General features: G+C 58.3%; 204 protein-coding genes, 3 tRNA genes, 1 other RNA gene and 3 pseudogenes (2 of these 211 cut by a window edge). 121 read left to right on the top strand and 90 right to left on the bottom strand.

Annotated elements, in window-relative coordinates; translation table 11 throughout:
- Positions 1-559 (bottom strand): annotated as a pseudogene (locus HU718_RS29965) (methyl-accepting chemotaxis protein); its annotated part reaches 503 nt to the left of the window's first position; the annotation flags it as partial.
- A gap of 253 nt (positions 560-812) precedes the next feature.
- Between HU718_RS29965 and pmrG the strand changes: the two are divergent.
- Positions 813-1,484: a lipopolysaccharide core heptose(II)-phosphate phosphatase PmrG gene (gene pmrG / locus HU718_RS04720; RefSeq protein WP_186615895.1), complete on the top strand. Its 672-nt coding sequence runs from the start codon at positions 813-815 to the stop codon at positions 1,482-1,484.
- Positions 1,481-2,302: a phosphatase PAP2 family protein gene (locus HU718_RS04725; protein ID WP_186615896.1), complete on the top strand. Its 822-nt coding sequence runs from the start codon at positions 1,481-1,483 to the stop codon at positions 2,300-2,302. The genes pmrG and HU718_RS04725 overlap by 4 nt, the downstream gene beginning before the upstream one ends.
- 66 nt (positions 2,303-2,368) lie before the next feature.
- Here the strand turns inward: HU718_RS04725 and HU718_RS04730 are convergent, their stop codons facing one another.
- The 4 genes from HU718_RS04730 to HU718_RS04745 form a co-directional block, all read right to left on the bottom strand.
- On the bottom strand, positions 2,369-3,847 hold the full coding sequence (locus HU718_RS04730) for an ArnT family glycosyltransferase (RefSeq protein WP_437180870.1): 1,479 nt from the start codon (positions 3,845-3,847) through the stop codon (positions 2,369-2,371).
- Positions 3,848-3,876: 29 nt separating this feature from the next.
- Complete coding sequence (rimJ, locus tag HU718_RS04735; RefSeq protein WP_150731428.1) at positions 3,877-4,464, bottom strand: ribosomal protein S5-alanine N-acetyltransferase; 588 nt, start codon at positions 4,462-4,464, stop codon at positions 3,877-3,879.
- Between the two features lie 250 nt (positions 4,465-4,714).
- Positions 4,715-5,089 (bottom strand): DUF6124 family protein, encoded by a 375-nt coding sequence (locus HU718_RS04740; protein ID WP_186615897.1) that lies wholly within the window; start codon positions 5,087-5,089, stop codon positions 4,715-4,717.
- A gap of 220 nt (positions 5,090-5,309) precedes the next feature.
- Complete coding sequence (locus tag HU718_RS04745) at positions 5,310-6,380, bottom strand: hypothetical protein (RefSeq protein WP_225936841.1); 1,071 nt, start codon at positions 6,378-6,380, stop codon at positions 5,310-5,312.
- Between the two features lie 68 nt (positions 6,381-6,448).
- Here HU718_RS04745 and HU718_RS04750 point away from each other — a divergent pair, with 68 nt between their 5' ends.
- From HU718_RS04750 to HU718_RS04770, 6 genes are all read left to right on the top strand, one after another.
- Positions 6,449-7,489 (top strand): DMT family transporter, encoded by a 1,041-nt coding sequence (locus tag HU718_RS04750; RefSeq protein ID WP_186615898.1) that lies wholly within the window; start codon positions 6,449-6,451, stop codon positions 7,487-7,489.
- 472 nt (positions 7,490-7,961) lie between these two features.
- Complete coding sequence (locus HU718_RS04755; RefSeq protein WP_186615899.1) at positions 7,962-8,918, top strand: HEPN domain-containing protein; 957 nt, start codon at positions 7,962-7,964, stop codon at positions 8,916-8,918.
- 27 nt (positions 8,919-8,945) lie between these two features.
- On the top strand, positions 8,946-10,019 hold the full coding sequence (locus HU718_RS04760; RefSeq protein WP_225936842.1) for a hypothetical protein: 1,074 nt from the start codon (positions 8,946-8,948) through the stop codon (positions 10,017-10,019).
- 251 nt (positions 10,020-10,270) lie between these two features.
- Positions 10,271-11,269, top strand: a complete 999-nt coding sequence (locus HU718_RS04765; protein WP_186615900.1) for a DUF4238 domain-containing protein — start codon at positions 10,271-10,273, stop codon at positions 11,267-11,269.
- An 88-nt stretch (positions 11,270-11,357) separates the two neighbouring features.
- Positions 11,358-11,624, top strand: coding sequence for a hypothetical protein (locus HU718_RS29600; protein WP_437180871.1), 267 nt, complete (start codon positions 11,358-11,360; stop codon positions 11,622-11,624).
- Positions 11,625-11,919: 295 nt separating this feature from the next.
- Complete coding sequence (locus tag HU718_RS04770; protein WP_186615901.1) at positions 11,920-12,144, top strand: DUF2188 domain-containing protein; 225 nt, start codon at positions 11,920-11,922, stop codon at positions 12,142-12,144.
- Between the two features lie 91 nt (positions 12,145-12,235).
- On the opposite strand, the gene HU718_RS04775 is transcribed toward HU718_RS04770, so the two are convergent.
- From HU718_RS04775 to HU718_RS04785, 3 genes are all read right to left on the bottom strand, one after another.
- Complete coding sequence (locus HU718_RS04775) at positions 12,236-13,165, bottom strand: TIR domain-containing protein (RefSeq protein ID WP_225936843.1); 930 nt, start codon at positions 13,163-13,165, stop codon at positions 12,236-12,238.
- A gap of 354 nt (positions 13,166-13,519) precedes the next feature.
- A complete protein-coding gene (locus tag HU718_RS04780; RefSeq protein WP_186615902.1) occupies positions 13,520-14,131 on the bottom strand; it encodes a hypothetical protein in 612 nt (203 codons plus the stop codon).
- A gap of 315 nt (positions 14,132-14,446) precedes the next feature.
- Complete coding sequence (locus tag HU718_RS04785) at positions 14,447-14,779, bottom strand: hypothetical protein (RefSeq protein WP_186615932.1); 333 nt, start codon at positions 14,777-14,779, stop codon at positions 14,447-14,449.
- A 534-nt stretch (positions 14,780-15,313) separates the two neighbouring features.
- Between HU718_RS04785 and HU718_RS04790 the strand changes: the two genes are divergently transcribed.
- From HU718_RS04790 to HU718_RS04820, 7 genes and pseudogenes are all read left to right on the top strand, one after another.
- The gene (locus HU718_RS04790) at positions 15,314-15,850 is read left to right on the top strand and encodes a LasR-specific antiactivator QslA (protein WP_186615903.1); all 537 of its coding nucleotides are present in this window, start codon (positions 15,314-15,316) and stop codon (positions 15,848-15,850) included.
- Between the two features lie 1,055 nt (positions 15,851-16,905).
- On the top strand, positions 16,906-18,312 hold the full coding sequence (locus tag HU718_RS04795; RefSeq protein WP_186615904.1) for a YfjI family protein: 1,407 nt from the start codon (positions 16,906-16,908) through the stop codon (positions 18,310-18,312).
- Positions 18,299-18,652: a hypothetical protein gene (locus HU718_RS04800; RefSeq protein WP_186615905.1), complete on the top strand. Its 354-nt coding sequence runs from the start codon at positions 18,299-18,301 to the stop codon at positions 18,650-18,652. The genes HU718_RS04795 and HU718_RS04800 overlap by 14 nt, the downstream gene beginning before the upstream one ends.
- Complete coding sequence (locus HU718_RS04805) at positions 18,636-19,616, top strand: integrase domain-containing protein (RefSeq protein WP_186615906.1); 981 nt, start codon at positions 18,636-18,638, stop codon at positions 19,614-19,616. Before HU718_RS04800 ends, HU718_RS04805 begins: the two co-directional genes overlap by 17 nt.
- Positions 19,613-19,867: a hypothetical protein gene (locus HU718_RS04810; RefSeq protein WP_186615907.1), complete on the top strand. Its 255-nt coding sequence runs from the start codon at positions 19,613-19,615 to the stop codon at positions 19,865-19,867. Before HU718_RS04805 ends, HU718_RS04810 begins: the two co-directional genes overlap by 4 nt.
- A 334-nt stretch (positions 19,868-20,201) precedes the next feature.
- Positions 20,202-21,620 carry a PDDEXK family nuclease gene (locus HU718_RS04815; protein ID WP_186615908.1) on the top strand — a complete coding sequence of 473 codons (1,419 nt, stop codon included), beginning with the start codon at positions 20,202-20,204 and terminating at the stop codon, positions 21,618-21,620.
- 636 nt (positions 21,621-22,256) lie between these two features.
- A pseudogene (locus HU718_RS04820) lies at positions 22,257-22,540 on the top strand (IS66 family transposase); the annotation flags it as partial.
- Positions 22,541-22,817: 277 nt separating this feature from the next.
- On the opposite strand, the gene HU718_RS04825 reads toward HU718_RS04820, so the two are convergent.
- From HU718_RS04825 to HU718_RS04865, 9 genes are all read right to left on the bottom strand, one after another.
- Positions 22,818-24,074: an integrase domain-containing protein gene (locus tag HU718_RS04825; RefSeq protein ID WP_186615909.1), complete on the bottom strand. Its 1,257-nt coding sequence runs from the start codon at positions 24,072-24,074 to the stop codon at positions 22,818-22,820.
- Positions 24,075-24,261: 187 nt separating this feature from the next.
- Positions 24,262-24,650, bottom strand: a transfer-messenger RNA (tmRNA) gene (ssrA, locus tag HU718_RS04830).
- Positions 24,651-24,746: 96 nt separating this feature from the next.
- Positions 24,747-25,022, bottom strand: coding sequence for a PA2433 domain-containing protein (locus HU718_RS04835; RefSeq protein ID WP_186615910.1), 276 nt, complete (start codon positions 25,020-25,022; stop codon positions 24,747-24,749).
- A 161-nt stretch (positions 25,023-25,183) separates the two neighbouring features.
- Entirely contained in the window at positions 25,184-25,462 is a 279-nt protein-coding gene (locus HU718_RS04840; RefSeq protein WP_186615911.1) for a PA2433 domain-containing protein, read from the bottom strand.
- Between the two features lie 130 nt (positions 25,463-25,592).
- Complete coding sequence (locus tag HU718_RS04845) at positions 25,593-28,403, bottom strand: FAD-binding and (Fe-S)-binding domain-containing protein (protein WP_186615912.1); 2,811 nt, start codon at positions 28,401-28,403, stop codon at positions 25,593-25,595.
- On the bottom strand, positions 28,400-29,071 hold the full coding sequence (locus tag HU718_RS04850) for a LutC/YkgG family protein (protein ID WP_186615913.1): 672 nt from the start codon (positions 29,069-29,071) through the stop codon (positions 28,400-28,402). Before HU718_RS04850 ends, HU718_RS04845 begins: the two co-directional genes overlap by 4 nt.
- Positions 29,071-30,525 carry a LutB/LldF family L-lactate oxidation iron-sulfur protein gene (locus HU718_RS04855; protein ID WP_007915200.1) on the bottom strand — a complete coding sequence of 485 codons (1,455 nt, stop codon included), beginning with the start codon at positions 30,523-30,525 and terminating at the stop codon, positions 29,071-29,073. The genes HU718_RS04850 and HU718_RS04855 overlap by 1 nt, the downstream gene beginning before the upstream one ends.
- On the bottom strand, positions 30,522-31,346 hold the full coding sequence (locus tag HU718_RS04860; protein WP_150730171.1) for a (Fe-S)-binding protein: 825 nt from the start codon (positions 31,344-31,346) through the stop codon (positions 30,522-30,524). Before HU718_RS04860 ends, HU718_RS04855 begins: the two co-directional genes overlap by 4 nt.
- Positions 31,347-31,496: 150 nt before the next feature.
- Positions 31,497-33,191: a lactate permease LctP family transporter gene (locus tag HU718_RS04865; protein ID WP_186615914.1), complete on the bottom strand. Its 1,695-nt coding sequence runs from the start codon at positions 33,189-33,191 to the stop codon at positions 31,497-31,499.
- A gap of 262 nt (positions 33,192-33,453) precedes the next feature.
- On the opposite strand from HU718_RS04865, the gene HU718_RS04870 reads away from it, so the two are divergent.
- Positions 33,454-34,221: an FCD domain-containing protein gene (locus tag HU718_RS04870; protein ID WP_007915207.1), complete on the top strand. Its 768-nt coding sequence runs from the start codon at positions 33,454-33,456 to the stop codon at positions 34,219-34,221.
- A 119-nt stretch (positions 34,222-34,340) separates the two neighbouring features.
- On the opposite strand, the gene smpB is transcribed toward HU718_RS04870, so the two are convergent.
- Positions 34,341-34,823 carry an SsrA-binding protein SmpB gene (gene smpB, locus HU718_RS04875; protein WP_008088297.1) on the bottom strand — a complete coding sequence of 161 codons (483 nt, stop codon included), beginning with the start codon at positions 34,821-34,823 and terminating at the stop codon, positions 34,341-34,343.
- A 119-nt stretch (positions 34,824-34,942) separates the two neighbouring features.
- Between smpB and HU718_RS04880 the strand changes: the two genes are divergently transcribed.
- The 3 genes from HU718_RS04880 to HU718_RS04890 are packed head-to-tail and all read left to right on the top strand — an operon-like array spanning position 34,943 to position 37,095.
- Positions 34,943-36,346: a sodium-dependent transporter gene (locus tag HU718_RS04880; RefSeq protein ID WP_095119536.1), complete on the top strand. Its 1,404-nt coding sequence runs from the start codon at positions 34,943-34,945 to the stop codon at positions 36,344-36,346.
- A gap of 7 nt (positions 36,347-36,353) precedes the next feature.
- Positions 36,354-36,788: a type II toxin-antitoxin system RatA family toxin gene (locus HU718_RS04885; protein ID WP_016986510.1), complete on the top strand. Its 435-nt coding sequence runs from the start codon at positions 36,354-36,356 to the stop codon at positions 36,786-36,788.
- On the top strand, positions 36,781-37,095 hold the full coding sequence (locus tag HU718_RS04890; RefSeq protein ID WP_102900731.1) for an RnfH family protein: 315 nt from the start codon (positions 36,781-36,783) through the stop codon (positions 37,093-37,095). Before HU718_RS04885 ends, HU718_RS04890 begins: the two co-directional genes overlap by 8 nt.
- 60 nt (positions 37,096-37,155) lie before the next feature.
- Here HU718_RS04890 and HU718_RS04895 read toward each other — a convergent pair whose 3' ends face one another.
- The gene (locus HU718_RS04895) at positions 37,156-37,683 is read right to left on the bottom strand and encodes an outer membrane protein assembly factor BamE (RefSeq protein ID WP_007915215.1); all 528 of its coding nucleotides are present in this window, start codon (positions 37,681-37,683) and stop codon (positions 37,156-37,158) included.
- 97 nt (positions 37,684-37,780) lie between these two features.
- Here HU718_RS04895 and fur point away from each other — a divergent pair, with 97 nt between their 5' ends.
- Entirely contained in the window at positions 37,781-38,185 is a 405-nt protein-coding gene (fur, locus tag HU718_RS04900) for a ferric iron uptake transcriptional regulator (RefSeq protein ID WP_016771770.1), read from the top strand.
- Positions 38,186-38,259: 74 nt separating this feature from the next.
- Here the strand turns inward: fur and recN are convergent, their stop codons facing one another.
- Positions 38,260-39,933 (bottom strand): DNA repair protein RecN, encoded by a 1,674-nt coding sequence (gene recN / locus HU718_RS04905; protein WP_150705885.1) that lies wholly within the window; start codon positions 39,931-39,933, stop codon positions 38,260-38,262.
- A gap of 240 nt (positions 39,934-40,173) precedes the next feature.
- On the opposite strand from recN, the gene grpE reads away from it, so the two are divergent.
- The 8 genes from grpE (at position 40,174) to HU718_RS04945 (ending at position 50,644) form a co-directional block, all read left to right on the top strand.
- Positions 40,174-40,740: a nucleotide exchange factor GrpE gene (grpE, locus tag HU718_RS04910; RefSeq protein WP_007915219.1), complete on the top strand. Its 567-nt coding sequence runs from the start codon at positions 40,174-40,176 to the stop codon at positions 40,738-40,740.
- Positions 40,741-40,842: 102 nt separating this feature from the next.
- Positions 40,843-42,759 (top strand): molecular chaperone DnaK, encoded by a 1,917-nt coding sequence (gene dnaK, locus HU718_RS04915; protein ID WP_007915221.1) that lies wholly within the window; start codon positions 40,843-40,845, stop codon positions 42,757-42,759.
- A 297-nt stretch (positions 42,760-43,056) separates the two neighbouring features.
- On the top strand, positions 43,057-44,181 hold the full coding sequence (gene dnaJ / locus HU718_RS04920) for a molecular chaperone DnaJ (protein WP_016986506.1): 1,125 nt from the start codon (positions 43,057-43,059) through the stop codon (positions 44,179-44,181).
- A gap of 9 nt (positions 44,182-44,190) precedes the next feature.
- Positions 44,191-44,997, top strand: coding sequence for a 4-hydroxy-tetrahydrodipicolinate reductase (gene dapB / locus HU718_RS04925; protein ID WP_008088318.1), 807 nt, complete (start codon positions 44,191-44,193; stop codon positions 44,995-44,997).
- A gap of 257 nt (positions 44,998-45,254) precedes the next feature.
- Complete coding sequence (gene carA / locus HU718_RS04930) at positions 45,255-46,391, top strand: glutamine-hydrolyzing carbamoyl-phosphate synthase small subunit (protein WP_007915228.1); 1,137 nt, start codon at positions 45,255-45,257, stop codon at positions 46,389-46,391.
- Positions 46,392-46,516: 125 nt separating this feature from the next.
- A complete protein-coding gene (gene carB, locus HU718_RS04935) occupies positions 46,517-49,738 on the top strand; it encodes a carbamoyl-phosphate synthase large subunit (protein WP_077571025.1) in 3,222 nt (1,073 codons plus the stop codon).
- A complete protein-coding gene (gene greA / locus HU718_RS04940; protein ID WP_064119469.1) occupies positions 49,735-50,211 on the top strand; it encodes a transcription elongation factor GreA in 477 nt (158 codons plus the stop codon). The genes carB and greA overlap by 4 nt, the downstream gene beginning before the upstream one ends.
- Positions 50,212-50,239: 28 nt before the next feature.
- Positions 50,240-50,644 (top strand): MFS transporter, encoded by a 405-nt coding sequence (locus tag HU718_RS04945; protein WP_077571027.1) that lies wholly within the window; start codon positions 50,240-50,242, stop codon positions 50,642-50,644.
- Between the two features lie 9 nt (positions 50,645-50,653).
- Here HU718_RS04945 and HU718_RS04950 read toward each other — a convergent pair whose 3' ends face one another.
- The gene (locus tag HU718_RS04950; RefSeq protein ID WP_016771761.1) at positions 50,654-50,962 is read right to left on the bottom strand and encodes a YhbY family RNA-binding protein; all 309 of its coding nucleotides are present in this window, start codon (positions 50,960-50,962) and stop codon (positions 50,654-50,656) included.
- Positions 50,963-51,063: 101 nt separating this feature from the next.
- Here HU718_RS04950 and rlmE point away from each other — a divergent pair, with 101 nt between their 5' ends.
- From rlmE to HU718_RS05030, 16 genes are all read left to right on the top strand, one after another.
- Positions 51,064-51,693, top strand: a complete 630-nt coding sequence (gene rlmE, locus HU718_RS04955; RefSeq protein WP_008088328.1) for a 23S rRNA (uridine(2552)-2'-O)-methyltransferase RlmE — start codon at positions 51,064-51,066, stop codon at positions 51,691-51,693.
- A gap of 202 nt (positions 51,694-51,895) precedes the next feature.
- Positions 51,896-53,803, top strand: a complete 1,908-nt coding sequence (ftsH, locus tag HU718_RS04960; RefSeq protein WP_016986501.1) for an ATP-dependent zinc metalloprotease FtsH — start codon at positions 51,896-51,898, stop codon at positions 53,801-53,803.
- Between the two features lie 8 nt (positions 53,804-53,811).
- Entirely contained in the window at positions 53,812-54,663 is an 852-nt protein-coding gene (folP, locus tag HU718_RS04965) for a dihydropteroate synthase (protein WP_077571029.1), read from the top strand.
- A gap of 16 nt (positions 54,664-54,679) precedes the next feature.
- Complete coding sequence (gene glmM / locus HU718_RS04970) at positions 54,680-56,017, top strand: phosphoglucosamine mutase (protein ID WP_077571031.1); 1,338 nt, start codon at positions 54,680-54,682, stop codon at positions 56,015-56,017.
- Positions 56,018-56,082: 65 nt separating this feature from the next.
- Positions 56,083-56,838 carry a triose-phosphate isomerase gene (tpiA, locus tag HU718_RS04975; protein WP_077571033.1) on the top strand — a complete coding sequence of 252 codons (756 nt, stop codon included), beginning with the start codon at positions 56,083-56,085 and terminating at the stop codon, positions 56,836-56,838.
- 4 nt (positions 56,839-56,842) lie between these two features.
- A complete protein-coding gene (secG, locus tag HU718_RS04980; protein ID WP_016986497.1) occupies positions 56,843-57,229 on the top strand; it encodes a preprotein translocase subunit SecG in 387 nt (128 codons plus the stop codon).
- A gap of 22 nt (positions 57,230-57,251) precedes the next feature.
- Positions 57,252-57,337: transfer RNA gene (locus HU718_RS04985), tRNA-Leu, on the top strand.
- Between the two features lie 97 nt (positions 57,338-57,434).
- Positions 57,435-57,511, top strand: a tRNA-Met gene (locus tag HU718_RS04990).
- Between the two features lie 139 nt (positions 57,512-57,650).
- Positions 57,651-58,109, top strand: a complete 459-nt coding sequence (gene rimP, locus HU718_RS04995; RefSeq protein WP_077571035.1) for a ribosome maturation factor RimP — start codon at positions 57,651-57,653, stop codon at positions 58,107-58,109.
- Positions 58,110-58,156: 47 nt separating this feature from the next.
- Positions 58,157-59,638, top strand: a complete 1,482-nt coding sequence (gene nusA, locus HU718_RS05000; protein ID WP_077571038.1) for a transcription termination factor NusA — start codon at positions 58,157-58,159, stop codon at positions 59,636-59,638.
- A 27-nt stretch (positions 59,639-59,665) separates the two neighbouring features.
- Positions 59,666-62,197 (top strand): translation initiation factor IF-2, encoded by a 2,532-nt coding sequence (gene infB, locus HU718_RS05005; protein WP_077571040.1) that lies wholly within the window; start codon positions 59,666-59,668, stop codon positions 62,195-62,197.
- Between the two features lie 160 nt (positions 62,198-62,357).
- Complete coding sequence (gene rbfA / locus HU718_RS05010) at positions 62,358-62,759, top strand: 30S ribosome-binding factor RbfA (RefSeq protein ID WP_007915259.1); 402 nt, start codon at positions 62,358-62,360, stop codon at positions 62,757-62,759.
- 4 nt (positions 62,760-62,763) lie between these two features.
- Positions 62,764-63,681: a tRNA pseudouridine(55) synthase TruB gene (gene truB / locus HU718_RS05015; protein WP_034154423.1), complete on the top strand. Its 918-nt coding sequence runs from the start codon at positions 62,764-62,766 to the stop codon at positions 63,679-63,681.
- 142 nt (positions 63,682-63,823) lie between these two features.
- Positions 63,824-64,093, top strand: a complete 270-nt coding sequence (rpsO, locus tag HU718_RS05020) for a 30S ribosomal protein S15 (RefSeq protein WP_003197723.1) — start codon at positions 63,824-63,826, stop codon at positions 64,091-64,093.
- 193 nt (positions 64,094-64,286) lie between these two features.
- Entirely contained in the window at positions 64,287-66,392 is a 2,106-nt protein-coding gene (gene pnp, locus HU718_RS05025) for a polyribonucleotide nucleotidyltransferase (RefSeq protein ID WP_186615915.1), read from the top strand.
- Between the two features lie 129 nt (positions 66,393-66,521).
- Positions 66,522-66,597: transfer RNA gene (locus HU718_RS05030), tRNA-Thr, on the top strand.
- 7 nt (positions 66,598-66,604) lie between these two features.
- Here the strand turns inward: HU718_RS05030 and HU718_RS05035 are convergent.
- Positions 66,605-67,099 (bottom strand): hypothetical protein, encoded by a 495-nt coding sequence (locus HU718_RS05035; protein WP_110719003.1) that lies wholly within the window; start codon positions 67,097-67,099, stop codon positions 66,605-66,607.
- Positions 67,100-67,374: 275 nt separating this feature from the next.
- On the opposite strand from HU718_RS05035, the gene HU718_RS05040 reads away from it, so the two are divergent.
- Positions 67,375-67,674: a DUF6388 family protein gene (locus HU718_RS05040; protein ID WP_034154593.1), complete on the top strand. Its 300-nt coding sequence runs from the start codon at positions 67,375-67,377 to the stop codon at positions 67,672-67,674.
- Between the two features lie 89 nt (positions 67,675-67,763).
- Here HU718_RS05040 and nadC read toward each other — a convergent pair whose 3' ends face one another.
- Positions 67,764-68,612: a carboxylating nicotinate-nucleotide diphosphorylase gene (nadC, locus tag HU718_RS05045; RefSeq protein ID WP_038357484.1), complete on the bottom strand. Its 849-nt coding sequence runs from the start codon at positions 68,610-68,612 to the stop codon at positions 67,764-67,766.
- 369 nt (positions 68,613-68,981) lie between these two features.
- Between nadC and HU718_RS05050 the strand changes: the two genes are divergently transcribed.
- From HU718_RS05050 to HU718_RS05065, 4 genes are all read left to right on the top strand, one after another.
- Complete coding sequence (locus tag HU718_RS05050; RefSeq protein WP_186615916.1) at positions 68,982-71,162, top strand: DUF1631 domain-containing protein; 2,181 nt, start codon at positions 68,982-68,984, stop codon at positions 71,160-71,162.
- Positions 71,163-71,226: 64 nt separating this feature from the next.
- Positions 71,227-71,787 carry a 1,6-anhydro-N-acetylmuramyl-L-alanine amidase AmpD gene (ampD, locus tag HU718_RS05055; protein WP_102900723.1) on the top strand — a complete coding sequence of 187 codons (561 nt, stop codon included), beginning with the start codon at positions 71,227-71,229 and terminating at the stop codon, positions 71,785-71,787.
- Positions 71,784-72,623, top strand: coding sequence for a regulatory signaling modulator protein AmpE (gene ampE / locus HU718_RS05060; RefSeq protein WP_186615917.1), 840 nt, complete (start codon positions 71,784-71,786; stop codon positions 72,621-72,623). The genes ampD and ampE overlap by 4 nt, the downstream gene beginning before the upstream one ends.
- Positions 72,624-72,821: 198 nt before the next feature.
- Positions 72,822-74,852, top strand: coding sequence for a methyl-accepting chemotaxis protein (locus HU718_RS05065; protein WP_186615918.1), 2,031 nt, complete (start codon positions 72,822-72,824; stop codon positions 74,850-74,852).
- Between the two features lie 116 nt (positions 74,853-74,968).
- Here HU718_RS05065 and HU718_RS05070 read toward each other — a convergent pair whose 3' ends face one another.
- Together HU718_RS05070 and cra are read right to left on the bottom strand one after the other, a co-directional pair.
- On the bottom strand, positions 74,969-75,745 hold the full coding sequence (locus HU718_RS05070) for a TatD family hydrolase (protein WP_186615919.1): 777 nt from the start codon (positions 75,743-75,745) through the stop codon (positions 74,969-74,971).
- Positions 75,746-75,748: 3 nt separating this feature from the next.
- The gene (gene cra, locus HU718_RS05075; RefSeq protein WP_186615920.1) at positions 75,749-76,744 is read right to left on the bottom strand and encodes a catabolite repressor/activator; all 996 of its coding nucleotides are present in this window, start codon (positions 76,742-76,744) and stop codon (positions 75,749-75,751) included.
- Positions 76,745-77,052: 308 nt separating this feature from the next.
- Between cra and ptsP the strand changes: the two genes are divergently transcribed.
- From ptsP to HU718_RS05095, 4 genes are all read left to right on the top strand, one after another.
- Positions 77,053-79,914: a phosphoenolpyruvate--protein phosphotransferase gene (gene ptsP / locus HU718_RS05080; RefSeq protein WP_186615921.1), complete on the top strand. Its 2,862-nt coding sequence runs from the start codon at positions 77,053-77,055 to the stop codon at positions 79,912-79,914.
- Positions 79,914-80,855, top strand: a complete 942-nt coding sequence (gene pfkB / locus HU718_RS05085; protein WP_186615922.1) for a 1-phosphofructokinase — start codon at positions 79,914-79,916, stop codon at positions 80,853-80,855. The genes ptsP and pfkB overlap by 1 nt, the downstream gene beginning before the upstream one ends.
- Before the next feature lie 11 nt (positions 80,856-80,866).
- On the top strand, positions 80,867-82,600 hold the full coding sequence (locus HU718_RS05090) for a PTS fructose-like transporter subunit IIB (protein ID WP_186615923.1): 1,734 nt from the start codon (positions 80,867-80,869) through the stop codon (positions 82,598-82,600).
- A 175-nt stretch (positions 82,601-82,775) separates the two neighbouring features.
- Positions 82,776-84,317: an alkaline phosphatase D family protein gene (locus tag HU718_RS05095; protein WP_186615924.1), complete on the top strand. Its 1,542-nt coding sequence runs from the start codon at positions 82,776-82,778 to the stop codon at positions 84,315-84,317.
- A gap of 224 nt (positions 84,318-84,541) precedes the next feature.
- On the opposite strand, the gene HU718_RS05100 is transcribed toward HU718_RS05095, so the two are convergent.
- Both HU718_RS05100 and HU718_RS05105 read right to left on the bottom strand, forming a co-directional pair.
- Entirely contained in the window at positions 84,542-87,070 is a 2,529-nt protein-coding gene (locus HU718_RS05100; protein WP_186615933.1) for a PepSY domain-containing protein, read from the bottom strand.
- 235 nt (positions 87,071-87,305) lie between these two features.
- Positions 87,306-89,627: a TonB-dependent receptor gene (locus HU718_RS05105; RefSeq protein WP_186615925.1), complete on the bottom strand. Its 2,322-nt coding sequence runs from the start codon at positions 89,625-89,627 to the stop codon at positions 87,306-87,308.
- A 207-nt stretch (positions 89,628-89,834) separates the two neighbouring features.
- Here HU718_RS05105 and HU718_RS05110 point away from each other — a divergent pair, with 207 nt between their 5' ends.
- Both HU718_RS05110 and HU718_RS05115 read left to right on the top strand, forming a co-directional pair.
- On the top strand, positions 89,835-90,515 hold the full coding sequence (locus HU718_RS05110; RefSeq protein ID WP_150705923.1) for a Fe2+-dependent dioxygenase: 681 nt from the start codon (positions 89,835-89,837) through the stop codon (positions 90,513-90,515).
- A complete protein-coding gene (locus HU718_RS05115) occupies positions 90,512-91,252 on the top strand; it encodes a tetratricopeptide repeat protein (RefSeq protein WP_186615926.1) in 741 nt (246 codons plus the stop codon). Before HU718_RS05110 ends, HU718_RS05115 begins: the two co-directional genes overlap by 4 nt.
- A 251-nt stretch (positions 91,253-91,503) precedes the next feature.
- Here the strand turns inward: HU718_RS05115 and HU718_RS05120 are convergent, their stop codons facing one another.
- From HU718_RS05120 to HU718_RS05140, 5 genes are all read right to left on the bottom strand, one after another.
- Complete coding sequence (locus HU718_RS05120; protein ID WP_016986476.1) at positions 91,504-92,667, bottom strand: type III PLP-dependent enzyme; 1,164 nt, start codon at positions 92,665-92,667, stop codon at positions 91,504-91,506.
- A gap of 639 nt (positions 92,668-93,306) precedes the next feature.
- Positions 93,307-94,464 carry an osmoprotectant ABC transporter ATP-binding protein OsmV gene (locus HU718_RS05125; RefSeq protein ID WP_150691842.1) on the bottom strand — a complete coding sequence of 386 codons (1,158 nt, stop codon included), beginning with the start codon at positions 94,462-94,464 and terminating at the stop codon, positions 93,307-93,309.
- Positions 94,461-95,114, bottom strand: coding sequence for an ABC transporter permease (locus HU718_RS05130; RefSeq protein ID WP_007915307.1), 654 nt, complete (start codon positions 95,112-95,114; stop codon positions 94,461-94,463). Before HU718_RS05130 ends, HU718_RS05125 begins: the two co-directional genes overlap by 4 nt.
- Positions 95,115-95,126: 12 nt before the next feature.
- Entirely contained in the window at positions 95,127-96,020 is an 894-nt protein-coding gene (locus tag HU718_RS05135) for a glycine betaine ABC transporter substrate-binding protein (protein ID WP_186615927.1), read from the bottom strand.
- Positions 96,021-96,041: 21 nt separating this feature from the next.
- Positions 96,042-96,731: an ABC transporter permease gene (locus HU718_RS05140; RefSeq protein ID WP_169844036.1), complete on the bottom strand. Its 690-nt coding sequence runs from the start codon at positions 96,729-96,731 to the stop codon at positions 96,042-96,044.
- A gap of 358 nt (positions 96,732-97,089) precedes the next feature.
- On the opposite strand from HU718_RS05140, the gene HU718_RS05145 reads away from it, so the two are divergent.
- The 3 genes from HU718_RS05145 (at position 97,090) to HU718_RS05155 (ending at position 101,231) form a co-directional block, all read left to right on the top strand.
- Positions 97,090-98,673 carry a peptide chain release factor 3 gene (locus tag HU718_RS05145; protein ID WP_007915312.1) on the top strand — a complete coding sequence of 528 codons (1,584 nt, stop codon included), beginning with the start codon at positions 97,090-97,092 and terminating at the stop codon, positions 98,671-98,673.
- 956 nt (positions 98,674-99,629) lie between these two features.
- On the top strand, positions 99,630-100,820 hold the full coding sequence (locus tag HU718_RS05150) for an MFS transporter (RefSeq protein ID WP_186616575.1): 1,191 nt from the start codon (positions 99,630-99,632) through the stop codon (positions 100,818-100,820).
- Between the two features lie 156 nt (positions 100,821-100,976).
- Entirely contained in the window at positions 100,977-101,231 is a 255-nt protein-coding gene (locus HU718_RS05155) for a hypothetical protein (RefSeq protein ID WP_150705927.1), read from the top strand.
- A 196-nt stretch (positions 101,232-101,427) separates the two neighbouring features.
- On the opposite strand, the gene HU718_RS05160 is transcribed toward HU718_RS05155, so the two are convergent.
- The 9 genes from HU718_RS05160 to HU718_RS05200 all read right to left on the bottom strand — a co-directional run bounded on the left by HU718_RS05160 (position 101,428) and on the right by HU718_RS05200 (position 114,019).
- On the bottom strand, positions 101,428-102,408 hold the full coding sequence (locus HU718_RS05160; protein WP_007917625.1) for a peptide ABC transporter ATP-binding protein: 981 nt from the start codon (positions 102,406-102,408) through the stop codon (positions 101,428-101,430).
- Positions 102,408-103,376: an ABC transporter ATP-binding protein gene (locus HU718_RS05165; protein ID WP_016985406.1), complete on the bottom strand. Its 969-nt coding sequence runs from the start codon at positions 103,374-103,376 to the stop codon at positions 102,408-102,410. The genes HU718_RS05160 and HU718_RS05165 overlap by 1 nt, the downstream gene beginning before the upstream one ends.
- 10 nt (positions 103,377-103,386) lie before the next feature.
- Complete coding sequence (locus HU718_RS05170; protein WP_034154447.1) at positions 103,387-104,310, bottom strand: ABC transporter permease subunit; 924 nt, start codon at positions 104,308-104,310, stop codon at positions 103,387-103,389.
- A 10-nt stretch (positions 104,311-104,320) separates the two neighbouring features.
- Positions 104,321-105,331 (bottom strand): ABC transporter permease subunit, encoded by a 1,011-nt coding sequence (locus tag HU718_RS05175; protein ID WP_007953665.1) that lies wholly within the window; start codon positions 105,329-105,331, stop codon positions 104,321-104,323.
- 73 nt (positions 105,332-105,404) lie between these two features.
- Positions 105,405-107,000: an ABC transporter substrate-binding protein gene (locus HU718_RS05180; protein WP_150731565.1), complete on the bottom strand. Its 1,596-nt coding sequence runs from the start codon at positions 106,998-107,000 to the stop codon at positions 105,405-105,407.
- A gap of 78 nt (positions 107,001-107,078) precedes the next feature.
- A complete protein-coding gene (locus tag HU718_RS05185) occupies positions 107,079-108,455 on the bottom strand; it encodes an OprD family porin (RefSeq protein ID WP_102900704.1) in 1,377 nt (458 codons plus the stop codon).
- 175 nt (positions 108,456-108,630) lie between these two features.
- Positions 108,631-110,229, bottom strand: coding sequence for an ABC transporter substrate-binding protein (locus HU718_RS05190; protein WP_150731566.1), 1,599 nt, complete (start codon positions 110,227-110,229; stop codon positions 108,631-108,633).
- A gap of 302 nt (positions 110,230-110,531) precedes the next feature.
- Positions 110,532-112,157 carry an ABC transporter substrate-binding protein gene (locus HU718_RS05195; protein WP_095119501.1) on the bottom strand — a complete coding sequence of 542 codons (1,626 nt, stop codon included), beginning with the start codon at positions 112,155-112,157 and terminating at the stop codon, positions 110,532-110,534.
- Between the two features lie 260 nt (positions 112,158-112,417).
- Positions 112,418-114,019, bottom strand: coding sequence for an ABC transporter substrate-binding protein (locus HU718_RS05200; RefSeq protein ID WP_186616576.1), 1,602 nt, complete (start codon positions 114,017-114,019; stop codon positions 112,418-112,420).
- Positions 114,020-114,982: 963 nt separating this feature from the next.
- Here HU718_RS05200 and HU718_RS05205 point away from each other — a divergent pair.
- Positions 114,983-115,339: a DUF6124 family protein gene (locus tag HU718_RS05205; protein ID WP_099757991.1), complete on the top strand. Its 357-nt coding sequence runs from the start codon at positions 114,983-114,985 to the stop codon at positions 115,337-115,339.
- Between the two features lie 180 nt (positions 115,340-115,519).
- Here HU718_RS05205 and HU718_RS05210 read toward each other — a convergent pair whose 3' ends face one another.
- Positions 115,520-116,236 carry an SIMPL domain-containing protein gene (locus tag HU718_RS05210; protein WP_064119337.1) on the bottom strand — a complete coding sequence of 239 codons (717 nt, stop codon included), beginning with the start codon at positions 116,234-116,236 and terminating at the stop codon, positions 115,520-115,522.
- Positions 116,237-116,472: 236 nt separating this feature from the next.
- On the opposite strand from HU718_RS05210, the gene HU718_RS05215 reads away from it, so the two are divergent.
- The 4 genes from HU718_RS05215 to HU718_RS05230 all read left to right on the top strand — a co-directional run bounded on the left by HU718_RS05215 (position 116,473) and on the right by HU718_RS05230 (position 121,049).
- Positions 116,473-117,735 carry an ATP-binding protein gene (locus tag HU718_RS05215; protein ID WP_038357512.1) on the top strand — a complete coding sequence of 421 codons (1,263 nt, stop codon included), beginning with the start codon at positions 116,473-116,475 and terminating at the stop codon, positions 117,733-117,735.
- Complete coding sequence (locus HU718_RS05220; RefSeq protein WP_003221630.1) at positions 117,728-118,288, top strand: response regulator transcription factor; 561 nt, start codon at positions 117,728-117,730, stop codon at positions 118,286-118,288. The genes HU718_RS05215 and HU718_RS05220 overlap by 8 nt, the downstream gene beginning before the upstream one ends.
- A 96-nt stretch (positions 118,289-118,384) precedes the next feature.
- Positions 118,385-120,112 (top strand): ABC transporter ATP-binding protein/permease, encoded by a 1,728-nt coding sequence (locus tag HU718_RS05225; protein WP_150705932.1) that lies wholly within the window; start codon positions 118,385-118,387, stop codon positions 120,110-120,112.
- A gap of 190 nt (positions 120,113-120,302) precedes the next feature.
- A complete protein-coding gene (locus tag HU718_RS05230) occupies positions 120,303-121,049 on the top strand; it encodes a FadR/GntR family transcriptional regulator (protein ID WP_016984324.1) in 747 nt (248 codons plus the stop codon).
- A 7-nt stretch (positions 121,050-121,056) separates the two neighbouring features.
- Here HU718_RS05230 and HU718_RS05235 read toward each other — a convergent pair whose 3' ends face one another.
- Positions 121,057-121,401, bottom strand: coding sequence for a hypothetical protein (locus HU718_RS05235; protein ID WP_186616577.1), 345 nt, complete (start codon positions 121,399-121,401; stop codon positions 121,057-121,059).
- 180 nt (positions 121,402-121,581) lie between these two features.
- Entirely contained in the window at positions 121,582-121,962 is a 381-nt protein-coding gene (locus HU718_RS05240; RefSeq protein WP_186616578.1) for a hypothetical protein, read from the bottom strand.
- A gap of 296 nt (positions 121,963-122,258) precedes the next feature.
- Between HU718_RS05240 and kdgD the strand changes: the two genes are divergently transcribed.
- From kdgD to HU718_RS05265, 5 genes are all read left to right on the top strand, one after another.
- The gene (gene kdgD, locus HU718_RS05245; protein ID WP_016984321.1) at positions 122,259-123,170 is read left to right on the top strand and encodes a 5-dehydro-4-deoxyglucarate dehydratase; all 912 of its coding nucleotides are present in this window, start codon (positions 122,259-122,261) and stop codon (positions 123,168-123,170) included.
- 75 nt (positions 123,171-123,245) lie between these two features.
- The gene (locus tag HU718_RS05250; protein ID WP_186616579.1) at positions 123,246-124,691 is read left to right on the top strand and encodes an aldehyde dehydrogenase family protein; all 1,446 of its coding nucleotides are present in this window, start codon (positions 123,246-123,248) and stop codon (positions 124,689-124,691) included.
- 143 nt (positions 124,692-124,834) lie between these two features.
- Positions 124,835-126,196, top strand: coding sequence for an MFS transporter (locus HU718_RS05255; RefSeq protein WP_007915342.1), 1,362 nt, complete (start codon positions 124,835-124,837; stop codon positions 126,194-126,196).
- 11 nt (positions 126,197-126,207) lie between these two features.
- On the top strand, positions 126,208-127,761 hold the full coding sequence (gene garD / locus HU718_RS05260) for a galactarate dehydratase (RefSeq protein WP_186616580.1): 1,554 nt from the start codon (positions 126,208-126,210) through the stop codon (positions 127,759-127,761).
- A gap of 677 nt (positions 127,762-128,438) precedes the next feature.
- Entirely contained in the window at positions 128,439-129,380 is a 942-nt protein-coding gene (locus HU718_RS05265; RefSeq protein WP_186616581.1) for an AEC family transporter, read from the top strand.
- Positions 129,381-129,488: 108 nt separating this feature from the next.
- Here HU718_RS05265 and HU718_RS05270 read toward each other — a convergent pair whose 3' ends face one another.
- The 6 genes from HU718_RS05270 to gatC form a co-directional block, all read right to left on the bottom strand.
- A complete protein-coding gene (locus tag HU718_RS05270; RefSeq protein ID WP_016984177.1) occupies positions 129,489-129,869 on the bottom strand; it encodes a carboxymuconolactone decarboxylase family protein in 381 nt (126 codons plus the stop codon).
- The gene (locus tag HU718_RS05275) at positions 129,866-130,927 is read right to left on the bottom strand and encodes a calcium/sodium antiporter (protein ID WP_150730079.1); all 1,062 of its coding nucleotides are present in this window, start codon (positions 130,925-130,927) and stop codon (positions 129,866-129,868) included. The genes HU718_RS05270 and HU718_RS05275 overlap by 4 nt, the downstream gene beginning before the upstream one ends.
- A 46-nt stretch (positions 130,928-130,973) precedes the next feature.
- Entirely contained in the window at positions 130,974-131,345 is a 372-nt protein-coding gene (locus tag HU718_RS05280; protein ID WP_115986714.1) for a septal ring lytic transglycosylase RlpA family protein, read from the bottom strand.
- Positions 131,346-131,494: 149 nt separating this feature from the next.
- Positions 131,495-132,940 carry an Asp-tRNA(Asn)/Glu-tRNA(Gln) amidotransferase subunit GatB gene (gene gatB / locus HU718_RS05285; protein WP_186616582.1) on the bottom strand — a complete coding sequence of 482 codons (1,446 nt, stop codon included), beginning with the start codon at positions 132,938-132,940 and terminating at the stop codon, positions 131,495-131,497.
- A 10-nt stretch (positions 132,941-132,950) separates the two neighbouring features.
- Complete coding sequence (gatA, locus tag HU718_RS05290) at positions 132,951-134,402, bottom strand: Asp-tRNA(Asn)/Glu-tRNA(Gln) amidotransferase subunit GatA (protein WP_102900695.1); 1,452 nt, start codon at positions 134,400-134,402, stop codon at positions 132,951-132,953.
- A gap of 16 nt (positions 134,403-134,418) precedes the next feature.
- On the bottom strand, positions 134,419-134,706 hold the full coding sequence (gene gatC, locus HU718_RS05295) for an Asp-tRNA(Asn)/Glu-tRNA(Gln) amidotransferase subunit GatC (RefSeq protein WP_007901429.1): 288 nt from the start codon (positions 134,704-134,706) through the stop codon (positions 134,419-134,421).
- Positions 134,707-134,917: 211 nt separating this feature from the next.
- On the opposite strand from gatC, the gene mreB reads away from it, so the two are divergent.
- The 8 genes from mreB to tldD all read left to right on the top strand — a co-directional run bounded on the left by mreB (position 134,918) and on the right by tldD (position 146,190).
- Complete coding sequence (gene mreB / locus HU718_RS05300) at positions 134,918-135,955, top strand: rod shape-determining protein MreB (protein WP_002555108.1); 1,038 nt, start codon at positions 134,918-134,920, stop codon at positions 135,953-135,955.
- Positions 135,956-136,096: 141 nt separating this feature from the next.
- The gene (mreC, locus tag HU718_RS05305) at positions 136,097-137,224 is read left to right on the top strand and encodes a rod shape-determining protein MreC (protein ID WP_186616589.1); all 1,128 of its coding nucleotides are present in this window, start codon (positions 136,097-136,099) and stop codon (positions 137,222-137,224) included.
- Positions 137,224-137,715: a rod shape-determining protein MreD gene (gene mreD / locus HU718_RS05310; RefSeq protein ID WP_016984171.1), complete on the top strand. Its 492-nt coding sequence runs from the start codon at positions 137,224-137,226 to the stop codon at positions 137,713-137,715. The genes mreC and mreD overlap by 1 nt, the downstream gene beginning before the upstream one ends.
- A 37-nt stretch (positions 137,716-137,752) precedes the next feature.
- The gene (locus HU718_RS05315; RefSeq protein WP_150730080.1) at positions 137,753-138,349 is read left to right on the top strand and encodes a Maf family protein; all 597 of its coding nucleotides are present in this window, start codon (positions 137,753-137,755) and stop codon (positions 138,347-138,349) included.
- A 58-nt stretch (positions 138,350-138,407) separates the two neighbouring features.
- Positions 138,408-139,865 (top strand): ribonuclease G, encoded by a 1,458-nt coding sequence (gene rng, locus HU718_RS05320; protein WP_034154470.1) that lies wholly within the window; start codon positions 138,408-138,410, stop codon positions 139,863-139,865.
- Between the two features lie 75 nt (positions 139,866-139,940).
- The gene (locus HU718_RS05325) at positions 139,941-143,747 is read left to right on the top strand and encodes a YhdP family protein (RefSeq protein WP_186616583.1); all 3,807 of its coding nucleotides are present in this window, start codon (positions 139,941-139,943) and stop codon (positions 143,745-143,747) included.
- 135 nt (positions 143,748-143,882) lie between these two features.
- Positions 143,883-144,743 carry a carbon-nitrogen hydrolase family protein gene (locus HU718_RS05330; protein WP_095119484.1) on the top strand — a complete coding sequence of 287 codons (861 nt, stop codon included), beginning with the start codon at positions 143,883-143,885 and terminating at the stop codon, positions 144,741-144,743.
- A 4-nt stretch (positions 144,744-144,747) separates the two neighbouring features.
- The gene (gene tldD, locus HU718_RS05335) at positions 144,748-146,190 is read left to right on the top strand and encodes a metalloprotease TldD (RefSeq protein WP_034154473.1); all 1,443 of its coding nucleotides are present in this window, start codon (positions 144,748-144,750) and stop codon (positions 146,188-146,190) included.
- A 90-nt stretch (positions 146,191-146,280) separates the two neighbouring features.
- Here tldD and yjgA read toward each other — a convergent pair whose 3' ends face one another.
- The gene (yjgA, locus tag HU718_RS05340; RefSeq protein ID WP_007915377.1) at positions 146,281-146,805 is read right to left on the bottom strand and encodes a ribosome biogenesis factor YjgA; all 525 of its coding nucleotides are present in this window, start codon (positions 146,803-146,805) and stop codon (positions 146,281-146,283) included.
- 108 nt (positions 146,806-146,913) lie between these two features.
- Between yjgA and pmbA the strand changes: the two genes are divergently transcribed.
- From pmbA to HU718_RS05370, 6 genes are all read left to right on the top strand, one after another.
- Positions 146,914-148,260, top strand: coding sequence for a metalloprotease PmbA (gene pmbA, locus HU718_RS05345; protein ID WP_102900689.1), 1,347 nt, complete (start codon positions 146,914-146,916; stop codon positions 148,258-148,260).
- Between the two features lie 250 nt (positions 148,261-148,510).
- A complete protein-coding gene (locus HU718_RS05350; protein ID WP_095119482.1) occupies positions 148,511-148,918 on the top strand; it encodes a FagA protein in 408 nt (135 codons plus the stop codon).
- Entirely contained in the window at positions 148,899-150,275 is a 1,377-nt protein-coding gene (locus HU718_RS05355) for a class II fumarate hydratase (protein ID WP_186616584.1), read from the top strand. Before HU718_RS05350 ends, HU718_RS05355 begins: the two co-directional genes overlap by 20 nt.
- A 27-nt stretch (positions 150,276-150,302) precedes the next feature.
- A complete protein-coding gene (locus HU718_RS05360) occupies positions 150,303-150,743 on the top strand; it encodes a DUF2753 family protein (RefSeq protein ID WP_110719038.1) in 441 nt (146 codons plus the stop codon).
- Between the two features lies 1 nt (position 150,744).
- A complete protein-coding gene (locus HU718_RS05365; protein ID WP_110719039.1) occupies positions 150,745-151,356 on the top strand; it encodes a superoxide dismutase in 612 nt (203 codons plus the stop codon).
- 30 nt (positions 151,357-151,386) lie between these two features.
- Entirely contained in the window at positions 151,387-152,280 is an 894-nt protein-coding gene (locus HU718_RS05370) for a ZIP family metal transporter (protein ID WP_186616585.1), read from the top strand.
- 94 nt (positions 152,281-152,374) lie between these two features.
- Here the strand turns inward: HU718_RS05370 and HU718_RS05375 are convergent, their stop codons facing one another.
- From HU718_RS05375 to HU718_RS05420, 10 genes are all read right to left on the bottom strand, one after another.
- A complete protein-coding gene (locus HU718_RS05375) occupies positions 152,375-152,650 on the bottom strand; it encodes an HPr family phosphocarrier protein (protein ID WP_008085079.1) in 276 nt (91 codons plus the stop codon).
- 15 nt (positions 152,651-152,665) lie between these two features.
- Entirely contained in the window at positions 152,666-153,523 is an 858-nt protein-coding gene (gene rapZ / locus HU718_RS05380; RefSeq protein WP_038357533.1) for an RNase adapter RapZ, read from the bottom strand.
- 2 nt (positions 153,524-153,525) lie between these two features.
- Positions 153,526-153,990 carry a PTS IIA-like nitrogen regulatory protein PtsN gene (gene ptsN / locus HU718_RS05385; protein WP_077571129.1) on the bottom strand — a complete coding sequence of 155 codons (465 nt, stop codon included), beginning with the start codon at positions 153,988-153,990 and terminating at the stop codon, positions 153,526-153,528.
- 11 nt (positions 153,991-154,001) lie between these two features.
- Positions 154,002-154,310, bottom strand: coding sequence for a ribosome hibernation-promoting factor, HPF/YfiA family (gene hpf, locus HU718_RS05390; protein ID WP_093435973.1), 309 nt, complete (start codon positions 154,308-154,310; stop codon positions 154,002-154,004).
- A gap of 73 nt (positions 154,311-154,383) precedes the next feature.
- Entirely contained in the window at positions 154,384-155,874 is a 1,491-nt protein-coding gene (locus tag HU718_RS05395; RefSeq protein WP_102900685.1) for an RNA polymerase factor sigma-54, read from the bottom strand.
- Positions 155,875-156,061: 187 nt separating this feature from the next.
- A complete protein-coding gene (gene lptB / locus HU718_RS05400; protein ID WP_008085069.1) occupies positions 156,062-156,787 on the bottom strand; it encodes an LPS export ABC transporter ATP-binding protein in 726 nt (241 codons plus the stop codon).
- Positions 156,787-157,332: a lipopolysaccharide transport periplasmic protein LptA gene (gene lptA / locus HU718_RS05405; RefSeq protein WP_095119478.1), complete on the bottom strand. Its 546-nt coding sequence runs from the start codon at positions 157,330-157,332 to the stop codon at positions 156,787-156,789. The genes lptB and lptA overlap by 1 nt, the downstream gene beginning before the upstream one ends.
- The gene (gene lptC / locus HU718_RS05410; RefSeq protein WP_038357537.1) at positions 157,319-157,891 is read right to left on the bottom strand and encodes an LPS export ABC transporter periplasmic protein LptC; all 573 of its coding nucleotides are present in this window, start codon (positions 157,889-157,891) and stop codon (positions 157,319-157,321) included. The genes lptA and lptC overlap by 14 nt, the downstream gene beginning before the upstream one ends.
- An 8-nt stretch (positions 157,892-157,899) precedes the next feature.
- The gene (locus tag HU718_RS05415) at positions 157,900-158,424 is read right to left on the bottom strand and encodes a KdsC family phosphatase (RefSeq protein WP_095119477.1); all 525 of its coding nucleotides are present in this window, start codon (positions 158,422-158,424) and stop codon (positions 157,900-157,902) included.
- Positions 158,424-159,398 carry a KpsF/GutQ family sugar-phosphate isomerase gene (locus HU718_RS05420; RefSeq protein WP_110719041.1) on the bottom strand — a complete coding sequence of 325 codons (975 nt, stop codon included), beginning with the start codon at positions 159,396-159,398 and terminating at the stop codon, positions 158,424-158,426. Before HU718_RS05420 ends, HU718_RS05415 begins: the two co-directional genes overlap by 1 nt.
- A 275-nt stretch (positions 159,399-159,673) precedes the next feature.
- Between HU718_RS05420 and HU718_RS05425 the strand changes: the two genes are divergently transcribed.
- The 11 genes from HU718_RS05425 (at position 159,674) to HU718_RS05475 (ending at position 169,170) form a co-directional block, all read left to right on the top strand.
- Complete coding sequence (locus tag HU718_RS05425) at positions 159,674-160,483, top strand: ATP-binding cassette domain-containing protein (protein WP_007912403.1); 810 nt, start codon at positions 159,674-159,676, stop codon at positions 160,481-160,483.
- Positions 160,483-161,280 carry a lipid asymmetry maintenance ABC transporter permease subunit MlaE gene (gene mlaE / locus HU718_RS05430; RefSeq protein ID WP_003221704.1) on the top strand — a complete coding sequence of 266 codons (798 nt, stop codon included), beginning with the start codon at positions 160,483-160,485 and terminating at the stop codon, positions 161,278-161,280. The genes HU718_RS05425 and mlaE overlap by 1 nt, the downstream gene beginning before the upstream one ends.
- Positions 161,280-161,747, top strand: coding sequence for an outer membrane lipid asymmetry maintenance protein MlaD (gene mlaD, locus HU718_RS05435; RefSeq protein ID WP_007912400.1), 468 nt, complete (start codon positions 161,280-161,282; stop codon positions 161,745-161,747). Before mlaE ends, mlaD begins: the two co-directional genes overlap by 1 nt.
- Before the next feature lie 11 nt (positions 161,748-161,758).
- Positions 161,759-162,406, top strand: coding sequence for an MlaC/ttg2D family ABC transporter substrate-binding protein (locus HU718_RS05440; protein WP_095119475.1), 648 nt, complete (start codon positions 161,759-161,761; stop codon positions 162,404-162,406).
- A complete protein-coding gene (locus HU718_RS05445) occupies positions 162,403-162,708 on the top strand; it encodes an STAS domain-containing protein (protein WP_150792348.1) in 306 nt (101 codons plus the stop codon). Before HU718_RS05440 ends, HU718_RS05445 begins: the two co-directional genes overlap by 4 nt.
- Before the next feature lie 115 nt (positions 162,709-162,823).
- Positions 162,824-163,063: a BolA family protein gene (locus HU718_RS05450; protein ID WP_007912386.1), complete on the top strand. Its 240-nt coding sequence runs from the start codon at positions 162,824-162,826 to the stop codon at positions 163,061-163,063.
- Positions 163,064-163,085: 22 nt separating this feature from the next.
- Positions 163,086-164,351 (top strand): UDP-N-acetylglucosamine 1-carboxyvinyltransferase, encoded by a 1,266-nt coding sequence (gene murA / locus HU718_RS05455; protein ID WP_007912385.1) that lies wholly within the window; start codon positions 163,086-163,088, stop codon positions 164,349-164,351.
- 124 nt (positions 164,352-164,475) lie between these two features.
- A complete protein-coding gene (hisG, locus tag HU718_RS05460) occupies positions 164,476-165,111 on the top strand; it encodes an ATP phosphoribosyltransferase (protein ID WP_007912384.1) in 636 nt (211 codons plus the stop codon).
- A 125-nt stretch (positions 165,112-165,236) separates the two neighbouring features.
- A complete protein-coding gene (gene hisD / locus HU718_RS05465) occupies positions 165,237-166,574 on the top strand; it encodes a histidinol dehydrogenase (protein ID WP_186616586.1) in 1,338 nt (445 codons plus the stop codon).
- 3 nt (positions 166,575-166,577) lie between these two features.
- Positions 166,578-167,630, top strand: a complete 1,053-nt coding sequence (gene hisC, locus HU718_RS05470) for a histidinol-phosphate transaminase (RefSeq protein WP_186616587.1) — start codon at positions 166,578-166,580, stop codon at positions 167,628-167,630.
- A 394-nt stretch (positions 167,631-168,024) separates the two neighbouring features.
- Positions 168,025-169,170 (top strand): integrase core domain-containing protein, encoded by a 1,146-nt coding sequence (locus HU718_RS05475; protein WP_186616588.1) that lies wholly within the window; start codon positions 168,025-168,027, stop codon positions 169,168-169,170.
- 67 nt (positions 169,171-169,237) lie between these two features.
- Here HU718_RS05475 and HU718_RS05480 read toward each other — a convergent pair whose 3' ends face one another.
- The 3 genes from HU718_RS05480 to algW all read right to left on the bottom strand — a co-directional run bounded on the left by HU718_RS05480 (position 169,238) and on the right by algW (position 173,321).
- Positions 169,238-169,957, bottom strand: coding sequence for a DUF4198 domain-containing protein (locus tag HU718_RS05480; RefSeq protein WP_150705947.1), 720 nt, complete (start codon positions 169,955-169,957; stop codon positions 169,238-169,240).
- Between the two features lie 12 nt (positions 169,958-169,969).
- Complete coding sequence (locus HU718_RS05485; protein WP_186616551.1) at positions 169,970-172,075, bottom strand: TonB-dependent siderophore receptor; 2,106 nt, start codon at positions 172,073-172,075, stop codon at positions 169,970-169,972.
- 88 nt (positions 172,076-172,163) lie between these two features.
- The gene (gene algW / locus HU718_RS05490) at positions 172,164-173,321 is read right to left on the bottom strand and encodes a Do family serine endopeptidase AlgW (RefSeq protein WP_038357545.1); all 1,158 of its coding nucleotides are present in this window, start codon (positions 173,319-173,321) and stop codon (positions 172,164-172,166) included.
- 103 nt (positions 173,322-173,424) lie between these two features.
- Here algW and HU718_RS05495 point away from each other — a divergent pair, with 103 nt between their 5' ends.
- The 4 genes from HU718_RS05495 (at position 173,425) to cysN (ending at position 177,748) form a co-directional block, all read left to right on the top strand.
- On the top strand, positions 173,425-174,183 hold the full coding sequence (locus HU718_RS05495) for a Nif3-like dinuclear metal center hexameric protein (protein ID WP_186616550.1): 759 nt from the start codon (positions 173,425-173,427) through the stop codon (positions 174,181-174,183).
- Between the two features lie 249 nt (positions 174,184-174,432).
- Complete coding sequence (gene cysD / locus HU718_RS05500; RefSeq protein WP_007912374.1) at positions 174,433-175,350, top strand: sulfate adenylyltransferase subunit CysD; 918 nt, start codon at positions 174,433-174,435, stop codon at positions 175,348-175,350.
- Positions 175,351-175,454: 104 nt separating this feature from the next.
- Complete coding sequence (locus HU718_RS05505; protein WP_150705949.1) at positions 175,455-175,796, top strand: four helix bundle protein; 342 nt, start codon at positions 175,455-175,457, stop codon at positions 175,794-175,796.
- 53 nt (positions 175,797-175,849) lie between these two features.
- Positions 175,850-177,748, top strand: a complete 1,899-nt coding sequence (cysN, locus tag HU718_RS05510; RefSeq protein ID WP_150705950.1) for a sulfate adenylyltransferase subunit CysN — start codon at positions 175,850-175,852, stop codon at positions 177,746-177,748.
- Positions 177,749-177,920: 172 nt separating this feature from the next.
- On the opposite strand, the gene yihG is transcribed toward cysN, so the two are convergent.
- Genes yihG through HU718_RS05525 form a run of 3 tightly spaced genes read right to left on the bottom strand, consistent with a single transcriptional unit; the run spans position 177,921 to position 181,313 of the window.
- Positions 177,921-178,826: a 1-acylglycerol-3-phosphate O-acyltransferase, YihG family gene (yihG, locus tag HU718_RS05515; RefSeq protein ID WP_186616549.1), complete on the bottom strand. Its 906-nt coding sequence runs from the start codon at positions 178,824-178,826 to the stop codon at positions 177,921-177,923.
- Complete coding sequence (gene pta / locus HU718_RS05520; protein WP_150730088.1) at positions 178,827-180,926, bottom strand: phosphate acetyltransferase; 2,100 nt, start codon at positions 180,924-180,926, stop codon at positions 178,827-178,829. It lies immediately after the preceding gene.
- A gap of 60 nt (positions 180,927-180,986) precedes the next feature.
- The gene (locus tag HU718_RS05525) at positions 180,987-181,313 is read right to left on the bottom strand and encodes a DUF3565 domain-containing protein (RefSeq protein WP_150730089.1); all 327 of its coding nucleotides are present in this window, start codon (positions 181,311-181,313) and stop codon (positions 180,987-180,989) included.
- Here HU718_RS05525 and HU718_RS05530 point away from each other — a divergent pair.
- From HU718_RS05530 to HU718_RS05540, 3 genes are all read left to right on the top strand, one after another.
- Positions 181,282-181,767 carry an FKBP-type peptidyl-prolyl cis-trans isomerase gene (locus HU718_RS05530; protein WP_095119463.1) on the top strand — a complete coding sequence of 162 codons (486 nt, stop codon included), beginning with the start codon at positions 181,282-181,284 and terminating at the stop codon, positions 181,765-181,767. The genes HU718_RS05525 and HU718_RS05530 overlap by 32 nt on opposite strands.
- 123 nt (positions 181,768-181,890) lie before the next feature.
- Positions 181,891-182,373 (top strand): glutathione peroxidase, encoded by a 483-nt coding sequence (locus HU718_RS05535; RefSeq protein ID WP_095119462.1) that lies wholly within the window; start codon positions 181,891-181,893, stop codon positions 182,371-182,373.
- A 195-nt stretch (positions 182,374-182,568) separates the two neighbouring features.
- Positions 182,569-183,672 carry an NADH:flavin oxidoreductase gene (locus tag HU718_RS05540; protein WP_150730090.1) on the top strand — a complete coding sequence of 368 codons (1,104 nt, stop codon included), beginning with the start codon at positions 182,569-182,571 and terminating at the stop codon, positions 183,670-183,672.
- Positions 183,673-183,808: 136 nt separating this feature from the next.
- Here the strand turns inward: HU718_RS05540 and HU718_RS05545 are convergent, their stop codons facing one another.
- A complete protein-coding gene (locus tag HU718_RS05545) occupies positions 183,809-185,008 on the bottom strand; it encodes a glycosyltransferase family 4 protein (RefSeq protein ID WP_150705954.1) in 1,200 nt (399 codons plus the stop codon).
- Between the two features lie 42 nt (positions 185,009-185,050).
- Positions 185,051-185,803: a sulfate transporter CysZ gene (gene cysZ / locus HU718_RS05550; protein ID WP_007912358.1), complete on the bottom strand. Its 753-nt coding sequence runs from the start codon at positions 185,801-185,803 to the stop codon at positions 185,051-185,053.
- 311 nt (positions 185,804-186,114) lie between these two features.
- Here cysZ and trxB point away from each other — a divergent pair, with 311 nt between their 5' ends.
- Complete coding sequence (gene trxB / locus HU718_RS05555; RefSeq protein ID WP_150705955.1) at positions 186,115-187,077, top strand: thioredoxin-disulfide reductase; 963 nt, start codon at positions 186,115-186,117, stop codon at positions 187,075-187,077.
- Positions 187,078-187,264: 187 nt separating this feature from the next.
- Here trxB and HU718_RS05560 read toward each other — a convergent pair whose 3' ends face one another.
- From HU718_RS05560 to HU718_RS05585, 6 genes are all read right to left on the bottom strand, one after another.
- Positions 187,265-187,603 (bottom strand): HopJ type III effector protein, encoded by a 339-nt coding sequence (locus tag HU718_RS05560; protein ID WP_003221728.1) that lies wholly within the window; start codon positions 187,601-187,603, stop codon positions 187,265-187,267.
- Positions 187,596-187,892 (bottom strand): DUF1244 domain-containing protein, encoded by a 297-nt coding sequence (locus HU718_RS05565; protein WP_016987026.1) that lies wholly within the window; start codon positions 187,890-187,892, stop codon positions 187,596-187,598. The genes HU718_RS05560 and HU718_RS05565 overlap by 8 nt, the downstream gene beginning before the upstream one ends.
- 99 nt (positions 187,893-187,991) lie before the next feature.
- Entirely contained in the window at positions 187,992-188,363 is a 372-nt protein-coding gene (gene folX, locus HU718_RS05570; protein ID WP_007914273.1) for a dihydroneopterin triphosphate 2'-epimerase, read from the bottom strand.
- On the bottom strand, positions 188,364-188,924 hold the full coding sequence (gene folE, locus HU718_RS05575) for a GTP cyclohydrolase I FolE (RefSeq protein ID WP_150705957.1): 561 nt from the start codon (positions 188,922-188,924) through the stop codon (positions 188,364-188,366).
- A gap of 20 nt (positions 188,925-188,944) precedes the next feature.
- Positions 188,945-189,655 carry a dihydromonapterin reductase gene (gene folM, locus HU718_RS05580; RefSeq protein WP_095119442.1) on the bottom strand — a complete coding sequence of 237 codons (711 nt, stop codon included), beginning with the start codon at positions 189,653-189,655 and terminating at the stop codon, positions 188,945-188,947.
- Between the two features lie 133 nt (positions 189,656-189,788).
- Positions 189,789-190,355, bottom strand: coding sequence for an antibiotic biosynthesis monooxygenase (locus HU718_RS05585; RefSeq protein WP_186616548.1), 567 nt, complete (start codon positions 190,353-190,355; stop codon positions 189,789-189,791).
- Positions 190,356-190,567: 212 nt separating this feature from the next.
- Between HU718_RS05585 and HU718_RS05590 the strand changes: the two genes are divergently transcribed.
- Positions 190,568-191,527 (top strand): MerR family transcriptional regulator, encoded by a 960-nt coding sequence (locus HU718_RS05590; protein ID WP_186616547.1) that lies wholly within the window; start codon positions 190,568-190,570, stop codon positions 191,525-191,527.
- Positions 191,528-191,530: 3 nt separating this feature from the next.
- On the opposite strand, the gene HU718_RS05595 is transcribed toward HU718_RS05590, so the two are convergent.
- Entirely contained in the window at positions 191,531-192,136 is a 606-nt protein-coding gene (locus HU718_RS05595) for a hypothetical protein (protein ID WP_016987019.1), read from the bottom strand.
- Between the two features lie 54 nt (positions 192,137-192,190).
- Positions 192,191-192,667, bottom strand: coding sequence for a PAS domain-containing protein (locus HU718_RS05600; RefSeq protein WP_095112662.1), 477 nt, complete (start codon positions 192,665-192,667; stop codon positions 192,191-192,193).
- A gap of 153 nt (positions 192,668-192,820) precedes the next feature.
- Between HU718_RS05600 and HU718_RS05605 the strand changes: the two genes are divergently transcribed.
- Positions 192,821-193,276 carry a flavodoxin gene (locus tag HU718_RS05605; protein WP_186616546.1) on the top strand — a complete coding sequence of 152 codons (456 nt, stop codon included), beginning with the start codon at positions 192,821-192,823 and terminating at the stop codon, positions 193,274-193,276.
- Here HU718_RS05605 and HU718_RS05610 read toward each other — a convergent pair.
- Entirely contained in the window at positions 193,266-194,153 is an 888-nt protein-coding gene (locus HU718_RS05610) for a LysR family transcriptional regulator (protein WP_186616545.1), read from the bottom strand. The two genes, HU718_RS05605 and HU718_RS05610, sit on opposite strands and share 11 nt — an antisense overlap.
- Positions 194,154-194,248: 95 nt before the next feature.
- Here HU718_RS05610 and HU718_RS05615 point away from each other — a divergent pair, with 95 nt between their 5' ends.
- The 5 genes from HU718_RS05615 (at position 194,249) to HU718_RS05635 (ending at position 198,229) form a co-directional block, all read left to right on the top strand.
- Entirely contained in the window at positions 194,249-194,635 is a 387-nt protein-coding gene (locus HU718_RS05615; RefSeq protein WP_095119438.1) for a CidA/LrgA family protein, read from the top strand.
- On the top strand, positions 194,625-195,311 hold the full coding sequence (locus HU718_RS05620) for an LrgB family protein (RefSeq protein WP_150705963.1): 687 nt from the start codon (positions 194,625-194,627) through the stop codon (positions 195,309-195,311). The genes HU718_RS05615 and HU718_RS05620 overlap by 11 nt, the downstream gene beginning before the upstream one ends.
- Positions 195,312-195,442: 131 nt before the next feature.
- Positions 195,443-196,225 carry a class II aldolase/adducin family protein gene (locus HU718_RS05625; protein WP_186616544.1) on the top strand — a complete coding sequence of 261 codons (783 nt, stop codon included), beginning with the start codon at positions 195,443-195,445 and terminating at the stop codon, positions 196,223-196,225.
- Positions 196,225-197,127, top strand: coding sequence for an alpha/beta fold hydrolase (locus tag HU718_RS05630; protein ID WP_186616543.1), 903 nt, complete (start codon positions 196,225-196,227; stop codon positions 197,125-197,127). The genes HU718_RS05625 and HU718_RS05630 overlap by 1 nt, the downstream gene beginning before the upstream one ends.
- A gap of 190 nt (positions 197,128-197,317) precedes the next feature.
- Positions 197,318-198,229 carry an SDR family oxidoreductase gene (locus HU718_RS05635; RefSeq protein WP_077571170.1) on the top strand — a complete coding sequence of 304 codons (912 nt, stop codon included), beginning with the start codon at positions 197,318-197,320 and terminating at the stop codon, positions 198,227-198,229.
- 44 nt (positions 198,230-198,273) lie between these two features.
- On the opposite strand, the gene HU718_RS05640 is transcribed toward HU718_RS05635, so the two are convergent.
- Together HU718_RS05640 and HU718_RS05645 are read right to left on the bottom strand one after the other, a co-directional pair.
- Entirely contained in the window at positions 198,274-198,531 is a 258-nt protein-coding gene (locus HU718_RS05640) for a hypothetical protein (RefSeq protein ID WP_016987012.1), read from the bottom strand.
- Positions 198,528-200,939, bottom strand: coding sequence for an S-type pyocin domain-containing protein (locus HU718_RS05645; protein ID WP_186616542.1), 2,412 nt, complete (start codon positions 200,937-200,939; stop codon positions 198,528-198,530). Before HU718_RS05645 ends, HU718_RS05640 begins: the two co-directional genes overlap by 4 nt.
- Before the next feature lie 721 nt (positions 200,940-201,660).
- Here HU718_RS05645 and HU718_RS05650 point away from each other — a divergent pair.
- The 4 genes from HU718_RS05650 (at position 201,661) to HU718_RS05665 (ending at position 211,319) form a co-directional block, all read left to right on the top strand.
- Positions 201,661-203,454, top strand: a complete 1,794-nt coding sequence (locus HU718_RS05650) for a DUF1302 domain-containing protein (RefSeq protein WP_186616541.1) — start codon at positions 201,661-201,663, stop codon at positions 203,452-203,454.
- Between the two features lie 23 nt (positions 203,455-203,477).
- Complete coding sequence (locus HU718_RS05655) at positions 203,478-204,845, top strand: DUF1329 domain-containing protein (RefSeq protein WP_150705969.1); 1,368 nt, start codon at positions 203,478-203,480, stop codon at positions 204,843-204,845.
- A 138-nt stretch (positions 204,846-204,983) separates the two neighbouring features.
- A complete protein-coding gene (locus HU718_RS05660) occupies positions 204,984-207,539 on the top strand; it encodes a LuxR C-terminal-related transcriptional regulator (RefSeq protein ID WP_186616540.1) in 2,556 nt (851 codons plus the stop codon).
- Between the two features lie 285 nt (positions 207,540-207,824).
- Positions 207,825-211,319 carry a dermonecrotic toxin domain-containing protein gene (locus HU718_RS05665; RefSeq protein ID WP_186616539.1) on the top strand — a complete coding sequence of 1,165 codons (3,495 nt, stop codon included), beginning with the start codon at positions 207,825-207,827 and terminating at the stop codon, positions 211,317-211,319.
- Positions 211,320-211,348: 29 nt separating this feature from the next.
- Here HU718_RS05665 and HU718_RS05670 read toward each other — a convergent pair whose 3' ends face one another.
- On the bottom strand, positions 211,349-212,137 hold the full coding sequence (locus tag HU718_RS05670; protein ID WP_150705972.1) for an IclR family transcriptional regulator: 789 nt from the start codon (positions 212,135-212,137) through the stop codon (positions 211,349-211,351).
- A 164-nt stretch (positions 212,138-212,301) separates the two neighbouring features.
- Between HU718_RS05670 and hmgA the strand changes: the two genes are divergently transcribed.
- From hmgA to HU718_RS05690, 4 genes are all read left to right on the top strand, one after another.
- Positions 212,302-213,606 carry a homogentisate 1,2-dioxygenase gene (hmgA, locus tag HU718_RS05675; RefSeq protein WP_186616538.1) on the top strand — a complete coding sequence of 435 codons (1,305 nt, stop codon included), beginning with the start codon at positions 212,302-212,304 and terminating at the stop codon, positions 213,604-213,606.
- Positions 213,607-213,609: 3 nt separating this feature from the next.
- Positions 213,610-214,914, top strand: a complete 1,305-nt coding sequence (fahA, locus tag HU718_RS05680) for a fumarylacetoacetase (protein ID WP_150705974.1) — start codon at positions 213,610-213,612, stop codon at positions 214,912-214,914.
- Between the two features lie 12 nt (positions 214,915-214,926).
- Positions 214,927-215,562 (top strand): maleylacetoacetate isomerase, encoded by a 636-nt coding sequence (maiA, locus tag HU718_RS05685; RefSeq protein WP_150705975.1) that lies wholly within the window; start codon positions 214,927-214,929, stop codon positions 215,560-215,562.
- A 142-nt stretch (positions 215,563-215,704) separates the two neighbouring features.
- Positions 215,705-217,060, top strand: coding sequence for an MFS transporter (locus HU718_RS05690; protein ID WP_186616537.1), 1,356 nt, complete (start codon positions 215,705-215,707; stop codon positions 217,058-217,060).
- Between the two features lie 87 nt (positions 217,061-217,147).
- Here HU718_RS05690 and HU718_RS05695 read toward each other — a convergent pair whose 3' ends face one another.
- On the bottom strand, positions 217,148-217,951 hold the full coding sequence (locus HU718_RS05695) for a SirB1 family protein (protein WP_095119424.1): 804 nt from the start codon (positions 217,949-217,951) through the stop codon (positions 217,148-217,150).
- A 185-nt stretch (positions 217,952-218,136) separates the two neighbouring features.
- On the opposite strand from HU718_RS05695, the gene HU718_RS05700 reads away from it, so the two are divergent.
- Entirely contained in the window at positions 218,137-219,156 is a 1,020-nt protein-coding gene (locus HU718_RS05700; protein ID WP_102900652.1) for a Leu/Phe/Val dehydrogenase, read from the top strand.
- 144 nt (positions 219,157-219,300) lie between these two features.
- Here HU718_RS05700 and HU718_RS05705 read toward each other — a convergent pair.
- Positions 219,301-219,555, bottom strand: a pseudogene (locus HU718_RS05705) (YebG family protein); the annotation flags it as partial.
- A 327-nt stretch (positions 219,556-219,882) separates the two neighbouring features.
- Between HU718_RS05705 and HU718_RS05710 the strand changes: the two are divergent.
- A complete protein-coding gene (locus tag HU718_RS05710; protein WP_053117232.1) occupies positions 219,883-220,383 on the top strand; it encodes a phosphate-starvation-inducible protein PsiE in 501 nt (166 codons plus the stop codon).
- Here the strand turns inward: HU718_RS05710 and HU718_RS05715 are convergent.
- From HU718_RS05715 to HU718_RS05725, 3 genes are all read right to left on the bottom strand, one after another.
- Entirely contained in the window at positions 220,380-220,697 is a 318-nt protein-coding gene (locus HU718_RS05715; RefSeq protein ID WP_186616536.1) for a DUF3509 domain-containing protein, read from the bottom strand. The two genes, HU718_RS05710 and HU718_RS05715, sit on opposite strands and share 4 nt — an antisense overlap.
- A gap of 296 nt (positions 220,698-220,993) precedes the next feature.
- Positions 220,994-222,295: an HAAAP family serine/threonine permease gene (locus HU718_RS05720; protein WP_186616535.1), complete on the bottom strand. Its 1,302-nt coding sequence runs from the start codon at positions 222,293-222,295 to the stop codon at positions 220,994-220,996.
- Positions 222,296-222,381: 86 nt separating this feature from the next.
- Positions 222,382-223,758 (bottom strand): L-serine ammonia-lyase, encoded by a 1,377-nt coding sequence (locus HU718_RS05725; RefSeq protein WP_186616534.1) that lies wholly within the window; start codon positions 223,756-223,758, stop codon positions 222,382-222,384.
- A gap of 135 nt (positions 223,759-223,893) precedes the next feature.
- Here HU718_RS05725 and HU718_RS05730 point away from each other — a divergent pair, with 135 nt between their 5' ends.
- Positions 223,894-224,841, top strand: coding sequence for a LysR substrate-binding domain-containing protein (locus HU718_RS05730; RefSeq protein ID WP_095119418.1), 948 nt, complete (start codon positions 223,894-223,896; stop codon positions 224,839-224,841).
- Between the two features lie 200 nt (positions 224,842-225,041).
- Positions 225,042-225,446 carry an HPF/RaiA family ribosome-associated protein gene (locus HU718_RS05735; protein WP_016986992.1) on the top strand — a complete coding sequence of 135 codons (405 nt, stop codon included), beginning with the start codon at positions 225,042-225,044 and terminating at the stop codon, positions 225,444-225,446.
- Positions 225,447-225,822: 376 nt separating this feature from the next.
- Here HU718_RS05735 and HU718_RS05740 read toward each other — a convergent pair whose 3' ends face one another.
- The 4 genes from HU718_RS05740 to HU718_RS05755 all read right to left on the bottom strand — a co-directional run bounded on the left by HU718_RS05740 (position 225,823) and on the right by HU718_RS05755 (position 230,451).
- Positions 225,823-226,191, bottom strand: coding sequence for an endonuclease domain-containing protein (locus tag HU718_RS05740; RefSeq protein ID WP_186616533.1), 369 nt, complete (start codon positions 226,189-226,191; stop codon positions 225,823-225,825).
- 317 nt (positions 226,192-226,508) lie between these two features.
- Positions 226,509-228,839: a TonB-dependent Fe(3+) dicitrate receptor FecA gene (fecA, locus tag HU718_RS05745; RefSeq protein ID WP_186616532.1), complete on the bottom strand. Its 2,331-nt coding sequence runs from the start codon at positions 228,837-228,839 to the stop codon at positions 226,509-226,511.
- Positions 228,840-229,033: 194 nt separating this feature from the next.
- Positions 229,034-229,966 (bottom strand): DUF4880 domain-containing protein, encoded by a 933-nt coding sequence (locus HU718_RS05750; RefSeq protein WP_186616531.1) that lies wholly within the window; start codon positions 229,964-229,966, stop codon positions 229,034-229,036.
- On the bottom strand, positions 229,963-230,451 hold the full coding sequence (locus HU718_RS05755) for a sigma-70 family RNA polymerase sigma factor (RefSeq protein WP_150792387.1): 489 nt from the start codon (positions 230,449-230,451) through the stop codon (positions 229,963-229,965). Before HU718_RS05755 ends, HU718_RS05750 begins: the two co-directional genes overlap by 4 nt.
- 190 nt (positions 230,452-230,641) lie before the next feature.
- Here HU718_RS05755 and HU718_RS05760 point away from each other — a divergent pair, with 190 nt between their 5' ends.
- Positions 230,642-230,686: the beginning of a DUF3649 domain-containing protein gene (locus HU718_RS05760; RefSeq protein WP_016986986.1), read on the top strand. It continues 261 nt past the right edge of the window; the window shows 45 of its 306 coding nt (coding positions 1-45); it begins with the start codon at positions 230,642-230,644; the stop codon falls past the right edge of the window.

The following is a 230,686-nucleotide window of genomic DNA, read 5'->3' on the forward strand; positions in this document are numbered from 1 at the left end:
CGCGCACTTCATAGCGCGCGAGGATGAACGCTTCCTTGGCGGCGGTGATCGCTTGGAACTGCTCGAAACGCTGCTCGCTCATGTCCATCTGCTGCACGCGTTTGCTGATCGATTCGATCTGGTTGTACGCGGTCTCGGCACTCACGCTCATGCTGTCGCGGGCGCTATTACCGGTGCGATAGGCGTTGCGCATTTTGTTCAGCGACGTCTGGTATTCAGCGATGGTCGCGGCCTGCTCCTTGAGCAGTTTGACGTTTTCCGGGCTCTTGAAGCTGTTGATCAGCTTCTGTTGCTGCGCGGCGAAGCTTTCGAGGGTGGTCTGCACATTCTGCGCGGCGGTTTCATCGCCATTGGTCAGCATGTACTGCAGGCGCACTACGCGCAGTTTGGTCAGGCCGGCATTGAGCTGGGTGATGTCGCTCATCCAGTTGCTGCGGTCGATCAGGCCACCGAGGCTGGTCCAGCCCGTCAGGGCTAGCACGCAGGTCAGGGCCAGTACCAGGCCGAAGCCCAGGCCCAATTTCATGTTCACGCTGATGTTGCCGAACCAGCTATTCATCAAAAATCCTCCAGAAACGTTGGGTTTCTTGTCGTCAGTTAGGCTGGAAGATTGTTGTTTTTTTGAGCCAGCAAGGGTGTTAGCAGGTTTGTATCGGCCGCATTTCCCAGAGCTGAAAGGATTTTGTCCTACGGAATTTGTAACATCGGATCCCAAGACTTTTTTCACATGGGTTTCACTGGCTGCCCACGCGCGCCTCTGTACCTTCGCCGCATCGAATGAACCCGTGATGCAAAGTGGCGAGGCGGTTTTTGTGGAATTGAGACTGAGTCTGTTCGGCGTCAAACGCTCGATTGATCTGAGCTTTTTGGCGCGTTTTCGCAACACTTGGGTGGTGTTGGCGGCATCGGTGTTGGTGATCCCGCTTACCCTGTGGTTGCTCGCGCCGGCGGCGGTGCCGGATCTCGCCCATGGCAATGTCTCCGGTGCGCAGGCGCTGGCAGCCGGTTGGGCCAAGGGCGAAGTGATCGTGCTGGTGCGTCACGTCGAGCGCTGCGATCACTCCAAAGCTGCCTGCCTGAGTGGCAATGACGGCATCACCGATCGCTCACGCAGTGTCGCGGTGGCGGTCGGTGCCCGTTTCGAGCAACTGGGCCTGAACAACGCCGACATCTACAACAGCCCGTCGATGCGCACGGTGCAGACCGCCGGTTACATGTTCAACCATGCCGCCAGCGGCGACGACTGGTTGATCAACTGCCGGGGCCGCATGTTGCAGGATGCGCTGGCCCACAAGGTGCCCGGTCGCAATCTGGTGCTGGTGACCCACAGCGAGTGCATGGCGCAAATCGAGAAAGATCTCAAAGTACCGACTTCGGACGTGGGTTACGGCTCGTCATTATTTGTTTCCGCTGCCAGCCCGGCGGCTCCCAAGATGCTCGGCTTTATTGAAGCCTCCGACTGGCGCACGGTGAATACCCGATGAAATCACGCTTCTACGCTTATAATTTCGGCATTCCGCTGGCCTGTGCGGCGCTGGTGTTCCTGATGTTCGACATGACCCGAATCGACATCGCCTTCAGCAACCTGCTGTTCGATCCGATGACCCAGACCTTCCCGCTCGACAAAATCCACTTCTTTGAAAAGCTCACGCACAAATGGGCGCGGATCATTCCCAACTGGACGGCGGAAATCGCGTTGGTCGGCGCACTGCTGTCGCTGGTCTGGCCGTTGGTCAATCCGCACATGCGTCCGCGACTCGGTGCAATGCTGGATCGCAGCAAAGTCGCGCCAGTGCTGCGATTTGCCGCTGATCACCGTAGGGATTTTCTGTTTGTGGTGGTCGCATTCGCGCTCTGCACCGGGGTGATTCACTTCCTCAAATCCCACACCAGCGTTTACTGCCCCATCGAAACCACGCTGTACGGCGGAAAAATGGCCCACATTGAGTGGTACAGCAACTTTCAACTGTTCCATGAAGCGGGTAGTGGCCGGTGCTGGCCGGGTGGTCATGCGTCGGGTGGCTTCACCATGCTGGCGCTGTATTTCGTGGCGCGGCGCTATCAATGGCGTTTTTCCAGTGCAATCTTGTGGGGCTCACTGTTGCTGGGGTTCGTTTATGGCACTACTCGTGTCCTGCAAGGTTGGCACTACATGTCCCACACGTTCTGGGCCGGAATCTTCGTCTGGCTGGCGTGTTTGCTGACAGCGCTGGCCTTCTACGGACGGGCGCGGCTGGATGTGCCGGTGCTGAGCAAGCGCACGCAGAAAGCTTTCATTGCGCAGTCTGAGGTCTCTCTCTGAACCCGTCCGGATGAAATGAAAAAAACCGCCAATCATCGGCGGTTTTTTTATGCGGCTGCGCAGGCCTCAATAGCCGACGAAGTAATACGCCTGTCGTCCGACCATCATGGTCTTGAGTACTTTCAGTGGGGCGGCGGGTTCGCTGTCGCCGGCCATCACCACGACATGGGATGGCGAGGCCGCGAGGAAATCTCGCAGCTGCACTTCGGTATCCAGGCCTTTGAGTACCTGCTGGGTGTAGAAGACCGTGGCGCCACCGACCCGCTCGTTGGCCTCAAACAGTGCGACTTGATGCCCGGCAGTTTGCAGCGTCTGAATCTCTGCGCTCAACGGCAGGAACGAAAGCTTTTTGTCGGCGTGGGGCAGGGCCCACTGCGCGGCTGCGAGGTAACTGCCGATCACGAGCGTGAGCACACCCACTGCCAGTGTCTGACGCTGTCGGGCGATTCGGCCTACGAATCCATTGCCTGATTCGTACTGCTTCAAGCGCTCGAACAGCACGCTCGCATACTCCGCGGCGATCACTGCGGCGGCGGGTGTCATCGACATCAGGTACACCGTGCGCTTGCTCGACGCCAACGTCAGCATCACGAACTGCGCAACGATCCACAGGCTGAAAAACAGCAAGTAGCGGTTAGCCTTCAATTGTTTACGGAAATGCCAGAGCCCCAGGTACACCAGAATGTTCCACGGCAGGAAGGCTTCCGGCAGTTTGGCGAGGTAGTAATAGAACGGTTCGTAGTGCCCTGCCTCGACGAACGAACCGCTGAAGCGCCCGACACTGTTGGTCAGCAGCACCTCTTTGACGGCCTGCGCGCCGCCGTGCTGGAAGAGGATGACGAGCCAGATCAGCAGCGGAATCAAGCCGACCATGGTCAGTAAGCCGGGTCGTAGCCAGTCGGCGATTTTCAGGCGCTTGTCCATCAGGTTGTCCGCCAGCAGATAGGCAAAAATCACCACCCCCGGCATGGCCAGGCCCAGCACACCTTTGCTCAATGTGGCGATGGCGATCCCGACTACAAACAGCAGCGAGTTGCCGAGCGTCGGTGCCCGCTGCGCCTGGAAAAAGGCGAGCAACGCCGTGGCTACGCCGAGTGCGAGCAGCGCGTCTTCGCCGACGCCGCGCACATTGCTCCAGTAACTGGCCATGGTCGCGAGCAGAATGCCTGCGGTCCAGGCGACCATTTTCGGCCGCTCGAAACGCCGCAACATGCCGTACAGCAGCATCACGCTGAGCAACCCGGCAACCGCTGACGCCAGTCGTACGGCCCACGGTGAAACGCCGAATACGCGCATCGCGCCAGCATCCAGCCACAGGCTCAGTGGTGGTTTTTCCAGAAACGGTTCGCCGAACAGGCGCGGCGTCACCCAGTCGTTATCAAGGTGCATCTCCATGGCGATCCCGGCGACACGGGCCTCGGTGGAGCCTTGCAATTGGTGGCCACCCAGCGCGAAGAAAAACAGCAGGGCGGCAAGCAGAAACAGCGAAGTGGCGGCACGCGACATGGGGTTCAGGCAACCGGAAGGGGCGGGAGGCCTGAGCATACGTCGGCAATCCTGAACAAATTGTGAAGCTAGGCCAGTTGTCGTGACCAACGCTTGTCCGGCGTTTCGAACAGCGGATTGACCAGCGCCGTCAGCACATGATCCTGCCAGCGCCCGGCAATGTTCAGATACGCCTTGGCGTAACCCTCGCGCTCGAAGCCCAACCGCTCAAGCAAGCGCGCACTGCGCTCGTTGCCGGGGATGTAGTTGGCCATGATCCGGTGCAGATTCTGGGTATCGAACATGTAACCGATGCCAGCCTCCAGCGCCTCGTGCATCAAGCCTTGCCCCTGCAGGGACTCGTCTATGTGATAACCCAGATAACACGCCTGAAACGCTCCGCGAATAATGCCGCTGAAATTGCACGCGCCGATCATCTGCTGGCCGTCCGGCGTCAGTAGCGCGAAATGCATGGCCAGCCCGGCCTCGAACGCGCTGGCCTGTATTTCAAGACGTCGGCGAATCTGCTCGGTGGAAAAATATTCGGTGGTGCGGATTGGCGACCATGGCGCGAGGTGGCGCTGGTTGCGTCGGTAGAACTCGCTTTCAAGTTCGGCCTGATCCGGAGCGAGTATTGCGAGCGTCAGGCGTTGGCAGGGCAGGGTCAACAGCGGCATCGGGCGCTCCGAAGTGTGGGTTCTTCCAGCAGAGTCGCGCAATAAGCGGGGTCACGGCAAGTCGTGGCGAAGAAGGGGCTTTGTTTCAGGCAAAAAAAAGCCCGCAGGAGCGCGGGCGAACCGTAGTTTCTTGAATGAGCGAACGGACTGTACAAGGGTTGGCCGCGCCGCTGCAGTGAAGAAAAATTCATCTCGATGGGCGGCTCCAACCGTGTCCGATGCTTCAATAAACGTGCACAGACTTTGCCCGTCAATGGCAGGTTTCAGGCCTGGATGAGGGCGGCGCGCTCTGCGGATCAAGATTGTCCCGTGCCCGGCAGACCAGGATCTCGGCCAGCGCGCTTAATTGCTTCATTGCCACCGCCACATGGCGTTTCGAACCGTCGAACTCATCGGCAAAGTTGGCGCTGATGGCCGTCAGAGAGTCGAGAATCTCGCTGGCGTGGGTGAGCAGGGTCAGCGTGTCGACATCTTCCCGTACCCTGATGAGCTGATTGAGCGGCACACTACGCCGCCGCTTCGACGCCTCGCTGCGTGCGCTGGTGTTCGACTGGATTTGAGTGCTGGACGCTGGCGCATCGGAAGGTGCCGAGCCAACCAGCGAAAGTCGGGTGATTTTCTTCATGACGTAGCTCCGTGGAGTGAACATTCACTGCAATTGCGTCTGCCAATCGTCCGTTGGATGGCAGTGGTCGTGGAGGGTAACGCCTTGAAAAACGCTGCACCAGTTCATGGAAGTCGACGCGTGTTGCGGGAATTTTCCTAGGATGCTCGATGTGGGAAGGAACGCGTGGCGATAAAGCACTTTCTGGATTTATCCGCCGGCTTGAGTCCGGTGACGGAGCTCAATATTCCGCCACCTTTTCTTCGCGCAAAACCCACCCGGCTTCGCCCGCCATCAACGTGTATTGAACCTGGCGCATCTTCCCCGTGCGGCCTGCGCCTGCATCTGCGTTGTCATACACCGGGAAGCGCTGCACCAAGGCGTTTTCCACCACTGCAAACGAATCCTCGCCCTGATAGCCCGCGGCGATTTTCGGATTGTCGCTGACCGGCGGCAGGTAGATTTCGCTCAGGGATTTCTTGTTGTTGGCCGAATAGGCGATCAGCTCTCCCGGCATGCCGCGTCCGGGAACGCGGGTGAAGATGTAGATTTCGGGCGAACCGTCGTTGTTCAGGTCTGCAATTTCGGCGCGGACGATATCGCCCTTGAGCGGGCGGGTGATCGCGCTGTTATCGATTTCCAGGCCCTTGGGTTCAATGCGCAAAACGGATTGGCCATCGACCTGTTCACGGCTGACGTGAAAGCGGATGCCCTGCAATTCCAGTGTCTGTTCGAATGGCTTTGTCTGAGCCGCATCGGCGCCGGCGAGCCTCAGAGACAACGCATAGTTGGCGACTTCATTGCGCCGTGCCGCATTGCGCATGAGGTACACCTGAACGGTGTACTCCCCATCGGAAGGCAGTGAGCCAGAAAAGTGATTGCCCATGATCGAGCCGTTGAACAGCGCGTAATCCGCGCCCTTGGCGGTGATGTTGAAGTAGGCGGAGGTGTTGGACGGTTTGAAATCGATGGTGAGCATCTGGCCGGCCCTTCCTTTGAATCTGTACTCCGCCGTTTGGTCCCCCTTGATCGACTGTTTGCGCTCGACACTGTCCGCACTGGTTGTGAAAGCGATAGGCTCGACGCGCACAGCGCCATTATCTGCTGCGTGAACAGGCAGGGAAATCAGTGCAGCCAGTGTGGCGGCGATCCAGATCTTCATCTTCAACTCCATGCATCTCGATGTTCGCAGCATAGAGGCTGCGTCGAGGCAGCGCCCTGGATTGCGCGGATTAAATGTTGCTGGATTTGAGTGTGTGCTTGAAGGGGGAGCCAACGTTGGATGTTCGATCCTCAAGGGAAAACTGTTCACACAATTCTCACCTGAGTTTTGCCATGATTGTTGCCGGTATTTCATCGGCCCGAGCGAGTGATCCCGTCATGAATGTGAGCGTTCTCTACGCTTTGGTTGCGGCAGCATTGTTTGGCGCCAGTACGCCACTCGCCAAGCTGTTGGGGGTACAGATTTCACCGATTCTATTGGCCGGGTTGCTCTATCTGGGCAGCGGTCTGGGTCTGACCGTCCTGCGTTTTGCCCGCGATCGAGGCTGGCAGCGTTCCAGACTCGGCCCCGGCGAATGGCCGTGGCTGATCGGTGCCATCGGCTTCGGCGGTGTGCTGGCACCGGTGGCGTTGATGTTCGGTTTGACCAGAACGTCCGGCGCGAGCGCGTCACTGATGCTCAATCTGGAATCAGTGCTCACGGCGCTGCTGGCGTGGGTAGTGTTCAAGGAAAATGCCGATCGGCGAATCGTGATCGGTATGCTCGCCATCGTGGCCGGCGGTGTCGTGTTGTCATGGCCGCAAGAGGCCGTCTCGGCGCAAGACTGGACAGGCCCGCTGGCCGTCGCCTTCGCCTGCTTTTGCTGGGCCATCGACAACAACCTGACGCGTAAGGTGTCTGCCTCGGATGCACTGTTTATCGCGGGCAGCAAAGGTCTTGTGGCGGGGTTGGTTAACTGCAGCCTCGCCTTGTTCATCGGCAAGCAACTTCCCGCAGCCACCTCGCTGGTGCCCATCCTGCTGGTCGGGTTTCTCGGTTACGGCGTCAGCCTGGTGATGTTCGTCCTCGCCCTGCGCGGGCTGGGCAGTGCGCGAACTGGCGCGTACTTTTCCACAGCACCGTTTCTGGGCGCAGGTATCTCGATTCTGCTGCTGGGCGAGTCGGTATCGCTGATGTTCCTGGTCGCTGCAGCGTTAATGGCCGTGGGGGTATGGATTCACTTGATGGAGAACCATGCTCATGAGCATCAGCACGAACGGCTCGAGCATGATCATCGGCACACACATGACGAGCATCACCAGCATACGCACGGGTTTGAATGGGATGGAACGGAGCCGCACAGTCATCCGCATGTGCATACGCCGATGCGGCATCGGCATGCGCATTTTCCGGATGTGCATCATCGGCATGAGCATTGAGGTGTGTGGGCGGGGTTGGTTTTCGAAAGGGGCTGGACGAGGCGGCCAGATGCGACAAAGCCCGCACTTGGCGGGCTTTGTCGTTGAGAGTTGGTGGGCCGGGGTAATCTGAATCGGACTTTTATGCTATTGATTATTATCATTTATATTAGTTTTGTATTTTGATTGGAATACCAATTGGAATACCTCACAAAATTGCATTCCAGTGCCCCCCTTGTAATCGATTTGACAACCTTGCTTCGCATCCATGATAAGCGGTGATCTTCTTACAGCTGTCTGACAACAGGCCTCGATCCGAAGCTGAAGGTGACGACAGGCAGAGACCGGCTAAAAGCTGTCTCTCACTATTTAGGAGACATCGGGCGTTCATGTAAAAATAATCGAGCCCAGATGGAGGAACACTGTCAGCGGACCTACTATATAGGCGCTAGAACCTCTATTCACTGGCCTTATCTGCTAAGGAGCAACTCCGGTGGCAAAATTTTCATGGCCTGCCTACCCGAAGTCAAAAGCTGAGTTCGAACAGCTTATGGTTGCAATTGATAATCTTCTGGCGGCAGAGGAATTGAAGCCCTTTCAAAGACCTCTTCATGTAGGACGAAAGTTCTGGGAAGCGTTCGGTTGGGGCGGGTTAGCTTTCCCGGCGGGCGAATTGGCGGACCAGCCCGGATTTCAAGGTGATGTTCTGATGGCCAAGGCCCTTCGCTGGTATAAGGAGACGCTCGGAAATCGATTAAATTCCTATTTCGAATTAGGATATGTACCCGCACTACTTGGTCGTACAATTTGGCGCGTTCGGCTGGCAGGGTGGTATGGAACGGTAGATTTTTTTGCGGACAGAAATTTAAGTAATAAAGGTGTCAGTAAAGGAACTAAGATAGCTTTGCCCAGTATGAATATATTGACTCTTATTGAAGATCTACCTCAAGGGATGGTTGACCGTCTATCCAATTCTGAGATCGAAGCTCATTTTAAATTTCATATGTTTGCAGTAGAAAGCATTCAATGGCGAAATAATCTGCCCTGTACAAATATTTTGGCTGTCGCAAGAGACGACTATAATTGTTCCACGCAAGAGATCCTCGAAGATCGCTACGCCCAGGCAAGGTGGGCCGCACAGCAATGCGTTGAAAAGACGCTAAAAGGTATGCTAGAGATAGCTGGGTCGATCTATCCAAAGGGAGGGAGAGGTCATGATCTTAGCAATTTAGCGAAAATGCTCCATGAAGAGCATGGAGTAGTCATTAGTGATCATTTAATTAAAATGGCACATTGCTCGACGGGTGCCAGATACAAGGATGAGCCATCAACTCAGATTCAGGCGCTGCATGCAAATTTAGCAGCGCTGGGGATATACGATACTTTAAGTAAAAGCCCGCAAGTCGAGAAGCTACTGGCTAGCTACTATAAGGAACACCCTATCACCTAGTTTAATGGCTTTAAAAGCAATAGCACAATGTTTGTGATTTTCTTAGTCCTTTCGTCAATAAAAGAGTTTTTAGCTATGCAGAAGAGAGATGATGCTTTTTCTATGACAATTAATGATCCGGATTTGGTTGATGATTCTGGAATAATAGTAATGGAAAGCATTAATGATGTATTGCTTTTGATTTTTAAAGAAAACAGTATTTACAAGCTATTAACGGCTGATTCAACTGATCCACAAAAAACCCAGCCAGATACCGGGCATACTTATGAAAAAATAGCAGTATTTGGCTCTGCCTCTCCGTATGTGGCCCGGATATTTCTTCAATTTAAACGTATTATTGATCAAGTTTTTCCGGAAGACTCCATAAAACCAAAGCTTCTAGAGCGGGTTTGGAGTCTAAACGAACAACTACTGCTCTGTGCGCAGTTTGAGTCTAATATTCGGGAGCAGCTTGATGATGTAATGCACAAGTGCGATATTATCATTGAGCAGAACAAATCCAGTCGCGCTATCCCGCCGCTCGCTAAAGTAAAAAACTTAGAGAATGACGCGAAATCTTTTCTTTTGGTCGGGAAACAGTTTTTAATAGATTGCTTTAAACTCATAAGCCTGTTTACTGGCTTGCCTTTGGGGGCAAGAGACGAGGCGCATTTCGATAAGCATATAAAGTGGCTGGAGCAGAATCGACCTGCTTTAAACAAGCTATCCTTGACCATCGGTAATGACCTCCCTTGGATTCGTAGATTGTCGGAGTGTCGGAATGCTATTGAGCACCCTGGGCCTGGCCAGTCACTTACGATAGAAAATACAAAGCTTCATCCTGGTAATAAATTTTCACTACCGACTTGGAGCTACGATCTAACGAATAAAATAGACGTACAAGAATCGTCTATCTCTATTCACCAAGAGCTTGATGCTTATTTAAATAACATGCTTTATCTGTTGGAGGATATTCTTCTTTTCTGTATTTCCGAAAGCTTGCCAAGTGATGGGGTGTTTTCAATATATCAACACGCTGAAGCAGACATAAAGCCGAGCTGCCCTATTAAGTATTATGCAAGCCTAAGTGCCGAATTTTATTCAAAACTAAAACCAATTTAACTTTGCAGTGATCCAGATTGGTATCCGAGCGTGATCAATCTGTACGAAGTCTGCAAGATATATTCTTGTTGAAGTCAGCATCTATTTTCGGCCGATCCCCGTTCGCTGTGATCGGCAGAAAGCGACCAGAACCGGACGTTAAGCTGGACAGTTCACCGGCGAGCAGCCCCCCAAACAGACACAACGAATAGCTTGACGGTAGGGTCCTAGGCTGAGAGCTTGCGGGCTAACTCCCAACGGAATGGATGCCCATGTCGCGCAAAGACCTAGAAGCCAAGAAGCGTCACCATTACGTCTGGGCGAACTACCTGACCCGCTGGGGCAGCGGCACGAAGAATGTTTTCTACACCACGAAGACTGGGAAGATTGCCCACGACAGCGTGCGAGCCATAGTTGCTGACGACTATTTCTACAAGACCACCACGCTTACCGAGATGGATGTTCAGGTGATTAAAGGATTCTCCCGAAAAAGCCCCGACCATCTCCAACAGCAGCACATGTCGTACCTTAATGACTTTCTCAAGATGCAGCAGCTTGAGGCCATCTACCGTAAGTCAGGCATTAAGAATCAGAAAACCGAGCTGCATCTCCATGCAATAAAGTGCAACCTACTGGAAAATCTCCACGCGTCCCACGAAGAAAAGGCGCTGCCAGTGTTGGCGGCGCTTGCTGATGAACAACTCGATGTCCTGCAGGATAAACAGCACATGATCGAGTTTATGATGTTCTTCGGTCACCAGATTTCCCGCACGAAGCCTTTCCGAGATGGTCTGGTCCAGGTTCAACCCCGGAGTACTGCCTTGGAGATTGAAGTGGCCGATGCGATGGCGCATGCATGGTGGTTCATAAGCTACATGTTCGGGATGAGTATCGGCTTCAGCCTGTACACAAGTCGCCACGAAGATAGACATGCATTACTGGTGAATGACACGAGAGTGCCTTTCATCACGTCCGACCACCCTGTAGTCAATGTGCACTCTTGTGTCTCAGAGACGGAATTCGTCGCGCCTGAGCATGCCGACTTCTACTACCCGATCTCGCCAAGGATCGGCTACATCATCTGCAATTCCGAACGGTTCACGCCTGGCAGAAATGAGGTTGATGAGGCTACCGTCGCGGAGCTCAATACCAAGGTGGCGGCCCAATCTATGATGCACATCATAGGTGATAGCGAGACCGCCATTCGACCCTTCAAAAAGTACATCGGGCAACGCTACAAGAGAACTCCTGATGGCCATGTCATCGTCTGACTGACCAACCCGAACGCTCTCTACGACCCATCGTTACGACTCGACGACTCCTGCCAATCATGGCGCCAGTTACTCAAGGACGATACCCATGCCAGATAACTCTGAAGCCAACATTGCCACAGCGGACGCTCTCACACTGCTCCTGCACAACCAGCACGCCATTAGTGCGGCCATTGAAGAGGTTACAAAGTGGCTCTCTGAGAATGGAGTGGGGAGTGTCGCCGCTAACGCAATTGCGGCCATGGAAACGCTGGACACGAATGCTCAAGGCATCACGCCATCATGCGACTTCGGCAGTTATAGGCATCATCTAACGTCCCGCGGCCCCTCTTTCATGAGTGAGTCCCGGCTGTAAGCAGACCTTCGACATCGGCACCTCCTGCCATTAGCGAGCGCTCAAACAAGGCAGGTTTAGGCAAGCAGTGGATGTTTGGTACCCGACCGCTCATTTATGGATGAGAGAAAGGGCGATTGCCGCAGTTAGTATCTACAGTTCGTTTTCAGCTATGGACAAACAAATCCGTGGAATAGCAGATAGATTGATTAAAAATCAAAAAATGGACAAGTGATCTTTCGTGCACTAACTTTATTCATGCGCCATACATGATAAATATTGGCTAAACCTGAATCATTAAAATCTCGGAGGCGTCATGGATAACTATCATATAACAAAAAAAGGTGACAAATGGAATCTTACTAAGGAAGGCAATGAGCGTCCTTCTAAGAGTGCCGAAACAAAACAGGAGCTTATTGAGAAAACCAAAGAGTTCATGGCTGATAAAACAGGGTCTGTGAAAATCCATAAGGAAGATGGAAAGCTCCAAGAAGAGCGAACCTATCAGCGAAAAGATGACCCAAAAAACTCAAAAGGCTGACTGGCCTGGCCCGACTTGAATTTATTTTCGCAGTATTCAAGTCGGGTGACTTCGAGCAACAGCACCGTTACATCTGATGCATCGATTAGGATCAAACTCGCATTACTTTGTTCCAATCGATGTCATGTCCTGCAGCCTGCAGCTCTCTTCCGAGTGACTGCTTCCATCCATCCCCATCCATGGATTCGTAGACGACCCCGGCAAAGTCACTAGGAAGCTCGATCGAACCACGCTTAAGAGCGCAAACTCTGTCACGTCCTAGCAACGCTAAGAAGTACCCTAGTTCCAGCACTACGTTTTGCCGAGCGCGAGGTTGAAGTGTTCCTCCTTTCACTCCACCCTCATCATCCGGAGTCATGATCACGACAGCAAAACCAACGTCGCCATGCTTTTCGATTTTCTCAATAATGGTTCTCCCCTGATTAGCCTGTTCGTGAAGGATAATCGGCTCAAATTGAAGCCTTTCAAGGAAGCGTGCAACGGTTTCTCGAGCACCTTCATCATGGCCATGCACAACGAAAACCCGACGAGAAAGCGCTAATGAATTTGAAGTGGAGCGGACGATCTCGCCAGCAGAGTGCTGTAGATCACTAAGATCCTCCCCAAGGCTACGTTGGGCCTGGGCAAGTATCGAAATAGCACGTTGAATCCTATTGCGTATAGGCTCGGCATAATCAGGATCAGGTGCCCCAGAAACCCAAATTGCCGGATACCAACTCAGTTCGGAAGCGTTCTCGAATTGCCGGTAGGCCGTGGTGTCTTCTCCAAAAGCTCTCGTAAGAGTATCGGTAATTGCCAGCTCCAACCCTTTTAGCTCAGGTGTGGCTCCACGTCTGACGGTCTGTACATCGAATGTCTCAAGCTCGTTTATTCGATCCGAAATACGTATGAGTGAGCGCTCGATCTGATCTGCCGTCAGGATCAGTTTTGGTGCAGCTTTGCTAGGTACCTCAGCCTTTTTCCTTGCCATTTTTCTTGATTCCGAGTTTTGATATGCAGTTTTATACAATAAATCACTCATGTTTTTATAGCGAAAAGTTCGCTTGGCACTGGAAGCCTTCCGGCAGAGTTCGACCCGAACTGACGAGCTTCTCGATGTATTAAAGTTTGAGCTCATTTGAAAGCGATGTGTTTCTACATATACAACGCAAAATAGGGGGTAGAGAAAATGCCCCGCTCACCACTCATGGGGATAGTCTGGGTATGAATTGTTATGGCCAGAAGCCCTGGCCCGCACGCGATAAAAAATGCCATGTGAGCTCCTCCTTTTTTGAGTAGATATAGCGTTAACACTTAATCTATTCGTAAAAGGAGTGAGATTTATAATATAGCTCCATAGTTAGGTATTAGAAAATGCCGCGAGCATTTAGCTGGCTTAGGCGGGAGCCTTGGCATATTGCGTTACAACTCTGCTAACATGAATGTCCGCAAGGCGATAAATTTCATGGAGTTCGACGTCGAAAGCTTCTGACACATCCTTGAGTGTCGGCACCAGTCCGTGAATAGAAGATGCGCGCCATAACCGGTTTTTTACTTTCTCATAGATTTTTGTTAGTACTTGTTGAGCGTCGACATACTTCTTTAAGCTTGATAATTTATAGGGGTCAGAAAAGCTTTCAGCTGACACTGTAATCATTTCCTCATATTTTGACATGTCCACTGAAAATGCTGGCTCAGTGTAGAAGTGCTGAATACACACCTCGCGAACCTTTCTATCTAGTTCGTACGCCTGCTCTTCAATTTCTTCTCTTTCATGGTCAGCTTTTTCCTCGTCCTGGAGCATTCGAAGCACCTGCATCTCTACTTTTGACGAGATTGCGAGCAGCTCTAAATCATCTTGCTCATAAGCAATCTGCTTTAAGAAAGTTGCAACTCCCAGCAATTTATAGTCGAGAAAGAACTCATATTCTTCGTCAATCTCACTCGAATCCTGAGTTTCTAGACGGTTAATCCAAGCTTGCAAGTTAACCTTGATTAAGTCACGCATCTACAGAGCCTCTTGACAGTTCGATGCATGGTGGCTTAAACGCATTTCATCTGCAATACGCCCCTTAGGCGGGCCCAGGTAATCGCCCCGAATCCAGCAGGCTTTCATTTGCCTGCCCTGGCCGTCAGTAATCATACATGTATGTCCACTATTGGCTGGTTTCTGCCTGTCGGTACCCTCGGCCTCGGGCGGGCGTTCAGTTAGGCATCGATGCCATTACCGTAACTGAGGTTTAAGTGATCAATCGACACGAACCCTCCGGTTGGGCGACTCGCGGTAACAGCAAGCGATTCAATGCCAAATTAGAATGGCCGCTTACATCGATTTGACCGAAATAACTTCCACAAACTTGAATTTTTTTCTAGCCGTCTTTTTAGCTTCTTGCTCCGCAACTAGGGTGCTCAGTGTATCGACCTCATGTACTTCCTCGTGCATTTTGCCTTCAAACTCATTTCCCACCCGCAGCGTGACTCTCAGCCTGGGCGTAAAGGCTTTTGAGGCTTTCTTTTTCTTCGCTGCCTTTACCGGTTGCACGGTCACGACATCCGGAACAATGTCTTGCACGTGTGAGTTAATTGCCGGTGCAGGGGACTTAGACTCACCGAATAGCGCCCGGCGCATCTCTTCTTCCGTCAACACTGTATTCATATCATTTCTCAGAAGGATGTTATGTACAGCCTGACTGATTCTATCAGTGTGGCCGGACTCGGCGGTAAATCGTCGTTGGGTCAGACCTGAGGCGATAGAGGGCCACCAGATACCTGCGAGCATCAGCGTCTGGCCGGCAGCCTTCATCGCATGCATATCTTATTGATACTGCATGCTTGTGTTGTCACTGCTTCACATTTACGCTTTGTCCGTCGCGGTCAGTCCCGTGGCCGGGTGTCAGAACCTGAATTGTTCGAGGCGCATGGCGCCATAGCCAGCATTTAAGTGCTTACAGAGGCTTAGCTGCTGCTTTTCTATGGCGGTCCGTGCGGGGCAGGCTTTGGCCTGGCCGGTTCCCTCGGACGCCGGTTTCTGACCCCCGTACGGTCCGCCACCCATTTCGTGTCAGAACGGCTGGGTGGACGGTTCCTTAACTGTCCGAGGAGATAAGGAAAATGTCCTGTCCCCCTTTTAAGCTCGTGCGCCGCCCTAGCCGTTTGTTTCGTATTGCAAACTATCTCGGAGGATTCCGCGATGTTTGATCTCTCGCTTCTAATTAGCCTCCCCAAACCCAACACCATCGATACTGCATCGCTTCCCCCTGAAGATGCCGCGATTAAACTACGGCAGGCTGCCACTCTTCGGCTTAATGGAGCACAGAGTATTCTGCTTCATTTTCCGCAGGACGTTGAACTGGCTGTAGAGCTGCTGGATGACGCTGCAGTGTTGTTCGACAAGGCGTTCCGATATCTGACGGGTATGCCTGCTCAACGAGTTCATCAACAGATTGGTGAGTACTTTTCTGTCCCGTCCGCTGACGGCTGTCCTGGTATTCGAACGCCCTGGGGCAATGAATTCGGCCCAATGATTGAGGACGGCGTTCGTTGTGCTGAGACCTGGCTTGATGGCTCATCACTACCATTATGGTGGGCTCTGGCACAGAGTCGAAAACGTCATCGTCCGGGGGATCCCCAAGAAGCGTTCGAGGCCGGTTTTCTGCTGCGGTTGCAGCAGGCGCTGGTCACGGGGCGTAAAGATGCCACTTCCCAATCAACCAGCTTTGATGCTTGAGGCTGTATTTGACGTTTGAGATTTTGCTTTTCCCGCCAAACCCTCCGACCCAGCGATCTTTGATCGCGTCGGTCGGAGGGTTCACTCGCTTTTTTCGAAGCCACTTCATTCCACCATCTCGTTTTGAATTTCAATTAGCGTCACGCCCTCGTTTACCCATCTGAAATTACTTTTCGAGTGCCGCTCCAGTGTCAGAACGGATCTTGCCGTGGTCATGGCTAGATGAAGTGGCGACACCGGCGACATCGGCGACAACCCACGCCAGACGTGGCCTGGAGCGTGGCGACAAAAGCGGCGACAGTCGCCACTTTTTGCACGCTTTGGTCGTGACGCTTGACCGTCTTTTCTAGTGCGTATAAAAATTGGCGCACGGACCGTTGTCGTTGACAGCACCAGCCCAGGTAGCCAGAACCTTTAAGGCTACGCCCCTTGCGTGGTGGTTCTCCCGAAGTGCGATTAGCGTCCGGCGGCTCGCACGGTCACTCCGCAAAAGTGATGGATGCCTACTCGACTTATCTGCCCGCTGCGGCAGACGATGGACCTTCCTCGCTGCGTGCAGCAACCTCACCTCTCGACGCACTTCGGCTGCGCCAGTCCGCGCCCGTCTCTTTCTTCTGGAAAGAGACGGGCGCTCGTACCACTGCTGCGGGCCACGCCGTACAAGGCATTGCCGCAACTCTCCTCGTGACAATCGGCCTGACAAATCCGATTCGTCGCCATCCGCAACGACACATACATCGGTGCCGCAGCCCATGGAAGGGCTGCACCTGACTGACAGTCAGGCATGCCCCCAGGTGTCCAAGTCTTTGCCTTCTCCCACCCGGGATCTCCAGGTGCCGAACTCGTCAGTCGGCACAGCCTCCGCCCGCCCGCGTCTTCGGATGCGCCAAGGAGGTCAGGTTCATGGGTTCATGCCCTCGCTCCCGGTCGTAAGGAGCCGTTCGTTCCGCGTCAGTGAACACCTCACAGGCCGCAGGGGCCTTGATCCCTGATAACACTCAACCGCCGTGGCGGGACTACGTGAGGACAACCAGCAATTAACGAGGAGAGGGCCCATGCAGCAGTTAGATCCGAAGCTTGAACTCCCGCGATCCCCTCGACCGTTAATCGAGTCGAATCCCGCGGCCGAGCCTTATCCGGTCCGGGCACTAGGTGGCGTTCTTGGACCTGCGGTTGAGCGCATGGCCGAGGTCATCGGCGTGCCTCAGGCACTGGCCGCGCAATCGGTATTGGCTGCCTCGGCGCTGGCCGCTCAAGGTCATGTGGGCTTGCGGCTCGACGGGAGAAATTACCCCCTGTCGCTGTACCTGATCACTGTTGCCGCGTCAGGTGATCGCAAGACGGCGGCAGACCGATTTGCACTGCTCCCTGCACGGCAATGGGAGCGCGAACAGTGGCAGCGCTACCGCGAACAACTCGCCCGGTACCGTATCGCGCAGCGACAAGCGCAGCGTATCAACCCTGCCGAACCCGCCCCCACAATAAACGTACCGCTTGAAGCGGAACCCTCGGCCCCTCGGCTGATCACCACGGACCCGACTATCGAGGCCCTGATCAAGGGGCTCTGTCATGACTTGCCGAGTATGGGCCTGTTCTGTGATGAAGGCGGACAGTTCCTTGGCAGCAGCACCATGAATCGGGATAACCGTTTGAAAGCGATCACGACCTTGTCGTCGCTCTGGGACGGCAGCCCGATTGATCGCGCTCGCTCCATGGCCGGCGAAAGCCTTCGGGCTTATGACCGACGCTTGAGCCTGCACCTCATGCTGCAACCGTACTTGGCCATGCAGTTACTCAGTGACCCGTTGCTGCAGGGGCAAGGCATCCTCGGTCGCTGCCTAATGACCTGGCCCACGAGCCTGGCCGGACAACGCAGCTACCAAGCTGTTGACCTGTCCAAAGACGCCGCCCTAAAGCGCTATCACCACCGCCTTTCGGCTCTGTTTCATCAGCCTTGGTCACTTTCCGCTGACGGTGCTTTGCGCCTCTCACCGCTAAACCTTAGTCCTTTGGCGCGCCGCCGCTGGATTGATCTGCATGACGCCATCGAAGCCCAGTTGGGAGAGTTTGGGGAACTGGCCAGCGTACGGCCTAGTGGATCGAAGGCCGCCGACAACCTGCTGCGCGTCGCCGGCATCTTGGCCGTCGTGGAGGAGAATGGCGTGGTGGAGGTCGACCATATCCAACGGGCCTCCGCCTTAGTCGGTTACTACCTCACCGAGATCCAGCGCCTGACCGAGCAGGAGCCGGTGTGCCGGGTCAAGGAAGAGGCGGACCGCCTGCTGCGCTGGCTGCAGGTCAAGGAGTGGAAGCGCTTCAGTATTCGAGAGCTGAACCGCAACGGTCCCCGCTTTGCCCGTAAGAGCAGTCGTCATGCCGCCAAGTTGTTGGTCGAGTTGATTGATCATCAGTGGCTGGTCACCGATGGCCACACCTTCGAGGTGCGCCATGTTCAATCTTGATGAAGCGCTGCGCAACCATCTGGCTCAGCGCCAAAAGGAGCCAAAAACGAAGTTTGTCGCCGCTAGTGTCGCCACTTTGTCGCCACGCTCAACGCCAGGCAGGACAAGGGGTGTCGCCGCTGTCGCCGATGTCGCCACCACCCGTAAAGCTATCACCTCGACAACAGCCCTCATTCAATGGTTGGAAGAGGCGGGCGCGCATCTCTACGTCACCAATAACACGCTGTGTTTTCGCCCGACTGATGGGGTCCAGCTCGCCATCGTGAGTGCGCACTGGCGAGCCCTTTTGCATGATCTCGCGGCAGTCGATCAGGAACAGAAAAATGGCTCGGGTCGGTAAGCGAACTGGGCGTAATTTTGGCTTCGGTCGCCAGCTCAGCTATGCCGGCCCGCAAGCCCTGAACGATCTGTTTGGCGACGGCCATTTTGCTACCGTCAAAGCCCATAGCGATCGTTGGCTGGCCTTCGTGCGTTGGTGTCGATCCGAGGAGGGACCGGGAATCAACGACGCGCGACAGATCGACCGCGAGATCCTCATGCGGTACGCCTTCCATTTGCGCGAGCAGGTTAATCAGGGCAACGTTGGCATTGCCACCGCGCAGAACCGCCTGTCCAGCGTCAACCGAACCATGGCTGCGCTGCGCGGTGATCAGTACGTCAAAATTCCCAGTCCGAGCAAGGCGCTGGGCTTGCAGCGCTCAGGTGTGCGTAGTGAGCTCCCGCAAGGCCAGGACCGTGTGCAGGTCAGGCTGATTGCGCAAGCGCTGTCAGAGCGACAGCAATCGAGGGTGAGCGCCATTGTGCATCTGGCTCGGGAGACCGGCATGCGCCTGCGCGAAGCGATTTTGGCGGACTTGCCCCGGCTGCAACGTGAGGCTCGGCAAATGGGCAAGATCAACATCCAGGATGGTACCAAAGGCGGTCGGTCAGGCGCATCGGCACCGCGTTGGATCACGGTCACAGATCAAGTCCGCGATGCCCTGAAGATGGCCAGTGAAGCTTCACCCAAGGGCAGTCGAAACCTGTTAGCGCCAGACGAAAGCTACAAAGATTTTATTCAAGCAGTCGTGCGGCCGGCACGAGACCTCCTGCATGAGCATGGTTTGAAAGGCTTTCATGAGCTGCGAGCGGCTTTCGCCTGTGAGCGCTATGAGCAACTGACCGGTTTCTTCGCGCCGGTAAATGGCGGTCATGGTCATCGAGAGGATCGAGAACTCGATCAACATGCACGACAGCAGATCAGCCACGAGTTGGGACATAACCGCATCGATGTGGTGAGTGCCTACATCGGAGGCCGGCGATGACGTCCGAGTTTGATATGACGTTGTTTCTGAGCCCGGTGCTCAAAGGTGCACATGCCACGCGGCAGCGGCACATCAGACAGGCAGAAAGGATGCACGAGGCGATTCGAGAGCGCTGGGGTTGTGCGACCCCTTGGTCCTGGAAGGAAAAGCACACCAGATGGTTTTTAGAGCACTATCTGCGTTGCTCAGCACCGGCGACCGTTTACTACTATGCATTAACAGCAGGGTTGATTCGTCGCAGAAAGGCGTAATTCGTGGTTTGTCGCAAAGAATGCCAATAGTTTTTTTGAACTCACGGACGCTAAGAAAGGGCCGTTTGCATAATTCGGGCTTGTGCAGTTTTGCCTCCAAGCCGTTCAGGACGCTGTTCAAGAATAGCGTTATATCGAAGGGGGCATGGTCTCGCATAGGTATCTCCCTAGGCATCATCCTAGTAAGCAGCCCGGAAAAATTACTATCGCACCACTCAACTTTGCCGATATAGAACGCGTCGAGTGATCAATCGCCGTCGTCATACCGCCAGGAGCGGCATAGGCGGCTATCTGCATTACTCCCTTTTAGGTTAATGGAGTCAATTGCCCCTTTATGACAGCCCCACATGCAGCGCACTACGCACGTCCCGCAGACTGGAAGCAATTCGAACGTCTCTCAATAGCACTGATGAGTTGCGTATTCGGCAGCCGATTCGATCAGTATGGCCGTGAGGGACAACGGCAGGATGGTGTTGACTTGTACTGCCGCCTCAAGGACGGTTCCCTCATCGCAGTCCAGTGCAAAGGGCGAAACGAGAATCTCGGCAAGAAGCTGACAATTGCCCAGGTTAACCAGGCTGTTCTCGACACCCAGACCTTCCAGTTCAAAATTGATCGCTTCTTCATCCTCAGCACTAGCCCACATGACGCTTCCCTGACAAACCGTGCGCTGGAGCTTACTGCCGAGCGGAGCATTGTCGGAGAAGGTAGCGTGGAGGTCTGGGGGTGGGAGTCACTGGAAAACATCATACGAGAGAATGCCTCTCTGCAAGACTCGTTCTACTCCGAGTACAAGCCAAAAATTTCTCTTCGTGGATGGATCTTGAGAGTCGGGCTAGCGAGTAGTTTGGCATTCACTTGTTTCATCGGCGTTCACAAATACCTTGCTTACCAGGCGGACGCTGCTCAAACAAATGAGGCAACGATCGAGGGCTTGACTGAATACATGGCTCTGAACGACCGGCTGATCGACATCTATAGCGGCTGCCTGAGTACGCTGAACAAGGAAACGTTCACGTTCTCCTATTCCTTCCAACAGTTCTGCGTCGTACCCGTAGAGAAAACACTGGCGGCCATGGAGCATCAGGTTCAGCACGCAAGCCTAAGGATTGATACCGCAGCCATTAATCAGCTGGACGTCCTGCTCGATCTGCTGAAAGAAGATTTTCGCCAAGGGCTGATTGCCAACCAGATGGTGAGCTTTTTTGAAGACGGGATGGTGAGTAGCCAAAAAGCGTTATGTATACCTAATAATTCCGATAGATCAGCAGAGATATTGAAAGGGCTACGCAAGCCAGCTGTTGCGGCCATGAGTCAGCAGCTTGAGTTCTATTTCATCTTGCGCGACTTCATTCTGCCCGGCCTTCAATCAATGCAAGCTAACGTACTAATTGCAGTCCGGCATAGCAACAAACGCGGCGTATCGGATCAGATGTTGAGTGACGCTCGGGAGCTCAGTGAGCTTTTAACTGAGCGACATCAGTATCGCCTGAAAGAACCCCAGCAGCCATTCACGCTTTCGGCTGTCAAATCCATGACCTCGCGGGAAATCACTGTCTCGGGGGACATGGATACCACCGTCGAAGACGCAAGGTACGGTAACGTTTTGATTCAAAGCATCCAGGCATCGTTCTACGGGAGACATGCCGACGTACAGGAGCTAATCAGGTGTGGCGTATACAAGAAGGACGCGGCATCAATAATTGAACGTGAGGAAGATGCTATCAAAGCGTCAGCCGTGCGATCGACATGATGTTAAATCTCTATAAATAAGGAGCTGGCACCACCTACATGCGATTTGTTTCGTAGTCGAGATAGCCCGATTCGCTCCAGAAAACGAATTGATCGCCCTCTTTGTCGCGTCCCACAAAGTGCGGGTTCGGTACAGCTGAATCTGCATTACACTGCCCAGCAGCAAGGAAATCCAAGTGCTGTTCATCCGGCAACTTTCATGCAATTCTAGCCTCGGGTGGCCGAAGGCCATCCTCGCATGGATAAGCATTTAGGAGGCTGTATGGCAATTTATGTAGCTCCGGGCCATTTGGTTGGCCGAGATGGAGGCTCGTTTCAGGAAGTCACAATGAATACCTCGAATCATTCTGTTACTGCGCGGCATGGACGCTACAGTACGATTCGTGACAACGAACAGGCTCCGCCGACAAGTAAACCTGGACGCCATTGGTTACAGGTATTCAGGACACCCGATAACACAGAGTGAACTGCATAGCTTTGTAAGCGTGCGGTAAACACGCCTTCGTGAAGCCATCGCTTAAAGCGATGATGGTGTCCACCTATTTAAGTGGACATCATCTTTAGCCCAATAAGCGGATCGCCATGCGCCAACGACCTCTTATCCAAAGCCCCCAAGTCGACTAGGAGTGTATGCATCCGGGCTTACGTTTGGTCTACAGCACCACGCCGTATTCGGCACGCAAGACCGTGGTTTACGACTTCAGTCCAAGCCGAGCGGGCGAGCATGCACTTAACTTCCTTGGCCCAGGGAATGGCAAGTTGATTTGCGACGACTTTGCTGGCTACAAGCCGGTTTCGAGAAAGGCATCACTGAAATTGGTTAAATGGCCCACGCCCGCCGCAAGTTTAGATTTGTACGTGGCAAACAAAAGCCAGTTGGCCGAACAGGCACTGCACTCGATTATCGGCTTGATGGATGTAATTGAAAAAAATCCGCAGATCAATTTTCCGAGCATCGTTGTAGCCCGGTACTTCTTAATGTGAGCGTCTGCACTTGGGAAGGCTCCGCATTCCCATGTGCAGACGCTTGGCCAGAAAAGCCCAGAGCGAGCATGATGAGTATGATGTTGGTGACAGTCGCCACTTCTGTCGCCATGCTGCACATCACGGATTACGCTGGTTTCCGCCAGTGTCGCCAAAAGGACGGTCATTGCATCTGGGATGTCATTTGGGGCTGCTGGGGCTGCTCGGCGAGTGCTCAGCGTATAGGCACGACTTTGCGGTCCCTGGTTTGATTGATCGCGGATGCCGACAGGCTGCCCGTGGCCGCCTTCTGGATATGTTCACTCCACCAGGCCATCATCGGACGCCGGCGTTCGATGTAATCCGCACGGTTATAGGCGCTCCGAACCTCATCTTTATCGACATGCGCCAGCGCGACTTCGATTAGCTCGGGATCCCACCCATGCTCGTTCAGGATTGTGCTGGCCATGGAGCGCATACCGTGGCTGACCAAGCGGTCCTGAAATCCCATGCGTTTCAACGCCATGTTGGCTGTCTGGCTATTCGCGTGGGTGCGCGGGTTTCTATCTGACGGGAACACATATTCCCTGTGGCCGCTATGGGGCTTTAGCGTTTCCAATAACGAGAGTGCATGTTCGGTCAGCGGGATTGTGTGCGGACGACGCTTTTTCATTCGCTCCGGAGGGATGGTCCAGATGCGTTTGTCGAAGTCGATGTCTGCCCATCGGGTAGTCGCCGCTTCGACAGGGCGGGTCATGGTGTGTAGCTGCCATTCGATCAGGCAGCGGGTCGTCCGCTTGATGCTGGCATTCGCGATTTCCATCATGAGCTCCGGAAGCTCATCAGGTGGTAGCGCTGCCATGTTCTCTTTTTTAGGTTTCTTGAACACCGCTCGAATGCCGCTGAGAGGGTTGGCAAAGATCATTCCGGAATTGACCCCGTAGGTCATGATCTCGTTAAGGCGCTGGCTCACTCGCTTAACTGTCTCGAGGCTGCCTTTGGCCTCAATCGGACGAAGGAGCTTGATGACCATTGGGGCGCTGACTTCCGAGAGAGGCGTTGATTTCATGCTTGGAAATACATGCAGTGTGAGTGAGCGCCAGATGTCTTCGGCATACGCGGGCGTGACGGAATCCTTCTTCAGCTCGAACCAGGCGGTGGCCACGTTCTCGAAGGTGTGTTCCGTTTCTGCTCGTTTGGCTTCCTGCAGCTCATTGCGCTGAGCTTTTGGGTCGATGCCCTGTGCAAGCAGCTCTCTGGCCTCAACGGTTTTCTTCCTCGCTTGCGCAAGAGAAACCTCGGGATAAGAGCCGAGTGCCATGTTGATTCGATTCTTGGTGACGGGATGCCGGTAGTTGAAATTCCACTGCATCGAGCGATTGACCCTGACTCGCAGCTGGAGCCCGTCGCCATCCGTGAGGACGTAATCCTTGTCTTTCGGTTTGACCGCCTTTAGCTGGCGGTCGGAGAGGCGGGTGGTTTGAGCGCACATGAGAAGTACTCCATGACACCTTTTGGTATTCCCAAGATTAGCGCCGGGTAGCCGGGAATACCATTGGGAATACCAAACCGCCTGGAACTCAAAAAACCTGGAAAGCCCCCGGCAGCCCTGAAACCCCCGTATTCACTGGATTTCAGGCACAAAAAAAGACGTCCATGGACGTCTTTAGATGTTGAAGTGGTGGAGCCGGGGGGATTTGAACCCCCGTCCGCCAGTACTCCGCTGTCGGTACTACATGCGTAGCCGTGTCTATTAAGTTAACCCTCAGCGACCCGACGGGCAGGGTGCTTTGGGCGAGTTGTGTAAGTTTTAGCCGCTTCGTCCACAACGTACTGCACGGCGATTCTGTTCTATATGACAATCATTTTGGGTTTACAGACATCCCCTGATGATTGCTGGACCCGAAGGTACCAGGAGCATTGTCAGCTGCAATTAAGCAGCGAGAGCAACACCGTATTGGTCGTCATTGGCAACTATAAGTAGTTGCAACAGTGGATTTACGACTTCTGTTACCAAGTCGGCATGCACCTAAAGTTTCGCAACCGGCGTCGAATCCTAAACGGCCCCGAACTCATTGCTCTGTACATCTTGGTGAGCAACAAGCCTGCGCAGTGTACGCCAATCGGCGTGTAAGGCCAACCCGAAGGTTGGCCTTGAGGTCTGTCAGTTACGTGTTGGGTTACGGATCTGCATTTTAGTCATCAGGCCCGAAGTGATCTCAACGCAATCCTTGTCGTTGCCGGCCGCTTGAGCCGCCATGGCTTTCTCCTGATCCGCCTTGATGTTGTTCATGGAAGATTCAGGAAGGGATGGCTGACTGGTGACGAAGTCTTTGATGGCTTGAAGATTACCTGCACAAAGGTCTTTGTCTGCCGCGAACACCGGCGACGTCAGCAGGGCACCAGCGATGAACAATCCAGCAATTGCAGAAAGCTTCATGGGTATCTCCTTGAGCGATGGGAGCTCGGTGCTGCCGGACGGTCTGGCGGCGATGCCGAGGTCATGACAGGCTACGTTAGCGTAGGGCCTGTTTAATCGACCGCCGCGCTACGCAGGAATTCGGTTTTTTTTACATCTGGTATCAAAACGCCTGCTCACGATCACTTCTTGGTGTCACCCGAGGTTTTCTGGATTTCCAGAATTGTTTGCTGGGTTTCCGCGACGCAGTCGTCAATCTTGCCTTGAGCTTTGAGGGCCTGGGCTTTCGCCACACTGGCGGAGACGCGCGCGTTCAGCTCCGATGAAGTCTGATACTCCGATTTCGCGTTATTGATTTTTTGCAGATTAGCTTCGCACAGGCTGTCTGGCCCGGCGGCAAACGAAGTCGACGCCATCACCGAGGCAGTAAAGAACAGGCCGAGCAGTACAGAACGTTTCATGTGAATCTCCTTTCGCTGAGGGATCCAGACTTCGCTGACCATAAGAGCCGGTCACCGAAAGAAGGAACGGCCCCGAGTGTTCGAGGCCTGTTCTGTGGACTGCGGTCTCGCGCAAGGGTTCTGATTTTCTTCAGCAGGCCTTCGCCTGAGTGACTCGATCGACCAGATAAACCAGGCCGTGATAATCGATTCCGCCGTGTTGCGTCAGGCCGATTTCACACGTGCGACTGGTGGAAATCCCCTCGCTGCAATGCTGCACCGCGTCCTTGAGCGTGCGCAGCGAATGGCTGTTCAACTCCGGTGTGGTGAAGCCCTTGTCGCCGGCAAATCCGCAGCAATGAATCCCTTCCGGAATCACTACGGTTTTGCTGCACTTGCGCGCCAGATCAATCAGCGCCTGGCTTTCACCAAGGTGCTGAGTGCTGCAGGTCACGTGCACGGCAATCGGCGTCTCTTGCGGGGTGAATTCCAGTCGATCGAGAAGGTGCGTACGGATAAAGCGCACCGGGTCGTACAGATCCAGACGGGTTTCTCCTACGTTCTGCACCAGGCGCAACGTGCACGGACTGGTGTCGCAGTAGATCGGATCGAGCCCGCCGCGACTGGCGTGCAACAGTGCGCTGATCAGCTCTTGGCGCTTGTGCTCGGCCTGTTCGGCATAGCCCTTGGAAGCAAATGGCTGACCGCAGCAGAGATTGTCCAGATTGTCCGGGAAGACCACTTGATAACCGGCCTTTTCCAGCAGTCCACGGGTTTTGTCGTAGAGCGACATTTGCTCTTTATCACCCGCCGCCGGACCCATGACTCGCGAGACACACGCTGCGAGATACACCACACGCGGACGTTCGTCTGAGACGCTGGGGCTGAAGCGAATCGTTTTTTCAGGTTGCGGCATCGCATCCGTCCACAACGGCACCTGGCCTTTGGACAGGCGCGTAATTGTTGCCGAAAGCTTCGCCAGACGCGGTGCGCCAAGCATCATTCGCGCACCGTTGGCCACATGCAAAGTGAAGCGTGCACCTTGCAGGGTCTTGGCGAAATTTCCTTCGATCCAGTCAGCGGTTTTCTGATGCGTCGCGTGTCGGCCACGCAGCTTTTTCACCAGCTCACCGGTGTTGATACCTACAGGGCAACGTTGCGCGCACAGACCAGTGGCGGCGCAGGTTTCGATGCCTTGGTACTCGTAGGCTTTTTCCAGTTCGGTGGTGTCGACGCCGGCACGTTTTTTCGCCTGGATATCGCGCCAGATCACAATGCGCTGGCGCGGACTCAGGGTCAGTCCTTTAGATGGGCAGACCGGTTCGCAGAAACCGCATTCGATGCACTTATCCACAATCTCATCGGCTGCTGGCAGCGGTTTCAGGTGCTTGAGGTGGATCTGCGGATCTTCGCTGAGCACCACGTCCGGGTTGAGAATGCCGTTAGGATCGAGCAGCCGCTTGAGCTGCCACATCAACTGATAGGCGTCGCTGCCCCATTCCAGTTCCACGAATGGCGCCATGTTGCGGCCGGTGCCGTGTTCAGCCTTTAACGAGCCGCCGAACTCTACCGCCACCAGTTGCGCGACATCGTCCATGAACGCTTGATAGCGTGCGACTTCTTCCGGATTGTTGAAGCCTTGGGTGAAGACGAAGTGCAGATTGCCTTCCAGCGCGTGTCCGAAAAGGATCGCTTCGTCGTAGGCATGTTTGTCGAACAGTTCGATCAAGCGATTGACGCCTATGGCCAGTTGTTCGACCGGGAAGGTCACGTCTTCGATGATCACTGTCGTGCCGGTTTTACGCACGGCGCCGACGGCGGGGAAGGTGTCCTTGCGGATGGCCCAGAGCTTGGCGTTCTCGGCAGGGTCTTCGGTGAAGTCGACCTGCTTCTCCACCGGGAAACCTCTGAGCGACGCCATGATTTGCGCCAGTTGTTCCTGCAGAAGTGCGGAAGTCGCCGCGCGGGATTCGATCAGCAATGCGCAGGCATTGTTCGACAGCTGTTGTACGAAAGCGGGCATGCCCGGTTTATCCTGCACCGAGCGCAGACTGCGGCGATCCAGCAGCTCAACTGCAGACACCGGCTGGCTTTTCAGCACGGTGACCGCGTTGCAGCAGGTCTCCACATCCGGGAAGACGATCAGCGCCGAGGCTTTGTTCGGGTGATCGATCACTGTGTCGTAGGTCACTGCGCTGATAAAACCGAGGGTGCCTTCGGAGCCGACCAGCAAATGGCTCAAGATATCCACAGGCTCATCGAAATCCACCAGGGCATTCAGCGACAGGCCGGTGGTATTTTTCAGACGGTATTTGTGGCGGATTCTTGCAGCCAGTTCGGCGTTGGCGCGGGTCTCGCGGCCCAAGGTAGCCACGCGCTCCAGCAACTCGCCGTGACTGTTGCGAAACGCGGCGACACTGGCAGCGTCTTCGGTATCCAGACGTGTGCCATCGGCCAGCACCAGGCGAATCCCGGCCAGCGTGTGGTAGGTGTTTTGCGCGGTGCCGCAGCACATGCCGCTGGCGTTGTTGGCGACGATCCCGCCAATCTTGCAGGCGTTGATCGAAGCCGGATCCGGGCCGATCTTGCGCCCGAACGGTGCCAGCCATGCGTTGGCTTGCGCACCGATCACCCCCGGTTGCAGGCGGATTTGCATGCCTTGGCCACGAATCTCGCGCGCGTTCCAGTTATCTCCAAGCACGATCAAAACGGAATCGCTGATCGCCTGACCCGACAGACTGGTGCCCGCCGCACGGAAGGTCACTGGAACATGGTCGCGCTGAGCCAGTTTCAGCAGTGCCACGACTTCATCTTCAGACTCGACGCGGATCACCAGTTGCGGAATCAGCCGATAAAAACTGGCATCCGTACCAAAGGCCAGAGTCGATAACGGATCATCAAAGCGGCGCTCCGCCGGAATCAGTTGTTGCGCATCACGCAGGAAATTCACCGGAAGCGTCATTGGTCCTCCAGGATCAGAACCACCAGGTCTTTCGGGCCGTGGGCACCGTAAGCCAGCACTTGCTCGATGTCGGCAGTTTTCGACGGACCGGACACCAGCAATGCGTTGGTTGGCATGCCTTGCGCCCATTTGAATTCGTGTTGCACCTGATAGAAGTTGTCGCGGATTTCACTCGCCTTGAGCAGGGCGAAATGCACCGGCGGCACCAGGCTCATCAGTCGTGGTTCCTCGCGGGTTGGCCACATAATCAAACTGCCGGTAGCGGCGATGGCGCCGAGGGTGCCGGTGAGGCTGGCCGGGGTGTCGTTGAACAGTTCGGCTTTCCATTCTTCCATCGGCCGGTCGTAGGATTTCAGTGTCGGCAGATCAGGATTGTTCGCCCAATGCTGTGTGATTTTCTGCCCGTGTGCTGTCGTCGGCGCGATCAACAGACTCGGCAACTGGCGGTCGCGCAACAATTGCGCAAGCAGTGCCGGCCATTCTGCGCTCGAGGTCAGGTGGATTTCGGTGTGCACCGCTTCCATCAGTTTGCGCAGTTGCGGGATGCGTTGTTCGGCGCTGTAGGTGTAAGGCTGCGTCACCAGATCGACATCGAAGTTGTCGGCAATCGGCGTGGCGCCAGTCAGACTTTTCCGCAGCTTGCCGAGGATATTTTGCTTGGCGCTCATCAGCGGTCTCCCTGTTTGGCCAGATGCTCACGGGCCATGTCGTGCAGTGAGCGGGCGGCGGGTTTCGGCGCGCTGTGGTTTTGCGTCCACGGGCCGACGTTGCTCGGGGTCAGCGCACGCAGGCGCGTGGCGAAGAAACCGAACAATCGATACAAGGTCGGAGAGCTGTTCAGCCTAGCCCAGGCGTTCCAGATAAAGCGTTCCTTGCGCGAATACTTGCTGCCCTGACCGCGCATCACTTGATTCGGGCTGTCAGGGGCTTTGACGTTTTCTTCGCGCAGGCGACGCAGGATCGCCGGAATCGGAATTTTTACCGGGCAGACTTCACCGCAGGCACCGCACAGCGATGACGCGCTCGGGTGATCCGGAACCTTGGCCAGACCGACCATGTGCGGGGTGATGATTTTGCCGATCGGCCCGGGATACACCTCGCCATAGGTGTGGCCACCGACGCGGGTGTAGACCGGGCAATGATTCATGCAAGCGCCGCAGCGAATGCAGTTCAACGTCTGACGCAATTCACTGTCGGCGAAAGCCTGGCTGCGACCGTTGTCGAGCAGGACCAGATGCACTTCCTGCGGGCCGTCGAGTTCGTGCTCCTTGCGTGGGCCGGAGATCATGTTGACGTAAGTGGTGATCGGAATGCCCAGCGCCGAGCGCGTCAGCAGTGACAGCAGCGGCACCACGTCACGCAGGTTTTCCACAACCTTTTCGATGCCGGTGACGGCGATGTGCACCGGCGGCACGGTGGTGGTCATGCGCCCGTTGCCTTCGTTTTCCACCAGCAGCAGGGTGCCGGTTTCGGCGACGGCGAAGTTGACACCGGAGACGCCGATGTCCGCTTCGAAGAATTTCTGCCGCAGGACTCTGCGACCGATCTGAATGAGTTGGTCAACGTCCTTGGTGTATTCCACGCCAAGTTTGTCGTGGAACAAGGACGCGACCTGACCGGCATTCTTGTGGATCGCCGGCATAATGATGTGTGAAGGCTTCTCGTGGTCGAGCTGGACGATGTATTCCCCCATATCGGACTCCAGACATTCAATGTCCCGAGCCTCGAGGAAATGGTTCATCTCCATCTCTTCGCTGACCATCGATTTGCCCTTGATCACTTGCCGCGCCTCGTGAGCGCGGATGATCGACAAGACGATGCCATTGGCCTCGTCCACCGTTTCCGCCCAGTGCACTGTCACACCGTTGCGGGTCAGGTTCTGTTCCAGTTGCTCGAGCAGGTCGGGCAACTTGGACAGCGCGCGGGCCTTGATCGAATTGCCCAGTGCGCGCAAATGTTCTCTTTCGTGGGCATCACTGAAAGCGGCTGCCCGCTTGACCATCAGTGAGTCCATGGCAGTACGGAAGTTGTTCCGTAGCTGCTGATCGCCCAAGGCATTGTGTGCCCGGGTGCGGAAATCTTCTTCTACGGCGACCGTAGGAATAATCGCGGAAGTGCTCATTGCGCACCTCCGGTTCGTTGCCACAAGAAGCTGGCGAGATGTTGCCCGCGTAGCGCTTCTTTTTGTTTCTCCAATGCGCCGTTGATGTTCATCAAACAGCCACAGTCGGCGCTTAACACCTGATGCGCGCCGGAATCCTTCAGCGCTTTGGTCTTGTCAGCCACCATTGCGCCGGAAATGTCTGGCATACGGACGCTGAATGTTCCGCCGAAGCCACAGCATTCGCTTTCGTGGTCGTGGTTGACCCGTTCCACGTTGCTCAACTGCGCCAACAACTCGCGGCCGTGCAGGTGGGTGTTCATTTCGCGACGTGCCGAACACGAAGTGTGCAGCGCGACTTTGACCGGCTCGCCGCTGTCCTTGAGCTGCACTTTGCAGACGAACAGCAGAAACTCTGCCAGTTCATAGGTGCGGGCCGCGAGGGCCTGAACCTGTTTCAACGTGTCCGGCTCGTCCTTGAACAAGTCTGCGTAATGCTCACGCAGCATGCCCGCGCAGGAACCCGACGGCACCACCACCGGATAATCCCCGGCAAACAGGGCCAGTTGCGAGCGCGCTACCGTCCGCGCCTGCTCGGTGTAACCCGAGGTGTAGGCCGGTTGCCCGCAGCAACTCTGCCCTTGTGGATACTCGACCCGAATCCCTTCGCGCTCCAGCAAGTGGATCGCGTCCATCCCGGCTTCGGGGTAGAACAGATCGACCACGCACGTGCCGAACAGGTAGACCCGCGACGGTTTCTCGCTAGGGTATTGCCGAGGTTCGGGCAGTGGCGGTGCCACACGGGTCGCGTTTGGCACGGCGTTGTAAAAAAGCTCGCTCATCAGGCGTGTCTCCGGGTGGGCCCGGTTATCCGTCTGTTGCGGCTGCTGAATATAGAGAGAATTGCTTTCAGCAGCCTTACAGACCGGGTTGTGAATTGCTGAAGCCGAAATCACGGATCGGCGTCGGTTTTTTCCATGCTTCTTGTAGGTTTAGTGGACCAGCATGCCGGTGAACCAGTAGGCCTGAGCCAGAGTGATCAGACCGACAATCGTTGCAAAGAATAGGCTGTGCTTGAGCGTGAAGCGGAACAGATCCGATTCCTTGCCCACCAGACCGGTCGCTGCGCAGGCCACGGCGATCGATTGTGGCGAGATCATTTTTCCGGTCACGCCGCCGCTGGTGTTGGCCGCCACCAGCAGGGTGTCATTGACGCCGATCTGGTGCGCAGTGGTCGCTTGCAGCGAACTGAACAGGGCGTTGGACGAAGTATCCGAACCGGTGAGGAACACACCGAGCCAGCCAAGGAATGGCGAGAAGAACGGGAAAGCCGCGCCGGTTCCGGCCAATACCAGGGCCATGGTCGAGGACATGCCGGAATAGTTGGTGACGAAAGCGAACGCCAGCACCATGCCGATCGACAGGATTGGCCAGCGCAGTTCGTAGAAGGTCTCTTTCAAAGTGGTAAGACCAGTTTTGAAATTGATCTTCAAGACCAGCATCGAGATCAGCGCGGAGAAGAAAATCGCCGTGCCGGTCGCGGAAATCGGGTCGAGTTTGAACACCGCTGGAATGGCAGTCGGGACGGCTACTATCGGTGCGGTTTTGATCACTAATTGATCAAGGTGCGGAATCGCGAAGTTGAACACCCAGCTGTACATCGAGCCGCCCGCGGCGAACATCGCTTTGAAAGGCTTCAGCGTCCAGATGGTCACCAGCACGGTGAGGATCAGAAACGGCGACCAGGCTTTGAAAATTTCCCCAAGGCTGTAAGGCGACGCCACGGTGGTGCGCTTTTGGCCGAAACCACCGACGCTGGCGGTGATTGCTGCGCTGGAGGTGGCGCCAGCGATTTGCGCGCCGGCGGCGCGTTTTGGCTGCCAGATTTTCAGGAACAGAGTCAGCGAGATCAGGCTGGCCAGCGCCGAAGTGATGTCCGGCAATTCTGGCCCGATGAAGTTCGAGGTGAAGTATTGGGTGATGGCGAAGCTCAGGCCCGCGACCAGTGCAGCCGGCCAGGTTTCACGCACACCGCGCAGGCCGTCCATCATGAACACCAGCCAGAACGGCACGAACAGCGACAGCAGCGGCAGTTGGCGACCGGTCATGGCGCCGATCTTGAAGGCGTCGATACCGGTGACTTGGCCGGCAACAATGATCGGAATTCCCAGTGCGCCGAACGCAACCGGTGCGGTGTTGGCAATCAGGCACAGGCCGGCGGCGTACAGCGGGTTGAAGCCCAGTCCGACCAGCAGTGCGGCAGTAATCGCTACGGGCGCGCCGAAACCGGCGGCACCCTCCAGGAACGCACCGAAGCAGAAACCGATCAGCAGCACTTGCAGGCGCTGGTCGTCAGTAATCGATAACACCGAACTGCGGATGACCTCGAACTGACCACTTTTCACCGTCAGCTTGTAGAGGAACACCGCTGCGACAATGATCCAGGCAATCGGCCACAGACCGTAGGCGAAGCCATATCCGGCGGCGGCGAAAGCCATATCGACCGGCATCTGGAACGCGAAGATTGCCACGGCAATCGACAGCGCAAGGGTGATGCTCCCGGCCACGTGGCCTTTGAGGCGGAACACCGCCAATGCGAGGAAAAAGAACACGATGGGGATGACGGCCGCGAGTGCGGATACGCCGAGACTGCCGAGCGGGCTGTATAGCTGTTGCCAGGTTTGCATATGGGGTGGCCCCTAATTGTTGTTGGTCAGGCACTGTCAGCGTTCTTGGATAATTGGTAATACCAATTTACAATCGCTGTTGGCTAGGGTAAAAGCCTTGATGTCGGTGTGTCAATTTGCCGCGCTAAAACTTTTGTCGAACAAGCGGTGCAGATCGCATCTGATCTGGTTTGCGCAAGTGGCGTCTGGTAGGTGTCGGCAAGGCGCCGATAGGCCAGAATAGAGAGCCCGGCGAGCGGTCGGGATCGTGGAGAAATGAGTTATGGGGTTTGATCAGATACGTCAGCGCCGTTTGTCTGACGATATTGTCGAGCGACTTGAGGGGATGATCCTTGAGGGCACGCTGAAGTCCGGTGAGCGGCTGCCGGCGGAGCGCACGCTCGCCGAACAATTTGGCGTATCACGGCCGTCGCTGCGCGAAGCGATTCAGAAACTGGCGGCCAAAGGGCTGCTGGTCAGTCGCCAGGGCGGCGGCAATTATGTGGTGGAAAGCCTCGGGTCGACGTTCAGTGATCCGCTGTTGCAGCTGCTTGAAAGCAACCCCGAGGCACAACGCGATCTACTGGAATTTCGGCACACTCTGGAGGCATCGTGCGCCTATTACGCTGCATTGCGCGCTACTGATGTGGATCGCGAGCGCTTGACCGCAGCGTTCGAAGAACTACAGGACTGCTATTCGCGTCACGATGAAGTCAGCCGGGCGGAGGAGGGCGCGGCGGATGCGAAATTCCATCTGGCAATTGCCGAAGCCAGCCATAACGCGGTGTTGCTGCACACTATTCGCGGGCTGTTCGATCTGCTCAAACGTAATGTGGTCACCAACATCGGCGGCATGTACAAGCAGCGCACGGAAACCCGCGACATGCTGATCACCCAGCATCGGGAATTGTATCTGGCGATTATCGAAGGTCGTGCGGAGCAGGCGCGGGAAGTCTCCAGCCGACATATTTTGTATGTGCAGGAGGTGCTGGAAGAGGTGCGGCAGGAAGTTCAGCGCATGGCTCGGGCGGAGCGGCGCAAGGGGATGTGATCAGTTATTTCTGTGTTGATGCTGCAATAGCTTTCGCGAGCAGGCTCGCTCCCACATTTGAAATGCATTCCAAGGTGGGAGGGAGCTTGCTCGCGAATACGCTCTAAAGGCAGAAGAAATTAATCTTCCTTGCCCTTGTTGCGCACCGCACGCTGCAGTTCACGACCGGCGTCGCGTTCGCGCTCGGTGTCACGCTTGTCGTATTCCTTCTTGCCCTTGCCCAGAGCGATCTCGCACTTGACCATGTGCTTGCTCCAGTACCAGGACAGGCAGACGCAGGCGTAACCCTTTTGCTGCACCATCGCTGCAAGCTTTTCCAGCTCGCGGCGGTTGAGCAGCAATTTGCGTGTGCGCACCGGGTCGGCGATGACGTGGGTGCTTGCGGTCATCAGAGGCGTGATGTGGCTGCCGAGCAACCACGCTTCGCCATCCTTGAGCAGGACATAGCTGTCGACCAGCTGTAGCTTGCTTGCCCGCAGACTTTTTACTTCCCAGCCGGCCAGGACCAGACCAGCCTCGAACTTATGCTCGATGAAGTAATCGTGTCGCGCCTTTTTGTTCTGCGCGATGGTCCCTGTTGGGTGTTTCTTCTGTTTAGCCATAGGGGCGGCATTATATGGAGATAAACCGCTGTCGGCTACGGTGATGCTGCGTGCTTGAGCAGGTTGAGTGAATCCCGGACAATGCGGCCTCTTTTTCTAACGCTTGGGCGTGATAAACGATGTCGACAGACAAGGTTTCTGTCCACGGCAGTTGGGCTAGCCGCTGGGTATTCATACTCGCCGCGACCGGTTCGGCCGTGGGACTGGGTAGTATCTGGAAGTTCCCCTACATGGTCGGGGTCTACGGCGGCGGTGCCTTTGTGCTGATGTTTCTGGCGTGTATCGCGCTGATCGGCATACCGGTCATGCTCGCGGAAACCCTGATCGGCCGGCGCGCCCGGCAGAGTCCGGCGAACGCCTTGAAGGTGCTGGCGCTGGAAGCCGGGCACTCGGGCAAGTGGTCGTGGGGCGCATTTGCCGGGATGATCACGGCATTGCTGATCCTGTCTTTCTACAGTGTGGTCGGCGGCTGGTCGCTGGATTACATCGTCGACATGGGGCGCGGCGACTTCCAGGGCGCGACGGCCGATCAGGTCGGCGCCTATTTCGGCAATGTCATCTCTAATCCATGGCGCCTGACACTTTGGCATACGATTTTCATGCTGCTGTCGGCCTTCGTCATCGCCAAGGGCGTGGTCGCCGGGCTTGAGCGCAGCTTGCGCATCATGATGCCGCTGCTGTTCGTGATGATCCTGGTATTGCTGGGTTACAGCATGACCACCGGGCATTTCATGGAAGGCGTGCATTTCATGTTCGACTTTCACCCGGAAAAAGTCCTCGACGGCTTGCTGCCAGCGATGGGGCACGCGTTCTTCTCGCTGAGCGTCGGTGTCGGCTCGATCATGATCTACGGCGCTTACATGCCAAAGACCTCTTCGTTGTCCGGTACAGTTGTCGGCGTGGCACTGCTCGATACCTTCGTGTCGCTGGTCGCCGGTCTGGCGTTGTTCCCGATTGTGTTTGCTGGAGGCCTGAATCCTAGCGAGGGGCCTGGCCTGATGTTCGTCAGTCTGCCATTTGCCTTTGGTAACGTGGCCTTCGGCCAACTGATGGGTGTGGTGTTCTTTGTGCTGGTGGCGATTGCAGCCTGGAGTTCGGCAATCTCCCTGCTGGAACCAATGGTTGCCTATCTGGTTGAGCGCACCAAAGTCAGCCGCGCCTGGGTTACTTTCTGGCTGGCGTTCATCTGCTGGTTCGTTGGTCTGGGCACAGTGTTCTCCTTCAATATCTGGAAGGAAGCCAAATTTTTCGTGAACGAAGGCGGGATGTTCCATCTCTACCAATGGGGTGCGCAGAGCGGTCTGGACTTCTTTGGCGTGATCGATTTCTTTACCTCGCGGATCATGTTGCCGCTCGGTGGCCTGTGTTTTGTGCTGTTTGCCGGATGGGTGATGGGGCGTGAAGCGGTACGCGACGAGTTGTCGATCCGCAACCCGGCACTGTTCGCCCTGTCTTTGTTCTTGATGCGCTACGTGGCGCCCATCGGCATTCTTGTAGTGTTTGCCGCTCAGCTCTGGAAGTAACGCTCACATGACGACACATATTCAACGATCGGCATTGCTGCCGTACCCGGCGCAGTTTCTCTACGACCTGGTCAACGACGTCGCGCGCTACCCGGAGTTTCTGCCGTGGTGCTCCTCCGCTGAAGTGCTGGAAAGTTCGCCGGAACATATGCGCGCCAGTGTCGGCGTGGCCAAGGGCGGTCTCAGTCAGCATTTTGTGACGCGCAATACGCTGGTGCCGGGGCAGTCGATCGAGATGAACCTGGAAGAAGGGCCGTTCAACCAGTTGCACGGCGTCTGGGTGTTCAAGGTATTGAACGAGAAAGCCTGCAAGATCAGCCTGGATCTGTCGTTTGATTACGCCGGGCCACTGGTGCGCGCGACGTTGGGGCCGCTGTTCAATCAGGCCGCCAATACGCTGGTGGACGCGTTCTGTCAGCGTGCCAAGCAGATGCATGGTTGAGCCGGTGATCGAGATAGAGGTGGTGTACGCGGCCGTGGACCGTCAGGTTTTGCGCTCGGTTAGCGTAAATGACGGCGCAACGGTGCGGGCTGCGGTGCTTGCATCGGGTATTGGTAGCGAGTTTCCTGAGCTGAATCTGGCGGAGTGTCCATTGGGCATTTTTGGCAAAGTGGTTGCTGATCCGGATTCTCGGGTAATTCAGGCGGGGGAGCGCATCGAGATTTACCGCCCATTGCTGGCCGATCCAAAAGAGGTTCGCCGTTTGCGTGCTGCGAAAGCAGCTGAAGCCAAGGCTCGAAACGTGTAAAAAGCCAAATCGCAGACAATAAAAAACCCGGAATTTCCGGGTTTTTTATTGTCTCGCCAATTATTGCGGCGAGGTGTCCAGCGGCTCAGGTGTTGGAACCGGAACGGTTTCTACACCATCGACGTCCTTCTGGATCTGATCCAGCAAGGAACCTGGCTTCACCGGTTTTTCCGGTGTTGGCTTCTCGGCGTTTTCAGCAGGAGCGGTCACGGTGGTGCCACTGTCCTTGCCGAGAATGGCTTCGTCACGGCTTACGCCCGGCATGAAGTCACCGGACAGGCTGACAAGCTGGTCGTTTGAGTTGAAAATAACGCTGATGCGTTCCTGTTGGCGTTCACCGCCACCCGGTTGCAGGCTGTACAGATAATCCCAGCGATCGGCATGGAACGTGTCGACAAGCAGAGGGTTACCCATGATAAACCGTACTTGCGGCCGGGTCATTCCCGGGCGTAACTGGTCTATCATGTCCTGCGTGACGACATTGCCCTGCTGGATGTCGATTTTGTAAACCCCGGGGAATGAACAACCGGCGAGTGCGAGCAGTCCCACAAAGGTGAAACTGGTTAGCAAGAGCTTGGTGTTTTGCATCGGTGGGCGACTTCCACTATCTTGGCTGGGACAACGTAAACGCCGATCATACCCGCATTAAGAGAAGCTGCGAAGCAGCATCGCGAGAAAGCTGACCATGGTTGAAAATAGCGAACTACGCAAAGCCGGCCTTAAAGTGACCCTGCCACGGGTCAAGATCCTGCAAATGCTCGACTCCACCGAGCAGCGTCACATGAGTGCCGAGGACGTCTATAAGGCGTTGATGGAAGCTGGCGAGGACGTCGGTCTGGCCACGGTTTACCGTGTTCTGACCCAGTTCGAAGCAGCTGGCCTCGTGGTCCGTCACAATTTCGACGGTGGCCACGCGGTATTCGAATTGGCCGATGGTGGTCACCACGATCATATGGTCAACGTGGAGTCGGGTGAAGTCATCGAATTCTTCGACGAAGAAATCGAAAAACTTCAGAAGTCTATCGTCGAGAAGCATGGCTTCGAGATGGTTGATCACAACCTGGTGCTATACGTGCGCAAGAAAAAGTAAGCATGTCGCGCGAATTTCGGTTCGCGAAACGAGCGAAGGCGACCCAAGGGTCGCCTTCGTGCTTTCTGCCATCTTTAAACTTTTGCGGTGACGACCATTTTCTTGGCGTGGGCAAGGGACTCCTTGGTTAAGTCGATGCCGCCGAGCATTCGCGCGACTTCTTCTATACGGTCATTTTTGCTCAATTTGGATACGGCTGTGTGCGTTGCCTCTTCGCCCCGAACCTTGTGTACGAATAAATGTTGATGCCCTTGCGCCGCTACTTGGGGCAGGTGAGTCACTGTCAGTACCTGGCCGCGTTCGCCGAGGCGGCGCAATAACTGGCCGACGATTTCAGCGGTCGGGCCGCCGATGCCTACGTCGACTTCGTCGAATACCAGTGTTGGCACACGAGACGTTTGCGCGGTGATGACCTGAATAGCCAGGCTTATCCGTGACAACTCGCCACCGGATGCCACTTTCGCCAGCGCCTTCAGCGGTTGGCCGGGGTTAGCGCTGACCAGTAGTTCAACCTGTTCCAGTCCATTAGGTAGCAGTTCGTCGCTGCAGTTGGCGCGCAACTCAATGGTGAAGCGCCCACCGGGCATGCCCAGTCGCTGAATCTCCTGCTCCACCGCGCTGGCAAGACTGCCGGCAGCCTGATGCCGCAAATCGCTCAGTTCCCGTGCCTTCTCTTGATAGTGGCGGGCGTAGGAGGCCAGTTCTTCACCCAAGCGCTCGATGGATTCGTCATTGGCGTTGAGGGTTTCGATTTCATCGAGCAACTTCTGCTGCATCTCACCCACTTCGGTCGGCTGGATCCGGTGCTTGCGCGCCAGGGTGTAGATCGCGTCGAGGCGTTCTTCCAGATATTGCAGGCGTGCCGGATCGGCATCGAAGTTATCGAGGAAGCGATTGAGCTCGCCAACGGCCTCTTCGACCTGGATCTGTGCACTGGTCAGCAGGCTGCTGGCTTCGCCCAGTGCGCCGACGGAGTTATTCACGCTCGACAGACGATTAAGGCTGGCGGTCAGCGCGTTCAGCACATTGCCGGAATCGCTCTCGCTGCATTGCTCGACCACTTGCCGGCAAATGCCCAGCAGCGTCTCGGCGTTGGTCAGGTTTTTGTGTTCCTGCTCCAGTTGCTCCAGTTCGTTATCGCCGAGACCGAGGTTTTCCAGCTCTTCGAGTTGATAGCTCAGCAATTGGTGGCGCGCGCGTTGTTCGTCGCCGGAATTGGAGAGACGCTCCAGCTCCTGACGAGTCTGGCGCCAGCGCTGGGCGGCGAGCTGAACCTGGCGGGCCAGGTCGGTAGCGCCGGCGTACTCGTCCAGCAGGCGGCGATGAGTATCGGTTTTCAGTAGGGACTGGTGTTCATGCTGGCTGTGGATATCGATCAACAACTCGCCCAATGATTTGAGGTCGCCGAGCGGGCAGGGGGTGCCGTTGATGTAGCCGCGTGAACGACCTTCCGAGGTGATCACCCGGCGCAGAATGCACGGGCCATCGGTCTCCAGATCGCGCTCGGCCAGCCATGCGCTGGCTTCAGGGATGTCCGCCAGATCGAAGGTCGCGAGGATGTCGGCCTTGTCGGCGCCGGGGCGAACCACGCCGCTGTCGGCACGATCACCGAGGGTCAGGCCCAGGGCATCGAGCATGATCGACTTGCCGGCGCCGGTTTCACCCGTGATCACGCTCATCCCGCGATCAAGTTCGAGATCGAGATGTTCAACGATGGCGTAGTTATGTACGGACAGGTGCACCAGCATAAAGGCCGCTCCCAAGCTAAAGGTCTGGTTATTTATACAGTGTTTTGTTTCGCGCTGACAATGCCCTCCCTTAGGTCGATTTGCTTGAACCGAAAATCTGCTTAGCGCATTGAGGAATGAAGATTCGGCGCTTTTTTGTAGGGTTAATGTTTGAAGGCCCTTGAAGCCTGATTTTGCGGCCCCATATATCGGGGCAGAAGCGCGAGTCAGGCTCGCGGACGAAATTGAAAGGAGAATTCTATGGCTGACGAACAGACAGTAGATACGCAAAACCCAGAAGCCAATCAGGCGCCCGAAGGTTCGGGTGATGACCTGGCGACCCGTGTACAAGTGCTCGAAGAGCAATTGGCCGCCGCGCAGGATCAATCTCTGCGTGTTGCTGCCGATCTGCAGAACGTCCGTCGCCGTGCCGAGCAGGATGTCGAGAAGGCGCACAAGTTTGCCCTGGAAAAATTTGCTGGCGACCTGTTGCCGATCGTCGACAGCCTGGAGCGCGGCCTCGAGCTGTCGAACCCGGACGACGAAAGCATTCGTCCGATGCGTGAAGGCATCGAGCTGACGCTGAAAATGTTCCACGACACCCTCAAGCGTTATCAGCTGGAAGCGATCGACCCGCATGGCGAACCGTTCAACGCCGTTCAGCATCAGGCGATGGCCATGCAAGAAAGCGCCGACGTAGAACCGAACAGCGTTCTGAAAGTGTTCCAGAAGGGCTACCAGCTCAACGGTCGCCTGTTGCGTCCGGCCATGGTTGTGGTCAGCAAGGCGCCTGCGCCAATTTCGCCTTCGATTGACGAGAAGGCTTGAAATTAGCCGCAAGGCCCCCATTTAGAAGTCAAGCGTTTAAGTATTACCGCAGTCAGCCACCACTACTGCGGCAAAAAAATCCAAAGTTTCGGGAGAGTTAACATGGGCAAAATTATCGGTATCGACCTGGGGACTACCAACTCCTGCGTCTCCGTGCTGGAAAACGGCAAAGCAAAAGTTATTGAAAACGCTGAAGGCGCGCGTACCACGCCGTCGATCATCGCTTACGCCAACGATGGCGAAATCCTGGTAGGTCAGTCGGCCAAGCGTCAGGCTGTAACCAACCCGCACAACACCCTGTACGCAGTTAAGCGTCTGATCGGTCGTCGTTTCGACGAAGAAGTTGTGCAGAAAGACATCCAGATGGTCCCTTACAAGATCGTCAAGGCTGACAACAACGACGCCTGGGTTGAAGTGAACGGCCAGAAAATGGCACCGCCACAAATCTCGGCTGAAATTCTGAAGAAGATGAAGAAGACCGCCGAAGACTACCTCGGCGAGACCGTGACCGAAGCGGTGATCACCGTTCCGGCCTACTTCAACGACAGCCAGCGTCAGGCGACCAAGGACGCCGGCCGCATCGCCGGTCTGGACGTTAAACGTATCATCAACGAACCAACCGCGGCTGCTCTGGCTTACGGTATGGACAAGGCCAAGGGCGATCACACCGTGATCGTTTATGACCTGGGTGGCGGTACTTTCGACGTTTCCGTGATCGAGATCGCTGAAGTTGATGGCGAGCACCAGTTCGAAGTACTGGCCACCAACGGTGACACGTTCCTCGGCGGTGAAGACTTTGACATTCGTCTGATCGACTACCTCGTTGACGAATTCAAGAAAGAAAGCGGCATGAACCTCAAAGGTGATCCGCTGGCCATGCAGCGCCTGAAAGAAGCCGCTGAGAAAGCCAAGATCGAGCTGTCGTCCGCTCAGTCGACCGACGTCAACCTGCCGTACATCACTGCAGACGCGACCGGTCCTAAGCACCTGAACGTGAAGATCTCGCGTGCCAAGCTCGAAGCACTGGTTGAAGACCTGGTTCAGCGCACCATCGAACCTTGCCGCATCGCCATGAAAGATGCCGGTCTGGACGTTGGCGCGATCAACGACGTGATTCTGGTCGGTGGTCAGACCCGTATGCCGCTGGTACAGAAGCTGGTGACCGATTTCTTCGGTAAAGAAGCTCGCAAAGACGTTAACCCGGACGAAGCTGTTGCCATGGGTGCTGCGATTCAGGGTGCTGTTCTGGCCGGTGACGTGAAAGACGTTCTGCTGCTCGACGTCAGCCCGCTGACCCTGGGTATCGAAACCATGGGCGGCGTGATGACCGCGCTGATCGAGAAAAACACCACGATTCCTACCAAGAAATCGCAAGTGTTCTCGACTGCCGACGACAACCAGGGCGCTGTGACCATTCACGTGCTGCAGGGCGAGCGTAAGCAAGCCACTCAGAACAAGTCCTTGGGCAAGTTCGACCTGGCCGACATTCCACCTGCTCCACGTGGCGTGCCACAGATCGAAGTGACCTTCGACATCGACGCTAACGGCATCCTGCACGTTGGTGCGAAAGACAAGGCTACCGGCAAGACCCAGTCGATCGTGATCAAGGCCAACTCCGGTCTGTCCGACGAAGAAATCGAGCGCATGGTGCGTGACGCCGAAGCCAACGCTGAGGAAGACCGCAAGTTCGAAGAGCTGGCCGCTGCCCGTAACCAGGGTGACGCACTGGTTCACTCGACGCGCAAAATGATTGCTGACGCGGGCGACAAAGTCACCGCCGAAGAGAAGACTGCGATCGAAGCCGCTGTGGTTGCTCTGGAAGCCGCTGTCAAAGGCGACGACAAGGCTGCTATCGAAGCGAAGGTTGAAGAGCTGTCGAAAGTCTCCGCTCCGGTTGCTCAGAAGATGTACGCCGAACAGGCTCAGCCAGCTGATGGCGCAGCCCCGCAAGGCGAATCGGCTGAGAAGGCTGACGACGTTGTCGATGCAGAGTTCGAAGAAGTCAAAGACCACAAGTAAGTTGTTGGTCGGCCGGTTGACTGCCTTTAGGCAGTGACTGGTAGGATGTCGCCGCGCGGGAGCTAGCTCCCGCGTTGGCGTATCTGGAATACGCGAATTTTTACAGCATGCGACAAGGTTCGGATGTTGGCGGTATGGCCGGGAATGCTCCTGCTTTTCGTGCCGAAAGTACCGCAAGAAACAAAGACCAGGATCGTTGAATTGACGTGAGTTGGGTCCGGGCCTGTATTGGGGCTCAACGAGTTTGGCCATCCTCAGGAGGGGTTTGCCGAACGTCCTCAAGAGTGCAGAAGACTTATGGCAAAGCGTGACTATTACGAAGTGTTGGGTGTTGAGCGCGGCTCAAGCGATGCGGACCTGAAAAAGGCTTACCGTCGTCTGGCGATGAAGCACCACCCGGACCGTAATCCCGATGACAAAGCGTCGGAAGAAATGTTCAAAGAGGCCAATGAGGCCTATGAAGTGCTGTCCGACTCCAGCAAGCGCGCGGCGTACGACCAGTACGGTCATGCCGGTGTCGACCCGAGCATGGGCGGCGGCGGTGCCGGTTTCGGCGGTCAGAACTTCTCGGACATCTTTGGTGATGTCTTCAGTGACTTCTTCGGTGGCGGTCGCGGCGGTTCCCGTGGCGGCGCTCAGCGTGGCAGCGACTTGCGCTACACCCTGGAGCTGAATCTGGAAGAAGCGGTGCGCGGTACGTCGGTGAATATCCGCGTTCCGACACTGGTCAACTGCAAGCCGTGCGATGGTTCCGGCGCTAAGAAAGGCTCGTCGCCATCGACCTGCCCGACCTGCGGCGGCATCGGTCAGGTGCGCATGCAGCAGGGCTTCTTCTCGGTGCAGCAAACCTGCCCGCGTTGCCATGGCCAAGGCAAGATCATTTCCGATCCGTGCGACTCCTGCCACGGTGACGGTCGCGTTGAAGAGTACAAAACCCTCTCGGTCAAAGTGCCGGCCGGTGTTGATACCGGTGACCGCATTCGTCTGTCCGGCGAAGGCGAGGCGGGCACGCAGGGCGGTCCGACGGGCGACCTGTACGTGGTTATCAATGTCCGCGAGCACGACATCTTCCAGCGCGATGGCAAGCATCTGTTCTGCGAAGTGCCGATCAGCTTCGTTGATGCAGCCTTGGGCGGCGAGCTGGAAATTCCGACCCTCGACGGTCGCGTCAAACTGAAAATCCCTGAAGGCACCCAGACCGGCAAGCAGTTCCGTGTGCGCGGCAAAGGTGTGGCGCCGGTGCGTGGCGGTGGTGCGGGCGACTTGATGTGCCGTGTGGCAGTCGAGACGCCGGTCAATCTGAACCGTCGTCAGCGCGAACTGCTGGAAGAATTCCGCAGCTCGCTGGCGGACGACAATAGCCATTCGCCAAAAACCACCGGTTGGTTCGACGGTGTGAAGCGCTTCTTCGGCGATCTGTAAGGAGTCGGCATGCGACGTATAGCTGTGATGGGCGCTGCTGGGCGCATGGGTAAGATTCTGGTCGAGGCCGTGCAGCAGCGCGCGCCGCTGACCGGTTTGACTGCTGCCGTGGTGCGCCCGGGCAGCACGCTGATCGGCGTCGATGCCGGTGAGCTGGCGTCGCTGGGTCGTATTGGTGTGCCGCTCTCCGGGCACATTGAGGCAGTGGCTGAAGAGTTCGATGTATTGATCGACTTCACCCTGCCGGAAGTGATGCTGAAAAACCTCGCGTTCTGCCGCAAGGCCGGCAAGGCGATGGTCATCGGCACCACCGGGCTGGACGCGGCGCAGAAGCAGTTGCTGGTCGAGGCGGGCAAGGATATTCCGATCGTGTTTGCGGCCAATTTCAGTGTCGGCGTCAATCTGTCGCTGAAACTGCTGGATATGGCGGCGCGCGTGCTGGGTGATGAAGCGGATATCGAAATCATCGAAGCGCATCACCGGCACAAGATCGATGCGCCGTCGGGTACAGCGTTGCGCATGGGCGAAGTGATCGCCAGTGCGCTCGATCGTGATTTGCAGAAAGTCGCGGTCTACGGTCGTGAGGGTCACACCGGCGCTCGTGAGCGTGAAACTATCGGCTTCGCCACTGTTCGTGGTGGTGATGTGGTGGGTGATCACACCGTGCTGTTTGCCTGCGAAGGTGAGCGTCTGGAGATCACGCACAAGGCTTCGAGTCGTATGACGTTCGCCAAGGGCGCGGTTCGTGCTGCGCTGTGGCTGGATGGTCGCGAGCCGGGTCTGTATGACATGCAAGACGTGCTCGACCTGCGTTGATACACTGCTGAACCCGGCGCAAATGCCCTGTTTGCGCTGGTTTTTCTCCGCTTGGCGACGACCTGTCGCATTCTCCGGCCTTTTCGGCTCTTTAGCGGTGGACCAAAAAAGCCTTTTTCTGTAAGCTACAGCTTTAGTGTGTCCACTAAAAGCGCGCAGAATAATTCAGTGAAGAAGCGGGGTGACGTGTCCATACGTCACTCCGCTTTTTTACAACCTGCGATCGCCCTTTCATGCGTTATTTACGGGAGGTCTTCTTGACTAAGCCAGCCATACTTGCCCTTGCTGATGGCAGCATTTTTCGCGGCGAAGCCATTGGTGCCGACGGTCAAACCGTTGGTGAGGTGGTGTTCAACACCGCAATGACCGGCTATCAGGAAATCCTTACCGATCCTTCCTACGCCCAACAGATCGTTACCCTGACTTACCCGCACATCGGCAACACCGGCACCACGCCGGAAGATGCCGAGTCCGACCGCGTCTGGTCCGCTGGCCTGGTCATTCGTGATCTACCGCTGGTAGCGAGCAACTGGCGTAACACGATGTCCCTGTCCGATTACCTGAAAGCCAACAACGTTGTGGCCATCGCCGGTATCGACACCCGTCGCCTGACCCGCATCCTGCGTGAAAAAGGCGCTCAGAACGGCTGCATCATGGCCGGCGACAACATCTCCGAAGAAGCGGCCATCGCCGCTGCGCAAGGCTTCCCGGGCCTGAAGGGCATGGACCTGGCGAAAGTCGTCAGCACCAAGACCCAATACGAATGGCGCTCGACTGTCTGGGATCTGAAGACCGACAGCCACGCGACCATCGACGCTTCCGAGCTGCCTTACCACGTGGTTGCCTACGACTACGGCGTCAAGGTCAACATCCTGCGCATGCTGGTCGAGCGCGGCTGCCGCGTCACCGTGGTGCCTGCGCAGACGCCAGCCGCTGATGTGCTGGCACTGAAGCCGGACGGCGTGTTCCTGTCCAACGGCCCTGGTGATCCGGAGCCATGCGACTACGCGATCAAGGCGATCAAGGAAGTGCTGGAAACCGAAATTCCGGTATTCGGCATCTGCCTCGGTCACCAACTGCTGGCACTGGCCTCCGGCGCCAAGACCCTGAAAATGGGCCACGGCCACCACGGTGCCAACCACCCGGTGCAGGATCTGGACACTGGCGTCGTAATGATCACCAGCCAGAACCACGGTTTCGCGGTAGACGAAGAAACCCTGCCAGCCAACGTGCGTGCGATCCACAAATCGCTGTTCGACGGCACCCTGCAAGGCATCGAACGCACCGACAAGAGCGCGTTCAGCTTTCAGGGCCACCCTGAAGCGAGCCCGGGCCCGAACGATGTCGCGCCACTGTTCGACCGCTTCATCAACGAGATGGCCAAGCGACGCTAAGCGTTCGCCTTGAGACTGTAGAGAGAAGCCCTCGAGGGCGGCCCCGACACCGGCGGCCCCCTCGGGACTTCAGAAATCGATCAAGACGGCTTGCCGACTGACCTGCGGATTTGAGTGACAAACCCATGCCAAAACGTACAGACATTAAAAGCATCCTGATTCTCGGCGCTGGCCCGATCGTTATCGGCCAGGCCTGCGAATTCGACTACTCCGGCGCCCAGGCCTGTAAAGCCCTGCGCGAAGAGGGTTACCGCGTCATCCTGGTGAACTCCAACCCGGCCACCATCATGACCGACCCGGACATGGCCGACGCCACCTACATCGAACCGATCAAGTGGCAGACCGTTGCCAAGATCATCGAAAAAGAGCGTCCGGACGCCGTGCTGCCAACCATGGGCGGCCAGACTGCTCTGAACTGCGCCCTGGACCTGGAGCGCGAAGGCGTTCTGGAGAAGTTCGGCGTAGAAATGATCGGCGCCAACGCTGACACCATCGACAAGGCTGAAGACCGTTCGCGTTTCGACAAGGCGATGAAATCCATCGGCCTGGCGTGCCCGCGTTCCGGTATCGCGCACAGCATGGAAGAAGCCAACGCGGTTCTCGAAACCCTCGGCTTCCCGTGCATCATCCGTCCGTCCTTCACCATGGGCGGCACCGGTGGCGGTATCGCGTACAACCGTGAAGAGTTCGAAGAAATCTGCGCCCGTGGTCTGGACCTGTCGCCGACCAAAGAGCTGCTGATCGACGAATCGCTGATCGGCTGGAAAGAATATGAGATGGAAGTTGTCCGCGACAAAAAGGACAACTGCATCATCGTCTGCTCGATCGAAAACTTCGACCCGATGGGCGTGCACACCGGTGACTCGATCACCGTGGCTCCAGCACAAACCCTGACCGACAAGGAATACCAGATCCTGCGTAACGCCTCTCTGGCGGTATTGCGCGAGATCGGCGTCGAGACTGGCGGTTCCAACGTGCAATTCGGTATCTGCCCGAACACTGGCCGCATGGTCGTGATCGAAATGAACCCGCGTGTATCGCGTTCCTCGGCACTGGCCTCGAAAGCCACCGGTTTCCCGATCGCCAAAGTCGCGGCCAAACTGGCTGTGGGCTACACCCTCGACGAACTGTCGAACGACATCACCGGCGGCAAGACCCCGGCGTCCTTCGAGCCGTCGATCGACTACGTCGTCACCAAGTTGCCACGCTTTGCCTTCGAGAAATTCGCCAAGGCTGACGCACGCCTGACCACTCAGATGAAGTCGGTTGGTGAAGTCATGGCCATCGGCCGTACCTTCCAGGAATCCCTGCAGAAAGCTCTGCGCGGTCTGGAAGTGGGCGTTTGCGGTCTGGACGAGAAGCTCGACCTGAGCAACCCGGAAAGCATGAGCGTGCTCAAGCGCGAACTGACAGTGCCGGGCGCCGAGCGTATCTGGTACGTGGCGGACGCTTTCCGCGCCGGCATGACCGTCGAAGAAATCTTCGCCATGAACATGATCGACCCGTGGTTCCTGGTGCAGATCGAAGATCTGATCAAGGAAGAAGAGAAGGTCAAGACCCTTGGTCTGTCCGCGATCGACCGCGACCTGATGTTCAAGCTCAAGCGCAAAGGCTTCTCCGATCAGCGTCTGGCCAAGCTGCTGGGTGTGACCGAGAAGAACCTGCGGACTCACCGTCACAAGCTGGAAGTGTTCCCGGTTTACAAGCGCGTTGACACCTGCGCCGCCGAGTTCGCCACCGACACCGCATACCTCTACTCGACTTACGAGGAAGAGTGCGAAGCCGCGCCGTCGGGCCGCGACAAAATCATGATTCTGGGTGGCGGTCCGAACCGTATCGGCCAGGGCATCGAGTTCGACTACTGCTGCGTTCACGCTGCCCTTGCTCTGCGCGAAGACGGCTACGAAACCATCATGGTCAACTGCAACCCGGAAACCGTTTCCACCGACTACGACACTTCCGACCGTCTGTACTTCGAATCGGTAACCCTCGAAGACGTGCTGGAAATCTGCCGCGTCGAGAAGCCGAAAGGCGTGATCGTCCAGTACGGTGGTCAGACTCCGCTGAAACTGGCGCGAGCTCTGGAAGCGGCTGGCGTGCCAATCATCGGCACCAGCCCTGACGCCATCGACCGCGCCGAAGACCGTGAGCGTTTCCAGCAAATGGTTGAGCGTCTGAACCTGCGTCAGCCGCCAAACGCCACCGTGCGCAGCGAAGACGAAGCGATTCGTGCCGCCAGCAAGATCGGCTACCCACTGGTAGTGCGCCCATCCTATGTCCTGGGTGGTCGCGCGATGGAAATCGTTTACGAAGAAGAAGAGCTCAAGCGCTACCTGCGTGACGCGGTGAAAGTGTCCAACGACAGCCCGGTGCTGCTCGACCACTTCCTCAACTGCGCCATCGAAATGGACGTGGATGCGGTCTGTGACGGCAAAGACGTGGTGATCGGCGCAATCATGCAACACATCGAACAGGCTGGCGTTCACTCCGGTGACTCCGCGTGCTCGCTGCCGCCGTACTCGCTGCCGGCGCACATCCAGGACGAGATGCGCGAACAGGTCAAGAAAATGGCTCTGGAGCTGGGCGTTGTCGGCCTGATGAACGTGCAGTTGGCTTTGCAGGGCGAAGACATCTACGTCATCGAAGTCAACCCGCGCGCTTCCCGTACCGTACCGTTCGTATCGAAGTGCATCGGTGTTTCCCTGGCCATGATCGCTGCCCGCGTGATGGCCGGTAAGACCCTGAAAGAAATCGGCTTCACCAAAGAAATCATTCCGAACTTCTACAGCGTGAAAGAGGCGGTGTTCCCGTTCGCCAAATTCCCTGGCGTTGACCCGATCCTCGGCCCAGAGATGAAGTCGACCGGTGAAGTGATGGGTGTAGGTGACACCTTCGGTGAGGCATTCGCCAAAGCCCAGATGGGTGCCAGCGAAGTGCTGCCGACCGGCGGTACTGCGTTCATCAGCGTGCGCGACGACGACAAGCCATTGGTTGCAGGCGTGGCCCGTGATCTGATCAACTTGGGTTTCGAAGTGGTTGCCACTGCCGGTACTGCCAAGCTGATCGAAGCCGCAGGCCTGAAAGTGCGCCGTGTGAACAAGGTGACCGAGGGGCGTCCGCACGTGGTCGACATGATCAAGAATGACGAAGTCACCCTGATCATCAACACCACCGAAGGTCGTCAGTCGATCGCTGATTCGTACTCCATTCGTCGTAATGCCTTGCAGCACAAGATTTACTGCACCACCACCATTGCTGCTGGCGAAGCTATCTGTGAAGCGCTGAAGTTCGGTCCGGAAAAGACCGTGCGCCGCTTGCAGGATCTACACGCAGGATTGAAGGCATGATCAAATACCCAATGACCGTCCAGGGCGCTAAAGCCCTGGAAGAAGAACACGCTCACCTGACCAAGGTCGTTCGTCCGAAGCTCAGCCAGGACATCGGTACGGCCCGCGAGTTGGGTGACTTGAAAGAAAACGCTGAATACCATGCCGCACGCGAACAGCAAGGCATGGTCGAGGCGCGGATTCGCGACATCGAAGGCCGGATTCAGAATCAGGTCATCATTGACGTCACGTCGATTCCGCACACCGGCAAAGTGATTTTCGGTACTACCGTCGAAATCGCCAACGTCGAGACCGATGAAAGCGTCACTTACCACATCGTGGGTGAGGATGAGGCTGACTTCAAGCTCGGCAAGATTTCGGTTGGCTCGCCTTTGGCCCGTGCCTTGATCGGCAAGGAAGAGGGCGATGTGGTCGCCGTGAAAACGCCGAGCGGCGTGATCGAGTACGAGATTGTCGAAGTCCGTCACATCTGAAAAAGGGCGCCCGCTGCATGCGGGCGCCATGCTTTGGCAGCTGACCCAGATGCTTTGGGTCGGCGGTCTATGGCTGATACATCTCGGTTTGCAGCCGGCGCTGGGCAAGATTGGCCTGGCACCGTTGCTGATCGATGAAGTGGCCAGTGCATTTGAAGTGTTGGTGGTGGGATTTTCCGCCGCGTGCGTTACTTTTCAGGCTTTGGTGCTGGTACAGGCCGAGGGCCTTGCCAGTCTATGGCGAGATTTTCGCGGTCAGGTGCTGCTGATGGCGTTGTATGCGTGTGCGATGTTTGTCGCAGTGCGTGTCGGCTGGCCGGATGCGCAGCGCTGGCAGGTATTCAGTTATCTGGTTCTGGGGTTTTCCGGGCTGGTGCTGGTGATGCAGCCGGTGCCGGGATGGAGTGGCAGGGTGCGCCAGGCACACCCGTGACCCTTTTCATCACTTGAAGCGATGAACGTTCGACAGCTGCTTGTTGGCGCTGAAATTCTTGCGGTAAACCAGTGCCATCTTGCCGATGACCTGTACCAGATCCGCTTTGCCAACCTTGCACAGCTCTGCGATGTGCGCCAGGCGCGATTCGCGATCGAGGATATTGAGCTTGATTTTGATCAGCTCGTGATCCGCCAAAGCGCGTTCAAGTTCGGCTAAAACACCTTCAGTCAAACCGTTGTCAGCCACCGTCAAAACCGGTTTGAGGTGGTGGCCAATGGATTTGTACTGTTTCTTCTGCTCTGGAGTGAGCGGCATAATCTGACCCTTTCGTCTGGATTCTGTAAAATGGCGGCCATTTTACCCGAGGGCTCGTGGATCCGCCCAATTAATCACGACTCTTATTATCGAGGTGCCCAATGGCGCGTTCCAAGACAAGCCTTGGTTGGCTGAAGCGACATGTCAACGATCCCTATGTGAAGCAAGCGCAGAAGGATGGCTACCGCTCGCGTGCGAGTTACAAACTTCTGGAAGTCCAGGAGAAATACAAGCTGATCCGTCCTGGCATGAGCGTTGTCGACCTCGGTGCGGCACCTGGTGGCTGGTCGCAGGTCACCAGCCGTCTGATCGGCGGTCAGGGGCGTTTGATCGCTTCGGACATTCTGGAAATGGACAGCATCCCTGACGTGACCTTTATTCAGGGTGACTTCACCGAGGACGCAGTGCTCGCGCAGATTCTTGAAGCGGTGGGTAATTCGCAGGTGGACCTTGTGATTTCCGATATGGCCCCCAATATGAGTGGTACGCCTGAAGTGGATATGCCGAAGGCCATGTTCCTGTGCGAGCTGGCACTTGATCTGGCGGAGCGGATCCTCAAGCCGGGCGGTAATTTCGTGATCAAGATTTTTCAGGGCGAAGGGTTTGATGTTTACCTGAAGGATGCTCGCAAGAAGTTCGACAAGATCCAGATGATCAAGCCGGACTCCTCTCGTGGCAGCTCCCGCGAGCAATATATGCTGGCTTGGGGTTATCGCGGGCGTAGCGAGTAAAACGAGGTTTTTGTGCAGGGTGATAGGTTTTTAGTATTTCGCCCGGCGAGCATTAACGAATATTGTGTAGAAAGTGTTTCACAAAGGGTTACAGACGGCGCCTGCCAGAGTCGTAGGTAATGTAGTAAGTTAGGCCGGTGAATATCATGCGAAGCGCGCGCCAGTAGCGGAGCTTGCTTCAGAGGGTAGTTAATTGAACGATATGGCAAAGAATCTGATCCTGTGGTTGATCATCGCGGCTGTCCTGGTGACGGTGATGAACAACTTCTCCAGCCCTAACGAGCCGCAGACCCTCAACTATTCCGACTTCATCCAGCAGGTCAAGGATGGCAAGGTCGAGCGCGTAGCGGTTGATGGCTATGTAATCACCGGCAAACGCAATGATGGCGACAGTTTCAAGACCATTCGTCCGGCAATTCAGGACAATGGCCTGATCGGCGATCTGGTCGACAACCACGTTGTGGTTGAAGGCAAGCAGCCTGAACAGCAAAGCATCTGGACCCAGCTTCTGGTGGCCAGCTTCCCGATCCTGGTGATCATCGCGGTGTTCATGTTCTTCATGCGCCAGATGCAGGGCGGTGCCGGTGGCAAGGGCGGACCGATGAGCTTCGGCAAGAGCAAGGCGCGCCTGCTCTCCGAAGATCAGGTGAAAACCACATTGGCTGACGTTGCCGGTTGCGACGAAGCCAAGGAAGAAGTCGGCGAGCTGGTTGAATTCCTCCGTGACCCGGGCAAGTTCCAGCGCCTGGGCGGCCGCATTCCTCGCGGCGTGTTGATGGTCGGTCCTCCGGGTACCGGTAAAACCTTGCTGGCCAAGGCGATTGCCGGCGAAGCCAAGGTTCCGTTCTTCACCATTTCCGGTTCTGACTTCGTCGAAATGTTCGTCGGTGTTGGTGCCAGCCGTGTTCGTGACATGTTCGAACAGGCCAAGAAGCACGCGCCGTGCATCATTTTCATCGACGAAATCGACGCCGTCGGTCGCCATCGTGGCGCCGGCATGGGTGGCGGTCACGACGAGCGTGAGCAGACTCTCAACCAACTGCTGGTTGAGATGGACGGCTTCGAGATGAATGATGGCATCATTGTTATCGCTGCAACCAACCGTCCTGACGTACTCGACCCTGCGCTGCTGCGTCCGGGCCGTTTCGACCGTCAGGTTGTCGTCGGTCTGCCGGATATCCGTGGTCGCGAACAGATTCTCAAGGTTCACATGCGCAAAGTGCCAATGGGTGACGACGTTGCTCCGGCCGTTATCGCGCGTGGTACCCCGGGCTTCTCCGGTGCTGATCTGGCAAACCTGGTCAACGAAGCGTCGCTGTTCGCTGCACGCAGCGGCAAGCGCATCGTTGAGATGAAAGAGTTCGAACTGGCCAAAGACAAGATCATGATGGGCGCCGAGCGCAAATCGATGGTCATGTCCGAGAAAGAGAAGCAGAACACCGCTTATCACGAAGCAGGTCATGCCATCGTTGGTCGCGTCGTGCCTGAGCATGATCCGGTGTACAAGGTGTCGATCATTCCGCGCGGCCGTGCGCTGGGTGTGACCATGTTCCTGCCGGAAGAAGATCGCTACAGCCTGTCCAAGCGTGCGCTGATCAGCCAGATCTGCTCGCTGTACGGTGGCCGTATTGCTGAAGAAATGACCCTTGGCTTCGACGGTGTAACCACTGGCGCCTCTAACGACATCATGCGTGCCAGCCAGATTGCGCGGAACATGGTGACCAAGTGGGGTCTGTCGGAAAAACTCGGTCCGTTGATGTACGCCGAAGAAGAGGGTGAAGTATTCCTCGGTCGCGGCGGTGGCGGCCAGGCTGCCAGCTTCTCCGGTGAGACAGCCAAGCTGATCGACTCCGAGGTGCGCAGCATCATTGACCAGTGCTACGGCACGGCCAAGCAGATCCTTACGGACAACCGTGACAAGCTTGATGCCATGGCTGATGCCCTGATGAAGTACGAAACGATCGATGCTGAACAGATCGACGACATCATGGCAGGTCGTACACCTCGCGAGCCTCGTGACTGGTCAGGTGGCACCGGTACGCCGCCGCCACCAGTGGTTCGAGACGAGCGTCCGGAAACACCGATTGGCGGCCCGGCTGCTGACGTTTAAGGTTTGAAATGACTTCTGTACAGTCCCTGACCCGGTTGCCTTGCGGCAACCGGGTTCTTGATTTGGCCCAGACGCATGTCATGGGTATTCTCAATGTCACCCCTGATTCTTTCTCCGACGGCGGCCAATACAGCCAGCTGGATGCAGCCTTGCGTCACGCTGCCGCCATGGTTGCAGCCGGTGCGACGCTGATTGATGTTGGTGGCGAATCTACTCGTCCTGGCGCGCGAGCAGTGTCCCCGCTCGAAGAGCTTGAGCGTGTGGCGCCGATCGTCGAGCTGATCAATCGTGAGCTTGATGTGATCATTTCGGTGGATACCTCCACACCCGCCGTGATGCGCGAAACCGCGCGCTTGGGGGCCGGGTTGATCAACGATGTGCGTTCGCTGCAGCGCGACGGCGCACTGGATGCGGCGGCGGCTACCGGTTTGCCGGTGTGCCTCATGCATATGCTCGGCGAGCCCGGAGATATGCAGGATAATCCGCATTATCAGGATGTCACGCGCGAAGTGGGCGACTTTCTCGCTGAGCGCATGACGCAATGTGCGGCTGCCGGTATTCCTGCCGAGCGAATCATTCTCGATCCGGGTTTCGGTTTCGCCAAAACCCTGCAGCACAATCTAAGCTTGTTCAAGCACATGGAAGCCCTGCATGCGTTGGGCAGGCCCTTGTTAGTGGGTGTTTCTCGAAAGAGCATGATCGGGCAGGCCTTGAATCGTCCTGTCGGCGAGCGGCTGCATGGCGGACTTGCGCTGGCGGCTCTGGCGTCGGTGAAAGGTGCGCGTATATTGCGCGTCCATGATGTTGCGGAAACGGTAGACGTGGTGCGCATGATCGCAGCCGTGGAATCAGCCGAATAAGAATGACGGAGCACTTATGAGCAAGAAATACTTTGGTACTGACGGCATTCGTGGTCGCGTCGGTGAATACCCGATTACTCCAGACTTCATGCTCAAGCTAGGCTGGGCGGCCGGCATGGCCTTTCGCAAGATGGGTGCCTGCAAGGTGCTGGTCGGCAAAGACACGCGGATTTCCGGTTATATGTTCGAATCGGCGCTTGAGGCCGGCCTGACGTCGGCGGGTGCCGATGTGATGCTGCTGGGCCCTATGCCGACGCCGGCTATTGCCTATCTGTCGCGCACGTTCCAGGCTGAGGCCGGTATCGTGATCAGTGCTTCGCACAATCCGCATGACGATAACGGCATCAAATTCTTTTCCGGTAAAGGCACCAAGCTGCCGGATGAACTGGAGCTGATGATCGAAGAGCTGCTCGACACCCCGATGACCGTGGTCGAATCGAGCAAGATCGGCAAAGTATCGCGAATCAACGATGCGTCGGGGCGCTACATCGAGTTCTGCAAAAGCAGCGTGCCAACGGGGACCAGTTTTTCCGGCCTCAAGATCGTTATCGACTGTGCGCATGGCGCGACCTATAAGGTGGCTCCGAGCGTCTTCCGCGAGTTGGGGGCGGAGGTCGTCGTTCTGTCGGCGCAACCTAATGGTCTGAACATCAACGAAAATTGCGGCTCGACCCATATGGGACAGTTGCAGGCTGCGGTACTCGCTGAGCACGCCGACCTGGGTATTGCTTTTGATGGTGATGGCGACCGGGTTTTGATGGTCGACCATACGGGTGCCATTGTTGATGGCGACGAATTGTTGTACATCATCGCCCGAGACCTGCATGAGCGTGGCAAATTGCAGGGCGGCGTGGTTGGCACCTTGATGAGTAATCTGGGGTTGGAGCTCGCGCTTGCAGAGCTTTCGATTCCATTTATTCGTGCCAATGTCGGCGACCGTTACGTGATCGCCGAGTTGCTTGAGCGCAACTGGCTGGTAGGTGGCGAAAATTCGGGGCATATCGTTTGCTTCAATCACACCACGACCGGTGATGCGATCATTGCCGCACTGCAAGTGTTGATGGCGCTGAAGACCCGTAATGAAGGTTTGGCGCAAACGCGTCAGGCATTGCGCAAGTGCCCTCAGGTACTGATCAATGTACGTTTCGGTGGTGGCGAAAGTCCGCTCGAGCATCCGGCTGTCAAGGAAGCCAGTGCGCGAGTCACCCAGGCAATGGCGGGGCGCGGTCGCGTGCTTTTGCGCAAGTCCGGGACAGAGCCGTTGGTGCGCGTAATGGTCGAAGGCGAGGATGAAACTCAGGTTCGCAACTATGCCGAAGAGCTGGCAAAACTGGTAACTGAAGTTTCTGCCTGATTCGGCTTGCAAGCCATGATTGTGTTGGGTAACATCTGCGCCCACTTTGACCGACGAGGTACAGCATGCGTCGCCCTATGGTAGCTGGTAACTGGAAGATGCACGGTACCCGCGCCAGCGTCGCTGAGCTGATCAACGGCCTTCGTCATCTGGCCTTGCCAAGCGGTGTTGATGTCGCGGTATTCCCGCCTTGCTTGTATATCAATCAAGTGATTGATGGCTTGAAAGGCAAGTCGATTTCGATCGGCGCGCAGAACTCTGCGGTGGAATCCATGCAAGGTGCATTGACCGGTGAAATTGCTCCGAGTCAGTTGGTGGATGCAGGTTGTTCCCTGGTACTTGTCGGGCACTCCGAACGCCGCCAGATAATGGGCGAGCGAGACGGGATGCTGAATCGCAAGTTCGCAGCGGCACAGGCATGTGGCTTGATTCCGGTGCTGTGTATAGGGGAGACCCTTGAGCAGCGTGAAGCCGGGAAAACTCTTGAGGTTGTCGGGCGTCAGCTGGGCAGCATCATCGAGGAGCTGGGTGTCGGTGCTTTTGCCAAGGCAGTCATTGCTTACGAGCCTGTCTGGGCCATTGGTACCGGACTGACTGCAACGCCGCAACAAGCTCAGGATGTGCATAAAGCCATCCGCGAGCAGTTGGCGGCAGAGAATTCTGAAGTCGCACGAGGTGTGCGGCTTCTATACGGCGGCAGCGTGAAGGCGGCCAATGCGGTCGAACTGTTCGGCATGCCGGATATCGATGGGGGGCTCATTGGTGGAGCTTCCCTGAATGCAGATGAGTTCGGTGCGATCTGTCGCGCCGCGGGAAACTGAAAAAATGCTGGAAACAGTCGTAGTCGTTTTTCATCTGCTGGGTGCATTGGGCGTAGTTGCTCTGGTTTTGCTGCAGCAGGGTAAGGGTGCGGACGCTGGCGCGTCTTTCGGAGCAGGTGCTTCAAATACTGTGTTCGGAAGCCAAGGTTCCTCTACCTTTCTTAGTAAGTTTACTGCTATACTTGCCGCCGGTTTCTTCATAACCAGCTTGGGGTTAGGTTACTTTGCTAAAGAGAAGGCTCATCAGCTGACTCAGGCAGGTCTCCCAAATCCAGCAGTGTTGGAAGTACCTAAGCAACAACAACCGGCTTCTGATGATGTACCGGTGCTTCAAGAGCAAAAGTCGGCTACTCCAGCGACTGACGTACCTCCAGCTCAAGAGCAGAAGTAAGAAGGGTTTCAAACGTAGTTTTGCCGAGGTGGTGGAATTGGTAGACACGCAACCTTGAGGTGGTTGTGCCCATAGGGTGTAGGGGTTCGAGTCCCCTTCTCGGTACCAATTAGTCAGGAGAGCCCGCTGTTGCGGGCTTTCTTGCAGGTGGAAGGTTACATTGACCCTATAAGGGATCGGTCGTATACTTCCGCCCCAGCTTTGTCGCGGGGTGGAGCAGTCTGGTAGCTCGTCGGGCTCATAACCCGAAGGTCGTCGGTTCAAATCCGGCCCCCGCAACCAGTTTAAGGAGCCCCTTTTCAGGGGCTTTTTGTTAGCTGGACACTTTCAACGCCGCTGTTCGACGGCGTTTCAAGGATGGGCGTTATGCCCATTTTTTTATTTTGCAAAGCATGCACATATCATGCACTAGGGGGTTCAGGTGTCGAGCAAGCTAGAAGAGTTGCAGGCCTTGCTGGCCCCGGTGGTCGTGGCCCTGGGCTATGAATGCTGGGGTATCGAGTTTTCGGCTCAGGGTCGCCACTCGATGTTGCGCGTTTATATCGATAAAGAGGGCGGCGTGCTGGTGGACGATTGCGCCATTGTCAGCCGTCAGATCAGCGGTGTACTGGATGTTGAAGATCCGATCGCCGTTGAATACACCCTCGAAGTTTCCTCGCCTGGCATGGAGCGCCCACTGTTCACTCTTGAGCAGTTTGCAAAGTTTGCCGGTGAACAAGTGAAGATCAAGCTGCGCTCGCCTTTTGAAGGTCGACGCAACTTTCAGGGCCTTCTGCGCGGTGTAGAAGAACAGGACGTCGTGGTGCAGGTAGATGACCATGAGTTCCTGTTGCCGATCGATATGATCGACAAGGCCAACATTATTCCCAGTTTTGACTGAGACGCGGATCCCGCGGATCCAATGGCTTGCGAAAGGCGAGGCGTACGATGAGCAAAGAAGTACTGCTGGTTGTTGAGTCGGTATCCAATGAAAAGGGCGTACCGGCAAGCGTAATTTTTGAAGCGCTGGAGCTGGCTTTGGCCACTGCTACCAAAAAGCGTTTTGAAGACGAAGTTGACCTGCGTGTGGAAATTAACCGCCACACCGGGGCATACGAAACTTTCCGTCGCTGGACGGTCGTCGAAGAGAATGATCTCGACGATCCGGCCATCGAAACCTGGCCAAGCAAGGTTGCCGAAACGCATCCGGGTGCCAAGGTTGGCGACGTTGTCGAAGAAAAGATCGAATCCATCGAGTTCGGCCGCATTGCTGCGCAGACTGCCAAGCAAGTCATCGTGCAGAAAGTTCGCGAAGCCGAGCGCGCTCAAGTGGTTGACGCTTATCGCGAGCGCCTGGGAGAAATCATCTCCGGCACCGTGAAAAAAGTCACCCGCGACAACGTGATCGTCGATCTGGGTAACAATGCTGAAGCGTTGCTGGCCCGTGAAGACATCATTTCTCGCGAAACCTTCCGTGTCGGCGTGCGTCTGCGTGCGCTGCTCAAGGAAATCCGCACCGAGAACCGCGGCCCGCAGCTGATCCTGTCGCGTACTGCGCCGGAAATGCTGATCGAGCTGTTCCGCATCGAAGTGCCGGAAATTGCCGAAGGCCTGATCGAAGTAATGGCAGCGTCCCGTGATCCGGGTTCGCGCGCCAAGATCGCCGTTCGCTCGAAGGACAAACGCATCGACCCGCAAGGCGCTTGCATTGGTATGCGCGGTTCGCGCGTCCAGGCAGTGTCGGGTGAGTTGGGCGGTGAGCGTGTTGATATCGTCCTGTGGGATGACAACCCGGCTCAGTTCGTGATCAACGCCATGTCCCCGGCTGAGGTTGCGGCAATTATCGTTGACGAAGATGCCCACGCAATGGACATCGCCGTTGGCGCAGACAATCTGGCTCAGGCCATCGGTCGCGGTGGTCAGAACGTGCGTCTGGCGAGCCAGTTGACTGGCTGGACCCTGAACGTGATGACCGAATCGGACATCCAGGCTAAGCAGCAAGCAGAAACCGGCGACATCCTGCGCAACTTCATCGACGAGCTGGAAGTCGACGAAGACCTGGCACAGGTGCTGGTAGATGAAGGCTTCACCAGCCTGGAAGAGATTGCCTACGTACCGTTGGAAGAAATGCTCAACATCGACGGCTTTGACGAAGATACCGTCAACGAGCTTCGCGCTCGTGCCAAGGATCGTTTGTTGACCAAAGCCATCGCTACTGAGGAAAAGCTGGCAGACGCCCATCCGGCCGAAGACCTGCTCTCGCTTGAGGGTATGGACAAGGATTTGGCGATGGAACTGGCGGTGCGCGGCGTAATTACCCGCGAAGACCTGGCCGAGCAGTCTATTGACGACCTGCTCGACATCGACGGCATTGACGATGATCGTGCCGGCAAGTTGATCATGGCCGCCCGAGCCCACTGGTTCGAGTAATTAGGCGCGGCCTGAGGAGAGAAGTGCATGACGCAAGTCACGGTGAAACAACTGGCCGATGAGGTCAAAACACCGGTAGAGCGCCTGTTGCAGCAGATGCGTGAGGCAGGTCTGCCGCACACCGCCGCCGAAGAAAATGTGACTGACAGTGAGAAGCAGTCCCTGCTGACTCACTTGAAAAGCAGCCACAAGGCGAAAGTGGAAGAACCACGCAAGATCACGCTGCAGCGTAAAACCACCAGCACCCTGCGTGTTGCTGGCAGCAAAAGCATCAGCGTTGAAGTCCGCAAGAAGAAAGTTTTCGTACAGCGCAGCCCGGAAGAAATCGAAGCCGAGCGCAAGCGTGAACTGGATGAGCGTCGCGCAGTAGAAAATGCTGCCCGTCAGAAGGCTGAAGAAGAAGCCAAGCAACGCGCCGAAGTAGAAGCGCGTAATCAGCCTGCTGCTGCGCAGACCGCTACCAGCGACGCCGTTGCGGCGCCGGCTGCAGTTGCCGAACCTGTTCGCGAAAGCGCACCGGTAGTTGCCGCTGCTCCAGCTCCGTCTGCTGACGTTCGCAACAAGCAGAACGAACAGCGCCGTCCGGACAAGCCACGTGCCGACGACAACAATCGTCGCAGCGGTGGTGGTGATGGCGAGCGCAAAAACGCTCCGCATCGCGCCTCGGTCAAAGAAAAAGCGCCGGCTCCACGTGTGGCGCCACGCACTACCGACGAAGAAAGCGATGGCTTCCGTCGCGGTGGTCGCGGCAAGGCCAAGCTGAAGAAGCGCAACGCTCACGGTTTCCAGAGCCCAACCGGCCCTGTCGTGCGTGATGTGCAGATCGGCGAGACCATCACTGTTGGCGATCTCGCCAATCAGATGTCGGTCAAGGCTGCTGAAATCATCAAGTTCATGTTCAAACTGGGTACTCCAGCGACCATCAACCAGGTGCTTGATCAGGAAACTGCTCAACTGGTAGCCGAAGAACTGGGCCACAAAGTGACCCTGGTCAGCGACACCGCGCTGGAAGATTCCCTGGCCGAGTCACTGAAGTTTGAAGGTGAGTCGTTCTCCCGTGCGCCAGTCGTGACCGTAATGGGCCACGTTGACCACGGTAAAACTTCCCTGCTCGACTACATCCGTCGTGCCAAGGTAGCTGCTGGCGAAGCCGGCGGTATCACCCAGCACATCGGTGCATACCACGTTGAAACCGAACGCGGCATGGTCACCTTCCTCGATACCCCTGGTCACGCCGCGTTTACCGCAATGCGTGCTCGTGGTGCCAAGGCGACCGACATCGTGATCCTGGTGGTTGCAGCGGACGACGGCGTGATGCCGCAGACCATTGAAGCTGTTCAGCACGCAGTAGCGGCCGGCGTTCCACTGGTTGTAGCCGTGAACAAAATCGACAAGCCGGGCGCCGATCTCGATCGCATCCGTAGCGAACTGTCGGTTCACGGTGTGACTTCCGAAGAGTGGGGCGGTGATACGCCGTTCGTACCGGTTTCGGCGAAGGTCGGTACTGGCGTGGACGAGCTGCTTGAAGCCGTTCTGCTGCAAGCTGAAGTTCTCGAACTGAAAGCGACCCCATCGGCTCCTGGCCGTGGCGTTGTGGTTGAATCGCGTCTCGACAAAGGTCGTGGCCCGGTGGCAACCGTTCTGGTTCAAGACGGTACCCTGCGCCAAGGCGACATGGTGCTGGTCGGTTCGAACTATGGCCGCGTTCGCGCCATGCTCGACGAGAATGGCAAGCCAATCAAGGAAGCCGGTCCTTCCATCCCTGTCGAGATCCTCGGCCTGGACGGTACCCCGGACGCTGGCGACGAGATGAGCGTGGTTGCCGACGAGAAGAAAGCCCGTGAAGTGGCTCTGTTCCGTCAAGGCAAGTTCCGCGAAGTCAAACTGGCTCGCGCTCACGCTGGCAAGCTGGAAAACATCTTCGAAAACATGGGTCAGGCCGAGAAGAAGACGCTCAACATCGTCCTCAAATCCGACGTCCGTGGTTCGCTGGAAGCGTTGAACGGTGCCTTGAATGGCCTGGGCAACGACGAAGTACAAGTGCGCGTAGTTGGCGGCGGTGTCGGTGGTATCACCGAGTCCGACGCTAACCTGGCACTGGCTTCCAACGCTGTACTGTTCGGCTTCAACGTGCGTGCCGATGCTGGCGCACGGAAGATCGTCGAGCAGGAAGGTCTGGACATGCGTTACTACAACGTGATCTACGACATCATCGAAGACGTCAAGAAAGCCCTGACCGGCATGCTCGGCAGCGATGTTCGCGAGAACATCCTGGGTGTGGCGGAAGTGCGTGACGTGTTCCGTTCGCCGAAGTTTGGCGCGATCGCTGGCTGCATGGTGATCGAAGGTGTTGTGCACCGTAACCGTCCGATCCGTGTACTGCGTGAAGACATCGTTATCTTCGAAGGCGAGCTGGAATCCCTGCGCCGCTTCAAGGATGACGCTTCCGAAGTACGTGCCGGCATGGAATGCGGTATCGGCGTGAAGAGCTACAACGACGTCAAAGTCGGCGACAAGATCGAAGTCTTCGAGAAGGTTCAGGTTGCTCGCAGCCTCTAACTCGCGCACTTCAGGAGCCGTGATGGCCGGCCACACTCACCAGTGTGGCGCATCACCCGGACTCTAAACGCAACGCCCGGTCTGGCTTTTGTCAGGCCGGGCGTTTGCCGCTTTCAGACCTTGCGGGTTTCACCGCTGGGCAGTAACAGGTAACAAAATCATGGCAAAAGAATACAGCCGTACCCAACGTATCGGCGATCAGATGCAGCGTGAGCTGGCTCAACTGATCCGTCGCGAAGTCAAAGATCCACGTGTGGGTCTGGTCACCATTACCGCTGTTGAAGTCAGCCGTGACGTCGGTCACGCGAAGATTTTCATCACCGTAATGGGGCAGGACAACGCTGAAGACATCGCACAAAGCATCAAGGTGCTCAACGCCGCCGCAGGCTTCCTGCGTATGCAACTGGCCCGTGAAATGAAGCTGCGCAGCGTGCCGCAATTGCACTTCCACTACGACGAATCCGTCGTGCGTGGTGCGCACCTGTCGGCCCTGATCGAGCGTGCCGTGGCTGAAGACAATCAGCATCCGGTCGCTGCTGAACCTGAAGACACCAAGGAGTAATTCGGTGGCTCAGGTCAAACGTATCCGTCGTAACGTCAGCGGCATCATCCTGCTCGACAAGCCGTTGGGGTTCACCTCCAACGCCGCGTTGCAGAAGGTTCGCTGGCTGCTCAATGCCGAGAAGGCCGGTCACACCGGCAGCCTCGATCCATTGGCCACCGGTGTATTGCCGCTGTGCTTTGGTGAGGCCACCAAGTTCTCGCAATACCTGCTCGATTCTGACAAGGGTTACGAAACCCTGGCGCAGTTGGGCAAGACCACCACCACGGCAGATGCCGAAGGTGAGGTTTTGCAGGAGCGCCCGGTGACCGTTGGTCGCGCCGATGTCGAAGCGGCTCTGCCGAAATTTCGTGGGCAAATCAGTCAGATACCGCCGATGTACTCGGCGCTCAAGCGTGATGGCCAGCCGCTGTACAAGTTGGCTCGTGCAGGCGAAGTAGTGGAGCGCGAACCGCGTTCTGTTACTATTGCGCGCTTGGAATTACTGGCCTTCGAAGGCGATACTGCGCGTCTTGCGGTGGACTGCAGCAAAGGCACTTATATTCGCACCCTGGTGGAGGATATCGGTGAGCAACTCGGTTGTGGTGCATACGTCGCTGAATTGCGCCGTACCCAGGCCGGGCCTTTCACCCTGGCGCAGACGGTTACCCTCGAAGAGCTGGAAGCGGTACATGCCGAAGGCGGCAACGAAGCGGTCGATCGCTTCCTGATGCCATCGGACAGCGGCCTGCTGGATTGGCCGTTGCTGCACTTCTCCGAAGCGAGTGCGTTCTACTGGCTCAATGGCCAGCCGGTACGTGCCCCGGATGCTCCGAAGTTCGGCATGGTACGGGTACAGGATCACAATGGTCGCTTCATCGGTATCGGTGAAGTGAGCGAAGACGGGCGTATCGCGCCACGTCGTTTGATTCGGTCAGAATGACCGGAACCGGCCTGTGTAACAGCAGGTCGGCGAGTGTGGCTGTTAACAGGCACGGTCACGACTCATTTATAGATACAGGGATTTGTCCCTGGCCTGTTGAAGCTGTTTCCCTGAAACAGTTTCCTGATAAAAGGATTGCCTCATGGCTCTCGACGTTCAAGAAAAAGCTCAAATCGTTGCTGACTACCAGCAAGCTGTTGGTGACACTGGTTCGCCAGAAGTGCAAGTTGCACTGCTGACCCACAACATCAACAAACTGCAAGGTCACTTCAAGGCCAACGGTAAAGATCACCACTCCCGTCGTGGTCTGATCCGCATGGTAAACCAGCGTCGCAAGCTGCTGGACTACCTGAAAGGCAAGGACGTGAGCCGTTACAGCGCTCTGATCGCTCGCCTGGGTCTGCGTCGCTAATCAGCGATTGCGCTATGAGGTTGGTGGTCTGTCGGACGTCAGCGGTTTACCGCCGGCGTCTTGCAGGCTCCCAGCCTCAAGTTTTATCTGGATACACGTTTTACCCCGGACAACGGTTGGGCCGATTCCCGACATTGCCCAAGAATTCGCAAGAAACCAGTTCCCCCAAGAGCCACAAAGAAGGTAGGACACCGTGAACCCGGTAATCAAAAAATTCCAGTTCGGTCAATCGACCGTTACCCTCGAGACTGGCCGTATCGCCCGTCAGGCCTCCGGCGCAGTATTGGTCACCGTTGACGACGACGTCAGCGTATTGGTGACTGTAGTCGGTGCAAAACAAGCCGATCCGGGCAAGGGCTTCTTCCCTCTGTCCGTTCACTATCAGGAAAAGACTTACGCTGCCGGTAAGATCCCTGGCGGTTTCTTCAAGCGCGAAGGCCGTCCTTCCGAGAAAGAAACCCTGACTTCCCGACTGATCGACCGTCCGATCCGTCCGCTGTTCCCAGAAGGCTTCATGAACGAAGTGCAGGTAGTCTGCACCGTCGTTTCCACCAGCAAGAAGACCGATCCGGACATCGCTGCGATGATCGGTACCTCGGCTGCCCTGGCCATCTCGGGTATCCCGTTTGACGGTCCGATCGGCGCAGCTCGCGTTGCTTTCCACGAAAGCACTGGCTACCTGCTGAACCCGACTTACGAGCAGCAAGCTGCTTCGAGCCTGGACATGGTCGTTGCCGGTACTTCCGACGCTGTATTGATGGTTGAATCGGAAGCCAAAGAGCTGACCGAAGACCAGATGCTGGGCGCGGTACTGTTTGCTCACGACGAGTTCCAGGTTGTGATCAACGCCGTTAAAGAACTGGCCGCTGAAGCTGCCAAGCCAACCTGGAACTGGGCTCCGGCGCCAGAAGCCACCGAACTGCTGGGCGCTATCCGTGCCGAGTTCGGCGAAGCGATCTCCCAGGCTTACACCATCACCGTCAAGGCCGACCGTTACGCTCGCCTGGGTGAGCTGAAGGATCAGGTTGTTGCCAAGCTGTCCGGTGAAGAAGGCCAGCCTTCGTCCAGCGAAGTCAAAGCCGCTTTCGGCGAAATCGAATACCGCACCGTTCGCGAAAACATCGTAAACGGCAAGCCACGTATCGACGGTCGCGACACCAAAACCGTACGTCCGCTGAACATCGAAGTCGGCGTTCTGCCGAAGACTCACGGTTCGGCGCTGTTCACCCGTGGTGAAACCCAGGCTCTGGTCGTTGCAACATTGGGCACTGCCCGTGACGCACAGCTGCTGGACACCCTGGAAGGCGAGAAAAAAGACCCGTTCATGCTGCACTACAACTTCCCTCCGTTCTCGGTGGGTGAGTGTGGTCGCATGGGTGGCGCTGGTCGTCGTGAAATCGGTCACGGCCGTCTGGCCCGTCGTTCGGTTTCGGCCATGCTGCCAGCCGCTGACGTGTTCCCGTACACCATCCGTGTGGTTTCGGAAATCACCGAATCCAACGGTTCGAGCTCGATGGCTTCCGTTTGCGGCGCTTCCCTGGCCCTGATGGACGCTGGTGTGCCGATGAAGGCGCCGGTTGCCGGTATCGCCATGGGTCTGGTTAAAGAAGGCGAGAAGTTCGCCGTCCTGACCGACATCCTCGGTGACGAAGATCACCTGGGCGACATGGACTTCAAAGTAGCCGGTACCGCCAAAGGCGTTACTGCGCTGCAGATGGACATCAAGATCAAGGGCATCACCGAAGAAATCATGGAAATCGCTCTGGGCCAAGCCCTGGAAGCGCGCCTGAACATCCTCGGTCAGATGAACCAGATCATCGGCCAGTCGCGTACCGAACTGTCGGCCAACGCTCCGACCATGATCGCGATGAAAATCGACACCGACAAGATCCGTGACGTTATCGGTAAAGGTGGCGCGACCATCCGTGCGATCTGCGAAGAAACCAAGGCTTCGATCGACATCGAAGACGACGGTTCGATCAAGATCTTCGGCGAAACCAAGGAAGCCGCTGAAGCTGCACGTCAGCGCGTTCTGGGCATCACCGCTGAAGCCGAGATCGGCAAGATCTACGTCGGCAAGGTTGAGCGCATCGTCGACTTCGGCGCATTCGTCAACATCCTGCCGGGCAAGGACGGTCTGGTGCACATCTCGATGCTGAGCGACGCTCGCGTAGAGAAAGTGACCGACATCCTGAAAGAAGGCCAGGAAGTTGAAGTACTGGTACTGGACGTGGACAACCGCGGCCGTATCAAGCTGTCCATCAAAGACGTGGCAGCGGCCAAGGCTTCGGGCGTTTAATCACCCCCAGGCTTTGACGCAATAAAAATGCCCCGCCGTGAAAACTGCGGGGCATTTTTTTGTCTGCGAAATATCGAGACATTCTGCGAAGTTGCCGGACTTCAGAACCGGTGCTAGGTTTAGCCCACCGCCCGTGTAGCTCAGCCGGTAGAGCAGCGCACTCGTAACGCGAAGGTCGCAGGTTCGATTCCTGTCTCGGGCACCATCCTCGCTTATTTCACCTTGCGGCTCAGATCCTCGACGGTACGTTTGAGCTGATCCATGGCTCGATCCTGATCGTTGATCTTCTGTTTCAGATTCGAAATCTCGCTGCTGTTCGAGTTGGAACTGGAGCCACTGTTGCGCTTGAGGTCTTCGACCTGACGACCGAGCGTGTCCAGTTCACGGTCCTGGTCTTTGACCTTGTTTTTCAGATCATCGATTTCCTTGCCGCTGGAGCTTGAACTCGAACCGCTGTTGCGTTTCAGTTCTTCGATCTGGCGCGATTGCTCGCTCATGGTATCGCGCATTTTTCTCAGGTCATCGATGCTGACATCGCTTCTGATCACCACGTCTTTGCCGTAGTCGTTGTGAATCAGCGAAACCTTGTCGCCGTAGGAAGCGCTGCTGTTACTCAATTCAACAGCCATTGCACTGGCCGGCAGAACCAAAGCGGCGATCAGAGCGGTGGCAGACACAACAGAAGAAATTTTCGAGAAGCTGCGCATCACTGGGTATCCTTGTGAACAGCGAAGAAGTGCCGAAGTGGCACATCGCTATGACTCGAAAATCGTATTTATGTTCCGCAGGTCAGCTTTTTGTGGGAGAGATGTAAAGAGCCGTGTAATTCGTCATGCAAACGTCCTATATTCGGAGCCTGCATGAGCATCGCCCAGCAGTTTTCAGATGATCCCGAATGGTTCCGAAGGCCGGACAAATCCGCGTCAGAGAGATCCTTGATGATCCAGATCCATCCTCCATTCCTAAGATCAGCGAGAACGCCATGACCGAATTAACTCAAGAGCAACGTCACGAACAAGCGCTGGAAAAGTACATTCTGGACGTACCGGACCTGAAAGAAGAGATCAAGGACCTGAGTCCTGATGATCAGAAGGACCAGATCCAGTGGGCCTTCGAAGACGAAGCCGAAGCCCAGGGCTTGCAGCCGTGGGAACTGACGCTCAAGTACACGAGCACGCCGGAGGAGTTCGAGGCGCAGCGCCTTGTGCTGCACAAAGAGGCGGCCGAAGTGCTGGGTGTCGAGTGGGACGAGTACTGCGAGATGAATAATCTCGTCGTATAAGAGCAGCTACAAGCTTTAAGCGGCAAGCTGCAAGTCAACGCAAAAGCGCTGTGGCTTGCAGCTTGTAACTCGCATCTTGTCGCTGCTGTTTAAAGGCTGAGTCGCATCGACAGGTCGACCGCTTTGACATCCTTGGTCATTGCGCCAATCGAAATGTAATCCACCCCGGTTTCGGCGATCGGCAACAGCGTGCTTTCGTTGATGCCGCCGCTGGCTTCCAGCTTCGCCTTGCCGCCGTTCAGGCGCACGGCTTCGCGCATGTCGTCCAGGCTCAGTTCGTCGAGCATGATGATGTCGGCGCCGGCAGCCAGTGCTTCTTTCAGTTCATCCAGACTTTCCACTTCGATTTCCACCGGTTTACCCGGCGCAATCTTGTGCGCGGCGGCAATGGCTTGTGGAATGCCACCGCTGGCGGCGATGTGGTTTTCCTTGATCAGGAACGCGTCGTACAAACCGATGCGATGGTTGTGGCAGCCACCGCAGGTCACCGCGTATTTCTGTGCCAGACGCAGACCCGGCAGAGTCTTGCGGGTGTCGAGCAGTTTGACCTGAGTGGTGCCGACAAAATCGGCCAGGTACTGCGCGCGCGTCGCCACGCCGGAAAGCAATTGCAGAAAATTCAGCGCACTGCGCTCACCGGTCAGCAGCGAACGGGCCGGGCCTTCCAGATGAAATAACGGTTGATTGGGCTTTACCCGTTCGCCATCGACCACTTGCCAATGCACTGCCACTCGCGGATCGAGCTGACGAAACACGGCATCGACCCACGCCGTGCCACAGATGACGGCGGCGTCGCGAGTGATGATGGTGGCTTTGGCCAGACGTTCGGCCGGGATCAGTTGCGCGGTAATGTCGCCGCTGCCGATGTCTTCGAGCAACGCACGGCGCACGTTGGCTTCGATTTCGGCGGTCAAATCGGCGAGACGTAGATTCGGCATAACGGGCTCCACAAACAAAGTGGTTCGATTATAGGGGCATGGCGCGAGCCAACCCAAGGCGAGAACTCCGCTGGTTGCCTGCATCCGGTCGATTTTCTTTGAGCAAACCGTGTCCAGACATGGTCACTGAGAGGGCATAGGGGAAACCCTGACGGCTATGGCGCCGGGTACAAGTTATGAAAGATAATCCGCCTTGCATTTGACGTCATAGCTTTGACGTCCTGATTGGAGTTGTGGGAGCGAGCCTGCTCGCGAATGCATTCTTTCAGTGACATTGCTGCGGCTGACACACCGCTATCGCGAGCAGGCTCGCTCCCACAGGGATCCGGGTTGGCTTGACCGAACGAATCACCGTTTCAGGAGGCTTGGATGCACAACGACGGGAAAGTAGTGCCTTTGCACAAGGCTGCTACCGATCAGGCGAATCACTCGCCGCTCGCCCGCCTGCCTGTGATTCTGCTTCAGGTTCGCGACAAGGCTGCCCAGCAACTGCGCCACGGCTTGCAGGAGCTGTTCGATAACGCCGACGACACGTTGTTCGAAATGGCCGACCGGGCGCGTAACGACGTCGAGCAGAACATCTTCTTCGAAGCCATGCGCGACCTGCGTCTGAAGCGCAAAAACATCGAGCGCGGCTTTCTCGAGCAGTTTTTCGACGCCTTCGTCGGCCTGACTCAATACGATCCCACGCACAACGCACTACCGCACGCCCTCATGTACGACGAGTTCGCTCCGCGTAGCGACGACATGGAACGCAGTGTCGCGGTCGAGACCATGGTTGGTCGCGTACTCAAACGTGACGGCTTCGCCCTCGATCAATTGACAGCGCGGCTTAATGCGCTGCTCGGCAACCCGCTCGACGATCAGCACAACCCGCTCGGTCCGGCCATGCTCTGTGAGTTTTTCCTGCAGGCCGGGCGTAATCTGGGTGTGGAGATCAAGGTCAAGCTGATCCTGCTCAAACTCTTCGAGCGTTATGTCTTGGCCGACACCGAACAACTTTACGCCGAAGCCAATCAATTGCTGCTCGCCACCGGTGTGCTGCCGGAGTTGAAGCCAGCCCCGGCCCGCCGTGCGATTGATCGTGCGATCGCCAACGTGAGCAGCGAGGAAAGCGACGACACGCCGCCAGTCGACGAAAGCGTGCAGGAAGTTTTCGCCGCGCTGCAGCAATTGCTCGCACACGTGCGCGGCAGTGTCGCACCGACGCTGGAGTCCAGCGCTGCGGCGCAGCCGATTTCCACTCGCGATCTGTTGCGCCTGCTCTCGCACCTGCAGCAGTACGTGCCGGCGCTGGCGGCTCAGGATGACTTCGATCTGCGCAATCAGCTCGAACAACTGCTGACCCGGGTCAGCGTCAGAAGTGGCAAATCGCGGATCGTCGGCGATGCGGATGAAGACGTGATCAACCTGATCGCCATGGTGTTTGATTGCATTCTTGAAGACCGCAATGTGCCGGATTCGCTCAAGGCCTTGATCGCGCGGTTGCAGATCCCGATGCTCAAGGTCGCGGTGCTCGACAAGAGTTTCTTCAGCCGCAGCACCCATCCGGCGCGGCGCCTGCTCAACGAAATCGCCGAGGCAGCGATGGGCTGGGGCGACTGCGACGGTGAGGCGCGCGACAGCTTGTACCTGCGCATCGAGCAAGTGGTGCAGCGCCTGCTGACTGACTTTGTCGATGATCCGGCGATTTTCTCCGAGTTGCTGGCTGATTTTCTCGCGTTCACCAGCGATCAGCGCCGCCGCAGCGAGCTGCTTGAACAGCGCCTGCGTGACGCCGAAGAGGGGCGAGCGAAGACTGAACTGGCAAGGCGTCGGGTCGAGCGGGCGCTGAATCAAGCACTGCTGGGCAAAACCCTGCCGCCCTCGGTGGTCACCTTCGTCCAGGACGCCTGGAGCAAAGTACTCCTGCTGACCTGCCTCAAGCATGGCGATCAGTCAGCTGAATGGCAGGCCGATGTGCACACCATGGAGCAATTGATCTGGAGTGTGCAGCGTCATGACGACGCTGAGTCCAGCCTGCGCTTGCTGGCACTGGTGCCGGGATTGCTCAAGTCGCTGCGGGATGGCCTGACCAGTTCGGCGTTTGATCCCTTTGCCACCAGTGAATTTTTCAGTGAGCTGGAAGGCCTGCATGTGCGGGTACTGGAACGTTCCGATCCGGCTGATCAGGCTTCGCCAATGGTCGAGGTGTCGCAACAGATCATCCTGCAAACCGCCGACGAGGGCAGCGCGGCGTTGACGTCGGTACACTTGCCCCGCGATGCGGTCGGTCTGCGCCAGGTCGAGCAACTGCGCCTGGGCAGTTGGGTGGCGTTTCAGGAAGACGATGACCATAGCCTGCGCTGCAAGCTGGCGGCCATCATCGAAGCCACCGGCAAGTATGTGTTTGTCGATCGCACCGGGATGAAGGTGCTGGAGCGCAGCCGCGTTACGCTGGCCCTGGAATTCGAGCGCGGCGCGGTGCGTACGCTGGACGACACCTTACTGTTCGACCGTGCGCTGGAGTCGGTGCTGGGCAATCTGCGGCGACTCAATCGCGCCAAGTGATCGCGCGCCGGGGGCCGATCACGGCATACTGGGCGCCAACACAGTCGGCGTTGAAGGAATCGGTATGCAGTTGGATCCCGCTAGCGGGTGGTGTCACGGGGTGCAGGTGTGCCCATCGCCCAACTTCAATGAGCGCCCTGCGGGCGAAGTTTCCCTGTTGGTCATCCACAACATCAGCCTGCCGCCGGCGCAGTTCGCCACGGGCAAGGTGCAGGAATTTTTCCAGAATCGTCTGGATGTCACCGAACATCCCTACTTTGCAGGAATCGCTGACCTACGCGTCTCGGCGCATTTTCTGATTGAACGTGACGGCAAGATCACCCAGTTTGTCTCCTGTCTTGAGCGTGCGTGGCATGCCGGCGTGTCGGTCTTCGACGGACGGGAAACCTGTAACGATTTTTCCGTGGGCATCGAGCTCGAAGGCACCGATGATCTGCCGTTCACCGACGCGCAGTATCAGGCGTTGACGGCGCTGACCCGCCAGTTGCAAACAGCATTTCCGGCCATCACCGGCGCCCGCATTTGTGGGCACAGCGACATAGCACCCGGGCGTAAGACCGATCCTGGCCCGGCATTCGACTGGGCACGTTACCGCGCAGCCCTGGCACAAGAGGAAGGACAATGAGTTTTCTGGTGTTACTGCTGGCGCTGTGGATCGAGAAGTTTTCGGCTCTGCGTCATCGGGTTCAACGCGATGGCGGATGGATCCGCGAACTGAACAAACTCGAAAGCAGCGAGCGGCTGGCTAAGCAACCCTGGCTGGTGTTGACGATTCTGGTGGTGTTTCCGCTGGCCTTGCTGGCGCTGTTGCTGGTGGTGCTGGAACCGGTGGCCTATGGCTTGCTGGCGCTGCCGGTGCATTTGCTGGTGGTGATTTACAGTCTGGGACGCGGCGACTTGCTCGGCGGTCTCGGGCCGTTTCGCGATGCCTGGCGCCGTGAGGATCTGCAAGCCGCGGCGCACGTGGCCAAGCGTGATCTGAATATCTGCGCCGACAGTGGCGAGCAATTGCTCGATCGCGTGCAGGGGCATTTGTTGTGGGAGGCGTATCAAAGCTTCTTCGCGGTGATTTTCTGGTATTTCCTGCTCGGTCCGGTCGCGGCGCTGGCTTATCGATTGCTGGCGCTGGCCGAAGAGCATGGCAAGACCCCGGCACTGGTCGAGCGCGCCGCGCAAATGCGTCATGCCTTTGATTGGGTGCCAGTGCGTCTGCTGGCGGCGAGTCTGGCGCTGGTCGGCAACTTTGTCGCGGTCAGTCGGGTGATGCTGCATGAGTTGCTCAACTGGAACATCAGTGCTGCGCACTTGATCAACCGGGTCGGTTTGGCGGCGGGGGAGATTCCACCGCCCGTGGTCGGTCCGGACGGCATCAACACCCTCGATTGCCTGTGGGAACTGCTGCTGCGCGCGGCAGTGCTGTGGTATGCCGGCTTTGCCTTGTGGACAGTCCTGATCCACTGATTTAAAGAAAGATCAAAAGATCGCAGCCTGCGGCAGCTCCTACAGGGGGATGTGTGTTTCGCGGGCTGCGATGTCGTTAACCTTAAGTTACAAAACCTCCCTTCGATTTGAGCTATACAGAGATGGCGCCCGATAGTGGCTATCTGCTGTCGCCCCGCGCCTGCCAATAAAAACAAGAAAAACCAAGGGAGACTTCCAGTGAAGAGCTTGCTCTATCCCGCCGTCTCGCTGATGAACCGTCTGAGCTTCGGCATGAAGTTCAGCCTGATCAGCGTGTTGTTCCTGGTGCCGATGCTGGTGACCAATTTCTATCTGGTGCGCGATTCCTATCGCGAATTCCAGGGCACCCGCGTCGAGCTGCAAAGCCTTGATGTGCTGGGCAGCAGCCTGGCCCTGCGCCGGGATCTGGAAACCCTCAACAATCTGGTGCAGATCAACGTCACCCTCGGGCAGTCCGGCAAGGCCGGGAATGTCGAGGCGCAGATCACCACGCTCGAACAAGCGGTTCTGGCACGCCTGCAAGGACTGACGGCGATGACTGAAGATCCTGAGCAGGTCCAGGTCTTCGACGGCAAACGCGATGAAATGATCGCAGCGTTCAAGGCCCAGCAAGTGGAAAACTCGCTGCAGAGCAAAAGCGCGTTGATCGGCAAACTGCTGGCCAGTGCGCAGATTTTCAGCCAGATCATCAGCAGTCAGGCCGGACTCAGCCGCGATAATCAGAGCGACATTCGTCAGCTCAGCGAACTGGTCACCCTGATTACGCCGACTGTCACGCAAACCCTCGGCGAAGGCCGGGCCATGGGTTCGTATTCATTGGGCCAGGGTTTTCTCAACAGCGCCTCGAGCACACGTTTCGATGAGTTGATGGTGCAGATCGAAAAACTCCAGGCCGAATACGGCTTGAAACTGCAGGACGCCCTCGGCTCCAGCAAAGCCGCGCGGGAAAACCTCAGCGCGGCGGCTGACAGCAGCAAAGCCTCGCTGAAACAGGCCAGCGAACTGTTCGAAGAACAAGTGGTGATGGCCGACACGCTCGATGCGCCGTGGCAGGCGTTTTACGATCAGGTCACCGGGCTGATCGAGCGGACTTACCAGCTCAACGAAGCCACGTTGAAATTCCTCGACACTCAATTGCAGCAGCGTCTGGCGCAGAACCGCACGCACATGGTCTTGCAGGCGGTAGCGCTGTCGGTGGTGTTCGTGCTGATTTTCTATCTCTACGGTGGTTTCTACGCCTCGACCCGCACCACTCTGAAACGCTTGGGCGCGATGATGGACAAGGTCGCGGCCGGCGATATGACGGTCAACTTCAAGGCCAACAGTCGCGATGAACTGGGTGAGTTGGGCGAGGTGTTCAACGGCACGGTGCGCAAGATTCATGACTTGATCGAGCGCGTGGGGCAGACCGTCGGCGAAGTCGAGCGTCAGGCCGGGCAGGTTGAAAACGTCTCCGCGCAGAGCAATCAGGCGGTCGCCGGGCAACGCACGCAGATCGAGCAAGTGGCGACGGCGATGAACCAGATGTCGGCGACCTCTCTGGAGGTGGCGCGCAGTGCCGCCGCAGCGGTGAGCAGTGCCCACCGCGTGAATGACGAGACCATCAGTGGTCGTGGCCTGGTCGAATCGCAACAGGGCAGCATCGCCGCGCTGGCCAGCGAAATCGATCAGTCGGTGCTGGTGATCAACCAGTTGGCCAGCGACAGCCAGGCGATCAGTCGTGTACTGGAAGTGATCAAGAGCATCGCCGAACAAACCAACTTGCTCGCGCTCAACGCCGCGATCGAAGCAGCCCGTGCTGGCGAGCAGGGGCGCGGTTTTGCGGTGGTCGCCGACGAAGTGCGCACGCTGGCCAAACGCACCCAGCAATCGACCGAAGAAATCGAACAGATGATCGCCAAACTGCACGGCGGTGTCGGCGCGGCGGTGAAAGCCATGGGCGTCAGCCATCAGATGGCCAATGGCACGGTCGGGCAGTCGGAGAAGGTCCAGCAGGCGCTGGAAAACATCCTCGGTGCGGTGGGCATGATCGTCGATCAGAATCAGCAGATCGCCGCTGCGGTTGAACAGCAAACGGCGGTGGCCCATGACATCGATCAGAACATCGTCGAGATCAACCGCGCCGGCGAGCGCACGGCGCAGGGGGCGCACCAGACCGAAGATGCCAGCCGGGCGTTGTCTGCCCAAGTGGTAGAACTCAAACAGCTGATCAGCGCCTTCCGCGTCTGAGCTGTACACAAATCACCTGTAGGAGCTGCGGCACGCTGCGATCTTTTGATCTTGATTTCAAAGATCAAAAGATCGCAGCCTCGTTTCACTCGACAGCTCCTACAGGGGGAGATGTATTACCAGCCGAATACTTCGCAGCTGTTGGCGGTGCTGGTGGCGGCCAGTTGTTCGGGGGTGATATTCATCAGCTCGGCCAGCGCCGCGCAAATCGCTGGCAAGTGTGCCGGTGAATTGCGAACGCCGGGAAACATCGCAGGCGCCATGTCCGGGGAATCGGTTTCCAGCACGATCGACTCCAGCGGCAGTTCCGCAATCACTCGATGCATGCGCAACGCCTGTGGCCAGGTCGGCGCGCCGCCCAGACCCAGTTTGAAACCCAGTTTGATGTACTCCCGCGCTTCTTCACGGCTGCCGGCGAAGGCGTGGATGATTCCCGCGCGTTTGAGCTTGAAGCGTTTGAGCGTTGAGATCACTGCCGCATGACTACGGCGAACGTGGATTAATGCCGGTAATTCGAAATCCGCGGCCAGTTGTAGCTGCGCCTCAAACAGCGCCTGTTGCCGCTCGCGGTCGAGGGTTTCGATAAAGTAATCCAGACCGATCTCGCCCACCGCACACAACTGCCGATGACCGCGTAATCGAGTCAGCCAATCACCAAGCGCCGACAAATCTTCGGGACGATGCTGATCGAGATACACCGGGTGCAGACCAAACGCCGCGTACAAATCCGCATCGCTCTGCACCAGATCCCACACCCGTTGCCAGTTACCTTCATAGACACCCAACACCACCATCCGCCGCACCCCGAGCGCGCGGCTTTCGGCGAGCAACGCCGGGCGATCAGCGTCGAAGTCGGGGAAGTCGAGGTGGGTGTGGCTGTCGATCAGCTCCACGGCTCAGTCCTGGTAAATACGCTGCTTGAAGGTCCGCGCAATGGCCTGCACGCCGGGCCTGTACTCCGACTGCTCGACCGCAGCCAGCGCCAGTTCCAGCGCCTTGTCGGCGATCAATTGGTGTTGTTGAGCCATGGCGTTGACCGGCAGCGGCAGGAAATCCAGCAACTGCGTATCGCCGAAAGTGCCGAGGCGCAGCGGGCGCGATTTCAACGGGAAGTCATGCAGCGCATCGAACACGCCCTGCAACAGCACGTAGGAAGTTGTCACCAGTGCGTCGGGCAAATGCCCCAGACGTTGCAGGAGCTCTTCCATCAACTGCTTGCCGCATTCACGACTGAAAGACTCGGCGTGTTCGACCAGCACTTCGCCTTTGAAATCGACCAGCGCTTGTTTGAACCCGGCAGCCCGCTCCTGGCTGATGCTTAGTTCCGGACGCGCACCGAGCAGTACGATCTGCTTCGGTTGCGGGTCAAGCAAGCTCTGGGTCAGGTGCTGACTGGCTTCGCGGTCGTCACTGATCACCGAGCAGAAATGCTCGGGTTCCATGACCCGGTCGATGGCGATGATCGGCGTGCCTTTGGCCTGCAACTGACGATAACTGTCATCACCGGCCGGCAGGCAACTGGCAACGATCAGCGCATCGCAACGGCGCGCGCGGAACAGTTGCAGCAACTGGCGCTCGCTTTCAGGCGCATCGTCGGAGCTGGCTATCAGCAATTGATAGCCGCGCGCCCGCGCACCTTGCTCAAGTAGCTTGGCGATCCGCGCGTAACTGGGGTTTTCCAGATCCGGCAGAATAAAGCCCAACGTGCGCGTGTGCCGACTGCGCAGCCCGGCCGCTTGAGGGTTCGGCGTGAAGCCGTGCAGATCGACCACCGCCCGCACCCGCTCGACGGTCGCGGTGCTGATGCGCTGCTGTTCGGCCTTGCCGTTGATGACGTAGCTGGCGGTGGTCACGGACACTCCGGCCAACCGCGCGATATCACTGAGTTTCAACCCGGGATTTCCTTGTTTTTTCGAGCTTGCCGCGACATTTTCGCCAATCCTACCCGATTAGGGCAGGCGACTATTGTCGCAGCGCATCCGACAAGTTGGACTTCAAGGATGGGACATTATCGAGTAACGTGCCGATCAATCTAGATTAAACGTTTCAGCAAGCGTATTTTCTACGTTTTAGACGTCTTTGGCCGGTTCTGCCGTGAAACCGCCAAAACTGCCGCTGAAAAGCAAAGCGGTAAAGCGCCTAAGCTGCAAACCATCCAAAACAATACCTGGCACTCATGAAGCGCCAAAAAGGAGATCGCATGCTCGAGCTCACTATAGAGCAGATATCCATGGGCCAATCGGCTGTGGATAAACCCGCTGCCTTGCAACTGCTCGCCAATCACCTGGTGGCCGATGGTCTGGTTGCCGACGGTTACCTCGCTGGATTGCAGGCACGGGAAGCCCAGGGCTCGACCTTTCTCGGTCAAGGTATTGCCATTCCCCACGGCACTCCGGAAACCCGCGATCAGGTGTTCGCCACTGGCGTGCGCCTGATGCAGTTCCCGGAAGGCGTGGATTGGGGCGATGGCCAGATCGTTTATCTGGCGATTGGTATCGCTGCCAAATCCGACGAACACCTGCGCCTGCTGCAACTGCTGACCCGTGCCCTCGGCGAGACCGATCTGGGCCAGGCCCTGCGTCGCGCCAGTTCACCTGAGGCGCTGCTGAAACTGCTGCAAGGCGCGCCGCAGGAACTGGCGCTGGACGCGCAGATGATTGGCCTCGGTGTCTCCGCCGATGATTTCGAAGAACTGGTCTGGCGTGGCGCGCGTCTGTTGCGTCAGGCCGATTGTGTGAGCAACGGTTTTGCCGGTGTGTTGCAGCAGGTCGAAGCGCTGCCGCTGGGCGATGGTTTGTGGTGGCTGCACAGCGAGCAGACCGTGAAGCGTCCGGGGCTGGCATTCGTGACGCCGGACAAACCGATGCGCTACCTCGGTCAGCCGCTCAGCGGTCTGTTCTGCCTGGCCAGCCTTGGCGAAGCGCACCAAGCGCTGCTCGAACGTTTGTGTGCGTTGCTGATCGAAGGTCGCGGCCATGAATTGGGCCGCGCCACCAGCAGTCGCAAAGTTCTCGAAGTGCTCGGTGGTGAATTGCCCGCCGATTGGCCGAGCGCGCGTATTGCCCTGGCCAACGCCCATGGCTTGCACGCGCGGCCGGCGAAGATCCTCGCGCAACTGGCGAAGAGTTTTGACGGCGAAATTCGCGTGCGCATCGTCGACGGTCAGGACAGCGCCGTGTCGGTGAAGAGTTTGAGCAAACTGCTCAGCCTTGGCGCCCGTCGTGGTCAGGTGCTGGAGTTGATCGCCGAGCCGAGCATTGCCGCCGACGCTTTGCCGGCACTCTTGGCTGCCATCGAAGAAGGCCTCGGCGAAGAAGTCGAGCCGCTGCCAGCGGTGAGTCAACAGCGCGAGGTCATTGCCGACATCGCCGAAGTGCTGATCGCTCCGGCATCCGGCGCACAGTTGCAAGCAATCCCGGCAGCACCCGGCATCGCCATCGGGCCTGCGCATATTCAAGTTCAGCAAACCATCGATTACCCCTTGCGCGGCGAGTCCGCCGCCGTCGAGCGCGAACGTCTCAAGCAAGCGCTCAGCGATGTGCGCAGCGACATTCAGGGCCTGATCGAACGCAGCAAAGCCAAAGCCATCCGCGAGATTTTCATCACCCATCAGGAAATGCTCGACGACCCGGAACTCACCGATGAAGTCGACACCCGCCTCAAGCAGGGCGAAAGCGCCGAAGCGGCGTGGATGGCGGTGATCGAGGCGGCTGCCAAACAACAGGAATCGCTGCAAGACGCGTTGCTCGCAGAGCGCGCGGCGGACTTGCGTGACGTCGGTCGCCGCGTGCTGGCGCAACTGTGTGGCGTGCAAACGGCGAGCGAGCCTGAGCAACCGTACATTCTGGTGATGGACGAGGTCGGCCCGTCCGACGTCGCGCGGCTGGACCCGGCACGTGTCGCGGGGATTCTTACCGCACGCGGCGGCGCCACCGCGCACAGTGCAATTGTTGCGCGTGCCCTAGGGATTCCGGCGCTGGTCGGCGCTGGTGCGGCAGTGTTGCTGCTGAAACCGGGCACGCCGTTGCTGCTCGACGGTCAACGCGGTCGCCTGCACGTCGACGCCGATGCGGCGACGTTGCAACGCGCCACCGAAGAACGCGACAACCGCGAGCAACGCCTGAAGATTGCCGCTGAACAACGCCATCAACCGGCTCACACCACCGACGGTCACGCGGTCGAAGTGTTCGCCAACATCGGCGAAAGCGCGGGCGTGATCAGCGCGGTGGAGCAGGGCGCCGAAGGCATCGGTCTGCTGCGTACCGAACTGATTTTCATGGCCCATCCGCAAGCGCCGGACGAGGCGACGCAAGAAACCGAATATCGTCGTGTGCTCGACGGTCTCGCCGGTCGCCCGTTGGTGGTGCGCACGCTGGACGTCGGCGGCGACAAACCGCTGCCGTATTGGCCGATCGCCAAAGAAGAAAATCCGTTCCTCGGCGTGCGCGGCATTCGCCTGACCTTGCAGCGACCGCAGATCATGGAAGCGCAATTGCGCGCCCTGCTGCGTTCGGCGGATAACCGTCCGTTGCGAATCATGTTCCCGATGGTCGGCAGCGTTGAAGAGTGGCGTCAGGCCCGCGACATGACCGAACGTCTGCGCCTGGAAATCCCGGTTGCTGATCTGCAACTGGGGATCATGATCGAAGTGCCGTCCGCTGCTTTGCTCGCACCGGTATTGGCCAAGGAAGTCGACTTCTTCAGCGTCGGCACCAACGACCTCACGCAATACACTCTGGCCATCGACCGTGGTCACCCGACCCTGTCGGCGCAGGCGGATGGCTTGCACCCGGCGGTGCTGCAACTGATCGACATCACCGTGCGCGCGGCCCATGCCCATGGCAAATGGGTCGGTGTCTGCGGCGAGCTGGCAGCGGACCCGCTGGCCGTGCCGGTGTTGGTTGGCCTCGGCGTCGATGAACTCAGCGTGTCCGGGCGCAGCATTGCCGAAGTCAAGGCGCGCATCCGCGAACTCAGCCTGAACCAGGCGCAAACCCTTGCTCAACAGGCCCTGGCCGTGGGCAGCGCCAACGAAGTACGCGCACTAGTGGAGGCCCTGTAATGGCCAAGATTCTTACCCTGACCCTCAACCCGGCGCTCGACCTCACCGTTGAGTTGCCGCGACTGGAGGCCGGTCAGGTCAATCGCAGCGACGAGATGCACACTCACGCCGCCGGCAAAGGCGTGAACGTCGCGCAAGTGCTGGCCGACCTTGGTCATCAACTCACGGTCAGCGGGTTTCTCGGCGAAGACAACCTGCAAGCGTTCGAAACCCTGTTCGCCAAGCGCGGATTTGTCGACGCGTTTATCCGCGTGCCGGGTGAGACGCGCAGCAATGTCAAGGTAGCCGAACAGGATGGCCGCATCACCGACATCAACGGCCCGGGGCCGGTGGTCGACGCGGCTGCACAGCAAGCGTTGCTGGAGCGTCTGGTGCAGATTGCGCCGGGACATGACGCGGTGGTGGTCGCCGGCAGTTTGCCGCGTGGCGTAACCGCGCAGTGGTTGCGTGAACTGATCGAGCGGCTCAACCAGCTCGGTCTGAAAGTCGCTCTCGACTCCAGCGGCGAAGCGTTGCGCGAAGCTTTGAAAGCCAGTCCATGGTTGATCAAACCGAACACCGAAGAACTCGCCGACGCCCTCGGTTGCGACGTGGTTTCTCACACGGCGGAAGCGCAAGCAGCGGCGCGTTTGCATGCGCAAGGCATCGAGCACGTGGTGATTTCTCACGGTGCTGATGGCGTGAACTGGTTCAGCGTCGGTTCGGCACTGCATGCCACGCCGCCGAAGGTCAGCGTCGCCAGCACGGTCGGTGCCGGCGATTCCTTGCTGGCCGGCATGCTCCACGGTTTGCTCAGCGCCGACACGCCTGAACAAACTCTGCGCACGGCCACCGCAATTGCGGCGATGGCGGTGACCCAGATCGGTTTCGGCATCAACGACGCTGCGCAACTGGCGCAGCTCGAACAGGGCGTGCGCGTGCGTCCCCTGACAGAACAATAAGAGGGTTTGTCATGAAATTAGCCATTGTTACGGCTTGCCCGAACGGCATGGTCACCAGTGTGCTGTGCGCGCGTTTGCTCGATGCGGCGGCGCAGCGTCAGGGCTGGAGCACCAGCGTTGAAGTGGTCGATGCGGCGCACCCCGAACGCGAATTGTCGGCGGCGACCATTGCCGCGGCCGAGTGGGTTTTGCTGGTCGCCACCGGCGCGGTCGACATGACGCGTTTTGTCGGTAAACGTGTTTTCCAGATTGCCCCGGCGCAGGCGTTGCAGGATGTTGAAGCGGTGCTGCGTCGTGGTGCTGAAGAGGCTGAAGTTTACGTCGCCGGCGCTGTTGAACCGGTTGCTGATGCGCCGCGCGCGCCACGCCTCGTCGCCATCACCGCGTGCCCGACCGGTGTCGCCCACACCTTCATGGCCGCCGAAGCTTTGCAGCAAACTGCCAAGCGTCTGGGCTATGAATTGCAGGTCGAAACCCAAGGCTCGGTGGGCGCGAAAACCCCATTGAGCGCAGCGGCGATTGCCGAAGCCGACGTGGTGTTGCTGGCGGCGGATATCGAAGTCGCCACCGAGCGATTCGCCGGCAAGAAAATTTATCGCTGCGGCACTGGCATTGCGTTGAAACAGTCCGAGGCGACGCTGAAAAAAGCGCTGGCCGAAGGTGTTGTGGAAAGTGCTGCGGGTGACGGCAAGGCACCGGCCAAGCAAGAAAAAACCGGCGTCTACAAACACCTGCTGACCGGCGTGTCGTTCATGCTGCCGATGGTGGTGGCCGGCGGTTTGATGATCGCGCTGTCGTTTGTGTTCGGCATCACCGCGTTCAAGGAAGAAGGCACGCTGGCGGCCGCGCTGATGCAGATCGGCGGCGAGACCGCGTTCAAGTTGATGGTGCCGTTGCTGGCCGGTTACATCGCCTATTCGATTGCCGACCGTCCGGGCCTGGCGCCGGGGATGATCGGTGGTTTGCTGGCGAGCACGCTGGGCGCCGGGTTTATCGGCGGGATCGTCGCCGGTTTTATCGCCGGGTACGCGGCGAAGGCGATCAGCCGTTATGTCGCGTTGCCGCAAAGTCTCGAAGCGCTGAAACCGATTCTGATCATCCCGTTGTTCGCCAGTCTGTTTACCGGGCTGGTGATGATTTACGTGGTCGGCAAACCGGTCGCCGGCATGCTCGGGGCGCTAACGCATTTCCTCGATAGCATGGGCACCACCAACGCGATTCTGCTCGGTGTGTTGCTCGGCAGCATGATGTGCGTCGACCTCGGCGGGCCGATCAACAAAGCCGCGTATGCGTTCTCTGTGGGGCTGCTGGCGTCGCAGAGTTATGCGCCGATGGCGGCGACGATGGCGGCGGGCATGGTGCCACCGATTGGCTTGGGTATCGCTACGTTTATTGCGCGGAGAAAGTTTGCCCAGACTGAGCGCGAGGCCGGCAAAGCGGCGCTGGTGCTGGGGTTGTGCTTTATCTCCGAGGGGGCGATTCCGTTTGCCGCGAAAGACCCGTTGCGGGTGATCCCGGCGAGCATTGCCGGCGGTGCGTTGACCGGTGCGTTGTCGATGTACTTCGGCTGCAAACTGATGGCGCCGCACGGTGGCTTGTTTGTGCTGGCGATCCCGAATGCGATCAATCATGCGCTGCTGTATTTGCTGGCGATTGTCGCCGGTAGTTTGTTGACCGCTGTGGTCTATGCGACGGTCAAACGCCCGGAAGCCGTCGAGTTGGCCCTGGAACCCGCCAAGGCCTGACTGACAACACAAATCCCCTGTGGGAGCGAGCCTGCTCGCGAATGCAATCTGCCAGCGACATGTATGTTGACTGGCACACCGCTTTCGCGAGCAGGCTCGCTCCCACAATGGTTAGTGGTGTCATGGCGAGTTCATATAGGCGTGCTTAAGTTTTCCTTTTTTCAGGGAGAACACCATGAGCGATTTCAACCCCGGTCGCCGGCGTGTCATGCAAGTCGTCGGCGCCGGATTGCTGATGCCAGGCCTGGCGCCGGCGGTGATTGCTTCGGTCAAGGACCGCCCGCAACTGACCGATGGCGTGCAGTCCGGCGACCTGCAAGGCGACCGCGCGATGATCTGGAGCCGCAGCGATCGTCCCGCGCATATGGTGGTCGAGTGGGACACTCGCAGCCAGTTTCGTCACCCGCGCCGTGTGGTCTCGGCGCTCGCCGATGCCCGCAGCGACTTCACCGCCCGCGTTGAGCTCACCGGGCTGCCCGCCGATCAGGCGATTTTCTATCGCGTGTACTTCAAGGACGCCCGCACCGGTGTCGCCAGCGAACCGTGGCTCGGCCACCTGCGCAGCGCACCGACGGCACGGCGCAATATTCGTTTCGTCTGGAGCGGCGACACCGTCGGCCAGGGCTTCGGCATCAACCCGGACATCGGCGGCATGCGCATCTATGAAGCCATGCGTCTGCGCCTGCCGGACTTCTTTATCCACAGCGGCGACACCATCTACGCCGACGGCCCGGTGCCCGCGCAGCTCACCACCGAAAACGGTCGCATCTGGCGCAACCTTACCACCGAAGCCAAGAGCAAAGTCGCACAGACCCTCGACGACTATCGCGGCAACTACCGCTACAACCTGATGGACGAAAACATCCGCCGCTTCAACGCCGAAGTGCCGCAGATCTGGCAGTGGGACGACCATGAGGTGGTCAACAACTGGTCGCCGGGCAAGCAACTCGACGAGCGTTATCAGGAGAAAGATATCCACACCCTGGTCGGCCGTGCACGTAAGGCCTGGCTGGAATATTCACCGATGCGTTTGCAGGCCGCCGACGGTGGCGGGCGGATTTATCGCAAGCTCAGTTACGGGCCGATGCTCGATGTGTTCGTGCTCGACATGCGCAGTTACCGCGGCGCCAATGACGACAACCTTGGCGCGGCGAAACCGTTCCTGGGTCGCGAGCAACTGGACTGGCTCAAGCGCGGCTTGAAGAAATCCAAAGCGCAATGGAAGGTCATCGCCGCGGACATGCCGATTGGTCTGGGCGTGCCGGATGGCGAGGTCAGCCCGGGTGTGGCGCGTTGGGAAGCGGTGGCTAATGGTGACCCGGGACCGGCGCAGGGGCGCGAGGTGGAAATCGCCGAATTGCTCGGTTATCTGCGCGCGCAGCAGGTGCGCAATTTTGTCTTTCTAACGGCGGACGTGCATTACTGCGCGGCGCATCACTATCACCCTGATCGCGCGGCGTTTCAGGATTTCGAACCGTTCTGGGAGTTTGTCGCGGGGCCGCTGAACGCCGGGAGCTTTGGGCCTAATCCGCTGGATAAGACCTTTGGTCCGGAGGTGGTGTTCGAGAAGGCTCCGCCGGCGCAGAACACGTCACCGTTTGCCGGGTTTCAGTTTTTTGGCGAGGTGAATATTGACGGGGGGAGTGGGGAGATGAGTGTGGTGTTGCGGGATTTGAATGGGGTGGCGGTTTTTGAGAAGAAGTTGCAGCCCGCTTAAAGATCAAAAGCTGACCCTCACCCCAGCCCTCTCCCGGAGGGAGAGGGGGCTGACCGAGTTGTCTTGCGTCATACATCGACCTGTGAGATCGAGTCGATTATGAGATCAGCACAAAGCCTTTCTCGATTATGGATTCGGTAAAGCAGTCGCAGGTCGGCGTACATCTCAAGCATCCCCCAATCAGTCCCCTCTCCCTTTGGGAGAGGGTTAGGGTGAGGGGCTCTTTAATAGACGTCGCGGCGATAGCGGCCCTGCTCAATCAGGCGTTCGACTTCAGCGGCACCGAGGATGTCGTTGAGTGCCTGGTCCACGCCTGATGCCATCCCCTGCAAACTGCCGCAGATATAGATGACAGCACCGTCGGCCAGCCACTTCTTCAACTCCTCAGCCGACTCACGCAAACGATCCTGCACATAAACCTTCTCCGCCTGATCCCGCGAAAACGCCAGATCCAGCCGCTCCAGATCACCATTGATCAACCACTCTTCCAGCTCCGCACGGCAGAGGAAATCGTGTTCACGATTACGCTCGCCAAACAGCAACCACTGGCGCTGTTGACCATCGGCAATCCGCGCCTTGAGCAAGCTGCGCAGTCCTGCGATGCCGGTGCCGTTGCCCAAAAGAATCATCGGCACTGGTTCGTTCGGCAGATGGAAACCACTGTTGCGCCGCACCCGCAAACTGATGCTGCCCCCCACCGGCGCATGCTCGGTCAGCCAGCCGGAACCAATGCCGAGGCTGCCATCCGAATGCTGCTCCTGACGCACGATCAACTCCAGCACGCCGTCGGCGGCAATCGAGGCGATCGAGTACTCGCGCATGGCCAGCGGCACCATCGCATCGACCAGCGATTGCGCATGCAAACCGACCAGATGGGCGCGGTGCTCGGGCAATTGCCGCGACGCCAGCGCGACTTCCAGAGGTTCGTCGAGGCCGTTGATTTTCACTGTGGTCTCGCCACGAATGCCGAGGCCGTCGAGGAAGTTTTCGATGGCCCACGGGCAGTTGCGTGGCAGTACTTCGACCAGGTCGCCGGCCAGCCAACTGCTGGTGTTCGGTGCGCTCAAGCCCAACAGATAAACCGGTGAGCCGCTGCTGTCCGGGTTCATCAGCTCACGGCGCAGCAGCGTCCAGTTGTCGTAGCTTGGCGCTTGCCAAGTGTCGATCGGCGCTTGCCCGGTGAGCAGGCCCAATTGAGTCTGCCAGTGACGCAGGGCATACGGATCACCGCTGTCGACTTCCACTGGCGCAAACAGGGTCTTGCCGCCGTGCTCGCTTAGCCATTGATGCAGGCGCTTGGCGAAACCACAGAAGTGCTGATACTGACGATCGCCGAGACCGAGCACCGAGTAATTCAGGCTGTCGAGCGTTGCCGCCTTGCCGAGCACTTTGCGCTCAAATCCGCGCGCGCTGTCCGGTGCTTCGCCGTCGCCAAACGTGCTCACCACAAACAGCGCGTTGTTCGATTCACGCAGATCCTGCTCGCTGACATTGGCCAGTGGCTGCACCTTCACCGGCAATCCGGCGGCTTGCAATTGCCCGGCGGTCTGCCACGCCAGTTGCTCGGCAAAACCGCTCTGGCTGGCGAAACCGATCAGCCACGCCGAAGCATCGCCGGCCGGTTGAGCGAGGCCTTTGCGCGCATCCTTGATCTGCTTTTTCTTGCGCCGACGATCGAGGTACAGCAGCCATCCGGTGATGAAAAACAGCGGCATGCACACCGCTGCGAGCGTGATGATGATCCGCCCGACCAGGCCGAAGTAACTGCCGACGTGCAGCGCATAAATGCTGGTCAGCAGTTGCGCCTTGAAGCTCTTGTCGGCGTAGCGGTCGACACGTTTGACGATGCCGGTGGCCGGGTCGAGGGTGATCTGGTTAAGCGCGCGATCGTGCGGCGAAGTTTCCAGCAGATAGAAAACGATCGCCGGTTGACCGGCCACTGGCGGCATCCGAATGTTGTAGGCAGACAAGCCGGGACCGGCAGCGCTGTAAATGCTGCTCCACATTGCCGCATAGTCAGCGGTCGGCGCTGGACCTTCCGGCGCCGGGCCGCGACCGCCGCGCACGCGCTCGTTTTGCGGCGCGTCGGAGAGCAATTTGGTCAGGCCTTTGTTATACCACTCGTACGACCACGACAACCCGGTCAACGCCAGCAGCAGATAAACCAGCAGGCACCAGGTACCGGCCACCGAATGCAGATCCCAGTTGAAGGCGCGGCCCTTTTTCTTCCAGTCCAGCGTCAGCCAGACGCGCCAGCTGTTCCACTGACGCGGCCAGCGCAGGTACAGGCCGGAGAGGCAGAAGAACAACAGAATCAGCGTGCAGGCGCCGGTGATGTTGCGCCCGGTATCGCCCATCGCGAGGAAGCGGTGCAACTGCAGCATCAGGCCGAAGAAATCCTGGCCGACGGCATCGCCCATGAACTCGCCGGTGTAGGGATCGAAGTAGCGCATCTCGCCACGACGTTCGCCTTTGGGCGGGGTGAAGTAGACGCGCGCCGCGCTGCCGCTGTCGGTTTCAACCCAGAGCATCGAGACCTTTTTGCCGGACGTGGCTTCGATGCGCTCGACCAGCTCCACCGGTGGCAAGACACCGGCGACCTGTTTTTCTACTTGCAGGACGGACGGATTCAGCGCCCGCAGGATTTCGTCCTGAAACGAATAGGCCGCGCCGGTGATGCCCATCAACGCCAGCACCAGGCCTGCGGTGATGCCAAAAAACCAGTGCAACTGGAACAGGGTTTTCTTCAACACGTCACTCGCCGTCCATTCGGAAATTGTCTTCACGGCGCGCATTATGCCGTGGGTTATCGAGAAGCGTTCTTTCTTACGCACAAAAGCCCCGTTCAATTGAATGAACGGGGCTGAGCCTTGCGGCGCATACCTTGTGGGAGCGAGCCTGCTCGCGAAGGCGGCGTGTCAGTCAGCCTCGACTTGACTGACCCAGCGCTTTCGCGAGCAGGCTCGCCCCCACAGGTTTCCACATCGGTCAGAAGTGGAAGTTGGTGCTCAACAGTGCCGTACGGCCCGCCGCCTGGTTGGCGAAGTGGGTCGAGAAGGCTTTGTCGTAGTAGGTTTCGTTGGTCAGGTTTTGCACGTTGAGTTGCAGGTCGACGTTCTTGGTCAGCTTGTAAGCCGCCATCGCGTCGTAGCGAACATACGAGTCAACCATGGTGGTGTTGGCCACGCTGCCGTACACGTCGTCGACGTAGAACGCACCGCCACCGATGGTCAGCTTCGGCGTGACCTGGTAAGTGGTCCACAGGCTGGCGCTGTTTTTCGGCGTGTTAGGCAGTTCGTTGCCATCGTTGGCCTTGCCCAGCGGGCCGCCATCGACTTGTTCGCTGTCCATGAAGGCGTAACCGGCGAACACTTGCCACTTGTCAGTGATCTTGCCGCTGGCCGAGAGCTCGACACCTTGCACACGGGTCTTGCCGGCGTTTTCGTACGACGTGGTGTCGACTTGCACACGAGCGTTTTCTTTCTCGGTGCGGAAGATGTCAGCGGTCAGCGACAGGCGATCGTTGAGCAGATCCCACTTGGTGCCGATTTCATAGTTCTTGGTGGTTTCCGGCTCCATGTCGCTGCTCAGCAGGTTGCCGCTGCGATCCGGGGTGCCGCCCAAGGGGTTGCCTTCCTGACCCTCGCCCAAGGTGTTGCCCGGTGGCGTGGCCGAGGTGGCGTAGGAGGCGTAGATGCTGCCGTTTTCCGCCGGCTTGTAGACGACGCCGAACTGACCGGTGACGAACTCGCTGGTGTCATCACCCTTGGACGTGGTGGTGCCGGCAGCGTTGTAGGTCTTGTAGTCAGTGTCGAAGTGGTCGTAACGCAGCCCCATGTTCACCAGCCACTGCTCGTTCAGCTCCAGCGTATCGAATACATACAGCGCGTAGGTGTTGGCCTGGGTGTCGGTGCCGGCGTAGTTGCGCGAGATTGCGCCGTTCCACGGGTCGTTCGGGTTCGGGTTCGACAGCGAGGTGCAGTTGTAGTTACTCGACGCGCCGATCATCGACGGTGTGCAGTTGCTGCTCGCGGCCACATTAGTGGTGCGCGGCGTGGTGTCGGTGTTGACGTTATACGAGGACTTCTGGCTTTCCTCACGGGTGTATTCAACGCCGGTGGAAAAGCTGTTCTTGAAGCCGGCGACGTAGAAGTTACCGAACAGGTCAGTCTGGTTGGTGGTGGTCTCGGTATTGCTCACCCGAGTATTCGCCCGACGCCAGAGGCTGCCATTGTTGACGTTGCCCTTGCTGTCGTCCGGCTGGGTCAGGATGTAATCCTGCATGCTGGTGCCGTGGCGCAGGGTGTTCTTGATCGTCAGCGAGTCGCTCAGATCGTGTTCGATGGCGAAGGTTGCGGTGTCGGTGCGGCCCTTGCGGAAGTCGCGATCCAGACCGTAGAAGTTGCTGTGATCACCGCCGGCGTATGGCTTGTCCGGATTGGACTTGGTGCGTGCAGCGGAGCCGCCGGCCGGAATGGTGTACGGCACGCCCGAATCCGGGGTGTCGTTGCTTTCGAGATGGTAGTAGTCGAGGTTGACGCGGGTGTCGGTGCCCAGGCCAAACGCCAGGGACGGCGCGATACCCCAGCGGTCGTAATCGACCTTGTCGCGACCGGCGACATTGCTCTCGTGGCTCATCAGGTTCAGACGGCCAGCAGCGGTGTCGCTGAACTGGTAGTTGCCGTCGAGGGTGTAACGCTGGGTCTGGTCGGAGCCCCAGGTGAAGCCGCCATCGAACGAGTTGCCCAGGTGGGCTTTCTTGCTCACCAGGTTGATGCTGCCGCCTGCCGCGCCACGACCGCCGATGGCGGAGTTAGGGCCCTTGCTGACTTCGATGTTTTCCACGGCGAAGATCTCGCGGCTCTGCGAACCGGTGTCGCGCACGCCGTCGAGGTAGGTGTCGCCCTGGGCGTCGAAACCACGAATGAACGGACGGTCGCCCTGTGGGTTGCCGCCTTCACCGGCGCCGAAGGTGATGCCCGGCACGGTGCGCAGCGCGTCCTGCATGTTCAGGGCGCCGGTGTCTTTGAGTACTTGTTGCGGAATCACGGTGACCGAGCGCGGCGTGTCGACCAGCGGCGCGGTGTACTTGGGCGAGGAGGCTTTTTCGACCTGGTAGGACGTCGAGTCCTGGGCTTCGCCAGTGATGGCGGTTGCGTCCAGGGCGATGGCATTGCCGGCGGCTTTGCTGTCGGTTTTTTCCGCAGCGAAGACCATCTGGCCAGCGGAGCCGGCGGTGATTGCCACACCGATTGCAGAGGCGAGCAGACGTGGTGAACTGACCGGTAATTGTGCGTGTTGACGTGCCATTTTTATTCCCCTCCCCAAGGATTTGAGGCGGCGGAATATAGGGTAAACAGGTATTCGTATCAATTGCGAAACATTGTTATTCGCACTGAATTTACATTCTTTACAATTTAACCTTACGGTTTTTGCCAGTTCATTCGTCTCTCGGGTTTTACACAGTCAATAAGAATCAATACCATTGCCGCCTCTTTGCCATCAGGTGACATCGCCATGCTGCTGCACATCCCCGCACTGTTCGCGAAAGAAGAAGTGCAGCGCATTCGTGAGGCACTGGAGCAGGCCGATTGGGCCGATGGCAAGATCACCGCCGGCTTTCAATCGGCCAAGGCAAAGCACAATCTGCAACTGCCAGAAGGTCATCCGCTGGCCAAGGAAATCGGCGTGGCGATGCTTGAACGGCTGTGGAAAAATCCGCTGTTCATGTCCGCCGCGCTGCCGCACAAAGTCTTCCCGCCGTTAGTGAACTGTTACACGGCCGGTGGCAGCTTCGATTTCCACATCGACAACGCCGTGCGCCAGCCCAAGGGCAGCATCGAACGGGTACGTACCGATCTGTCGGCGACGCTGTTTTTCAGTGAGCCTGAGGATTACGACGGCGGCGAACTGGAAATCCAGGACACCTACGGCACCCAGCAGGTGAAACTGCCGGCCGGCGATATGGTGTTGTACCCCGGCACCAGCCTGCACAAGGTCAACGCGGTCACTCGTGGTGCGCGTTATGCGTCGTTTTTCTGGACGCAAAGTCTGGTGCGGGAAGACAGTCAGCGTGCGTTGCTGTTCGAGATGGACGGGGCGATTCAACAGCTCACGCAGGACATGCCTGATCACCCTTCGCTGATCCGCCTCACCGGTACGTATCACAACTTGCTGCGGCGCTGGGTCGAGGTATGAGTTTCCAACTGCGTCGCGCGGAAGTCCTCGACGGCGAACAACTCAGTGCCATGCTCGGCGAAAGCCCGGCACGCGCGGCGCAGGCAATTCTGCTGGCGGCGGGTGAGGGCGAAGTTGAGGCGCAGGCGTTGCTTGGACAGATCCTGCTGGATGGCCAGGGCATCGCACAGGACCAAGCCCTGGCGCTGCGCTGGTTTGGCATCGCCGCCGGGCGTGGGCATCTGATGGCGCGCAACATGCTCGGGCGTTGTCATGAGCATGGTTGGGGCATTGCGGCGGATGCGTCGGTTGCTGCGCAGCATTATCGGATTGCAGCGGAGGCGGGGCTGGATTGGGCGATGTACAACCTCGCCAATCTGCTCGCGACGGGGCGGGGGGTGGCGGTGGATCATCGGCAGGCGCTGGCGCTGTATCGGCGTGCGGCTGAGTTGGGCCATGCGAAATCGATGAATTTGTTTGGGCGGTATCTGGAGGACGGGCAGGTGTGCCCGGCGAATCCGTTAGCGGCGCGCGATTGGTATCGGCGTTCGGCCGAGGGTGGGGATTTTCGTGGGCAGTTCAGTTTCGCGGCGGTGTTGGCGGATGAAGGGCGGATTGATGAGGCGGTCGATTGGCTTGAGAAAGCATTGGCCGGCGGTAATCTGAATTTTCTGCGGGTGGCGAGTCAGACGTTGGCGAGTGCTGTAGATCCGAAAATTCAGGCGTTGGCTGGGCGGTATGCGCTTCGGTGCCAATAGCCCTCACCCTAACCCTCTCCCAGAGGGAGAGGGGACTGACCGAGTTGGATGTTCCAGGTACACCGACCTGAGATATCCAGTCGACCTCAGGTTTTGAAAAGCCCCCGATCTGCTCCCTTTCCCCCTCGCCCCCTTGGGGGAGAGGGCTGGGGTGAGGGGGATAGATCGAAAGCACACCACAAATCTCAAAGCCAGACACAAAAAAGCCCATGACACGTCATGGGCTTTTCACTTGCAGCTAGCAGCTGCTCTTACACGTAAAACGATTTCAACGGCGGAAAACCATTGAACTCAACCGCGCTGTAACTGGTGGTGTAAGCACCGGTCGACAACCAGTACAGACGATCACCAATCGCCAGGTTCAGCGGCAGACCGTACTTGTAGTTCTCGTACATGATGTCGGCGCTGTCGCAAGTCGGGCCGGCGATCACCACTTCTTCCATCTCGCCTTTTTTCTCGGTCCAGATCGGGAACTTGATCGCTTCGTCCATGGTTTCGATCAGGCCGGAGAACTTGCCCACATCGGTATACACCCAGCGCTCAACGGCAGTGCGCGACTTGCGTGCAACCAGCACCACTTCGCTGACCAGAATACCGGCATTGGCGATCAGCGAACGGCCCGGCTCAAGAATGATTTCCGGCAGATCATCACCGAAATCTTCCTTGAGGAAGCGGATGATTTCTTCGGCGTAGGTTTCCAGGCTGTTGGTGCGGGTGATGTAGTTGGCCGGGAAGCCACCGCCCATGTTGATCAGCTTCAGATGGATGCCGTCTTCTTCTTTCAGACGCTCGAAGATTACTTTGACCTTGGCGATCGCCGCGTCCCAGACGCTGATGTCGCGCTGTTGCGAACCGACGTGGAAGGAGATGCCGTAAGGCACCAGGCCGAGGTCGCGAGCGAGGATCAGCAGGTCCATGGCCATGTCGGTCTGGCAGCCGAATTTGCGCGACAGTGGCCAGTCAGCCGTGGTCGAGCCTTCGGTGAGAATACGTACATAGACTTTCGAACCCGGTGCAGCCTTGGCGATGTTGCGCAGGTCGGCTTCGGAGTCGGTGGAGAACAGGCGCACGCCCTTCTCGTAGAAGTAGCGGATGTCCTTGGATTTCTTGATGGTGTTGCCGTAGCTGATACGGTCGGCGCTGACGCCGCGATCCATCACCTTGTCCAGCTCGTAGATCGAGGCGATGTCGAAGCTCGAACCTTTCTCTTTGAGCAGGTCGATGATCTCGACGGCCGGGTTGGCCTTGACCGCGTAGTAGACCTTGGCGAATTCGAAACCGGCGCGCAGGTCATCGTAGGCCTGGCTGATCATCGCGGTGTCGATCACCACGAACGGGGTTTCCTGTTTGTCGGCGAACGCCTTCATTTTGTCGAATGTAGCGCGCGCGAAATAGTCTTCGACCTGGATCGACATGCTGGGAGCTCCTATGGGCAAACAAGTAAAAACAATGGGTGCAAATGAACGTCCTCCGTATCCCCACTTTGGTTCGCCTACTTCCCAAGGCATGTCGCCGAAAGCAAAAAGGCCATGGGAGGTGCTGCTTTCCCTTGGCCTTGCTGTCTCGTCGTCAGTACTTGAGCCGGATGGATCGTTTCCAGCATGGACGTTCGGCGCGAACTTTAGGGCGTGAGGGGCGTGAGATCAACTAAAAATGTCGCGTTTTTGCACGCTTCTGACGTGCGTCGCGTTCATCACTCTTTGTAGCCGACCGAGATGACGGGCAGATGTTCCCCGCGAATTTTCAAGTGTTAAAAATACCTGCACGTTCGCGGATTATGTCGGCGAAGTCGCGGGTAAGTATGATGGCGGCAATATCGGCGACGTTGGCCGCGAGAGGTGAGGGTGAGGGGGGATTTTGGCTGTTTCGCGGGTTGTCTCATACATGCTGTCCGATCCGCAGGTGTTGAGATTCTTTTCCGCTAGGCGAATGAAGAAAAAATCACGCAGATCCTGTGGGAGCGAGCCTGCTCGCGAAGGCATTTTCACAGCCAACATCATTGTTGACTGATATTGCGCTTTCGCGAGCAGGCTCGCTCCCACAGGTTTCGTGTTTTATGCGACTACGGCCTCAGCTGGCGAGACGATGCTGGTCTTGCCGCCGCGAGATTTGCCGGAGCTCAGATACTCGGCAATCGACTCCTGCGTGACCTCACCGAGGAACACCCGCTCGGCGTCCATCACCGGCAGCCACGAACGGTTGAACTCGTACATGCGCGACAGCAGGATGCGCAAATGCTCGTCGTACGCCGCCGTGGCGTTGAACTCACGCAGGAACTGCGCGCAAGTGCCAGTCTGACGGTGCAGATCACGACGACGCACATAGCCCAATGCCTTGTTCTCGGCACAGGTGACCACGACATAGCGGCGGTCATGCTCGTCCATCAATTCCAGCGCATCGGCCACCGGGGTTTCCGGGCTGACCGACGGCGCGTTGTCCGCCGCATCTTCTGCCTTCACCAACAACAGGCGCTTGAGCGTGCTGTCCTGGCCGACGAAATTGCTGACAAAGTCGTCCGCCGGGTGCGCGAGCAGCGTGTCCGGGTGATCGATCTGCAGCAGTTTGCCGGCGCGGAAGATTGCGATCTTGTCACCGAGTTTGATCGCTTCATCGATGTCGTGGCTGACCATGATCACGGTCTTGTTCAGCGCGCGCTGCATTTCGAAGAATTCGTTCTGAATCATCTCGCGGTTGATCGGGTCGACCGCACCGAACGGCTCGTCCATTAGCAGCAGCGGCGCATCAGCGGCCAGTGCGCGGATCACGCCGATGCGCTGTTGCTGGCCACCGGACAATTCGCGCGGATAACGATGCAGATACTGCTTGGGCTCCAGCTTGATCATGCTCATCAATTCGCGGGCGCGGTCGTGGCATTTCTGTTTGTCCCAGCCGAGCAGTTTCGGCACGACGACGATGTTCTCTTCGATGGTCATGTTCGGGAACAGGCCGATCTGCTGGATCACGTAGCCGATGTTGCGCCGCAGGGTCACTTCGTCGAGATCGGTGGTGTCTTCACCGTTGATGAGGATCTTGCCCGAGGTTGGTTTGATCAGGCGATTGATCATCTTCAGCGTGGTGCTTTTGCCGCAACCCGATGGCCCGAGGAACACGCAGATTTCGCCTTCATTGACGGTCAGGCTCACCGAGTCCACGGCTTTGACATCTTTGCCGTTGCTTTGGAAAGTTTTGCTGAGGTTTTGAAGTTCGATCATTTGAGCAGTCCTTTTGGAGTCAACGAGCGTTGCAGCCATTGGAGAAACAGGTCAGCGAAAATGGCCAGAAGACTGACCAGCAGCGCGCCGACGATGAGCATCGACATATCACTGCGGCTGATGGAGGCGAGGATCAACACACCGAGGCCGCCGGCGCCGATGGTCGCGGCGATGGTCATCACGCCGATGTTCATCACCACGGCGGTGCGCACACCGGCGAGGATCACCGGCACGGCGATCGGCAATTCGACCATGCGCAGGCGCTGGCCGAAGGTCATGCCGATGCCGCGCGCGGCTTCACGGATACCTGGTTCGACGCCAGTGAGGGCGAGGTAGGTGTTACGCATGATCGGCAGCAATGAATAGAGAAATACTGCGGTGATCGCCGGCATCGGCCCGAGGCCCTGGCCGAACTTGGAGTAGAACGGCAGCAGCAGGCCGAACAGGGCAATCGACGGCACGGTCAGCAGCACCGTGGCGCTGGCCTGCAAAGGGCCGGCGAGGGTCGGAAAGCGTGTCATCAGAATGCCCAGCGGCACGCCAACGACAATCGCCAGGGTCACGGCGATGCCGACCAGGGTGATGTGCTGCCAGGTCAGGTGCATCACCTGCTGCCAGTCGAGGTGGGAAAAGGCGTTCAGGAATTCCATGACTTTTCCTCCTTAGTTGAGTGGGTGCTGGCGCAGGAAATCGGCGGCCACTTTCGAAGGGCTTTCGTGATCGACGTCGACCCGCGCGTTGAGCTGGCGCATGGTTTCGTCATCGAACAGTTCGGCCAGCGGCTTGAGTTGCTCGGCCAGTTGCGGGTGCTTATCGAGATAGGCCTGACGCACCACCGGCGCGGCGGTGTAGTCGGGGAAGTAGTGCTTGTCGTCTTCCAGCAGTTTCAGGCCGAAGGCGTTGAGGCGACCGTCGGTGGTGTAAACCAGACCGGCAAACACCTGGCCGTTACGCAGCGCGGTGTAGACCAGGCCCGCGTCCATCTGGCGGATGTTCTTGCGGGTCAGGTTCATGCCGTAGAGATCGACCATGCCGATCAGGCCGTCGGAGCGGTTGGCAAACTCGGTGTCCAGCGCCACCAGGTGATTGGTCTTGGCTTCGGCGCGCAGCACTTCGTTCAACTGGCTGATGTTGTTGATCTGCGGGTACTCCTCGGCGACTTTTTTCGGCAGCGCGAGGGCGTAGGTGTTGCTGAATTTCGACGGGGTCAGCCAGACCAGGCCTTTTTTCGCGTCGAGTTCTTTCACCCGGGCGTAGGACTGGGCGCTGTCGAGTTTTTCAGTGACATGGTTGTAGGCCACCAGCGATACACCGGTGTATTCCCAGAGCATGTCCAGCTGCCCGCTTTCGTGGGCGCTGCGGGCGAGGTTGCTGCCCAGACCGCCGGTGATCTGCGCGTCGTAACCCTTGCTGCGCAGGTACTGCGCGGTGATTTCGGCGAGCAGGGTTTGCTCGGTGAAGACCCGGGCGCCGAGGCGGATAACGGGTTTTTCAGCGGCTTGCGCCAATCCTGCGAACAGCAGGACGCAACTTAAGATCAAGCTAAGTCGTTTCATATTCATTCCTTCGCAAAAGCCTTAAGACGGGCGCAAACCGCGTTCCAGCCAGAGGCGGCTGGCGAGGGTGACGACGCCATCGAGCAGCAAGGCCAGCAGCGCGGTGCACGCGGCGCCGAGCAGCAGTTGCGGCTGATTGTTCAGGGCGATGCCAGGGAAGATCAGGCTGCCAAGGCTGTTGGCGCCGATCAGGAAGGCCAGCGGCGCGGTGCCGACGTTGATCGCCAAAGCCACGCGCACACCGCCGACAATGATCGGCACGGCGTTGGGCAATTCGACTTTCCACAGCACCTGGCGCGGGGTCATGCCGATGCCGACGGCCGCCTCTTTCAGCGAGCCCTGGACATTTTTCAGGCCTTCGTAGGTGTTGCGCACAATCGGCAACAGGGAGGCGAGGAACAAAGCGAAGATTGCCGGGCCGCTGCCGATGCCGAGGACGCCCAGGGCAATCGCAAGCACGGCCAGCGGCGGCACGGTGTTACCGATATTGAAGATCTGCATGAAGCGTTCAGCGCGGCCGACCATGGTCGGGCGACTGAGGAAGATGCCGGCGGGGATGCCCACAACAAGGGCGGCCAGCATTGAAGCGAGGACGAGAATCAGATGAGCTTGCAGGTAAAACAACAAATCGTCGCGGTAGTGTTCGATCGTGTTGATGCCGATCCAGTGGACCAGCAGGGCCAGGAGCGCGATCACCACCGCACCTCCCATCAGCCCTTTGCCATAGCGGATAGCCACAGGCGGACTCCTTTTTTTGTAGTCGGCGAACGCCCTCCCGTGTGGCATGCCATACATGGCTGCCGGGAATAAACGTTCGCGAGAAGCAGCTCCCTCAGCACCGGCAAAAAGCGGTCTGAAAGCGAGCCATGAGCGCAGCCTCGTCAGGCTAACTTGCTGATTTTTCAGCCCCTGACGAAAATTCGTAACAGGGGATGGACGTCTCCGTGCTTTAAAAGGTTCCCATCTGCGGCAGCATTTGGCCACCCTTAATGTGCTCAACGGTTCGGTTATTGCATCGAGTTGGGCTATAATCGCGGCCCTTTTTTGAATCACCGCCAGGCGATTTCCCATGACCAACCAGGCCGCCGAAGTCGCGAAACGCCGCACTTTCGCCATTATTTCCCACCCCGATGCCGGTAAAACCACGATCACCGAAAAGCTCCTGTTGATGGGCAAGGCGATTGCAGTGGCCGGTACGGTGAAATCCCGTAAATCCGATCGCCATGCGACATCCGACTGGATGGAGATGGAGAAGCAACGGGGTATTTCCATTACCACGTCGGTCATGCAGTTCCCGTATCGCGAACACATGATCAACCTGCTCGACACCCCGGGCCACGAAGACTTCTCCGAAGATACTTACCGCACCCTGACGGCGGTGGACTCGGCATTGATGGTTCTCGACGGCGGTAAAGGTGTCGAGCCGCGTACGATTGCGCTGATGGACGTCTGCCGTCTGCGTGATACGCCGATCGTCAGCTTCATCAACAAACTCGACCGTGACATCCGCGACCCGATCGAACTGCTCGACGAGATCGAAGCCGTGCTGAAGATCAAGGCTGCGCCGATCACCTGGCCGATCGGTTGCTACCGCGACTTCAAGGGCGTGTACCACCTGGCGGATGACTACATCATTGTCTACACCGCCGGTCACGGTCACGAACGCACCGAAACCAAGATCATCGAGAAGCTCGACTCCGACGAAGCCCGCGCGCATCTGGGCGACGAGTACGAGCGTTTCATCGAGCAGCTGGAACTGGTTCAGGGCGCCTGCCACGAATTCAACCAGCAGGAATTCCTCGACGGTCAGCTGACCCCGGTGTTTTTCGGTACGGCACTGGGCAACTTCGGTGTTGACCACGTTCTCGATGCTGTTGTTGATTGGGCGCCGCGTCCGCTGGCCCGTGTGGCCAACGAGCGTACCGTCGAGCCGGTCGAAGAGAAGTTCTCGGGCTTCATCTTCAAGATCCAGGCGAACATGGACCCGAAACACCGCGACCGTATCGCCTTCATGCGCATTTGCTCCGGCAAGTACGAGAAAGGCATGAAGATGCGCCACGTGCGCACCGGCAAGGACGTGCGTATCGGCGATGCCCTGACGTTCTTCTCCTCCGAGCGTGAGCAGCTTGAAGAAGCCTTTGCCGGCGACATCATCGGTCTGCACAACCACGGTACGATCCAGATTGGCGACACCTTCAGTGAAGGTGAAACCCTCGGGTTTACCGGTATCCCGCACTTTGCGCCGGAGCTGTTCCGTCGTGTGCGTCTGCGTGATCCGCTGAAGTCCAAGCAGTTGCGTCAGGGTCTGCAGCAGTTGGCCGAAGAGGGCGCGACGCAGGTGTTTTTCCCGGAGCGCAGCAACGACATCATTCTGGGCGCCGTGGGTGTGCTGCAGTTTGATGTGGTCGCCAGCCGTTTGAAGGAGGAATACAAGGTTGAGTGCTCGTATGAGCCGATCACTGTGTATTCCGCGCGCTGGATTGAGTGCAGTGACAAGAAGAAGCTTGAGGAGTTTTCCAACAAGGCTGTGGAGAACCTGGCGGTCGATGGCGGGGGGCACCTGACCTATCTCGCGCCGACGCGGGTTAATCTGGCGTTGATGGAAGAGCGTTGGCCGGATGTGAAATTCCGGGCGACGCGTGAGCATCACTAAGCTTTTAGTTGGTTTGTTCGAAGCCCTCTAGGTGCATGCCTAGGGGGCTTTTTTTGTTTGGTTGGTTTTGGGGGTATATCCGTTTCTGCGGGTGTTGCTGATTACGGTTTCGCCCTTACGGCGACTCACTTTTTTGACAAACGCCTCAAAAAAGTAAGCAAAAAAACGCTCGCTCCTACGTGCGGCCCGCTCGCTGGGGCTCGGGGTTCCTTCGCTCCGGGATCGATCCGGGCGCAGCGTCTCCGGTTTGCTTCGCTGCACCTCCTCTCGCTGTGTTTGGCTGCGCCAAACGGTCGCTGCGCTCCCACGCCCGGATCAATCCCTCCACTCAGCCTTCCGACGTCGCCCTACAGATCAAGAGCTGCAGCCGAGCTAACGCTCATCCTGTTGAGTGGTGAAGAGCGGGGCGTGGTCGGCTTTGGATTTGTGGTGGATTCGCCCCTCACCCCAGCCCTCTCCCCAAGGAGAGGGAGCCGATTTGTGGGCTTTTCAGAATTTGAGTTCGACTCGGTATCGCACGTCGGCGTAGCTCTCCCAAACACCGCGATCAGTCCCCTCTCCCTCCGGGAGAGGGCTAGGGTGAGGGGCTTTTGATCTGATTCAGAATCCGAGTTCGACTCGGTAATTCACGTCGGCGTACTTCTCCCAAACACCTCGGTCAGTCCCCTCTCCCTCCGGGAGAGGGCTAGGGTGAGGGGCTTTTGATCTGTTTCAGAATCTGAGGGTCGACTCGGTATTTCACGTCGGCGTAGCTCTCCCAAACACCTCGGTCAGTTCCCTCTCCCTCCGGGAGAGGGTTAGGGTGAGGGGCTCTTGATCTTCGGCATGGTTTTATCGCGCGCAATGGCTGTAGGACGACTCGGTTTATCGTGATCTCGATGCACTTGAACGCGACATCCAGCCTGCTGACCGTTAGTGTTTCAGCTCCACCCAAGTCGCTCTGAGAGGTCAATGGAATGACGAGTCGCCTGACTCACTTGCTACGACTGGACGGCTATTTCGGCGTAATGGCCTGGGTGCTCGCGGCGCTGTTATTCATCAATCGCCTGAGCAGCATGGTCAAGCTGTTCATGGCGCTGTATCTGCGTCAGGAATTGGGGTTGGCGATCGAGACGGTTGGCTGGTTGCTCTCGGCCTATGGCGCGGGGTTGCTGGTCGGTTCGATGCTCGGTGGCTGGCTCAGTGATCATGTGCGCACGGCGCGGCTGACGGCGGCGTTGTTCTTTATTTCGGTGTGGGTGCTGATTCTGCTGGGGCTGGTGACGCAGGTGCCGTTGCTCGCTGCATTGCTGTTGCTCAGCGGAACCATCGATGGGGCTATTCGCACGCTGCACCAACGCCTGATCATGGAATATTGCGAAGTCGCTCAACGTTCGCGTGCGCAGGCCTTGAGCCGGGTGGCGCGCAACCTCGGCATGGCGGCCGCTGGCGTTGCGGGCGGGGTGTTGGCGCAGACCGATTTTCGCTGGGTGTTTTTCGGCAGCGCGGCGATGACGTTGTTGGCGCTGCTCTGGTTTGTTCGCACTACGTGGCGTCGACCGGTGCTGATCAATGACGAAAAGTCCACGGATGACGCAGGTTCCGGGGTGCCCTATCGCGACAAACCATTCCTCTGGTTGCTGGCTGCGACGGCCGTGCTTGGCATCGCGTTCGACACGGTCTACAGCACGCTGGGCAACTACCTGCGTGATTACTATCAGTTGAGCACCGAGGCGATCGGTTGGCAGTTCGGCCTCAATGCGTTGTTGGTGATCGCCCTGCAGATTCCGCTGTCGCATTGGGGCGAGCGTTGGGGCACGCGTCGGCAGATGCTCGCGGGTAGTTTGCTGCTGGCGTGCGGGCTGGGCATGTTGCCGTTCGGTTCCGGGCTGGCGTTCGTCTGTCTGTCGACGCTGATCTGGACGTTGGGCGAGGCGCTGTTCATGCCACCGCTGAATGTGCTGGCGATGCAATTTGCGCAGAGTGGCAAAAGCGGTCAGTACTTTGGCCTGTTCTTTATGAGCTGGAGTGCGAGCGCATTGTTGTCACCGGTGCTCAGCGGTCAGTTGTATGGTCAGTTTGGCGGCCATAGTGTCTGGCTGGCCAGCACGGTGTTAGTGCTGATGTCGATTCCCTTTACGTGGCAAGCCACTCGTCCACTTAGCTGATCCGGCAATAGACGTTATTCGAAACCCGTCTGTCTGCGAAGGGCATTTCTGCCTGCTCCTTAGCGTCCTATCTGGTGAACCCGATGGATCGGAACTAGATTTCACACAGCGCCAGTCAGGCACGAATGTCTCACCTGAAAAAGGATGGAGTCGGCTATGAAAAGCAGGTTGCTACGGGTTTTATTGCTGTTGAAAGTGATGGTCATGCTGTCCCTCGGCACCGCGACGGCCTGGGCCGAGTGCGAGGATCACGATTCTCAGGCGTTCAACGGCCAGGTCGGGCACAGCGGCTTGATGCTCGCCAAGTCCGAGTCCGAGCCGGGCGATCAGGGGCAGGGTGGCAGCGCCGATGATGACGACTCGACTACCGATGAGCCGGATACCGACGATGAGGGCGACAGCCAGACGTAAATCGCAGGCCAAAGAAAACCCCTTCTGCCTCGACTGATGCGCAATCGAGGTGGGAGGGGTTTGCTCAACTCAGGAATAACTCACATCCCCTGTGGGAGCGAGCCTGTTCGCGAAGGCGTCATCTCAGTCAACATTAATGGTGACTGATTCAGCGCTTTCGCGAGCAGGCTCGCTCCCACATTGTTTCAGGGCGGTTTTAGGCCGCGCCGTCGAGGAACTGCTCGGCGTAGTGGCAAGCCACCTGCCGGCTGTCGAGCTGGCGCAACGCCGGCTCTTCCGTGCTGCAACGCTCGGTCGCGTACGGGCAGCGCTTGTGGAAAGCACAGCCCGGTGGCGGGTTCAGCGGGTTAGGCAGTTCGCCGACGATCTTGATTTTCGGCTTGTTCGGGTCCGGGTGAATGGTCGGGGTTGCCGACAGCAGCGCCTGGGTATACGGGTGCAATGGACGCTCGTAAATGTCGTTCTTCGGCCCCAGCTCCACCGGGCGACCGAGGTACATCACCATCACGTCATCGGCCACGTGTTGCACCACCGCAAGGTTGTGCGAGATGAACACGTACGCGGTGTTGAACTCCTGCTGCAAATCCATGAACAGGTTGAGCACCTGCGCCTGAATCGACACGTCCAATGCCGAGGTCGGTTCATCCGCCACCAGCACTTTCGGTTGCAGCATCATGGCCCGGGCCAGGGCGATACGCTGGCGCTGTCCGCCGGAGAACATGTGCGGATAGCGCTGGTAGTGCTCAGGGCGCAAACCGACCTGCTTCATCATCGCCTGGACTTTCTCGCGACGTTCGGCAGCGGAGAGGTTGGTGTTGATCAGCAGCGGTTCGCCGAGCTGGTCACCGACTTTCTGCCGTGGGTTCAACGACGCGTATGGGCTTTGGAACACCATCTGCACGTCTTTGCGCAGTTGCTTGCGCTGGGCCTTGTCGGCACCGGCGACTTCCTGGCCGGCAATTTTCAAGGATCCGGACGACGGATCTTCGATCAGCGTCAAAGCGCGGGCGAGGGTGGATTTGCCGCAGCCCGATTCGCCTACAACAGCGAGGGTCTTGCCGGCTTCCAGTTCGAACGACACGCCATTCAGTGCGCGTACAGTCGCATGGCCCTTGAACAGGCCACGGGAGACTTCGTAGTGACGGGTCAGGTCGCGGGCGGTAAGTACGACGGCCATTACGCCACCTCCTGGTTCAGCGGGAAGAAGCAGCGGGCAAGGCTGTGGGCTTTCGGATCAAGGCCTGGACGCTGCGCGCGGCAGCTGTCCTGCACGTACGGGCAGCGCGGTGACAGCAGGCAACCTTGCGGACGGTCGTAGCGGCCCGGAACGATGCCCGGCAGGGTCGAAAGACGTGCGGCGCCGAGGCTGTGCTCGGGAATCGCCTTGAGCAATGCTTCGCTGTACGGGTGCGCCGGGACGTCGAACAGTTGCGGCACTTGGCCGACTTCAACGGCTTGCCCTGCGTACATCACGCAGACGCGCTGGGCGGTTTCCGCCACGACCGCGAGGTCGTGAGTGATCAGCACCAGGCCCATGTTCTGTTCTTTCTGCAACGCCAGCAGCAGATCCATGATCTGCGCCTGAATCGTCACGTCGAGTGCCGTGGTCGGTTCGTCGGCGATCAGCAGTTTCGGCTCGCCGGCAATCGCCATGGCGATCGCAACGCGCTGGCTCATACCGCCGGACAGTTGATGCGGGTAGGCGTCCATACGGCTGGCGGCGCCCGGGATTTCGACTTTTTCCAGCAGTTCGATCGCACGTTTGCGCGCTTGCTTGCCGGACATTTTCAGGTGCAGGCGCAGCACTTCTTCAATCTGGAAACCGACGGTGTAGCTCGGGTTCAGTGCGGTCATCGGATCCTGAAAGACCATCGACAGGTCTTTGCCGACGATCTGCCGACGCTGACGGTTGCTCAGCTTGAGCATGTCTTTGCCATCGAAGCTGAGCGAGTCGGCGGTGACGATGCCGGGATGCTCGATCAGGCCCATCAGCGCCATCATGGTCACGGATTTACCCGAGCCCGATTCGCCAACGATGGCCAGTACTTCGCCTTTGTCGACTTTCAGGTCGAGGCCATCGACCACCGGCGTCGCGGTCTTGTCGCCGAAGCGAACGTTGAGATTCTTGATTTCTAGCAGTGACATGGGAATCTCCTCAGGCGGCGTTCTTGAGTTTCGGGTCCAGCGCATCGCGCAGACCGTCGCCCATCAAGTTGATTGCCAGCACGCTGAGCAAAATGGTCAAACCAGGCAGACTTACCACCCACCAGGCGCGTTCGATGTAGTCGCGGGCCGAGGCCAGCATGGTGCCCCACTCAGGAGTTGGCGGTTGTACGCCAAGGCCGAGGAAGCCCAGTGCGGCGGCATCGAGAATCGCCGAGGAGAAGCTCAGAGTCGCCTGAACGATCAGCGGCGCCATGCAGTTCGGCAGCACGGTGATGAACATCAGACGCGGCAGACCGGCACCGGCGAGGCGAGCGGCGGTCACGTAGTCGCGGTTCAGTTCGCCCATCACCGCAGCGCGGGTCAGACGCACGTAGGACGGCAAGGACACCACAGCAATGGCGATCACGGTGTTGATCAGGCCAGGGCCGAGGATGGCGACGATCGCCACAGCCAGCAGCAGCGATGGCAGGGCCAGCATGATGTCCATCAGACGCATGATGGTCGGGCCGATCATCTTCGGAAAGAAGCCGGCGAACAGACCCAGCAGGATCCCCGGAATCAGCGACATCACCACCGACGACAAACCGATCAGCAGCGACAGGCGCGAACCCTGGATCAGGCGCGACAGCAGGTCGCGACCGAGTTCATCGGTGCCGAGCAGGAACTGCATCTGCCCGCCTTCCAGCCACGCCGGCGGCGTCAGCAGGAAGTCACGGTATTGCTCGCTCGGGTTATGCGGCGCGACCCACGGCGCGAACAGCGCGCAGAAAATCACCAGCAACATGAACAGCAGGCCGGCAACCGCGCCCTTGTTCTTCGAGAAGGCTTGCCAGAATTCTTTGTACGGCGACGGGTACAGCAGACTTTGATCCGCGTTGGCGGCGGTGGCTACTGAGGATGTTGGAGTGCTCATGGTATGGACCTCAGCGCTGATGACGGATGCGTGGGTTGGCAAAGCCGTAGAGGATGTCCACTACGAAGTTGACCAGAATCACCAGGCAGGCGATTAACAGGATGCCGTTTTGCACAACCGGATAGTCCCGGGCGCCGATGGCTTCGATCAGCCATTTACCGATACCGGGCCAGGAGAAGATGGTTTCGGTCAGAACCGCACCGGCCAGCAGCGTGCCGACTTGCAGGCCGACCACGGTGAGTACCGGAATCAGCGCGTTACGCAGACCGTGGACGAATACCACGCGCGACGGCGACAGGCCTTTGGCCTTGGCGGTGCGGATGTAGTCTTCGCGCAGCACTTCGAGCATCGACGAACGGGTCATCCGCGCGATCACCGCCAGCGGAATGGTGCCGAGTACGATGGCTGGCAGGATCAGGTGATGCAGAGCATCGAGGAACGCGCCCATGTCGTCGGCCAGCAGCGTGTCGATCAGCATGAAACCGGTGCGTGGCTCGATGTCGTAGAGCAGGTCGATCCGCCCGGAAACCGGGGTCCAGCCCAGGCTCACCGAGAAGAACATGATCAGGATCAGGCCCCACCAGAAGATCGGCATCGAATACCCCGCGAGGGAGATGCCCATCACCCCGTGGTCGAACAGCGATCCTCGTTTGAGTGCCGCGATTACCCCGGCCAGAAGCCCGAGAATGCCGGCGAACAACAGGGCGGCCATGGACAGTTCCAGAGTCGCCGGGAAGAGGGAGGTGAACTCGGTCCACACGCTTTCACGGGTACGCAGGGATTCGCCGAGATCGCCGTGGGCCAGTTTGCCGATGTAGTCCAGATATTGGGCATACAGTGGCTTGTTCAGACCTAGGCGTTCCATTGCCTGAGCGTGCATTTCGGGGTCGACCCGACGTTCGCCCATCATCACTTCCACGGGGTCGCCCGGAATCATGCGAATCAACGCGAAAGTCAGCAAGGTGATGCCGAAAAACGTGGGGATCAACAACCCCAGTCGGCGGGCAATAAAACTAAACATCTTGTGTGGTACCTCATCAGCCGGTTAGGCGTGCCCGGCGTCCCTGGGGTCAGGGGCACCGGGAGTTTCTTATCTACTTCACCTGGGTGGTGGCGAAGTTATTAGTGGTGAGAGGGCTGATGTGATAGCCCTCTACGTTGTTGCGCATTGCGGTAAACATCCTGGTGTGGGCCATGCTGATCCATGGCTGATCCTGATTAAACAATACTTGCGCCTGTTCGTAGAGCGCGGCGCGTTCGGCCGGATCTACTTTAGCCCGTGCTTCATCCAGCAGCGTCTGGAATTTCTCGTTGCACCAGCGCGCGTAGTTCTCGCCGTTTTTTGCCGCCTCGCAACTGAGCATAGGCGTCAGGAAGTTATCCGGGTCGCCGTTGTCGCCCGCCCATCCGGCCGAGACCATATCGTGCTCACCGGCCTTGGCGCGCTTGAGCATTTCCCCCCATTCCATCACGCGGATGTCGATCTTGATCCCGACTTTCGCCAGGTCAGCCTGCATCATTTGCGCGCCGAGCATCGGGTTGGGGTTGGTCGGACCGCCGCCGTTGCGGGTAAACAGAGTAAACACGGTGCCTTCCGGCACGCCGGCTTCCTTGAGCAGGGCGCGGGCCTTGTCGAGGTCACGTGGCGGGTTCTTCAGGTCGTGGTTGTAGCCCAGCAGCGTGTCCGGGTACGGGTTGACCGCAACGGTCGCATTGCCCGGGCCGAACAGCGCGTTGACGTAAGCCGCTTTGTCGAAGGCGATATCGATCGCCTTACGCACGCGCACGTCGCTCATGTATTTGTGCTGAGTGTTCATGGCGATGTACGAGACGGTCATCGCGTTCAGCTCTTCGACCTTAAGCTTGTCGTCTTTCTTGATGCTCGGGATGTCATCCGGTTTCGGATACAGGGCGATCTGGCACTCGTTGGCCTTGAGCTTCTGCAGGCGCACGTTGTTGTCGGTGGCGATCGCCAGAATCAACGCGTCGGCCGGCGGCTTGCCACGGAAGTAATCCGGGTTGGCCTTGAAGCGCACCTGAGCATCCTTGGCGTAGCGCTGGAAGATGAACGGGCCGGTGCCGACAGGCTTGTTGTTGAGGTCGCCGGTCTTGTTGGCCTTGAGCAACTGATCGGCGTATTCGGCGGAGTAGATGGCGGTGAACGGCATCGCGACGTCCGCCAGGAATGGCGCTTCGCGGCGGGTCAGGGTGAACCTGACCGTGTGGTCGTCGATTTTTTCGACGCTTTTGAGCAGTTCTTTGAAGCCCATGCTTTCAAAGTACGGGAAGCCCACGCTCGACAGCTTGTGCCACGGGTGATTTGGGTCCAGCTGACGCTGGAAGCTCCAGACCACGTCGTCGGCGTTCATGTCGCGGGTCGGCTTGAAGTATTCGGTGGTGTGAAACTTGACGCCTTTACGCAGGTGGAACGTGTAGGTCAGGCCGTCTTCACTGATTTCCCAGGTGTCTGCCAGGGCCGGAACGATTTCCGTCGTGCCAGGCTTGAAGTCCACCAGACGATTGAAGATGGTTTCGGCCACAGCGTCCGCCGTGACTGCAGTTGTGTACTGGACCATATCGAAGCCTTCCGGACTGGCTTCGGTGCAGACCACCAAGGGTTTGGCCGAGACGCCGACAGCGACACTCAGCAACGCAGCCGCGATGGCCGCACGTAGGGGAAGCATTTTCATCGATAACCCTCTGCAATCGGTTGAAGACAAAAAGCCGAACGGCCGACTCATCATGAGTCAGCCGTCGGCTGGCGTTTTTTACAGGATGTTGAACGGGATGGTCGTCACGAGACGGAACTCGTTGATGCTGCCGTCAGCCTGGTTTTCGCTGGCGCGGTGGGTGGTGTAGGTCGCGCGGATCGTGGTGGCCTTGAGCGGGCCGCTCTGCACGGCGTACGAAGAACCAATGCCGTATTCGTAATGGTGTTCGCCGTCCATGCTGCGCACGTCGTAAGCGGTGCCGACGTAGTGAGTACCGTCGATGCCCCAACCGCGAGCGCTGTAGGCGTTGAACTTCAGGCCCGGAATGCCGTACTCGGCCATGTTGATGCCGTAGGCGATCTGGAAGGATTTCTCGTTTGGTCCGTTGAAGTCCGACAACAGGGAGTTGGCCAGGTAGATGCCGTTGGTTTCGTGCAGGTAGTCGAAGTACTCGTTACCGTTCACTTCCTGGTACGAGAAGGTCAGGGTGTGTGCCTGGTGAGTCAGACCGAACGACAGCGAGTAGGTGTCGTTGTCGATCTCGCCCATCAACTTTTTGCCTTCGTCGACGGTCTTGTAGTAGTTCAGGCCGGTGGTCAGGCTCAGTACCGAGCTGTCGCCCAGTTCGTGAGTGGCGCCGAAGTAGTACTGGTTCCAGAAGTCTTCAGCCTGGGTCGCGTAGAGGCTGGTTTTCAGGCTCTTGAGCGGCTGATAGTTCACGCCGGCGGTGTTGACGTGGTCGGTTTCAACGCCGGTGTTGCTGTATTCGGTGCGGAATTTCGACAGGCTCTGTTCGGTACGTGGTGACACGCGGTCGAAGGTCGCGAGGTCGAACGACAGATTGTCGAATTCTTCACTGTGGATCGCCACACCTTCGAAGCTCGAAGGCAGCGGACGGTTGCCGATAACGTCGACGATCGGGCTGCTGAAGTTCATGCGGCCGGCGGTCAGGGTGGTGTTGGAGATACGCGCCTTGACGTTGGCCAGACCCAGTTTGCTCCACTGATCGACGGCGTCGCCGTTGGAGTGGGCGAGGGTACGGTTGGAACCGCCCTTGATGTCTTCGCGGCTGCGATCCAGTGCAATGGCGTTGTACGCCGCGACTTCAGTGCTGATCCCCACGGTGCCTTGGGTGAAGCCCGAGGTGTAGTTGAGGATGGTGCCCTGGACCCAGTTGATCCGGCGCGAACCGGTCAGGGTTTCGCCGTGGCGTTCATAGCTGAAAGTGCCGCCGCGCTTTTTTTCTTCGTTGGCGTACCAGTTACGGGTCGAGCCCGACAGGCTCTGGCCATCGATAAAACCCTTGGCTTCGGACTGGGCGCTGGTGCTGGCCAGTTGCGTCGGCATGAAGTCCTGGCTGACGCTTTCAGCATGGGCTCCGGCGGTGATGCTGCTGATGGCCAAGGCCAGTATCGCGGTGTTGCTCAGTTTCATGGGTGAAGCTCCTTTACTTTCTTTTTATGCCGGCTTTTTTTGGTATGCCGGTTATTGGTTTAGAACTCATTCACACATCGCAAACGTTTGCCAAAAGCCGGATTGGCGAATTTCGGCAAAGCGCTTGCGTGAGGGGCTAGACAGCGCCCCTCAGCGTTGCGGCTAATCGTCTGGTTTAATCGATACCGACACCCGAGAACACGTTGCGACCGAACGGGCTGACTTTGAACCCTTCGATCCTCGCGCTTAACGGCTGGTTGACCGTCGAGTGGGCGACAGGCGTGATCGGCACTTGCTGTTTAAGCAATTGCTGAGCCTGTTTGTAGAGCACGGTGCGCTGGTCGCGGTCAGTGACGACCTTGGCCTGTTTGATCAGCTTGTCGTAAGCCGGGTCGCACCACATGGAGTAGTTGTTGCCGCCGATGGCATCGCAGCTGTACAGCGTGCCGAGCCAGTTGTCCGGATCCCCGTTGTCACCGGTCCAGCCGATCAGGCTGATGTCGTGCTCGCCATTTTTGGTGCGCTTGATGTACTCGCCCCATTCGTAGCTGACGATCTTCACTTTCAGACCGATCTTGGCCCAGTCCGCCTGGAGCATTTCGGCCATCAGTTTGGCGTTCGGGTTGTATGGACGTTGCACCGGCATCGCCCACAGGGTGATCTCGGTGCCCTCCTTGACGCCGGCAGCCTTGAGCAGCTCTTTGGCTTTTTCCGGGTTGTAGGCGGCGTCTTTGATGCTGTCGTCGTAGGACCATTGGGTTGGCGGCATGGCGTTCACGGCCAGTTGGCCGGCGCCTTGATAAACAGCGTTGAGAATCCCCTGTTTATTCACCGCCATGTCCAGCGCCTGACGCACTTCGAGCTGGTCGAAGGGTTTGTGGCGCACGTTATAGGCGATGTAGCCGAGGTTGAAGCCCGGCTTGGAAATCAGTTGCAACTTCGGGTCAGCCTTCAACGCTTCAACATCGGCAGGGCGCGGATGCAGGGTGATCTGGCATTCGCCCGCCTTGAGCTTCTGTACGCGCACCGAGGCGTCGGTGTTGATCGCGAAGATCAGGTTGTCGAGTTTGACCCGGCTCGGATCCCAGTATTGTTTATTACCCGTGTAACGGATGTTCGAGTCTTTCTGATAACTCTTGAACACGAACGGCCCGGTGCCAATCGGTTTCTGGTTGATGTCGCTCGGCTTGCCTTCGGCCAGCAGTTTGTCGGCGTATTCGGCGGACAGGATGGCGGCGAAGCTCATGGCGATGTTCTGAATGAACGCGGCGTCGACGCTGTTGAGCGTGAACTCCACGGTCAGCGGCCCGGTCTTCTCGACCTTGGCGATGTTCTTGTTCAGGCTCATGCCGTTGAAATACGGGAACTCGGTCGGATAAGCCTTACGGAAAGGTTGCTGGGCATCCAGCATGCGATTAAACGTGAACAACACGTCATCGGCGTTGAAGTCGCGGGTCGGTTTGAAGTACGGCGTTGTATGAAACTTCACACCTTCACGCAGGTGAAAGGTGTACTTGAGACCATCCTCGGAAATATCCCACGTGGTCGCCAGACCAGGTACGACATTGGTCGCGCCTTTTTCGAACTCGACCAAACGGTTGTACAGCGGCTCGGCGGCGTCGTTATCGGTCGCTGTCGTGTATTGCGCGGTATCAAAACCCGCCGGGCTGCCTTCAGAGCAGAACACCAGGCTTTTGCTGGCGGCGAAACTGGCGGACGAGGCGGCCAACAGGCCGGCGCCCAGCAATGCGGAACAAATCAAGGTATGGCGCATGACGCTCCCTCTTTTTTTAGTGTTGTTCAATGCGCCGTCGTCTCATCCGGAGACGTTTTGGGCTGCATCGAGCTCAATCCAGTACGTACGGCAAACCGGTGGCCCACACAGACGCTGGTCAGTACCCGACGGTAGGGGCCGCGGTCCTGGCAGTAAATGCGTAAATGCCTTAAAGCTCGTAGGAAAAGGCGACACGTCCTATACCGCTGCGGTAATCCACAGTGGAATTGGCTGTAGGCAATTTCCTAAATTCCCGGCAGGTAAAATAGCGGCGACGTTAAAAACGTCGCCGCTGCAGTGCCTTATTTGCTGACGCTGACGCCGTAGAAGGAGTTCAAGCCAAATGGGCTGATCTTGAAATCCTGCACGTTGGCGCGCATGGGTTGGAACACCGTCGAGTGAGCGATAGGTGTGTAGGGAACAGCATCTTTAAGGACGTGTTGCGCCTGTTTGTACAGTTCGGTGCGCTTGGCCTGATCGGGGGTGCGCTTGGCATCCTTGACGAGACCGTCGTACTTCTTGTCGCACCACTTGGAGAAGTTGTTGCCGTTGAGCGAGTCGCAGCCGAACAGCACGTTCAGCCAGTTGTCCGGATCCCCATTGTCACCGCTCCAGCCAATGATCATGGCCTGGTTCTCGCCACCTTTGGAACGCTTGATGTACTCGCCCCACTCGTAGCTGGTGATCTTCACTTTCAAGCCGATCTTGGCCCAGTCGGACTGGAGCATTTCAGCCATCAGTTTAGCGTTCGGGTTGTATGGACGCTGTACCGGCATTGCCCACAGGACGATCTCGGTACCTTCCTTGACGCCGGCTTCCTTGAGCAGCTGTTTGGCTTTCTCAGGATCGTACTTGGCGTCCTTGATGGTGGTGTCGTAAGACCACTGAGTCGGCGGCATGGCATTGACGGCCAGTTGGCCTGCGCCCTGGTAAACCGAGTCGATGATCTGCGGCTTGTTCACCGCCATGTCCAGCGCCTGACGTACACGAAGGTCAGCCAGCGGGTTCGCCTCGTTGCTGCCTTTGACCTTGTCCATCACGTTGTAGGCGATGTAGCCCAGGTTGAAGCCAGCCTGATCAGGCATCTTCAGCGACTTGTCTTCTTTCAGCGCTTTCAGGTCGGCCGGACGCGGGAACAGGGTGACTTGGCACTCGTTCTTTTTCAGCTTCTGAATACGTACCGACGGGTCGGTGGTGATGGCGAAGATCAGGTTGTCGATCTTCACGTCATCAGGCTTCCAGTACTCTTTGTTCCCGGTGAAGCGGATGTTGGAGTCTTTCTGGTAGCTCTTGAACACGAACGGACCAGTGCCGACCGGCTTCTGGTTGATGTCGGCAGGCTTGCCTTCTTTCAACAGTTGCGCTGCGTATTCGGCGGACTGCACCGAGGCGAAGCTCATGGCCATGTTCTGGATGAACGCAGCATCCACTTCTTTCAGAGTGAACTTGACGGTGTGGTCGTCGACTTTATCGATCTTGGTGATGTTGGTGTCCATCCCCATGTCGGTGAAGTACGGGAATTCGGTCGGGTACGCCTTACGGAACGGGTCATCCTTGTTAATCATGCGATTGAAGGTGAACAGCACGTCGTCGGCGTTGAACTCACGAGTCGGCTTGAAATACGGGGTGGTGTGGAACTTGACGCCTTCACGCAGGTGGAAGGTGTACGTCAGGCCATCATCGGAAATGTCCCACTTGGTCGCCAGACCAGGAATCACGGCGGTGCCGCCGCGCTCGAACTGGGTCAGACGGTTGAACATGGTTTCGGCTGAGGCGTCGAAGTCGGTTCCGGTGGTGTACTGGCCTGGGTCGAAACCGGCCGGGCTGCCTTCGGAGCAGAACACCAGGTTAGTCGCAGCGGATGCGAAAGGTGCGGAGGCTAACAAGCCTGCGCCGACTAAAAACGGAATGACCGCGTGTTTAAGCATGTTGGCCTCATGATTTGTTGTCATTTTTTAGTTGTGAGGTACGACCTCGTGAGTCGTGCCTGCGGATACTTATGCAGGGGCCATACCCAATGCAAGATCCAGAGCGGTCGGCGGCCTCAAACGGTGGCACGAACGTACCTTAATGTCGCATCTGTATAACTTTTGACGCATTTGACCGTTTGCGAGTGGTTTTAACGGTGCAAATGGAGCCCCAAAACGGTGCGCTGGTCACCTTGTGCGCGCCGCCTTGGGGCTCGGTGTTACTTATTTATACCCACGCCATAGAAGGGGGTTAGACCGAACGGGCTGATACGGAAGTCGGTCACTTCCTTGCGCAGCGGCTGGAACACCGTGGAGTTGGCAATCGGCGTGATCGGTACTTGCTGTTTAAGGATCAGTTGCGCCTGTTGATACAGTTTTACCCGCTGCTCCTTGTCCGTGGACAACTTGGCCTGTTGCACCAGTTTGTCGTAAGCCGGATCGCACCATTTGGCGTAGTTGCTGCCTGTCACCGCCGCGCAGCTGTAGAGCACGCCAAGCCAGTTGTCCGGGTCGCCGTTGTCACCTGTCCAACCATAGATCATGGCGTCGTGCTCGCCATTTTTCGCACGTTTGATGTACTCGCCCCATTCGTAACTGACGATGTTGGCCTTGATGCCGATTTTCTCCCAATCCTGCTGGATCATCTGTGCCGACATGCGCGCATTCGGGTTCGATGCGCGTTGCACTGTCATCGCCCAGAGGTTGATGGTTGTACCTGGCGCAACCCCTGCTTCTTTCAGTAGCACCCGGGCTTTGACCGGGTCGTAAGGGGCATCCTTGATGGTCGGGTCATACGACCATTGCGCCGGCGGTAAAGCGTTTTGCGCCAGCTGGCCGGCGCTTTGGTAGACGGCTTTGATGATTGCCGGTTTGTCGATGGCCATGTCCAGCGCCTGCCGCACTTTGAGCTGGTCGAGAGGCGCATGGGTGGTGTTGTAGGCGAGGAAGCCGAGGTTGAATCCGGCCTGTTTGAGCACGCGCAGGTTCGGGTCTTTTTCCATCACTTCGATGTCGGCCGGACGCGGGTAGCCGCTGACCTGGCATTCGCCGGCCTTGAGCTTCTGCAGGCGCACGGCGGCGTCGGGAGTGATCGAGAAAATCAGGTTATCGATTTTGACGTCTTCGGGTTTCCAGTAGGCCTTGTTGGCGGTGTAGCGGATTTGTGAATCCTTCTGGTAGCGCTTGAACACGAACGGGCCGGTGCCGATCGGCTTCTGGTTGAGGTCGGCGGCTTTGCCTTCCTTCAACAGTTGCGCGGCGTATTCGGCTGATTGCACTGAGGCGAAGCTCATGGCGAGGTTTTGCACGAAGGCGGCGTCGACGTTGTTGAGGTTGAAGCGCACGGTGTTGTCGTCGAGTTTTTCGACCGATTTGATCGTGGTGTTGAGGCCCATGTCGGTGAAGTACGGGGACTCGGCGGGGTAGGCCTTGCGGAAGGCGTTGTCCGGGTCGAGCAGGCGCTGGAAGGTGAAGAGGACGTCGTCGGCGTTGAAGTCTCGGGTGGGTTTGAAGTAGTCGGTGGTGTGGAATTTTACGTTTTGTCGCAGGTGGAAGGTGTATTGCAGACCGTCCGGGGAGATGTCCCATTTTGTCGCCAGGCCGGGTTCGATGTCGGTGCCGCCGCGTTGGAATTGGGTGAGGCGGTTGAAGACGGTTTCGGCGGAGGCGTCGAAGTCGGTGCCGCTGGTGTATTGGCTGGGGTCGAAGCCTGCCGGGCTGGCTTCGGAGCAGTAGACCAGGGTGGTGGCGGCGTTGGCTAGCGGGGCGGTTGTGGCCAGGGCCAGGGAGATCAGGAGCGGTCTTAGGGTGGATCTTGGCATGGAGTCCCCTGGGAAATTGGAGGTGGTTGTTGGTTGAGGTTAGCGGGGAATAGCGGGGTATCGGAAATATCGTTTTTCTCGGGGGAGTGTCTATCTCGGTATATCTGGGCGTTTTTTATTGGGTGCATATCCGTTGCTTCGGTTATGGCTGCTTAGGGTTCCGCCCTTACTGCGGGTCACTTTTTCCAGACGCCGAAAAAGTAACCAAAAAGGCTTGCTCCTGCGTGCGGCCCGCTCGCTGGGGCTCGGGGTTCCTTCCGACGTCGCCCGTGGATCAAGATCAAGATCAAGAGCAGGCGAGCTGACACTCGGCCTATTGAGTGGTGAAGAGCGGGTGTTCGGCTTTGATTTTGTATTGGATTCGCCCCTCACCCCAGCCCTCTCCCGAGGGAGAGGGAGCCGATTGGTGGGCCTCTCAAAATTTGCGTTCGGCTCGGTATTTCACGTCGGCGTACCTCTCCCAAACACCACAGTCAGTCCCCTCTCCCTCCGGGAGAAGGCTAGGGTGAGGGGCTTTTGATCTGATTCAGCATCTGAGTTCAACTCGGTATTTCAAGTCGGCGTAGCTCTCCCAAACAACTCGGTCAGTCCCCTCTCCCTCCGGGAGAGGGCCAGGGTGAGGGTTGGCTTTTGACTGTTTAAATCTGTGTCAGATAACCAGAACCTTCCCACAAGGTTTTCAGGTTGTCCGTCGGACGTCGGCTCTCTAGGCTCTGGGTGTCGCTGAAAACTCAGCGATCGGGAGGTGAGATTCCCGGTTATTGAATTTGGAAACCTGCACAAGCCACCTCATAATCGCCGCCAGCTCATGCTGTCGGCAGTTTTTTATGGCGGCTATGTACGGGCGGACTTTGTCCGGCCGGGTTGGTTTCCTTACCGGTAATCTCACTCCGTACATAGTTGCCACCTCATTTCTCGAGTGAGATCGGAAATGAATGGCGTCAGTTCATAAGGAAATTTTCCATGGATAAATTGATACCTGACCCACCCCTTGATACCCCACTCGAAGACGCCATCCGCGCCGAAGACCAGATCAAAACCCGCGAAGCCATCAAACGCGCCCTCGATTTCTACCTCAGCCCCGACCCGGTCAAACCCCGGCAACCCAGCACGATGTTCCTGATCCAGCCGAACATCGACACCGAAAGCCTGCTGGCACATGCCTGTGAATCACTGGCGTCGGCGAACACGTTAACCGGTAACTTTGCCGATCAGTTGGGCCGGCCTGAGCGTAATACGGCGTTGGCGATTCAGCAGATCATCATGCTGGCCGAGTTGGCGGTGAATCGGGCGCTGGATCGGGTTGATCCGCAGACATAATCAGTCTGATCCACCGCGTTATCGTTCTTCGCGAGCAGGCTCGCTCCCACATTGGAATGCGTTCAACCTGTGGGAGTGAGCCTGCTCGCGAAGGCGGCGGATTGTTCGCTATAAATCCCAGGCACAAAAAAACCGCCAATCATTCACCGATCGGCGGTTTTTTATTCAGCCTAAATCAAATCACTGCATCAACACTTCAATCGAACCATCAGCGGTCATGCTGACCTGGCTCGTACCCGCTTCAACTTCCGGCGTAACCGGCGCCGAATCCATGGCCGCCGCTTTCATCATCATCGGCGCGCGCAGGTACGGTTGTGGATAACCGTTGCTGTTGAGGTTCAGATTGACGATTTTGTAGCCCTTGCCGCCCAGTGCATCGGTGGCCAGTTGGGCGCGGGCCTTGAAGGCGGTCACGGCTTCTTTGAGCAACTGGTCTTCGCTGGCCTTGCGGGTCGGGTCGGCGATGGCGAAGTCCATGCCGCCCATTTTCAGGTCGCCCAACAGTTCGCCGGTGAGTTTGGACAGGGCGGCGAAGTCGGCGCTTTCCAGGCGCAGTTCGGCGCGTTCACGCCAGCCGGTGATCTTCTGGCCTTTGGTGTCGTAGATCGGGTAGCTGTTGCGGCTGCCCTGGCGCAGGGTGATGTCTTTGACTTGCTTGGCCTGGGCCAAGGCCTTGTTCATGGTGGTGCTGACGTCGGCGGCGAGTTTCGCCGGGTCGGTGTTTTGCTCTTCGGTGTAGAGGGTGACGATCATCAGGTCGCGGGCCACTTCCGTGCTGACTTCGGCGCGCAGGGAAATCTGGTTGTAGTGCAGCTCGTCGGCGGCCAGGGCCGGAAGGCTGGCGATGCTGCCGACGGTCAGGGCGAGAAGGGCGGCGCTGCGGCGAAATGTATGCATGAAAGCTCCTTGATGAGGGCGCAGGTGATGGTTCGGGGCCTGCGTGAAACCATCAGACTCCAGAAAGCAGCTTCAAGTTGCAAGCCTCAAGCTGCAAGCCAAAAGCTTTTACTTGCCGCTTGCAGCTCGAAACTTGCAGCTTGTGCGGTGTGGTCGTTTGCCGCACTTTCGCCTCTCAAGGCCGTGCGTTGGTTATACTCCGTGCGATCCGCCTGGAGCGCTCATCAGGAGAGCTCATGCTCGCCCCCGTACAACTGACTTCCGCCACTCGCCAGAACCTCTGGCGGCTGACTTTCATCCGCACCCTGGTGCTCGCCGCGCAGGCTGGCTCGGTTGGCCTGGCCTACTGGCTGCAATTGTTGCCGTTGCCGTGGGTGCAACTGGCGATGACCCTCGGCTGCTCGACGCTGCTCTGCGTGTTCACCGCTGTGCGTCTGCGTACTTCGTGGCCGGTAACCGAGCTTGAATATGCGCTGCAACTGGCCTGTGATCTGGTGATCCACAGTGCGCTGCTGTACTTCTCCGGCGGTTCGACCAACCCGTTTGTTTCCTACTATCTGGTGCCGTTGACCATCGCCGCGGTGACGCTGCCATGGCGCTATTCGGTGATTCTGTCCGGCATCGCGCTGGCGTTGTACACAGTGATGCTGACGCGTTTCTATCCGCTGGAAACCCTGCCGGTCGCCCGCGAAAACCTGCAGATCTACGGCATGTGGCTGAGCTTCGCGCTGGCCGCTGCGGTGATCACCTTCTTCGCGGCACGCATGGCTGAGGAGCTGCGCCGTCAGGAAGAATTGCGCGCGATCCGCCGTGAAGAAGGCCTGCGCGATCAGCAATTGCTCGCCGTCGCCACCCAGGCTGCCGGCGCCGCCCATGAACTGGGCACACCGCTGGCGACCATGAGCGTATTGCTCAAGGAAATGCAGCAGGATCACCCCGACCCGATGCTGCAGGATGATCTGAAGGTCCTGCAAGATCAGGTCAAACTCTGCAAAGAAACCTTGCAGCAACTGGTGCGTGCCGCCGAAGCCAATCGTCGCTTGGCCGTGGAGATGCAGGACGTCACCGACTGGCTCGACGAAGCGCTGAACCGCTGGCACCTGATGCGTCCTGAGGCCAGTTATCGCTTCCACCGTCTCGGCCAAGGCACCGTGCCGCGCATGGCGCCGCCGCCGGACCTGACTCAGGCGCTGTTGAATCTGCTCAACAACGCCGCCGATGCCTGTCCGGAAAACCTCAAGGTGACCCTGGACTGGGACGCGGAAACGGTGACCATCAGCATTCGTGACCACGGCGCCGGTGTGCCGCTGGCCATCGCCGAACAGATCGGCAAACCGTTTTTTACCACCAAGGGCAAAGGTTTCGGCCTGGGCCTGTTTTTGAGCAAGGCCAGCGTGACACGCGCCGGCGGCTCAGTGAAACTCTATAGTCATGAGGAAGGCGGCACGCTCACCGAGCTGCGCCTGCCCCACGGCGCCCGAGGAGACCAACATGAGTGACGAAATCCAAGTCGAAGGCGAAGAACTGCCGCATTTGCTGCTTGTCGACGACGACGCAACGTTTACCCGAGTGATGGCCCGCGCGATGGCTCGCCGTGGCTTTCGCGTCAGCACCGCCGGCTCCGCCGAAGAAGGCCTGACCATCGCCCAGGCCGATCTGCCTGACTACGCTGCGCTCGACCTGAAAATGGACGGCGATTCCGGTCTGGTGTTGCTGCCCAAGTTGCTGGAACTGGACCCGGAAATGCGCGTGGTGATTCTCACCGGTTATTCGAGCATTGCTACCGCGGTCGAAGCGATCAAACGCGGCGCCTGCAACTACCTGTGCAAACCGGCCGACGCCGACGATGTGCTGGCGGCGTTGCTTTCGGAGCACGCTGACCTCGACAGTCTGGTGCCGGAAAACCCGATGTCGGTCGACCGCCTGCAGTGGGAGCACATTCAGCGTGTGCTGACCGAGCACGAAGGCAACATCTCCGCCACTGCCCGTGCCTTGGGCATGCACCGCCGCACCCTGCAGCGCAAACTGCAGAAGCGCCCGGTTCGTCGCTGAACCTGCGCTGAACGACTATCGCCAGCCCTCGCGATAAAACGCACCGATCATCTATGATCGGTGCGTGTCTGTTCTTTTCTATATTGAGCCTTATCCATGAATCAGAACGCTGAATATTCCGCGGTCAACGATGCTGTGCGCGGGCAGTTTTTCCGCAAAGTGTGGGCGATCATCACGCCTTATTGGCGCAGTGAAGAGAAGGGCAAGGCCTGGACGCTATTGATTGCGGTGATCGCCCTGTCGTTGCTCAGTGTGGGCATCTCGGTGTGGTTCAACACCTGGTACAAGGATTTTTACAACGCCCTGCAAAAGAAGGATGAAGCGGCGTTCTGGCGCTTGATTCTGTATTTCTGCGGCATTGCGGCGGTGGCCATTGTCGGTGCGGTGTATCGGCTCTACCTGACGCAGATGCTGACCATCCGCTGGCGGGCCTGGCTCACTGAAAAGCATTTCTCGCGTTGGCTTGCCGACAAGAATTACTACCAGCTGGAGCAGGGCGGTTACACCGATAACCCGGACCAGCGGATTTCCGAAGACCTTAACAACTTCACCTCCAATACCCTTGAGCTGGGGATCGGGCTGCTGCGCAATATCGTCAGTCTGGTGTCGTTCTCGATCATTTTGTGGGGCGTGTCGGGCAGTATCGAAGTCTATGGCATCACCATTCCCGGCTACATGTTCTGGTGTGTGCTGGTTTATGCGGTGGTGGGCAGTTGGCTGACGCATTTGATTGGTCGCCGCTTGATCGGTCTGAACAACCAACAACAACGCTTTGAAGCTGACCTGCGTTTTTCCATGGTGCGGATTCGCGAGAATGCCGAAAGCATCGCGTTGTACAACGGCGAACCGAATGAGAACCGCCGATTGAGCGCTCGCTTCGGGAATGTCTGGCACAACTTCTGGGACATCATGAAAGTGTCCAAGCGCCTGACCTTCTTCACCGCCGGTTACAGCCAGGCGGCCATTATCTTTCCGTTCATTGTGGCTTCGCCGCGTTACCTTTCCGGCAAGATCGAACTGGGTGAACTGATGCAGATCAGTTCGGCATTCGGCAACGTCCAGGAGAGTTTCAGCTGGTTCATCAGTGCGTACCAAAGCCTCGCGTCCTGGCGCGCCACCTGTGATCGTCTGCTGAGTTTCCGTCAGGCCATGACCGACAACGAAGAACGCACGCCAGCAATCGACGTGCAGAATCAGGGCAACGAATTGCAGGTGCACAACCTCGGTCTGGATCTGGCCGACGGTCGTCATCTGCTGACCAATGCCGATATGACTGTGGAACAAGGTGAGCGAGTGATGCTCAGCGGGCGTTCCGGCAGCGGCAAGTCGACGCTGCTACGGGCGATGGGGCATTTGTGGCCAGCGGGGCACGGCAACATTCGTTTGCCGGCAGCGCGCTATTTATTCCTGCCGCAGAAACCGTATCTGCCGATCGGCACCCTGCGTGAAGCCTTGAGTTATCCACAACCGGGCGACACCTACGCGTCGGAACGTTATGCACAAGTGTTGGAAACCTGTCGCTTGCCGCATCTGGTTGCGCGGCTGGACGAGGCCAATCACTGGCAACGCATGCTGTCGCCGGGCGAACAGCAGCGACTGGCCTTCGCTCGCGCGTTGCTGTACGCACCGCAGTGGCTGTACATGGACGAAGCCACTTCGGCGATGGATGAGGAAGACGAAGCGACGCTGTATCAGGCGTTGATTGATCAGATACCGGGGTTGAGCATTGTCAGCGTCGGCCATCGCAGCAGCTTGAAACGCTTCCACCCACGGCATGTGCGGATCGACAGCGGCCATTTGGTTGAACAAACCGTGACTGCCTGATCACCGCTAAACCCCTGTAGGAGTGAGCCTGCTCGCGATAGCGTAGGGTCAGTCACATTGATGCTGAATGTGCGGACGTCATCGCGAGCAGGCTCACTCCTACATAAAGCGATGTAAACCGGAAAGTGATCGTACAACCCGCTTGAGCTATCATGCCTCCAAGCCGAATTTTCGAGACTAGATGCACACCATGGAAAACCTGATCGAAACCCCGCGTCTTCCGCGCAAGCGCCGCAGCCTGGCCCAGGAACTGGTGACGGTGCTGAGCGAGCAGATCCGCGATGGCCTGCTCAAGCGCGGTGACAAACTGCCTACCGAGTCGGCGATCATGGAAGCCCATGGCGTCAGCCGCACTGTGGTGCGCGAGGCGATTTCCCGTTTGCAGGCTGCCGGTCAGGTTGAAACCCGCCACGGTATCGGCACCTTCGTACTCGACACGCCAAGCCCGAGCGGTTTCCGCATCGACCCGGCCACCGTCGTCACCCTGCGTGACGTACTGGCCATCCTTGAATTGCGCATCAGCCTCGAAGTCGAGTCTGCCGGCCTCGCCGCGCAACGTCGCAGCGCCGAACAACTGGCAACCATGCGCGCCGCCCTCGATGCGCTCAACGAAAGCGCCGCCCACGCCAGCGATGCTGTGGCTTCAGACTTTGCTTTCCACCTGGAAATCGCCCTGTCCACCGGCAATCGCTACTTCACCGACATCATGACCCACCTGGGCACCAGCATTATCCCGCGTACGCGGCTGAACTCGGCGCGACTGGCCCATGATGATCAGCAGCATTACATGAGCCGCCTGAGCCGTGAGCACGAAGAAATCTACGACGCGATTGCTCGTCAGGATTCCGATGCGGCGCGTGCGGCGATGCGTCTGCACCTGACCAACAGCCGTGAAAGACTGCGCCAGGCCCATGAAGAGGCGCAGGCGCAGGGGTGACGGGTAATTAAGGTTCGAGTCGAACTGTCAGCACTGGCGACGCGGAAACATTACTGGCGCGGGTAACGCTGTAGTGAAGCTTGGCGTTTGCACCTGGAACGAGGTTTTTCTCAAAAATAGTTTTGGGAATAACGAAGATGAGGGGCATTGACGTCGCTGAAGTCAATGTGACATGAGTCTCGAAGTCGTTGCCGGTAGAGGTTTTTACGTGCAGCGCAACGACGTCGCCGACAACCGAGTTTTCGTAAGTCACCAATCCGTGAGCGACGCCCTCTAACTTCCCAACAAAAAGAACGTCGTCTTTGGCCTCTTTGAGTACTGGTTTAGCGAGCGCGTTTACTTGTGCAGTCATGATCAAATTCCTTTTCGCTATCTGTTAAACCTTTGAATGAGCGCAAGCGACGGCATGCGGCGGATGCGCGGGCGGAGCCGGTTCGTTACTCCTCAGTCATTAAGCGAGTATTCGAAAATCGCTGGCACCTGTAAGAAATACCAGTTCCGACGAACGGTAACCTCTACCGCACGACGCGATTCAGCCCTCGATCCGCAACCTCAACACCTCCGAAAACGGCTCCATACTCGACTCATCACAAAACTTGTAGCGCAATTCGACCTCCCTGTTCAGGTACGGACGCAGCACCTCTTTGGGGATCTGCAACTCGATCCCCGTCAGTTTTTCCATCTCGTCCTCGGCATCGTCCCAGGTGCCAGTGTCCACTTCTTCGCCTGCCCATTCCGGCTCTTCCGGGTCATCACCGAGAATCGGGTAAACGCTCCAGTTCGCTGGAAAATCGCTGGAATCCGGGACCTGCATGATCAATACATCGGGTAGCGCGGACAGCTGAAGGGTGAGGGTGTCAGAGGCAGAAGAGGCGATTTGCGCGAGGGTCGGGGCAGCATAATTCACGAACATTTCGGTTTCCTTCGAAGGTCCGCCACGATCCTTCGTGGCAGTCGTCGCACCTTACCCGGCGTTTCTCCAACGCTCAGTAAACGAATCTTGACCAGACATTTCCGCGCCATAACCCTTTAAATACGGGCTTTTGCGACGAGTCATGCCAAGCCTTAAACAGTTTTGTCCGACAAAAAAACACCCACAACGATGAAATGCAGTTGACGGTTATTATTTAAGTTGTACGATGACCTACAACTTCAGCGAAGGCTGAACGGACCAATCACAAAAAACGTTGCTACCAGGGTGTTCGAATAATGAATCCACAAGAACTGAAGTCCATCCTCTCTGCCGGCCTGCTGTCTTTCCCGGTGACCGATTTCAACGCGCAGGGCGATTTCAACCGCGCCGGCTACATCAAACGCCTGGAATGGCTGGCTCCGTATGGTGCTTCAGCCTTGTTCGCCGCCGGCGGCACCGGTGAGTTCTTCTCCCTGGCCGCCAGCGAATACTCGGAAATCATCAAGACTGCCGTCGACACCTGTGAAACCAGCGTGCCGATCCTCGCCGGTGTCGGTGGTTCGACCCGTCAGGCCATCGAATACGCTCAGGAAGCCGAGCGTCTGGGCGCCAAAGGCCTATTGCTGCTGCCGCACTACCTGACCGAAGCGAGCCAGGACGGTGTTGCCGCTCACGTTGAAGCCGTGTGTAAATCGGTCAACATCGGCGTAGTCGTTTACAACCGCAACGTTTGCCGCCTGACCGCGCCGCTGCTGGAACGTCTGGCCGAGCGCTGCCCGAACCTGATCGGTTACAAGGATGGTCTGGGCGATATCGAGTTGATGGTGTCGATCCGTCGCCGCCTCGGTGATCGTTTCAGCTACTTGGGTGGCTTGCCGACCGCCGAAGTCTACGCCGCTGCCTACAAGGCGCTGGGCGTACCGGTTTACTCGTCGGCGGTGTTCAACTTCATCCCGAAAACCGCGATGGACTTCTACCACGCGATCGCTCGTGAAGATCACGCCACCGTCGGCAAGATCATCGACGACTTCTTCCTGCCGTACCTCGACATCCGCAACCGCAAGGCCGGTTATGCCGTGAGCATCGTCAAGGCAGGCGCGAAAATCGCCGGCTATGACGCAGGCCCGGTGCGGGCGCCGCTGACCGATCTGACTGGCGAAGAGTACGAAATGCTCGCTGCGCTGATCGACAAGCAAGGTGCGCAGTAACACCCGACAAAAACGCGGCCGCTGAGTAATCAGCGGCTTTTTGCGTAAAGGCTTTTAGTTTTGAGGGCTGCCCCTGTGACAAATGCAAAACGCTACGACAACTACATCAACGGTGAATGGGTTGCCGGTGCCGACTACTCGGCCAACATCAACCCGTCGGAACTGAGCGACACCATCGGCGATTACGCCAAGGCTGACCTGACTCAGGTTCACGCCGCCATCGACGCTGCCCGCGCCGCGTTCCCGGCCTATTCGACTTCGGGTATTCAGGCCCGTCACGACTCGCTGGATAAAGTCGGCACGGAAATTCTCGCTCGTCGCGAAGAACTCGGCACCCTGCTGGCCCGGGAAGAGGGCAAGACCCTGCCCGAAGCCATCGGCGAAGTGACCCGCGCCGGTAACATCTTCAAGTTCTTCGCCGGTGAATGCCTGCGTCTGTCCGGCGACTACGTGCCGTCGGTACGTCCGGGCGTCAATGTTGAAGTGACTCGCGAAGCACTGGGTGTGGTCGGTCTGATCACCCCGTGGAATTTCCCGATCGCCATTCCGGCATGGAAAATCGCTCCAGCGCTGGCCTACGGTAACTGCGTGGTGCTAAAACCCGCCGATCTGGTACCGGGTTGCGCCTGGGTACTGGCAGAAATCATCTCCCGCGCAGGCTTCCCGGCCGGCGTGTTCAACCTGGTGATGGGCAGCGGTCGCGTGGTTGGCGATGCGCTGGTGCAGAGCCCGAAAGTCGACGGCATCAGCTTCACCGGTTCGGTGGGTGTGGGTCGGCAGATCGCGGTCAACTGCGTTTCCCGTCAGGCCAAGGTTCAGCTGGAAATGGGCGGCAAGAACCCGCAGATCATTCTCGACGACGCCGACCTCAAGCAAGCGGTCGAGCTGTCGGTGCAGAGCGCGTTCTACTCAACCGGTCAGCGTTGCACTGCGTCGAGCCGTTTGATCGTCACCGCCGGGATTCACGACAAGTTCGTTGAAGCCATGGCCGAGCGCATGAAGTCGATCAAGGTCGGCCACGCGCTGAAATCCGGCACCGATATTGGTCCAGTGGTTTCCCAGGCTCAGCTTGAGCAGGACATGAAGTACATCGACATCGGCCAGTCCGAAGGTGCGCGTCTGGTCAGCGGCGGTGGATTGGTGACCTGCGACACCGAGGGTTACTTCCTCGCGCCAACGCTGTTTGCCGACAGTGAAGCGTCGATGCGCATCAGCCGCGAAGAGATCTTCGGCCCGGTGGCCAACATCGTTCGCGTGGCTGACTACGACGCGGCGCTGGCGATGGCCAACGACACCGAATTCGGTCTGTCGGCGGGTATTGCGACCACCTCGTTGAAGTACGCCAACCACTTCAAGCGCCATTCGCAAGCCGGGATGGTCATGGTCAATCTGCCGACCGCTGGCGTCGATTACCACGTTCCGTTCGGTGGCCGTAAAGGTTCATCCTATGGATCACGTGAGCAAGGCCGCTATGCGCAAGAGTTCTACACGGTCGTGAAGACCAGTTACATCGGTTCCTGATACACGCAATACCCCTGTAGGAGCTGCCGAAGGCTGCGATCTTTTGATCTCGATCTTAAAGATCGCAGCCTTCGGCAGCTCCTACAGGGAATACCAAAGAAGATTCACCCGCGCATAAAAATAATCAGTGGGAGTACATCTACATGCAATCGTCCAAGCCGACTCACGTCCGCTATTTGATCCTGCTCATGCTGTTTCTGGTGACCACGATCAACTACGCCGACCGTGCCACGATCGCCATTGCCGGCTCCAGCCTGCAAAAAGATCTGGGCATCGACGCAGTCACCCTCGGCTACATCTTCTCCGCATTCGGTTGGGCCTACGTGGCCGGGCAAATTCCCGGTGGCTGGCTGCTCGATCGCTTCGGCTCGAAAAAAGTCTATGCCCTGAGCATTTTCACCTGGTCGCTGTTCACCGTGCTGCAAGGCTTTGTCGGTGAGTTCGGCATGTCCACGGCCATCGTTGCGCTGTTCATGCTGCGCTTCCTCGTGGGCCTGGCTGAAGCGCCATCGTTCCCCGGTAACGCGCGCATCGTGGCGGCGTGGTTCCCGACCGCTGAACGCGGTACCGCTTCGGCGATCTTCAACTCGGCGCAGTACTTCGCCACCGTGTTGTTTGCACCGCTGATGGGCTGGATCGTTTACTCCTTTGGCTGGGAGCACGTGTTCATCGTCATGGGGATTCTCGGGATCATCTTCTCGCTGGTCTGGCTGAAAGTGATCTACAGCCCGCGTGAGCACCCGCGTATCAACGAAGCCGAGTTCAAACACATCGCTGAAAACGGCGGCATGGTTGACATGGATCAGAAGGGCAAAAAGTCCGACGGTCCGAAGTGGGATTACATCCGTCAACTGCTGACCAACCGCATGATGCTCGGCGTGTATCTGGGCCAGTACTGCATCAACGGCATCACCTATTTCTTCCTGACCTGGTTCCCGGTGTATCTGGTGCAAGAGCGTGGCATGACCATTCTCAAGGCTGGTTTCATCGCCTCGTTGCCGGCAATCTGCGGCTTTATTGGTGGTGTGCTTGGCGGGGTGATTTCCGATTACCTGCTGCGCAAGGGCCACTCGCTGACCTTCGCCCGCAAAGCGCCGATCATTGCCGGCCTGCTGGTTTCCAGCAGCATCGTTGCCTGCAACTATGTTGAAGTGGAATGGATGGTGGTTGGCTTCATGGCCTTGGCGTTCTTCGGCAAAGGCGTTGGCGCACTGGGCTGGGCGGTGGTTTCCGACACCTCGCCGAAACAGATTGCCGGCCTGAGCGGTGGCTTGTTCAACACCTTCGGCAACATCGCTTCGATCACCACGCCGATCGTGATTGGCTACATCATCAGCTCCACCGGTTCGTTCAAATGGGCGCTGGTGTTCGTCGGTGCCAACGCACTGGTCGCGGTGTTCAGCTATCTGGTCATCGTTGGCCCGATCAAACGTGTGGTCCTCAAAGAGCCGCCAACCAACGGCGGTGTTGAAGCCAGCGGTAAATTGTCCCAAGCGCATTCCTGAGGAGCGGCGTCATGCAGTTGATTGAACATTCCGACTCGCCGCGCCACATCCGCCTGCACGGGCGGGACAATGTGGTGGTCGTGGTCAACGACCAGGGCGCCCCGGCCGGCACTGAATTTGCCGATGGCCTGGTGACGCTGGAATTTGTGCCGCAGAGCCACAAGGTCACCCTTGAAGACATTCCCGAGGGCGGCCAGGTGATTCGCTACGGTCAGGTGATCGGCTACGCCTTGCAGCCGATTCGCCGTGGCAGTTGGGTCAAGGAAGATCAACTGCGCATGCCGACCGCGCCGCCGCTGGACAGCTTGCCGCTGTCCACCGAGGTGCCGGAAGCGCAGGCACCGCTGGAGGGCTTCACGTTCGAGGGTTATCGCAACGCTGACGGTACCGTCGGCACGCGTAATATTCTCGGCATCACTACGACCGTGCAGTGCGTCACCGGCGTGCTTGATCACGCGGTAAAACGCATCAAGGAAGAGCTGCTGCCGAAGTACCCTCACGTCGATGACGTGGTGGCGCTGACCCACAGTTACGGCTGCGGCGTGGCGATTACCGCCACCGACGCGTACATCCCGATTCGCACCGTGCGCAATCTGGCGCGCAATCCGAACCTCGGTGGCGAAGCGTTGGTGATCAGTCTGGGCTGCGAGAAATTGCAGGCCGGGCAGGTCATGCACGAAGACGATGCTTCGGTGGATCTCAGCGATCCGTGGCTGTATCGCCTGCAGGATTCCAGTCACGGCTTCACCGAGATGATCGAGCAGATCATGGAACTGGCCGAGGTGCGCCTGAAGAAACTCGACCAGCGCCGCCGCGAAACCGTGCCGGCGTCCGAGTTGATCCTCGGCATGCAGTGTGGTGGCAGCGATGCGTTCTCCGGAATCACCGCCAACCCGGCGCTGGGTTATGCCTCGGACTTGTTGTTGCGCGCGGGGGCGACGGTGATGTTTTCCGAAGTCACCGAAGTGCGCGATGCGATTTATTTGCTGACTTCACGCGCCGAAAGCAAAACCGTCGCCGAGGAACTGGTGCGTGAGATGGACTGGTACGACCGTTACCTGGCCAAGGGTGAAGCGGATCGCAGCGCCAACACCACGCCCGGCAACAAGAAGGGCGGGCTGTCGAACATTGTCGAGAAGTCGCTGGGTTCGATCGTCAAATCCGGTAGCAGTGCGATCAATGGCGTGCTCGGCCCGGGCGAGCGTTTCAAGCAGAAGGGTTTGATTTTCTGTGCGACGCCGGCCAGTGATTTTGTCTGCGGGACGTTGCAGTTGGCGGCGGGGATGAACCTGCATGTGTTCACCACCGGGCGTGGCACGCCTTATGGCTTGGCGATGGCGCCGGTGGTGAAGGTCTCGACGCGCACGGAGCTGGCGCAGCGCTGGCCGGATCTGATCGATATCGATGCCGGGCGCATTGCTACCGGGCGCGCGACGATCGAGGAATTGGGTTGGGAGTTGTTTCACTACTATCTGGATGTGGCGAGCGGCAAACAGCAGACGTGGGCGGAGAAGCACAAACTGCATAATGACATTACGTTGTTCAATCCGGCGCCAATTACCTGATGGTTTGGGGGCAGGTCAAAAGCTGCCCTCACCCCAGCCCTCTCCCGGAGGGAGAGGGGGCCGACCGAGTTGTCTTGCGCAATACATCGACCTGAAATACCGAGTTGATTATGGAATCAGCGAAGTCATTTCAGGTCGATGGATTTCTGCAATATCCCCCGATCGGTCCCCTCTCCCTCGGGAGAGGGTTAGGGTGAGGGGCTGACCGAGTTGTCAGGCGCTATACATCGACTTGAAATACCGAGTTGATTATGGAATCAGCGAAGTCATTTCAGGTCGATGGATTTCTGCAATATCCCCCGATCGGTTCCCTCTCCCTCCGGTAGAGGGCTAGGGTGAGGGGCTGACCGAGTTGTCAGGCGCCATACATCGACTTGAAATACCGAGTTGATTATGGAATCAGCGAAGTCATTTCAGGTCGATGGATTTCTGCAATATCCCCCGATCGGTTCCCTCTCCCTCGGGGAGAGGGTTAGGGTGAGGGGCTGACCGAGTTGTCAGGCGCTATACATCGACTTGAAATACCGAGTCGATTATGGATTCAGCGATGTCATTTCAGGTCGATGGATTTCTGCAATATCCCCCGATCGGTCCCCTCTCCCTCGGGGAGAGGGCTAGGGTGAGGGGCTTTTGCTTTATCATTGGCCACTAACGACGCTCACCCAAGGCTCCCCGGCATGCTGGCAATTTTCCTCGAAACCCTGAACATCACCGCGCCGGTGTTTGCCATGCTGTTTCTCGGTGTGCTGCTCAAGCGCATTGACTGGATCAACGACAACTTCATCCACACCGCCTCGTCGCTGGTGTTCAACGTGACCATGCCGGCGCTGCTGTTTCTCGGCATTCTGCATGCCGACCTGCACGCCGCGTTGCAACCGTCCCTGCTGATCTACTTCTCCCTCGCCACGCTGGTGAGCTTTGCCCTGGCCTGGGGTTGGGCGATTTTCAAATGCCCGCGTGAAGATCGCGGCATCTATACCCAAGGCGCGTTTCGCGGCAACAACGGCGTCATTGGCCTGGCACTGGCAGCGAGCATGTACGGCGATTACGGGATTTCCCTCGGGGCGATTCTCGCGGCGCTGGTGATCCTGTTCTACAACACGCTGTCGACCATCGTGCTCGCAGTTTACAGCCCGGTGATCAAGTCCGATCCGTGGAGCATCTGCAAAAGCGTGTTCAGCAATCCGCTGATCATTAGCGTGATTGCGGCGGCGCCGTTTGCCTATTTCAAGATCGGTTTGCCGGGATGGCTGGAGACGTCCGGTCAGTATCTGGCGCAGACCACGTTGCCACTGGCGCTGATCTGCATCGGCGGCACGCTGTCACTGGCGGCATTGCGCAAGAGCGGCAATATGGCGCTGAGTTCGAGCCTGGTGAAGATGGTCGGCTTGCCGGTGCTGGCAACGTTGGGGGCTTGGTTGTGGGGCTTTCGTGGGGCGGAGTTGGGGATACTGTTTCTGTATTTCGGCAGCCCGACGGCGGCGGCGAGTTTTGTCATGGCCCGTGCGGCACAGGGCAATCATGAACTGGCGGCGGCGATTATCGTGATGACCACGTTGATGGCGGCGGTGACCACCAATATCGGGATTTTTGTTTTGCAGTGGGGTGGGTGGATCTAGCCTGGGTCTTGGGTTGCTCTCCCGGGCCTCTTCGCGAGCAAGCTCGCTCCCACATTTGAAATGCAATCCAATGTGGGAGCGAGCCTGCTCGCGAAGGCGTCAGTTCAATCACTCAGGTTTCTGGTAGGTATCGATCACTTCCTGCGCCGCCCGGAACGCATCAATCGCCGCGGGTACCCCGGCATACACCGCGCAATGCAGCAGCGCCTCACGAATCTCATCCACGGTGCAGCCATTGTTCAGCGCACCGCGCACATGACCCTTCAGCTCTTGCGGGCACTTCAGCGCCGTCAGCGCAGCGAGGGTGATCAGGCTGCGGGTTTTCAGCGGCAGACCTTCGCGATTCCACACACCGCCCCAGGCATGTTCATTGACGAAATCCTGCAGCGGCTGGGTGAACTCGGTGGCGTTGCCCAAGGCGCGATCAACAAACGCATCGCCCATTACCTGGCGGCGGACTTCAACCCCGGACTTCTTCGATTCGGTCATGGTTTATCACTCTTGTGGTGTTGGCGGCGCCAGGCGCGTATCGACGTGAACAACAAGAACGTCAGCAGCGTTGGCAGGACATAAAACAACATCATTCGCTCAAGCTTGCCGGCCAGGGGCATGCCGGTGGTGAACGACACCACGTGCAGCCCATAGGCCAGATACAAACCGAGCAGCAACAAACCTTCTGCACGCGTCACGCGGTAGCCGGAATAGAACACCGGCAGGCACAGCGCGGCGACACCGAGCATCACCGGCAGGTCGAAATCCAGCGCGTTCGGCGACACCGACAGCGGCGTCGGTGCAATCAGCGCGGTGACGCCCAGCACGCCGAGCAGGTTGAACAGGTTGGCACCGATCACGTTGCCCACGGCGATATCGCGTTGCCCACGCAATGCGGCAATCAGCGAGGTCGCCAGTTCCGGCAGCGAAGTGCCGACGGCGACCACGGTCAGGCCGATTACCCGCTCGGAGAAACCAAGGTCGGTGGCCACCACGACGGCGGCGCCGAGCAATAGATGCCCGGCGAACACCAGCATCGCCAGACCGATAACGATCATCAGCAAACTGCCGATCCAGGAGGCCTGCGCAGCTTGAGGCTGTTCTGAATGTGGCCGCGTCGAATGCCGTGACTGGCGCAACAGTAGGCCGAGATACAGCGCCAGTGCGCCCAACAACAGAATGCCGTCGAAGCGTCCGATCTCCTCGTTCCACGCCAATATGAACACCAGCAGGCTGGCGCCGATCATCAGCGGAATATCCAGCCGCACCAATTGCCGCGAGACGCGCAGCGGAATGATCAGCGCCGACAGGCCGAGGGTGACGAGGATGTTGAAGATGCTGCTGCCAACCACGCTGCCGACCGCAATATCGGGGTTGTGCGCCAACGCCGCTTGCACGCTGACGGCCATTTGCGGTGCGCTGCTGCCGAGGGCGACGATGGTCAGGCCGATGATCAGCGGCCGTACATGCAGACGCGCCGCCAGACGCACTGCCGCGCGCACCATCAATTCGGCGCCAAAGATCAGCAGGCACAGACCGGCAAGCAGTTCGATCACGCTGATCAGCGGCAAATCGGCTAATCCGAAAATGGTCAGCGCTCCATCAGTCGAGGGCCTGCACGCGAACCCGTGCGGTGCCGCTGCGCAGCATGCCGAGCTGTTCGGCGGCCTCGCGGGAGACGTCGATCAGGCGTCCACGGGTATGCGGGCCACGATCATTGATACGGACCACGACGGATTCATCGTTTTTCAGATTGGTGACCTTCACCCGCGTGCCGAAGGGTAGCTGGCGATGGGCGGCGGTCAGGGAATTCTGGTTGAACGCTTCGCCACTGGCGGTGCGTTTACCGTGGTGCTTGGCACCGTAATAAGAAGCGACGCCGGTCTGGTCGTAACCGTGCGGGTCGATGGTGTCGGTGCTGGCGCAACCGGCCAACAAGGAGAGCAGGGCGCAGGCGCCGAGCAGACGTTTCATTCGAAAGCTCCCAAATAACAATGTGGGAGCGAGCCTGCTCGCGAAGAGGCCATCACATTCAATATCTCTATTGGATGTCATGACGCTTTCGCGAGCAGGCTCGCTCCCACAGGGAATAGAGCCAGGCTTTGGATCTGGCTCCATTGTGGTCAGCCTTCGAGCTTGCTTTTCAGCAGTTCGTTCACTTGCTGCGGGTTGGCCTTGCCTTTCGACGCTTTCATCGCCTGACCGACGAAGAAGCCGAACATCTTGCCGCGTTTGGCTTCATCAGCCGCACGGTACTGTTCAACTTGCTCGGCGTTGGCCGCGAGCATTTCGTCCAGCACCGCCGAGATCGCGCCGCTGTCGGTAACCTGCTTGAGGCCGCGTTTTTCGATGATATCGTCTGCGCTGCCTTCACCGTTGGCCATCGCTTCGAACACAACCTTGGCAATCTTGCCGGAGATGGTGTTGTCCTTGATGCGCAGCAGCATGCCGCCCAGCAGTTCAGCGGAAACCGGCGACTCGTCGATGTCCAGGCCTTGCTTGTTGAGCAGGCTGCCCAACTCGACCATTACCCAGTTCGCCGCCAGTTTGGCGTCGCCGCCGATGCTCGCGACTTTCTCGAAGTAGTCGGCTTGCTCGCGGCTGGTGGCCAGCACGCTAGCGTCATAGACCGACAGACCGAATTGCTCCTGGAAGCGCTCGCGTTTCTGCGGAGGCAGTTCCGGCAGGGTGGCACGCACTTCACCGAGGAACGACTCTTCGATGACCACCGGCAGCAGGTCCGGATCGGGGAAGTAACGGTAGTCGTTGGCTTCCTCTTTCGAACGCATCGGACGGGTTTCGTCCTTGTTCGGATCGTACAGACGGGTCTGCTGGATCACTTTGCCGCCGTCTTCGATCAGCTCGATCTGACGCTGGATCTCGGAGTTGATCGCCTTCTCGATGAAACGGAACGAGTTGACGTTCTTGATCTCGCAGCGCGTACCGAACTCAACCTGGCCTTTCGGACGGATCGACACGTTGCAGTCGCAACGCAGCGAACCTTCGGCCATGTTGCCGTCGCAGATGCCCAGATAACGTACCAACGCGTGGATCGCCTTGACGTAAGCCACGGCTTCCTTGGCGCTGCGCATGTCCGGCTCGGAAACGATTTCCAGCAGCGGCGTGCCGGCACGGTTCAGGTCGATGCCGGTGGCACCGTTGAATTCTTCGTGCAGGCTCTTGCCAGCGTCTTCTTCCAGGTGCGCGCGGGTGATGCCGACACGTTTGACGGTGCCGTCTTCCAAGGCGATATCCAGGTGGCCCTTGCCGACGATCGGCAACTCCATCTGACTGATCTGATAGCCCTTCGGCAGGTCCGGGTAGAAGTAGTTCTTGCGGGCGAACACGTTGTGCTGACCGATCTCGGCGTCAATCGCCAGACCGAACATCACCGCCATACGCACGGCTTCCTGGTTCAGCACCGGCAGCACGCCGGGCATGCCCAGGTCGATCAGGCTGGCCTGGGTGTTCGGCTCGGAACCGAATGTGGTGGAACTACCGGAAAAGATTTTCGACCGGGTAGTGAGCTGAGTGTGAATCTCCAGCCCGATCACGACTTCCCATTGCATGTGTGTCTCCTCAGAAGCCGGTTGGGGTGCGGGTGTGCCAGTCAGTGTTGAGCTGATACTGGTGGGCAACGTTCAACAGGCGACCTTCCTGGAAATACGGCGCGAGCAACTGCACGCCAACCGGCAAGCCGTCGACAAACCCGGCCGGCATCGACAGGCCCGGCAGGCCCGCGAGGTTGGCGGTGATGGTGTAGACGTCTTCCAGATAGGCAGCGACCGGGTCGCTGTTCTTGGCGCCGAGCTTCCAGGCCGGGTTCGGCGTGGTCGGGCCGAGGATGATGTCGACTTCATTAAAGGCAGCCATGAAGTCGTTCTTCACCAGACGACGGATCTTCTGCGCTTTCAGGTAGTAGGCGTCGTAGTAACCGGCGGACAGCGCGTACGCACCGACCATGATCCGGCGCTGCACTTCCGGGCCGAAGCCTTCGCCACGGGAGCGCTTGTACAGGTCGATCAGGTCTTTCGGTTGCTCGCAGCGATGGCCGAAACGCACGCCGTCGAAACGCGACAGGTTCGAGGAGGCCTCTGCCGGCGCGATCACGTAGTACGCAGGGATCGCGTGCTGCATGTTCGGCAGGCTGATTTCCTTGATCACGGCACCGAGCTTCTGCAGCTCTTTGATGCTGTTCTGGATCAGCTCGGCGATACGCGGGTCGAGACCGGCGCTGAAGTATTCCTTCGGTACACCGATGCGCAGGCCTTGCAGCGAGTCGCCGAGGCTGGCCGAGTAATCCGGCACCGGCTCATCGATGCTGGTGGAGTCGTTCTGATCGAAGCCAGCCATACCTTGCAACAAAATTGCGCAGTCTTCGGCCGTGCGCGCCAACGGGCCGCCCTGATCCAGGCTGGAGGCGTAAGCGATCATGCCCCAGCGCGAAACGCGACCGTAGGTCGGTTTCAGGCCGGTGAGGTTGGTGAAGGCCGCCGGCTGACGAATCGAACCGCCAGTGTCGGTGGCCGTCGCCGCTGGCAACAGACGAGCGGCAACCGCCGCCGCCGAACCGCCGGACGAACCGCCTGGTACGTGCTCCAGGTTCCACGGGTTTTTCACCGCGCCGTACCAGCTCGACTCGTTGGCCGAACCCATGGCGAATTCGTCCATGTTGGTCTTGCCCAGGGTCACCGCGCCGGCAGCCGCCAGTTTCGCGACCACGGTGGCGTCGTACGGGGCTTTGAAGTTGTCGAGCATCTTCGAGCCGCAGCTGGTGCGAATGCCCTGGGTGCAGAACAGGTCTTTGTGAGCGATCGGCGCGCCGAGCAGGGCGCCGCTCTCACCGTTGGCGCGGCGGGCATCGGCGGCTTTCGCCTGCTCGAGGGCCAGCGCTTCGGTGAGGCTGATAAAACTGTTGAGCTGCGGATCGAGCTGGGTAATGCGCGCCAGCAGGACTTTGGTCAGCTCTTCGGAGGAAAACTTTTTATCGGCGAGACCGCGGGCGATCTCGGCCAGAGTCATTTGATGCATTGCAGGCTCTTTCCCTTTAGTCGATGACTTTCGGAACCAGATACAGGCCGTTTTCGACCGCTGGTGCGATGGACTGGTAGGCCTCGCGGTGATTGGTCTCGGTCACAACGTCGGCGCGCAGGCGCTGACTGGCTTCCAGCGGGTGGGCCAGAGGCTCGATTCCGTCGGTATTAACAGCCTGCATTTCGTCGACCAGACCGAGAATGCTGTTGAGAGCGGAAGTAATGTGTGGAAGATCGGCATCATTGAGGCCAAGGCAGGCCAGATGAGCGATTTTTTCCACGTCGGAGCGTTCTAGCGCCATCGGGATTCTCCTGTGGAAAACAGAACGGACGGCGTCCGTGTGTTAGATTGTCGGAACACTACCGCACTTCTACGGTCATAAGGCCGCGATTGTGGGGCTTGGTGCACAGAAAAGCGGCCAATTTAACATATTGGCGCCTTGCCCAAAATCCCTGTCGTTGTTAGAGTTTGCCGCACTTTTTTACCCACGCGTTGCCTAGGGTCCCTTTCCCATGTTCAAGAAACTGCGTGGCATGTTTTCCAGCGATCTTTCCATTGACCTGGGCACTGCCAACACCCTTATTTACGTGCGCGAGCGCGGTATCGTCCTGAATGAGCCATCGGTTGTGGCCATTCGGACACACGGTAACCAGAAAAGTGTCGTTGCTGTCGGCACCGAGGCCAAGCGCATGCTCGGCCGTACGCCGGGCAACATTGCTGCCATTCGTCCGATGAAGGACGGCGTGATCGCCGACTTCAGCGTCTGCGAAAAGATGCTGCAATACTTTATTAACAAGGTTCACGAAAACAGCTTTCTGCAGCCTAGCCCTCGTGTGCTGATCTGCGTTCCATGCAAATCCACTCAGGTTGAGCGTCGTGCTATCCGTGAATCGGCCCTCGGTGCCGGTGCGCGTGAAGTGTTCCTGATCGAAGAGCCAATGGCTGCTGCGATCGGTGCCGGTCTGCCGGTCGAAGAAGCGCGCGGTTCGATGGTCGTGGATATCGGTGGTGGTACCACTGAAATCGCACTGATCTCCCTGAACGGTGTGGTCTATGCCGAATCCGTCCGCGTTGGCGGCGACCGCTTCGACGAAGCGATCATCACCTACGTGCGCCGTAACTACGGCAGCCTGATCGGTGAGTCCACCGCTGAGCGCATCAAACAGGAAATCGGTACGGCCTACCCGGGCGGCGAAGTTCGCGAAGTCGACGTTCGCGGTCGCAACCTGGCCGAAGGCGTTCCACGCGCATTCACCCTGAACTCCAACGAAGTACTGGAAGCTCTGCAAGAGTCTCTGGCGACCATCGTTCAGGCTGTGAAAAGCGCGCTGGAGCAATCGCCGCCGGAACTGGCTTCCGACATCGCCGAGCGTGGCCTGGTGCTGACCGGTGGTGGCGCATTGCTGCGTGACCTCGACAAGTTGCTGGCCCAGGAAACCGGTCTGCCAGTGATCGTTGCCGAAGATCCGCTGACCTGTGTTGCTCGCGGCGGTGGCCGTGCATTGGAAATGATGGATAAGCACACCATGGATCTGCTCTCGAGCGAATAAGTCGCCGGGTGCAATACGTGGGTGAGCGCGCAGGCAGCACTTTGCAGTGCTGCCTGTTGGCGTTTATCTTCTGTCAGTCTTCATCCAGGCCGGTTTGATGCCGTATGAATAAACAGAACATTTGCCTGGGAGGAGCGGCTTATTAAACCGCTTTTCGCCAAAGGCCCTTCGTTGGGTGTGCGCCTGTTGGTGCTGGCCGTGCTATCGGTCGCGCTGATGGTGGTCGATGCCCGCTTTGATCTGCTCAAGCCTGCACGCAAACAAGCGTCGCTAGTGCTGATGGATGCCTACTGGATCACTGACCTGCCCGGACGGCTGTGGGAAGGGATTGCCAGCCAGTTCGGCAGTCGCACCGAGCTCATCGCCGAAAACGAAAAGCTCAAGACCGAAAACCTGCTTTATCAAGGGCGTATGCAGAAATTGGCCGCCCTGACGGAGCAGAACGTTCGATTGCGCGAGTTGCTCAACTCTTCCGCACTGGTCAATGAGAAGGTCGAAGTGGCCGAGCTGATCGGCATGGATCCCAATCCCTTCACCCATCGAATCATCATCAATAAAGGTGAGCGCGACGGCGTGGTGCTCGGTCAGCCGGTGCTCGATGCTCGCGGTCTGATGGGGCAAGTGGTCGAGTTGATGCCGTACACCTCGCGTGTATTGCTGTTGACCGACACCACCCACAGCATTCCTGTGCAGGTGAACCGTAACGGACTACGGGCGATTGCCAGCGGTACCGGCAACCCGGAGCGCCTGGAATTGCGGCATGTCGCCGACACGGCGGATATCAAGGAAGGCGATCTGCTGGTCAGCTCCGGGCTCGGACAGCGTTTCCCGGCGGGTTATCCGGTGGCGACGGTCAAGGAAGTGATCCATGACTCTGGCCAGCCATTTGCGATCGTTCGCGCGGTACCGACCGCTGCGCTGAACCGCAGTCGCTACTTGCTGCTGGTGTTCAGTGACTCACGTACGGCTGAGGAACGCGCCAACGACGCTGCGCAGGCTCAGGAAATTCTGGATGCCCATGGCGGCGGTCCGATGATGCCTGCCAACGTTTCGAAACCTCTGGTCATGCCGGCGCCTGCCGCCCCTTCGACTCCCGAACAGGCGCCAGCAACCACAGCGCCCGCCGCGACGGCGGTCAAACCGGGTGCAAGCAAACCGCCAGCGACTGTACCGGCTGCGTCGAAGCCGCCGGCGTCTTCGCCAGCCGCCGGCAAACCACCCGCCAAACCACCGGTCACGGCGCCAGTCACCACCAGGGGACGAGAATAATGGTCGGTGTGAAAGCTTCTCGAAATGGCTGGATGGTCTGGCTGACATTTTTGATCGGCCTGTTGCTCAGCGTGTCACCGTTGCCGATCTTCATGGAAATCCTTCGCCCGCTGTGGCTGGCCTTGCTACTGACGTTCTGGGCGCTGTACATGCCGCAGACGGTCGGCATGGTCACCGCGTTCTGTCTGGGGTTGGCCGAAGACGTATTGCAAGGCGATCTGTTTGGGCAAAACGCGCTCATCCTCTCGCTGATTACGTTCCTGGTGCTGTCATTGCAGCAGCGCTTGCGGATGTTCCCGATGTGGCAGCAGTGTCTGGTGATCCTGGTGATCTTTGGCCTCGCGCAACTGGTGCAATTGTGGCTCAGCGCCCTGACTGGCAACCGCCAGCCGACTCTGGCGCTGGTACTGCCGGCGCTGGTCAGCGCATTGCTCTGGCCCTGGGTCAGCTTCGCCCTGCGTGGATTGCGCCGCCGCTACAAAATCAATTGAGCCGGTGAAGCAGGGCACTGAACAGGGAGATGTTTTGATGAAGCCGCTTTACCTCGCCTCCGGGTCGCCGCGTCGCCGTGAATTGCTCACGCAGATCGGCATTCCGTTCTCCGCCATCAGTGCGGATATCGACGAAACCCCGTTACCCGAAGAATCGCCGTCGACCTATGTCGAGCGTCTGGCGCGCGGCAAGGCCGAAGCCGGGCGTCGCAGCGTCGTGTCCGCTCAGCCATGCTGCGTGCTGGGTGCCGACACCGCCGTGGTGCTGGACGGCAAAATTCTTGGCAAACCGGTGGACGAAGCCGATGCATGCGCCATGCTGATGATGTTGTCCGGCAAGGAACATGAAGTGCTGACCGCCATTGCCGTGCTTGAAGACGAGCGCTGCGAATCACGGGTGGTGCGCAGTCTGGTGCGGTTCCGTCCGATCAGCGGTGAAGAAGCTGCTGCCTATTGGGCCAGCGGCGAGCCGCGGGACAAGGCCGGCGGTTATGGCATTCAGGGGCTCGGCGCGGTGTTTGTCGCCGGGCTCAATGGCAGTTACTCGGCGGTGGTCGGACTGCCAGTTTGCGAAACCGCAGAACTGTTAGGCCATTTCGGCATACCCTGTTGGCAAAACCTGAACGCGCAATAAGCGTCGTACGAATCCAGATGCGGCCATTATCGTGAACATGCCTGAACGAGATCCTGCCATGAGTGAAGAGATTCTGATCAACATCACGCCGATGGAGTCGCGCGTGGCGGTGGTCGAAAACGGTGTGCTGCAAGAAGTCCATGTTGAGCGCACGCAAAAGCGCGGGATCGTCGGCAACATCTATAAAGGCAAGATCGTCCGGGTACTGCCCGGGATGCAGGCGGCATTCGTCGACATCGGCCTGGACCGCGCCGCGTTCATTCATGCTGCCGAAATTTCTCTGCGTGAAGGCCCAGCGGTGGAAAGCATCAGCGCGCTGGTGCATGAAGGCCAAAGCCTTGTCGTGCAAGTCACCAAGGATCCGATCGGGTCGAAAGGCGCACGGTTGACCACGCAGCTGTCGATTCCGTCGCGCTATCTGGTGTACATGCCGCGCACCGCCCACGTTGGCATCTCGCTGAAAATTGAAGACGAAGCCGAGCGCGAACGCCTCAAGCAGGTGGTCAGCGATTGCGTGGCCAAAGAAGGCATCAAGGAGGCGGGCGGTTTCATTCTGCGCACCGCCGCCGAAGGCGCTGGCGCCGATGAAATCCTCATGGACATCCGTTACCTGCGGCGCCTGTGGGATCAGATCAACGAGCAGATCAAAACCATCTCCGCGCCTAGCGTGATTTACGAAGACCTCGGTCTGGCGTTGCGTACGCTGCGTGATCTGGTCAACCCGAAGATCGAGAAGATCCGCATCGATTCCCGGGAAACCTTTCAGAAAACCACGCAGTTCGTCGCCGAACTGATGCCGGAAATCGCCGATCGTCTGGAGCATTACCCGGGTGAGCGGCCGATTTTTGACCTGTATGGCGTCGAAGACGAAATCCAGAAAGCCCTCGAACGCAAGGTGCCGCTGAAATCCGGCGGTTATCTGGTGGTGGATCCGGCGGAAGCCATGACCACGATCGATGTGAATACGGGCGCGTTCGTCGGCCATCGCAACCTCGAAGAAACCATCTTCAAGACCAATCTCGAAGCGGCCACCGCGATCGCCCGGCAGATGCGCCTGCGCAACCTTGGCGGGATCATCATCATCGACTTCATCGACATGGAAGACGAAGAGCATCAGCGCCAAGTGCTGCGCACCCTGGAAAAACAACTGGAGCGCGATCACGCCAAGACCAACATCATCGGCATCACTGAGTTGGGCCTGGTGCAGATGACCCGCAAGCGTACCCGCGAAAGTCTCGAGCAAGTGCTGTGCGAACCGTGCAGCAGTTGCCAGGGCCGCGGCAAACTGAAAACCGCGGAAACCATCTGTTACGAGATTTTCCGCGAGATCCTCCGTGAAGCCCGGGCTTATCAGGCGGAGGGTTATCGGGTGCTGGCGAACCAGAAAGTGGTCGACCGCTTGCTCGATGAAGAGTCGGGTAACGTCGCCGAGCTTGAAGGTTTCATTGGTCGCACCATACGCTTCCAGGTGGAAACCATGTATTCCCAGGAACAATATGACGTGGTGTTGCTCTGATCCCCTGCGTCACTTTTATTCCACCGCGGCTGGCCTCAGCTTTTCGCAGTATTTTTGCCATGGGAGCCGACTGACATGGAGCGTCTGACACGCATTTTGGCCGCACTCACCCGCTGGGGGCTGGGCCTGTGCGCGTTGGTTCTGGTGTTGATGGCGTTGTATGTCAGTCTCGGCCGCGAACTGTCCCCGCTGGTGGCTGAGTACCGAGCCGACATCGAGGACAAGGCCAGTGCCGCCCTTGGCATGCCGTTGCAGATCGGCGAACTGGAAGGCAACTGGAGCGGTTTTGCCCCGATCCTGCTGGCCCACGACGTGATGGTCGGCAGTGGCGCCAATGCCTTGCGTCTGGATCGGGTGCGCGCGGTACCGGATTTGTGGGCCAGCCTGTTGGCGCGCGAAGTGCGCATTGCCCACCTGGAACTCAACGGCCTGAAAATCAGCCTCAAGGAAGCCGGGGACGGCACTTGGGCACTGGAAGGTCTGCCGGTGCAGAACGATCAGCCGCTCGATCCGCAGCAATTGTTCAATCGCTCGCAAATGATTCAGCAACTGTCGGTACTCGACAGTCAGGTGACCTTGCAGCCCCTCGATCACGCGCCACTGACGCTCACCTATGTCGGCCTCAATCTGAAAACCGGCGCCAGCCGTCAGCGCCTCGATGCCCGTTTGACGTTGCCGGATGGCCAGCCCGTTGCACTGAGCCTGCGCACGCGGATTCGCCCCGAGCAATGGCAGGACAGTGTGGTGGACGGTTACGCCAGCCTGCCGCAAAGCGACTGGTCGAAGTGGCTGCCGGAGCGTCTTACCCAGCAGTGGAATTTCTCCGAGATCAAGGCCGGCGGCGAACTCTGGGTCAATTGGGCCAAGGGCACGCTGCAAAGTGCCGCGTTACGCTTGAATGCACCACAACTGACCGGCGCCTACGCCGATCGCAAGCCGATCCAGATCAATAATCTGGCGCTTAACGCCTACTACGAGAACAGTGATGAGGGCGCGACCGTTACCCTCGATTCACTGGCGATGAATTTCGGCGAAAACCGCTGGGAGTCACATGTACAGGTGAAGCAGACGCGCGCGACCGACAAGGTCGAAGAACTCTGGCACTTGCAGGCGGATCGCCTCGATCTGACCCCGATCACTCCACTGCTCAATGCCTTGGGGCCGTTACCGCAAGGTTTCGCCACGGCCGTTGATCATCTGAAAGTCACCGGTGGCCTGCGTAACGTGTTGCTGGATTTCCGCCCCAATGCCACTGACGGCAACAAATTCAGTTTCGCCACCAATCTGGATAACGTCGGTTTCGATGCCTACCACGGCGCGCCGGCGGCTCGGAACGTCAGCGGCAGCCTCAGCGGCAACCTCGACGGTGGCGAGTTGCGCATGGACAGCAAGGATTTTGTCCTGCACCTCGACCCGATTTTCGCCAAGCCCTGGCAGTACATTCAGGCCAACGCACGCCTGACCTGGAAGCTCGATAAAGACGGCTTCACCCTGATCGCCCCGTATCTGAAGGTGCTCGGCGAGGAGGGCAAGATTGCCGGCGATTTCCTGATTCGCCTGCATTTCGATCATAGCCAGGAAGACTACATGGACCTGCGTGTCGGTCTGGTTGAGGGTGACGGTCGCTACACCGCCAAATACCTGCCCGAAGTCTTGAGTCCGGCGCTCGACGAGTGGCTGCGTACGGCAATCCTCAAAGGCGCAGTCGATCAGGGTTTCTTCCAGTATCAGGGTTCGCTGAGCAAGAATGCCGGTGAGGCCGACCGCAGCATCAGCCTGTTCTTCAAGGTGCACGATGCCGAACTGGCGTTCCAGCCGGGCTGGCCGCACGTGAGCAAGGTCAGTGGTGATGTGTTCATCGAAGACAGTGGCGTACGGATCTGGGCCAATAAAGGTCAGTTGCTCGACACTCAGGTCAGCGATGTCTTCGTCAATATTCCCCACGTACCGGCCGGGCAACACACGCACATGTATCTCGATGGCGCGTTTGCCGGTGGCCTCGGTGATGGCCTGAAAATCCTTCAGGACGCACCGATCGGTACCGGTGAGACCTTTGCCGGTTGGGAAGGCGCGGGCGATCTGCAAGGCAAGCTCAAGCTCGATATCCCGCTGGACAAGGGCGGCGACCAGCCGAAAATCCTCGTCGACTTCAAAACCGCCAATGCCCGGCTGAAACTGGCTGAGCCGAAACTGGAGCTGACTCAGCTCAAAGGCGATTTCCGCTTTGACAGTGCCAAAGGACTCAGCGGGCAGAACATTGCGGCGCGCGCGTTCGACAAACCGGTGACTGCGCAGATATTCGCCGATGGCAGCCCTGGCAAACTCAGGACTCGGGTCGCGGCATCCGGGCAGGTCGAAGTGAAGAAACTCACCGACTGGCTGGGCGTGACACAACCATTGCCGGTTTCCGGAACCATTCCTTATCAATTGCAATTGAATCTGGACGGCGCCGACAGCCAGTTGCTGGTCAGCTCCAGCATGAAAGGTGTGGCGGTGGACTTGCCCGCGCCGTTCGGCATGGCGGCGGACGTCGGGCGCGATACGGTGTTCCGCATGACCTTGCAGGGGCAGGAGCGGCGTTACTGGGTCAACTACGACCAACTGGCCAATTTCACTTTTGCGGCACCACCGACGAACTTCGCCGATGGCCGAGGCGAGCTGTTCCTCGGAGCCGGCGAAGCCGTGCTGCCGGGTGCCAAAGGCCTGCGGATTCGTGGAGTACTGTCGGAGCTCGACGTCGCACCGTGGCAGGACCTGGCCAACAAATACGCCGGGCAGGATCCGGGCGGCAGCGCCAAGCAGTTGCTCAACAGTGCTGATTTCAAGGTTGGCAAACTCACGGCATTCGGGACTACGCTGGATCAGGCGTCGGTTCAGGTCAATCGCAAACCAGGCGCGTGGAACCTGGCCCTCGACAGCCAGCAGGCGAAAGGATCGGCAAGTCTTCCTGACGCCAAGGGCGTACCGATTGCGGTCAATCTGCAATACGTGAAACTGCCGGCGCCGGACCCGACGGTACAGGCTGACGAAAATTCGCCAGACCCTTTGGTATCGGTCGACCCGACGAAAATTCCGGCACTGGATATCACCGTCAATCAGCTGTTTCTGGGGCCGGATCTGGTCGGCGGCTGGTCGTTGAAGGTTCGGCCGACTGCCAAAGGCATTGCCCTGAACAATCTCGACATGGGCCTCAAAGGCATCCTGTTGCAGGGTAACGGTGGCTGGGAAGGGCCGCCGGGCGCGACCACCAGTTGGTATAAGGGGCGCATTGGTGGCAAGAACCTCGCGGACGTCCTCAAGGGCTGGGGCTTTGCCCCGAGCGTGACCAGCGAAGAGTTTCACATGGACGTCGATGGCCGCTGGCCGGGCTCACCGGCATGGCTGGCGACCAAGCGCTTCTCCGGCACCCTCGACGCATCGCTGAACAAAGGCCAGTTTGTTGAAGTGGAGGGCGGCGCGCAGGCGTTGCGAGTGTTCGGTCTGCTCAACTTCAACTCCATCGGCCGCCGTTTGCGGCTGGACTTCTCCGATCTGTTCGGCAAAGGCTTGAGCTATGACCGGGTCAAAGGTTTGCTGGTCGCCACCAACGGTGTCTACGTGACCCGCGAACCGATCCGCCTGACCGGCCCTTCGAGCAATCTTGAACTCGACGGCACGCTGGATCTGGTCGGCGACAAGGTCGACGCCAAGTTGCTGGTGACGTTGCCGGTGACCAACAACCTGCCGATTGCGGCGCTGATCGTCGGCGCACCGGCGGTTGGCGGCGCGTTGTTCCTCATTGACAAGCTGATCGGCGACCGGGTGGCGCGCTTTGCCAGTGTGAAATACACCGTCAAAGGCCCATGGAAAGAGCCGAAAATCACCTTTGACAAGCCTTTTTGAGTAGCATGACTCTATTGCCGATGTAGGAGCTGCCGCAGGCTGCGATCTTTTGATTTTGCTTTCTAAGAGCCAGATCAAAAGATCGCAGCCTGCGGCAGCTCCTACACGGTTATGTGCAGATCCCGAGGAGTGGCCATGTCTTTAGCGGTGATTCAAATGGTCAGCCAGAGCGACGTGCTGGCCAATCTGGCTCAGGCCCGACGCCTGCTCGAACAGGCTGCAGCCGGCGGTGCGAAGCTCGCGGTGCTGCCGGAAAACTTCGCCGCCATGGGCCGTCGCGACGTCGCTGACATCGGCCGTGCCGAAGCATTGGGCGAAGGACCGATCCTGCCGTGGTTGAAACAGACCGCTCGCGACCTCAAGTTATGGATAGTGGCTGGCACTTTACCGTTGCCGCCGGTTGATCAACCGACGGCCAAGGCCAATGCCTGCTCGTTGCTGGTCGATGATCAGGGCGAAACCGTTGCCCGCTATGACAAGTTGCACCTGTTCGATGTCGATGTGGCGGACAATCGCGGCCGTTATCGCGAATCCGATGACTATGCTTATGGCAGTGGCGTCGTGGTTGCCGACACGCCGGTGGGCAAGCTCGGTCTGACTGTGTGTTATGACTTGCGCTTTCCCGAGTTGTACAGCGAATTGCGTGCCGCCGGTGCCGAGTTGATTACCGCACCGTCGGCCTTTACTGCGGTGACAGGCGCAGCGCACTGGGATGTCTTGATCCGTGCGCGGGCCATCGAGACACAGTGTTATGTACTGGCCGCAGCGCAAGGCGGAACCCATCCGGGACCGCGGGAAACCTTCGGCCATGCGGCGATTATCGACCCGTGGGGCCGTGTGCTGGCGAGTCAGGATCAAGGCGAAGCGGTGTTGTTGGCCGAACGCGACAGTATTGAACAAGCGTCCATCAGGGCGCGAATGCCGGTGGTGAGTCATCGGCGGTTTTTCTCGCAGGGCGCACAGCGGCCTGCTTCAGAACACGAATTTAAGGCGTAAACCTATGAGCGAGTTGTTGTCCTCAGTCAGTGATCACCTGTTGGCGCCCGGCGGCGTGACGATCGAGAGCCTGCAAGGCGTGCTCGGTGATCTGGCCGGTCCTGGCATCGATGCGGCCGACCTGTATTTCCAGGGCCAGATTTCCGAGTCCTGGGCGCTGGAAGACGGCATCGTCAAGGAAGGCAGCTTCAACCTCGACCAGGGTGTCGGCGTGCGCGCGCAGTCCGGTGAGAAAACCGGTTTTGCCTACAGCAACGCGATCACCCTCGAAGCGCTCGGCGCAGCGGCCCGTGCCGCGCGTTCGATCTCCCGGGCCGGGCAGAACGGCACGGTGCAGGCGTTCACCACTCAAGACGTCGCGCAACTGTACGCGCCGGATAATCCGCTTGAAGTATTGAGCCGGGCCGAGAAAGTCGAGCTGCTCAAACGCATCGACGTCGCCACCCGCGCGCTCGACCCGCGTATCCAGCAGGTCAGCGTCAGCATGGCCGGGGTCTGGGAGCGGATTCTGGTGGCGTCCACCGACGGCGGCCTGGCGGCGGATGTGCGGCCACTGGTGCGCTTCAACGTCAGCGTGATCGTTGAGCAGAATGGCCGTCGCGAGCGCGGCGGACATGGCGGCGGCGGGCGTACCGACTACCGTTATTTCCTCGCCGAAGACCGCGCCATGGGCTATGCCCGTGAAGCGCTGCGTCAGGCGCTGGTGAATCTGGAAGCGATTCCGGCACCGGCCGGTACCCTGCCGGTGGTGTTGGGTTCGGGCTGGTCTGGCGTGCTGTTGCACGAAGCGGTCGGCCACGGTCTGGAAGGTGATTTCAACCGTAAGGGCAGTTCGGCGTACAGCGGTCGTATGGGTGAAATGGTTGCGTCGAAACTCTGCACCATCGTCGATGACGGCACCTTGAGCGGTCGTCGCGGTTCGCTGAGTGTCGACGACGAAGGCACGCCGACCGAGTGCACCACGCTGATCGAAAACGGCGTACTCAAGGGCTATATGCAAGACAAGCTCAACGCGCGGTTGATGGGCGTGGCCCGCACCGGTAACGGTCGTCGTGAATCCTACGCACACCTGCCGATGCCGCGAATGACCAACACCTACATGCTCGGCGGCGAAAGCGATCCGGCGGAAATCATTGCTTCGGTGAAGAAGGGCATCTACTGCGCCAACCTCGGCGGCGGTCAGGTCGATATCACCAGCGGCAAGTTCGTGTTCTCCACCAGCGAGGCGTACCTGATCGAAGACGGCAAGATCACTGCGCCGGTCAAAGGCGCGACGTTGATCGGCAACGGCCCCGAGGCGATGAGCCGGGTGTCGATGGTCGGTAACGATCTGGCGCTGGACAGCGGTGTGGGCACGTGCGGCAAGGATGGGCAATCGGTGCCGGTAGGCGTCGGTCAGCCGACGTTGAAGATCGATGCGATCACCGTGGGTGGCACGGGCGCATAAATAAACGTGTGTAGGAGCTGCCGCAGGCTGCGATCTTTGCTCTTAAGATCAAAAGATCGCAGCCTGCGGCAGCTCCTACAGGGTCGAATATCAACGCAGACCGCGTTGAGTCTCGTCCAGCTCACGGATGTACTTGAAGATCTTGCGGCTGGAAGCAGGAGGTTTGTTTTGCGCAACCTCGTGCTGAGCCTGACGGATCAGGGAACGCAATTGCTGGCGATCGGCGTCCGGGTACTCGACGACGAATTTTTCCAGCACGGCATCGTCGCCTGCGATCAGGCGATCACGCCAGCGTTCGAGATTGTGGAAACGCTCGTTGTACTGACGAGTCGAGGCATCGAGTTGATCGAGCAAGGTCAGAATCGCGTCAGTGTCCTGATCGCGCATCAGTTTGCCGATGAACTGCAAGTGCCGTTTACGCGCGATGTTCGCGGTGTGCTTGGGCGCATCGGCCAGAGCCCGGCGCATGGCGTCGGTCAGCGGCAGTTTTGCGATCAAGTCTGGCTTGAGTGTTGTCAGGCGCTCGCCGAGGTCAACCAGAGCATGCAGCTCGCGTTTGACCTGAGATTTGCTTTTTTCTCCCGTATCGAGGGAGTCGTCGTAAGAATCAACCATGGTGGCAGTCCGCAAAGAAACGCCGCCATGATAACCAGTCGGGGGCCGCTTGTCCGGCCCGGTCGCTCGATGACCCTAGCCGAAAGCAGAATTTGAGTGGAGATGAGCATGAGTGCAGTTCAAAGCGTCGGCCCGCAGGCATTGCCGGCACTGCAGGAACAGGTCGAGCAGATCATCGCCGAAGCCAAGCGTCAGGGCGCCAGCGCCTGCGAAGTAGCCGTGTCGCTGGAGCAGGGACTGTCGACTTCAGTGCGTCAGCGCGAAGTCGAAACGGTCGAGTTCAATCGTGATCAGGGCTTTGGCATCACGCTGTATGTAGGTCAGCGCAAAGGCTCGGCCAGCACCTCTGCCACCGGACCGGACGCCATTCGCGAAACCGTCGCGGCGGCACTGGCTATCGCCAAACACACCTCCGAAGACGAGGCCTCGGGCCTGGCCGATGCGGCGTTGATGGCCAAGGAACAGCACGATTTCGATCTGTTCCACGAGTGGGACATCACGCCGGAGCAGGCCATCGAGAAGGCCTTGCTCTGTGAAGCAGCGGCATTCGACGCCGATGCGCGGATCAAGAACGCTGACGGCACCACCCTCAGCACTCATCAGGGCTGCCGTGTGTACGGCAACAGTCACGGTTTCATCGGTGGCTATGCATCGACCCGGCACAGCTTGAGTTGCGTGATGATCGCCGAGGCCGACGGCCAGATGCAGCGCGATTACTGGTACGACGTGAGCCGCCAGGGCGAATTGCTCGCCGATCCGGTCAGCATCGGTAAGCGTGCTGCGCAACGAGCCGCGAGTCGCCTGGGCGCGCGGCCGGTGCCGACCTGCGAAGTGCCAGTGCTGTTTTCTGCCGAACTGGCCGGTGGCCTGTTCGGCAGTTTTCTTTCCGCAGTGTCCGGCGGCAGTCTGTATCGCAAATCGTCGTTCCTTGAAGGCACTCTGGGGCAAAAATTGTTCCCGGAATGGCTGACCATCGATGAGCGTCCGCACCTGATGCGCGCAATGGGCAGTGCTTCGTATGACGGTGACGGCCTGGCGACGTACGCCAAACCGTTCGTCGAAAAGGGCGAATTGGTCTCGTACATTCTCGGCACTTACTCCGGACGCAAACTAGGCATGCCGAGCACCGCTAACGCGGGTGGCGTGCACAACCTGTTCGTCACTCATGGCGATGAGGATCAGGCCGCACTGTTGAAGCGCATGGGCCGTGGCTTGTTGGTCACCGAATTGATGGGCCATGGCTTGAACATGGTCACCGGCGACTATTCACGCGGGGCGGCAGGTTTCTGGGTCGAGAACGGCGAAATCCAGTTCGCGGTGCAGGAAGTGACCATTGCCGGCAACATGCGCGACATGTTCAAGCAGATCGTTGCCGTGGGTAATGACCTGGAACTGCGTAGCAACATTCGCACAGGTTCGGTGTTGATCGAACGGATGACCGTCGCGGGCAGCTAAACCCCAGCCGTCATACACAAAAGGCGCGCCACCTCATCGGGTGGCGCGCCTTTTTTATTGGCTCCACACAAAACCAATGTGGGAGCGAGCCTGCTCGCGAAAGCGATTTTACTGCCGACCGCCAAGGTGACTGACACGACGCCTTCGCGAGCAGGCTCGCTCCCACCTGAAATCTGCAGTGCTTGGCACTCTTGTTTTGGTTCTCATTATCATCTAATAATAAATCTCATTATCGGATGAGCCCCGGATCATGAGTTCTGCCTTGCACGAGCAGCCGTACCTCGAAAGCTGGCGCTGGATGAGTCGCCAGATCCGTTGCGCGATGGATCCCGACGAGCCGCGCCTGATCGAACACTATCTGGCCGAAGGCCGGTATCTGGCCTGTTGTACGGCAACTTCTCCCTGGACCATCGCTGAAACTTCCTTCCGTTTGCTGCTCGACACGGCCACCGACATCGCCTTGCCGTGGCACTGGCGCAGCCTCTGTCTCGATCAAGCCTGGCGCCCGCTGCGTGAAATGGAGCGCCTGTCCCTGTGCAAATGCCGGCTCAACCGCTGGCAGCGCTACACCTGGCAGCTCGCCACTTGCGAGTTGCTTCCCTCGATTCCTCTCATTGAATTAGTCCAAGGATTTACCGATGACCAAGACACGTATTGAGCGCGACAGCATGGGCGAACTGCAGGTGCCGGTGGACGCGCTCTACGGCGCGCAGACCCAGCGCGCAGTGGATAACTTCCCGATCAGCGGCAAACCGATGCCGACGCAATTCATCCGCGCGCTGATCCTCGCCAAAGCCGCCGCAGCCCGCGCCAACGTCGAACTCAACCAGATCACTGCCGCTCAGGGCAAAGCCATCAGCGACGCCGCGCAAGGTTTGCTCGAAGGCGATTTCATGCAGCATTTCCCGGTGGATATCTTCCAGACCGGCTCCGGCACCAGTTCCAACATGAACGCCAATGAAGTGATTGCCACCCTGGCCAGCCGTTTGCTCGACGAGCCGGTCAACGCCAACGATCACGTCAACTGCGGCCAAAGCAGCAACGACATTATCCCGACCACCATCCACGTCAGCGCTGCGCTGGCCCTGCACGAACAACTGCTGCCGGCACTGCTGCACCTGGTGCAAGTGATCGAGCAGAAAGCCGGGCAGGTGCATCATCACGTCAAAACCGGCCGCACACATTTGATGGACGCGATGCCGGTGCGCATGAGCCAGGTACTCAATGGCTGGGCGCAGCAGCTCAAAGCCAACATCGCGCATTTGCAGGATTTGCTGCCGAGCCTGCAATCGCTGGCGCAGGGCGGCACGGCGGTCGGCACCGGGATCAACGCGCATCCTGAGTTCGCCGCACGTTTCAGTCGTCAGTTGAGCCAGTTGACCGACGTGCAATTCACCCCGGGCAAGGATCTGTTTGCGCTGATCGGCTCGCAAGACACCGCCGTCGCCGTCTCCGGCCAGCTCAAGGCCATCGCGGTATCGCTGATGAAAATCGCCAACGACCTGCGCTGGATGAACTCCGGCCCGCTCGCCGGCCTCGGCGAAATCGAACTCGAAGCTTTGCAGCCGGGTTCGTCGATCATGCCGGGCAAGGTCAATCCGGTGATCCCCGAAGCCACCGCCATGGTCGCTGCGCAAGTGATCGGCAACGATTCGGTGATCACCATCGCCGGCCAGTCGGGCAACTTCGAATTGAACGTGATGCTGCCGATCATTGCGCAGAACCTGTTGAGCAGTATCGAACTGCTGGCCAATTCCAGCCGCCTGCTCGGCGACAAAGCCATTGCCACCTTCAAGGTCAACGAATCGCGCCTGAAGGAAGCGTTGTCGCGCAATCCGATTCTGGTCACTGCGCTCAACCCGATCATCGGTTACCAGAAAGCCGCCGAAATCGCCAAGCAGGCCTACAAGGAAGGCCGCGCGGTGATCGACGTCGCCCTCGAACATACCGACCTGTCGCGCAGCCAACTGGAAGAGTTGCTCAATCCCGAGAAACTCACCGCCGGCGGCGTGTAAAACCTGTAACCGCTTTGGAGGCTCACCATGGAGCACTGGAAACGCACGATCGAACGGGCCAATCGCTGCTTCATGCTCGGCGAATTGATCGACGCCCGTGAGGCTTACCTGCAGGCCCTGGCCCTGGCGCAAGTGTTGTTCGAACGCTGGGCAGATGCCGACGAAGCGGTGGCGGCCTGCGTCATCTCCCATCACAACCTGGCGGACTTGCACCTGCGCCTGAATCAGCCTGAGGAGAGCGCCGAGTATCTCTGCGCCATCCACCAACGGCTGTTGCAGACCATGCAGGACGAACGCCTGCGCCTGGCATTGCGTGAAGCGGCGCTGCGCCAGAGCAGCAAGACCTACGTCGAGCTGCTGAATTTCATCAGCGAACACGGCGAATACCCGCGTACCCAGCGCCTGCTGCACCCGGATACCGGCAATGCGCGCCGCGCGCCTGCCCCACATCACCATGGAGTCCATTGAAATGGCTTTTACCTTGCCTGCCTTGCCTTACGCCTACGACGCCCTCGAGCCGCATATCGATGCGCAGACCATGGAAATTCACTACACCAAGCATCACCAGACCTACATCAACAACCTCAACGCCGCCGTTGAAGGCACTGAATACGCCGAATGGCCAGTGGAAAAACTCGTCGCCAGCGTCCAGCAACTGCCGGAAAAACTCCGTGCAGCGGTGATCAATCAGGGCGGCGGTCACGCCAACCATTCGCTGTTCTGGGAAGTCATGGTGCCCAACGGTGGCGGCAAGCCGGATGGCGCGCTGGCCAAGGCCATCGATGAACATCTGGGCGGCCTCGACAGCTTCAAGGAATCCTTCACCAAAGCCGCACTGACCCGTTTCGGCAGCGGCTGGGCCTGGCTCAGCGTGACCCCGGAGAAAAAGCTGATCGTGGAAAGCAGCGGCAATCAGGACAGCCCGTTGATGAATGGCAACACGCCGATTCTCGGTCTCGACGTCTGGGAGCACGCCTATTACCTGCGTTATCAGAACCGTCGTCCGGAATACATCAATGCGTTCTACAACGTGATCAATTGGCCTGAAGTGGCTGCGCGCTATCAGGCCGCACTGGTTTAAGTCTTCTATAAAAACAATCCAAGGCTGACTATGGGCACTGAAACACTGGCGATCGGAAGTGGGCGTATGTTTCGTTACGCAGTGGGATCGCTGTTGCTGTTGGCGGGCATGACCTTGCTGGTCGCCCACGGGCTGGAATGGCTGAATCTCGAGCCGAGGCTGTCGCGGGCGTTGCAGGGCGGCGCGATCTGCGCCCTCGGCACGGCGCTTGGCGCTGTCCCGGTGCTGGTGATTCGGCGCATGCCGCAGGCACTCAGTGATACCTTGCTGGGTTTTGGCGCCGGGGTGATGCTGGCGGCGACGGCATTTTCGTTGATCGTGCCGGGCATTGCTGCTGCCGAAAGTCTCGGCCTGACGCCGTGGGGCGCCAGTGGCCTGATCTGTTTCGGCATCATGCTCGGGGCGTTTGGCCTGTATCTGGTTGATCGCAAGGTGTCGGGTGCGTCCCCGGAAATGCTCGTCGGCACCGTCGAGCATCCGGTGATACCGCCGCGGATCTGGCTGTTCGTGTTCGCCATCATTGCCCATAACATCCCTGAAGGCATGGCCGTCGGCGTTTCTGCTGGCGGTAGCATGCCGGATGCGGACAGTCTGGCCATGGGCATCGCTTTGCAGGATGTGCCGGAGGGCCTGGTGATTGCGCTGGTGTTGGCCGGGGCGGGGATGTCGCGGGTCAAGGCGTTTCTGATCGGCGCGGCGTCAGGTCTGGTCGAGCCGGTGTTTGCGCTGTTGTGCGCGTGGCTGGTCAGTCTGGCACAGGTGTTGTTGCCACTAGGACTAGCGCTCGCGGCGGGGGCCATGTTGCTGGTGGTGACCCACGAAGTGATTCCCGAGTCGCGACGCAATGGTCACGACAAACTGGCCAGTCTTGGCCTGTTGATCGGGTTTTGTCTGATGATGGTGATGGATACGGCGTTGGGTTGAAGTCGTGCAAAAGATCGCAGCCTGCGGCAGTGCCTATAGGGAACGCATTCCAATGTAGGAGCTGCCGCAGGCTGCGATCTTTTGACTTTGGCTGTCAGCCGCCTTCGTCGAAGTAGTTGTTGATCAACGCCACCAGCGCATCCAGCGCTTCCTGTTCCTGATGCCCTTCAGTACTCAGATAGATCTTGGTGCCCTTGCCTGCCGCCAGCATCATCATCGCCATGATGCTTTTACCGTCAACCGTGGTCTCTGGTGTACGACCCACTCTGATCGTGCAATCCGGATACTGCCCGGCCACCCCGACAAACTTGGCCGATGCGCGGGCATGCAGGCCCAGCTTGTTGATGATTTCGATTTCCAGAGCAGGCATCGCGGTGTGAATCCTTTAAGTGAGGTCGCGGTGGCGAACCTGGACGTTCTTCAGGGTTTTCTGCAGGGCCTGACCCAGACGTTCGGTCAGGTAGACGGAGCGGTGATGCCCGCCGGTGCAGCCAATGGCAATGGTGACGTAGGCACGGTTGCTCGCGGCGAAACGCGGCAGCCATTTGTGCAGGTAGGTGAAGATGTCCTGAAACATTTCTTCGACCTCCGGCTGTGCCGCCAGGTATTCAGCCACCGGCGCATCGAGACCCGATTGCGCGCGCAGTTCCGGCTTCCAGTACGGATTGGGCAGGCAGCGCACATCGAACACCAGATCTGCATCCACCGGCATGCCGCGCTTGAAGCCGAAGGACTCGACCAGAAACGCGGTGCCCGGCTCCGGCTGATTCAGCAGGCGCAGCTTGATGGAGTCGCGCAGCTGGTACAGGTTGAGGTTGGTGGTGTTGATTTTCAGGTCGGCGAGGTCGGCGATCGGGCCGAGCAGGGCGGTTTCATCCTGGATCGCTTCGGCCAGCGAGCGATTGGCGTTGCTCAGTGGATGGCGACGGCGGGTTTCGGAGAAACGCTTGAGCAGGGTTTCTTCGTCGGCGTCCAGATACAGGACATCGCACTGGATGTGCTTGGCCCGGACATCTTCAAGCAACTCGGGAAAGCGCGTCAGATGGCTCGGCAAGTTACGCGCATCGATCGACACGGCCACCAGCGGTTGCGCCAGCTCAGTGTGAATCAGCGCGCGTTCGGCCAGTTCCGGCAGCAAGCCTGCGGGCAGGTTGTCGATGCAGTAATAGCCGTTGTCCTCAAGGACATCCAGAGCCGTACTTTTACCCGAGCCGGAACGGCCGCTGACGATGATCAAACGCATGATTAATGCCCGTTCTGCTCGCTCAGGACGACCTGATACAAGGCTTCGCTACTCGGTGCGCTACGCAGCTTTTCGCGCACTTCCTTACGATCCAGCATGCTGGCGATCTGACGTAGCAACTCCAGATGCGCATCGGTGGCGGCTTCCGGGACCAGCAAAACAAACAGCAGGTCAACCGGAGCGCCGTCAATGGCGTCGAAATCGATCGGAGCGTCAAGGTGCATCAGCGCGCTGATCGGCGCTTGGCAACCCTTGAGGCGGCAATGGGGGATGGCGATGCCGTTACCAAAACCGGTGGAACCGAGTTTTTCACGGGCAATCAACGCCTCGAAGACATCCTGCATGGCCAGATCCGGCACTTCGCGGGCGATCAGGTTGGCAATTTGTTCGAGGGCTTTCTTTTTACTGCCACCCGGCACGTTCACGAGGGAACGGCCGGGGGTCAGGATACTTTCAAGTCGGATCATGGAATGGGGGGTTATCGACCTGTCGCGCCCTGGAGGAGGCTTTGGGTCTTTTCCTTATGCTTTTTGAGTTGGCGATCCAGCTTGTCGGTCAGCAGGTCAATGGCGGCATACATGTCGTCATGCTCGGCATTGGCAACCACTTCTCCGCCGGGAATATGCAAGGTGGCTTCGATTTTCTGCTTCAGCTTTTCGACGCACATCGTGACTTGCACGTTGGTGATCTTGTCGAAATGGCGCTCTAATCGGTCGAGTTTTTCGTTGATGTAGGTGCGCAGAGGTTCGGTCACTTCCAGTTGGTGTCCACTGATGTTGACTTGCATACAGCTTCTCCTTCGTTGCCAGTGCATAAAGCGGCAGGCTGGATAGCCTGCCACTGGAACGCTGTAACGTGGCTTACATCAACCGCTTGCGTTCGCTCGAAGGCGCGATCCCGAGGGATTCGCGGTACTTGGCGACGGTGCGGCGAGCCACCTGAATGCCTTGTGCCTCCAGTAAACCAGCGATCTTGCTGTCACTCAACGGCTTTTTCTGATTTTCCGCGGCAACCAGTTTTTTGATGATCGCGCGAATCGCCGTGGACGAGCATTCGCCGCCTTCAGAGGTGCTGACGTGGCTGGAGAAAAAGTATTTCAGTTCATAAATACCGCGCGGGGTATGCATGAATTTCTGCGTGGTCACCCGCGAAATCGTCGATTCGTGCATGCCCACGGCTTCGGCGATGTCATGCAGCACCAGCGGCTTCATGGCTTCGTCGCCGTACTCCAGAAAACCGCGCTGATGTTCGACGATCTGGGTAGCAACTTTCATCAGGGTTTCGTTGCGGCTCTGCAGGCTCTTGATGAACCAGCGAGCTTCCTGCAACTGATTGCGCATGAACGTATTGTCGGCGCTGGTGTCGGCGCGACGGACAAAACCGGCGTACTGGGCGTTGACGCGCAGGCGTGGTACCGATTCCTGATTCAGCTCGACCAGCCAGCGCTCGTTGTCCTTGCGCACGATGACATCAGGGACTACGTATTCGGCTTCAGTGGACTCGATCTGTGAGCCCGGACGCGGATTGAGGCTTTGCACCAGCTCGATGACCTGGCGCAACTCGTCTTCCTTGAGCTTCATGCGCCGCATCAACTGGCTGTAGTCGCGGCCGCCGAGCAGGTCGATGTAATCGCTGACCAGGCGCTTCGCTTCAGTCAGCCAAGGCGTCTTGGCTGGCAGCTGGCGCAATTGCAGCAGCAGGCACTCGCCAAGATTGCGGGCGCCGATGCCGGCCGGTTCAAACTGCTGGATGCGGTGCAGGACGGCTTCGATTTCGTCCAGTTCGATGTCCAGTTCCGGATCGAACGCCTCAAGGATCTCTTCGAGGGTTTCGTCCAGGTAGCCCTGATTGTTGATGCAGTCGATCAGGGTCACGGCGATCAGGCGATCGGTGTCGGACATCGGCGCGAGGTTCAGTTGCCACAGCAGGTGGCTTTGCAGGCTCTCGCCAGCGGAGGTGCGGGTGGTGAAGTCCCACTCGTCATCATCGCTGCTGGGCAGGCTGCTGGCGCTGGTCTGGTAAACGTCTTCCCAGGCGGTGTCGACCGGAAGCTCGTTGGGAATGCGCTCGTTCCATTCGCCGTCCTCGAGGTTGTCCACCGTCGGGGCGGTTTCCTGATAGGAGGGTTCCTGGATTTCGGTGGGTTTCTGTTCGGCGTTGTCGGCCATGGGGTCGGAATTGTCGAAGTCGTCGCCTTCTTCCTGGCGTTCGAGCATCGGATTGGATTCCAGAGCCTCCTGGATTTCCTGTTGCAGATCCAGGGTCGACAATTGGAGCAGGCGGATGGCCTGTTGCAGCTGCGGTGTCATCGTCAGCTGCTGGCCCATTCTCAAGACTAGCGATGGTTTCATGGCAGGGGCTTAACACCTTATTCGCCGGCGCTATGCGCCATCCACTACAGGGCGCCGGGGCGCCAAACTTAAGCAAATTATATGCCTGAAACTGAAGTGTTTGCCTAGAGCGCTGTAACAATTAAAGCGTATTAATTCCTGCTTGAATCGATACAGCGCCCGGGCGGCGCACCGGGCACTGTTACGCTTACAAGCGGAACTCGTGACCCAGATACACTTCCTTGACCAGATCGTTGGCCAGGATGGTTTCTGCATCGCCTTCAGCAATGAGTTGGCCATCGTTGACGATGTAAGCGGTTTCGCAGATGTCCAGCGTCTCACGGACGTTGTGGTCGGTGATCAATACACCGATGCCCTTGGCCTTGAGGTGGTGGATGATCTGCTTGATGTCGCCGACCGAAATCGGGTCGACACCGGCAAACGGTTCGTCGAGCAGGATGAATTTCGGTGCCGTTGCCAGCGCGCGAGCGATTTCCACCCGGCGGCGTTCACCACCGGACAGGCTCATGCCGAGGTTGTCGCGGATGTGGCTGATGTGGAATTCCTGCAGCAGGCTTTCCAGCTCTTTGCGGCGACCGGCCTTGTCGAGTTCCTGACGGGTCTCGAGGATGGCCATGATGTTGTCAGCCACCGACAGTTTGCGGAAGATCGACGCTTCTTGCGGCAGATAGCCGATGCCAGCCTTTGCACGGCCGTGCATCGGCTGGTGGCTGACGTCCAGATCATCGATCAGTACGCGGCCCTGATCGGCCTGCACCAGGCCGACGATCATGTAGAAACACGTGGTCTTGCCGGCACCGTTCGGGCCGAGCAGACCAACGATCTGGCCGCTGTCGATCGACAGGCTGACATCACGCACGACCTGGCGGCTTTTATAGGCCTTGGCCAGGTGCTGAGCTTTCAGAGTTGCCATTACTGGGTTTTCTCGTCGGTTTTCTTCTTCGGCTGGATCACCATGTCGATGCGCGGACGCGCCTCGGTGACCTTGCTTCCGGTAGCGCGACCGGCGCTGGCCAGTTTCTTCACGGTGTCATAGACGATTTTCTCGCCCTGAGTGACGTTGCCGTCTTTGTCGACGACCTTGGCCTTGTCGATCAGCACGACGCGGTTTTGCTGGGCGTGGTATTGAATCGTCACGCCGTAGCCCTGAACCGGTTTGGCGTCGCCCTGGGTCTGCAACTGCTCGAAGTAAGCCAGATTGCCCACGGAGGTCACTACGTCGATATCGCCATTCGGCGCGCGAGTCATGGTGACGGTGTTGCCTTTAACGATCATCGAGCCCTGGGTGATGATCACATCACCTTTATAGGTAGCGATGCCGTTCTTGTCATCCAGTTGGGCGTCGTCGGCCTGAATGCGGATAGGTTGCTGCTGATCGTTCGGCAGAGCCCAGGCGCTCACGCTTCCCAGTGCTGCGCCCAGACTGAGCAAAATAGGGAGGGTTTTAACGAGCCTCATACTGTCCTCTTACGTTCGATAGCAGGTGTATCCTGCTTTCCTTCAGGTACGCTTTCATTCCAACGCCAGTCGATACACCGCCAGCGCCGTCGATTCTAACGGGTTGCTCGGTCTGCGCATATTCCTGCTGCGGGAACACGGTCATGCGAGTGGAAGTGATCAGGATGTCACGCTTCTTTTCATCGGTGCGCGCAACGCGTACCGAATCGATCAGTTCGACTTCGGTGCCGCCTGAGTTCACTTCACCGCGCTCACTGGTCACGTGCCACGGAAATTCCGTTCCGCGATACATGTTCAGGTCGGGTTTGGTCACGAGCGTGACGTCAGTTGCCTTCACGTGCTCGGCTTTCTCGGACGTCATTTCATACTGCACCTTGCCATCCGGCAGGTATTGCAGGGTATGGGTGTTGGTTGCATACCAGTCGATAGGCGTTTCCACCGAGGTGACCGGTGGTTTGTCGAGAAAGCGTTCCGGGCTGATATTCCAGTAGCCGACCGCTGCGAAAATCGCAGCGATGCAGCCGAACAGCAGGAAGTTACGAAATTTTTTGCTGAACATGGTTTGGCTCACAGGTACGCGGCGTTGGCCGCATCGAGGCGGCCCTGGGCGCGCAGGATCAATTCACAGAATTCGCGGGCAGCACCTTCGCCCCCGCGAGCCCGGGTAACGCCATGGGCGTGTTCACGGACAAAATCAGCAGCGTTGGCTACGGCCATGCCCAGACCGACCCGGCGGATCACTGGCAGGTCGGGCAGGTCGTCACCGAGATAGGCGACCTGTTCATAGCTTAGGCCCAGTTGCTCAAGCAGGCCGTCGAGAACGACCAATTTGTCTTCGCGTCCCTGAAACAGGTGGGGGATGCCGAGGTTTTTCGCCCGGCGTTCGACCACTGGAGTCTTGCGACCACTGATGATGGCGGTCTGCACGCCGGCGTTCATCAGCATCTTGATGCCCTGACCGTCGAGGGTGTTGAAGGTCTTGAATTCGCTACCGTCTTCAAGGAAGTACAGGCGACCGTCGGTGAGAACGCCGTCGACGTCGAAAACCGCCAGTTTGATCGCTTTGCCGCGTTGCAGCAGATCGTTGCTCATTACATCACTCCTGCGCGCAGCAGATCGGAGAGGTTGAAGGCACCGACCGGGCGATCATCTTCATCCACAACGACCAGTGCGTTGATTCGGTGGTCTTCCATGATTTTCAGGGCTTCGGCGGCGAGCATTTCGGGCCGGGCAGTCTTGCCGTGGGCCGTCATTACCTGGTCGATGGTGGCGCTGCGAATGTCGATGCTGCGATCCAGGGTGCGGCGCAAATCGCCGTCGGTGAAGATCCCGGCGAGTTTGCCATCGGCTTCAAGGATGACGGTCATGCCCAGACCCTTGCGGGTCATTTCCATCAGCGCGTCCTTGAGCAGCGTACCGCGTTGTACTTGCGGCAACTCCTGCCCGGCGTGCATGACGTTCTCCACTTTCAACAGCAGGCGACGGCCAAGGGCGCCACCCGGATGAGAAAAGGCGAAGTCTTCGGCAGTGAAACCGCGCGCTTCCAGCAACGCGACGGCCAGCGCATCACCCATGACCAAAGCTGCGGTGGTCGAGGAGGTCGGCGCCAGGTTCAGCGGACAGGCTTCGTGCTCGACGTGAACGTTGAGATTGACCTCGGCCGCCTTGGCCAGCGGCGATAGCGGGTTGCCGGTGAGGCTGATCAACTGGATGCCCAGACGTTTGATCAGCGGCAGCAGGGTGACGATTTCGTTGGTCGAGCCGGAATTCGACAGGGCCAGAATCACGTCATCACGAGTGATCATGCCCATGTCGCCATGGCTGGCCTCGGCCGGGTGCACGAAAAAAGCCGGGGTGCCGGTGCTGGCCAGGGTCGCGGCAATCTTGTTGCCGATGTGCCCGGATTTGCCCATGCCGACCACAACTACACGGCCCTTGCTGGCCAGAATCATCTCGCAAGCGCGTACGAAATCGGCGTCGATATGGGGCAACAAGCCTTGTACGGCTTCCACTTCGAGTTGGATGGTGCGTTGTGCCGATTGAATCAGGTCGCTGGATTGGCTCATGTCAGAAATCGTATAGCCCGATGAAAAGGCGGCGATTATAGCGGTTATGTGGCAAAGCCTCACGCAAGTTCGTCGTGCTTTGTCATTACTCGTTACCAAAACCCGGTAAAAGAGCCTGCGCACCTGTCATATCGCCGAACTCAGGCTGGTACAAGCCTTGGGCGCGTAGCCTTTGCAGTGATATAGTTCGCCGCCAGTTCGGCCTGCCCGGGATGTACGTACTTTTTAAGTAAAGACAGGTGTCCGAGTGAGAGGCTGCATCGCAAGGAGTTTAGATGAGTGCCGATAACGCCTACGCGGTCGAGCTGAAGGGAGTCTCCTTCAAGCGCGGTGCGCGCAGCATTTTCAATAACGTCGATATTCGCATACCGCGCGGCAAGGTCACCGGCATCATGGGGCCTTCCGGGTGTGGCAAGACCACGCTGCTGCGATTGATGGGCGCACAATTGCGTCCTGCCAGCGGCGAAGTCTGGGTCAACGGCCAGAACCTGCCTGCGCTTTCGCGCAGCGATCTGTTCGATGCGCGAAAGCACATGGGTGTGCTGTTTCAAAGCGGCGCGCTGTTCACCGATCTCGATGTGTTCGAGAACGTGGCTTTCCCCCTGCGTGTTCATACCGATTTGCCGGAAGAAATGATCCGCGACATCGTCCTGCTCAAATTGCAGGCGGTCGGTCTGCGCGGTGCCATCGAGTTGATGCCGGATGAGCTGTCCGGTGGCATGAAGCGCCGCGTCGCACTGGCGCGGGCGATTGCGCTCGATCCGCAGATCCTCATGTACGACGAACCGTTCGTCGGGCAGGACCCGATCGCCATGGGCGTGCTGGTCCGTCTGATTCGCCTGCTCAACGATGCGCTGGGGATCACCAGTATCGTGGTGTCCCACGATCTGGCGGAAACCGCGAGCATCGCCGACTACATCTATGTCGTCGGTGATGGTCAGGTACTGGGGCAGGGTACGCCGGACGAGTTGATGAACTCGGACGAGCCGCGTATCCGTCAGTTCATGACCGGTGATCCCGATGGCCCGGTGCCGTACCATTTTCCAGCGACGGATTACCGCGCAGATCTTCTGGGGAAGCGCTGATGCGCAGAATTTCATTAATAGAACGCGTGCGCCGGTTCGGCGAGGCGGCGATCGACGCCGTCGCGGTGTTCGGTCGGGCGACGCTGTTCCTGTTTCATGCCTTGCTGGGGCGTGGCGGGATCAGCGGCGGTTTCGGCCTGTTGGTCAAACAACTGCATTCGGTCGGCGTGATGTCGCTGGTGATCATCGTCGTTTCCGGGATTTTCATCGGCATGGTGCTGGCGCTGCAGGGCTTCAGCATTCTGTCGAGCTACGGTTCGGAGCAGGCGGTGGGGCAGATGGTTGCGCTGACCTTGCTGCGTGAGCTGGGTCCGGTGGTGACGGCACTGTTGTTTGCCGGTCGTGCCGGGTCGGCGCTGACCGCAGAGATCGGCAACATGAAGTCGACCGAACAGCTTTCCAGTCTGGAAATGATCGGCGTCGATCCGCTCAAGTACATCATTGCCCCGCGCCTGTGGGCCGGCTTCATTTCCCTGCCGGTACTGGCAATGATTTTCAGCGTCGTGGGCATCTGGGGTGGTTCTTGGGTGGCCGTCGACTGGCTGGGTGTGTATGAAGGCTCTTATTGGGCGAACATGCAGAACAGCGTGAACTTCACCAGTGACGTGCTCAATGGCGTGATCAAAAGCATCGTTTTCGCCTTTGTAGTGACCTGGATCGCCGTATTCCAAGGCTATGACTGTGAGCCCACTTCCGAGGGCATCAGTCGCGCCACCACCAAGACTGTAGTGTTTGCCTCGCTGGCAGTGCTCGGCCTGGACTTTATTCTGACCGCTTTGATGTTTGGAGATTTCTGATGCAAAACCGCACCCTGGAAATCGGTGTCGGCCTGTTCCTGCTGGCAGGGATCCTGGCTTTGTTGCTGCTTGCTTTGCGGGTCAGTGGTCTGTCTCCGACGTCGACCACCGACACCTATAAACTGTATGCCTACTTCGACAATATCGCCGGTTTGACGGTCAGAGCCAAAGTGACCATGGCCGGTGTGACTATCGGCAAGGTCACGGCAATCGATCTGGATCGCGACAGCTTCACCGGTCGGGTAACCCTGCAAGTGGATAAAAAGGTCGACAACCTGCCGACCGACTCCACAGCGTCTATCCTGACCGCTGGTCTGCTGGGCGAGAAGTACATTGGTATCAGCGTAGGCGGGGAAGACAAGCCGCTGAAGGATGGTGGAACCATTCACGACACGCAGTCGTCACTGGTACTGGAAGACCTTATCGGTAAATTCCTGCTCAATACCGTTAGCAAAGACGCCAAATGAGGAGCTTTTGAATGATCTCTATCTTGCGACGTAGCCTGTTGGTGTTACTGGCGGCTCTGCCGTTGATGGGTAACGCCGTGGCTGCTGCAACTTCGGCACATGATCTGGTGCAGGACACGACCAGCCGGTTGCTGGCCGATCTGGCTGCCAACAAAGAGAAATACAAGCAGGACCCGACCGACTTCTACACAGCGCTCAACAACATCGTCGGGCCGGTGGTGGATGCCGAAGGCATTTCCAAGAGCATCATGACGGTCAAGTACTCGCGCAAGGCCACGCCAGCGCAGATGCAGACCTTCCAGGAAAACTTCAAGAAAGGTTTGTTCCAGTTCTACGGCAACGCCTTGCTCGAGTACAACAACCAGGGCATTACCGTTGACCCTGCCAAGGACGAATCGGGCGATCGCACCAGCGTCAACATGACCGTCAAGGGAAGCAGCGGCGCAATCTATCCTGTGCAATACACGCTGGAGAAGATCAACGGCGAGTGGAAACTGCGCAACGTGATCATCAACGGCATCAACATCGGCAAACTGTTCCGCGATCAGTTCGCTGACGCGATGCAGCGCAATGGCAACGATCTGGACAAGACCATCAATGGTTGGGCCGGTGAAGTGGCCAAGGCCAAGGAAGCCACCGAAAAGAATCCAGCACAATGAGTGAGGCCGCAGTTCGTATGAGTGATGTCGACGAGCTTCTGCTCAGCGGAGTGCTGGACTATCGCACCGGCGCCGACCTGCGCAAGCAAGGCCAGACGCTGATCAAGTCCAGCAAGGCTGCTTCGCTGGTGATCGACTGCTCGGCGGTGAAGAAGTCCAGCAGCGTCGGCTTGTCGTTGCTGCTGTGCTTCATGCGCGATGCGAATGCGGCCGGAAAGGCTGTCAGCATCCGCGCGATGCCCGAAGACATGCGCGAAATCGCTCAGGTCAGTGAACTGACCGAACTGTTGGCGCACCCCTGAAACAGCATCTATAAAGAAGCCCCCCGTCAGAGTCCTGCCATGCGGGGTTCGCAGGCGCGGGGCTTTTTTGTATGATGTCCGACCCGTGCGCACAGGGCGCCGATTGAGGTTGAGCATGCAGGCCGTAGAAGTGAAGAGCTTCCTTGAAGGAAAGCTGCCCGGAACGTTGGTAGAAGTTGAGGGCGAAGGCTGCAATTTCCAGCTGAACGTGATTAGCGATGAACTGGCGGCGTTGAGCCCGGTGAAGCGTCAGCAGCAGATCTATGCCCATTTGAACCCATGGATCACCGATGGCAGCATCCATGCGGTCACTATGAAATTTTTCAGCAGCGCGGCCTGGGCCGAGCGCACCTGAGCCTAAGGGCGTCGAGATTCTTATGGATAAATTGATTATTACCGGTGGCGCTCGTCTTGATGGCGAGATCCGCATTTCCGGCGCAAAAAACTCCGCCCTGCCGATCCTGGCTGCCACGCTGCTGTGCGATGGCCCGGTGACCGTTGGCAATCTGCCGCACCTGCACGACATCACCACCATGATCGAGCTGTTCGGTCGCATGGGCATCGAGCCGGTGATCGACGAGAAACTCAGCGTCGAAATCGATCCGCGCACCATCAAGACCCTGATCGCGCCGTACGAACTGGTGAAAACCATGCGTGCCTCGATCCTGGTACTGGGCCCGATGGTTGCCCGTTTCGGTGAAGCCGAAGTGGCACTGCCTGGCGGTTGCGCCATCGGTTCGCGTCCGGTTGACCTGCACATCCGTGGTCTCGAAGCCATGGGCGCGGTGATCGACGTCGAAGGCGGCTACATCAAGGCCAAGGCGCCGGAAGGCGGCCTGCGCGGTGCGCACTTCTTCTTCGATACCGTCAGCGTGACCGGTACCGAGAACATCATGATGGCCGCCGCTCTGGCCAAGGGCCGCAGCGTGTTGCAGAACGCCGCTCGCGAACCTGAAGTGGTTGACCTGGCGAACTTCCTCAACGCCATGGGCGCCAAGGTTTCCGGTGCTGGCACCGACACCATCACCATCGATGGCGTCGAGCGTCTGGGTTCGGCTTTCTATAAGGTCATGCCTGACCGTATCGAAACCGGCACCTACCTGGTTGCCGCTGCCGTGACAGGTGGTCGCGTCAAGGTCAAGGATACCGATCCGACCATCCTCGAAGCCGTTCTGGAAAAACTCCGTGAAGCCGGCGCAGAAATCACCTGCGGTGAAGACTGGATCGAGCTGAACATGCACGGCAAGCGTCCGAAAGCAGTCAACGTGCGCACCGCGCCGTACCCTGCATTCCCGACTGACATGCAAGCGCAGTTCATCTCGCTCAACGCCATTGCCGAAGGCACCGGTGCGGTGATCGAGACGATCTTCGAAAACCGTTTCATGCACGTGTACGAACTGCACCGCATGGGCGCCAAGATCCAGGTCGAAGGCAACACTGCCATCGTCACCGGTACTGAAGTCCTCAAGGGCGCGCCAGTGATGGCCACCGACCTGCGGGCTTCGGCCAGTCTGGTGATCTCGGCACTGGTTGCCGAAGGCGACACGCTGATCGACCGCATCTACCACATCGACCGTGGTTACGAGTGCATCGAAGAAAAACTGCAGATGCTGGGCGCCAAGATCCGTCGCGTTCCGGGCTGATAGCTGCATTGGGACACAGGGACGTGTCCACTGATTTTAAGAGTCGAGCCGGTTTCCGGCTCGATGTGTGTCCGGCGCCGATTGCGACCGGACATGAGTACCTTGATAAGGACTGACGTTTCCCATGTTGACCATCGCACTGTCCAAGGGCCGCATCCTTGACGACACCCTGCCGCTTCTCGCCGAAGCGGGCATTGTGCCGACCGAGAATCCGGACAAGAGCCGCAAGCTGATCATTCCCACGACGCAGGACGACGTTCGTCTGCTGATCGTGCGTGCCACCGATGTGCCGACTTACGTTGAGCATGGCGCGGCTGACCTCGGCGTTGCCGGTAAAGACGTGTTGATGGAATACACCGGCCAGGGCCTGTACGAGCCACTGGATCTGCAGATCGCCCAGTGCAAGCTGATGACCGCCGGCAAGATCGGCGCGCCTGAGCCCAAGGGCCGTCTGCGCGTGGCGACCAAGTTCGTCAACGTCGCCAAGCGTTATTACGCCGAGCAGGGCCGTCAGGTCGATATCATCAAGCTCTACGGCTCGATGGAGCTGGCGCCGCTGATCGGTCTGGCCGACAAGATCATCGACGTGGTCGACACCGGCAACACCCTGCGCGCCAACGGCCTGGAACCTCAGGAACTGATCGCCACGATCAGCTCGCGCCTGGTCGTCAATAAAGCTTCGATGAAAATGCAACACGCCCGAATCCAGGCGTTGATCGATACCCTGCGCAACGCAGTGGAATCGCGACACCGCGGCTGATTTACCTGCGCGCCGTTAAGTCGCGCCCGTCTATCCGCCTCATAGCCAGAATCTCAGGTGCCCAAGCGGAAACGACTGCTAAGTTAGGGCGCCTGAGTTTTTGCCATTCCTATGAGGCTCTCGCTATGACCGCAACGACTGCAATTCGCCGACTCAACGCTGCTGACCCGGATTTCGCGCATCATCTGGATCATCTGCTGAGCTGGGAAAGTGTGTCTGACGACTCGGTCAATCAGCGCGTGCTGGACATCATCAAGGCTGTGCGCGAACGCGGTGACGCGGCGTTGGTCGAGTTCACCCAGAAGTTCGACGGCCTCGAAGTCGCCTCGATGGCTGACCTGATCCTGCCGCGTGAACGTCTGGAACTGGCCCTGACCCGCATCACCGTGCCACAGCGCGAAGCACTGGAAAAAGCCGCCGCTCGCGTGCGCAGCTACCACGAAAAACAGAAGCAGGATTCCTGGAGCTACACCGAGGCTGACGGCACCGTGCTCGGCCAGAAGGTCACGCCGCTGGATCGCGCCGGCCTGTACGTGCCGGGTGGCAAGGCGTCGTATCCGTCGTCGGTGTTGATGAATGCGATTCCGGCCAAGGTCGCTGGCGTGACCGAAGTGGTCATGGTCGTGCCGACCCCGCGCGGTGAAATCAACGAGCTGGTGCTGGCGGCTGCGTGCATCGCTGGCGTTGACCGAGTGTTCACCATCGGTGGCGCACAAGCTGTCGCTGCCTTGGCTTACGGCACCGAAAGCGTGCCGAAAGTCGACAAAGTCGTTGGCCCGGGCAACATCTATGTCGCTACCGCCAAGCGTCACGTGTTCGGTCAGGTCGGCATCGACATGATCGCCGGCCCTTCGGAAATCCTCGTGGTGTGCGACGGCCAGACCGATCCGGACTGGATCGCCATGGACCTGTTCTCGCAAGCCGAGCACGACGAAGACGCGCAGGCGATTCTGGTCAGCCCGGACGCCGAGTTCCTCGACAAGGTCGCCGCGAGCATCGACAAATTGCTGCCGACCATGGACCGCGCGACCATCATCGAAACCTCGATCAATGGCCGTGGTGCGCTGATTCACGTGAAGGACATGGCGCAAGCCATCGAAGTCGCCAACCGTATCGCCCCGGAACACTTGGAGCTGTCGGTCGCTGACCCACAGGCCTGGCTGCCGCAGATCCGCCACGCCGGCGCGATCTTCATGGGCCGTCACACCTCCGAAGCGCTGGGCGACTACTGCGCAGGCCCGAACCACGTACTGCCGACGTCCGGCACTGCGCGCTTCTCTTCGCCGCTGGGCGTGTACGACTTCCAGAAGCGTTCGTCGATCATCTTTTGCTCCGAGGCCGGTGCTTCCGAGCTGGGCAAGACAGCGTCGGTTCTGGCCCGTGGCGAATCGCTGAGTGCGCACGCGCGCAGTGCCGAATACCGCATCAAAGACGAAGACTTTCTAAAAGGGCAGGGGAACTGAGCGATGAGTAAATTCTGGAGCCCGTTCGTCAAGGATCTGGTGCCGTACGTGCCGGGCGAACAGCCGAAGCTGACCAAACTGGTCAAGCTCAACACCAACGAAAACCCCTACGGCCCATCGCCAAAAGCCTTGGCGGCGATGCAGGTCGAGCTTAACGATAACCTGCGTCTGTACCCGGACCCGAACAGTGACCTGCTGAAAACTGCCGTCGCCCAGTATTACGGCGTGCAGAGCAATCAGGTGTTCCTCGGCAACGGTTCGGATGAAGTGCTCGCGCACATTTTCCATGGCTTGCTGCAACACGATCAGCCACTGCTGTTCCCGGACATCAGCTACAGCTTCTATCCGGTTTACTGCGGTCTGTATGGCATCAAGTTTGATGCAGTGCCGCTGGACGCGCAGTTCCAGATCAACCCGGCGGACTATGCCAAGCCGAATGGCGGGATCATTTTCCCTAACCCGAACGCGCCAACCGGTTGCCTGCTGGCACTGGACGCGGTCGAGCAAATCCTCAAGGCCAGCCCGGATTCGGTGGTGGTCGTAGACGAGGCCTATATCGACTTCGGCGGCGAAACCGCAATCAGTCTGGTGGACCGGTATCCGAACCTGCTGGTGACACAAACCCTGTCCAAGTCGCGTTCGCTGGCTGGTTTGCGCGTTGGTTTTGCGGTCGGCCATCCCGATCTCATCGAGGCGCTGGAGCGGATCAAGAACAGCTTCAACTCTTATCCACTCGATCGTCTGGCGATTGTCGGTGCGGCAGCGGCGTTCGAAGATCGTGAGTATTTCGACAAGACTTGCCGTCTGGTCATCGAGAGCCGTGAGTGGGTGATTGCGCAGTTGCAGACCAAGGGTTTTGAAGTGTTGCCGTCGGCGGCGAACTTCATCTTCGCCCGGCACCCGCAGCATGATGCGGCGGGGCTGGCGGCCAAACTGCGTGAGCAGGGCGTGATTGTGCGGCACTTCAAGCAGGAGCGGATTGCGCAATTTTTGCGGATTTCGATTGGTACGCCAGAGCAGAATCAGGCGCTTATCGATGGGCTTGGCGATCTCTAAAAGCAAAAGCCCCTCACCCTAACCCTCTCCCAGAGGGAGAGGGGACTGATTGGGGGATATTGCAGAGTTTCGCCGACGTGAAAGTGCCGTACCGAATCCATAATCGACTCGGTCTTTCAGGTCGACGTACTTCGCAAGACAACTCGGTCGGCCCCCTCTCCCAGAGGGAGAGGGGACTGATCGGGGGATGCTCCCGAGTTGCACCGACCTGAACTTGCTTTACCGAATCCATAATCGACTCGGTAATTCAGGTCGATGCATGACGCCTTACAACTCGGTCGGCTCCCTCTCCCTCCGGGAGAGGGCTGGGGTGGGTAAAGACCGGGTACATCCTTTACGTTTGAGACCGGGGACATGGTTTACAGGTATTAATCATGGTCAGGAGGTGCTGACCATGCCCTGGAATCAAGAGTCCCCAATGGATCAACGAGTGAAGTTAGTCAGTGACTGGCTTGGCGGCAGCTACACCAAGAGCCAATTAAGCCGGCGCTATGGCGTCAGCCGTCCAACCATCGACAAATGGCTGGAACGATATGCAGCGTTGGGCGTAGATGGCTTGAAAGAGCAATCGCGCAAGCCGTTGAACTGTCCTCATCAAACGCCCGACGAAATCATTGCCACGCTGCTGGCCAAGAAAAACGAACATCCCGATCGGGGACCCAAGCAGATCATTGGTCGCCTGCGCGATTCCGATCCGCATATCCAATGGCCGGCGGCGAGTACCGCCGGGGAGTGGTTGAAGAAAGCTGGTTTGGTGGTGGCGCGACGGCCCTATCCCCCGCGTCCCCGTGCTCCAACACATTTGCGTCCGGTCGACGCGCCCAACCAGACTTGGTGTGCTGATTACAAAGGGCAGTTCAAAATGCAGGACGGTAATTGGTGCTATCCGCTGACCATTACCGATCAGATGAGCCGTTTTTTATTCGTCTGTCGCGCTTTGCCCAGTACGCACGGAGCGCCTACGCGGGAAGGCTTCGAGTGGGCTTTTCGAGAATATGGGCTGCCGGATGTGATCCGCACTGACAATGGCGCTCCTTTTGCGTCGACAGGTCTGGCGCGACTTTCGAAGTTATCGGTTTGGTTCATCAGGCTTGGAATCCATGTCGAAACGATTACGCCTGGCCGTCCCGACCAAAATGGTCGACATGAACGGATGCATCGAACGCTAAAGGCAGCAGTGCCACCGGCGGAAAACCTGGTGCGCCAGCAGTTGGCTTTTCAGGACTTCATCCAAGACTTCAACCACCACCGACCGCACACCGCGCTGGGCATGAAACCGCCGGCATCTGTCTATAGCCCGTCGACACGCGCTTATCCCGGTTACTTGCCTGCGCTTGAATACGGTTCCGATGTTGAAGTGCGCAAGGTTCGGTCAAATGGGGAAATTAAATGGAAAGGACAGCTGATTTTTCTAGGAGAGGCTCTGATTGGAGAGGACATCGCGCTGAAGGAAGTGGCTGATGACGCTTGGGAACTGTACCTTTGCAGCCACTGTTTAGGCAGGCTTGAAAGCGGCGCAAAACGCGTTTCAAGCCTGTAAAGGTGTAAACGATGTCCCCGGTCTAATTTGTAAAGGATGTACCGGTCTCTACAGTGAGGGTGCGCTTTTACTCGTGATGCGCTTCGCCAAGGAACGTCAGTGAGGTGAACAAGCCGCGACTATCCACATCCGCGCTGCCCTTCACCGGCACCTCAACCTGTGCCGCAATCACATTCAACCCTTCATTCCTCACCAACACCTGCGCCCGACCATCCTTGTCAGTCTCGGTGCTCAACGTGTTCGGCGCACTGCGATAGTCGCCAATCAGCTTCACCCCTGCCGCCGGTTTGCCATCGAGCAACACCCGCACCGGCAATGACTTGCCCGGCCCAACCGTCAGCGGATCAACCTCCGGCAGAATCAGCAACTTGATCTGATCCAGCTTCGGCAACTTCGCCCCCGGCTGATAAATCGCCAGGCTGTACTTGAACGTCTCGGTGGCCTCAATGGCGCCCGGCACTTTGCTGCGACCTTGGTTGATCCATTTTTTGTCAGCCGTCTGCGACCACATGCCATTGTTCAATGCCACGGCCATCACCGCAGGCGCCTTCAAAGGTTTCAAACGAGCATGATCCGCCAGACGCTCGACGCTGACCGGAATCATCTTGCCGCCCGCATCGTAGGCCCAGGCACCGCTGACCTTCTGCGCTTTGAACGCGTTGTCCTCAGCGCCGTGACCGTAGACCACTTCGATATTGCCGCGCCGTTGCTCCGTCCACAGGCCATGGGCCGAGACCTGTCCCGTGAACAGCGCAGCGATGAGCACAAAGGTTTTGCCGTATTGCATGGTGACGTCCTTTTACAGGTTGAGTGTCAGGCTGACGGTGAAATTGCGCGGTTCGCCGGGGTTGACCCAGTAGTTGCTGTAGGAGCGCTCGTAATACTTTTCGTCGAAGAGATTGTTGAGGTTGAGGCCGACAGTGACGTTGTCGCTGGCCTTGTAATGCGCGAGCAGGTCGACGGTCTGGTAGGCCGGTAATTCGAAGTCGCTGCCGGATTCGCCTGAGCGATCACCGACATAGGTGAACGCCGCGCCGACGTCCGAGCCGCGCAAATGCCCATCCTGAAACTCATAAACGCCGAGCAGGCTGCCGCTACGCTTGGCCACGCCGAGGATGCGGCTGCCGGTGGCAATCACCGCGTCGCCCTTGGTCACTTCGGCGTCGATGTAGGCGAAGGCGCCGATGATTCGCACCGCATCGGTGACTTGCCCGGTGACCTGCCAATCGAAACCGCGACTGCGTGCCTTGCCCATGGCGCGGCTGGTGTCGGTGGCCGGGTCGAGGGCGAGGACGTTTTCCTTGTCGATGTGGAAGAAGGCGAGGGTGCTGCTCAGGCGCTCATCGAACAGTTCGTTCTTGATCCCGACTTCATAGCCGACGCCTTCTTCCGGATCGAAGGATTTGCCGGAGGCGTCGAGGCCATTGTTCGGTTTGAAAGAGGTCGAGGCGTTGGCGAACAACCCGGTTTCCGGCGTCAGTTGATACAGCAGGCCGACACGCTGCGTGAGGGCGTCGTGGCGCTGGTTGCTGGTGGCGTTGCGACTGTGATCATCGATGTGCTGATCGAAATGCTCGAAACGCGCACCGATCATCCCGCGCAGTTTGTCGGTGAAGATGATCTGATCCTGCAGGTTCAGTGCATGACTTTCGACCTGTTCGAAAAAATCAGTGCCCGAGCGTGCGCCGTTGGGTTTTGGCTGGCCGTAGACCGGCTTATAGATGTCGATGGCGTAAGGGCCACCGGCAATCGTGGTAACGCGCTCGTTCTTGCGGAAGTTTTCGTACTCTGTGCCGATCAGCAGTTCGTGCTGCCAAGGGCCGAGGTCGAACAGACCGCGCAGTTCCAGTTGGGTGATGCTGTCATGCCAGTTCGTGTCGCGTTCGCGATAGCGGCGGTTGACGGTGTGGCCATCGGCGTTCAGCGGGCGGGATTCGGAGGCGTCGCCCCAGAGTTTGCCTTCCTTGTAATGGCTGGCCAGGCGCAACTTCCAGTTGTCGTTGAGATGATGTTCCAGCGTGGCCTGCAGCAAATTGTTGTGGTTGTCGATGTTGCCGTCGTTGGGTTCGCCGAGGAAGGTCGAACGCGAGACGCCGCTCCATTTGTTGTTCGGCGCGACGATGCCGCGATCGAACGTGGAGCTGTGACGGACGATTTCGCTTTCCACCAACAGCGACGTGTCCGGGTTCAATTGCCAACTGATCGACGGCGCGACGAATACACGTTTGCTGTCAACGTGATCGCGAAAACTGTTGTTGTCTTCGACCGCGAGGTTGATCCGCGAGAGCACATTGCCCTGATCATCCAGCGGCGTGTTGACGTCCAGCGCGGTGCGATAGCGGTCCCAACTGCCGGCGCTGGTTTGCAACGTGGTGAAAGCTTCGGGCTGTGGTTTCTTGGTGACGATGTTAACCGTGCCGCCGGGATCGCCGCGACCGTAGAGGCTTGCGGCCGGGCCTTTGAGCACTTCGATGCGCTCGATATTGGCTGCATCCGGCGTGCTCGGATAACCCCGGTTGGCGCTGAAACCGTCCTTGTAGAACTCCGAAGTGGTGAAGCCGCGCACGCTGTACTCGTAAAGGGTCAGGCCGCCGAAGTTGTTTTGCTTGGATACGCCGCCGGCAAAATCCAGCGCGCGCTCGACACTGCTGCTGCCCAGATCCTTGAGCACGCTGGCCGGTACGACGCTGATGGCTTGAGGAATGTCGCGGATCGCGGTGTCGGTTTTGGTTGCGCTGGATGAGCGTGTGGCGCGATAGCCCTTGACCGGGCCGGTCGGCGATTCGTAGTCGGAGATGACGCTGATGGCGTCGAGTTCGAGGGGTTTGGGTTCTTCGGCGAAGGCTGGATCGACCAGCAAACCGAGGCTCAGGCCGAGCAGGGAGGCCTTTGTTCGAGACGACATGTTATGTTGTTCCAATTCTTAGAGTTGAAACAATATAACATGCCTGTTGAGAATGTCTTTTATTCGCGCGCTTGGCGCGAAAAAAGTTTTATTCTTCTTTTTCTTTCACCGGCGCCGGTGGTGGGCGCAGGCCGATTTCAGCCGTGAGCTTCAGCTCTTTGCCGTTGCGCATCACCTGAATCGTCACTTTGTCCGTCGGTTTGATCCGTGCAACCTGATTCATTGAACGACGGCCATCGCCCGCAGGCTCGCCATCAATGCTCAGAATCACGTCGCCCAATTGCAGGCCTGCCTTCTGTGCCGGGCCATCCCGGAAGATCCCCGCAACGACAATTCCCGGACGCCCGGACAGACCAAACGACTCAGCCAGTTCCTGGGTCAGCGGCTGCACTTCAATGCCCAGCCAGCCACGAATCACCTGACCGTGTTCGATGATCGACTTCATCACTTCCATCGCCAGTTTCACCGGGATCGCGAAGCCGATGCCTTGCGAGCCGCCGGACTTGGAGAAGATCGCCGTGTTGATGCCGGTCAGATTGCCGTTGGCATCGACCAGCGCACCACCGGAGTTGCCCGGGTTGATTGCCGCGTCGGTCTGGATAAAGTCTTCGTAGTTGTTCAGGCCCAACTGATTACGCCCGGTGGCGCTGATGATGCCCATGGTCACAGTCTGGCCAACGCCGAACGGGTTGCCGATGGCCAGTGCGACGTCGCCGATGCGAATGTTGTCGGAGCGGCCAACGGTGATCGCTGGCAGGGTTTTCAGATCGATTTTCAGAACCGCGAGGTCAGTTTCCGGATCGCTGCCGATGACGCGGGCGAGGGTTTCGCGGCCATCCTTCAACGCCACGACAATCTGATCAGCACCGCTGGTCACGTGGTTGTTGGTCAGGATGTAGCCTTCCGGGCTCATGATCACGCCGGAGCCGAGGCTCGATTCCATGCGTTTCTGCTTCGGCGAGTTGTCACCAAAGAAGCGGCGGAACTGCGGATCTTCAAACAGCGGATGCGCCGGTTTGTTGATGACTTTGGTGGTGTAGAGGTTGACCACCGAAGGCGCGGCAATGGTCACCGCGTCGGCATAGGACACCGGGCCCTGTTGCACGCTGGTGGTTTGCGGGGCCTGTTGCAGGTTGACGTCGAGGCTCGGAAGCCCGACCCACTGCGGGTAACGCTGAATAATCAACAGAGCGATAAGCACACCGGCCAACAACGGCCAGCCGAAAAAACGCAGCGCCTTGAGCATTAAGCACGTCCTGGAAGAGTTGCAGGCGGGGTCAGACCGCCCATAATGTCGCGCATTATACGAGGCCGCGCGTGCCTCTGAACGGGATATTTAGGAGTCTTTCATGGCCGTTGCCCTCAGCACCCTCGTCGAAGAAGCCGACCGTTACCTCGGCAGTGCGAAAATTGCCGATTATTGCCCGAATGGATTGCAGGTTGAGGGCCGTCCTCAGGTGATGCGGATCGTCAGCGGCGTCACGGCCAGTCAGGCCTTGCTCGACGCTGCTGTTGAGGCCGAAGCGGATCTGGTGCTGGTGCATCACGGTTACTTCTGGAAGGGCGAAAACCCGTGCATCACTGGCATGAAGCAGCGTCGATTGAAGACGTTGCTCAAGCACGATATCAGTCTGCTTGCCTATCACTTGCCGTTGGATCTGCACCCGGACGTTGGCAATAACGTGCAGCTTGCTCGGCAATTGGACATCACTGTTGAAGGCCCGCTGGACCCGGATAATCTGAAAATCGTCGGTCTGGTCGGTTCGCTGAAAGAACCGCTGACCGCTCGCGATTTCGCCCGCAAGGTGCAGGAAGTCATGGGCCGCGAACCCTTGCTGATTGAAGGTAATCCGATGATTCGTCGGGTTGGCTGGTGCACTGGCGGCGGTCAGGGCTATATCGATCAGGCCGTCGCGGCGGGCGTCGATCTGTACCTGAGCGGTGAAGCGTCCGAGCAGACCTTCCACAGCGCCCGTGAGAACGACATCAGCTTTATTGCCGCCGGCCACCACGCCACCGAACGCTATGGCGTGCAGGCGCTGGGCGACTACTTGGCAAAACGCTTCGCCGTCGAACACATCTTCATCGACTGCCCGAATCCGATCTGAATCCACCACAAATTCCTGTGGGAGCGAGCCTGCTCGCGAAGGCGTCAGACTTTCAATACAAAGGTGCCTGACACACCGCTTTCGCGAGCAGGCTCGCTCCCACAAGGGAACTGCTCGGCCGAACTGGCAGGCATATTCATATACCCTTTCGATCTAGTTGGCGTCCTGATTAGAAGAGGCCGCTGTGCTAGGATTTCCCGCTCGAACACGGCCCGCTGGCCGTTCATAAGAAAGTTTTCGTGAGTAGCCATGGTCGACAAACTGACGCATCTGAAACAGCTGGAGGCGGAAAGCATCCACATCATCCGCGAGGTGGCCGCCGAGTTCGATAACCCGGTGATGCTGTACTCCATCGGTAAAGACTCCGCCGTGATGCTGCACCTGGCACGCAAGGCGTTCTTCCCGGGCAAACTGCCGTTTCCGGTGATGCACGTCGACACCCGCTGGAAATTCCAGGAGATGTACAAGTTCCGCGACAAGATGGTCGAAGAACTGGGCCTGGACCTGATCACCCACATCAACCCCGATGGCGTGGCGCAGAACATCAACCCGTTCACCCACGGCAGCGCCAAGCACACCGACATCATGAAAACCGAGGGCCTGAAGCAGGCGCTCGACAAGCATGGTTTCGACGCAGCCTTCGGCGGTGCCCGTCGCGATGAAGAGAAATCCCGCGCCAAAGAGCGCGTGTACTCGTTCCGCGACAGCAAGCACCGCTGGGACCCGAAAAACCAGCGCCCGGAGCTGTGGAACGTCTACAACGGCAAGGTCAACAAGGGCGAATCCATTCGTGTGTTCCCGCTGTCGAACTGGACCGAACTGGACATCTGGCAGTACATCTACCTCGAAGGCATCCCGATTGTGCCGCTGTACTTCGCCGCCGAGCGCGAAGTGATCGAGAAGAACGGCACGCTGATCATGATCGACGACGAGCGCATCCTCGAGCACCTGTCCGACGAAGACAAAGCGCGCATCGTCAAAAAGAAAGTGCGTTTCCGTACCCTTGGCTGCTACCCGTTGACGGGTGCCGTGGAGTCCGAGGCCGAAAGCCTGACGGACATCATTCAGGAAATGCTCCTGACGCGAACTTCCGAGCGCCAGGGCCGAGTCATCGACCACGATGGTGCCGGCTCGATGGAAGACAAAAAACGTCAGGGGTACTTTTAAGCTTCGAGTTACAAGCGGCAAGCTGCAAGTTAAAGGCGGTATGCGTAACTTTGCGGTTTGGCGCTTGCGGCCGGTTGCTGCGAGCCGGAATCGGATGACTCGTAATGGATTTCGAGAAACTGGTTGTTTGGCAGCGAAGCAAATGCTTGGCGGTGGGGATTTTTAGAGAGTTTGCGCGATGCGGGGATTTTGGATTCAAGGATCAGATCACTCGCTCTGCACTGTCAGTGCCTTCCAATATTGCTGAAGGCATGGAGCGTCGGAGTTGCAAAGAAAAGGTTCACTTTCTTTGGATCGCGAAGGCTTCTTGCGGAGAGTTGCGCACCCAGATCCTGATAGGCCGAGATATCGCTTACATCGCAGAACCGCTGGCTGAAAATTGGATTATGGAAACCCGTGAGCTTTCTAGAATGCTGGGCGGGTTGATCAACAAAATTTCTGACTAGCTGTACGCCGACAAGCTTGCCGCTTGAAGCTTACAGCTCGGAGCTTGAATGCAATGAGCCACGTATCTGATTTGATCAGCGAGGACATCCTCGCCTACCTGGGCCAGCACGAACGTAAAGAGCTGCTGCGCTTTTTGACTTGCGGTAACGTCGATGACGGCAAGAGCACCCTGATCGGGCGCCTGCTGCACGACTCGAAGATGATCTACGAAGATCACCTCGAAGCGATCACTCGCGATTCGAAGAAAGTCGGCACCACCGGTGACGATATCGACCTGGCATTGCTGGTCGACGGTCTGCAGGCCGAGCGGGAGCAGGGCATCACCATCGATGTCGCCTACCGCTATTTCTCCACCGCCAAGCGCAAATTCATCATCGCCGACACCCCCGGCCATGAGCAGTACACCCGCAACATGGCCACCGGTGCGTCCACCTGTGACCTGGCGATCATTCTGGTCGACGCGCGTTACGGCGTGCAGACCCAGACCCGTCGCCACAGCTTCATCGCCTCCCTTTTGGGGATCAAACACATCGTCGTCGCCATCAACAAGATGGACCTGAAAGACTTCGATGAAGGCGTGTTCGAGTCGATCAAGGCTGACTACCTGAAGTTCGCTGAAGGCTTGAAGATGAAGCCGACCAGCATGCACTTCGTGCCGATGTCTGCCCTCAAGGGCGACAACGTGGTGAACAAGTCCGAGCGCTCGCCTTGGTACACAGGCCAGTCGCTGATGGAAATCCTCGAGACCGTGGAAGTCGCGGGTGACCGCAACTTCACCGATCTGCGTTTCCCGGTGCAGTACGTCAATCGTCCGAACCTGAACTTCCGTGGTTTCGCCGGTACCCTGGCCAGCGGCATCGTGCACAAGGGCGACGAAGTCGTGGTGCTGCCGTCGGGCAAGAGCAGCCGCGTGAAGTCCATCGTCACCTTCGAAGGTGAGCTGGAGCACGCCGGTCCAGGTCAGGCCGTGACGCTGACCATGGAAGACGAAATCGACATCTCCCGTGGCGACCTGCTGGTGCATGCCGACAACGTGCCGCCGGTTACCGACAGCTTTGAAGCGATGCTGGTGTGGATGGCTGAAGAGCCGATGCTGCCGGGCAAGAAATACGACATCAAACGCGCCACCAGTTACGTGCCGGGCTCGATCGCCAGCATCGTCAACAAGGTCGACGTCAACACGTTGGAAGAAGGCCCGGCGAGCGCTTTGCAGCTCAACGAAATCGGCAAGGTGAAGATCGCGCTCGACGCGCCGATCGCCCTCGACGGTTACGAGAGCAACCGCACCACCGGCGCGTTCATCGTCATTGACCGTTTGACCAACGGCACCGTTGGCGCCGGCATGATCGTCGCCCAGCCAGTGACCCATGGCACCGCCACGCATCACGGCAAACTGGCGCACGTGGCCACTGAAGAACGTGCCCAGCGTTTCGGCCAGCAACCGGCCACTGTGTTGTTCAGCGGCCTGTCGGGCGCGGGCAAGAGCACGCTGGCTTATGCGGTCGAGCGCAAGCTGTTCGACCTGGGCCGTGCGGTGTTTGTGCTGGATGGCCAGAACCTGCGTCACGACCTCAACAAAGGTCTGCCACAGGATCGCGCCGGGCGTACCGAGAACTGGCGTCGTGCCGCGCATGTTGCGCGTCAGTTCAACGAAGCCGGTCTACTGACATTGGCCGCGTTCGTCGCACCAAGTGCTGAAGGGCGCGAGCAGGCCAGGGAACTGATCGGCAAGGATCGTCTGCTGACGGTCTACGTGCAGGCGTCGCCGGCTGTTTGCGCCGAGCGTGATCCGCAAGGTCTGTATGCCGCCGCTGGCGACAACATCCCGGGCGAATCCTTCCCGTACGACGTGCCGCTGGATGCCGATCTGGTGATCGACACGCAGACGCTGAGTCTGGAGGACAGCGTCAAGCAAGTGCTGGATCTGCTGCGCAAGCGTGGCGCGATCTAAGCGTTAGCGATAAATAAAAAGCCCGCCGATGAGCAATCATCGGCGGGCTTTTTTATTCGGGCATAAGGCGATCAAAACTGTGGGAGCGAGCCTGCTCGCGAATGCGGTGGATCAGCTTGCATCAATGTTGAATGAAATGACGCTTTCGCGAGCAGGCTCGCTCCCACAGGGGTTAGTGGTGATCGGGGTATTCGCGGTGCATCTGTTCCAGCAACGCATCCTTGTCCAGCCACAGCTGATTGATCCAGCCCTGAAACTGCAGGCGATACTCGCCGTCCTGATCGTAATTCTTGCCGATGAACTGCTGCGGAATCTTCAGCTCTTCAAAGTGCACCACCACGTCGCGCACATTGCCGCAGAGCAAATCCCAGAACCCCGGACGCCCGGCCGGGTAGTGAATCGTCACGTTGACGATCGACTCCAGCTGTTCGCCCATTGCATCCAGTACAAAGGCAATGCCGCCAGCCTTGGGCTTGAGCAGGTATTTGAACGGTGACTGCTGCTGCGCATGCTTGCCTTCAGTGAAGCGCGTGCCCTCGACGAAGTTGAAAATCCCCACCGGATTATTGCGAAACTTCGCACACGTCTTGCGCGTGGTTTCCAGGTCTTTGCCTTTCTTCTCCGGGTGCTTGGCCAGGTACGCCTTGGAGTAACGCTTCATGAACGGAAAACCGAGCGCCCACCACGCCAGACCGATCACCGGCACCCAGATCAGCTCCTGCTTGAGGAAGAATTTCAACGGCTGAATCCGACGGTTGAGCACGTATTGCAGCACCAGAATATCGACCCAGCTCTGGTGGTTACTGGTGATCAGATACGAGTGCTGATAGTCGAGGCCTTGCAGGCCGCTAATGTGCCAGCGCGTGCGTCGCACCAGATTCATCCAGCCCTTGTTGTTGCTGATCCACGCTTCGTGGGTATGGCTCATCAGCCAGCCAGCGATGCGCTGGGTGAGCGCGAACGGCAAGGCCTTGACCAGCGCCACGCAGAACAGAAACGAGCAGAGCAGAATCGTGTTGAGCGCCAACAGCAGCGAAGCGATCACGCCGCGCACGGGTGCAGGTAGAAAATCCAGCATTTACACATCCATAGGTCGGTTGGCGGCTTGAATCGCGGTGAGGGCGATGGTGTAGACGATGTCATCGACTTGCGCACCACGCGGCAAGTCATTCACCGGTTTACGCAGTCCTTGCAGCATCGGCCCGAGGCTGACGCAATCGGCACTGCGTTGCACCGCTTTGTGGGTGGTGTTGCCGGTGTTCAGATCGGGGAACACAAACACCGTGGCGCGACCGGCCACCTGACTGTTCGGCGCCAGTTGCCGGGCGACTTCGGCGTTGGCCGCGGCGTCGTATTGCAGCGGGCCGTCGATCAGCAGCGAGTGCTGTTGTTCGTGGGCGAGGAGGGTGGCCTCGCGGACTTTCTCGACTTCTTCTCCGGTGGCCGATTCGCCGCTGGAGTAACTGATCATCGCCACGCGCGGGGTGATGCCGAACGCGGCCGCCGAGTCGGCGCTTTGCAGGGCAATCTCGGCCAGTTCGGTGGCGCTTGGGTGCGGGTTCATCACGCAGTCGCCGTAGACCAGCACTTCTTCCGGGAAGAGCATGAAGAACACCGATGACACCAGCGTGCAGCCCGGTGCAGTCTTGATCAGCTGCAGCGCCGGGCGGATGGTGTTGGCGGTGGTGTTGATCACGCCCGATACCAGGCCGTCGACTTCATCCAGTGCGAGCATCATGGTGCCGATCACCACGGTATCTTCCAGTTGTTGCTCGGCCATTGGCGCATTGAGACTTTTAGTTTTGCGCAGCGCGACCATCGGCTCGACGTAGCGCTCGCGGATCAGATCCGGATCGAGAATCTCCAGCCCCGGCGGCAGGACGATGCCTTGAGCGCGGGCGACGGCTTCGACGTCTTCCGGTTTCGCCAGCAACACGCAACGGGCGATCCCGCGCTCCTGACAGATCGCCGCCGCTTGCACAGTGAACGGCTCGCTGCCTTCGGGCAGGACGATGCGTTTGTTCGCCGCTTGCGCGCGTTGAATCAATTGATAGCGGAACACCGCCGGCGACAGGCGCATTTCCCGTGGCGTGCCGCAACGCTGGTGCAGCCATTTGGCGTCGAGATGGCTGGCGACGAAATCGGTGATGATCTCCGCGCGCTCGCGGTCGTCGATCGGGATTTCCTTGTTCAGGCCGTTGAGCAGGTTGGCGGTGTCGTAGGAACCGGTGCTCACTGACAGCACCGGCAAACCGGCCTGCAAGGCGCCGCGGCACAGATCCATGATGCGCGGATCCGGCAGGGTATCGCTGGTCAGCAGCAGGCCGGCCAGCGGCACGCCGTTGATCGCCGCGAGGCTGACGGCGAGGATGATGTCGTCGCGATCGCCCGGGGTCACTACCAACACGCCGGGCTTGAGCAACTCGACGGTGTTACGCATGGTCCGTGCGCAAATGATGATTTTGGTCATCCGCCGGGTTTCGTAGTCACCGGCATTGAGCACTTGCGCGCCCATCAGATCGGCGACATCGCGGGTGCGCGGTGCGTTGAGTTCCGGCTGATAGGGAATGCAGCCGAGCAAGCGGAAATCACCGCTGCGCAGCAACGGCGAATGTTCCTTCAGACGCGTGGCGAAGGCGTCCATGCTCTCGTCGGTCTTGACCTTGTTGAGGATCACCCCGAGGACTTTCGGGTCTTTCGGCCCGCCAAACAATTGCGCCTGCAATTCAACCCGGCCGGACAGTTCGGCGAGTACTTCGTTTTCCGGCGCCGAGACCAGAATCACCTCGGCATCGAGGCTCTTGGCCAGGTGCAGATTGACCCGCGCAGCGTAGCTGGCGCTGCGGGTCGGCACCATGCCTTCAACGACCAGCACGTCTTTGCCGATGGCGGCTTGCTGATAGAGGGTGATGATTTCTTCGAGCAGTTCATCGAGCTGACCGTCGCCGAGCATCCGCTCAACGTGGGCAAGGCCCAGTGGTTGCGGCGGTTTCAGACCGTGGGTGCGCGCCACCAGTTCGGTGGAACGCTCAGGGCCGGTGTCGCCCGGGTGCGGCTGGGCAATCGGTTTGAAGAAACCGACTTTGAGGCCGGCGCGCTCAAGCGTGCGCACCAGCCCGAGGCTGATGGAGGTCAGACCCACGCCAAAATCGGTGGGTGCGATAAAAAAAGTTTGCATGCGAATTCTCTAAAGTTGCATGGCAATGGTGTCAGCTTATGTCTGGCTGACTACCGAAATTCAGTCGCCAAGGTTATCGCTAACCGAGCCTTGTGCGCACCAACCGCAGGCAAAGGGTTGGCCTATTTTTTCAATACGTTGCGCCGGGTCCAGCACCCAGGCGCGCGATTGCCAGGGCGGCTGATGGCGCAGGTGCTGGGTGTGACCACAGGAAAGCTCGACGACCCAGTGACCGTCCTCGTCCTGATGAAAGCCTGCGATCGTCGAAACCCGTTTGTCCGGGTTGTGTTCGCTTTCGCGCGATTGCTTCGCTAAACTTGGCCTTTCTATATTCTTCTGCAAAAGGTCTCGCCCCATGCTGATCGCCGCCAATAAGGCTGTCTCCATCGACTATACCCTGACCAACGACGCTGGTGAGGTCATCGACAGCTCCGCCGGCGGCGCTCCGCTGGTCTACCTGCAAGGCGCAGGCAACATCATCCCGGGCCTGGAAAAAGCTCTGGAAGGCAAAGCTGTTGGTGACGAGCTGGAAGTTTCCGTTGAACCGGAAGACGCTTACGGCGAATACGCCGCTGAGCTGGTCAGCACCCTGAGCCGCAGCATGTTCGAAGGCGTTGACGAGCTGGAAGTCGGCATGCAGTTCCACGCTTCGGCGCCGGACGGCCAGATGCAAATCGTCACCATTCGTGACCTCGACGGCGACGACGTGACTGTCGACGGCAACCACCCACTGGCCGGTCAGCGCCTGAACTTCAAAGTGAAGATCGTTGACATCCGTGACGCCAGCCAGGAAGAAGTCGCTCATGGCCACGTCCATGGCGAAGGTGGCCATCACCACTGATTTTCTGCGCTAAGCTTCGAGTACTGGAGAGGCGCCTGCGGGCGCCTTTTTAGTCCGCGGCTGTCCTTGGTGACTTCGCCAAGTGGCTGTTTCGAGTAGAACACGGGAATCTTGGAGTTCGTCATGAGTGCTTTTCACGACCTTAAGTTGACAGCCCTGGATGGTCAGGAGCTACCGCTGGCGCCGTTCAAGGGCCAAGTCGTGCTGGTGGTCAACGTCGCCTCCAAATGCGGCTTGACCCCACAGTACGCGGCGCTGGAAAACCTCTATCAGCAATTCAAGGGCAAAGGCTTCAGTGTGCTGGGCCTGCCGTGCAACCAGTTTGCCGGTCAGGAACCTGGCAGCGAACAGGAAATTCAGGATTTCTGTAGCCTCAACTATGGCGTGACGTTTCCGTTGTCGAGCAAGCTCGAAGTCAACGGTCATGATCGTCATCAGCTCTACCGTCTGCTGGCGGGCGAGGGCGCGGAGTTTCCCGGTGACATCACCTGGAATTTCGAGAAGTTCCTGCTCGGCAAGGACGGCCGTGTGCTGGCCCGGTTCTCACCGCGCACGGCGCCGGATGACCCGACCATTGTGCATGCGATTGAAAAAGCGCTGAGCTGAAACAGCAAGATCAAAAGATCGCAGCCTTCGGCAGCTCCTACAGGTGACCTCAAAACCCCATGTAGGAGCTGCCGAAGGCTGCGATCTTTTGCTTTGCGTCTTTTAATCCTTAATCACCCAAATCAATAGTGCTGTTCAAAGGGTACGCGCCTCCATATTATCGCCGTCATAAAGCCTTCTCTGTGGAGCCCTTCGATGCCCGTTCAAGCCTTGTTCAAACCGTTCCACCTCGGTGCCCTCGAACTGCCGACCCGCGTGGTCATGGCACCGATGACTCGCTCGTTCTCCCCGGGCGGCGTACCGAATTCGAAAGTCATCGAGTACTACCGTCGTCGCGCAGCAGCCGGCGTTGGCCTGATCATCACCGAAGGCACCACCGTCGGCCACATTGCCTCCAACGGCTACCCGAACGTGCCGCAGTTCTTTGGTGACGCGCCATTGGCCGGCTGGAAGAAGGTCGTTGATGCGGTTCACGCCGAAGGCGGCAAGATCGTTCCGCAACTGTGGCATGTGGGTAGCGTGCGACGCATCGGCACCGAGCCGGACGCCAGCGTGCCGGCTTACGGCCCGTCGGAAAAACTCAAGGACGGTCAGGTCGTGGTGCACGGCATGACCAAGCAAGACATCCAGGACGTGATCGCAGCCTTCGCCCAGGCGGCCAAAGACGCACAAAGCATCGGCATGGACGGCGTGGAAATCCACGGCGCGCACGGTTACCTGATCGACCAGTTCTTCTGGGAAGGCAGCAACCAGCGCACCGACGAATACGGCGGCAGCCTGGCCAACCGTTCGCGTTTCGCCATCGAACTGATTCAAGCCGTACGTGCGGCCGTAGGCGAAGGCTTCCCGATCATCTTCCGTTTCTCGCAATGGAAGCAGCAGGATTACACCGCGCGTCTGGTGCAAACCCCAGAAGCACTGGGCGAATTCCTCAAGCCATTGTCCGACGCTGGCGTGGATATTTTCCATTGCTCGACGCGGCGTTTCTGGGAGCCGGAGTTCGATGGTTCCGAGCTGAACCTGGCAGGCTGGACCCGCAAGCTCACCGGCAAGCCGACCATCACCGTCGGTAGCGTCGGTCTCGATGGTGAGTTTCTGCAATTCATGGTCAACACCGACAAGGTCGCGCAACCGGCCAGTCTGGAAAACCTGCTGGAGCGTTTGAACAAAGAGGAATTCGATCTGGTCGCGGTGGGGCGTGCGCTGCTGGTCGATCCGGACTGGGCGCAGAAAGTCCGCGAAGGGCGTGAACAGGATATTCTGCCGTTCAGCCGTGAGGCGTTGATGACGCTGGTTTAAGCAGCGCTTTCACTGGCCCCTTCGCGAGCAGGCTCGCTCCCACAGGTTTCTCTGCTGTTCACAAAATGTGTGTTCACTGAAGATCCCCTGTGGGAGCGAGCCTGCTCGCGAAAGCGGTTCTAAGGTCAGCAAAGATTCAAGGCAATGTCTGCGCATTCGGGACAACCTGCTCCCCCACACAAGCCCCGCGCAAATGCTTTTCAAACTGCTCGATAACCGCCGGCCAGCCTTGGCGACTCGCATGCTGCCGCGCATTCAGGCGCACACAGCGCAGCCGCTCATCCTCTTCCAGTAACCATGCAGCGGCGTCGCAAAACGCCTGCTCATCTCCCGGCATCGCCAGCACGCCGTTGTAGCCATGGCGAATATGCTGCGCCGCCGCAGCCTGATCGTAAGCCACCACACCGAGGCCCGACGCCAAAGCTTCGAGCACGACATTGCCGAAGGTTTCGGTCAGGCTCGGAAACAGAAATACATCGCCTGATGCGTAGTGCGCCGCCAACGCCTCACCGCGCTGTGCGCCGCAGAAGATTGCCTCGGGCAATTCCTTTTCCAGCGCGAGCCGCTGCGGCCCGTCACCGACCACGATCAGTTTCAGATTACGCTGTGGATAAGTCTCGCGCAGGGTTGCAAAGCTGCGCTTGAGCAGGCCCAGGTTTTTCTCCGGAGCCAAACGTCCTACGTGAATCACGGCGACGTCGCGCTCGCTCAGTCCCCATTGCTCACGCAATGCATTCAGCCGTTTGCTTGGATGAAACAACTGACTGTCCACACCTCGCGATAGCAGTGCCAAGCGCTCGAAATGCCGCCGTTCCAGCTCCAGCCGCTGGCTGACGCTCGGCACCAACGTCAGCGCCGAGCGATTGTGAAACCAGCGCAGATAGTGCGTGAGCATCCGCGTCAGCAGACCGAGCCCATATTGACTGGTGTATTGCTGAAAGTTGGTGTGGAACCCGCTGACCACCGAAATGCCCAGACGCCGCGCCGCACGCAGGGCCGATAACCCGAGCGGTCCTTCCGTGGCGATATACAGCACATCCGGGCGCTGACGTTTCCAGCGCCGCAGCAGTTTGTGCATCGACGACTGACCCCATTGCAGCCCGGGATATCCCGGCAGCGGCCAGCCACGGCACAACAGAAGCGCATCATCTTCGCTGCGCTGCGGATCACCCGCCTGACGCGGTCGCACCAGTTCCACTTGGTGACCACGCGCGCGCAGTCCATCGCACAAGCGGCCAAGGGTATTGGCCACGCCGTTGATTTCCGGTGGGAAGGTTTCGCTGATCAGAGTGATGTTTAGAGCTGTCGTCATGGCCTCAGTGTCGGCTGAGGCCATGTCGTGCTTGTTACGTTCGGATGATGGATTTGTGACGTCGCGTTAGCGCTGAGTCACCAGATTCTCTGCGCCGCGCTCACGCACCCAGAACAACGTCGCCCCGGCCACCGCCGCCGGCATCATCAGGATGTTGACCACCGGAATCAGCAGCACCAGATAGACGATCCCGCCAAAACTCATGCTCTGCCAGCGCTTCTGGCGCAGCCAGGCGAGCATTTCGTTCCAGCCGAGTTTGTGGTTGTCCGCCGGGTAGTCGATGTACTGGATCGCCATCATCCACACGCCGAACAGCAGCCACAGCGGCGCGGCAATGATGTTCACCACCGGGATGAACGACAGGATGAACAGACCGATTGCGCGGGGCAGAAAGTAGCCGAGCTTGCGCATTTCCCGGGCGAGGGTGCGCGGGACCATCGCAATCAGTTCACCCCAGCTGAACGCCGGGAAATCATCGGTGCCACGCACCACCACTTCGACTTTTTCCGCAAGGAAGCCGTTGAACGGTGCGGCGATCACGTTGGCGAGCATGGTGAAGGTGAAAAACACCATCAACGCCACCAGCACCACGAACAAGGGCCAGAGGATGTAGCTGAGGAAACTCAGCCATTCGGGCAGCGACGGCATCAGCGTATCGACCCACAGGCTGAACTGGTGGCCGGCCAGATAGATCAATCCGACGAACAGCACCAGGTTGATCGCCAGCGGCAACAACACGAACAGGCGCAAGCCAGGGCTGAGAACCAGTTTCAGGCCTTCGCGCAGGTATTGCGGGCCAGACAGAACAGGGGCGGGCATAAGGTGCTCCGAGCAAGGGAAAACGCGCCGACCTTACCGACTTTGCAACGACGGCGAAAGCGCGGTAGAGCTATCGACATTCACTGTAACAAAGACGTCCATCTCGTCAGTGTGTCGGCATAGAGACCACCTATGAGCTGGATTGTTAAACCGTATTTCCTTAATCTTGCCCCCCTCGATACGCTGCACCCAACTTTTTACAGGACTGTCGAGCTCAAGCCTTCCCCAAGGTTTTCCACGGTCCTTTTTTATTCCCGCCGGCAGTCCGGCGATCCGGGCCTGTGTTTCAGCCCGGTCAACAGGAGCAGGTCATGTCTGAAGTCCGTCATTCGCGAGTGATTATTCTCGGTTCCGGCCCTGCCGGTTACAGCGCAGCGGTATACGCGGCCCGTGCCAACCTCAAGCCACTGCTGATCACCGGCATGCAGGCTGGCGGTCAACTGACCACCACCACTGAAGTCGACAACTGGCCGGGCGACGTCCACGGCCTGACTGGCCCGGTGCTGATGGAGCGCATGCGTGAACACGCCGAGCGTTTTGAAACCGAGATCGTCTTCGACCACATCAACGCTGTGGACTTCGCTTCCAAGCCGTACTCCTTGACCGGCGATAGCGCGACCTACACCTGCGACGCCCTGATCATCGCTACTGGCGCCAGCGCTCGTTACCTGGGCCTGCCGTCGGAAGAAGCGTTCATGGGTAAAGGTGTTTCCGCCTGCGCAACCTGCGACGGTTTCTTCTACCGCAACAAGCCGGTAGCTGTGGTCGGTGGTGGCAACACTGCGGTTGAAGAGGCACTGTACCTGGCCAACATCGCCAGCACTGTGACCCTGATCCACCGTCGCGAAACCTTCCGCGCCGAAAAGATCCTGATCGACAAGCTCAACGCTCGCGTCGCTGAAGGCAAGATCATCCTCAAGTTGAACGCCAACCTCGACGAAGTGCTGGGCGACAACATGGGCGTGACCGGTGCGCGTCTGAAGAACAACGACGGCAGCTTCGACGAAATCACCGTCGACGGCGTGTTCATCGCCATCGGCCACACCCCGAACACCTCGCTGTTCGAAGGCCAGTTGACCCTGAAAGACGGTTATCTGGTGGTGCACGGCGGCCGTGACGGCAACGCTACCGCGACCAGCGTCGAAGGCATCTTCGCCGCCGGTGACGTGGCTGACCACGTTTACCGCCAAGCCATCACCTCGGCCGGCGCCGGCTGCATGGCGGCACTGGACACCGAACGTTACCTGGACGGTCTGCAGAACGCTTCGTTCTAAGATCGCAGGCATAAAAAAACCGGCCAATTGGCCGGTTTTTTTGTGCCCGAGAAACACAGTCACCACAGATCAAATGTGGGAGCGAGCCTGCTCGCGAATGCGGTGTCTCCGTCGACATCAATGTTGAATGTCAGTCCGTATTCGCGAGCAGGCTCGCTCCCACAGGGATTTTGTGTGGATAGAGGAATCAGCGGCGGGTCAGGGGTTGTGTTTCGAACTTCACCCCGGCCAGACCATGCTTGATCAGCGCGCGAATATTGCCGTGATCACTGCCCTCAGGCGTCGCCACTACCGAGCGGTAATGCTCGCCGAACGCCAACAGCGCTTCTTCATCGCTCAGACCTTCCAGCAGCGCCAAGCCCAGGGTCTTGCACGAGCCTTCGTTCTGTCCGGCGGCGTTTTCCACGCCACCGTTGTTGAAGGCTTGCGGCTGGTAGTCGTAACCGGCGGCGATGAACGCCAGGGTGTCGGCGAAAGCGTGTTCGCCGCTCTTGAGGCTGGCGCGCAGGGTGTTCAGATCACTCATGGGTTTTTCCTTTGGCGAACGCCGCTTGCTGGTCGGCGTTGGCTTCTTGCTGATATTGGGCTTTCCACTCGGCGTACGGCATGCCGTAAACCACTTCGCGGGCGTCATCGAGGCTGACCTCGATCTGGCGCTCGTCGGCTTCGGCCTTGTACCACTTCGACAGGCAGTTGCGGCAGAACCCGGCGAGGTTCATCAGGTCGATGTTCTGCACGTCCTTGCGGCTGTCCAGGTGGGCGACCAGCCGGCGGAAAGCGGCGGCTTCGAGTTCGAGGCGTTGTTGATCAGTCATGGGGGTCTCTGCGAGACAGCTTTGAGCGGCAAGCTTCAAGCTGCAAGATTGGATCGGGGTCGGCCGTTAGCTTACCGCTTGCAGCTCGAAGCTTGAAGCTCAGCGGCTAGCCGCGAGCGTGATCGACACCGATTCGGCAAATCGCAGCGCATGCGGCTTGTCGACTTCGACTTCGGCGTACAGCACCGAACCATTACTCATCACCAGATCGAGCAATTCCTGAGTCAGCCGTTCGAGCAGCGCAAAGCGATTGCCCTCGACGTGCGCGATGATCGCTTTGGTGATGGTGCGGTAATTCAGCGCGTGGTCGATGTCGTTGTCACGCACGGCTTCCTGAGCGGCATACAGAATGGTCAGGTTGATCAGCACATCCTGTTTGTTGAGGATTTCGTCCTCGTTGATCCCAATAAAGGTGCGCAAGCGCAGATCCTTGACTCGGATGCGCGCCATTCCCGGTTGAAGTTGTGGCATTTACTTGCTCCGTCCAATCAATTGCAGGAACTCCTGACGGGTGTTGCTCGACTCGCGAAAGGCGCCGAGCATGACCGAGGTGTTCATGGTCGAATTCTGTTTTTCGACACCGCGCATCATCATGCACATGTGTCTGGCCTCGATGACCACCGCGACGCCGGCGGCATCGGTGACTTGTTGCACCGCATCGGCGATTTGCCGGGTGAGGTTTTCCTGAATCTGCAGGCGGCGGGCGAACATGTCCACCAAGCGCGCGATTTTCGACAGGCCCAACACCTTGCCCGTCGGAATATAAGCCACATGGGCCTTGCCGATGAAGGGCAGCAGGTGATGTTCGCACAAAGAGTACAACTCGATGTCGGCGACGATGATCATCTCGTCGCTGTCCGAGGCAAACAGCGCGCCATTGACGATCTCGTCGACGCTCTGCTCATAGCCATGACACAGGTATTGCATGGCCTTGGCCGCTCGTACCGGGGTGTCACGCAGTCCTTCACGGTCAGGGTCTTCACCGAGGCCGATGAGGATTTCGCGGTAGTTCTCGGGCAGTGAACGGGTCATGGAAATCCTCGCGAATCGGCTTATTTGACGTGCCGTCCGCCATTGACGGTCAGGGTCGTACCAGTGACATAAGGGTTGTCGAGCAGATAACGCAGGCTCTGATAGATCACTTCGCTGCCGGGTTCGATGCCCAGCGCGGATTTGGCCAGGGCCTTGGCGCGGTACGCCGCGTCGTCGTCGGGATTGAACAATAGCAGGGCCGGGGCGATGCCGTTGACCTTGATGGCCGGCGCATAGCGGGCGGCGAAGGACAGCGTCAGGTTGTCGAGCCCGGCCTTGGTGGCGCAATAACCGATGTGCTTGCTGCTGCCTTTGCGGGTGACATCGTCGCTGATATGGATGATGTCGGCGGGCGTCGAGCGCCTCAACAATTCACCGCAGTGCAGGTTGATCAGGTACGGCGCGAGCATGTGCAGATTGAACATGCGCGTGAAGGCTTCGGCCTCGCTGTCCGGGGTTTCGGCCAGCCACTCGGAAGCGTTGTGCACGATGGCGCGCAGGCTCTCGGTGTGGGTTTTCAGTGTTTCGATGAAGACGAGAATCCCGGCTTCGCTGGAGAAATCGGCGAACAGGCCGATGGCGCCCAGATCGCGCAGTGTCTGCACGCCGGGGCGTTCGCTGCGGTAGGTGAAGATGACGCGATGGCCTTCTTCGAGTAACCGCTGCGCGCAATGCAGACCGACACGCTGGCCGGCACCGGTGATGAGGATCGGGGCTGAGGAATCAGGCATGAACGGCTCGCATCGCGGTGGGAGCAAAAACTATAACAGCGACGCGCCTGAAAAGATCGCAGCCTGCGGCAGCTCCTACCCCGGTCTGTATTCAGTCCTGTAGGAGCTGTCGAGTGCAACGAGGATGCGATCTTTAATGTTTTTGAGGTGTCGCCGAAACAGGCAGGCGCACCGGGGGGCTGTTCAGCCAGTTCGCCAGCAGGCGCGTCGACAGCGGAATAAAGAAGTAGACCATCAGCGGCGTCAGGCACGCCGTGCTGATCAATACGCGCGGCAACAAACCCATGTCAGCGAGCAACGGGCCGAGGACAAAGTTGAACAACAGTGACACCGGAAAAAACGCCAGCCAGATCGCGACAGCCTGCTTCCAGCGCGGTGGACGCTGACCGGCCGCGCCGAACCAGCCTTCGATTCCACTGACCCGATGCTCTTTCGGGTGGGCGAAGAGATCGCTGCCGCGGCTCAACCACGCGGTACGGGATGCCGAATGCTCCCACGCATGCAACGTCTGCTCATCGACAAAGCGAAAAATGATCTGGAATTCGTTATCGCCGGGTGGCGGAGCGAGCACGCCAGAACCCAGGTAACCTGGGAAATCTGTGGCCAGTTGTTCGCCTTCGCGCAGCCAGGCGATCAGATCCTGATAGCGACCATCGGCGACGCGACGCGCTACCATCAGCGTGACGGGGGAAGTAGACATTTTGTATCTCCGTATTTCGAGTGCGTCACTCCGGGTAGGAATTTCGCCTGACGCAGGGCCGGGGTAGAGGCCTGCGTTTTCAACAAGCAAGGATTATTCCGTTTTTTCACGATTAAACCAGCGACTTTCGTCGCATTTCATCACTTGAATCCCATTGGGGCATAAGCGTTAGAATGGGATCCAATTGAATCGACATGGAAGTTGAACGCCATATGCCTGTCATAACGGACGCAAGCCCAGCTACGCAGGCCTCTGTTGCGCTCGAACGCGCTGATCTGTTCCCGATCCGTGAGGTCGCACGCCTCACCGGTGTAAACCCGGTGACGTTGCGCGCCTGGGAGCGACGCTATGGTTTGATTCAGCCGACACGCACCGAAAGCGGGCATCGGCTCTATTCGATGACCGATATCGAGCGGGTGCGCAGCATCGTCGACTGGATTGATCGCGGTGTCGCCGTGAGCAAAGTCGGCAAGATCCTCGCCAAGACCGAACCGATGAAAGTGCTGGCGCACATCATCCCCGATGATCTGGTGCAGGCTGATTACCTGCAGTGGCAGGAACAGATTCAGCAGGCGGTCAGCGCATTCGATGATCAGCAACTGGACCGCGTCTATGGCCAGATTTTCTCTTCTTACTCATTGCCGGTGGTGTTTCAGGACATCCTCATGCCGCTGTGGCTGCAATTGTTGCAGCGTCAGGAGGCGTTCGGGCAAACCAGCGAATGGCTGTTTTTCGATGGCTTCCTGCGGGCGCGGGTGTTGCAACGGATCGTCATGCTGCGTGGCACCCAACCGCGCCGCGTGATCGTCAGCGCGCTGGCCGGGCAATGTCGAGAGCTGGAGTTGCTGGTGGCGGCGCTGTTTCTCAGCGACAGCAATTCCGGTGTTCGCGTGCTGACGACAGGTCAGCCGTTCGATGAGCTGACGTTGGTGTGCGAAAAGATCAAACCTGATGCACTCGTGCTGTTTTCCAATCACGCGCCCAGTATCGAGTTGCCTCGGCGTCTGAACCGGTTGGCGTTGAGCCTCGATTGTCAGTTGATGCTGGCGGGCGATGCTTCAGATCTGGCGCAGGACAGCCTGGCCGGATCCTCTGTTGCCTGTCTGGGCAATGAAGGGGCGAACATGCGTCAGCGCATGCTGCAGTTTCTGGCCGGGAAGCTGGATACCTGAAACTCAGGTGTGAAGCGCAGGATGGGTGAGGCGATGTTGCTGCAGGATGAACTGACGCAGGCGTTCGGTTTCGTCGGTGTCGGTCTGGCTCAGTTCGTAGGCATAGAAACCACTTTCGGTTTCCCGTTCGAAATTGCCACGCAATGAAATCCGCTCGTAACCCGAAGGGCTGAACCACAACGCGAAATGCTTGGGAGGTTTGGTCTTGTTGCGCACTTCCAGTAGCACACCTTTGTGCGAAACCTCGTGGACCCACAACGTGCCCGGCTGACCTTTGGCGTTCTCCAGGGCTACTGGCTCTTCGAGAGTCAACCGCCATGGCCGCACCATCGGGCCGTCTTCATAAATGCTCGGTACGCCGAGGCGCAGATGCAGCGCGTGAAACTCGTCCTCCACCAGATGCAACGGGAAGGTCATCTGCTGATTTTCGAAGTTGGCCTGAATGGTCACTTGCTCGTGAGCGGCCAGGCGCGTGAGCAAATCACGGATCTGCGAACCGCCATTAACCAGCAGACTCGACGTCGCATCCCGCACGTTCAGTTGCGGGTTGTGCTGCATGGTCTGGATGAAATCCAGCTCATCCTGAGTGAGGAGGGCGTCGCGCTGCATGGCTAACTCGAAAGATATAGATACAAAGTCATTGGTGATTGTAGTTAATGACACTTAGTTCGCGATTTTGTTTTGACCGTTTGTCGCTTTCAGTGCAGCCAATTCTGCTTTGAGGGCAGCGACTTCAGCTTCCAGTTGAACAACGCGCTGTTGCGCCTTGACCTGAACGGTGACGTCCTTCTGCACGCCAACGAAATATGTTTGCCCGTCTTCGACGTTTTTCACCGTCGAAATCGACAGTTCATTCCAGAACGGCGTACCGTCCTTGCGATAGTTGCGCAGGATTTCCCGGCACGAGCCGCCGTTATCCAGCGTTTCGCGAATCAGTTTCAGGCTGTCCTGATCTCGGTCTCCAGACTGCAGAAAGCGGCAGTCCTGATAGAGGATTTCCTCACTGGTGTAGCCGGTCAGTCGTTCAAAGGCCGGGTTCACATAGATCAGGATATCGTTCTGTTCACCTTCCTTTTCGGCGACCACGATGCCGTCGTTCGACGCGTTGATTACCATTTGCAGCAGGCTGGCGTTGATCATCTTTGAATCCTTTCAGAGTTGTCAGTGGCTCGCATTCTAGAAGAACCGTAGGCGCTGTCTACTGGCCATTACCGCCAATTGAGATCCAATCGCAGCTTTGCGTCGGAGGCTGTTACTATCGCCGCTCTTTTTTTCAGTTTCAGGATCAGATTGATGAAAGTCGCCATCCTCTCCGGTTCGGTCTACGGCACCGCCGAAGAAGTCGCCCGTCACGCCCAGAACCTGTTGAAAGCCGCGGGCTTTGAAACCTTCTACAACTCGCGCGCCAGCCTCGCCGACATTCAGACGTTCGGCCCCGAAGCATTGCTCGCAGTGACCTCGACCACCGGCATGGGCGAATTGCCCGACAACCTGCAACCGCTGTATTCGGCGATTCGCGACCAATTGCCAGCGGCATTGCTCGGTTTGCCGGGCGCAGTGATCGCCTTGGGCGACGCCAGTTATGGCGACACTTTCTGCGGCGGTGGCGAGCAAATGCGTGAACTGTTCGGCGAGCTGGGTGTGCGCGAAGTGCAAGAGATGCTGCGCATCGACGCCAGCGAAAGCGTCACCCCGGAAACCGACGCCGAGCCTTGGCTGGCGCAGTTGATCGAAGCCCTCAAGGACTGATTCCGCGTTCGCGCAACAGCGCCAGCCATGCCTGCGCCGCTCTCGACAGATAGGCGCCGCGACGCCAGATGAAGGCGATATCCCAACGCAGATAGTCCGGCGCGCGCAAGGTCAGGCGAACCACGCCTGGCCGTACCAGACCGCGCGCGACCACGCTGGGCAATAGCACCACGCCTTGCCCGGCGGCGACCAGCGCCGCAAGAAAATCGGCCTGACCGCTGCGTCCGCCTTCCTTCGGCGTGAAGCCCATTTGCTGGCATGCCTGCAGCAAGCGGTCGTTGAGCACGAAGCTGCGCTGATAGAGCAGAAAGGGCGTCTCGGCCAATTCCTCCAGACCGATCTCACCCCGCTCGGCCAGTGGATGATCCACCGGCAGCAAGGCGTCGAGTTGTTCATCGCAAAACGGCTGCCAGTCGAATTGCGGATCCTTTGGCAACAGACTGCCGCCCAACTCCAGTTCACCGCTCAGCACAGCCTGCTCGATATTGCGGCTACCACCCTCGAGCAACTGGATGCTGATATTCGGATAGCGCCGCCGGTATTCCGCAAACAGTTCGGCGAATAGCGCGTCGCTGCCGAGTAATGGCAGGCCGAGGCGCAGCTCTCCACGTGCCATATGACTGAGGTCGTCCAGCTCCGCGAGCAGTTCGTTGCGCAAACGCAGCATGCCCTCGGCCCGTTGCAGCACGACGCTGCCAGCGGCGGTCAGGCGCAATTGCGAGCCGAGCCGTTCGAGCAAGGGCGTGCCGAGACTCTGCTCCAGTTGTGCGATCTGTTTGCTGACCGCTGACTGGCTGATGTGCAGGGTTTTTGCGGCCTGGGTGAAACCGCCCTGATGCATGACTTCGACGAAACTGCGCAGCTGTTTGAATTCCATTGCCTGATTCCATTTTGGAATGGCTTTGAGTCTAACAATTCGCTTCGGCGATGGCAGGGCGCTTCGTAAAATAAGCGCCTGTCAGGAGCAAAATCATGAACGCCGTCACCCTCAAGCATCTCTCTCGTCTTCTCGCCGAACTCGCCGTATTGCTCGGTCTCTACCTGCTCGGCTGCCAATTGGCGGCATGGTTGGCGTGGCCAATCCCCGGCGGCGTCATCGGTATGGCGTTGTTGCTGCTGGCATTTGCCTTTGGCTGGGTCAAACCGGCAGCGCTGCAATTGGGCGCGGGACTGCTGATGGCCGAGATGTTGTTGTTCTTCATCCCGGCGCTGATGAGTCTGCTCGACTACGGCGCGCTGTTGCGCAATGACGGCTGGCGGATCCTGCTGGTCATCGCTGCCAGCACCTTGATGGTGATGCTGGTGACGGCTTTCACCGTAGAACTGGCCGTGCGCATGAGGCGGTCCCATGAAGCTTGAATGGATGCCCATGTTCTGGCTGGCCTTCACCCTGTTGGCGTATCTGGTCAGCCGCTGGTTGTATCGGCGCACCGGGCGTTACGTCTTGTCACCGCTGATTCTGGTGCCAGCGTTGCTGCTGGCGCTCGCCGTGCCCCTGCACACCGCCTATGCCGAATATTCCAGCAACACCCACTGGCTGATGCTGGTGCTCGGCCCGGTCACCGTGGCTTTCGCCGTGCCGATCTGGCAGCAACGCCGTTTGTTGATGCGGCACTGGTCGGCGCTGCTATTGGGCATGGTTGCCGGCAGTGCGGCGTCGATCGGCACCTCATTCGGATTGGCCAGGGCGCTGGCGCTCGACAGCTCGGTGACGATGTCACTGGTGCCGCGCTCGATCACCACTCCGTTCGCCATGCCGCTGGCGCAGAACCTCGGCGGCGTGCCGGAGTTGACCGCGGTCTTCGTGATGTTCACCGGTGTGTTCGGCGCGATGCTCGGCGGGGTGCTGTTGAAGTGGCTGCCGTTGCGCAGTGCCTTGGCCCGCGGTGCGCTGTTCGGGGTTGGCGCGCACGGTGCCGGGGTCAGCCGGGCCCATGAAGTGGGCGGGGAAGAAGGCTCAGTCGCCGGGCTGGTGATGGTCTTGACCGGGTTGCTCAATCTGTTTGCCGCGCCTTTGTTGGCGTCGTTGCTTTGACATGGATCCAGACTGTTTGCATCGCTGACTCGGTCAGTCATCAAGCTGGCTGCCAATGCAACTACGCGATGCTCTGCGCCTGACTAGACTGGTCGTACGTGCAGAACAATAAGAACGCAGAGGTGCATACAGTGAGCGTAGCCTCCGTCCAATCGTCCCTTAATGTCAAAGACCAGGTCAGTGCTGCGGAATGGCAGACCCGAGTCGATCTCGCCGCTTGTTATCGTCTGGTCGCGCTGCATGGCTGGGACGATCTGATCTTTACGCATATTTCCGCCAAGGTGCCGGGCACCGAAGATTTCCTGATCAACCCGTTCGGTCTGATGTTCCATGAGATCACCGCGTCGAGCCTGGTGAAAGTCGATCAGGCCGGCAACAAACTCATGGACAGCCCTTACGAAATCAACCCCGCCGGCTATACCATCCACAGCGCCGTGCACGAAGTGCGGCACGATGTGGTTTGCGTGCTGCATACCCACACCGCTTCCGGTGTCGCGGTGTCGGCGCAAAAGCAGGGTGTGTTGCCGATCAGTCAGCAGTCGCTGTTCGTGCTCTCGAGCCTGGCTTATCACGGCTACGAAGGCGTGGCGCTGAACCACGAAGAGAAAGCGCGCCTGCAGGCCGACCTTGGCGAGAACAATTTCCTGATGTTGCACAACCACGGTCTGCTGACCTGTGGCGGCACCATCGCCGATACGTTTCTGATGATGTTCACCTTCCAGCGCGCCTGCGACATCCAGGTCATGGCGCAAACCGGTGGTGCTGAACTCATCGCCATCGAACCGCAAATTCTGGCGGGCGCCAAAGCGATGATCGCCGGCGTCACCAAAAGTGCTCAAGGCATGGGTGGTGCGCTGGCCTGGCCGGCGTTGCTGCGCAAACTCGATAAACAAGACCCCGGATATAAACTCTAATGCCACTTGCCGAGATTCCTCTGTGTGTCTGGCGCAAACGCAGCCAGACGTTTGTCTTTCGTGGCCAGCCGATCCGTTACTGGGCGGCGGGGCAGGGTGAGCCACTGCTACTGATCCACGGCTTCCCGACCGCCAGTTGGGATTGGCATTACCTCTGGCAACCACTGGCCCAGCGTTATCGGGTGATCGCCTGTGACATGCTCGGCTTTGGCGATTCGGCCAAACCGATCAATCACACCTACAGTTTGCTTGAGCAGGCGGATTTGCAGCAGGCGTTGCTCGCGCATCTGCAGATCGACCAGCCGGTGCATGTGCTTGCGCACGATTACGGTGACAGCGTTGCGCAGGAACTGCTCGCCCGGCACTACGAAGACAAGATCGAAGTGGCCAGTTGTGTGTTTCTCAACGGTGGATTGTTCCCGGAAACCCATCGTCCGGTGTTGATGCAGAAACTGCTGCTCAGCCCGTTGGGCTGGATGATCGGCCGCGCATTCACCCGCGATGCTCTGGTGAAAAGCTTCCGGCAGATCTTCGGCCCGCAAACGCGGCCGAGCGAAAGCGAGCTGGACGATTTCTGGAGCCTGATCGACAGCAATCGCGGGCCGCGGATCATGCACAAGTTGATCAGCTACATCCCCGAGCGTCGGGTGCAGCGTGATCGCTGGGTGATGGCGATGCAGCGCGGTGAAATTCCGTTGCGGGTGATCGATGGCGAGGTCGATCCGATTTCCGGGGCGCACATGGTCGAGCGTTACCGCGAATTGATTCCCGACGCGGACACGGTGTTGTTGCCGGGCATCGGTCACTATCCACAGACCGAGGCGCCAGTGCAGGTGCTCAAGCACTACCTAGCGTTTCGTGAGCGTTTTGTGCTGCCGCCGCGCAAAGTCGCCTGCTCCTGAAAATCAAAAGATCGCAGCCTGCGGCAGCTCCTACACAAATCTAATGTAGGAGCTGCCGCAGGCTGCGATCTTTTGATCTTCACTATCCCCCAACCTTATCGCACACCATTCAGCCTCAGCCGTATTCATTGTGACCAAAAGCTGTCTGCCTGAAACTCTGGCTCAATACTGGCCTGCTGGAGTTGCTGCGATGAATGAGTCTGTGCGTTTCGAAGATAAAGTCGTCATCGTCACCGGAGCCGGTGGTGGCCTCGGACGCGCCCACGCATTGTTGTTTGCCAAGCAGGGTGCCAGGGTGTTGGTTAATGATCTCGGCGGCTCGACGCAGGGCGAAGGCGCCAACGCCTCCGCCGCCGACCGCGTAGTGGCGGAAATCCGCGAGGCCGGCGGCATTGCCGAAGCCAACCACGACTCGGTCACCGACGGCGACAAACTGGTGCAGAACGCTCTCGATGCCTTCGGCCGTGTCGACGTCGTCGTCAACAACGCCGGGATCCTGCGCGACAAGACTTTCCACAAAATGGACGATGCCGACTGGGATCTGGTTTACCGCGTCCACGTCGAAGGTGCCTACAAAGTCACCCGCGCCGCGTGGCCGCACCTGCGCGAGCAAAACTACGGCCGGGTGATCTTCACCGCCTCGACCTCAGGCATCTACGGCAACTTCGGCCAGTCCAACTACGGCATGGCCAAACTGGGCCTCTACGGCCTGACCCGCACGCTGGCCATCGAAGGCCGCAAGAACAACATTCTCGTCAATGCCATCGCGCCAACCGGCGGCACGCGCATGACCGAAGGCTTGATCCCGCCGCAAGTGTTCGAGCAACTGAAACCGGAACTGGTCAGTCCGTTGGTGGTGTATCTGGCCAGTGAACAATGCCAGGAAACGTCCGGGTTGTTCGAAGTAGGTGGCGGCTGGATGGGCAAGGTGCGTTGGGAACGCAGCCTCGGTGCCGGCTTCGACCCTCGCGAAGGGTTCTCGCCGGAAGATGTCGCGGCGCACTGGCAGCAGATTTGTGATTTCGAAGGGGCGGCGCATCCGAAGGACAACATTGAGGCGCTGAAAGAGATGATGGCGAATTTGCAGAAGTATTCGCTTTAAGGGGTGAGGCCACCAAGCTTGGGCTTGGTGGCCTGCATTGCTACTTAAGAATACGTGTTGTCAGTCATAAACCTAGGCGCTCGCCAGTTAGGCCCTTTGACGGCAACTGGTCCGCTGCCATTGGCCAAAACGCCTTGCTCGAAGAGTCGTGCATAGGTTTCAAGAAGTTCGCCGCTTGCAATAACTTCGTACCTGTAGCGCCCAAACATTCTGTCTAGGGAAGGGATGGCGGAGCCGAGTGCGAACACGGTTAGTACATCTTCTACAGATTCATTTTTTACTATTTGCTCGACGATGCTCATTGCTTACCTCCTTTCAACAGATTCTTGAAAAACAGTTCATCTTGCTTGTCTGCAGCGGCAATGGCGTCTTGGGAATAGAGCAAAGACTCATCGTCGCGAAGCTTGAAATCTTCTAGCGTAGCCGTATGCGCATTGTTCCAAAGAGGCGACTCCCTGTCTGGCTTGAAATCGTCACCCAGTCCCAGCGCGCGAAACCTCTCGAGCTCGCGTACTTCATGAGTGTAATAGCGTAAATCCGTATCGGTGAACTCCCAGTGCCCGCATAGAATTTTTTCCAAGCGTTGAATCATGATTTCGTTGGCATCTGATTGGTCAAGCCTCGCGATATGCAGTTTCACAGCATCAATTCCGGTTTGAGTGATAACCGCCGTTCGCCAATCCAGGTCAAGTATTGGCCCACCAGCCTGCTCTGGATTGAAATCGCGGCCACTGTATTCACCCTTGGTGGTTGCCCCCGCATAAGGACTGCTAAACACCACATAAAGCGGTGCAATCCCCGAGTCATCGGGAAACACGATGATGAATCGTTCCCAGCCTTCGACCAGAATCGGATTCAGGTCCAGCCGTCCTTCGATCGGAACAATCGGAGCGCCCGTATACGCCGGGGAGTCGGTATCTACCATGGGCGATTCGGTCGAGTTGTCACCCGGCGAGATAGCGGGCGTCCAGGTCAGAAAGTCCGTCGGCGAATCTGGCAGCGCTACTTCATAAACATCATTCAGCAAGTCATAGGCCGCATTCAGAACCAGCACACTCGAGCGGATATGGAAGTCATCGCTTGTGGCGACGAAGACTTCCGCGCCAGCCCCGAGCCGCCTTACGCCCAAGCCCACAGGCAGCTCCAGCGTGCCTTGCCGATCGGCTGTTTCACGCAGTGTCTGTGCAGACTCCGACGACAACTCGGCAAGCGGCACGCTCATGGAAAAGCGCTCGCCATTGCCCAGGCGTGAAGGCATCAGCAGCGCCGCAAAACCTACCAATACCGGACCGCTGATCAGCGCAGTGGCTGCCGCTTTCACGGTCAGTAATCCCACCCTCAGCGAATCAAGAATTGCCGATGCTGCCGAGGAAGGAAGACGAATGGCTGTCGAGGAGAAGGAGAGGTGCGGTCTGGTGGAAGCCACAACACCTGAGGCAGGGTAAACCTGTTGAATTTCTGGAGGTTGACGTTTCTGCTTTAGGGCTTCCTCCTCTTGTTTGGAAACCGCTTGAAGCTCATGCAGATGTCGTTGGTTTTCGTGTTGTTGCTGGATTTTCAGCGTCGCCAGTCGCGCTTGTCTTTTGGCAACGTTAGTCGCGGTCTCGATCACCTTGCGACGAATTTCCAGGCTTTGCTCCTCTGCTAGAACCTGACTTTGAATTGCCTCGATACGCTGTTCCATTTCAGCGTTAAGACGAGCCTGTTCCGCAGCGAACGCCTGTGCAGCCGCTTCCATGTTGAATTGCGCTTCTGCCAATGCTGCTTTCAATGTTGCGACGCGTTTTTTTTCCTGAGCTTCAGCTTCAGCGTTGATGCGAGCCACTTCGCTAGCCAAGCTAGCCAGATGGGCGTCCTGACGCTGTTTTTCAGCTAACGCAGCGATTCGCGCCTGTTCCCGTACGCGGACCTGTTCCTGTTCAAGACGAGCGGCCTCGGCAATGTCACTCTGGCGTTGTTGCTCGGCGGCGATGCGGGTACGTTCTTCAGCCAAGCGCTGAGTCTGTGCCAGAGCCGCAAGTCTTGCTTGCTCCAGGCGCGCGGCTTCGGCGAGTTCTCTTTGACGTTGCTGTTCTTGGGCAATCCGTGCACGTTCTGCCGCTACTCGCTGAGCATCTGCCGCCGCTTGTGCTTGCGCCTGAACAGTTGCCAGCCACTTGTGCACATCGATTTGCTGTTGATTAAGCAACTGAATGGTTTGCGACAGTAAATTTGCTTCGTGTGCCGCCCTGTACGATACGACCCAGGCATCTGCAATACCCAGAACATAAGTTCGTCTGCTGTGGCTGACTTTTACGTAATAATCATGAAAGTTTTTATTAAGCGGTGTGTCCCCAAAAAACTGATTGGCTACTGCTGTTTTCTGATGATGCTCGGCTGTTTTTCTGGCGATTAACGTGTGGCGAACTTGCAGTTCCCGCATGATTGCCTGCGCGGGAGGAAGTGGGTGAGTCGTGCCTTCCAGGCGTGTCGCGGCCAGCTCCTGTTCAATTGAATGGGGTATTTGCTCTGTGCGAGTTTTAAACTCATGAGTGATTTGCGCCGTGCGTTCGTTAAATTCAGCAATATTGGCTCGAGTGGCGCTGACCGAATCGAACGCTCCGCTGTTCGGAATGTTCTTAATAGTTGCAGGTATTATGGGTATTCCGGCGGGTGCTATTGCCGTTGTATGGACAGCTTCGGTCAATTCCCATGGTGGAGGCTTTTGCATATTCATATCCTTTTGAATGTGCGCGATAAGTCGCCGGCAAGTCAGTGCGGCCAATAGTGACGTCCATGTCACCGGCGAGTGTTTGAGGCGTTTCAAGTTACAACAGATTTCAGGTTACAAAATCTGAGAACTTCGTAAGTAAACAGGTTTTGTTTTGGAAGAACTTTCCAGGACTTTCAATTTGTCGGTCATCGTTCTCCTGCGAACAGAGAAACGTCCGACATTGTTCTCGGAAGTTTTTCGCTGAGTGAGGCGTTTAACTTTTCATCAGGCATAAAAAAGGCCGCTGCAAACGCAGCGGCCAAGGTAAGACGTTGGATCAAGGAGCTACAAATCAACGTCAGTGAACACCGGGGCGATAAACCGAACCTTCGATTTATCTGAAATCTGTTGCCAATCGCTTCAGTCATTCAGCGGAGCTGGCTTCGTGCTTTGCGGCGTGTCACGTGAAAGCGCGTTCAGAATAAGGTCTTGAACGCGTAGGAAAAATACCGATTCCGGACATGCACTGTTGCGGGGCATGCAACAGTCCCGTGATCCGATGTGCACCATGCGCGGCACTGATGATCCTTCATCCAGCCGATCCATGAGCGGCGCAAAGTCCCGCCCCGCAAGGCCATTCATCCTTTCGAGCGACAACACGAATACCTCCTTGGTGCGCTTATCGACGCGGTTGCCCGGCAGTAGGGTGGGGCCTTCTGTCACTCACCGGGGAAGACGCATGACAACAAAAACAATGCGCGCCATCTTCACACCGCAGGCGCTGGCAGCCGCGGTGGCTTTGGGTTGCTGCGCCCAGGCGCAAGCGGTCGCGTTCAACATTGGCGAGATTGAAGGTACCTTCGATTCGTCGCTGTCGATCGGTGCGAGCTGGGGCCTGCGCGATGCCGACAAGTCGCTGGTCGGCACAGTCAATGGTGGTACCGGGCAATCCTCGACGGGTGATGACGGGCGTTTGAATTTCAAGAAGGGCGAGACCTTCTCGAAAATCGTCAAAGGCATTCACGACCTCGAACTCAAGTACGGCGACACCGGCGTCTTCGTGCGCGGCAAGTACTGGTACGACTTCGAACTGAAGGACGAGGACCGCGAGTTCAAACCGATCAGCGACAGTGGCCGCAAGGAAGGCGCGAAATCTTCCGGCGCACAAATCCTTGATGCGTTCGTCTACCACAACTATTCCATCGCCGACCTGCCGGGCACTGTGCGTGCGGGCAAACAGGTGGTGAGCTGGGGCGAAAGTACTTTCATCGGCAACTCGATCAACAGCATCAACCCGATCGACGTTTCCGCATTTCGCCGTCCCGGTGCCGAGATCAAGGAAGGCCTGATTCCGGTGAACATGTTGTTTGGATCGCAAGGCCTGACCGATCAACTGACTGTCGAAGGTTTCTATCAACTGGAATGGGACCAGACCGTTCTCGACAACTGCGGCACCTTCTTCGGTGTCGATGTGGCGGCGGACGGTTGCAACAATGGCTACACCGTCGGTAACCCGGCGATTGCGCCGTTTGTCCCGTTGACTCAGGCCTTCGGCCAAGGCATTCAAGTCACCCGCGAAGGCGTGGTGATCCCGCGTGGCGGCGACCGTGATGCGCGGGATTCCGGGCAGTGGGGTACGGCGTTGCGCTGGCTCGGTGATGACACTGAGTACGGTCTCTACTTCATGAACTACCACAGTCGTACGCCGACGGTAGGCACTACCACGGCCGGGCTTTCGACATTGGCGGCGTTGCCGGGCATGGTCGGTATCGCCAATGGTCTGGCGCCCGGCAGCGGTTCCGGTCTGGCGCAGAGCGTGATGCTCGGGCGCGGCCAGTACTACCTTGAGTATCCGGAAGACATTCGCCTGTACGGCGCGAGTTTCTCCACCACTTTGCCCACCGGTACCGCGTGGACCGGCGAGATCAGCTACCGGCCGAATGCCCCGGTGCAGGTCAACACCAACGACCTGACGCTGGCGCTGCTCAATCCGATTGCCGGTGGCACGGCGTCGCCACTTGCGACGTCACCGGGAGCGGACAACAAAGGCTATCGGCGCAAGGAAGTCACGCAAATCCAGAGCACCCTCACGCACTTCTTCGATCAGGTCTGGGGCGCTCAACGCCTGACCCTGGTCGGTGAAGCGGCGGTGGTGCGGGTTGGCGGCCTGGAGTCGCGCGACAAGCTGCGTTATGGCCGTGACTCGGTGTACGGCCAGTACGGTTTCGGTGGCGACACCGACGGCTTCGTCACGTCGACCTCGTGGGGCTACCGCGCCCGGGCGATCCTCGATTACGCCAACGTGATCGGCGGGATCAACCTCAAACCCAACCTGTCGTGGTCGCACGACGTCGCCGGTTACGGGCCCAACGGGCTGTTCAACGAAGGCGCGAAAGCGATCAGCCTCGGCGTCGATGCCGACTACCGCAACACCTACACCGCGAGCCTCAGTTACACCGACTTTTTCGGTGGCGACTACAACGTCCTCGAAGACCGTGACTTCGTCGCACTGAGCTTCGGCGTGAACTTCTGATCTGCCCGAGAAGGATGACTGCAATGCGCAAAATGATTCTGCAATGTGGTGTGCTGGCCCTGAGTTTTCTGGCGGCCAACGTAATGGCGGCGGTGTCGCCGGAAGAGGCCAACAAACTCGGCACCAGCCTGACCCCGCTCGGCGCCGAGAAGGCCGGCAACGCTGACGGTTCGATTCCGGCATGGACCGGCGGCATCCCGAAAAATGCCGCCGCGGTGGACAGCAAAGGCTTTCTCGCTGACCCGTTCGCCAATGAAAAACCGTTGTTCACCATCACCGCGTCCAATGTCGACAAGTACAAGGACAAACTTTCCGATGGCCAGGTAGCGATGTTCAAACGCTATCCGGAAACCTACAAGATCCCGGTCTACCCGACTCACCGCACCGTCGCCGCACCGGCGCAAATCTACGAATCGGCCAAGCGCAGCGCGCTCAACGTCACCACCATCAATGACGGTAACGGCCTGGCCAATTTCACCGGCAATCGCTACTACGCGTTCCCGATTCCGAAGAACGGCGTCGAGGTGTTGTGGAATCACATCACCCGTTACCACGGCGGCAACGTCAAACGCATCATCACTCAGGTCACCCCGCAGACCAACGGCAGCTACACGCCGATCCGCTTCGAAGAAGAGATCGCCGTGCCGCAACTGATCAAGGATATCGACCCGGAAAAAGCCGCCAACGTGCTGACCTTCTTCAAACAATCAGTGACCGCGCCGGCACGTCTGGCGGGTAACGTGCTGCTGGTCCATGAAACCCTCGATCAGGTGAAGGAACCGCGTCTGGCATGGATCTACAACGCCGGCCAGCGTCGCGTGCGTCGTGCTCCACAAGTGGCCTATGACGGCCCGGGCACCGCCGCCGATGGCCTGCGTACCTCGGATAACTTCGACATGTTCTCCGGCGCACCGGATCGCTACGACTGGAAACTGGTCGGCAAAAAGGAAATGTACATTCCGTACAACAGCTACAAACTCGATTCGCCGAGTCTCAAGTACGACGACATCGTCAAGGCGGGGCACATCAATCAGGATCTGACCCGTTACGAACTGCACCGGGTGTGGGAAGTGATCGGCACGGTGAAACCGAACGAGCGGCACATCTACGCCAAGCGTCACATGTACATCGACGAAGACAGTTGGCAGGTGGCGCTCGCGGACCACTATGACGGTCGCGGACAGCTGTGGCGCGTCGCCGAAGGTCACTCTGAATATCACTACGAGCATCAGGCACAGGCTTACACACTCGAAGCGCTCTACGACATCATCGCCGGTCGCTACATTGCCTTGGGGATGAAGAACGAAGAGAAGCACAGTTATATATTCGACTTCGAAGCCAAGGCTGCCGACTACACCCCAGCGGCCTTGCGTGCAGAGGGTGTGCGGTAACGGTTCTGATACATCAGTGGACAAAAGGCGACCGCTCGGTCGCCTTTTTTATGGCTGCCAATCAGCGCGCTGAATACTCGTCAACAAGTCCATGGGAGAGGGCTAGGGTGAAGGCACAACGATAAAAAGGCTCACCCGATGACCGCCATGACTGCCTGTCTGGATCGCCCCGGATTTCTGCCCAGACTTTCTTCTCATCATCAGCCTCGCCCTCGCTTGAGCGAGCCACTGCTTGAGTCGGTGGCGCGGGTCAGGTTGATCTGCGCACCTGCCGGCAGTGGCAAGAGTGCGCTGCTTGCCGAGTGCCTGCTGCAGGCACCGCCACGCTGCGAAGTAGGTTGGTTGCCGCTGGCGGGCGCGGCATTGAGTACCAGTGACTTTTGTCTGCGCCTGGCGCAGGCGTTGGGACTGGTCGAAGCAACGGAGTCCGCTCTGGTCACTGCGCTGAGTCGCTGGTCGAGGCCGACCTGGCTGTTTATCGATGACTACTGCCGTTTGCCGGATCCGTCGCTGGACGCGCTGCTTGATCGGTTATTGACGGTCAGCAGTCCCGCGTGTGTCTGGTGGATCGGCGCGCGTAGACGTCCGCAATGCAACTGGCCCCGTCTGCTGCTCGATGATGAACTGTACGAGTGCGAAAGCTCGACGCTGGCGCTCACCCAAACAGAAATCGCCCATGCGCTGAAGCACTTGCCCGCCGAGCAGGCGAGGGACGTGGCTGCGCGAATCTACCAGCGAACCGCTGGCTGGTGTGCCGGCGTCCGCATGGCGCTATTGCGCAAATGCGATTGGTCGCAGACAACTGAACCACAACAACGCGTCGATACGCTGCTCGATTACCTGCAACATGAACTCTTCAGTGGCCTCACGCCGGAACTCATCGAAGTCTGGCGCGTGCTTGCACAAATGCCGCGCTTCAATGCGCAACTATGCGAGCATCTGTTCGGCGCCGGGGAGGGGGCTGTACACCTGCGTACATTGCAAATGCTTGGCTGCTTTATTGAGCCTTGGAATGATTCCGGGGACTGGTTGCACATCTTTCCGCCCCTGTCTCGCGTCGTGTGCGAGAAGCAATTACCGTCGCGCTGCACATGGCATCGACGTGCCTGTCAGTGGTTCAGTGCCGCACGGGATTGGCGCTCGGCATTTGAACAGGCGTTATTGGCAGAAGAATATGAAGCGGCAGTCAGCCTGCTGCAGCACTTTAGTTTCGAACAGTTGTTTGAAGAGCAAACGGTCGTGTTATTGGTGCGATTGCACGAGCAACAAGGTGGGGAGTTGACCCTGAGCACTCCGCAACTGGTCGAGCTGTTTACCGCTGCGTTGCTCTTTGCCGGTCGTTTTGAACAGGCAGCGAAATGCATCGGGCACCTGGGGGTATTCATTCCCCAGCCTTCGCCAGCGCTTGAGCGGCAGTTGATTTCGCGTTGGCAAACATTGCAAGGCTGGTTACTGCATCTGGAAGGGCGAATGGTGGCCGCTCATGAACACTTTTCGCAAGCGCTGGAAGTACTCGATCCCGATAAGTGGATCGCTCGGGTGATGTGTCTGTCAGGGTTGACCCAACAGGCTCTGTTGCGCGGGGAACTGGATTTGGCCCACACGCTGAATCGCCAGGCGCTGTGTCTGGCGCGGGCGCAAGGTTCGCTGGTTGTCGAAGCTCTGCTTGAACTCGATCACGGGCAACTACTCGAGCAGCGCGGCGCGGCGCCTCGGGCTGAAAGTCTGCTGGCGAGCGTGCATGATCTGCTCGCCCGGCAGTCGAACCGCCTGAGTCCTTTGCTGGGGCGAATAGCCTTGCGCCGTGGGCGCATTGCACTGAGTCAGGGCCAGGATGCCTCGGCGGCTGTGTTTTTTCAGTCGGGGATGGACGATTGCAAGCGCAATCAAGACAAGCGGGTGTTGTATGGCTATCTGGGATTGGCGCAGCTGGCCGCCAATGAGGCGGATTATCAAAAGGCATTCGTATGGCTGCGTGACGCGGAGCGTCTGATGCAACAAAGGTTGATTCCGGAAACAGTGTACCGGGGCGTGCTGTTGCAAGTCAGCAGCCTGTTCTGGTTACAGCAGGGACGTCCCGAGCTGGTATGCGAGGCCATGACACGTCTGCTGCGACACTACCAAGGACCGAATGCTTTGCAAGCGCCACCCGCGACAGTTGAGTTGATTCCGCGCATTGAATACTTGTTGATCCTTGCGCAAGTTGGCTTGCGCAAAGCGCACAATCCGCTCGGCCGCCTCCAGCTTTTGCTGGAGGCGGCGCAACAACGCAAAATGTTGTGGCTGGAAACCGACCTTCATCTGGTGTTGGCCGAATCTGCCTACATTCAAGGCGATCTGACTTCGGCACGTCGTCACTTGCAGAAGGGGTTGGAAATGTCCAGTCACCATGGTTTGCACCAGGCATTAAATGAACTGAAACTGCGTCAACCTGATTTGTTGAGTACATTCAATAACAAGGTCGTCGAATCGCCTGGTAACAAGGCCATAAGTGACAGCGGTCTGCTCAGTCTACGAGAGTTGGAAGTTTTAGGTCTGATTGCCAAGGGATACTCAAATCAACAAATTGCGGATCAACTGTTTATTTCTCTGCATACGGTAAAGACGCACGCCAGACGCATACATGGGAAGTTAGGTGTTGCGCGACGAACTCAGGCCGTGGCGAGTGCCAAGTCAATGGGTATGGTGTTTTAGTGTTTTTTATTTGTGTTCTTTAGGGAGTAAGTGGCTGGGTTTCTTGTGATGAGTTTCTTGAGTGTAAGTGTCAATGTCTGGTGGTTGGCGCGTTTAAGTTTCTGGAGGTGTCGGTATGGGTAAATAAGTAATTCGTATTGTTTGTGCGGAATGTTAAATTTTACTCGAGTACAAGATTGGAAAAGTATTCCGAGTGTCTTTTCGAGAACTTCCTGGTTTAGTTTGAATTGGCGAAGCAAATGTCATTTGGATATTTGTAAGTTCAGACTGAAAAGGTTTTTTGCAATGGAAGTTCGTAGTCTTGAGGATACCGGGTTCACGGGATTGGGTGAGGCACTGGCCGCACTGTCGGATCACTTGAAGGGCATGCCTGTATTTGATTTTATCTTGCGTGCTTGTCTAAAGCGTGCACTTGACGAATTCGCGCCAGGCGTTGATGACCGTCTTGTCAATATTAATGTTCGTAGCAATGTCAAACTGAAGCAAATGGAGCCGGTAGGCGGCTTGTTTCAAGTTTTGAATGACTGCCTTCACCGCGGCAGGGCGCCAACATACGATGCACAGTATTACGCGATTTATGATCGCCCGCTTTCTACCGATTATCGAGATATCTATTCTGCGGTCTCTCTGGCGGCTGTGGAGAAGTTGCTGCTGCATCTGTTTCGAAAATTGCCGGACTACTATGTTGCGGCGCTGCAAGAGTACTGGGCGGGAAAAGACGAAAGTTATGGACGGTTTTCCCTTTCGCGAAAAATGACCCTGAGCGAGCTTCAAGCCAGTCTCTTTCTGCATGAGCTTGAGGTGCTTTCTAATGAGGGCGGTATTAGCCGGGCCGAACTTCAGCGTATCCGTTTTATGATTCAGCCGGGTTCGCGTGGGGAGTGGTATGGCGTATTTATCGGCAGTCGAGGAGACGCTTATAGCGAGCAACGTTCAATGTTCGCCATCCCACTCGAAGCGCCAGTCATGAATGAACTCGTTCCGCGGGCCGATACAGCGATAGTGCTCTATTCCCCGACCCATGGAGTCGAAAAGTTCTCCTCCTCTGCTGAGTTGCATCAGACGCTGGAGCAACGCTTGATGTCAGGTGACAGTCGTGAGGTTTTCTTGCAGTCACTTGCGATCAATGAGCGAGAAAATTTCCCGACGCTACCTGAGTTCCGTTACTTGAAAGTTGAGGCCGATCTGTTTGCACGCGTCAGCGATAACGGGATTGAGAAGTCCTGTGGTGATGTTGTGAAACAGCTGGCCCGGTTCGCTGATCCGGATTCGGATTCGGATTCGGATTTTGCTTCGGTAGTCGCGTCGGTGACCTCTGCTCAGGCTCTACCGGATATTCCTGGCCAGGCGAAGGCTCGCCAGGTAGCACTTCTGCGAAGAGCGCAAAAAAACAGGTGGCCGGCCTGGTTGAAAAATGCCGGTTCGACGAATCAGGAGATTTATGAGGCATTGCAACAGCGCCTGCTGGAAAGTGAGGTTCAATACCATGAAGTGACCAAGGGGTTTGCATCGCTCAAGGACTTTGCAAAAAATGAAGTGGAAGAATTCATTTCGCCGGGTAAGGACGTTCGGATTGACCCCGATAGCGTCTTCGTCAATGTTCGACATTTATTGAAAGTAACAAACGGCCAACAGATTGAGACACGGGAGCGCAAAACGCTCACCCAGGCGTTCATGTACGGCGTACATGATCAAGAAGGTCAGTATGAGATTGCTGTGGAAAATCAGCCTTACAATCCCAAACTAACGCCTTCGAATCTGATCAATTCGATCATTTCGCTGAATGTACGGAACCGTTATAACGACGTGCGGCAAGCGGTCTATTCCAGCCGTGAAGTTTTAGAAGCGCTTCGAGATCTGGAAGGCAAGAGGACGGCGCTGTCGATATTTAGCGCGGTGCTGCAGAAACATCTGACTTCGCCTGCCAATGACATGGTCAATCGCTATAATCTTGGTGATTTGTCTTTTATGTCCGGAGAGATCAAACTCGGTCAGCAGTATCAAGCATTCAAGGATTTAAGGTATTTTACAAGAAAGCTTGATCGAGAAGGTTTCATCGTGTTGTATGCGCCGGGTTTTCCATCCGGACAAGAGTGGTTTGAGTTTCTCACTCCCAAACAGTTAAGGAATAAGTTATTAGAATGGGTTCAGGATGATGAAAGTTGGGAGTATTTGAAGTCTCAGGCCGTTCTGTCTGATGTAACCAGAATGGTGGCTGAAGTCACAGGAGATAGTTGGGCTCCACGGTGGATTGGCCAGTTGAGCTTTGAGTTTCCGTTTGCTACTGAAGACTATCCGCTGGAAAATGCGGTAAAAAATATCCTCAGTTGGGAAACCAAGCAGATAGAAGCCTACACACCTCAATGGTTCAGAAAAGCCTCGCTGGAGGAACAAGGGTTATCTGTTCGATTGCATACAGAGTTCAAAGCTATTCAGAACGTTGCAAAAGACGATCTGAAAATCGTGCCTTTCAAGGAGTTTTCTCGTGATCTGGTGATGAAGACATTCACCCGATATTGGGAGCTTAAGGGACTTAAAGTTCCTGTCTTCGATCCGAATGATGTAATGGTCAAAATTCATAATGTTCCAGAAATGACGCTCACTAATCTGTTCATTCAGTGGCAGATTTGGCGTAGTGATGTCACGATTTTTGAAAAAATCGTGAGTGCCGTCGTTCCAGGCGTTTCCATAGCAATAAATGAGTTGAGAGATTATCTTCGAACTGCCAGATTCAGCGGTACCGGTGTAGTACGGGCATTAAATGTACAGGCCATCAATGATCTTATCGATTTGAAACCCGGTGAACATTACGAGGTGTATCTTGAAAAACAATTCATCTCGAACCCACGTCGGGTTCTGAAGGAAGTTTTTTACCGAGAGTTGAAGCAGAACGAAATGCTCACCGCAGCCCTGGCCCAGAAAATCCGGCGCACGATATCCAGTGAGGATTTCAATTGGCTGAAAACGCTTATTGAAGGTCTTGATAGCAACATCCGCTGGGGCGGGTATACAAGCGTACCAAACGTGGGCGTTTATCATTTCACCTTGGAAGGCAGAAGAATTCACGGTGCTTATGTTCTTAGTCGCCAATTTAACGGGCGTCTGCAGTCTGTTGTCTATGTACCGGGGACCCATGACGGGAATGATTTCTTCCCGGTCGAACAATTGTCGGCGCGGCTTAAAAGTTCCGCCTTTAAAAGCCATGTTTTACGAATGGTCAGTCTTGAGGATCAAAAGGCGGTCAACAAACTCACATCCAAGTACGATTTCGGGGGGGCGCCCGAAGCACTACCCAGGCTGTACAACGCCTACAAGGTGGGCAACGAGTTCAAAGACGAATACGAGGCCATGATCAAGCGTTTCAGGGCTGACGTGGATTATCAAACCACCAGCACTTGGGAGGCGGTCTGGGTCGATGCCAAGATTCTGATCGGTATCGCTTTGGATGTTGTCTCGTTGTTTGTGCCTCCGGTAGGGGCGGTAGTGAGTGTGCTGCGAATCGCCTACACGATCGTTGAGGGCATTTCTGCCTCGCTGGACGGCGATAAGGCAGTAGCCAATGCTTACTTTGCCAGTGCCTGGAGGGCGGCCATCATGTTTTATATCGGCAATATCGCCGGCGTCGGCAGCTCTGTCAGCGCGATCGGACTGTTGTCTCGGGTCAATGATTACGCAGGCCTGCTCTCGGCGGTAACCGGTGTCCCCGTTGGCATCAGTTATGTCAGTGCAGTTGCCGTCCCGCCTCACAGGGTGGAAAGCACCACGCGACTGATCGGTTGATCCATTAATCGAGGCGCCGGCCTACCCGTTCAGGACGCAGGCATTTCGAACCCCATCCGCCAACTCACGGCCCGCGTCGCCGCCAGCAACCGCTGCGCCGCCGGGCCGTTTTCGTCGGCGTGGAACAGTGAGGTCGGGCCAACGATGGTCAACACGGCGGCGACCTGGCCAACGGCGTTGAATACCGGTGCGGACAACGCATCGACACCCGGCATCAGCAAACCATGCACATGATGCAGACCGCGTTCGCGGATCTGTTCGCACAGCGTTGCATACGTCTTCTCGTCCTTCAGCGGATGATCGGCAGCGGCGATCTCCTGCTCGCGCAACTCACCGGTTTCCCGATGCGGCAGATAGGCACTGAACACCAGACCCGTCGATGAACTGAGCAGCGGCAACACTGAACCCAATTGCGTCACCACCGTCACCGCACGCACCGCCGGTTCAATGTGCACCACAGTCGCGCCCTGATTGCCCCACACCGCCAGAAAGCAGGTTTCGTTGAGTTCGTCGCGCAGTTCGGCCAGCGGCAGGGCGGCGACTTTCAACACGTCCATACTGTTGAGGGCGGCCAGGCCCACGCGCAACGCTTCACGGCCGAGACCGTAATGGTTGGTGGCGGCGTTCTGCTCGGCAAAACCCGAGGCAATCAACGCCTGTAGATAGCGATGCACTTTGCTCGCCGGCATCTGCACATGTTCGGCCAGCCGCGACAACGAAGTCGACGGCGACAACTCGGCCAGGGCCTTGAGGATGTCGGTGCCGACTTCGGCGGAGCGGACTTTCTGTTTGCCGTTGCTGTCGCTGGTTTTTTCCATGGTGCGGCCGGGTTCCGAAACGAATGGGCGTCTTTATAGCTTGACGCTGGATAGCGAGCAAATTACGTTATGCGTAATCGAATTACGATAATAACAACCCCGGCGTGCCGAAACCTCTGAGCCAGAGCGATGGGCCACTGCCGACTCCCTGTTCAGGAGGCTCCATGAACCTCGATTCAACCGCGCAGGCCTTGGCTTATCAGTCCGGTTTCGGCAACGAATTCAGCACTGAAGCGTTGCCCGGCGCGCTGCCCGTCGGCCAGAACTCCCCGCAAAAAGCCCCGTACGGCCTCTACACCGAATTGTTTTCCGGCACCGCGTTCACCATGACCCGCAGTGAAGCGCGGCGCACCTGGATGTACCGGATTCAGCCGTCGGCCAACCACCCGGCCTTCGTCAAACTGGAGCGGCAACTGGCCGGTGGGCCGTTGGGTGATGTGACCCCCAATCGCCTGCGCTGGAACCCGCTGGAGATCCCGGCCGAACCGACCGATTTCATCGATGGTCTGGTGAGCATGGTGGCCAACTCCGCCGCCGAAAAACCGTCCGGTATTAGCGTTTACAACTATGCCGCCAACCGTTCGATGGAGCGGGTGTTTTTCAACGCCGACGGTGAACTGCTGCTGGTGCCGCAACTTGGGCGTCTGCGCATTGTTACCGAATTGGGTGTGCTGGAAGTGGCGCCGCTGGAAATCGTCGTGCTGCCACGTGGCCTGAAATTCCGTGTTGAATTGCTCGACCCGCAAGCCCGTGGTTACGTCGCCGAGAACCACGGCGCACCGCTGCGCCTGCCGGATCTGGGGCCGATCGGCAGCAACGGTCTGGCCAATCCGCGCGACTTCCTGACCCCGGTTGCCGCTTACGAAAACCTCCAGCAACCAACTACGCTGGTGCAGAAATTCCTCGGCCAGTTGTGGGCCACCGAACTCAATCACTCGCCCCTGAACGTGGTCGCCTGGCACGGTAACAACGTGCCTTACAAATACGATCTGCGCCGTTTCAATACCATCGGCACGGTCAGCTTCGATCACCCGGACCCGTCGATTTTCACCGTATTGACCTCGCCGACCAGCGTCCACGGTCTGGCCAACCTCGATTTCGTGATCTTCCCGCCGCGCTGGATGGTCGCCGAAAACACCTTCAGGCCACCATGGTTCCACCGCAACCTGATGAACGAATTCATGGGCCTGATCCAGGGCGAATACGACGCCAAGGCTGAAGGTTTTGTGCCCGGCGGTGCCTCGCTGCACAGCTGCATGAGCGCCCACGGCCCGGATGGCGAGACCTGCACCAAAGCGATCAACGCCGAACTCAAACCGGCGAAAATCGATAACACCATGGCCTTCATGTTCGAGACCAGTCAGGTGCTGCGTCCAAGCCGTTTCGCCCTCGACTGCCCGCAACTGCAATCCACTTACGACGCTTGCTGGGCCACTCTGCCCGCGACGTTCGACCCGACCCGGAGATAACCCATGACGCAGAATTCCATCACCCGCAGCTGGGTTGTATCGGCCAATGGCCACGCTGATTTCCCGCTGCAGAACCTGCCGCTCGGTGTGTTCAGCAGCAACGATGCGGCGCCGCGCGCTGGCGTGGCGATTGGCGAACACATCTTCGATCTGCAAGTGGCGCTGGAAGCCGGGCTGTTCGACGGTGTCGCGCGCAGTGCGGTCGAAGCCATGCACGGCGGCCAGTTGAACGCGTTCTTCGAACTCGGTCGCGAAGCACGTGTGGCGCTGCGCACACGCCTGCTGGAACTGTTCAGCGAAGGCAGCACTCACCGTGGCAACATCGAAGCCCAAGGCGCGAAACTGCTGCCACTGGCCGCCGATTGCCAGTTGCATCTGCCGGCGCGCATCAGCGATTACACCGATTTCTATGTCGGCATTGAACACGCACAAAACGTCGGCAAACTGTTCCGTCCGGATAACCCGCTGCTGCCGAACTACAAGCACGTGCCGATCGGTTATCACGGTCGCGCTTCCACTGTGCGCGCCTCCGGCACCGACGTGCGTCGTCCGAAAGGCCAGACCTTGCCAGCCGGTCAGACCGAGCCGACGTTTGGTCCGTGCGCACGCCTGGACTATGAGCTGGAACTGGGCATCTGGATCGGCCAGGGCAACGAGATGGGCGATTCGATCGCCATCGGTGACGCCGCTGATCATATCGCCGGTTTCTGCCTGCTCAACGATTGGTCGGCACGCGATATCCAGGCTTGGGAATACCAGCCGCTGGGGCCGTTCCTGTCGAAAAGCTTTATCACCAGCGTCTCGCCATGGGTTGTAACTGCTGAAGCCTTGGAACCGTTCCGCACCGCGCAACCGAAGCGTCCTGAAGGTGATCCGCAGCCGCTACCGTACCTGTTCGACAAACGCGATCAGGACGGCGGTGCCTTCGACATCGAACTGGAAGTGTTGCTGCTGACCGAAGGCATGCGCGAGCAGAACCTGCCGGCCCATCGCCTGACCCTGAGCAACACGCGCTACATGTACTGGACCGTCGCGCAAATGGTCGCGCACCACAGCGTCAACGGTTGCCAGTTGCAGGCCGGTGACCTGTTCGGTTCGGGCACCTTGTCCGGCCCTGAAAACGGTCAGTTCGGCAGCCTGCTGGAAATCACCGAGGGCGGTAAAAAACCGATCGAACTGGCCACTGGCGAGGTGCGTAAATTCCTCGAGGACGGTGACGAAATCATTCTGCGCGCACGTTGTGCCCGTGATGGTTTTGCTTCGATCGGATTCGGCGAGTGCCGCGGCAAAGTGTTGCCGGCGCGCTGACAGGAGCGGCTTATGGATCTCTATACCTACTATCGTTCGACCTCGTCGTACCGGGTGCGGATCGCGCTGGCGCTCAAAGGTCTGGACTACCAGGCGCTGCCGGTCAACCTGATCGCACCGCCGGGTGGCGAGCATCGGCAAGCGGCGTATCTGGCGATCAATCCACAGGGGCGGGTGCCGGCGCTGCGCACTGACGAAGGCGGTTTGCTGATTCAGTCGCCGGCGATCATCGAGTATCTGGAGGAACGTTATCCACAGGTGCCGTTGCTGCCTGAAGATCTGCTCGCCCGCGCGCAGGTGCGCGGTGTGGCAGCGGTCATCGGTTGCGACGTGCATCCGCTGCACAACGTCAGCGTGCTTAATCGCCTGCGCCAATTGGGGCACGACGAGCCACAGGTGGTCGAGTGGATCAGTCACTGGATCAGCCAAGGGCTGGCGACAGTGGAGCAGTTGATTGGCGACGAGGGTTTCTGTTTTGGTGAGTGGCCGTGTGTGGCGGATGTGTACCTGATTCCGCAGTTGTATGCGGCTGAGCGGTTCAACGTCAGCCTTGAGGCGTATCCGAAAACTCGTCGGGTCGCCGCATTGGCGGCTGAACATCCAGCGTTCATCAAGGCTCATCCGGCCAATCAACCAGACACCCCATAACCCTGTAGGAGTGAGCCTGCTCGCGATGAGGGAGTGTCAGTCACTGATGTTCTGACTGACCCACCGCTATCGCGAGCAGGCTCACTCCTACAAGGGAATATCGCCATTCGCATAATCATAAAAACAAAACAGGTACCTTGCGATGCACAACCAGATTGCCAGCTTTCGCGCGGCACTCGACGCCCGTCCTGTGTCCCGCTATCAGTGGTTGCTCTTGATCCTGCTCGCCTTGCTGCTGGTCACCGACGGCTATGACGCCCAGGTGCTCGGTTATGTGGTGCCCGCGCTGGCGCAGGACTGGGGGCTGGAAAAGTCGGCGTTCGGGCCGGTTTTCAGTGCCAACTTGCTTGGCCTGACCATTGGTTCATTGGCGGTCACGCCGCTGGCTGACCGCTTTGGCGTGCGGCGGATTCTGCTCGCCTGCGTACTGATCTACGCCACGCTGACGGTGCTGATGGTCTTCGCCGATTCGCTGAACACACTGATGATCGCGCGCTTCATCTGCGGCATCGGCATGGGTGGAGCGATGCCCAGTGCCATGGCGTTGATGTCGGAATACTCGCCACCGCGTTTGCGCACCTTGATGGTGACGCTGGCGGCCTGTGGCTTCTCGTTCGGCGGGGCGGCGGGTGGTTTTGTCGCCGCCGGGTTCATCGACCAATTCGGCTGGCAAGCGGTATTCCTTGCCGGAGGCGTCACGCCGTTGCTGCTGTTTCCGTTTCTGTGGTGGATGCTGCCGGAGTCGCTGCCACGCCTGCTGCGTGATGCACCGCCGTATGTACGACTGCGCAAAGTTACCGCAAGGATGCTGCCGGATTGGCAACCGCCCGTTGCCAGTGTCGAGCAGAACGAGCGCGAGCAGGGCAGCAAACTGACCGTGGTCGAGTTGTTCCGCAACGGCTACGCACGGCCGACCTTGCTGATCTGGGCGACTTTTTTCGTCAGCCTGATTCTGCTGTATTTCATGATCAGTTGGCTGCCGACGCTGCTGCTGGAAAGTGGCCTGAAACTCAACGAGGCGAATCTGGTGACGTCGATGTTCCTGTTCGCCGGTACCCTGGGTGCGATCTGCATGGCGTGGTTCGCCGACCGCTTGAAGCGCAAGGTGCGGTTGTTGTCCGGCGTGTTGGCGGGCGCAGCGCTGTGCACGATTCTGCTGGGGCTCAATCACGACAATCCGCGTTATCTGGTGGCCTGCGTCTTCGCCGCCGGGTTCTGCATCATCGGCGGGCAACTGACGCTGAATGCGTTTGCCAGTAACTTCTACCCGGCGCATGTGCGCGCGACCGGCACCGGTTGGGCATTGGGCGTGGGGCGCTTCGGTTCGATTCTCGGGCCGCTGTTTGGCAGCCTGTTGTTGGCGATGCACATTCCGGTGGCGCAGATTTTCTTCTTCTGTGCGATCCCGGCGGTGATTGCCGCGCTGCTGATCATCCAGGTGCGCTCACCCTCCGAAGGCAGTTCGGCAGTTGGAGTGGGGATGTCTGTCAAATCCTGAAGAGTAAAAGATCGCAGCCTTCGGCAGCTCCTACAGGGAAATACATAATTCAATGTAGGAGCTGCCGAAGGCTGCGATCTTTTGCTTTTAATGGACGACTGAGTTGGGCGGGAGATGGCCGAGGCGCTCGGTCAGGCGCAGTCGCTGGATCGGATCGTCGCTGAGCAGCAAGGCGTGCTCCAGATCGAAGCGCTCGGCATTCGGGCAGTCGAGCCGCTGATACAGACTGGCCCGGGCCAGATAATCGGCGGCGCCAGCGTCGCCCAGTTCAAGCACGCGTTCGGCGTCGATCAGCGCGGCAATGAAGTCGTCGTGGGTCAGATGCAGTTGCCGCAGATTGCGCGACAGCCGCTGCAGCATCTGCACGGGCGTCGCCGTAGCCAAGTGCTCGGCGTTGAGCTTCATGTTCGGCCCATATTGGCGCTGCAACAGCTCACGACAATCGTTGGGGTACAAGCGTCGCCCGCCGCACGGATCAAGGAGATGATCGGCACCGGGCACCTTCAACAGGAAGTGCCCGGGGAAATTGACGCCTACCAGCGGAATCTCCAGGCCGCGCGCCAGCTCAAGCGCAATCAACGCCAGCGCCAAAGGCTGGCCGCGATGGGTTTGCAAGACTTTATGCAACAACGCCGCCTGCGGACGCAGCGGCAGAAAATCGTCCTGGGCAAAGCCCAATTCAATCATGCGCCGTAACAGCGGCTGTGCCAGCTCGCTCACCGGCAGCATCGGCAAACCGTAACTGACCCGCTGTTGCAGCTCCTTGAAGTCTTGCAGGAGTGCCGCTGGATCCACGTCTTTTTCGTGTTCAGCCGCCATCCACAGCGCAGCTTCCAACAGCGCAGGCGGTGAACGGTGCAGGCATTCGAAAAAACGTTGGCGCGGACTCATTGAAATCTCCGGGGAATGCCTCGTTTTAGCCCCGTCCGCGAGATTCGTCCAGTGCCCTGCAGCGCAGGTTCGGGGTTATGCCGCAAAGCCGTTGTCCCAGCAGGTGCTTATTCCGGTGCGCTCCAGCAATTTTCAGGCGCAGGCCTATACTGGCGTTCTACAAGAAGTGATTCGGGAGCCCAACGATGTTTGCGCTCATGCAAAGCACTCGCCTGGAATCGCTGCACCTTAGCGTTGACCCGGTCACCGGGTTGAAGGCGGTCATTGCCATCCACAACAGTCGCCTCGGGCCAGCCTTGGGCGGATGTCGTTATCTTGCCTATCCCAATGACGAATCTGCCGTCGAGGACGCCATTCGCCTGGCCCAAGGCATGAGTTACAAGGCCGCTTTGGCGGGGCTGCCGCAGGGCGGTGGTGTGGCAGTGATCGTGCGTCCGGTGCACGTGGAAAACCGTGGCGCGCTGTTCGAAGCTTTTGGCCGCTGCATCGATCAGCTCGACGGTCGCTATATCACCGCGATCGACAGCGGCACCTCGGTCGCCGACATGGATTGCATCGCCCAGCAGACCCAACATGTCACCAGCACCACGTCTGCCGGCGATCCGGCACCGCACGCGGCGATGGGCGTGTTCACCGGCATTCGCGCGACGGCCATGGCACGGTTGGGCAGCGATAACCTCGAAGGCTTGCGCATCGCGATTCAGGGCTTGGGCAATGTCGGTTATGCATTGGCCGAGCAACTGCACGCCGCCGGGGCTGAACTGCTGGTCAGCGATATTGACCACGGCAAGGTGCAACTGGCGATGGAGCAACTCAACGCGCATCCAATCGCCAACGACGCGTTACTCAGCACCCCGTGCGACATTCTCGCACCGTGCGGTCTGGGCGGAGTTCTGAACAGCCACAGCGTCACGCAACTGCGGTGTTCGGCCGTGGCGGGTTCGGCGAACAATCAACTGACGCATCTGGATGTCGCCGATCAACTGGAGCGACGCGGAATTCTGTATGCGCCGGATTATGTGATCAACGCAGGTGGGCTGATTTACGTCTCGCTGAAACATCGTGGCGAGGAATTGCCGACGATTACCGCGCATCTGTCGAAGATCAGTTCGCGGTTGACCGAGGTGTTCGGCCATGCGCAGGCGGAAAAACGTTCGCCGGCGCGGGTGGCGGATGAGTTGGCGGAGAAAGTTTTGTATCGTTGAGTTTCACAGGCATGAAAAAGGCCCTGAGCCATTCGACTCAGGGCCTATTCAATTCGGGCTGGATTACTTCGCAGCCTTCGCCGCTTTTGCTGGCTTGGCCGGTGCTTCAGCAGGTTCCGCCGCCTCAGCTTGTTCAACTGGTTCTGCCGGTGCATTGAGCAGTTCGGACAGTGCATCCGGCTGGCTCTTGAACGCCCGGGCGAACACATCGCGATTCTTCGCCATGTAGATCCCGGCTTCTTCCACTTGCTGTTCAGTCAGGGACGGAACGGCTTTTTGCAGGACATCGGCCAGATATTCGGCCAGTTCGAGCATTTTGTCATGACGGTCAGCTTCGGCTTTATCCATGAACAAGCGCTCCAGATCTCGGCTGCTGCGGTATACCACTTCGACGGCCATTCACCACCTCACATGCCTTCACATTAAGTTGTCTTGACGACTACTGTATCCATATACAGCGAAAAGGATAAGCGAATCCCTGCGCCATGGGTAGTGGCTTTTCAATGTAGACCGGATTTCGGGTTTGTCAGGCCGACCGTGTCGCTGCATTCGCGAGCAGGCTCGCTCCCACAAAAGCACAGCGGTGCGACCAAACGCCACGGCGCGGGTTTGGCGGCGTCTCGCCATGATGGCGTGGCCTCTTTTCTGCATGAAAACCGTTACGTGCAGAAAACCGTCACGTCCAACACGCATCATCCGCTCGCATTCGAGCTAAGGAACATCATCGTGAAAATAAACTGGGCCGAGAAACTGCGGCAAAACGTGCATCAACTGGCCGAGTCCCTGGGCAACCTGTTTGTCGAGACCTTCCACTATCTGGCGTTGTTCGCCATCGGGGCGGTGACGGCATACGCGGCGGTGATGGAGTTTCTCGGGATGCTCGAGGAAGGCCACATCAAGATCGATGACATTCTGTTGCTGTTCATCTATCTCGAACTGGGGGCGATGGTCGGGATTTACTTCAAGACCAACCACATGCCGGTGCGCTTTCTGATCTATGTGGCGATCACCGCGCTGACCCGTCTGCTGATCTCCAATGTCTCGCACCACAACCCGCCGGACATGGGCATCATTTACCTGTGCGGCGGGATTCTGCTGCTGGCGCTGGCGATTCTGGTGGTGCGTTACGCTTCGTCGCAATTTCCGTCGGTGAAGATCGAAAAACCACAGCGCACGCTGGGCACGGGTTCCAGCGAACATCCTGAAGTCGAGAAGGGTGAGCTTTAAAGCCCGGCCGCAGGTTGGGGCTGGCTGCTGACGAGGGGCGGTGGCGGGGTCAGCCCGTTGCCGCTGGTCATGGCTTCGAGGATCGCCATGGCGCTGTGGCCCTGTTCGATGGCGATGCCGAACTGAATGCTTTGCACCAGGCGCTTGAGACGCGCGGGGTCGTTGCGCTGCTCGGCGCTGATCATGCGTTTGGCCACGATCCGGCCGCTATTGGACAGGGTCAGCATGATGCTGCCGTCCAGGCCCTGAATGCTCAGGTTGATCTGATAGTCCGGCGCGAAGGCATCGGTAATGATCTGAAAAGGATTGTCCATGATGCGTCACCGCCTGATTGAACGTGCAGTTGTTGACCGGCCGTGATCGGGTTGGTTCGCCAAACCGGATCATCGGCCATTCCGTGGCCTGTATTTGTTGCTTCATCTAGGAGCAGCTGCAGGCTGCGATCTTTTGCTCTTCAGTGTTTTGATTTCGGTCATCAAGAGCAAAAGATCGCAGCCTGCGGCCGCTCCCGTAGGGACGTAGCAAAGGCTGTGCCGGGAAAATTGTCGAACAATGAACACGGGCATAAAAAAGGCGAGCTACGCGGCTCGCCTTTTTTAATGGCCCGTTTTCAGGGCAGAACCAGGTAGATGATCGCTGACAGTGCAATCAGACCGATCAACACCACAAATACGTTGGACGCTTGCCCCGAATACTGGCGCAAGGCTGGCACGCGGCGGATGGCGTACATCGGCATCAAGAACAGCAGGCAGGCAATCACCGGCCCACCGAAAGCCTCGATCATCCCGAGGATACTCGGGTTGAAAGTCGCCACGGCCCAGCAACTGAGGATCATGAACACGGCGGTCGCGCGGTTCAGCCAGCTCGCTGACATGACCCGGCCACGGCTGCGCAGGCTTTTCACGATCATGCCTTGAAAGCCTTCGCTGGCGCCGATGTAGTGGCCGAGGAAGGATTTGGTGATCGCCACCAGCGCAATCAGCGGCGCGGCGTAAGCGATGACCGGGGTCTGGAAGTGGTTGGCCAGGTACGACAGGATCGAAATGTTCTGCGCCTTGGCCGCCGCCAGATCCGCCGGCGACAACGCCAGTACACAGCTGAAGCAGAAGAACATCACCGTCACCACCATCATGCCGTGGGCCATGGCGAGGATGCCGCTGCTCTTGCGTTCTGCCTGTTCGCCGTAGCGCTGTTTTTGATCAACGGCAAACGCGGAAATGATCGGAGAATGGTTGAACGAGAACACCATCACCGGGATTGCCAGCCACAGCGTCTTGAGAAATACGGACATTGGCATGGCTTCTTGAGCACTGGCGAAAAACGCGCCGTTCCAGTTCGGAATCAGGCTGACCGCGAGCAGCAGCAACGCGGCGACGAATGGATACACCAACACGCTCATGGCTTTGACGATCACGCTCTGACCGCAACGAACAATCGCCATCAATCCGAGGATCAGCACCAGCGAGAGAATCGCCCGTGGTGGCGGGGCGATGTGCAATTGGTGTTCGAGAAAGCTGCTCAGGGTGTTGGTCAGCGCCACGCTGTACACCAGCAGGATCGGGAAGATCGCAAAGAAATACAGCAGCGTGATCAGCTTGCCGGCACCGATGCCGAAGTGTTCTTCGACCACTTCGGTGATGTCCCCGGAACGCCCGGACAGCACGAATCGGGTCAGGCCACGGTGGGCAAAAAACGTCATCGGGAAGGCCAGCACGGCGAGAATCAGCAACGGCCAGAAACCACCGACACCGGCATTGATCGGCAGGAACAACGTACCGGCACCGATGGCGGTGCCGTACAGACCAAGCATCCAGGTGGTGTCGAATTTGTTCCAGCCCTTGTGGGCCGTTTCTGCATTGCGGGTGCGGTCTACAGCGGGATTTTCGGCAGCAGGTGTACGTACATCGGTCATCGGTATCGCCTCGTTATTATTTTTGCTCGGGCTCACGGTTGGCAGGCCGCACTGGGCGGCCTGCCGGGGCGGTCAGGGAATGCGCGTCAGCACTCCACCCAGTTCACAGCCAGGCCGCCCCGTGAAGTCTCTTTGTATTTGTCATGCATGTCGGCACCGGTATCGCGCATGGTGCGGATCACCCGGTCGAGGGAAATGAAATGGTTGCCGTCGCCGCGCAGGGCCATTTGTGTGGCGTTGATGGCTTTCACCGCAGCGATGGCGTTGCGCTCGATGCACGGCACTTGCACCAGACCGCCGACCGGGTCGCAGGTCAGGCCAAGGTTGTGTTCCAGGCCGATTTCGGCGGCGTTTTCCAATTGCTCCGGGGTGGCGCCGAGCACATCGGCCAGGCCGGCAGCCGCCATTGCGCAGGCCGAACCGACTTCACCCTGGCAGCCGACTTCGGCGCCGGAGATCGAGGCATTTTTCTTACAGAGAATGCCGACGGCGGCCGCGCCCAGGAAGAAAGCGACGACATCATCGTCAGGCGCGTCCGGATTGAATTTCATGTAGTAGTGCAGAACCGCCGGGATGATCCCGGCTGCGCCGTTGGTCGGCGCGGTGACCATGCGCCCGCCAGCAGCGTTTTCTTCGTTGACGGCGAGGGCGAACAGGTTGACCCATTCCATTGCCGACAGCGTTGAACTGATCACGTTGGGCTTGCCGATTTCCAACAGGCTGCGATGCAATTTCGCCGCGCGGCGTGGCACATTCAGACCGCCGGGCAGGATGCCTTCGTGGCGCAGGCCCTGCTCCACACATTCACGCATCACCGACCAGATGTGCAGCAGACCTTGGCGGATTTCCACGTCGCTACGCCAGGCGCGCTCGTTGGCCATCATCAGTTCGGAGACGCGCAGGTTGTGCTGTTTGCACAATGACAACAGTTCGGCGGCGCTGGAGAAATCGTACGGCAACACCACGTCACCGGCCGGCGCCACACCGGACTCGGCTTCCGCTGCTTCGATGATGAAACCGCCGCCAACCGAGTAGTACGTCTGCTCGAACAACTCGGCAGTTTCGCCAAAGGCTGTCAGCGACATGGCGTTGGGGTGGTAGGGCAGGCTCTCGTCGAGCAGCAGGAGATCACGCTGCCAGTCGAAGGCAATTTCTCTCTGGCCGGCGAGGGTCAGTTGGCCTGTCTCGCGCAGTTGCTGGATACGTGGATCGATGGTCGCCGGATCGATGCTGTCCGGCCATTCGCCCATCAGGCCCATGACCGTGGCACGGTCGGTGGCATGACCGACGCCGGTGGCTGACAGCGAGCCGTATAAACAGATTTCCACACGGCATATGTCGTTCAGCAAACACTGATCAATCAGCGCCTGAGCGAAGGTCGCCGCCGCGCGCATCGGACCGACGGTGTGGGAGCTGGACGGGCCGATACCGACTTTGAATAGATCGAAAACACTGATAGCCATGCTAAACCCTTACAAGCAATGGAGTACGAATCGCTGCCATTTTTTGTAGGACAAGCGCAATGTCGGCGATACTGCCTACCTCGGTCCGACGTGACTAACGAAACTTCCTAAGTAAGCCTTTAGCAGGACTAAACGATGAGTCGTCAATTGCATGCCCAGACCTACGTCTGGCTGCAGGTGTTTTCCTGTGCCGCGCGGCACCTGTCGTTCACCCGTTGTGCCGAAGAACTGCACATCACCCCGGGGGCGGTCAGTCAGCAGATTCGTCAGTTGGAAGAGCGCCTGGGTTTTCGCCTGTTTCACCGGCGCGCACGGGGCGTTGAGTTGAGCGCAGAAGGGCAGCGGTTGGCGATCACCGTCAACGAGGCCTACGGCAGCATCGATGCCGAATTGCGTCGACTGGATGCCGGAATGATCAGCGGGATTTTGCGCGTACGTTCGATTCCGTCGTTTCTCAGCAAGTGGCTGACGCCGCGCTTGCCGCGGCTGCAACAGCGCTATCCGGACATTCAGCTTCGCCTGGTCGCCGAGGACAGTAGCGTGCCGTTGCATGAAGGCGACTTTGATCTGGCGATCGACTTGAACGACGGCAGTTACCCGGGCCTGTTATCCACAGCCTTGCTCGATGAGCAGATTTTCCCGGTGTGTGCACCGAGCCTGCTACGCGGACGACCACCGCTACATGGGCCGGCGGATCTGGTGCATTTTCCGTTATTGCACGACATCACCGCCTGGCGTGGCAGTTATGAATACGCGGAGTGGGAGTTCTATTTAAACGCGATCGGTTTTGAAGGCGCCGACGTACGGCGTGGGCATACCTTCAATCGCAATCACCTGACCATCGAAGCGGCGATTGCCGGCATGGGCGTGGCGATTGCCCGTCGTACATTGCTCAACGATGAGCTGGAGCGGGGGACGTTGATTGTGCCGTTTGGTCTGGCGGTACCCAATCACAAACGCTACGTGTTGCTGTATGCGCCGGGGGCATTGAGCCATCCGGGCGTGCGTGCGGTGCATGACTGGCTGGTGGAGGAAGCGGGGATTTTTCGCAGCTTGCACCCGTTGAATGACGGGCAATTATGAACAAAAGTTGCTGGGTCGCGAGGCGACCCAACTCCCGACCTTATCAGTGCTTTGCTCGGTTGTCCGGCTTTTTTTGCGAATGAAAATTTATCTTTTTTCAGGGGTTGAAATGTTCGCCGGTCGGGCCGATTGTTGTAACCAAGGGGTCAGGAAATTCAATTCAAGGCCCCTCGCGAGCTAGCTGAAATAAGGGATGAACTATGCAAATCCAAGTCAACAGCGATAACCATATTCAAAGTAGTCAACGACTGGAGGAGTGGGTACGTACAACCATTGAGAGCACGCTCGAACGTTATGAAGAAGACCTGACCCGCGTCGAAGTCCATCTGGCCGACGAGAACGGTGACAAACCAGGTCCCCATGACTTGCGCTGCCAACTGGAAGCGCGGCCAAAAGGCCATCAACCGATTTCCGTGACCCACAAGGCCGATTCGCTGGAACAGGCGATCGACGGTGCAGCCGAAAAACTCGAGCATGCTCTGGAGCACCTTTTCGGCAAACTGCGAGGTAAGCCACGTGCCGCTGTGGTGCCATTTAGCAAGGCGAATGACGCACTGCTGGAGGAAGAATTCCTTGAGAACGAACAGGCAGCGATCAACAGTTGATGCGCTGATTTCATAAGCCACCCAATGAGAACGGGCCTGCGAATGCAGGCCCGTTTTTGTTTGTGGCGGTTTTTGCGCAGGGCACAAGATCGTGGCCCCTCACCCCAGCCCTCTCCCTCCGGGAGAGGGGGCCGACCGAGGGGTATCGCGGGGTACATCGACCTGGAAGACCGCGTTGATTATGGATTCGATTAAGCAGAATCAGGTCGGCGTACCTCGCAAGCGTCCCCCTCTTTCCGGGAGAAGGCCGGTCGAGGTGTTTGAAGAGGTACGTCGACCTGAACGACCGAGTCGATTATGGATTCGGCTCAGTTCTTTCACGTCGGCGTAGCTCGCAAGCATCCCACGGTCAGTCCCCTCTCCCTCTGGGAGAGGGTTAGGGTGAGGGCATTTTTCGATTCGCCGCAATTCTTATGATCTGCTCCAGTACGTCATCCATCTGCTGAGCTACCTCAAGATTACTGAAACGCACGACTTCAATGCCCTTTTGGTTCAGATAGCGTGTCCGGCGCTGGTCATGAATCAATCCCGCTGTTTCATAGTGCTGACCACCGTCCAGTTCAATCGCCAATTTCAGTTCGGCACAGTAAAAATCCAGCACGTAAGGCGGACACGGAAACTGCCGACGAAATTTCAGATTGGCGATTTGGCGGGAGCGGAGTTTTTGCCAGAGCAGCTGTTCGCAATCGGTTGGGTTGACGCGTAACTGGCGGGCGAATTGGGCGAGGGTGGGACGGGTTTGCATGCTTCACGATCCTTGTGAAGTTGGTTTGAAGTTTTACTGTAGACCATGACCTGTTGACCCTCACCCCAGCCCTCTCCCGGAGGGAGAGGGGGCCGACCGAGGTGTCTTGCGGGGTACATCGACCTGAAAGACCGAGTCGATTATAGATTCGGCAAAGCGGTTTCAGGTCGAGTCGATTATAGATTCGGCAAAGTGGTTTCAGGTCGAGTCGATTATGGATTCGGCAAAGCAGAATCAGGTCGGCGTACCTCGCAAGCATCCCACGATCAGTCCCCTCTCCCTTTGGGAGAGGGTTAGGGTGAGGGGCTTTTCAACCCTCAGAACGCCACAGAAGTCTGCACATAAACTGTCCGTGGCTCACCCACATACTTACCCTTGTTGTTGTCATCAAACGAACGTGTGAAGTACTGCGTGTTGAAGATGTTCTTCACGCCTACCGCCACATTCAAATCCGCCAACTGCGGCCCGAAGTCGTAACCCGCACGGCTGCTGAACAGCATGTACCCCGGGATCTTGCCGGTGCTGCCATCGGCACTTTCTTTCGAGGTGTTGGCGTTGTCGGCGAACTGATCGCTCTGGAAGCTGCTATCCAGATTCAACTTCCAAGGGCCTTCGGTGTAACCCACGCCAATCGTGCCTTTGTGTTTCGACGAGAACGGCACGCGATTGCCCTTGTTCGGCCCGTCTTCGCGGATAGTCGCGTCAACATAAGCGTAGCTGGCGTAGACATCGAAACCGGCGAGCGCAGGGCTCAAGTCATCCAGTGCGTAATTGACGCTGGTCTCGATACCCTGATGACGGGTTTCACCACGGGCGATCACCGAGTCGTTGGTCTGGTTGCTTTCGTACTGGTTGTCGAAGTTGATCAGGAACGCGCCGATCTCCGCGCGCAACGCGCCATTGTCATAACGCGTGCCGAGTTCCCAGGTGCGCGCCTTCTCCGGTTTCACTTCACCGCTGGTTACACGGTTGGGCATCTGACTGTACTGCACGCTGCCGAACGAGCCTTCGGTGTTGGCGTACAGGTTCCAGCTGTCGGTCAGGTGATAGAGCACGTTCAGCGCCGGCAACGCGGTGTTGTAATCGCCCTTGTATTTGACGTTGGTCAGGTTGTTGGTCTGCTGCGACTCGATCATCTCGTAGCGCACGCCCGGGGTGATTGTCCATTTGCCGATGTCGATGCGGTCGTCGACGAAGAACGCATTGGCTTCGGTGCCGCCACGGGTATCACGGTCATTGCGGCTGGCGGTGGTCGGGTATTCGTTGCTGATCGGCGTGCGATAGCGCAGTTCGTGGCCAGCCTCGTTGATGTAGCGATAGCCGACGCCGACTTCATGGCTGGTCGGGCCGAGGTCGAAGCCTTGGGCGAAACGGGTTTCCAGGCCGCGCACCCAGTACTCGCGCGGCGACAGCGAGAGGAACGTGCCCTGATCCAGATAACCGCTGCGCAGGGTTTTGGTGAAGAAGGTGTTGGCGGTGAATTCGCGGCGATCTTCCTGATAGCGATAGCCGAAATTGAACATCGTCCGACGGCCCCAGAACTGGTCTTTCGGTCGTGTCGACTGGTACGGATCGGCGTCGTAATCAGCGACGTTCAAACCGCCGGGCATGTCAGCCTTGCCTTCGTAATACTGGGCCATGGCGTTGAAGCTGTTGGCGTCGTCGAGTTGGTATTTGCCCTTGAGGATCAGGTCGTCGATCTCGGTGTCGCTGTGTTCACGCCAGTCGCCGCCGCGCGTCCCGGAGTAGAGCAACGCGCCGCCGAGACCATTGGCGTTGGTGCCGCCGGCCAGCAGGTTGGCGCTGGTCTTGAAGCCATCGTGGCTCGAAGAAGGGCTGGTTTCCGTCTGGAAGCCACCCTTGACCGTTGGCTCGTCAGGAATCGCCCGGGTCACGAAGTTGACCACGCCGCCGACGTTCTGCGGGCCGTAACGCACCGCGCCACCGCCGCGTACCACGTCCACGGCATCCATGTTGCCCATGCTGATCGGCGCGAACGACAACTGTGGTTGACCGTAAGGTGCGAATGGCACCGGGATGCCGTCCATCAACACCGTCGAGCGCGCGGCCAGGCGCGGATTCAAACCACGAATGCCGAAGTTCAGCGCCATGTCGTGGCTGCCGGTGCCGTTGTTTTCCGGGGCATTGACGCCGGGGATACGGTTGAGCACATCACGGGCCTGCGTTGCGCCCTGACGTTCGAACTCTTCGCGACGGATCACATCACGGGCACCGGGATGTTCGAAGACGTTGATTTGCGCAGCATCGCCGAGCCAGTCGCCGACGACTTTCGAGGTGTCCAGCTCAAGCGCGGCATCCGCCACCGGTTGCAGGCTGAACGCATTGTTGCCTTCGGCGCGCGCTTGCAGACCGGTGCCTTCAAGCAATGCATTCAAACCCTGCTCAGGTGTGTAACTGCCTTCCAGGCCACGGCTTTGCACACCGCTGGTGACTTGCGAACCAAACGAAATCAGCACGCCCGCTTCACGACCAAACTGGTTCAGGGCATTTTCCAGCGACGACGGCGCGATGTGATAAGCCTTGGCATCAGCGGCCAGCGCGGCGGGCAGGGCACTGAAACTCAGGCTGGCGCCGAGGACAAGATTGCGCAGGCTGCGAGCCAGTGGCGTGAGGCGGGTGGGGTGCATGTGGATGATCCTGAGAAGGTTGAATCAAGGGGGCTTTCCTTCTCTGTCACGCCAGATCTGAAAAACGGCTCATTTATTTTTCAAGATCAAAAGATCGTCCGATCGCGGCCCGAGCCTTCGGCAGCTCCTACAGGAAGTCGAACTCCATCCAATGTAGGAGCTGCCGAAGGCTGCGATCTTTTGATTCTGCTGCTTTAAACCCGCGCTTCGACGCTCACCCAGTAACGGGTAAAGCGCCTCACCTTCACCGGCAAACTGATTTCCAGCAGGTCGAGAATCCGCTCGCTGTCGTCCAGTGGATACGTCCCGGAGATCAGCAGGTCGGCGACGTTCCTGTCGCAATTGAGCTGGCCGCGACGGTAGCGAGCCAGTTCATCGAGGAAGTCGCCCAGACGCATATGTGCCGCCACTAGCATGCCGTCGGCCCAGGCGCCGCTGTTGGCGTCCAAAGGCTTGGCTTCGGCGACTGAAGCAGAGGTAAAACTCAACTGACGCGCGAGCGGCAGCAGCATCGGCGCGCGTCCATTGCTGCCCAGCTCGACCCGGCCTTCAAACAGCGCAACCTGTGTGCGATCGGCAAATTGCCGCACATTGAGGCGTGCGCCGTGAGTTTTCAGAGTGCCTTGGGCCGTGCGCACTTCGAACGGTTGCGCGGCAGTCAGGAGGATTTCGCCTTCGAGCAAGCGGATCAGTCGCGCCGAGGTGTCGACATCCGCAGCACTGGCGGTGTTGAGTTGCAACTGATCGCCGGCACCGAGTGCCACCTTGCGCCGTTGCCCGATCGGGCTGCGGTAATCGGCGAACAGCGACGGCAGCGGGGTGTGTTCGCGCATGCCCCAGGTGACAGCCGAACCGGCACCGAGAATCAGCAGCAGTTTCAGCGCCTGACGACGGCTGCCGGACTTTGGTCCGTTCAACGCCGCGTGTGCCAGCGGCGAAGACACACCGCGCAAGCGCTGATTGACCCGTTGAATATGTTCCCACGCCCGCCGATGTTCGCTGTGCGCGTCCAGCCATTGTTGCCAGGCGTGTTGCTGGCGCGGGGAGAGCGTGCCTTGCTGCATTTCCATCAACCAATACACGGCCTGTTCAGCCACTTGGGAGGAGAAATCCGGCGCGCGGTTCATAGGGCGAAGTAGCAGCGCATCGCCGCTTTGTTCAAATGACGTTTGACCGTGGCCACAGAGATGTCGAGTTCAGCGGCGATCTGTGGATACGTCAGGCCATCGACCTGCGCCAGCAAAAAGGCGCGTTTGACTTGGCGCGGCAAACCATCGAGCAACTCATCCAGTTCCATCAGGGTTTGCAGGATGATCGCTTTGTCTTCTTCCGACGGCGCGACCATGTCCGGCATCTGCGCCAAGGTGTCGAGGTAAGCGCGTTCGACATCCTGACGGCGGTAATGATTGAACAGAACGCGCTTGGCCAACGTCGTCAGAAAGGCGCGCGGCTCGATGATCACCGGCGGTTCGCGGGCGGTCAGCACCTTGATAAACGTGTCCTGGGCCAGATCCGCCGCGCTGTCCGGGCAGCCGAGTTTGCGCCGCAGCCAGCCAGTCAGCCAACTGTGATGAGCCTGATAGAGCGATTCGACGGGATGGGCGGACGACAACGGTATTACTCCGGGCGCTTGATGGCGCGGTAGAGAGTATGCGTTAGAGAACAAGAACTGTTCGCATTGTAAGGGGCGAAACGCTAAACCGGCAATCAGATGCTTTTGCGTATGAGAATATTTATCATTAATATTGCTCGCCTGTAAGTTCGGCTGATCGGCCGGACGTTTTTCGTTTCAGGGTCGAAACATGAAAGGCAAACTCGCCACACTTCCCATGTCCTATCGTCTGGCC

It is taken from the genome of Pseudomonas tensinigenes, from assembly GCF_014268445.2.
GTDB classification, from domain to species: Bacteria; Pseudomonadota; Gammaproteobacteria; order Pseudomonadales; family Pseudomonadaceae; genus Aquipseudomonas; species Aquipseudomonas tensinigenes.

Bases quoted from the DNA above. Each gene is read 5' to 3' on its own strand.
- rng (WP_034154470.1), top strand. From the start codon at position 138,408: ATGAGTGAAGAGATTCTGATCAACATCACGCCGATGGAGTCGCGCGTG.
- HU718_RS05605 (WP_186616546.1), top strand. From the start codon at position 192,821: ATGAAAGTCGCCATCCTCTCCGGTTCGGTCTACGGCACCGCCGAAGAA.
- HU718_RS05585 (WP_186616548.1), bottom strand. From the start codon at position 190,355: ATGTCTACTTCCCCCGTCACGCTGATGGTAGCGCGTCGCGTCGCCGAT.
- HU718_RS05135 (WP_186615927.1), bottom strand. From the start codon at position 96,020: ATGAAACGACTTAGCTTGATCTTAAGTTGCGTCCTGCTGTTCGCAGGA.
- HU718_RS04870 (WP_007915207.1), top strand. From the start codon at position 33,454: ATGGGGTTTGATCAGATACGTCAGCGCCGTTTGTCTGACGATATTGTC.
- HU718_RS05690 (WP_186616537.1), top strand. From the start codon at position 215,705: ATGCACAACCAGATTGCCAGCTTTCGCGCGGCACTCGACGCCCGTCCT.
- rimJ (WP_150731428.1), bottom strand. From the start codon at position 4,464: ATGCCGCTGTTGACCCTGCCCTGCCAACGCCTGACGCTCGCAATACTC.
- HU718_RS05750 (WP_186616531.1), bottom strand. From the start codon at position 229,966: ATGAACCGCGCGCCGGATTTCTCCTCCCAAGTGGCTGAACAGGCCGTG.
- algW (WP_038357545.1), bottom strand. From the start codon at position 173,321: ATGCTCAAGGCGCTGCGTTTTTTCGGCTGGCCGTTGTTGGCCGGTGTG.
- HU718_RS04800 (WP_186615905.1), top strand. From the start codon at position 18,299: ATGTTCAATCTTGATGAAGCGCTGCGCAACCATCTGGCTCAGCGCCAA.
- HU718_RS05545 (WP_150705954.1), bottom strand. From the start codon at position 185,008: ATGGCCTCAGCCGACACTGAGGCCATGACGACAGCTCTAAACATCACT.
- HU718_RS05200 (WP_186616576.1), bottom strand. From the start codon at position 114,019: ATGCCAAGATCCACCCTAAGACCGCTCCTGATCTCCCTGGCCCTGGCC.
- HU718_RS05700 (WP_102900652.1), top strand. From the start codon at position 218,137: ATGTTTGCGCTCATGCAAAGCACTCGCCTGGAATCGCTGCACCTTAGC.
- HU718_RS05590 (WP_186616547.1), top strand. From the start codon at position 190,568: ATGCCTGTCATAACGGACGCAAGCCCAGCTACGCAGGCCTCTGTTGCG.
- carB (WP_077571025.1), top strand. From the start codon at position 46,517: ATGCCAAAACGTACAGACATTAAAAGCATCCTGATTCTCGGCGCTGGC.
- HU718_RS05050 (WP_186615916.1), top strand. From the start codon at position 68,982: ATGCACAACGACGGGAAAGTAGTGCCTTTGCACAAGGCTGCTACCGAT.
- HU718_RS05180 (WP_150731565.1), bottom strand. From the start codon at position 107,000: ATGAAAATGCTTCCCCTACGTGCGGCCATCGCGGCTGCGTTGCTGAGT.
- HU718_RS05640 (WP_016987012.1), bottom strand. From the start codon at position 198,531: ATGAGCATCGTCGAGCAAATAGTAAAAAATGAATCTGTAGAAGATGTA.
- HU718_RS04795 (WP_186615904.1), top strand. From the start codon at position 16,906: ATGCAGCAGTTAGATCCGAAGCTTGAACTCCCGCGATCCCCTCGACCG.
- HU718_RS05165 (WP_016985406.1), bottom strand. From the start codon at position 103,376: ATGTCACTGCTAGAAATCAAGAATCTCAACGTTCGCTTCGGCGACAAG.
- HU718_RS05090 (WP_186615923.1), top strand. From the start codon at position 80,867: ATGAAATTAGCCATTGTTACGGCTTGCCCGAACGGCATGGTCACCAGT.
- pta (WP_150730088.1), bottom strand. From the start codon at position 180,926: ATGCAAACTTTTTTTATCGCACCCACCGATTTTGGCGTGGGTCTGACC.
- HU718_RS05480 (WP_150705947.1), bottom strand. From the start codon at position 169,957: ATGCAATACGGCAAAACCTTTGTGCTCATCGCTGCGCTGTTCACGGGA.
- HU718_RS05475 (WP_186616588.1), top strand. From the start codon at position 168,025: ATGCCCTGGAATCAAGAGTCCCCAATGGATCAACGAGTGAAGTTAGTC.
- tldD (WP_034154473.1), top strand. From the start codon at position 144,748: ATGAGCGAGTTGTTGTCCTCAGTCAGTGATCACCTGTTGGCGCCCGGC.
- cysD (WP_007912374.1), top strand. From the start codon at position 174,433: ATGGTCGACAAACTGACGCATCTGAAACAGCTGGAGGCGGAAAGCATC.
- HU718_RS05415 (WP_095119477.1), bottom strand. From the start codon at position 158,424: ATGAGCAACGATCTGCTGCAACGCGGCAAAGCGATCAAACTGGCGGTT.
- HU718_RS05185 (WP_102900704.1), bottom strand. From the start codon at position 108,455: ATGAAACTGAGCAACACCGCGATACTGGCCTTGGCCATCAGCAGCATC.
- HU718_RS05330 (WP_095119484.1), top strand. From the start codon at position 143,883: ATGTCTTTAGCGGTGATTCAAATGGTCAGCCAGAGCGACGTGCTGGCC.
- maiA (WP_150705975.1), top strand. From the start codon at position 214,927: ATGGATCTCTATACCTACTATCGTTCGACCTCGTCGTACCGGGTGCGG.
- cysN (WP_150705950.1), top strand. From the start codon at position 175,850: ATGAGCCACGTATCTGATTTGATCAGCGAGGACATCCTCGCCTACCTG.
- HU718_RS05440 (WP_095119475.1), top strand. From the start codon at position 161,759: ATGATCTCTATCTTGCGACGTAGCCTGTTGGTGTTACTGGCGGCTCTG.
- HU718_RS05660 (WP_186616540.1), top strand. From the start codon at position 204,984: ATGACCGCCATGACTGCCTGTCTGGATCGCCCCGGATTTCTGCCCAGA.
- HU718_RS05650 (WP_186616541.1), top strand. From the start codon at position 201,661: ATGACAACAAAAACAATGCGCGCCATCTTCACACCGCAGGCGCTGGCA.
- rbfA (WP_007915259.1), top strand. From the start codon at position 62,358: ATGGCAAAAGAATACAGCCGTACCCAACGTATCGGCGATCAGATGCAG.
- HU718_RS05445 (WP_150792348.1), top strand. From the start codon at position 162,403: ATGAGTGAGGCCGCAGTTCGTATGAGTGATGTCGACGAGCTTCTGCTC.
- cysZ (WP_007912358.1), bottom strand. From the start codon at position 185,803: ATGCCCGCCCCTGTTCTGTCTGGCCCGCAATACCTGCGCGAAGGCCTG.
- lptB (WP_008085069.1), bottom strand. From the start codon at position 156,787: ATGGCAACTCTGAAAGCTCAGCACCTGGCCAAGGCCTATAAAAGCCGC.
- HU718_RS05730 (WP_095119418.1), top strand. From the start codon at position 223,894: ATGAGTCGTCAATTGCATGCCCAGACCTACGTCTGGCTGCAGGTGTTT.
- hmgA (WP_186616538.1), top strand. From the start codon at position 212,302: ATGAACCTCGATTCAACCGCGCAGGCCTTGGCTTATCAGTCCGGTTTC.
- HU718_RS04860 (WP_150730171.1), bottom strand. From the start codon at position 31,346: ATGAGCGAGCTTTTTTACAACGCCGTGCCAAACGCGACCCGTGTGGCA.
- HU718_RS05375 (WP_008085079.1), bottom strand. From the start codon at position 152,650: ATGCCTGCTCTGGAAATCGAAATCATCAACAAGCTGGGCCTGCATGCC.
- recN (WP_150705885.1), bottom strand. From the start codon at position 39,933: ATGCTGGTGCACCTGTCCGTACATAACTACGCCATCGTTGAACATCTC.
- HU718_RS04785 (WP_186615932.1), bottom strand. From the start codon at position 14,779: ATGAATACAGTGTTGACGGAAGAAGAGATGCGCCGGGCGCTATTCGGT.
- ampE (WP_186615917.1), top strand. From the start codon at position 71,784: ATGAGTTTTCTGGTGTTACTGCTGGCGCTGTGGATCGAGAAGTTTTCG.
- HU718_RS04760 (WP_225936842.1), top strand. From the start codon at position 8,946: ATGTTTGTGATTTTCTTAGTCCTTTCGTCAATAAAAGAGTTTTTAGCT.
- mlaD (WP_007912400.1), top strand. From the start codon at position 161,280: ATGCAAAACCGCACCCTGGAAATCGGTGTCGGCCTGTTCCTGCTGGCA.
- HU718_RS05150 (WP_186616575.1), top strand. From the start codon at position 99,630: ATGACGAGTCGCCTGACTCACTTGCTACGACTGGACGGCTATTTCGGC.
- HU718_RS05235 (WP_186616577.1), bottom strand. From the start codon at position 121,401: ATGACTGCACAAGTAAACGCGCTCGCTAAACCAGTACTCAAAGAGGCC.
- HU718_RS05120 (WP_016986476.1), bottom strand. From the start codon at position 92,667: ATGTCGATCCAGGTCGAAGACTATTTCGCGCGCGCTACATTCGACAAA.
- rlmE (WP_008088328.1), top strand. From the start codon at position 51,064: ATGGCGCGTTCCAAGACAAGCCTTGGTTGGCTGAAGCGACATGTCAAC.
- fahA (WP_150705974.1), top strand. From the start codon at position 213,610: ATGACGCAGAATTCCATCACCCGCAGCTGGGTTGTATCGGCCAATGGC.
- HU718_RS05040 (WP_034154593.1), top strand. From the start codon at position 67,375: ATGACCGAATTAACTCAAGAGCAACGTCACGAACAAGCGCTGGAAAAG.
- murA (WP_007912385.1), top strand. From the start codon at position 163,086: ATGGATAAATTGATTATTACCGGTGGCGCTCGTCTTGATGGCGAGATC.
- HU718_RS04780 (WP_186615902.1), bottom strand. From the start codon at position 14,131: ATGCGTGACTTAATCAAGGTTAACTTGCAAGCTTGGATTAACCGTCTA.
- hisG (WP_007912384.1), top strand. From the start codon at position 164,476: ATGTTGACCATCGCACTGTCCAAGGGCCGCATCCTTGACGACACCCTG.
- yjgA (WP_007915377.1), bottom strand. From the start codon at position 146,805: ATGGTTGATTCTTACGACGACTCCCTCGATACGGGAGAAAAAAGCAAA.
- HU718_RS04890 (WP_102900731.1), top strand. From the start codon at position 36,781: ATGGTTGAGCCGGTGATCGAGATAGAGGTGGTGTACGCGGCCGTGGAC.
- HU718_RS05315 (WP_150730080.1), top strand. From the start codon at position 137,753: ATGAAGCCGCTTTACCTCGCCTCCGGGTCGCCGCGTCGCCGTGAATTG.
- HU718_RS05740 (WP_186616533.1), bottom strand. From the start codon at position 226,191: ATGCAAACCCGTCCCACCCTCGCCCAATTCGCCCGCCAGTTACGCGTC.
- HU718_RS04815 (WP_186615908.1), top strand. From the start codon at position 20,202: ATGACAGCCCCACATGCAGCGCACTACGCACGTCCCGCAGACTGGAAG.
- HU718_RS05630 (WP_186616543.1), top strand. From the start codon at position 196,225: ATGCCACTTGCCGAGATTCCTCTGTGTGTCTGGCGCAAACGCAGCCAG.
- dnaJ (WP_016986506.1), top strand. From the start codon at position 43,057: ATGGCAAAGCGTGACTATTACGAAGTGTTGGGTGTTGAGCGCGGCTCA.
- ftsH (WP_016986501.1), top strand. From the start codon at position 51,896: ATGGCAAAGAATCTGATCCTGTGGTTGATCATCGCGGCTGTCCTGGTG.
- HU718_RS05635 (WP_077571170.1), top strand. From the start codon at position 197,318: ATGAATGAGTCTGTGCGTTTCGAAGATAAAGTCGTCATCGTCACCGGA.
- HU718_RS05595 (WP_016987019.1), bottom strand. From the start codon at position 192,136: ATGCAGCGCGACGCCCTCCTCACTCAGGATGAGCTGGATTTCATCCAG.
- ampD (WP_102900723.1), top strand. From the start codon at position 71,227: ATGCAGTTGGATCCCGCTAGCGGGTGGTGTCACGGGGTGCAGGTGTGC.
- HU718_RS05425 (WP_007912403.1), top strand. From the start codon at position 159,674: ATGAGTGCCGATAACGCCTACGCGGTCGAGCTGAAGGGAGTCTCCTTC.
- HU718_RS05230 (WP_016984324.1), top strand. From the start codon at position 120,303: ATGGAAAACCTGATCGAAACCCCGCGTCTTCCGCGCAAGCGCCGCAGC.
- secG (WP_016986497.1), top strand. From the start codon at position 56,843: ATGCTGGAAACAGTCGTAGTCGTTTTTCATCTGCTGGGTGCATTGGGC.
- greA (WP_064119469.1), top strand. From the start codon at position 49,735: ATGATCAAATACCCAATGACCGTCCAGGGCGCTAAAGCCCTGGAAGAA.
- fecA (WP_186616532.1), bottom strand. From the start codon at position 228,839: ATGCACCCCACCCGCCTCACGCCACTGGCTCGCAGCCTGCGCAATCTT.
- HU718_RS05450 (WP_007912386.1), top strand. From the start codon at position 162,824: ATGCAGGCCGTAGAAGTGAAGAGCTTCCTTGAAGGAAAGCTGCCCGGA.
- HU718_RS05145 (WP_007915312.1), top strand. From the start codon at position 97,090: ATGACCAACCAGGCCGCCGAAGTCGCGAAACGCCGCACTTTCGCCATT.
- HU718_RS05110 (WP_150705923.1), top strand. From the start codon at position 89,835: ATGCTGCTGCACATCCCCGCACTGTTCGCGAAAGAAGAAGTGCAGCGC.
- HU718_RS05720 (WP_186616535.1), bottom strand. From the start codon at position 222,295: ATGACCGATGTACGTACACCTGCTGCCGAAAATCCCGCTGTAGACCGC.
- HU718_RS05270 (WP_016984177.1), bottom strand. From the start codon at position 129,869: ATGACCGAATCGAAGAAGTCCGGGGTTGAAGTCCGCCGCCAGGTAATG.
- HU718_RS04945 (WP_077571027.1), top strand. From the start codon at position 50,240: ATGCTTTGGCAGCTGACCCAGATGCTTTGGGTCGGCGGTCTATGGCTG.
- gatB (WP_186616582.1), bottom strand. From the start codon at position 132,940: ATGCAATGGGAAGTCGTGATCGGGCTGGAGATTCACACTCAGCTCACT.
- HU718_RS05540 (WP_150730090.1), top strand. From the start codon at position 182,569: ATGCCCGTTCAAGCCTTGTTCAAACCGTTCCACCTCGGTGCCCTCGAA.
- mreD (WP_016984171.1), top strand. From the start codon at position 137,224: ATGGTCGGTGTGAAAGCTTCTCGAAATGGCTGGATGGTCTGGCTGACA.
- HU718_RS05195 (WP_095119501.1), bottom strand. From the start codon at position 112,157: ATGCTTAAACACGCGGTCATTCCGTTTTTAGTCGGCGCAGGCTTGTTA.
- yihG (WP_186616549.1), bottom strand. From the start codon at position 178,826: ATGCTGGATTTTCTACCTGCACCCGTGCGCGGCGTGATCGCTTCGCTG.
- HU718_RS05105 (WP_186615925.1), bottom strand. From the start codon at position 89,627: ATGGCACGTCAACACGCACAATTACCGGTCAGTTCACCACGTCTGCTC.
- folE (WP_150705957.1), bottom strand. From the start codon at position 188,924: ATGACCCGTTCACTGCCCGAGAACTACCGCGAAATCCTCATCGGCCTC.
- mreB (WP_002555108.1), top strand. From the start codon at position 134,918: ATGTTCAAGAAACTGCGTGGCATGTTTTCCAGCGATCTTTCCATTGAC.
- HU718_RS29600 (WP_437180871.1), top strand. From the start codon at position 11,358: ATGCCAGATAACTCTGAAGCCAACATTGCCACAGCGGACGCTCTCACA.
- HU718_RS05420 (WP_110719041.1), bottom strand. From the start codon at position 159,398: ATGAGCCAATCCAGCGACCTGATTCAATCGGCACAACGCACCATCCAA.
- HU718_RS05160 (WP_007917625.1), bottom strand. From the start codon at position 102,408: ATGGCCGTCGTACTTACCGCCCGCGACCTGACCCGTCACTACGAAGTC.
- HU718_RS05665 (WP_186616539.1), top strand. From the start codon at position 207,825: ATGGAAGTTCGTAGTCTTGAGGATACCGGGTTCACGGGATTGGGTGAG.
- HU718_RS05170 (WP_034154447.1), bottom strand. From the start codon at position 104,310: ATGAGCACTCCAACATCCTCAGTAGCCACCGCCGCCAACGCGGATCAA.
- HU718_RS04880 (WP_095119536.1), top strand. From the start codon at position 34,943: ATGTCGACAGACAAGGTTTCTGTCCACGGCAGTTGGGCTAGCCGCTGG.
- tpiA (WP_077571033.1), top strand. From the start codon at position 56,083: ATGCGTCGCCCTATGGTAGCTGGTAACTGGAAGATGCACGGTACCCGC.
- gatA (WP_102900695.1), bottom strand. From the start codon at position 134,402: ATGCATCAAATGACTCTGGCCGAGATCGCCCGCGGTCTCGCCGATAAA.
- HU718_RS05565 (WP_016987026.1), bottom strand. From the start codon at position 187,892: ATGACTGATCAACAACGCCTCGAACTCGAAGCCGCCGCTTTCCGCCGG.
- HU718_RS04750 (WP_186615898.1), top strand. From the start codon at position 6,449: ATGAATGTGAGCGTTCTCTACGCTTTGGTTGCGGCAGCATTGTTTGGC.
- pfkB (WP_186615922.1), top strand. From the start codon at position 79,914: ATGGCCAAGATTCTTACCCTGACCCTCAACCCGGCGCTCGACCTCACC.
- HU718_RS05370 (WP_186616585.1), top strand. From the start codon at position 151,387: ATGGGCACTGAAACACTGGCGATCGGAAGTGGGCGTATGTTTCGTTAC.
- kdgD (WP_016984321.1), top strand. From the start codon at position 122,259: ATGAATCCACAAGAACTGAAGTCCATCCTCTCTGCCGGCCTGCTGTCT.
- HU718_RS05240 (WP_186616578.1), bottom strand. From the start codon at position 121,962: ATGTTCGTGAATTATGCTGCCCCGACCCTCGCGCAAATCGCCTCTTCT.
- HU718_RS05155 (WP_150705927.1), top strand. From the start codon at position 100,977: ATGAAAAGCAGGTTGCTACGGGTTTTATTGCTGTTGAAAGTGATGGTC.
- HU718_RS05210 (WP_064119337.1), bottom strand. From the start codon at position 116,236: ATGCATACATTTCGCCGCAGCGCCGCCCTTCTCGCCCTGACCGTCGGC.
- HU718_RS04730 (WP_437180870.1), bottom strand. From the start codon at position 3,847: ATGCTCAGGCCTCCCGCCCCTTCCGGTTGCCTGAACCCCATGTCGCGT.
- HU718_RS04775 (WP_225936843.1), bottom strand. From the start codon at position 13,165: ATGAGTGATTTATTGTATAAAACTGCATATCAAAACTCGGAATCAAGA.
- HU718_RS05325 (WP_186616583.1), top strand. From the start codon at position 139,941: ATGGAGCGTCTGACACGCATTTTGGCCGCACTCACCCGCTGGGGGCTG.
- HU718_RS05655 (WP_150705969.1), top strand. From the start codon at position 203,478: ATGCGCAAAATGATTCTGCAATGTGGTGTGCTGGCCCTGAGTTTTCTG.
- dapB (WP_008088318.1), top strand. From the start codon at position 44,191: ATGCGACGTATAGCTGTGATGGGCGCTGCTGGGCGCATGGGTAAGATT.
- HU718_RS05115 (WP_186615926.1), top strand. From the start codon at position 90,512: ATGAGTTTCCAACTGCGTCGCGCGGAAGTCCTCGACGGCGAACAACTC.
- HU718_RS04790 (WP_186615903.1), top strand. From the start codon at position 15,314: ATGTTTGATCTCTCGCTTCTAATTAGCCTCCCCAAACCCAACACCATC.
- HU718_RS05495 (WP_186616550.1), top strand. From the start codon at position 173,425: ATGGCCGTTGCCCTCAGCACCCTCGTCGAAGAAGCCGACCGTTACCTC.
- garD (WP_186616580.1), top strand. From the start codon at position 126,208: ATGCAGTTGATTGAACATTCCGACTCGCCGCGCCACATCCGCCTGCAC.
- HU718_RS05140 (WP_169844036.1), bottom strand. From the start codon at position 96,731: ATGGGAGGTGCGGTGGTGATCGCGCTCCTGGCCCTGCTGGTCCACTGG.
- HU718_RS05735 (WP_016986992.1), top strand. From the start codon at position 225,042: ATGCAAATCCAAGTCAACAGCGATAACCATATTCAAAGTAGTCAACGA.
- HU718_RS05220 (WP_003221630.1), top strand. From the start codon at position 117,728: ATGAGTGACGAAATCCAAGTCGAAGGCGAAGAACTGCCGCATTTGCTG.
- nadC (WP_038357484.1), bottom strand. From the start codon at position 68,612: ATGCCGAATCTACGTCTCGCCGATTTGACCGCCGAAATCGAAGCCAAC.
- HU718_RS05035 (WP_110719003.1), bottom strand. From the start codon at position 67,099: ATGCGCAGCTTCTCGAAAATTTCTTCTGTTGTGTCTGCCACCGCTCTG.
- HU718_RS05535 (WP_095119462.1), top strand. From the start codon at position 181,891: ATGAGTGCTTTTCACGACCTTAAGTTGACAGCCCTGGATGGTCAGGAG.
- folX (WP_007914273.1), bottom strand. From the start codon at position 188,363: ATGCCACAACTTCAACCGGGAATGGCGCGCATCCGAGTCAAGGATCTG.
- HU718_RS05350 (WP_095119482.1), top strand. From the start codon at position 148,511: ATGAGTTCTGCCTTGCACGAGCAGCCGTACCTCGAAAGCTGGCGCTGG.
- HU718_RS05620 (WP_150705963.1), top strand. From the start codon at position 194,625: ATGAAGCTTGAATGGATGCCCATGTTCTGGCTGGCCTTCACCCTGTTG.
- HU718_RS04740 (WP_186615897.1), bottom strand. From the start codon at position 5,089: ATGAAGAAAATCACCCGACTTTCGCTGGTTGGCTCGGCACCTTCCGAT.
- HU718_RS05190 (WP_150731566.1), bottom strand. From the start codon at position 110,229: ATGCGCCATACCTTGATTTGTTCCGCATTGCTGGGCGCCGGCCTGTTG.
- HU718_RS05560 (WP_003221728.1), bottom strand. From the start codon at position 187,603: ATGAGTGATCTGAACACCCTGCGCGCCAGCCTCAAGAGCGGCGAACAC.
- hisC (WP_186616587.1), top strand. From the start codon at position 166,578: ATGAGTAAATTCTGGAGCCCGTTCGTCAAGGATCTGGTGCCGTACGTG.
- HU718_RS05530 (WP_095119463.1), top strand. From the start codon at position 181,282: ATGCTGATCGCCGCCAATAAGGCTGTCTCCATCGACTATACCCTGACC.
- HU718_RS04810 (WP_186615907.1), top strand. From the start codon at position 19,613: ATGACGTCCGAGTTTGATATGACGTTGTTTCTGAGCCCGGTGCTCAAA.
- gatC (WP_007901429.1), bottom strand. From the start codon at position 134,706: ATGGCGCTAGAACGCTCCGACGTGGAAAAAATCGCTCATCTGGCCTGC.
- HU718_RS05615 (WP_095119438.1), top strand. From the start codon at position 194,249: ATGAACGCCGTCACCCTCAAGCATCTCTCTCGTCTTCTCGCCGAACTC.
- HU718_RS05610 (WP_186616545.1), bottom strand. From the start codon at position 194,153: ATGGAATTCAAACAGCTGCGCAGTTTCGTCGAAGTCATGCATCAGGGC.
- HU718_RS05280 (WP_115986714.1), bottom strand. From the start codon at position 131,345: ATGAAACGTCTGCTCGGCGCCTGCGCCCTGCTCTCCTTGTTGGCCGGT.
- HU718_RS04725 (WP_186615896.1), top strand. From the start codon at position 1,481: ATGAAATCACGCTTCTACGCTTATAATTTCGGCATTCCGCTGGCCTGT.
- folP (WP_077571029.1), top strand. From the start codon at position 53,812: ATGACTTCTGTACAGTCCCTGACCCGGTTGCCTTGCGGCAACCGGGTT.
- hpf (WP_093435973.1), bottom strand. From the start codon at position 154,310: ATGCAAGTCAACATCAGTGGACACCAACTGGAAGTGACCGAACCTCTG.
- folM (WP_095119442.1), bottom strand. From the start codon at position 189,655: ATGCCTGATTCCTCAGCCCCGATCCTCATCACCGGTGCCGGCCAGCGT.
- HU718_RS05095 (WP_186615924.1), top strand. From the start codon at position 82,776: ATGAGCGATTTCAACCCCGGTCGCCGGCGTGTCATGCAAGTCGTCGGC.
- HU718_RS05645 (WP_186616542.1), bottom strand. From the start codon at position 200,939: ATGCAAAAGCCTCCACCATGGGAATTGACCGAAGCTGTCCATACAACG.
- HU718_RS05600 (WP_095112662.1), bottom strand. From the start codon at position 192,667: ATGATCAACGCCAGCCTGCTGCAAATGGTAATCAACGCGTCGAACGAC.
- HU718_RS05525 (WP_150730089.1), bottom strand. From the start codon at position 181,313: ATGGAGACAGCCTTATTGGCGGCGATCAGCATGGGGCGAGACCTTTTG.
- HU718_RS04840 (WP_186615911.1), bottom strand. From the start codon at position 25,462: ATGAAACGTTCTGTACTGCTCGGCCTGTTCTTTACTGCCTCGGTGATG.
- HU718_RS05395 (WP_102900685.1), bottom strand. From the start codon at position 155,874: ATGAAACCATCGCTAGTCTTGAGAATGGGCCAGCAGCTGACGATGACA.
- HU718_RS05670 (WP_150705972.1), bottom strand. From the start codon at position 212,137: ATGGAAAAAACCAGCGACAGCAACGGCAAACAGAAAGTCCGCTCCGCC.
- HU718_RS04770 (WP_186615901.1), top strand. From the start codon at position 11,920: ATGGATAACTATCATATAACAAAAAAAGGTGACAAATGGAATCTTACT.
- hisD (WP_186616586.1), top strand. From the start codon at position 165,237: ATGACCGCAACGACTGCAATTCGCCGACTCAACGCTGCTGACCCGGAT.
- HU718_RS05125 (WP_150691842.1), bottom strand. From the start codon at position 94,464: ATGATCGAACTTCAAAACCTCAGCAAAACTTTCCAAAGCAACGGCAAA.
- smpB (WP_008088297.1), bottom strand. From the start codon at position 34,823: ATGGCTAAACAGAAGAAACACCCAACAGGGACCATCGCGCAGAACAAA.
- HU718_RS04895 (WP_007915215.1), bottom strand. From the start codon at position 37,683: ATGCAAAACACCAAGCTCTTGCTAACCAGTTTCACCTTTGTGGGACTG.
- HU718_RS05715 (WP_186616536.1), bottom strand. From the start codon at position 220,697: ATGGACAATCCTTTTCAGATCATTACCGATGCCTTCGCGCCGGACTAT.
- HU718_RS05360 (WP_110719038.1), top strand. From the start codon at position 150,303: ATGGAGCACTGGAAACGCACGATCGAACGGGCCAATCGCTGCTTCATG.
- HU718_RS05695 (WP_095119424.1), bottom strand. From the start codon at position 217,951: ATGAGTCCGCGCCAACGTTTTTTCGAATGCCTGCACCGTTCACCGCCT.
- HU718_RS04765 (WP_186615900.1), top strand. From the start codon at position 10,271: ATGTCGCGCAAAGACCTAGAAGCCAAGAAGCGTCACCATTACGTCTGG.
- HU718_RS05355 (WP_186616584.1), top strand. From the start codon at position 148,899: ATGACCAAGACACGTATTGAGCGCGACAGCATGGGCGAACTGCAGGTG.
- rpsO (WP_003197723.1), top strand. From the start codon at position 63,824: ATGGCTCTCGACGTTCAAGAAAAAGCTCAAATCGTTGCTGACTACCAG.
- HU718_RS04805 (WP_186615906.1), top strand. From the start codon at position 18,636: ATGGCTCGGGTCGGTAAGCGAACTGGGCGTAATTTTGGCTTCGGTCGC.
- HU718_RS04825 (WP_186615909.1), bottom strand. From the start codon at position 24,074: ATGTGCGCTCAAACCACCCGCCTCTCCGACCGCCAGCTAAAGGCGGTC.
- HU718_RS04855 (WP_007915200.1), bottom strand. From the start codon at position 30,525: ATGAGCACTTCCGCGATTATTCCTACGGTCGCCGTAGAAGAAGATTTC.
- HU718_RS04865 (WP_186615914.1), bottom strand. From the start codon at position 33,191: ATGCAAACCTGGCAACAGCTATACAGCCCGCTCGGCAGTCTCGGCGTA.
- HU718_RS04850 (WP_186615913.1), bottom strand. From the start codon at position 29,071: ATGAGCGCCAAGCAAAATATCCTCGGCAAGCTGCGGAAAAGTCTGACT.
- HU718_RS04885 (WP_016986510.1), top strand. From the start codon at position 36,354: ATGACGACACATATTCAACGATCGGCATTGCTGCCGTACCCGGCGCAG.
- grpE (WP_007915219.1), top strand. From the start codon at position 40,174: ATGGCTGACGAACAGACAGTAGATACGCAAAACCCAGAAGCCAATCAG.
- HU718_RS05265 (WP_186616581.1), top strand. From the start codon at position 128,439: ATGCTGGCAATTTTCCTCGAAACCCTGAACATCACCGCGCCGGTGTTT.
- infB (WP_077571040.1), top strand. From the start codon at position 59,666: ATGACGCAAGTCACGGTGAAACAACTGGCCGATGAGGTCAAAACACCG.
- pmbA (WP_102900689.1), top strand. From the start codon at position 146,914: ATGAGTGCAGTTCAAAGCGTCGGCCCGCAGGCATTGCCGGCACTGCAG.
- lptC (WP_038357537.1), bottom strand. From the start codon at position 157,891: ATGTTCAGCAAAAAATTTCGTAACTTCCTGCTGTTCGGCTGCATCGCT.
- trxB (WP_150705955.1), top strand. From the start codon at position 186,115: ATGTCTGAAGTCCGTCATTCGCGAGTGATTATTCTCGGTTCCGGCCCT.
- ptsP (WP_186615921.1), top strand. From the start codon at position 77,053: ATGCTCGAGCTCACTATAGAGCAGATATCCATGGGCCAATCGGCTGTG.
- HU718_RS05725 (WP_186616534.1), bottom strand. From the start codon at position 223,758: ATGGCTATCAGTGTTTTCGATCTATTCAAAGTCGGTATCGGCCCGTCC.
- glmM (WP_077571031.1), top strand. From the start codon at position 54,680: ATGAGCAAGAAATACTTTGGTACTGACGGCATTCGTGGTCGCGTCGGT.
- HU718_RS05255 (WP_007915342.1), top strand. From the start codon at position 124,835: ATGCAATCGTCCAAGCCGACTCACGTCCGCTATTTGATCCTGCTCATG.
- HU718_RS05365 (WP_110719039.1), top strand. From the start codon at position 150,745: ATGGCTTTTACCTTGCCTGCCTTGCCTTACGCCTACGACGCCCTCGAG.
- HU718_RS05225 (WP_150705932.1), top strand. From the start codon at position 118,385: ATGAATCAGAACGCTGAATATTCCGCGGTCAACGATGCTGTGCGCGGG.
- ptsN (WP_077571129.1), bottom strand. From the start codon at position 153,990: ATGATCCGACTTGAAAGTATCCTGACCCCCGGCCGTTCCCTCGTGAAC.
- HU718_RS05505 (WP_150705949.1), top strand. From the start codon at position 175,455: ATGGATTTCGAGAAACTGGTTGTTTGGCAGCGAAGCAAATGCTTGGCG.
- nusA (WP_077571038.1), top strand. From the start codon at position 58,157: ATGAGCAAAGAAGTACTGCTGGTTGTTGAGTCGGTATCCAATGAAAAG.
- HU718_RS05175 (WP_007953665.1), bottom strand. From the start codon at position 105,331: ATGTTTAGTTTTATTGCCCGCCGACTGGGGTTGTTGATCCCCACGTTT.
- HU718_RS04845 (WP_186615912.1), bottom strand. From the start codon at position 28,403: ATGACGCTTCCGGTGAATTTCCTGCGTGATGCGCAACAACTGATTCCG.
- lptA (WP_095119478.1), bottom strand. From the start codon at position 157,332: ATGAGGCTCGTTAAAACCCTCCCTATTTTGCTCAGTCTGGGCGCAGCA.
- dnaK (WP_007915221.1), top strand. From the start codon at position 40,843: ATGGGCAAAATTATCGGTATCGACCTGGGGACTACCAACTCCTGCGTC.
- HU718_RS04950 (WP_016771761.1), bottom strand. From the start codon at position 50,962: ATGCCGCTCACTCCAGAGCAGAAGAAACAGTACAAATCCATTGGCCAC.
- HU718_RS04835 (WP_186615910.1), bottom strand. From the start codon at position 25,022: ATGAAGCTTTCTGCAATTGCTGGATTGTTCATCGCTGGTGCCCTGCTG.
- HU718_RS05130 (WP_007915307.1), bottom strand. From the start codon at position 95,114: ATGGAATTCCTGAACGCCTTTTCCCACCTCGACTGGCAGCAGGTGATG.
- mlaE (WP_003221704.1), top strand. From the start codon at position 160,483: ATGCGCAGAATTTCATTAATAGAACGCGTGCGCCGGTTCGGCGAGGCG.
- fur (WP_016771770.1), top strand. From the start codon at position 37,781: ATGGTTGAAAATAGCGAACTACGCAAAGCCGGCCTTAAAGTGACCCTG.
- rapZ (WP_038357533.1), bottom strand. From the start codon at position 153,523: ATGCGTTTGATCATCGTCAGCGGCCGTTCCGGCTCGGGTAAAAGTACG.
- HU718_RS05215 (WP_038357512.1), top strand. From the start codon at position 116,473: ATGCTCGCCCCCGTACAACTGACTTCCGCCACTCGCCAGAACCTCTGG.
- HU718_RS05485 (WP_186616551.1), bottom strand. From the start codon at position 172,075: ATGTCGTCTCGAACAAAGGCCTCCCTGCTCGGCCTGAGCCTCGGTTTG.
- HU718_RS05205 (WP_099757991.1), top strand. From the start codon at position 114,983: ATGGATAAATTGATACCTGACCCACCCCTTGATACCCCACTCGAAGAC.